Raw genomic sequence first — 177,859 nt, forward strand, 5'->3', positions numbered from 1 at the left:
ATCTTGTCGAATCAAAGGGCTGGATTTCTCGCTACGCTCGAAATGACAGCTGCTGGGGGTTCATGGCCGATTGGCCGCCACCTCGGCGGCAAGCTTGCCGCCGGAAGCGGACCTTTGCACGTGATCGCGCCGAGGCGCATCGTGGGCTGCCGGCCACTTCGACACGTCGACGTCGATCGAATCGTCCGGCCATGGGTTTCAACATTGTCAGCCCGTATGCAAACCGGACCCGCCTTGCGGCAGCGGTTCGAATGCGGGAACAATGCTCTTCCTTGACGGCCTGAATGGAGCTGTAGATGGACCGGATCGAGTGCATGCGCGCCTTCGTGGAGGCGGTGCGGGCCGAGAGCTTCGCCGCCGCTGCCCGCAAACTCGATGTCCCACGCTCCAAGGTCAGCAAACAGGTCCAATCCCTGGAGCAAGCGCTCGGCGTCCAGCTTCTGATGCGGACCACACGCAGCCTGCACCTGACCGAGGCGGGCGCGACCTATTACGAGGACGCGCAGGAAGTGCTCGCCTCCCTGGACGAGGCAGAGGAGCGCGCCAGGGGAACAACCGGCATCCGCGGAATCGTTCGCTGCAACGTCCCGGTCTCATTCGGCATGCGCGTGCTCACACCGATCGTGCCGAAGTTCCTGGACAAGTATCCGGAGATCGAGCTCCAGATCTCGCTGACCGACCACCTCATCGATACCGTGCGCGGCGGATTCGACGTGACGATCAGGATCGCCGACCTGACCGACTCGTCGCTTTCTGCACGCAAGATCATGCCCGCGCCCCGCAGCATCGTGGCATCGCCAGAATACCTGGCACGCCATGGCATTCCCCAGGTTCCCGCCGACCTGACGTCGCTTGCGTTCCTCAACTATGGCTGCCTGCAGGGCGGCATCACGATCCAGCTGACGCGTGGAAAGGAAGTGCAGCGCGTGCGCACACGTGGGCCCGTGATTGCCGACAACGGCGACTTTCTCGCCGAGATGGCACTGGCCGGCCTCGGCGCGACGCTGGTTCCCGACTTCATCGTCCGGGGCGAGCTCAATGCCGGCCGGCTGGTCCGCGTGCTCGAGGACTGGAGTCCGCCGCCAATTGCGGTCCACGCGCTGTTTGCACAAGCGCGCACCATGCCGCTGCGGCTCCGCAGGTTCGTGGATTTTCTGGTCAGCGAACTCGGCGGCGAGGCTGATCGGTCTGGGTAAGGCGACGCCTGGCACTGTCCCCGGTCGGGAAACAGTGATGTCGACTTTCTTCACTCTTTACTTCCGCCCAATCACCATAAGGTGATGGATGCGCCATTGGGCGTACGCGCAAGTCACGGGGAGGTCGGATGGACGTTCGCTTCCTTGGCTGGACTGATCTTCGGCATCGGCCTTGGCACCACAACAAGCCGACCTGCTGGCTCAACACACAGCGACCGATTCGGATCCATCGGACACGCCCAACCGCCGGGTCGCGCTGCATCGCCTTTTTTCCTTGCGTGCTGACGACCGCATGCCCGTGTGGCTGCGGCGGTTAGCTCCTGCAATGCGAACTCGCGTCCAGATGGGACGCCACATGGAGGACAACACATGCTCGACTGGAATGTCTATCGCGACGAACTGAAGGGCCGGATCGGTGAGATCGGCAAGCTCTCGCCGGATACCGTCCGGGGATACGCCACGCTGGCCGGTGCAGGCAACAAGACCCAGCACCTGGACGCCAAGACGCGTGAACTGATCGGCCTTGCCGTCGCCGTGACCACGCGCTGCGATGGCTGCATCACGGTGCATGTCGACGCGGCCATCAAGCACGGAGCCAGCCGCGAAGAGATCGCCGAAGCGCTGGGCGTGGCCATCGCGCTCAACGCAGGTGCGGCGCTCGTGTACTCGGCCCGCGTCATGGATGCGGTTGCCAGCCATCCGGGTTACTAGCGCAACGAGATCGTCTCAGAAACAGAAACAATGAGGTGATGATTGCCCGGTATTTGCGCCTGCCAAAGCTACATAGACTGTGCGCCATCGAATCCACTCTGACCCGCGCGACCCGCATCAAGCCGGTCCCGGCAACCCACCAGATGGCGTCGACGTATGGAAAACCTGCCGATGAGCTCGCCCAGTCATCCCTATCCATTTCGCGTCAAAGGAAAACACCATGAAACAGTCCAAGCTCATCAGCGCTGTCCTCCATGTGGCGGCGGCGGTGACCCTGATTTCCGCCCAACTCGTGGCCGCACCGGCTGCACATGCCCAGGAATCCCGCGCACAGGCTCCCATCGCGGGACTTTCGCGCCAGCCCACCCCTGAGGCCCGCGCAGCGCTGTACGACCCCAACGACGCGGTTCTGCTCCTGCTCGACCACCAGACCGGCCTCTTCCAGACGGTCAAGGACATCCCGCTCGCGGAACTGCGTGCGAACACCGTTGCCCTGGCCAAGATCGCGGTGCAGGCCGGCATCCCGGTGATCTACACCGCGTCGGAGCCCGGCGGCCCGAACGGCCCGATCATGGAGGAACTGCTCGAGGCCGCGCCGAACGCGATCTATGTCGCCCGCAAGGGTGAGGTCAGCGCCTGGGATAACGCCGACTTCGTGAAGGCCGTCGAGGCCACGGGTCGCAAGACCCTGGTAATGGCCGGTGTGTGGACCAGCGTCTGCGTCGCATTCCCGGCGCTGCAGGCCAAGGCAGATGGTTATGACGTGCTGGCCGTGATGGATGCTTCGGGTGACGTCAGCAAGCTGGCATCCGACGCTGCCATGCTGCGCATGGCGAATGCCGGGATCGAGCCCGTCACCACCAACACGATCCTCAGCGAGACACACCGCACCTGGAATCGTGGTGACGCCGCAGCCTGGGGTGCCCTGTACTCCGAACTCGTGCCGCACTACCGCGCCGTCTCCGAGAGCTTCCAGCGCGCCCAGGAAGCCGCCAAGTCCAAGTAAGGCCTGGCCCATGTTTCCCTGGTAAACCCCCGAGCCGGGGCCGGACATCCGGCCCCGTTTCGCCGTCCGCGCGTCGGGTCCGTGCGAGCCGGGTTCGGTCGTCTTGCGGACATCGATGATCCAGCGCCCGCGCTGGGAAGGAGTTTTTCATGCGATACCTGAGCCTGATCGGGGCGGCGCTGCTCGCGGCAGCCTGCTCGAGCACCCGCGAGGCGCCCGTTGCGGCGCAACCGGGCACCGCGACACCGTCGGCAGGCGCCGACCTCATCGTGACCAATGCCAACGTCATCACCATGGACGCCGGGCGCCCACGCGCCACCGCCTTCGCCGTGGCCGAAGGCAAGATCGTGGCAGTGGGAGACGACGCCGACATGGCTGCCCGCCGCGCCGACAATACCCGCGTGATCGATGCAGGCGGCCGCACGGTCATCCCGGGCCTCAATGACTCCCACGCGCACGTCGTGCGCGGCGGGCGCTTCTACAACCTCGAGCTGCGATGGGACGGAGTCGCCTCGCTGCAGCGTGCGTTGCAGATGGTCAGCGAACAGGCCGAACGCACCCCGGAAGGCCAATGGGTCCGCGTCATCGGCGGCTGGTCGCCCTTCCAGTTCGAAGAACGGCGCATGCCGACCGTGGCCCAGTTGAACGAGGCCGCGCCCGATACGCCCACATTCGTCCTCTATCTGTACAGCCAAGGCATGATCAACCGCGCCGCAGTGGAAGCGCTCGGCCTGACCGGGGACAGCAAGGCGCCAGACGGTGGCCGCTACGAATTCGTCGACGGTGGCGCGATCCTGCACGCCGAACCCAACCCCGCGATCCTCTACGCGATGATCGCCCAGCCGCCTCCGCTTTCGGCCGAGGACCAGGTGAACTCCACGCTGCACTTCTATCGCGAGCTCAATCGCCTGGGCATGACCAGCGCGATCGACGCCGGCGGCGGCGGGCACGCCTTCCCCGACGATTATGCCTCCAGCCTCCAGTTGGCCACGAACGGCGAAATGTCGGTGCGCGTGAGCTACTACCTGTTTGCCCAGAACGCGGGCCAGGAGGCCGCCGACTTCCAGCGCTGGGCCAGTGGCCATGCGTTGGAAAAGAACCGGCACGGCGCACTCGAACACGGCTACGAGCTTGAAGGCGCAGGCGAGTTCCTGGCGCACAGTGTGGGCGACTGGGAGAACTTTCTGGCGCCCAGGCCCGACCTGGACGCGCGCAAGGCACATGGCCAGGACTGGGAGAAGGACCTGCGAGAGGTGGCTCGGATCCTCGTCGACCACCAGTGGCCGCTGCGCCAGCACGCGACCTATGGCGAAAGCGTGTCCCGGATCCTCGACGTTTTCGAGCAGGTCAAGGGCGAGAAGGGGCGATTCGTCCCCCGCTGGGCCATCGACCACGCCGAGACCGTGACCGACCGGGACCTGCAGCGCATCAAGGCAATGGGCGGCGGCATCGCCGTCCAGAACCGCATGGCCTTCGCTGGCGAGTACTTCGCAGACCGCTACGGCAAGACGCAGGCAGCCAACGCCCCGCCGGTGCGCAAGATGTTGGAGCTCGGCATCCCGGTCGGCGCCGGCACCGACGGCACGCGCGTGAGCAGCTACAACCCGTGGCCGGCGATCTATTGGCTGGTCACCGGCAAGACCGTGGGCGGCACGCAGCTGTTTGCCGACGACAACCGACTGTCACGCGAGGAGGCGCTGCGCCTGTTTACCGCAGATGCCGCATGGTTCAGTCAGGAAGAGGACGTCAAGGGGCGGATCGCGACCGGCCAGTACGCCGACTTCGCCATCCTGAGCGACGACTACCTGACGGTGCCGGAGACTCGCATCAAGGACCTGGTGTCACTGCTGACCGTGGTGGGCGGAAGGCCCGTGCATGCGGCGGCCCCGTTCGAGGACGTTCCCGTGCCACAACTCCCGCCGGTCAGTCCCGGGTGGTCGCCGATCGCGCACTTTGGGGGCTACCAGAATCAGCGCCCTTGAACGTGTCGGCGCCCTCGCCCGGCTTCCTGGCCGGGGGCGGGCGATGCCGCACCGCCTGCCGCCAGCTGCCGTCCTCGACCGCCTCCGCTGTAGCAAACCGGGAAACGATGAAGTGACATTAGCCCGGTATCTGGCACCCCGCTCCGTCCATAGACTGGATCCAACGTATCCACTCCATGAGGAGACACACCATGATCGAGCGTCGCCCTTTTGAAAGCCTCGGCGGAGCCAACCACGGCTGGCTCGACGCCAAGCACCATTTCTCGTTCGCCGGGTATCAGGACCCCGAGCGCACCCAGTGGGGGGCGCTGCGGGTCTGGAACGACGACACCATCGCGCCCGGAACCGGTTTTCCTGCGCATCCCCACTCGGACATGGAAATCATCACCTACGTCCGCGAAGGCGCCATCACCCACGAGGACAGCCTAGGCAACAAGGGCCGCACGGAAGCCGGCGATGTGCAGGTCATGAGCGCGGGCAACGGCGTGGTGCACTCGGAGTACAACCTCGAGCCAGGCACCACCCGGATCTTCCAGATCTGGATCTTCCCTAACCAGCGCGGGGGCAAGCCATCGTGGGGCGCCAAGCCCTTCCCCAAGGGCGCGCGTTCGGGTCGCTTCGTCACCTTGGCCAGCGGCTTGCCCGGCGACGATGCCCTGCCCATCCGCACCGACGCGCGCGTCCTCGGCGCGACCCTCAACGCGGGCGAGACCACGGAATACCGCTTCGCCGGTGCGGGCCGGTACGGCTACATGGTTCCCGCCAAGGGCAAGGTGCAGATCGAAGACATCATCCTGGACGCCCGCGACGGTGCCGCCATCAGCGAGGTCGACGGCTTCCGCGTGACCGCCCTCGAAGATGCCGAGTTGGTGCTCGTGGACACCGCGGGCTGAACATTGCGCCTGCCTGCACGGCCCGGGGAGGCGCTCGTGGCGACTGGTCAGGAAAGTGGAGGACGCAGCGTCGCTGGAGGATTGCGGCCAGCTGAGGTAGCTCGGCATCACTCCACACGGCAGTCTGCAGGCGGATTCGAGGCGTTGTGCTCACGTGGCCTTTCGAAAGGGTTGGTCAGTGTGAGCACTCCGCCTCTTCTACGGGGGTCACCTAATGATTGAACTCGTCATCCAACAACGCCGCCGCGATCTCGGCGCCTTCGAGGTAGGCCGCGTACTGCCGTACGCCAAGCGCCGGATGATCGGGCCCTACATATTCTTCGATCGCATGGGCCCGAAGCTGATTGAACCCGGGCTTCCGCGCGAGGCGGACGTACGCCCGCACCCGCACATCGGTCTGTCGACCATCACTTACCTGTTCGACGGCGAGATCATGCATCGCGACAGCGTGGGGTCCGAACAGCCGGTCCTGCCTGGAGAGGTCAACTGGATGACCGCAGGCCGGGGTATCACCCACTCCGAGCGCTTCGAAGAGCTGCGCGCCACCGGCGGTCCCATGGACGGCATCCAGGCTTGGGTGGCGCTGCCCGATGAGCGCGAAGAGATGGACCCGGGCTTCTGGCATTACCCGAGCGATGCCTTACCGGTTTTCGAAGACGACGGCCTCGTGGGTCGGCTTATCGCCGGACGGCTGTCGGGCGTCGAGTCGCCCGTCAACGTCGACTCGCCGCAGTTCTATGTGCACTGGCAGCTGCGGACGGGTACCAGGACCACGCTGCCGCCGGAGTACACCGAGCGCGCGGTGTACGTCGCCAAGGGCGAGGTGGAGATCGCGGGCCATCGCGTGGAGATGGGCAGCATGGCGGTCTTGGCACCAGGCAAGGCGGCGACCGTGACGGCGCTCAGCGATGCGGTGGTCATGGCCTTGGGCGGAGAGCCTGTGGGCGAACGCTACATCGACTGGAACTTCGTTTCCTCATCAAAAGAGCGCATCGAACAGGCTCGAGCAGACTGGGCGGCCGGACGGATGAAGCTTCCGGATCTAGACAATGAAGAATTCATCCCGTTGCCACACAAGCTGGGCGCGGCTCCGGAGCCGATGTCCTGACGAGATTCTTCGGCGGCATGGCCGGCTGCGCGATGATCGGCCAGTCGGTGCTCAACGTGTCCTCGGGCGGCCGCGGGCAACTGTCGTGCCTCAACGCCGGTGTGGTGCTGCTGATGCTGGTGATCGACCTGCGCGACGCCCACTTCTGGGACACCAGCGCCGTGGCCGCCCTTGACCGCGTTGTACTCAAGCTGCGCCGGCATGGCGCAGAGGTGGAGGTGATCGGCCTCAACCAGGCGAGCGAATCGCTGGTGGAGCAGTTGGGGACGCATCGGGGCGTGGAGGCAGGCGCGACGACGGGGCATTGAGGGCCGCGGATCTCGGCGCTGGCCGTAGTCGGGGCCCGGAGGTCATGGGATGCCTGGGACCGAAGCGGGCGCGAGACTGATGGATTCAGCTGCAACTGTCGCTAGCTGCCACATCTTCACAATTCATCCACCTATTCCAACGTCAGCTGAAGGCGGGTCATGCTGCCGGTTAAAAGGCCGCTATATTCGAGACCCCAAACAAAGGAGGAATGGCATGTTCATGACCAAGCAACATCTGGCGATGGCGCGCACGCTCGGCGTGGCGATCGTCGCCGCCGTGGGTCTTGCCAGCTGCGCCACCTACGATGACGACTTTGCAAGGATCAACTCGCGCCTCGACCAAGTCGACACCAGGGTGCAGGGCGCGGCCCAGAGCGCCGAATCCGCCAATCAATCCGCGCAGCAGGCCAACCAACGGTTGGATCAAATCGAAAGCCGCGTCCAGCAGCTCGAAACGAAGCCGGGCCGCCCGCCGCGCGGTTAGTCGCTCTTGCACAATTCGCGACGAACGGCCTGAACCGGGACCCGGTGGCCTTTGCTGGCCACCGGTCTCCTCATCTTCATCCAGTCTTCTGTTTTAAGGAACGTCACATCCGTACGTGCACACACCCTGCGATCCGGGCCGTTTATGGTGCGCTCGCGCTGGGGCTGGCTTTTTCGAGCTTCGGCGTGGCCAGCGCGGAGGATGCCGCCGCGCAACCGGTCACCGCCGTCGACCAGCTTCCGCAAGGCCAAGATGTGTCCGGCACGGTGATTGAGCTCGCGGGCTGGGTTGTCGCAGCCAAGGACAGCGAAGGCTATCCGTTCGCGGTCATGGACAAGGCCGCCGCACAGATCCTGGTGTTCGGCGGCGACGGCCGGCTTCGCGGCGCGGCACCTGGGCTCTTTGGCTCAGCGACCGGCGACCATACCGCCCCCGGCATCGCCGGTCTGGCGCTTCGCGAGATTCCGGGCCGGGATCGCACGACGCCTGCTGGTCGCTTTGTGGGCGGTTACGGTCCGTCAATCGACGCTGGGCGCGTGCTGTGGGTGGACTACGATTCCGCGGTCTCCATTCACCCGACCGCGACTGGCGTCCCGGCCGAGAGACGCCCCGAACGCCTTGCATCGCCTTCGCCGGACGACAACCGCGTCACTCATGGCTGCATCAACGTCTCGCCCGAGTTCTACGAGCAGGTCATCCGTCCGACGTTCGAGCGGGGCGGGGTGTTCTACATCTTGCCGGATGAGGCGCCGATGGCGGAGACCTTCCCCGACTTCGCGCAAGGTCGCGCGACGACGCGGCGCAAGGATGGACGACGCCCACGGCCCGCCCGCCAGTGAAGGACGCGTCGGCTGTTGCCTTCAAGCAGTGCTTCTGAGATCCGGTGGACATCCATCAGTCGAACTTGATCAAGTCCTTGAAGATCAATTGACCCCAGCTTTTTCCGCGCGTCTGCACAAGCAGCCCACCTTCCAGAAGCCCGCCAAGCTGGATCGGCGAGAAACCGAGACTTTCCGCAAGCGCACCAATCTCCGCTGCGGCGCTGTCATCGTCGCTCGCCAGGAACACGACTCTCCTGCCACCCTGTACGGCCGGATCCTGTTCAAGGACGGCAGCCACCAGATGGTTGAAGCCCCTGACCAGCCTCCCACCAGTGAAGGCCTGCGCGACGACCCTGGAAGAAGACGGTCCTCCCAGTTCCTCGGCAGACACGCCGTAGGTGTTGGTCACATCGACGATGATCTTCCCCTGCCAGTTGGGGAGCGCCTTCGCGACAGCCGGGTGCGATTCGAAGCGGACCGCCAGAAAGATGACGTCCGCCTTGACGGCTTGCGCCAGTGTGGTGGGAATGATCCCGGGTCCGATCGCGGCCGCGTCGGCTGCAAAGCTTTCCGGGTCGCGCGTGGTGGCAACCGATACGTCGATGCCCTTGCGGGCAAACACCTTGGCCAGGGCCTGACCGATCTGGCCGAAGCCGATGATTGAATAGTTCATATGTGTTCTCCGTTGGGGGGATGGCTCAGAGTTGCGCCAGGCCGCCGTCCACCGCGAGCTCGCTGGCGGTCATGAAACTGCTGTCGTTCGACGCGAGGAAGGCAGCCCCCGCCGCGATCTCCGCCGGTTCGGCCATGCGCTGGAGCGGATTCATCGAGGCGAACATCTTCAACCCTTCCTCGCCTACCGCTGCCTTCGCCAGTTCGGTCGCCGTTGGCCCGGGCGACAGCACGTTGACCCGGATGCCGGTGCCCTTCAGGTCCTCCGCCCAGCTCCGCGCGAGGTTGCGTACCGCCGCCTTGCTCGCGCTGTAGACGCTGAATGCCGGGGCGCCCGTGGTGCCGGAGCTCGATCCGGTCAGGATGATCGACCCACCCTGGCCCATCAGCGGCAGCGCCTTCTGGACCGTGAAGATCGTACCCTTCACGTTGGTGTCGAAGGTTTCGTCAAGGTGCCCGGCGGTGATCTCGCCCAGCGGAAGCAGGCTTCCCGTCCCGGCATTGGCGAAGACGATGTCGAGGGTTCCGCGCTCGGCCTTCACCGCCGCGTAGAGCCGGTCAAGGTCGGCCGGCTCGGAGACCGAGCCCTTCACCGCGCGGGCATTGGGCCCGAGGTCGGCCACGGCGGCGTCGAGCGCTTCCTGGCGGCGGCCGAAGATGAAGACGAAAGCGCCTTCCTCGATGAAACGCTTTGCAGCCGCGCGGCCGATGCCGGTAGCGCCGCCGGTGATCACGGCGGTCTTTTCTTTCAGTCTGTTCATGTCATGCATCCTTCGTGGGGGTTGCACGACTATCTGCTCATGATTACCTTAGGACAAGTATGCACCTTTTGGTAAGTATCAAATGACGACGCACCCCCAAATCTGCGGTACCGGCTTTTCCTGCGGACTCGACGCCACGCTCCACATCATCTCGGGCAAGTGGAAACCGCTGGCCCTGTTCTTCCTGCGCGACGGCACCAAGCGCTACGGCGAGCTCAAGCGCTCGATCGGGGGCGTCAGCGACAAGGTGCTGATCCAGCAATTGAAGGATCTGGAGGCCGACGGCGTGCTGGTACGGACCGACTACAAGGAGGTGCCGCCGCGCGTGGACTACGCGCTGACCCCGCTCGGTCGCAGCCTGGCGGATGCGCTCGTCCCGCTGTGCACCTGGGGAGCCGAGAACATGGCGGAAATGACAAGCATCCTCGCCAAGCGCGCCGCCTTGGCCTAGCGGGATGTTGAGGAATCGCCGAGTCGGACGACCCTCTGCCGTATGCTCCCGTGACCGCAGGACGCAGAGGGGAAGGGGAACCCGGTGTCGGATGCAGAGAGCTTCATCACCCGCTGGCAGGGCGTCGCCGCCTCCGAACTGTCCACCTCGCAGAGCTTCCTGATCGATCTCTGCCGCCTGCTCGGCGTCGATGTCCCGCACCCGACGCCCGAACAGGACTACATGTTCGAGCGGCCCATCACCTTTCGCCACGGCGACGGCGGCAGCAGCGCCGGGCGCATCGACCTGTACCGCCGCGGCGCCTTCGTCCTTGAATCGAAGAAGCTGAAGCAAGGCGCGCACACCAAGGGCTTCGACGACGCCCTGCTGCGCGCGCGCAGCCAGGCGGAAGGCTACGCCCGCGCCCTGCCCGCCGACGAGGGCCGCCCGCCGTTCGTGGTGGTGGTCGATGTCGGCCACCGCATCGAGCTGTATTCGGAGTTCAGCCGCTCCGGCGCCACCTACGTCCCCTTCCCCGACCCGCGCAGCCATCGCATCGCGCTGCACGACCTGCGCCGCCCGGAGATCCGCGAGCGCCTGCGCCGCATCTGGCTGGAGCCGCTGTCGCTGGACCCCAGCCGCGAGTCGGCGCGCGTTACCCGCGACATCGCCGACCGCCTGGCGAAGCTTGCGCGCAGCCTCGAACAGGCCGGCCACGCACCCGAGGCCGTCGCCCAGTTCCTGATGCGCTGCCTGTTCACCATGTTTGCCGAGGACGTGCGCCTGCTGCCCGAGCACGCCTTCCGCGACCTGCTCACCCGCCACGGCGAACAGCCCGAAGTCGCCATGCGCATGCTGGCCCAGCTCTGGTGCGACATGGACGCCGGCGGCTTCTCGCCGGTGCTGGCCGGCGAGGTGCTGAAGTTCAACGGCAAGCTGTTCAAGCAGCCCGACACCCTGCCGCTCGACAGGGCGCAGCTCGACCTGCTGGTGGACGCCGCGCGCGCGGACTGGAAGCACGTGGAGCCGGCCATCTTCGGCACCCTGCTCGAACGCGCGCTCAGCCCGAAGGACCGCCACAAGCTCGGCGCCCACTACACCCCGCGCGCCTATGTCGAGCGCCTGGTGCTGCCGACCGTGATCGAGCCGCTGCGCAACGAATGGAGCAACGTGCAGGCGGCTGTTCTTACGCTGTCGGCCGAAGTCGGCGAAGCCGACGAGGCCGACAGCGCGACAGCGCGACAGCGCGACAGCGCGACAGCATAAGAACAGAATCAATTGCGCTGCTTAAAAATTTTCATCGGCGCTTATGCAACATCCGGGTCCTAGACCCGGCCTGCGGCAGCGGAAACTTCCTTTACGTCACGCTTGAACACCTCAAGCGCCTGGAGGGCGAAGTGCTGACCGCTCTTGATGACTTCAGCTATCGGCAAACCGATCTTGCCCTGGACGGTGAGCGCGCCGACACCGCCGGGGGCGAAACGGTGGATCCGCACAACCTGCTGGGCATCGAACTCAACCCGCGCGCCGCCGCGATCGCCGAGGTGGTGCTGTGGATCGGCTACCTGCAGTGGCACTTCCGCACCCGCGGCGGCGTGCACCCGCCGCAGCCGGTGATCCGCGACTTCCGCAACATCGAAAACCGCGACGCTGTGCTGGCGCATGACGGCATGGAATACGTCACCGACGAACGCGGCGTGCCGGTGACGCGCTGGGATGGCGAGACCATGAAGCCCTCCGCTGTGACCGGCGAGCCGGTGCCGGACGAAACGGCGCGCAGGCCGGTGGAGCGGTATCTCAACCCGCGCAAGGCGGCGTGGCCAGAGGCGGATTTCGTGGTGGGGAATCCGCCGTTTATTGGTACGAAACGAATGAGGGCCGCGCTTGGCGAAGGGTATGTAGAGTCCTTGCGTGGCGCATGGCCCGAAGTGCCGGACTCGGCGGACTTCGTCATGTACTGGTGGCATCACGCGGCAACTCTTACCGCGCGTGGCGATCTTGAGAGGTTCGGTTTCATCACGACGAACAGCCTGCGCCAGACCTTCAATCGGGAGGTGTTACGCAAGGCACTCGATGCGAAGACTCCTGTCACCCTGACTTTTGCCTTGCCGGACCATCCTTGGGTAGACAGCACTGACGGCGCCGCTGTACGAATCTCCATGACCGTAGGCGCGAACGTGGCACGCCCGGGTCGCTTGGTCGAGGTGGCCGCAGAGCATCCGGGTGGTGACGGAGAGATCACCGTCGAGTTGACCGAGCGCTCCGGCCTCATTCACTCCGATCTCCGGGTTGGCGCAAATGTCGCAGCGGCCGCAACTCTACAAGCCACCCGAAACCTGGCCGGAATGGGCGTCGCCTTGCACGGATCGGGCTTCATCCTGAGGCCGGACATCGCGAACAGGATTCGACCGAGCGGCGAGTCCGTCGTCAAGCCTTATCTAGCGGGTCGCGACCTGCTACAGGTTGCCCGCGAGCGCTACATCGTCGACTTCTTCGGGCTATTGGAGCAGGAAGCGCTCGCTGCCAACCCGGCCGCGTTCCAGCACGTCATTGACTACGTGAAGCCGGAGCGAGACCAGAACAATCGGGAGGCGTTGAAGCGGTTGTGGTGGCGGTTTGGATGGGAACGGCCGCTACTGCGGACCGCTTTGCGCGGTCTTTCCCGCTACATAGTCACCACAGAAACATCTAAGCACCGGCCATTCCAGTTTCTGGATGCCGATTTTCTTGCAGACCACTCAATCGTCTGCATCGCGTCCGACGATGCCGCGACCCTAGGCATTCTTTCGAGCCAAGTCCATGTCTCTTGGGCATTGGCCGCAGGCGCACGACTCGGCGTAGGCAACGACCCCAGATACAACAAGACCCGTTGTTTTGACCCCTTCCCCTTCCCCGACCTCCACGCCGCCGACAAATTCGGCGGCCCCATCGGCGTGGCCCTCGACAACCCGGACGGGACCCCCGGCAAGACCGAAACCTACGGCGAATACCCCTCCGACCGCATCCGCAACCTCGCCGAACAACTCGACGCCCACCGCAAGCGCCAGCAGGCCGCGCATCCCGGCCTGACCCTGACCGGCATGTACAACGTGCTGGAGAAACTGCGCAGCGGCGAGCCGCTGACCGCGAAGGAACGCACCTTCCACGAGCAGGGCCTGGTGTCCGTGCTGCGCCAGCTGCACGACGAACTCGACGCCGCCGTGTTGCACGCCTACGGCTGGGGCGACCTGCTGCCCCTGCTGCGTATCGCCCACGGCAACGATGCCCCCGTCGAAGGCCAGACCCGCGAAGACGCGAGGCGCGCCTTCGACGACGCCGTGCTCGAACGCTTGGTCGCGCTCAACGCCGAGCGTGCCGCCGAGGAAGCCCGCGGCCACATCCGCTGGCTGCGCCCGGAGTTCCAGGACCCGGCACGCGGGCGCGAACACGCGCCGGCACAGGGCCGCCTCGCCACCGGACGCGAAGACGACGATGGCGAAGGCGGCTCGGACGAGGCCGCGACCGCGCCGGCGCTGCCGGGCAAGCCCCAGCCCTGGCCAAAGGACACGCTGGACCAGGTGCGCGCTGTTGCCGAAGTGCTGTCCGCCAGCCCGGTGACGCTCACGCTGGACGAAATCGCCGCGCGCTTCACCGCGCGCGGGCCTTGGAAGAAGCGCCTGCCCAGGCTGTTGGACATGCTGGTGGCACTGGGCCGCGCGCAGGAACAGGAGGGAGCATTCAGCGCATGAAGACGGACTCTGCAACACAGGACATCCGCCAGATCGTCAGCCGCGCGATCCCACCCGCAGCGGTGAAGCCCGATGGTCCATTGACCACGCCCCGCAGCTACGGCGTCTACGAGGTACCTGCCGCCACAGCTGCGCGCAGGTTCCGGTTCGGCAACCACCCCGTGCGGATGCAGGAACTCGAAAGGGAACTCGGCTCCTGCCGGCTCATGTACCTGTTCCGGCAGCGAGAGGATGCCGCCGCCATCGCAGCAGCATTGAACGTCGGAGTGCCAATGCAATGACGCGCGCCAGCGAAGTGGAGATGTTCGATAACCGCGAGTCCGAATATCTCGCCTGGGTCGCCCGCCACCCTGCCGGTTACGTCGCCAACGCCGATCGGGCGGACAATGTGGCCCAGTACCCGATGATCCACCGCGCGTCCCATCGTGCCGTGTCCAGCGACAAGATCGGCGGCTTTACTACCGGTGCGTACATCAAGTTCTGTTCGATCGATCTGGAACTCCCGCGACGCGAGCTGCATGCTCGGTTCAAGCGGCGAGCCACGCATTGCGGGCAATGCATGTCACCGAGGAAAAATGCGAAGGACGGCGTGCCATGAGGAAGATGCCAATCCGGATCGACGCCCCCGCCGAAGTCCATACCCGCGAGGACGCCCTCAGCGCCTTCGACGCCGTGCTCGAACGCCTGGTCGCCCTCGACGCGGCGCAAGCCGACACCCGCGGCCACGTTCGCTGGCTGCGACCCGAGTTCTAGAACCGCAGCGCTCGCACACCCGAACAGCACAAGCTCGCCGCTCCGGACGATGACACCCCGACACTTGGACGTGCACACGAGCAGGACGGCAGGTTTGAGGTTGCCTGAGGCAACGGCCCGGAGCCCGGGTGCCAATGGAACCATAACGCTCCAGAGTTCGGCGATATTGCCGATAACCGACTAGCGGCACACCGTGTGCCGTGATACCAAAGGGGAGACAATGAAAAGAATCATCGTCGCGATCGCGTTTGCGATCGCCATTACTGGCTGCGCTTCGAATCCGCCACTGAACTTCTCCGTTCCCAACGTAGGAGTGGCCCAGCACAAGCTCGATGCGGACATGCGCTCCCTTACCGTATCCCTCGCCCGTCCCGACGAAGCCAAGGGGAAGATTCCTGCCGCTGCACAGCACGAGGTTCCCCAGATGTGGGAATCGGCCCTGACAGAAGCCCTCAACCGCATGGCCATCTTCAGCGACAATTCGCCCAGGAAAGTGAGCGTGTCGGTGAAGGTTCTGGAGTTGGACGTACCTGCATTCGGTGCTTCGATGACCACGAAGACTGGCGCGCGCTACGAAATTATCGACCGCGAAACCGGCGCGATCATCTATACCCAGGACATTTTCGCGGAAGGACTTGTGCCTGCTGGATACGCCTTCGCCGGAGTGATTCGAGCGCGTGAATCCATCAACCGCTCCGTGCAGAACAACATCGCCCAATTCCTCCAGGCCTTGGCAACGATCGATGTCAGCAAGCCCATGTTCCCCAGCAGCCGGACAACAGGTGCCGAATGAAATCGATCTTGGCGGCGGCCGCAATAGCTTGCACGCTCGTTGCGTGCGCTCCAAATGTGAGGCCCGATAGCTATTCGGTCGGTGCCGTGGGCCAAGTGAATCGTACAGTTGGTGGTGTGATCGTGAGCGCTCGGACCGTCTCGATCGACGGTTCAAGAGGGGGCGGCGCGATGGCAGGCGGCGCGGCTGGAGCAGTTGCCGGCTCGCAGATTGGGGGGAGCGACGCGGCTGGAGCGGTCGGCGCTATCGGCGGGCTGGTTGTCGGCGCGATTGCGGGCGCGGCCGTCGAACGCAGTGCCTCCGCGACGAGCGGTATCGAGTACGTGGTCGAGACCAGCAACGGCAACATGATGACCGTCGTACAAGGCGCCGACCCCGCGCTGCACTTGGGGCAACGGGTGTTGATTCTATATGGTTCGCCCGCCCGGATAATTGCGGATCCGCGGAACTAGGCCGTCAGCAAGCCCCTCTCAGGGGGGGCTTTTTCTTGGTTCTTCCCCCCGACAGTCCAGCGACCTGGCCATCGGGTTGCCGGGGCCAGCGAGGCCGTCGTCGAGTCACCGGACGGGAGTTGGACCGGCTCAATGCAGTTGTACCGTTGGATGCAGTGGGGTCACGAATCCGGCGAAGCGGTCATCCACTCCATGCAATGGGTCCGGGTCCTGTCGCGCCGGTTCCCGACTTCATGCATGGGCCACGGCCCCTCCTGGCTTCGGCCGGACGCCACGCCCTGTCGGCCGGGAACGCTCTCTGCTGCTCCCGCTGCGATGCTTCGATGGCTGCCTCGAAGTCACGCCGGTGACTGGGCGATGGTCGTCCCGGGCTGGGAGTTGCGGAAAGCAGCGCATGGATGCGCTGCGGCGGCGAGTCAGCCGTGGGTGAGCACGGACGCTTGCGCGGCACTGCCGCGCGTCCGTGCGAACGCCCGGCGCGCTGCGCCGGTCCGGACCGCGCAGCGGGCTGACCGAGCCGGGGAGCAACCCCCTGCCCGGGACGACCACCAGCCGAAGGCGAAGAACTACGGGCAACCGTCGGGCGTTCCCTTGCACTGGGTCCCCGCCTGCGCGGAGACGACGGCTCAGGGCCCGCCAAAACAAACGGCGCAGCTGCAATGGCAGCCGCGCCGTCGAAGTACCAAGTACCAAGTACGAAGAACGTACAGCGTGTCGCGCTTATCCGACCTTGATCGGGCCGTGCATGACCGCCCAGTGGCCGGGGAAGCTGCAGAAGAACTCATACGGGCCGGCGCCCTGGATCTTGCTGACCGCGAAGGTGACCGAGGTGGTCTGGCCGCCGCCGATCAGGTCGGAGTGGCCGATGACGCGGGCGTCGCCTGTCTTGAGGTAACCACCGTCCGCGCCAGCCGACACACCTTCGGCGGAGATGCCTGCACGGTCGGATGCCGCGGCAATCACGACGTTGTGGCCCATGGCCGCCACCGGCAGCTTGCCGACGTGCTTGAGGTTGATCGTGAACTCGCTGCACGACGAGGGCACGGTGATCGAGCCGACGTTGAACTGCATGGCGTCGTTGCCTTCGATGGTCGTGCTGCAGTTGCTGACCACGGCCTCGGCCTTGCCGTCGGCGGGCGCGGTGCCCGCGTCAGCGGCAGGTGCGGTGCTTGCGTCAGGGGCCGGGGTGGCGACCGGAGCAGGCATTTCGGCTGCGGGCGCGGCGGGCTCGGTGACCGGAGCCGGCGTCGTCGCAGGCGCATCCGGGGCCGAGGAAGGCGGTGCCGACTTGTCGCCGCAGGCGGCCAGCGCGAGCGCGCAGGCGAGGCTCAGGCCGGTGATTTTCATGTTCATGGCGGTTCTCCTTAGGTAGATGACCACGACATCATGGTCCGTGGGCGATAGCACTGAGTGAAGACGTACAGTGGACGCCCGCTATCGGGTCGAAGCCGCGCAGTGCGGCCCGCAGCCCTGAGCATCTTCAATGCGTGCGCCTTCCATGATGCGCCTCTTCGCGCCGCGCCGCTGCGCCACACAACCCAGAAAGGGCTGGCAACTGACGCAGTTGGTCACTAGGATGGCCCATCGGCACCTGCGGGGAGCAGTCCAATGAAAGCGACCAGTCTGGTTTCACCCGTGCGCTGGGTCGGCATGCTGGTGTTGTTGCTGATGGCGGTGGCAGTGGTCTATGCCGGCTACACCGCGATCTCCTACTGGCCCTCGATCGCCGTCTGAGGAAAGGACGCATGAACAAGCGGCAGTCACGGATATTCGCCATCGTCGCAACGGGCCTCGCCGCCGTTGCTTTCATTGGCCTGACCATCCACAGCCACATGCGCTTCGGTGAGCTCACCAATGCGCAGAACATCACGCCGGAAGTCACCCACGGCAAGGATGTCTGGCACAAGTACAACTGCATCAACTGCCACACCCTGTTCGGCGAAGGCGCCTATTACGCGCCCGACCTGACCAAGATCGCGCAGCATCGCGGCGAGGCCTACCTGAAGGCCTACATGCGCGATCCCTCGAAGTTCTACGACGAGCAGCGCCATCGCCGACTGATGCCCACGCAGAACCTGAGCGAAGTGGAGATCGCAAACCTGGTCAAGTTCCTCGATTGGGTGTCGAAGGTCGACAACCAGGGCTGGCCGCCGCGCCCGATCCTGGTCGTCGGCGGCGCCGTCAACGTGGCCGCGCAGGGCACGGCCCAGGGCGTCGCGCAGGCCCAGGACGTGCGGCCGGTCACCGCCGACAGCGATCCGCGCGCCATTGGCGAGCACCTGTTCCGCACCGCGGTGCCGGTGTGCACTGCATGCCATTCGCTGCAACCGGGCGTGCAGCTGGCCGGGCCGTCGATGGCCGGCATTATCGAACGGGCCGAACTCACCCTGGCCTCGCCGACCTACACCGGCAGCGCGACCGACGTGCAGGGCTACATCCGCGAATCGATCGTCGAGCCCAGCGCGCACGTGGTTCCGGGCGACATGTTCTCGGCCGCCGGCGTGTCGTTCATGCCCGACACCTATGCCGAGGCGCTGGGCGATGAACAGATCGACCAGCTCGTGGCCTACCTTGCAACGCTGAAGTAGCACTGGCGGGCGCACGACGCCGGCACCAGGAGATTTCCACATGCGCTACAAGTCCCAATCGGTCGCCTACTGGTACTTCGCCGTGGCGATGGTGCTGTTCGGGCTGCAGATCGTGTTCGGGTTGCTGTCGGCCGCGAAGTACCTGGGCCCCGATCCGCTGCTGTACATCCTGCCGTTCGACGTCACCAAGACGATCCACACCAACCTGCTGATCGTGTGGGTGCTGACCGGCTTCATGGGCGCCACCTACTGGATGGTGCCGGACGAGTCGCGCACCGAGCTGTACAGCACCAAGCTCGCGTACTGGCAGCTCGGGCTGTGGACGCTGATGGGCGTCACCGCCGTCATCGGCTACGTGTTCCGCTACGGCACGGGCAACAAGCTGCTCGAGCAGCCGCTGCCGCACAAGATCGTCATCGTCATCTGCATGCTGATGTTCCTCTACAACATCGGCATGACGATCAAGAGGTCGGGGCGGCTGACCACGACCGAGGGCGTGCTGATCGGCGGGCTTGCGCTGTCGGCGATCCTGTATATCCCCGCGCTGCTGCACTACGAGAACTACACGGTGTCGATCTTCTACCGCTGGTGGACGATCCACCTGTGGGTCGAGGGCGTATGGATGATGATCATGGCCGGCTTCCTGGCCTACCTGCTGATCCGCCTGTCGGGCATCGATCGCGAGGTGATGGAGAAGTGGCTGTACGTGATCGTGGGCCTGGTGTTCTTCGCCGGCATCCTTGGCACCGCGCACCACTATTACTGGGTGGGTGTGCCGCAGATCTGGCTGCCAATCGGCGGCTTCTTCAGCGCGCTGGAGCCGCTGGCGCTGGCCGCGATGGCGATCTACGCCTATGCGGCGATGCGTCGCGGCGGCGTGCGGCACCCGAACGTGCTGGCCCTGCACTGGACCATCGGCAGCGCGATCTTCGCCCTGTTCGGCGCCGGCCTGCTCGGGCTGGCGCACACCTGGCCCAGCGTGAACAAATGGACCCACGGCACGCTGATCACCGCGATGCACGCGCACTCGGCGTTTTACGGCGCCTACGCGATGATCATCATGGCGATGATCACCTACGCGCTGCCAAGCCTGACGAACCGCCCGCAGAACAGCTATTCGCCGCTGGGCTACTGGGCGTTCTGGCTGCAGGTGTCGGGCATGTTCGGCATGACGCTGTCGTTCGGCACCGCAGGCATCGCACAGGTCTATCTGGAGCGGATCATGGGCATGGGCTACCTCGATGCCCAGCTCAAGATCCAGGTCCACTTCCTGATGCTGATCCTGACCGCGACGGTCTTCGCCACCGGCGTTGCGATGTTCATCTTCGACTTCTTCCGGCACCGGCCGCACTTCGAGGTGGTTGCCGACCATGCGGTTGATGGCGAGCCAACGGTACGCGTGGAACGCTGACGGGTGGATGGGCACGTGAGGGCAGAGGCGGGGCCGTACTACCTGCCCACCGGCAACGAGGTCGAAATCGTCGAGCAGTGCCACGCCGGCGGGCTTGCGGTGATGCTCAAGGGGCCGACCGGCTGCGGCAAGACGCGTTTTGTCGAGCACATGGCGTGGCGACTGGGTCGTCCGCTGATCACGGTGGCCTGCCACGACGACCTCACCGCGAGCGATCTGATTGGCCGATTCCTGATCCGCCACGACGACACCGTGTGGCAGGACGGCCCGCTGACCCGCGCCGTGCGCGAGGGCGCGATCTGCTACCTCGATGAAGTGGTGGAAGCGCGCCAGGACACCATCGTGGTGCTGCATCCGCTCACCGACTACCGCCGCATGCTGCCGATCGACCGCACCGGCGAGACGCTCGAAGCGGCGCCCGGATTCCAGCTGGTGATCTCGTACAACCCCGGCTACCAGCGCATGCTCAAGGACCTCAAGCCGAGCACGCGCCAGCGTTTCGTGGCGATCGAGCTGGGCTTTCCCGAACCGCCGGCCGAAGCGGCGATTGTCGTTACCGAGAGCGGCGTGGACCGCGGCACTGCGGTCGCGCTGGTCGAGCTGGCGGTGCGCGTGCGCTCGCTGCGCGATCGCGGGCTGGCCGAGGTGCCAAGCACGCGGCTGCTGATCGCCGCCGGTCGCCTGGTCGCCAGCGGCATCGGCGTGCGCGAGGCCTGCAACGCGGCGGTGATCTCGCCGCTGAGCGACGATCCAACCCTGCTCGGCGCGATGCGCGAACTCGTCGACGCGATGTTCCCCTAGGCCGGCCGACATGGCCGAAGCCGAAGACGTCGTCGTCGATGCAGCGCGACATGCGACGGTATTCATCCGCGACACCTGGCGCCGGCATTACGCGCGCGAGCCCGACGCACCCATAGCGCTGGCATCGCTGGCGCGGCGCCTGGACCTGCTGCTGTCGGCCGCCTGCGGCACCAGCCTTCCGATGCGGGTCGCCCTGCCCCCGGCGCGGCCGACCCTGCTGCACCGGCTGTTCCACGCGCCTGCGTATCCACGCCACCGGCAGGCACTGCCGGCCACCAGCGGCGACACCATCTGGCTGCCCACGCACCTGGATACCTGCGACGCGGTGGAAGCGTCCGAGCTGTATCGCGCGATGGCCATGCAGCAGGCGCGCCGGGCCATGCGCGGCAACGCACAGGCGATCGTCCAGCAGCGTGATGCGCTGCTGCGCGACACCGCGCTGGTGCTGGAGGCGCAGGCCGCCGAGGACGACATCGCACGGTCGTTCCCCGGACTGGTGCCGGCGCTGCGACGACTGCGCCGGCTGGCGCTTGCGGCTCGGCCACCCCTGGCCGACTTCGCGCCGGCACGACAGCCGCTGGAGCGGCTGGTGCGCGACATCCTGGAGCGCGATCTGGCGTCGTCTCCCACGCCAGCGGCTCATGCGGTCGGGGATTCCCTGGCACAGGCGGAACGGCTGCTGCGGGAGTGGTCCATCAGCGCCGCCGAATCGCGTCGGCTCGGGCCGATGCCGCTGTACCGTGACTGGTGGACCGGTGAACTGCGCACGACCGGCGGCGCCACCGCCCACCTCGTCGACGGCGCGCCGTCCGCGGTCGACGACGACCGGCCGGTGCGCAGCGCGCGGATGGAGCGCCGGCCCGAAGGGCGCGATGCGGTCGAGGACGAGGACAAGCCAGGCGAGCCCGGCGTGTGGATGATCCAGCAGGACGCCCCGCACGAGGTCGCCGAGGATCCCTTCGGCCTGCAGCGACCGGTCGATCGCGACGACGAGACCAGCGCCGACGAATACGGCGACATGCTCTCGGAGCTGGCATCGACGCGCATGATCGCCGCGCCCGACCCGCCGCGCGAAGTGCTGCTGTCGGACGACCCGCCGGCCAGTCGCGCAATACTCGAGTTCAAGGGCGACGGCGAAGGCGACGCGCGCTTCCGCTATCCCGAATGGAATCATGCGGACGCGTCCTACATCGAACACGGCACCACGGTGCGCCTGATCGCGCCGGTGCACGGCGATCCCGCGTGGATCGACGCCACGCTCGCCCGCCACCGCTCACACCTGGACGGCATTCGCCGCCAGTTCGAGGCGTTGCGGCCCGAACGCGTGCGCCTGCGCCGGCAGAGCGACGGCGAGGACATCGACATCGACGCCTGCGTGGAAGGCCGCGCCGACCTGCGCGCGGGCGGCTTCCTGCGCGAAGGGTTGTACGAGGCACGGCGGCCGGGCCGGCGCAGCATCGCGGTCTGCCTGCTGGTCGATGCCAGCGGCTCCACCGACGGTTTCATCGGCGATCGCCGGCGCGTCATCGACGTCGAACGCGAGGCGCTGCTGCTGGTGTGCATGGCCCTGCAGGGCCTGGGCGAACCGTTCTGCGTGATGTCGTTTTCAGGCGAAGGCCCGCACGGCGTGATCATGCGCATGCTCAAGGACTTCGACGAGCCGTACGGGCAGGAAGTGGCGCTGCGCATCGCCGGTCTTGAACCGGAAAACTACACCCGCGCCGGCGCCGCCATCCGCCATGCGACGGCGTTGCTGATGCGCCAACCCGCCGAGCATCGCCTGCTGCTGATGCTGTCGGACGGCAAGCCCAACGACGCCGACCGCTACGACGGCCTGTTTGGCGTCGAGGACATGCGCCAGTCGGTCACCGAAGCGCGGCTGCAGGGCGTCTTCCCGTTCTGCCTGACGGTGGACCTGCAGGCCCCGGGCTACCTGCCCAAGGTATTCGGACCGGGCCACTACGCCCTGTTGTCGACGCCCGAGCGCCTGCCGCTGGTGCTGCTGGACTGGACCAAGCGCCTGCTGGCGCGATGACGGCAGTCGCGCACGCGTTCCATGCCTGGCCGATCAGGTTGCTGCGCCAACGCCCCCGGCGGCCTCCGGTCCCGGCTGCCGTTCCGCAGCTTCCGGCGGCGGTCGCTCCAGGCAGGCGGCCCCACTGATGATTGACCGGGCACGTGCAGCGGGGTAACGTTGCGCCCGCCGAAGGTATATATCTCTCTATTGCGATAGAGAGATATATTTAATTGGGAAGTCCGGTGCGGGCCTTCGGGGCCCCATTCCGGCGCTGCCCCGCAGCGGTGTGTGGAAACGACCCTCGCCACAAGCACTGGTCCTGGCGGACCGGGAAGCGGCGGGCAGTAGGTGGACGGCTTCGGCCGGCCGGGTCCACGAGCCCGAAGACCTGCCTCGGCCAGGGAGCGATCCCTGTCTGACCTGGCGCCCGAAGGGTGCGCGGGAAGCCCATGCCCGACCTGGCATGGAAGTCCGCGCATGTCCGACGGTACCGGTTCGCCCGAGGGGGCGAAGGTCGCTGGCGTGGGCGCCTGCCGTGTCGTGGGGAGCCTGCGCGGTTCCTTCGTTCTTCGTTCACTCCGAATCGAGGACAAGCACCATGACCACCGTGACAAACCTGGGATTTCCCCGCATCGGCGCCAGGCGCGAGCTCAAGCGCGCGGTCGAGGCATTCTGGCGGGGCGATACGTCCGCCGCGGAATTGCAGGACCAGGCGCAGGCGCTGCGCCTTCGCCACTGGCAGCTGCAGCATGCCGCAGGCGCGGACACCGTGCCCTGCAACGATTTTTCGCTCTACGACCACGTGCTGGACACCGCGTTCCTGTTCGACGCGATTCCCGCCCGCTACCGCGCGCTGGCCGACGCCGACCCGCTCCAGGCCTACTTCGCGATGGCGCGGGGCCTGCAGACGGAAGACTTGGACCTGCCGGCGCTGGAAATGACCAAGTGGTTCGACACCAACTACCACTACCTGGTGCCCGAACTCGAGGCCGGGCAGACCTTCCGCCTGCGTGGCGACAAGCCCATTGCAGAGTTCCTGGAAGCGAAGGCGGCCGGAGCGAAGGCGCGCCCTGTCCTGCTCGGCCCGGTGAGCTTCCTGCTGCTGTCCAAATCTGTCGATGGCGGCGACCGGCTGGAGCTGCTGCCCGACCTGGTTGTCGCATATGCCGACCTGCTCGGAAAGCTGCGCGAGGCCGGCGCCGAATGGGTGCAGATCGACGAGCCCTGCCTGGCGCTCGACCAGGACGCATCGGAGCAGGCCGCCTATCGCCACACTTATGCCACGCTGGCACGGGTGTCGCGGCCGCGGCTGCTGCTGGCGACGTGCTTCGGCGCGCTGGGCGACAACCTGGTGACGGCGTGCTCGCTGCCCGTCGAGGGCCTGCACGTCGACCTGGTCCGCGCACCGGAGCAGCTTGACGCGGTACTGGACGCCTGGCCAGCCGACCGCGTGCTGTCGCTGGGCCTCGTGGACGGGCGCAACGTCTGGCGCACGGACCTGGACCAGGCACTGGCGCTGGCGCGGCGCGCCCACGACCGGCGCGGCGGCGAACGACTGCAGGTCGCCCCGTCCTGCTCGCTGCTGCACAGCCCGCTCGACGTGACGCTGGAACGTTCGCTGCCTGCCGACCTCCACAGGTGGCTTGCATTCGCGCGGCAGAAGCTCGAGGAGCTGCGCGTGCTGGCCGATGCGCTGAACGGGCTGGTGTCGGCCGACTCGTCGCTGGCGCTGGCGCGCGAGCGGATCGAAGCCAGACGGCGATCGCCCCGGGTCCACAGGCCGGAGGTTGCCGATCGTGTCGCAGCGATGGGCGCGGCCGTGGACAGGCGCAGCTCACCCTACGTCCAGCGCAGGGTCGCACAGCGACAGCGCTTCGACCTGCCCCTGTTCCCCACCACCACAATCGGCTCGTTCCCGCAGACCAAGCAGGTGCGCGATGCACGGGCCGGGCTGCGATCGGGGCGCTTGAGCGAATCGGACTACGACGCCTTCATAGCGCTTGAAACCGAGCGCTGCGTGCGGGTGCAGGAGGAGATCGGCCTGGACGTGCTGGTGCACGGCGAGTTCGAACGCAACGACATGGTCGAATACTTCGGCGAGCAGCTCGACGGCGTTGCATTCACCGGCAGCGGCTGGGTGCAGAGCTACGGCTCGCGCTGCGTGAAGCCGCCGATCATCTTCGGCGATGTCAGCCGGCCGGCGCCGATGACGGTGCGCTGGTCGCGCCATGCGCAGTCGCTGACCGACAGGCCGATGAAGGGCATGCTGACCGGACCGGTGACGGTGCTGCAGTGGTCGTTCGTGCGCGACGACCAGCCGCGTGCGCAGACCTGCCAGCAGATCGCGCTGGCCCTACGCGACGAGGTGCTGGACCTGGAGGCTGCCGGGATCGGCATCATCCAGGTCGACGAACCTGCCCTGCGCGAAGGCCTCCCGCTGCGTCGCGCGGAGTGGCAGGAATACCTCGACTGGGCAGTGCGGTGCTTCCGCATCGCCGCATCGGGCGTGGAGGACGAGACCCAGATCCACACGCACATGTGCTACTCGGAGTTCAACGACATCATCGAGGCGGTGGCGGCGATGGACGCGGACGTGATCTCCATCGAAACATCGCGCTCGCGCATGGAGCTTCTGGACGCGTTCGTGAAGTTCCGCTACCCCAACGAGATCGGGCCTGGTGTCTACGACATCCACTCGCCGCGCGTGCCCGACCATGCCGAGATGGGCAGGTTGCTGGCCAAGGCGAAGGCAGTGCTCGCGCCCGAGCAGATCTGGGTCAACCCCGACTGTGGCCTGAAAACGCGTGGCTGGCGGGAAGCCCGCGCCGCGCTTGAAGCCATGGTGGAGGCGGCGCGGAGACTGCGCGCGGAGGTCGTAGCCGCGTGAGCGGACGGCGCGCCGCCAACGACCCGGCGGCGGCGCGCCGCTGCTTTCCCGGCCTGCGACGTGCCGGGGCACGTGCCTATACTGGCGCCCGCATGAACCGGTCGACGCCCTTCTCCAGGCACATGGCGCTGCTCGCCCTCGTAGCCATGCTGCTGGCCGTGGCCGCGCCGGCCGTCAGCCGCGTGCTGGCCGCCTCGATGCCGGATGGCGCACTGATCCTGATGGAAATGTGCACCAAGGCGGGCATGAAGTTGATCGACGTCTCGCCCTTCGTGGGCGACGTGGAGCAGCCTGCGAACCTGCCGACGGCGGACGACGATGCCTGCGGCTATTGCGCGCTCACCACGCCGGCACCGCTGGTGCTGGCGCTTTTGTTCGCGCTGCTGTTGTGGGCGGCGCAACTGCCCGCATTGCGACGCTGCACGCGGATCGCGAGGCCGCTGCGCAACCTTCGCGGCCTTGGTTCGCAAGGCCCGCCGCTCCTGTCCTGAGCCACAAGCCATCCGCCCGCGCGACCTTCGCGTCGCGTCCTTGTGCCTTGGAGCCAACATGTCGATTCCCCTCTGCCCGGCGCCGCGCGCGCCGCGCCTGTGCGCGGCCGTCCTGGTCGTGCTGTCTGTTTCCCTTCCCGCGTTCGCGGATCCGCCCCCGCCTGCCGGCGCCAAACCCCGGGCCACCACCCTCGATGCGATCGAAGTGCAGGGCACTCGCGACCCGCTGCACGCCGAGCGGGCGCTGACGCCCGGTGCGGTGACCGTCGTCGATGGCGAGACCTTCCAGCGCCGGTCTGTCGGCCACCTCGCCGACGCGCTGCGCTATGTGCCGGGCGTCTGGATCGAGAGCAGTACCGGTGGCGATGCCGTGTTCATCTCCAGCCGCGGCTCCAACCTCGACGCCACCGGCTATGACAGCAATGGCATCAAGCTGTTCCAGGACGGGCTGCCGGTCACCACGGCCGACGGCAACAACCACAACCGGTTCCTGGATCCGGTCGCGGCGCGCCATGTCGTGGTGGCCCGCGGCGCCAACGCGCTCACCCATGGCGCCAGCACGCTCGGCGGCGCGATCGATTTCATCTCGCCCACCGCGCGCAACAGCGCTCCACGGCAACTGGCCGCCACCGTTGGCAGCCACGGCGTGTGGCGCGGCCGGCTGACGGCCGGCGGCGTGTCGGGCGACCTCGATGCTGGAAGGCACCGGCCGCGACGGCTATCGCGGGCACAGCCGACAGGACCGCGCCGGCCTCTACGCCAATGCCGGCTGGCGCGCGACCCCGGCGCTGGATCTGCGCGTGTTCGCCACCTACCTGGACAGCGAGGAGGAACTCGCCGGCGGCCTGAGCCGCGCGCAGTTCGACGCCGACCGGTTCCAACCCAATCCCTCGGCCATCAGCGGCCATTACCAGCTCAACGTGCGAACCAGCCGGCTGGCTGCCAGGGGCAGCTGGAGCCCGGCCACGGACCGCAGGCTCGACTTCGGCCTGTCCAGGGAGGGCCAGCATCTCTACCACCCCATCGTCGACAAGGTCATGGTCGATTTCGATGGCCCCGGCCCCGCCCCGCCAGTGGAGGTCTTCAGCCTGCTCAAGACCACCGACCAGCGCACTCTCGCCGGCATGGTCCGCTACAGCGCACGAATCGGCGAGCACGACGTCCTTGCCGGCATCAACCTGGCCGACACCCGCGAACAGGGCGGCGACCATCGCAATGCCGGCGGCATGCGCAACGGCCAGACCGGCATCATCGACAACCGCTCCGACAGCGTGGAGCTGTTCGTGGTGGACCGCTGGGCGATCGCGCCCGACTGGACCATGGTCTATGGCGCGCAGGGCGTGCTCACCGGCCGCGACGTGCGCAGCACGGACCTGGCCACCGGCACCGTGCGCAACCCGCGCCGCGACTACACCGCCTTCAACCCGCGTGTGGGCGTGATCCACGCGCTGGGCGCCGGCAGCGAGGCCTTCGCCAGCGCCAGCCGCCTGTACGAGGCGCCCACGGTTTTCGAGCTGGAGGACGATGTGCGCGGCGACGGCGCGACCCTGGATGCGATGCACGGCGCGGTGCTGGAAGTCGGCGTGCGCGGCGAGACCGCGCTGTCCTTGGATGCGGCGCGCTGGCATTGGGACGTGTCGTTGTATTACGCGCGCATCCGCGACGAGATCCTGTCGGTGGACGATCCGGCGGCGCCGGGCACCAGCCTGTCGTCCAACGTGGACCGTACCGTGCACGCCGGCCTCGAGGCACTGCTTGGCGCGAGCTTCGCCATCGGCAATGGCACGCACCGCATCGAACCGCTGCTCAGCGCGACGTGGAACGCGTTCTCGTTCGACGGCGACCGCTTCCATGGCGACAACACCCTGCCCGCCGCCCCCGACTACGCGATCCGCGGCGAACTGGTGTACCGACATCGGGGCGGCCTGTTCGCCGGACCGACCTTCGACCTGGTCGGCTCGCGCTACGCGGACTTCGCCAACAGCTACCGCGTGGGCGGATACGCCCTGCTCGGCCTGCGCACCGGCATCGAGCGCGAGCGCTGGCAACTGTTTGCCGAGGCCAGGAACCTGCTCGACCGGAAGTACGTGGGCAGCTTCAGCGTGCGCGACCGGGCCCGCCTGGACGATGCCATCCTGCAGGCGGGCGAGCCGCGCTCGGTCTACGTCGGTATCCGGTATCTGTTTTGAACGGCGACGGCCAGCGCGACACGTTCAGCCCGCCTGCCCCACCCGCGCATGACGCCGCCCGTAGATGAAATACACCGCCGCGCCCAGCACCAGCCACACCCCGAACCGCACCCAGGTCAGCGTGGTCAGGTTGAGCATCAGGTAGAAGCAAAGCAGCGCCGAGATGATCGGCAGCACCGGCGAGAACGGGACGCGATAGGCACGCGGCAGGTCCGGGCGCGTGCGCCGCAGCACCACCACCGCCAGGCTCACCAGCACGAAGGCCGACAGCGTGCCGATGTTGATCATCTCCTCCAGGATCTCGACCTGGGTGAAGCCCGCCAGCAGCGCAACCGCCGCGCCGGTGATCAGCTGCAGGCGCACCGGGGTCTTGCGCGTTTGCGAGGTGACGCTGAGCCAGCGCGGCAGCAGGCCGTCGCGGCTCATCGCCAGCAGCACCCGCGACAGTCCCATCAGCAGCACCATGATCACCGTGGTCAGGCCGACCAGGATGCCGATCGAGATCACCTGCGCCGCCCAGCCCGCGCCGACCGCGACGAAGGCCGTGGCCAGCGAGGGGTTCTCGGCTTCGGCCAGCAGCGTGTACGGCACCATGCCGGTCAATGCCAGCGCGACGCCGACGTACAGCAGGGTCACCAGCGCCAGGCCACCGAAGATGCCCAGCGGCAGGGTGCGCTGCGGGTCCTTGACCTCTTCGGCCGAGGTCGCGACCACGTCGAAACCGATGAAGGCGAAGAACACCAGCGCCGCACCGGACAGCACGCCGGCCAGCCCGTATTTCGCCGGCTCCGCGCCGGTGGCCCAGGCCAGCAGCGACTGCGCCCACACGTCACCATCGCCGCCCTGCGTGGGCACGGCCGGCGGAACGAAAGGCTTGAGGTTGGCCGGGTCGAAGTAGGTCAGGCCCACCACGATCACGAACACCACGATCCCCACCTTGATCAGGGTGAACACGTTGTTGACCTGCGCCGAGATCTTGGTGCCGAGGATCAGCAGCCCGGTGAACACCGCGACGATAAACAGCGGACCCCAGTCCAGGCCGATCCCGGCCACGTCGACGGTGGTCGGTATGTCGACATCGAACAGCTCGAACACCATCGCCAGGTAGATGCCCCAGTACTTGGCGATCACCGCGGCGGCGGTCAGCAGTTCCAGGATCAGGTCCCAGCCGATGATCCAGGCCAGGAATTCGCCAAGCGTGGCGTAGGTGTAGGTGTAGGCGCTGCCCGCGACCGGGATGCTGGAGGCGAACTCGGCGTAGCACATCATCGCCAGCGCGCAGGCCAGCGCGGCCAGCAGGAACGACAGCGTCACCGCGGGACCGGCGAAACTGCCCGCCGCGCGCGCGCCCACCGAGAAGATGCCCGCCCCGACCGCCACCGCCACGCCCAGGATCATCAGGTCCCAGGCGGTGAGCGAGCGCTTGAGCTCACGCCCCGGCTCGGCCGCATCGGCAATGGTCTGTTCGATCGACTTGGTGCGCAGCAGGCTGGGCAGGAAGCTGGCCTTGCGGCTTGGGGAAGGCGACATCTCGGGCTCACGGAACGGCGGGGGCGTGCTGCGCCGCCCGGGTGTGCAGGCGCAGTCCTGCGCGCAGGCTACGCCCGGCGACTGCAAGGGAACAATGCCCGGTGCCGGCATCAGCGTGCTTCAAGTCCTCCCCTTCAAGGGGAGGGTTGGGAGGGGATGGTGTGATTGGCCGGACCCGCCAGCTGCGGGCGTGGCGGGCAGCACACCATCCCCACCCCGGCCCTCCCCTTGAAGGGGAGGGAGAACAGCGGCGCGTCGCGCGGATCGGGCCGGGGCCGGCTCCGGATCAACGCAGGAGCGGCGCCGGATCCACCACCGGCCAGCCTTCTCCATCCCACGTCATCGGCAACACCTTGAGCTTCGGCAAGCCGCCGTCCTCGACGTCGTAGGCGTGGAAGACGAGGTAGTCCCTGCCCTCGAAGCTGTAGGCGCTGTTGTGGCCGGGGCCGGGCCAGCGCGGGGTGCCGCGCAGGACTTCGGTGGCGCCGCCCTGGTCCATGCGCTGGCCGTCGCGATCGAGGTAGGGGCCGGTGAGCGTGCGCGAGCGGCCGACCATGATGCGGTAGTCGCTTTTCGCACCGCGGCAGCAGTGGTCCCAGGAGACGAAGAGGTAGTACCAGCCGTCGCGCTTGAACACGAACGGCGCCTCGATCGCGCCGGGCTCGGGCTCGGCGTCGTCGACCAGGATCGAGCGCGCGCGCTTGGCCAGCGTGTGCCATTGCTGCGGCTCGGCGGGGCGCAGGCGGTCCTCGCGCAGCTTGACCAGCTTCAGCCCGCCCCAGAACGAGCCGAAGGCCAGCCACGGCGTGCCGTCGTCGTCCTCGACGAGATTCGCGTCGATCGCGTTCCACATGTCGCGATGCGGCACCGAGCGCAACACGATGCCGTGGTCGACCCACCGATGCGCGGGATCGGACGCATCGAGCGTGGTGTTGGTGGCCACGCCAATGGCGGATGTGTTCTTGCCGCCGCTGGAGATCGAGTAGTACAGGTACCAGGTGCCGTCGTGGTGCGAGATGTCCGGTGCCCAGATGTGGCCGTTGAACCCGGGGACGATGTCGTAGGCCCACGCGGGAATCTCCGCGAACACCTGCGGCTCGGCCTTCCAGGTCTCGAGGTCGTTCGAGCTGTAGACGGTGATGCCCGGGCCGGTGACGAATGCGTACCAGGTCTCGCCCTGGCGGATCATCACCGGGTCGTGCGCCAGCACGTCGGCCCAGTAGCCTTCGCGCGGCGCGGCGACCGGCGGGCTTTCCATCATGTCGTCGTTGTTGGGGCGGACGTCCTGCGCGCACGCGGGCAGCGCGAGCATGCAGGCCAACGCCAGCATCGCCAGCTGCAGCAGCCGCCTCATCCTGCCGCCCCCGGGATCTCCACTTCGCGCAGCGGCCGCCCGAATACCGGCATGCCGTCGGCGTCCCATTGCAGCGGATGCAGGCACGTGTGGCGGTCCGGATTCCACAAGGGGTCGCCTTCGATCTGCGTGTAGTTGCGCGCGTGGTAGACCAGCAGGTCGGTGACGCCGTCCGGCGCGACGGTGAAGCTGTTGTGGCCGGGACCGAACACCTCGGCCTCGATGTTGCTGGTGAACACCGGTGTCTGCGCCTTGTGCCAGCTGGCGGGGTCGAGCAGGTCCGCGTCGGCATCGGCCCAGAGCAGGCCCATCGCGTAGCGTTCGTCGGTGGCGCTGGCCGAATAGGTGACGAACACACGGCCGTGGCGGATCAGCACCGACGGGCCTTCGTTGACCAGGAAACCCTGCACTTCCCAGTCGAACTCGGGCCTGGTCAGCAGCACCGGCTCGCCCTCGATGTGCAGGCCGTCGCGCAATGGCGCGAGGTAGAGATTGGAGTTGCCGGGGATGTCGGGATGCTTCTGCGCCCAGAGGTAGTACTGCACGCCGCGGTGCTTGAAGCTGGTGGCGTCCAGGCAGAAGGCGTCGATGCCGCTGTCGACGTGGCCGGCGAGTTCCCACTCGCCCTGCATCGGGTCCTGGGCCCTGCAGCGCAGCGCGTACATACGGTGCTGGAACAGCTCGTCCCTGATCTCGCGCGAGGGCGCGACTGCGAAGTAGATGAACCAGGCGCCGCCGATGCGGTGCAGCTCCGGCGCCCAGACCAGCGAACACGTCGGTCCGCTTGCGGGCGCGGCCCACAGCGCCCTCTCTTCCGCGGTGACCAGTCCCGCCAGGGTCGGCGCGCGGCGCAGCACGATGCGATCGTACTCGGGCACCGAGGCGGTGAAGTGGTAGTGGCCATCGTGCAGGCTGATATGCGGATCTGCACGATTGAGGATGAACGGGTTGCGGAGCTTCATGCGGGACTCCCTGCTGCGCCCATCACGCTGCCGGCGCGTCGGACAGGATCTGCGCGCGGATCTGGCGGTAGCGTTCGTCGGTGATGCGGTAGAAGAACATCACTCCGCCCATCAGCGCGTGGAACAGGCCGGGAATGATGGTCAGCATCAGCGCGATGCCGTTGAGCGCATGCGGCGTTTGCGGCTGGTCGGGCACATAGCCGAACCCGCCCAGCAGCATGCCGACAATCGCGCCGGCCACGCCCATGCCGGCCTTCTGGCAGAACGAGATGCCGCCCATCGCCAGTCCGGCCACGCGCCGGCCGCTCCTGGCGTGGCCGTAGTCCACCGCTTCGACGATGGCCGACCAGAACACCGGTGCGTGCAGGTCGACCACGAAGCAGATCAGGAAATAGAACACGAAGGCCAGCGCCACGTCGCCGGGCTGCACCAGGAAGTACATCGCCACGCTCAGCACGCCGACGGCCAGCTGCGACCAGCGGAACATCGCCACCTTGCACCAGCGCTTGGTGATCCAGGTGGAGGCCACCATCGCCAGGATCGCGGCGCCCACGCCGGTGGCCAGGAAGGCCGACAGCATCTTCGCGTCGCCGCCGAGGTAGTACTTGGCGTAGTAGGCCGCGACCGAGCCGCGCACCACGTAGCCGATGGTGCCGATCACGCACACCGCGCACAGCAGCAGCCACTGGTCGTTGCGCAGCAGCAGCCGCACCTGCTGCCGCAGCGGCGTGCGGTCGACGTGGTGGCGGATGCGCTCGGTGGTGGTGAAGAAGCACAGCAGCAACAGCAGCGTCGCCATCAGCCCCATCAGCCCCATCGCCCAGCGGTAGCCCTCGGCGAGGTTGCCGCGGCCCCAGGATTCGGCCAGCACCGGCACCAGGATGGTCACCATGAAGGCCGCGACCTTGGCGAAGAACAGGCGATAGCCGTTGGCCGACAGCCGCTCCTTCGGATCGGCGGTGAGCACGCCGATCAGCGAGATGTAGGGAATCGTGACCACGGTGAAGAACAGCGTGACCAGCAGGTAGGTCGCGTAGGCCCAGGCCAGCTTGGCGCCGTAGTCGGCGTCGGGCGTGGTGAACACCAGGAACACCGAGATGCCGAACGGGATCGCGAACACCAGGAAGTACGGGCGGTAGCGGCCCCAGCGCGTCTCGACGCGGTCGGTGACCAGGCCCATCAGCGGGTCGGTGACGGCATCGAACATGCGCACCACGATCAGCAGCAGGGCGACGTCGGTGGGCTTGAGCCCGTACACGTCGGTGTAGAAGAAGGTGATGATCAACATCATCGAGGAGATGACGACGTTCACCGCCATGTCGCCGGCGCCGAAGCCGACCTTCTCGAGCACCGACAGCTTCTGGTCCTGCATCGCCCCTCCGCGGATGCGTGATCCTTCCCGCAGCCACGCGGGTCGTCGGCCGGGCGCATCTGCGGCGTCCTCGGCCGTGCCCATTCTGGTCGGGGCACGGATATGCAACAAATACAAAAATAGCGATAATCGATATCGATGCCGATATAGGAGTCCTGCCGTGCCCAGCCCTCCCTGGTTTGTCCGTGCGCGCCTGAAGACGCGCCAGCTGATGCTGCTGATCGCGATCGAGGAGCAGGGCAACATCCACCGCGCGGCCGAAACGCTGAACATGTCGCAGCCGGCCGCGTCCAAGCTGCTCAAGGACCTGGAGGAGCTGATCGGCGTGCCGCTGTTCGAGCGCCTGCCGCGCGGCATGCGCGCGACCTGGTACGGCGAAAGCATGATCCGCCACGGCCGCATCGCGCTGGCCAGCCTGGCCGAGGCCGGGGCCGAGATCGAGGCGCTCAAGGCCGGCCACGCCGGCAACGTGACCATCGGCGCAATCGCCGGGCCGGCCATGACCCTGCTGCCGCCCACGCTGGCGCGGCTGCACCGCGACCACCCGGACCTGCGCGTGTCGGTGATGGTGGAAAGCAGCGACGTGCTGCTCGAGCAACTGGCGCAGAACCGCATCGACCTGATGATCGGCCGCCTGTTCCCACGCCACGACAAACGCAACCTGCAGTATGAGCCGCTGGCCGAGGAGGACGTGTGCGCGATCGCCCGGCCCGACCATCCGCTGCTGGCGGGCGGCACGCCGGGGCTGGCTGAGCTGGCCAAGGCCAGTTGGGTGGTGCCGCCGGAGGGCAGCGTGCTGCGCCACCGCTTCGAGCTGATGTTCCAGAACGCGGGCCTGCAGCCGCCGCGCCAGGTGATCGGCACGGCCGCCCTGGTGCTGGTGCCGCGCCTGCTGCAGGGCAGCGACCACCTGGCCGTGGTGCCGGTGGACGTGGCGCGCCATTACGCCGGCTACGGGATGGTGAAGCAGTTGCCGGTGGATCTGTCGTGCCGGATGGATTCGTTCGGCTTCATCACCCGCACCGACTGGCTGCTCTCGCCCGGCGCCCGCACCGCGCTGGCAACGCTGCGGGAGCTGGCCGCGCAGGTGTACGCCGGTGACGGGGCTGCAAGCGGCGGCTGAGGAACATCCCGATTGTCATTTCGAGCGCAGCGAGAAGAGCTTTACAACGGCAAGGCCGGTCAATCTGCGGCGCTGATTTCCCGGGATTCCTCGCTCCGCCAGCAATGACGGGACCAGACTGTCGCGGTGCGCGGCGCTCGCGCACCCGGCATCCATACCAGGACGCATATCGATACCCCTGCAATTGTTATTTTCCTTGCATGTGTCCGCCGGCTAGCATCGCCGAGGCAGACGACCGGCGCGGCTTCCCGCCGCGCCCGGTCATTTCCCTCACCCCAGGCAGGATCCGCGACCGCATGAGCGCTCCAGGCAAGCCAGCGCGCCGCAGCCAGCAGTGGTTCGGCCGCGACGGCAAGCAGGGTTTCTACTACCGCAGCTGGCTCAAGGGCCTGGGCCTGCCGCACGAGATGTTCGACGGCCGGCCGGTGATCGGGATCTGCAACACCTGGTCGGAGCTGACGCCCTGCAACTCCTCGTTCCGCGAGCTGGCCGAGCACGTCAAGCGCGGCGTGTACGAGGCCGGCGGCTTCCCGCTGGAGTTTCCGGTGATGTCGCTGGGCGAGACCCAGATGCGGCCGACCGCGATGCTGTTCCGCAACCTCGCGTCGATGGACGTGGAGGAATCGATCCGCGCCAACCCCATCGACGGGGTGGTGCTGCTGATGGGCTGCGACAAGACCACGCCCGCGCTGCTGATGGGCGCGGCCAGCGTCGACCTGCCGACGATCGGCGTGTCCGGCGGGCCGTCGCTGTCGGGCAACTGGCGCGGCAAGCCGGTGGGCTCGGGCACGGGCGTGATCGAGATGTCGGAGATGGTGCGCGCCGGCACCCTCAGCCAGGAAGAATTCACCGAGGCCGAGGCCTGCATGCAGCGCTCCAAGGGCAGCTGCATGACCATGGGCACAGCTTCGACGATGGCCTGCATGGTCGAGGCGATGGGCATGTCGTTGCCGGAGAACGCGGCGATTCCGGCGGTGGATTCGCGCCGTTTCCGGCTCGCGCACCTGTCCGGCCGGCGCATCGTGGAGATGGTGCGCGAGGACCTGCGCATGTCCAAGCTGCTCACCTACAACGCCTTCGCCAATGCAATCCGCGCCAACGCGGCGATCGGCGGTTCGACCAATGCGGTGATCCACCTGCTCGCGATCGCGGGGCGGCTCGGCGTGCCGCTGTCGCTGGACGACTGGGACGAGCTCGGCTCGGCGCTGCCCTGCCTGGTCAACCTGAAGCCGGCTGGCGAGTATCTGATGGAGGATTTCTACTATGCGGGCGGCCTGCCGAGCGTGCTGCGGGAGATCGCCGGATACCTCGACCTGGATGCGCTGACGGCCAACGGGCGCACGGTGGGCGAAAACATCGCCGACGTGCCCTGCTGGAACCTCGACGTGATCCGGCCGCTGGCCAAGCCCGTGCGCGCAGCGGCCGGCATCGCCGTGCTGCGCGGCAACCTGGCGCCCGATGGCGCGGTGATCAAGCCCTCGGCGGCCTCGCCGCAGCTGCTGCAGCATCGCGGCCGCGCGGTGGTGTTCGAGGACATCGACGACTTCAAGGCACGCATCGACGACGAGGCGCTGGAGATCGACGAGCACTCGGTGATGGTGCTGAAAAACTGCGGCCCGCGCGGCTACCCGGGCATGGCCGAGGTCGGCAACATGCCGCTGCCGCCGAAGCTGCTGCGCCGTGGCATCACCGACCTGGTGCGCATTTCCGATGCACGCATGAGCGGCACGGCCTATGGCACCGTCGTGCTGCATGTCTCGCCCGAAGCCGCGGCCGGTGGCCCGCTGGCGCTGGTGCAGGAGGGCGATTTCATCGAGCTCGACGTGCCCGGTCGGCGCCTGCACCTGGACGTGCCGGATGCGGAGCTGGCGCGTCGCCGCGACGCGTGGACGGCGCCCGCGCCGCCTGCCCGCGGCTGGAGCAAGCTCTACGTCGACCACGTGCAGCAGGCGCACCTGGGCGCGGACCTGGATTTCCTGGTGGGTGGAAGTGGCGACACGGTCGCGGGCGATTCGCACTGAGTGGTGAACGGCATCCGTCCCGGATTGCACTGTCGGTGTGACCTGGACTGTTCCGGCTCCCTCGCGGCTTCGGATTCCTCACCCGCTGCGCAGGTTCGGAATGACAGGTCATCACCTATTGTCATCCCGAACGCAGTGAGGGATCTCCCACCGGCGCAGCGCCCCGCCCCGCGCTGCCACAGTCGGCATCCGGCCGCCACCCGATGGAGCCACTGATGCACACCCCGCCTCCATCGCCCGACCGCCGCCGCTTCCTCGCGGCGGCCGGTTCGACCCTGCTGCTGCCCGCTGCCGCCTCCCTGCCCGCCTTCGCCTCTGGCGGCATCGCCACGGCCGCCGCCCCATTCGCACTTGCCGATGTGCACCTGGACGCGGGCCCGTTCGCGCATTCGCAGACGCTCAACCGGCGCTACCTCGCCGCGCTCGACATCGACCGCCTGCTTGCGCCCTACCGCATCGAGGCCGGCCTGCCCTCGCCCGCACCGAAGTATCCCAACTGGGAGTCGATGGGCCTGGACGGCCACACTGCCGGCCACTACCTGTCCGCCCTCGCCCAGCAGGCCGCGCAGGGCGACCATGCAATGCGCCAGCGGCTCGACGCCATGGTCGAGGCCTTGGCCGAATGCCAGCGCGCCAACGGCGACGGCTATCTCGGCGGCGTGCCCAACGGGCGCGTGCTGTGGCAGCGCATCGGCTCGGGCGAGTTCCAGGCCGAGGCCTTCTCGCTCGACGGCGCCTGGGTGCCGTTCTACAACCTGCACAAGATGTACGCCGGCCTGCGCGATGCCTGGCTGATGGCGGGCAACGCCACCGCCCGCGAACTGCTGGTGCGATTCGCCGACTGGTGCGACGCGCTGGTCGCCAATCTCGACGACACGCAGCTGCAGCGCATCCTCGACACCGAACACGGCGGCATGAACGAGGTGCTGGCCGACGTGTACGCGATCACCGGCGAGCGCCGCTACCTGGCGCTCGCCCGCCGCTTCTGCCACCGCGCCATCCTCGATCCGCTGCTGCGAGGCGAGGACCGGCTGGACGGCCTGCACGCCAATACCCAGATTCCGAAAGTGATCGGCTTCGCCCGCATCGGCGAACTCGACGGCGAGCCGGCGTGGATCGAGGCGGCGCGCTTTTTCTGGGAGACGGTGGCGCAGCGACGCAGCATCGCCTTCGGCGGCAACAGCGTGCGCGAGCACTTCAATCCGGTCGACGACTTCTCGCCGATGCTGGATTCGCGCGAAGGGCCGGAGACCTGCAACAGCTACAACATGCTGCGCCTGAGCGCGCTGCTGCACAGGCTGCAACCGCAGCCGCGCTACATCGAGTTCTTCGAGCGCGTGCTGTTCAACCACATCCTGTCGACCCAGCATCCCGGGCACGGCGGGCTGGTCTATTTCACGCCGATCCGGCCGCGCCACTACCGCGTGTACTCGCAGCCCCACCAGTGCTTCTGGTGCTGCGTCGGCACCGGCATGGAGAACCACGGTCGCCACGGCGCCTTCGTCTACACCCGCGGCGACGACGCGCTGGCGGTGAACCTCTACATCGCATCGACCCTGCACTGGCGCGAGCGCGGGCTCACGCTGCGGCAGGAAACGGCCTTCCCGGAAGATCCGCGCAGCAGCCTGCACCTGCAGCTGGACAGGCCGCAGGCGTTCGCGCTGCAGCTGCGCCATCCGCAGTGGCTGCAGGGCGAACTCGTCGTGCATCTCAACGGTCGCCGCTGGCCACTGGCGTCCACGCCCGGCAGCCAGGTCGCAATCACGCGCACCTGGCAGGACGGCGACCGCGTCGACATCGCACTGCCGATGCAGACGCGGATCGAAGGCCTGCCCGACGGATCGGACTGGGTGGCGGTGATGCACGGCCCGCTGATGCTGGCTGCGCGCACCGGCGAGGAGGCGGTCGAGGGCCTGATCGCCGACGACGGCCGCGGCAGCCATATCGCGCCCGGCCCCTACCTGCCGTTGGACGGCGCGCCAATGCTTGTGGGCGAGCGCGACACGCTGGCGGCGCATATCGTCCCGGTCGCGGGCGAGGCGCTCACCTTCACCGCGTCTGCGCTGATCCGACCCGGCGAATTCCATCCGCTGAGGCTTGAGCCGCTGTCGCGCGTGCACGATGCGCGCTACATGGCGTATTGGCGTACGGCGACGCCGGCGCAGTATCCGGGCGTGGTTGCAGCGATCGAGGCCGCCGAGCGCGAGCGCCAGGCGCTGGACGCGCGCACGCTCGACCAGGTGCGGCCGGGCGAGCAGCAGCCCGAGGTCGACCACCGGTACGAAGGGCGGGATTCGGCCACCGGCAGCCTGCTGGGCCGCGCGTGGCGCGATGCGTCCGGCTGGTTCGCCTACCGGCTCGAAGCACGACGCGAGATGGCGACGGACACGCCGCTGCTGCTGCAGCTGGTGCTGTTTGGCGGCGACTGGAACGTGGCGATGGATGTCGAAGTGGAGGGGCGGACGCTGGCGAACATCGATACGGTGAAGCCGGGTCCGGATGACCTGGAAACCCGCGAGATCGCACTGCCGGCCGAGCTCGCATCGGCGGCGCTTTCCGGCGGCATCCGCGTGCGCTTCGTTGCGCGCGACGGGCGGCGTACGCCACGCCTGTTCGGCCTCAGGCTGCTGGCAAGGGACGCATCCGGCGGTTGATCCAGCACGTTGCCGCTCCGCGGCGCAGTCGAACGCTGGCCAGTACAACGTCGCGCTTTGCTCCCTCGCCTTCGTCGCGCCTTGCTCCCTCCCCTTCGTCGCGCCTTGCTCCCTCCCCTTCAAGGGGAGGGCCGGGGTGGGGATGGTGTCCAGGCGTGGCAGGCGGGCGCATGCGGCATCCACACCATCCCCTCCCAACCCTCCCCTTGAAGGGGAGGGCTTTGGTGCGCTGCGCGATCGGGCGAACACAAGGGATCTGACTGGCTGCCCGACCGCGGGCCTCAGTCCCCCGCCACCACCAACAGCGCGCGGATCACCTCCTGCGCTCGCGCCGCCAGCGCTTCGTCATACTCGAACGACGCCTCGTCCATGTAGACGCGCTGGCTGATCTCCAGCTGCACGGCCTGGATGCCGCGCGCGGGATCGGCGTAATGGCGCGTGATGTGGCCACCGCGGAAGCGACCGTTGTGCACCCAGTCGTAGCGCGACTGCGCGGCCAGCACCGCTACCAGTCGCTGCTGCAGCGCGGGCGTGGCGCTGGCGCCATTGGCGGTGCCGAGATTGAGGTCCGGCAAGCGGCCTTCGAACAGGAACGGCAGTTCGCCCCGGATCGAATGCCCCTCCCACAGCACGACGCGGCCGTGTTCGGCATGCAGGCGCTCGAGCTCGTCGCGCAGTGCACCGTGGTAGGGACGCCAGTACGTGTCGACGCGCGCGCGCACCTCGTCCTCGGTTGGCGCCTGGCCATCGAGGTAGACCGGTTCGCCGGAAAAACGCACGGTCGGGCACAGGCCGGTGGTGTTCTGGCCGGGATACAGCGAGACATCGTCCTCGCTGCGATTGAGATCGATGACGTAGCGCGAATGCGTGGGCACGATGACCGACGCGCCGAGGTCCTTCGCGAAGGCGTAAAGCCTTGCGATGTGCCAGTCGGTGTCGGGCACGCGCCGCGCCTGCGGCGTGAGCCTGGCGGCGATGTCGTCGGGAACGAAGGTGCCGTCGTGCGGCAGGCTGACCAGCAGCGGCGCGCTGCCGCGTTGCAGGGAGACGATGTCCATGGCGGGATTGTAGGTGGCTACAGAGGCGGCACGTGAGTCGTCGCCCCTCGCAGGCGCGGTGCCTGCTCCCTCCCCGCTTGCGGGGGAGGTTGGGGTGGGGGCCGCGGTGGCGGATGTCCTTGCGCGGCTCGCGGCCGCTCCACCGCCCTGCTCCCTCCTCCGCTTGCGGGGGAGGGTTGGGGTGGGGGCGCTTTTCGTCAAGCATTCGCCGCTGCGTCACGGCCCCCATCCCGACCTTTCCCCGCAAGCGGAAGGAGCACAAGCGCGTGGGCTTCACGCAGCGTTCCTCCTTCGCTCGCGCCGAGGACTTACCGCATCAACACCACTTCTTCCGCGCTCGTCGGATGGATGGCGACGGTGTCGTGCAGGTCGGCCAGGGTGATGCCCTTCTTCAGCGCGACGGCGAAGCCCTGCAGGATCTCGTCGGCGCCCTCGCCCAGCAGGTGGATGCCGACCACGCGGCGCTCCTCGCCGACGCACACCAGTTTGAACAGGCTGTGCTGCGGGCGGTCGACCAAGGCCTGGCGCATCGGCCGGAAGATGCTGCGATACACGTGCACCGCGTCTCCGTGCCGCTCGCGCGCCTGCACCTCGGTCAGGCCGACCTCGGCCAGCGGCGGATGCGAGAACACGACGGTGGGGATGTCGTCATAGTCCAGTCGCGCGTCAGGACTACCGCCGAACACCCGGTCCATGGTGCGACGCGCGGCCGCGATGGCGACCGGCGTGAGCGTGGCGCGACCGGTGACATCGCCAACCGCGGCGATGTGGGCAACGCTGCTGCGCTGGCTGGCATCGACAACGATGTTGCCGTGCTTGTCCAGGTCCACGCCCGCGGCCTCGAACCCGAGCTTGGCGGTGTTGGCTTTGCGGCCCGTGGCGAGGAACACATGCGCGTACTGGTCTGACACTTCCCCAGCGACATTGCGCAGCCGCAACGCACCTTGCGCGCCCTCGATGGCCGCCAGTCCGTAGCTGAAGTGCAGGCCGATGCCCTGCTGGCGATAGTTTTCCTGCAGCCGCTCGGCCAGCTCCGCGTCGGAATGGCTGAGCAGGCGCTGGCTGCGCGCATAGATGTCGACGCGGCAGCCCAGCGCCTGCAGCACGCCGGCCAGCTCCACCGCGATATAGCCGCCGCCGACCAGGGCCACCTGGCCAGGCGGCTGGTGCAGGGCGAAGAAGTCGTCGGACACGCCGGCCAGGTCCGCGCCGGGCACGTCGGGTCGGCCCGGATGGGAGCCGGTTGCGACGAGGATGTGCCCGGCGCGCAGGCGGGTGCCGTTCTCGCATTCGACCGTGTGTGCATCGTGCAGCCGGCCGCGCGACGGCAGCAGCACGATGCCCGCTTCGTCCAGGCGCCGTCGATAGCTGCCGTGGATGCCGTGGATGTAGCGCTGGCGGCTGGCGATCAGCGCCGGCCAGTCGAGGTCGGGTGACGCGGGCACGTCGAAGCCGAGCTGCGAGGCCAGGGTGATGCTGCCTGCCAGCTCGGCCGCAATCCACATCGCCTTCTTCGGCACGCAGCCGACGTTGACACAGGTGCCGCCGAGTTCGCCGGGTTCGATCAGCGCCACGCGCGCGCCATGGCCTGCCGCGCGGAAGGCGCCGGCCAGTCCGCCGCTGCCTCCGCCGAGTACGACGAGGTCGAAATCCAGGACGGGCTGGGTCATGCGAAGCGCTCCGGCGAATACGGTTTGGGATCGATATGCGGCGATTGACCGGTGACCAGCTCCGCCAGCAGGCGCCCAGTCGCCGGGCTCATGCTCACACCCAGCATGCCGTGCCCGGTGGCCAGCCACAGGTGCGCATGGCCCGGTGCGCGGCCGATGATGGGCAGGTCGTCCCAGGACAGCGGACGCCAGCCGTACCACTCCTCGCGCTTCTCCGGGCCGACCGGCTGGTGCAGGTACTCGGCAGCGCCACGCTCCAGTGCATCGAGCCGGCGCCGGTTGAGCGTGGTGTCGTGGCCGGAGAATTCCATCGTGCTGCCCAGGCGGAAGCCGTCGTCCCACACGGTCACGCAGACCTTGCGTTCGAACAGCGTCATCGGCCGGCGCGGCACCAGCGACGGCCGCGAGTAGGTGATCGAATAGCCCTTGCCCGGCTGCATCGCATCGCGCAGCCAGCGCAGCTGCAGCGAGCGCGCCAGCAGCGGCGACCAGGCGCCGGTGGCCAACACCACGTCGCGCGCGAAGCGCTCGCCCAGCGAGGTGCGCACGCGCATGCCATCGCCCTGCGCTTCGGCGTGCGTGGCCTCGCAATCTGTCTCGATGATGCCGCCGGCGGCGGTGACCGCGCGTGCAAGCCCCGCCACATAGCGATCAGGGCGCAGTTGCGCATCGCCCGGATAGCGCACCGCGCCGGCCACGCCCTCGCGCAGCGCGGGCTCCTGCGCGAGATAATCCTTGCCTTCGATGACCTCCGATTCGATGCCCAGTTCGGCCAGCGCCGGCAGGTGGCGCGCGTAGGCCTCCAGCTGCACCGGATCGCGAAATACGCAGTCCGCGCCGGACTCGGCGAACTCGCAGTCGATGTCGTGCCCGGCGATCCACTCCGGGAAGACCTGGCGCGAGGCGTTGAGGATGGCTGCGCGCGGCCACGCCGAGGCATTCCAGTCGCGCAGGTTGCAGCGCCCTGCGAAGCGCAGCATCCAGCGCCACAGCGACGGATCGAAGCGCGGACGCACGTAGAACGGCGCGTCGGGCGTGAGCATCCAGCGCAGCGCCTTGGCCACCGTGCCTGGCGCGTGCAGCGGCCCGGCATGGCTGGGCGTAAGCGTGCCGCAGTTGCCGTGCGAACTGCCGCCGCCAACGCGGCCGGCATCGATCACGCGCACGCTGCGGCCACGTTCGAGCAGGCACAGCGCGCTGGCCAGCCCGGAAACCCCGGCACCGATGACGAGGATGTCGCTGCGTTGCTCCATCCGTGCAGTGTAACGGCGCGTGCCTGCCGCCCCGGTGACTCAGCCCACGCGCATGGCCGGCTTCGCGCCATACGTGAGCCAGCGCCACAGCCATTCCATCGGCCCGAAGCGGTAGCGCGCCAGCCACCAGTGGCTCGCCGCCACCTGCAGCGCGAACACCACCAGCACCAGCACGACCTGCCCGGCGCGCCCCACCTGTCCCCACAGCCCGAAGCCATAGCCGTAGAACAGCGTCGAGGCGATCAGCGACTGCAGCAGGTAGTGGGTCAGCGCCATGCGTCCGGCCGGCGCCAGCCAGCCGAGCACGCGCGAGATGCCTGGCACGCCCAGGCCCAGCACGAGCAGCGCCACGTAGCCCAGCGCCAGCGGCAGGCTGCCGAGCATCATCAGCCCCGATGCGAGCAGCATCGGCCCCATCTCGCGCATGCCCTCGAAGCTTGTGCCGACCGACATCGCGAGCGCCACGAACACCGCGCCCAGCGGGATCGTCCACAGCGCCAGCCGCGCGAACCAGCCCCGCTGCGAGGCCACATCGTGCATGCGCCCGGAGCGCACCAGCCAGGCGCCGAGCATGAATACGCCCAGCGCCAGCGGGATCACCATCAGCGCGCCCTGCACGGAGAGCGTCAGGAAGTCGCGTGCACGCTGCACCACCGCGTCGGCGTAGCTGCCGTGCGCATAGACCTGCGTGGCGACCGCCGCGGCGGATTCCATCTCTTCGGCCATGGTCCCGATCTCGTCGATCTCGCCGGCCGGCACCAGCGACATCAGCCCGCCACCAAACGTGATCATCAGGGCGAGCGTGGCGTACAGGGCGATGCCGAGCCACAGCCTGGCGCGGTTGGAAATCTCGCCGAACGCGAGCAGCAGCAGGCCGGTGATGGCGTAGGCGTGGAGGATGTCGCCCGGCCACAGCAGCACCGCATGCAGCACGCCGAAGGCCAGCAGCACCAGGCAGCGGCGCAGGTAGCGGCCGCAGAACTGCGGACCGTGCCCGCCGCGGCTGGACATCACCGCGAAGCCCATGCCGAACAGCAGCGAGAACAGCACCCAGAACTTGCCCGCCACGAACACGTGCACGGCCCAGGCCGCGGCGTGGTCAAGCCCGGTCGCGCCCGGATCGATGCCCGATCCCATCTCCTGCAGTGGCCGGCTGAACCACTCGATGTTCATCAGGAAGATGCCCAGCAGGGCGAAGCCGCGGATCACGTCCAATGCCTGGATGCGCTGCGCCGCGTCGATCGGCGCGAATGCCGGCGGCGCGCCCGCGCGGCGGTCGTCCCTGTGCGTCACGTCGTATTCCCCTGGTCCCTGCGCACAGGATGGCGGGCGCCGAGGGCGATTGCCAAGCGTGCCTGGGATGCGTGATGCGGGTGGCTCCGGCTGGGCCGCATCGTCCGGCTTTGGTCATCACCAGGCACCGGCACTTCCGCCGGCGCCACGCCACGCACCGCCATGCGGCGCGGGTGGCCCATCGCGATCAGTGCTGGTGGCCGCCGTCGCCGTGCACGTGGCCGTGCTCGATCTCGACCTGCTCGGCCTCGCGCACTTCGACGATCTCGATGTCGAAATGCAGGTCCTTGCCGGCCATGGGGTGGTTGAGGTCGACATCGACCACGGTCATGCCTACCTTCTCCACGGTCACCGCGCGCGGGCCGAAGTTGGTGGTGAGCACCACCTGCTGGCCGGGGGCCAGCTTCTGCGCGCCGAAGTGCTTCTTGGGCACGCGCTGGGTCAGGCCGTCGCGGCGCTCGCCGTAGGCCTCGGCCGCGGGCACGTCGACGCCGAAGCTGTCGCCTGCCTCGTGGCCCTCGAGCGCCTTGTCCAGCCCCGGGATGACGTTGCCGTGGCCGGCCAGGATCGACAGCGGCTCGCCGCGCTCCTTGGACGACTCCAGCGGCGCCTGGCCGGCTTCGGAGACGCTGTAGTGGAAACGGACGACGCGGTCTTTTTCGATCTTCATGGCGGCTCGCTGGGAGGCGCGGCGCGAGCCGCGGCTTGTCTGGATGGAATGGCCCGGGCACGATGCCGCGCATGACACCGCCACGCGAACGCATCCTGCCGTCGGGCGACGGAGCCGGGCATTATCCGGACTCCGGTGCTGCAACGCCAATCCTGGCGCCTATCCGCGCGCTCGCGCTGTGCGGCGCGATGGTGCTCCTGGCCGGCTGCGGCAGCGGCGACGTGCGCCCCACGCCACGCCCGACGGCCACCGTGCCCAAGCGCGAGTGGCCGGTGGTCGCGCCGCAGGATCCCGCCGCCGCCAACGCGGTGCTGATGCGGGCGATCAGCCTGGTGGGCACGCCTTACCGTTACGGCGGCAATACCCCGGATGGGGGCTTCGACTGCAGCGGCCTGGTCAACTACGTGTTCCGCGACATGCTGGACCTGCGCCTGCCGCGCACCTCGCGCGACCTGGCTGGTTTCCAGGGGCCGAGGATCGAGCCGCAGCGCCTGGCTGCCGCCGACCTGGTGTTCTTCGGGAACGGGGCGCAGGTCACACATGTCGGCATCTACGTGGGAGAGGGACGATTCGTCCACGCCCCCAGCAGCGGCGGCACGGTGCGCCTGGATCACTTGGACGGAAGCTACTGGCAGCGCCACTACAGCGGCGCGAAGCGGATCCTGCGGTGAACGGCCCGTTTCGATTTGTGAGCAGAATCACGTACTTGGACAGGTTTGTGTAACCCTGTTTTAACATCACGCAGCTTTCACTCCGGCACACTCCGCCGCTGATCCGCTCCAGTGAAGTCCGCGTGACGAGACCAACCGCCCCGTCCGGCCGAACCCGCCACCGCTCCAACCCGGCCAGACACGGCAAGTTCGTCGCCCTCTGCGGCTGCCTGCTCTCGCTGGCCGCCCTGCCCGCCTTTGCCGGCCCCGGCCTGGCCGGCGACTCCGCCGATACGCTGGCCGCCCCGTCTGCCTCGGTCACCCGCACCCTGGTGTCCAATCCGCTGCGCACGACCAGCCAGGACGTGCTGTTCGCCAGCGACGTCAACGCGCTGATCGCCGAGGCCGCCGCGATGGAGGCCGCGCAGGCTTCGCCCAAGGAGGAGGAAGGCCGCGTCCAGACCCTGCTCAAGCGCGGCCTGGCCCTGCTCGGCACGCCCTACCGCTGGGGCGGCAACTCGCCCGAGGGCGGCTTCGACTGCAGCGGCCTGGTCGGCTACGTGTTCCGCACCGCGCTTGGCGTCGAGCTGCCGCGCGTTTCTCGCGACATGGCCCGCGACGGCGAGAAGGTCGAACGCACCGCACTGGTGCCCGGCGACCTGGTGTTCTTCGGCCGCCGCGGCAAGCGCGTCGACCACGTCGGCATCTACATCGGCGAAGGCCGTTTCCTGCACGCCCCGCGCACCGGCCGCGACGTGACCGTCTCGCAGCTCGACACCGGCTACTGGAGCGGCAGGTTCCTGCAGGCCCGCCGCGTCGCGGGGCTGGGCACGGAAAGCTGAGGGCACGCACCCTCCGCCGTTGAAGAGGCCGCCGCACGGCGGCCTCTTTGTTGGTTCTTCACCCGATCAAGCGAGAAGATGGACACGATTGCTTGAAGTCCGCGCGGGCTTGGGCTGGACGCCGCGCCCCGTCGACCGGGGGTCGCTTTTCGCTCGGTCAGGGCCGCTGCGCGGTCCGGCCCGGCGCAGCGCGCCGGGCGCTCGCGTGGATGCGCGGCATGCCGCGCAAGCCATCCACGCTCTCCCTGCCCTGACTCGCGCGCAAAACATCCATGTTTTGCTTGCCGCGACCCCCGGTCGCCAGGGCACGGCTCACTGCCACTGATGCTGCGATGCTTCGGTGGGAGCTTTTTCGAAGCCACGCCAGTGACTGGGCGATAGTCGTTCCGGGCTGGGGGTTGCGGAAAGCAGCGCATGGATGCGCTGCGGCGGCGAGTCAGCCATGGATGGCTGACCGAGCCGGGGAGCAACCCCCGGCCCGGAACGACTCCGACCGCAGGCCTGAGCCAGGATCACGTCCCGGGCGTGGATTCGCCGCAGGCGGCACAATGTCGCGATGTCCGCCCCCCCCATCTCCGCCCTCACCATCGCCGGCTCCGACTCCGGCGGTGGCGCCGGCATCCAGGCCGACCTCAAGGCGTTCGCCGCTCACGGCGTGCATGGCCTGTCGGCAATCTCCGCGCTGACCGCGCAGCACACCCGCGGCGTGATCGCGGTGCATGTGCCGCCGGTGGAGTTCCTGCACGCCCAGATCGACGCCTGCTTCGACGATTTCGATATCGGCGCGGTCAAGCTCGGCATGCTGGCTACCGCCGAGGTGATCCACGCGGTGGCCGATGCGCTGCAGGCGCACGCGCCGCGCCAGCTGGTGCTCGACCCGGTGATGGTGGCGACCTCCGGCGCGCGCCTGCTGGCCGAGGATGCGCTTGAGGCCATGCGCACGCGATTGCTGCCGCGCGCCGACCTGCTGACGCCCAACATCCCCGAGGCCGAACTGCTGGCCGGCATGAAGATCGGCAACGCCGCCGATGCCGAACAGGCGCTGGAGCGGCTGCTGGCGATGGGCGCGAGGGCGGTGCTGCTCAAGGGCGCGCACCTGGACGAGGGCGCGCAGGTGATCGACCGCTACCGCGACGGCGCCACTGCCAACGTCTTCATGCACCCGCGCCTGCCCATCGAAGGCCACGGCACCGGATGCACCCTCGCCTCGGCGGCCGCGGCCCAGCTGTGCCTGGGCCTGCCGGTGGCGCAGGCGACCGCCGCCGCAGTGGCCTACGTGGGCCGGGCCCTGCGCCAGGGCTACCGGCCGGGGCGCGGCGATGTGTACGTGCTCGACCATCTCGGCGCGGTGGAACCGGGCGCGTGAGCCAGGCGGCCTGCAGCGTCGAGCGCGAGGTCGCGGCGGCGGATGGCCACGGCTGGCGCTTGATCACACGCATCCCCGCCAATCCGCAGTGCAGCCTGCTTTGGCTACCCGCGCTGGGCGTGGCTGCCCGACACTACATCCCGTTCGCCGAAGCCCTGGCCGCGCGCGGCGTGGCGGTCTTCCTGCACGAGTGGCGCGGCAACGGCAGCAGCAGCCTGCGCGCCAGTCGCGGAGTCGACTGGGGCTATCGCGAACTGCTGCTGCAGGACATCCCCGCCAGCCAGGCCGCCGTCGACCTGGGGCTGCCGGAAGGCCTGCCCCGCAGCATCGGTGGCCACAGCCTGGGCGGGCAGCTGGCCTGCTGCAGGCTGGCGCTCGCGCCGGACTCGGCGGACGCACTCTGGCTGATCGCCAGTGGCGCGCCCTACTGGCGCGCGTTCCCGATGCCGCACCGCGCCTGGCTGCCGCTCGCCTACCGCTTCCTGCCGTGGCTGGCGACGGTCAACGGCGTGCTGCCCGGCCGCCGCATCGGCTTTGGCGGCAACGAGGCCGCGGGCCTGGTCCGCGACTGGGCGCGCACCGCGACCAGCGGACGCTATGCCGCCGCAGGGCTCGCCCAGGACCTGGAGGCCGCGCTTGCCAGGATCACGCGTCCGGTCCATGCGCTGGTGCTGGAAAGCGACTGGCTGGCGCCACGCGCCTCGCTGGACTTCCTGCTCGGCAAGATGCCGCTGGCGCCGGCGCGGGTGGAGTGCCTGGACGCGCGCGACGCAGGCACCCGCCCCGACCATTACGCCTGGATGAAGCAGCCGGATGGCGTGGCCAACCGGCTCTGTGCTCAGCTGCCGTAGCCGTCCGGATTCATCGACTGCCAGCGCCACGCGTCGCGACACATCGCGTCAAGGTCCAGCGCCGCGCGCCAGCCCAGCAGCGCCTGCGCGCGCGCGGGATCGGCATAAACCTCGGCCACGTCGCCCGCGCGGCGGTCGACGATCGTGTACGGCACCGCGCGGCCGGACGCGCGCTCGAAGGCCTGCACCAGTTGCAGCACGCTCACGCCGGCGCCAGTGCCGAGGTTGACGGTGAAGCCGCTGCCAGTGCGCGCCAGCGTGTCCAGCGCGTCCGCATGCGCACGCGCCAGGTCGACCACGTGGATGTAGTCGCGCACGCCGCTGCCGTCGACCGTCGGCCAGTCGCCGCCGTACACGCTCAGCCGTTCGCGCCGGCCCACGGCCACCTGGCAGATGTAGGGCATCAGGTTGCTCGGGACACCGGACGGATCCTCGCCGATCAGCCCCGAGGGATGCGCGCCGACCGGATTGAAGTAGCGCAGGATACCCGCCTGGAAGCCCGGGTCGGCCGCGCACAGATCCTCGATGAGCTGCTCCATCACCAGCTTGGTGCGCCCGTAGGGATTGGTGACGCGCAGCGGCGCGTCCTCGTCCACCGGCACCCGCTCCGGATCGCCGTAGACCGTGGCCGACGAACTGAACACGAGCCGCCGCACCCCCGCCTGCTGCATCGCCTGCAGCAGGTTGAGCGTGCCGGTGATGTTGTTGTCGAAATAGTCCAGCGGCCGTTCGCACGATTCGCCCACCGCCTTGAGCGCGGCGAAGTGCACCACCGCGTCGAAGCCGCCCGAGGCAAGCAGCTCGACCGTGGCAGCGCGATCGCGCAGGTCGACGTGGCGGAAGTCCAGCGGTTTGCCGATGATCTGCTGCAGCCGCTCGAGCACGCGCGGCGAGCTGTTGCACAGGTTGTCGGCGATCACCAGATCGTGCCCGCGCGCGGCGAGCTCCACGCAGGTGTGGCTGCCGATATAGCCGGTACCGCCGAATACCAGGATGCGCATGCTGAGGTCCGCAGGGAGGCTGAGTCGATTATCCGACACCGCGGCGCCATGCGCGCACTGGCCGCACCGCGCCGCAATATGCGTTGTGCCATGTCGCATCCTGAGCGTGCGCCGGCCTGCCCCGGGACCGCGGCTAGAATGCGACCTCCTTCCACAGACGGCCTGACGGATGACCGCTTCCCTGCCCGAACGCAACGACATCCGCATCGCCGTCATCGGGCTCGGCTACGTGGGGTTGCCGCTGGCGGCCGCCTTCGGCCGCAGCTATCCGACGGTCGGCTTCGACATCGATGCCGCACGCGTGGAGCAGCTGCGCCGCCACCACGACCAGACCCTGGAGATGTCCGAGGAGGAACTGCGCGCCTCGACCGGCCTGGCCTGCACCGCCGATCCCGCTGCGCTGCGCGACTGCAACGTGTTCATCGTCACCGTGCCCACGCCGATCGACGAGTACAAGCGCCCGGACCTGCGGCCGCTGGAGTCCGCCAGCCGCACGGTCGGCACGGCCATCGCCCGCGGTGGCGTGGCGATCTTCGAATCGACGGTGTACCCCGGCGCCACCGAGGAAGTGTGCGTGCCGATCATCGAGCGCGAGTCCGGCCTGCGCTTCAACCACGATTTCCATGCCGGCTACAGCCCCGAGCGCATCAACCCGGGCGACAAGGAGCACCGGCTCGAGAACATCCTCAAGGTGACGTCCGGCTCCACCCCGGAAGCGGCGGACTTCGTCGACGCGCTGTACGCGAGCGTGATCACCGCCGGCACCCACAAGACCTCGAGCATCCGCGTGGCCGAGGCGGCGAAGGTGATCGAGAACACCCAGCGCGACGTCAACATCGCGCTGATCAACGAGCTGGCGCTGATCTTCGACCGGCTCGGCATCGACACCCACGAGGTGCTCGAAGCCGCCGGCACCAAGTGGAACTTCCTGCCGTTCCGGCCGGGCCTGGTCGGCGGCCACTGCATCGGCGTGGACCCGTACTACCTCACCCACAAGGCGCAGCAGATCGGCTACCACCCCGAAGTGATCCTGGCCGGGCGCCGCATCAACGACAGCATGGGCAGCCACGTCGCCCAGCGCGTGGTCAAGCTGATGCAGCAGCGCGGGCTGCGCACGAGTGGGGCGAAGGTGCTGATGCTGGGCCTGGCGTTCAAGGAAAACTGCCCGGACCTGCGCAATACCCGCGTCATCGACATCATCGACGAGCTGCGCACCTACAGCGTCGACGTCGACGTGCACGACCCCTGGGTTTCGCCTGCGCAGGCCCACCACGAGTACGGCATCGCGCCGGTGGCCGAGCCGCAGCCCGGGCACTATGACGCGGTGATTCTTGCGGTCGCACACCGCGAATTCGTCGCACTGGGCGCAGACGGCGTGCGCGCCTTCGGCAAGCCCGATGCGGTTTTGTTCGACGTCAAGCGCGCGCTGCCGCGCGATCGCGTCGACGGCTGCCTTTGAACCAAACGGAAAAGACACGAATGCGCGTACTCGTCACCGGCGCCGCCGGCTTCATCGGTTCCCACCTGACCCATCGCCTGGTCGAGCGCGGGGACGAGGTCCTCGGCTACGACAACCTCAACAACTACTACGATCCGACGCTGAAGCAGGCGCGCCTGGATCGGCTGCTGCCCAAACCCGGCTTCTCGTTCGTGCAGGGTTCGCTGGAGGATCGCGGCACGCTCGAACGCGCCTTCGCCAACTTCCGCCCGCAGCGCGTGGTCAACCTCGCCGCGCAAGCCGGCGTGCGCTACTCGCTGGAGAATCCGCACGCCTACATCGACAGCAACATCGTGGGCTTCACCAACGTGCTGGAAGCCTGCCGCCACGGCGGCGTGGAGCACCTGGTCTACGCCTCGTCCAGCTCGGTCTACGGCGCCAACCGCAAGCTGCCGTTCGCGGTCGAGGACAGCGTCGACCATCCGGTCAGCCTGTACGCGGCGACCAAGAAGGCCAACGAGCTGATGGCCCACACCTACAGCCATCTGTTCGCGCTGCCGACCACCGGCCTGCGCTTCTTCACCGTGTACGGCCCCTGGGGCCGCCCGGACATGGCGCTGTTCCTGTTCACCAAGAACATCATCGAAGGCCGGCCGATCGACGTGTTCAACCACGGCCACCACACGCGCGACTTCACCTACGTCGACGACATCGTCGAGGGCGTGATCCGCACCCTGGATCGCATCCCCGGGCCCGACCCCACCTACGATCCGCTGCTGCCCAACCCGGGCTCGTCGAGCGCGCCCTACCGCGTCTACAACATCGGCAACCACCAGCCGGTGCAGCTGCTGCGCTACATCGAGGTGCTCGAGGAATGCCTGGGGCGCAAGGCCGAGAAGAACCTGCTGCCGATGCAGCCGGGCGACGTGCCCGACACCGAGGCGGACGTCGAGGCGCTGCGCCGCGACACCGGCTACCAGCCGTCCACGACGATCGAGACGGGCGTGCGCAACTTCGTGGCGTGGTACCGGGAGTACCACGGCATCTGAATGCGCCAGGCGGGTCGCGAGGCCCGCGCTGTCCTTGCTTTGCGCCCTTCTCCGTATATCCCCGTATCGAAACACTAACGGGGTCCTACCGATGCACATCCTCCGCCTGGTCGCGGCCGCCATGCTCATTCCGGCGCTCGTCGCCTGCGCCACGGCCGGGACCTCGTCGTCCGCGCCGCCACCTGCCGCCCAGACCATCGTGGGCGATTACCTGATCGGCGTTGACGACGAAGTCCAGGTCGCGGTCTGGCGCAACCCCGAGCTTGGCATCACCGTGCCGGTCCGTCCCGACGGCAAGATCTCGGTGCCGCTGGTCGGCGACATCATCGCCGGTGGCCGCACGCCCGCGGATGTGGCCAAGGACATCCAGGACAAGCTGGGCGACTACGTCCGCGACCCGCAGGTCGCCGTGATCCTGACCCAGCTGCGCAGCCACGAGTACCTGTCGCGCGTGCGCGTCACCGGCGCCGTGCGCCAGCCGGTTTCGATCCCGTACCGCCAGGGCATGACCGTGCTCGACGCGGTGCTTGCAGCGGGCGGACTCACCGAGTTCGCGGCTCCCGATCGCGCCGACCTGTTCCGCCGCAACGAGGACGAGACCACCACGACCTACGCCGTGCGCCTGGACCGCATCCTCAACCGCGGCGAGCTGCAGACCAACTACAACGTGGCCCCCGGCGACGTGATCACCATTCCCGAGCGCACGTTCTGATGTCCTCCCAGCTTCCCGCAATGCGCCCGTCGACGCCGGGCCGCAAGGTCGATGGCCTCCAACCCGACGAACTCCTGGTCATCCTGTACAAGGAGGCGCGCAAGCGCGTGGGCATGATCGCCGCGATCTTCGCGGTGATCATGCTGCTGACCCTGGTGGTGGGCCTGTTCGTCATCCCGCGCAACTACGTGGCTTCGACAACCATCCTCGCCCAGGACAGCGACATCATCCAGCCGCTGCTGGAGGGCCGCGCCGTGCCGACCGGGGTGTCGGACCGCGCCGGCCATGCGCGCCAGATCCTGTTCGGGCGCAAGGTGCTCGAGCAGATCCTGGACATCGGCGGCTGGGCCGCGTCCGACCCGAGCGCCATCGCGCGCGACCGGATCATGGAGGACATCCGCAACAACACCACGATCAGCGCCCCGCGTCCGGACCTGGTGCAGATCGACTACCGCGACACCGACCCCGAGCGCGCCTACCGCGTGGCCGACGCCTTCGGCGCGTTGTTCATCCAGGAAACGCTCGCCGCCAAGGAACGCGAAAGCCGCGAGGCCTACGAGTTCATCGACAAGCAGGTGCGCGGCTACCACGCCAAGCTGCTGGACGCCGAAGGCAACCTCCAGGACTATCGCTCGCGCAACGCCGACGCGCAGCCGGGCAGCGCCACCGACGTCAATGCGCGGATCACCTCGCTGCGCAGCCAGGTCGAACAGGCGCGGATGACGCTCATGGAGCAGGAATCGCGCGAGTCTGCGATTGCCTCGCAGCTGTCGGGCGAATCGGCGGTCACCGCGACCAACACCCGCGAGAACCTCTACAACACCCAGCTGCTCGAGCATCGAGCCGAGCTGGACCGGCTGATGCTCACCTTCACCGACCGCCATCCCGACGTGGTGCGCGTGCGCCACCAGATGGAGGACATCCAGCGCGCGCTGGCCGCCGAGCAGCAGCGCCGCAGCCAGCCCGGCCAGGGCGCGCTCGCCTCCGAGGACGTGCAGCTCAACCCGCTCTACAACGAGCTGCGCAGCCAGCAGGCGCAGGCGCGCCGGGAAGCCGCCGCGACGCGTTCGCGGATGGGCATCGCGCAGTCCCTGCTCGGCGAGGAAATGGACCGCAGCCGCCGCATCGCCGCGTCCGAGAGCGCGCTGTCCGAGCTGACCCGCGACTACGAGGTCAACCGCGAGATCTACCAGGACCTGCTGCGTCGGCGCGAAAACGCACGCGTGTCGATGGGCCTGGACCAGGAGAACCGGGGCCTGACCCTGCGCATCCAGGATCCGGCGACCGTGCCGCTGCGCCCCAGCGGACTGCGTTTCATGCACATCGGCGCAGCCGGCTTCGTGTTCGCGGTCGCGCTGCCGCTGGGGCTGCTGTTCCTGCTGGCCCGGTTCGATCCGCGGGTGCGCTCCGCACGCCAGATTCCGCTCAGGACCGGCTTCCCCCTGTTGACCACCATTCCCGCCTATCCCACGCCGCGCGAACGACGCCGCCAGTCGCTCAAGCTCGTCATGAGCGTGGCCACAGTCGCTGCGGTGTTCGTGATCTATGGCCTGGTGTTCGCCTTCAAGCTCGCCAGCGCGTGACCCTCCATGCAATCGCACCGCCAGGAATTGCCGATGAATGACCCCGCGAACGAGGTCCGCAGCATCTCGACTGCGCCCAAATCCCGTTCGATCTCCCGCGCCACCGAATCCCAGGCGCTCAGCACGCAGGGGCTTGAGGAACGCAGGCTGATCCACCGCAACGATTCGGCACGTGTCCAGGCCGATGCCTTCCGCGACCTGCGCACGCGCCTGCTCGCGCTCGGCGGCGACACCAACTTCGTGACCCTGGTGGCGCCGGTCGTGGCCGGCTGTGGCGGCAGCTTCGTCGCGCGCAACCTCGCGGCGGCGTTCGCGTTCGACGAAACCAAGGTCGCGACCCTGGTCGACTGCGACGCCCTGCACCCTGCACAGCATTCGGCGCTCGGCGTGGATGCGCCCGAAGGCGGGCTGATGGACTACATCGAAGGCAGCGTCGGCGAACTGCAGGACGTGCACTACGGCACCGGCCTGCCGCGCCTGTACCTGCTGCCGTCGGGCAGCGTGCGCGAGATCGCCGGCGAATCGTTCTCTTCGCTGCGCATGCGCACGCTGATCGACTCGCTGCGCAGCAGCCATTCCAACCGCTACATCGTGCTCGACAGCCCGCCGGTGCTGCGCTCGCCGGACGCGCGGATCCTGTCCGACCTCGCCGACCTGGTGGTGCTGGTGGCCGGCTACGGCCGCGTCACCACCGACCAGATCGAAAAGGCCGCATCCAACTTCGCCCCCGGCAAGGTCGCCGGCGTGGTTTTCAACGACATCCATTGAACCAGCGGGGACAAGCCATGCAGTGGACCAGCATCCGGACCACGCTGATCGCGCTGGCGATCGCCGCGGCGCTGCCCGGCGTCGCGCATGCGGTGCGCGTGGACTACACGATCGATGCCGGCTACGAGCACGACGACAACGTCACGCTCAGCGAAGTCGACCCGATCGAGCAGAACATCGCGCGCCTCGGCCTGGGTTTCTCGGTCGAGCAGGCCTCGTCGGTGGTCCGCGCCAGCGTCATCGGTCGCGTTGACCACCGGCGCTATGAAGACGTCTTCGACGACATGACCGACCGCATGCTGCAGGGGCGGCTGGACTGGGAGATCCTGCCCGACCGCCTCGCGTTCGTGGTCGAGGACAGCTACGGCGTCCAGACCATCAACCGATTCAGTCCCGATGCGCCCGACAACCGGCAGCAGGTCAACGTGCTGTCGCTGGGGCCGACCTTCATGTTCCATCCGGGCAACCTGCGCGGGCTGGCCGAGCTGCGCCACATCAACAGCGACGCGGAGATCACCGAAGACTTCAACTCCGACCGCATCCTCGCCGCGCTGCGGCTGACCCGCGAGATCGACGCGACCAGCTCGCTGTCCTGGAATGCACAGGTCCAGCAGATCGATTTCGACAACGACCTGGTCGCCCGCGACCACGACCGCATCGAGATGTTCGCCACCTACGCGCGCAACTACCGCCGCTTCGACCTGCTGGTCGACGCCGGCTACGCGCACCTGGACTACGACGACGGGGAGAGCCGCGGGCGCCCGCTGGTGCGGGCGGAGATTGGCTGGAACCCCAGCACCCGCAGCCGCTTCTCGATCAACCTCGCCGACCAGTTCTCCGACGCGGCGACCAGCACCCTGGACGCGATCGACACCACCGGCGGCGTGCCGACCTCGGTCATCACCGGCAACACCACCGTCACCGCCTCCGCGTTCGAGCAGCGCAGCGTCATGGCCCAGTACGAATTCCAGGGCACGCGGACCGCGGTCTCGCTGCACGGCCAGGTGCTGGAGCTGGACTATGTGGACGCCGGCGATTCCAACGAGGAGATCCGCAGCGTCGGCGCCTCGCTGCGCTACCGGCTGCGCCCGACGCTGACCGTCGGCGCCTCGGCAAACATCGACCGCAACCAGTACGAGGCCCCGGCCGACCGCAGGGAAACCAACCGGCTCTACAGCGCGTCGCTGGACAAGCAGTGGTCGCGCCACTGGAGCTCGTCGCTGAGCTACACCCGCTACGAGCGTTCGAGCTCGCTGCTGGCCGGCGAGTTCGAGCAGAACGTGGTGTATCTCAGCCTGTCCTACCGCAACCGCTGATGACGGCACCGATGGACCAGCGCCAATCCTTCCGGCAGTGGCTCGCCGGCTCGCCACATCCGGCCGCCGCCGGCGCACGCGCCGCGCGCGGCATGCTGCGCAACTTCACCCTGCCCGCGCCGCGGCTGCTGGTGCTGCCCTACCTGTGGCTGTTCCTGGCCCTGCGCTCGACGATATTCGCCGTGCGCCGGCTGCTGGTCGCCGAGCCGCTGTTCAAGGCCTACTGCACCCGTGTCGGGCGCGGCGTGACCACCGGCATCTATGTGCCGTGGATCCAGGGCAAGGGCGAGCTGCTGGTGGGCGACGGCGTCCACGTCAGCGGCAAGCTGTCGATCAACTTCGCCGCGCGCTTCTGCAAGCGGCCGAGGCTGGAGATCGGCAACGGCACCGACATCGCGCACGACTGCAGGATCGTGGTCGGCAAGGAAGTGGTGATCGGCGCGCGCGTGGAGATCGCAAGCAACGTGACCATCCGCGATTCGGGCGGTCACCCCGCCGACCCCGCGCGCCGCGCCGCAGGCGCGCCGCCGGACGAGGCGGACGTGAAGCCGGTGGCGATCCACGACAACGTGTGGATCGGCTCGCATGTCCTGGTCATGCCCGGCAGCGTCATCGGCGAGGGCAGCATCGTGTCCGCGCATTCGGTCGTGGCCGGCACCGTCGCTCCCTACACCATCGTCGCCGGCAACCCCGCACGCAGGATCGGCACCCTGGAGCCGCCACCCGAACGCGCGCACCTGGTGCCCGTCAAACCCACAGCCACGCCAGCGCGCCCTGCCGCCGCTGCCGGAACAGGTGCGGCTACGCCGAATTCGCCCACGCCGGCCTGAGCCGCGCCGCAGGCAAACAAATGGTGCTTCTTCCATTCGAGGGGAGTCGGCCGGGTGGGCGGGATCAGGCCTGCGGCCCGGAGTCGTCCCGGGCCGGGGGTTGCTCCCCGGCTCGGTCAGCCATCCATGGCTGACTCGCCGCCGCAGCGCATCCATGCGCTGCTTTCCGCAACCCCCGCCCCGGAACGACCATCGCCGAGTCACTGACGTGGCTTCGAAGAGGTGGTAACGAAGCATCGCACTAGGAACAGCGATGAGCCGCGTCCTGGCGGCCGGGGATCGCGTCAAGCAAAACATGGATGTTTTGCGCGCAAGTCAGGACATGGATGTCCTGACCGAGCGGAAAGCGATCCCCGGCCGACAGGGCGTGGCGTCCATGCCGAAGGCCCGAAGGCGGACTTCTCCCTACCGTTCCGGCACCCTCGCAGGCGCGACGCCAGATCAGACCAGCGCTTCGACGACCTCGGGATGTCCGAGGAACCCACGCGGGCTCGCGCTGCGCCCGTAGGCGCCGGACTGGAACACCACCACCAGATCGCCGGGCCCGGCCTGCGCCAGCTCCATGCGATCGGCCAGCAGGTCCATCGGCGTGCACAGCGGCCCCACCACGCTGGCCACCTCGCGCTCACGCGCGCCGGCGTTGACCTCGACCGGATAGTTGCGCCGGATCACCTGGCCGAAGTTGCCGGACGCGGCGAGGTGATGGTGCATGCCGCCATCGACGACGAGGAACACCTGCCCTCGCGAGATCTTGCGGTCCACCACGCGGCAGACATAGATGCCCGCCTCGCCCACCAGGTAGCGACCCAGCTCGATGACGATGTGGGCGCCGGGGAAATCCCCGTCCAGGCGCGCGGACAGCGACTCCAGGTTGGCGACCACCGGATCGAGCTCCAGCGCCGCCTCGCCCGGCGTGTAGGGAATGCCGAAGCCGCCGCCCAGGTTGAGGCTGCGCACCGGCGCGGGCAGCAGGTCCTGCCAGGCCAGCGCCTGTTCGTAGCACTTGCCCTGCGCTTCCACGATCGCCGCATGGCGCAGGTTCTGCGACCCGGCGAACATGTGGAAGCCCTCGAATGCCAGCCCCGCCGCGGTGATCTCGCGCAGCAGTTCCGGCACCACCTCGGCGTCCACGCCGAACTGGCGCGCGCCGCCGCTCATCTTCATGCCCGAAGCCTTGAGCTCGAATGGCAGGTTGACCCGCACCGCGACGCGCGCGGGCGCACCGACCGATTCGCTCGCGCGCGCCAGCAGCGCGACCTCGCGGAACGATTCCAGGTTCACCACGATGCCCGCCGCCACCGCCTGCATAAGCTCCGCGTCGGACTTGCCGGGGCCGGCGAAGCTGATGTGCTCGGGCGACATGCCCGTATCCAGCGCCAGGCGCAGTTCGCCCGCGGACGCCACGTCGAGGCCGTCGACCAGGCCGGCCATGTGGCAGACCAGCGCCGGCATCGGATTGGCCTTCATCGCGTAGTGCAGGAGCACGTTGCCGGGCAGGCGCGCGCGCAGGCCGGCGGCGCGGCGCGCGATCCGGGCGCGGTCGTACAGGTAGCACGGCGTCGCGCCCATCGCAGCGACCAGCCGCGACAGCGGCTGTCCACCCACCAGCAGCTCGCCGGCGCCATCGCGCGCCCAGGGTTCCATCAGCGTCCGCGGATCAAACTGTACTTGCACCACATTCCTCCCGTTGGGCGGCCACCCGGCAGCGCCAGGTGCACCAGGGCCGGCCACTGCCGGCACCGCATTGTTCGGCGACGCCATGCCTCGCGCCGTCGCCATTGCCGCTGCATCATCCGAACGCCAGCAGCACCTTGACCATCAGGTACAGCCCGATCGTGGCCGCTGCGGCGATCACCGGCCAGCGCAGCAGGTTCTGCTTCAGGCTGAAGCCTTCCACGCCGGGAAACATTCCGCGCACGACGGTGAAGTGTGCCACCACCAGCGCCGCCAGCAGGTAGAGCAGGATCACGTAGCTGCGGCTGAGGAAGAAGGCGGCGGTGAAGAAGCCTGTCAGCGACACCAGCAGCGCCAGCGTCAGGCGCCGGGACTCCCACCAGTCCCAGGCCAGCTGCTCCTCGCCCTCGGCGAACTCCGGCTCGTGGCGCAGCAAGCGATGCATCATCCAGAAGCAGTAGCCCACGAACGCGAGCCAGATGGTGAAGCCGACCACGCCGTTCTCGGCCAGCACCAGCACGTAGGAGTTGTGCGCGGTGAGATGGTGGTAATCGGTGAAGCGGCCGGTGCCCACGCCGAACACCGGATGGCTGATCAGCAACTGCATGCCTTCGTACCAGGCGTCGACGCGTCCCGCCGCGGACTCTTCCTGCACGTCGATGTCGCTCATCCGGTTGGGCATGAGCTGCAGCCCGGCCACCGCCACCAGGCCGAGCATCCCGGCCAGCACCGGGCCACGCCGGACCAGCACGTAGACGCCGGCCATCGCGATCACCGCGACCAGCGCGCCACGCGAGTGGGTGAGATAGATGCCGTAGACCAGCAGCAGGCAGGCGCTCCACCAGAACAGCTTGCGCAGGCCCATCATCCCGCCGCGCGCGCCGAGGTAGACCGCCATCGGCACGCACATCACGAACAGCATGCCCAGGTCGTTGGGATCGCTGAAGATGCCCACGTACTGGATGCGACCGTCGTTGACCAGGCCCATGCCCGTCCAGCCCTCGCCGGTCGTTGCCTGGTCGGCGCCGTGCAGCGCCAGCACGCCGGCGCACAGCACGAACACGGCCATCGTCGCGACCACCTTGCGCTGCGTATCGACGGCGTTGGCCAACAGCACGAACGACACCACCGTGGCCAGGAAGCCACTGAACTGCTGTATCGCGCCGCCCGGCCAGCCCGAGACCAGCACCGACAGGCAGGTCGCCAGCAGGAGCATGACGATCAGCGGGTACTGCGGCGCATCGAAACGTTTCTCGCGCGAGAACATCCACGCCAGCAGCGCGCAGGCCAGCGCCAGCGGCAGGAACGGCACACCGGGAAACGGCCAGCCCGGGTATTCCTGCGGGCGGATCAGCACCAGGATCAGGTAGATGATGATGAACAGGTACAGCATGGCGTCTCAGCAGTCTTCGGTCGAAGCGGGGGTGGGCCGGCATCCGCGGTTACCCGGCGCAGTCCTTCCCGTCAGGTATCGGTACCACGTCCACGTTCCCTGTTCACGCCTGCTCATGGCAGTTTCAGCGCCCAGCGCTGCAGGAAGCCCGACATCCGTCCATGCAGGAACGGATAGCGTTCGAGGAACTCGAGGAAATGGGCGACGTCGGACGAGCGCCAGGCGTTGAAGGCAATGGTCGCGGCAAGGAACAGCACGGCGAACAGTACGCCTGCGGCCAGTTCCGACCACACCCCCGGCATCAGCAGCGCCAGCCCGGTCGCCACGATGCCGGCCAGCAGCGCGCTGCCCAGCAGTCGCGCAAACGCACCAAAAGGCAGCCGCAGCCGCAACATGCGGCTGACCGCCACCCACAGCAAGGCCGAGCCCAGCAGTCGCGAACACGCGTACGACGCCACCGCGCCGACCAGCCCGTACCGCGGCACCAGCGCGAACGCGAACGCCACCGACAAACCCAGGAACAGCGCCGAGAACCCCACCCGCATTCGCTGGTTGTCCGTGGTCGACAGCAGCGCGGTGAACGCCGCCTCGCCCAGGGTCAGCCCGCCCACCAGGATCATCACCCGCAGCGGCAGCAACACCTGCGCGTATTCGTCGCCGTAGAGCAGCATGACGCCGGGGCGCGAGACCAGCAGGCCCACGCCAATCAGCATCAGGCCCAGGAACACGCAGTGGCGCAGCGCCGTGGACATGATCCGGTTGACGTGTTCCAGCCCGCCGCGGCCGAAGGCATGCGCCATCACCGGCATCAGCACGGTGATGAGTCCCGAGGCCAGCAGGTCGACCCCGCCGCGGCTGAGTGCGGCGGCGATCGCGAAGAAGCCGACCTCGGCAGGTCCGACCGTGGCATTGAGCAGGTAGGTCTCGATCGACTTGTTGCTCAGGGTGAAGGCCAGCACCAGGATCACGGTCCAGAACAGGTGGCCGCGAACCCGCTGGCGCAGCACCGGATCCAGCGGCGCGGCGGAGGTGACCATGCCGCCGCGGCGCAGCATCCATGACGACATCAGCCCGTAGCCCATGCTGACCAGCACGAACGCGAGCAGGTAACCCAGCAGCGGCGCGTCGAAATACACCAGCAGCAGCACCGCGACGACGTTGACGCCGCTGAGCGTGACCGTTGCCTTGGCCTCGACGTCGAAGCGGCCGTAGCCCTTGGCCACCGAGGCATCGAAGATGTAGACCGCCTTGGACAGCCCCGCCACCAGCGCGATCAGCACGAACCAGGCAAGCGGGCCTTCCCAGCCGTCGGGCGCCAGATGGCGGCTGCCGAGGACGAAGACGACCGCCACCAGCGCCAGGCATGCCAGCTGCCGCCGCAGCAACCAGCCGTGGACGCTGCGCGCGGCCTCGGGCGCGTCGCGCCCCAGCAGGTCGGACATGAAGCGGATCGCGGTGGTGCTCAGGCCGTTGTTGCCCAATGCCAGCAGAATGCCGGCCACCCAGACGACGTAGGAATAGCGGCCGAAATCCTCGGGGCCAAGGCTGCGGGCAACGATGATGCTGACCAGCAGGCCGACTGCGTACGTGACGTAGGTCGACCCCATGATCATCGCCGCGGCGCGAATCGCAGCGGCACCACTGAACTGCTGGCCCATGATGTATCGACTACTCGGTGGAGGCGGTGCGGACGAATGCCCGCGGTTCATCCGCACGCCACTGGCGCACGCGATGCGGATCAAGACAGCAAACGTGTTTCGACCCCCGATTCAGGACATCCGAGGCGCATTTCGCGGTGCCTGTCCTGGGATGGCCGGCAAACGCGTTGTTACATGCAACGGCGGACCTCCGTCCGGGCCGTGCTCCGCAGCGGCGCGGCGGCGCGCCTGCACAGACGCCCAGCCACTGATGGAACCGCACCCGCCCCTCGGCATCCTGCATGTCGTCAACTCGCTCGACTACGGCGGCCTCGAGCGCGTCGTATGCGACCTGGCCCTGCAGCAGCACGCCGACGGCCACCGCGTCCGCGTCTTCAGCATCTGCGACACCGGCGGCTTCCGCGAGTCTCTGGAAAGCGCCGGCGTGTCGGTGACCGTCGGCGGCAAGCGCCGCACCCTGGACCTGCGCGTGCTGCGGGCGCTGCGCCAGGCCGCGACCGGCCACGCCATCGACATCCTGCACACCCACAACTTCGTACCCAACTACTACGCGGCCACCGCCATGCTAGGCGCGCGCCACCGGCACGCGATCGTCAACAGCTGCCACAACATGGGCACGCGCCTGTCGAACGCGCGCCTGCGCGGCCTGTACCGGTTGTCGCTGAGGCGCACGGCACGGGTCGCGATGGTCGGCGAGCAGGTCCACGGGCGCTTCACCGCCGACGGCATCGTCGATCCGGCGCGTGCGGTCACCGTGCGCAACGGCATCCCGGTCGCGCGCTTCAGTCCGGACGACGCACGCAGGCACGCGGCGCGCGCGCAGCTGGGCATCGCCGATGACGCGCCGGTGATCGGCAGCGTGGGGCGGCTGGTCGACCTGAAGAACCATCGCCTGCTGATCGCCTGCATGCCCGCGCTGCTCGCCGTGCACCCCGCCGTCCGCCTGGTGCTGGTCGGCGACGGCCCCATGCTTGCTGAGTTGCGCGCTTGCGCGCAGTCGCTGGGCGTCGCCGGCCAGGTGGTGTTCGCGGGTGCGCATGACGACGTTGCCGGGCTGCTGCCGGCGCTGGACATCTTCGCCCTGCCCTCGCGCACCGAAGGCCTGTCGATCGCCCTGCTCGAGGCCTGCGCCGCGCAGCGCGCGGTCGTGGCGACAGCGGTCGGCGGCAATCCGGAGATCATCGAGGACGGCGTCACCGGCCGCCTGTTCGCCAGCGAGGACCAGGCCCGGCTGTGCGCACTGCTGCTGGAGCTGCTCGGCGACGCGCCGCAGCGTCAGCGCCTCGGCGAAGCGGCGCGCCGCTGGGTCCAGGCCAACGCCTCGGTCGAGGCGATGGCAGGCCGCTATCGCGAGGTCTACGCCGACGCGCTGGCGCGCTGAGCGGCGGACCCCTGGCACAGCGCGCTCAGGCGCTGCGCACCGCCCGCAGCTTCACCTCGCCATAGCCCGGCCGCGGGATCAGATGGTCGCGGTACTGGCCGGGCTCGCCGGCCAGCCCCGCCTCGGCGGCCTTGGCGATGTTGTAGGCCTCGCGCGCGCTCACGTAGTGCAGCTTCCAGTGCGCGCCGTCGTTGTAGCGCGACTCGAGGTGGTCGTAGGCCTCGTGCATGGCCTTGCCGAGCAGTGCGTCCATGTCCTGGTCCTCGGCGCCATGCGTGTGGATCTTGACGAAGATCCACTCGGGGCGGCCTTCGACGTGGATCCCGGTCTCCACCCAGCCATCGATGCGGTCCGGGCTGGCGGTGGCGACCGCGCGCACGTCCGAGTTCTCGATCCGCGGCAGCAGCCCCCACTTGCGGCTCTTCCAGCGGAAGCCCAGCGGCCCCTGCACGATCATCAGGTCGCCTTCGTCGCGCCCGCCGACCTTCACCCGCGGCCCGGTGTCGTGCGACTTCGGGCGTGCCGGGTCGTCCTTGGCGTAATAGATGCGGTTGATGGTCCGCGTCTGGCAGGGATCGGGCGCCGACGGCAGGGTGAAATCGGCATAGCAGCCGGTTTCGCGCAGTACGATCAGCTCGTTGTCGACGCCACAGTGGCGGCCGCTCGGGTGGCTGTTGTCGAGCGCCCAGTTGCCGTGGATGAAGGCCCAGCGCGGCTGCCCGGTGATCGGATCGCGCGGCAGCGCATCGTGGCGCGAGGCCAGAAGTTCGGTGAAGCGCGACAGGGTTGCGCGCAGGTTTTCGGCGGTGTCGTTGTCGTGGTGCAGGTGGATCTCGATCTCGCCCAGGCCAAGCCGGCACAGCTCGACCAGCGCGTCCAGGTGCTCCTCGCGGTACTCCTCTTCGGGGTAGAAGAAGGTGTGTACCGGCGGCCGACCATCGGCATCGCGGTGCCGCTCGCACAGCGTTGGCAGGTCACGCCGCCAGCGTGCCACTCGCTCGCGCTCCTTGGCCAGGTCGGGTTTGCCCCAGGCCGGCTCGTAGTGGTCGACGAAGCAGAACATCAGGTGCCGCGTGGTGCCGGCGGGCACCGGCGCGCGCCAGTCCTGGCGCATCCACGCCAGCAGCCAGCCGGTGATGTTGCGCCGGCGCGCGACGCGCACGGCCAGGCCGGCGGCGACGATGGCAAACAGCAGCAGCACCAGCGCGGCTGCACGCAGCGGCGAGATCCACGGCAGCGCCGCGTACCAGGCGCGCTGCACATACGGCGCCGCTGCGGCAGCGCTCACGCCGGCCTGGGCCGCCATGTCGCGGAGCGTGGCTTCCGGCGGGGGTGTGCCACCGGCGCCGCCACCTGACGGCGGCACGAGCACACCGATCGCTTCGCTGGAAGGTGTTTCGTAGGCGCCTAGCGTGCTGCGCTCACCCCTGGGCCGGCCCTCGATGTCGTCACCGACCTGGGGCAGCGCGTGGCCTGCGCCGATCGCCGCGCTCCCCGCCAGCGGCCGTCCGTCCGCATCGACCCCAAGGCCGGCATCGACGCTGTGCGCATCGGTGCCCATCGCCTTGCGCCACTGTTCGAACCCGACCCGCCGCGCCAGCAACGGCAGCGGCGAATCCGGGCGCTGGTCGACGAAACCGCAGGGGCCCGCGCTGTCGTGGTAACCGTTCCAATCCAGCCCGGCGTTCCCCTCCAGCGCCGAGATGCCGCCCAGTTCCGGCGACCAGCGGATCTCCACGCAGGGCCCACCGCTCTGCACCACCAGGTTGTTGTGGACGGTCGGGTTGCGGTTCGGCGGCCGCTTCGCATCCTCGTTCCAGTCCTGGAACACGATGCCGAAGAACAGCGCCGACTGCGCTTCGCGCGCCGCGTCGATGATGGTGTTGTTCGCGACCAGCGTGTCCTTCGAGGCGTACAGCCCGATCCCGGCATAGCGCGTGTTGCGCACGAGGTTGTTGCGCACGATCCCGCGGATCGCCTCGTGGTACTCGGGATTGGCCTCCAGGTCGAAGAAATCGACGCTGGTGTCAAAGCCGACCAGGATGCCGGCATCGCCGGTGTTCTCGATGCGGTTGCGCTGGATCACCACGTCGCGCGCGCCGCCCTTGAAGTAGAGGCCGGTGGTCGCGACGTCGTGGATGTAGCTGTCCTCGACCAGCATGCCGTCGCCGTTGACGTTGTCGATGCCGTCGGCGTTCTCCGCGTCGCGGCGACCGGTGCTGTGGATCTCGACCCTGCGGATCGTGGCGCGGTTGGACTTGGGCGTGATCTTGATGCCGTCGCGCCCGGTGTCGTGGATCAGCAGGTCCTCCAGCACCACGTCCGAGGCACCGGTGTATCCCTCCGTGTCGCCCTGCGACCAGTTGGTCTGCAGCATCACGCCGTAGTAATGGCCGCCGCTGATCTCGAGGTTCGACAGCACGCTCCCGGACGCTTCGGGATCGATGTGGATCGTCACCGTATCGGGCTCAGCCGGATCGCAATGGATGTGCGCGCGTTCGCCGGGGGCGGAGCGGATCGTGAGCGGGACGCGCAGGCGCACGTCGCACTCGTCGTAGCGGTTGTTGCCCGCGGGCCCTGCCAGCACCAGCGTGTCGCCCGCGTTGGCGACGCCATCGGAAGTGTTGAGCACGCGCCCGAGCGTGCGGAACGGCCGCTGCGCCGACCCGTCACCACGGCTGTCATCACCGGCGGTCGAGACGTGCCACGTGGCCGCATGCGAAGGCCCGTGGGCCAGGGCGGCGGCGGCGATCACGAGCGCGAGCAGGAGGGTTCGGGTTGTCATCGGGATCGGTCCAGCCATGCAGTGCGAAGTGCTGGCCCCGGACGAATGCATGCCGCGGTGGCCTGGGCCGGCCGCATCCGGCGGGGCCGCACGAACCGGCCACGCGCTCCGCGCATGCCGGGAATCTTCCGGTAAGACGCGATTCCGGCCCGCGTCCGGCCAGCGTCCGTTCCCGTCGACGTTCACCGTTACAGGTTGCAGGGGAAGGAACGGGTCGCGCAATGTTGTGCCTGCGCCCCTGTGGAAACAGGAGTATGCAGATGAAGAAGCGGATTGCCGCAAGAGTGGTTTCGCGCACGGGACTGGACCGGCTGTTTGCGGCCCTGCTGCCTTCCAGGGGCGTCCTGATCCTGAACTACCATCGCGTCGGCGATGCCGCCAACTCGCCCTTTGATCGCGAGCTGTGGAGTGCGGACGCCGAGGCCTTCGACGCGCAGATCGCGATGCTGGCGCGGCACTTCGACGTCATCTCGCCCGACGATTTCGAAACCGCGGCAAGCCGTCGCGGGCGCCACGTACTCGTCACCTTCGACGATGGCTACCTGGACAACTACCAGATCGCCTATCCGATCCTGCGCCGGCACGGCGTTGCGGCCACGTTCTTCATCGCGACCGGCTTCATCGACCGGCCTTCGTTGCCGTGGTGGGACGAGATCGCCTGGCTGGTGCGCGGCAGCACGCGCGCACGGATCGACCTGCGTCCCTGGATCGACGAGCCGCTCACCCTGTCCGCGCATCGCGAGGCGCAGATCCACGCGCTGCTGGCGAAGTACAAATCACTGGAAGCATCCGATGCCGCGGCGATGCTGGCGGCGCTACGCGCGGCGACGGGCCTGTCGCCGCCCGACACCGTCGCCGAACACTGGATGAACTGGGACATGATCCGCGAGATGGCGGACAACGGCATGACCATCGGCGGGCATACGGTCAACCATCCGGTGCTGTCGCGCCTGCCGAAGGAACAGCAGCGCGAAGAGATCGAGGGTTGCGCGGCGCGGATCCTCGCCGAAACCGGCAGGCCCATGGAATACTTCGCCTATCCCGTCGGCAGCCCCTGGGCCTTCAATGACGATACCCGCGATTGCCTCGAGGCTGCCGGCGTGCGCCGCGCGTTCTCGTACTACGGCGGCGAGGCTTCACCGTCCTCGCCCCGCTTCGACACGCCGCGCGTGGCGGTCGAACCCAATGTCGGCCTGCCGGACCTGAGCGCCATGCTGCGGCTGCCGGGCATCTTCTGCAGGCTCGATCCGGAATGAGGGCTGGCCGATGCGCCACCCGGCCGTGAACGTGCCCATCGACTTCTTCGCGCTGTACCGCGAGCTGGGAGTCGAGCCCTCCTGCACGCCCGAAGCGCTCAAGCGCGCCTACCGCCGTCGCGTCGCCGAGCTGCATCCGGACCGTTGCGGCGATGGCCTTGCGGGCCAGGATGCGCTGAAGACGATCAACATCGGCTACGCCGCCGCACTCGAGTTCTTCCGCGCGCACGGCCGTCTGCCGGGTGCTGCAGCAGCGCCGCCGGCGCAGGTGCCGCCCCCGCGGGCACAGCCCGTCGAGACCTCGCTGATGCCGGTACAGGCCGAGGACTGGGACGACGCCCCGTCGCCGCGGCGCCGCCGCGTGCTGGCCATGGCGCTGGTGGCGCTGGCGCTGGTGTTCGCGCTGTCCCAGTTCCCCGACCTGCGTCCGGCCGCCGAGGCGGCCGCGGCGCCGGAGCCGGTGCTTGGCGCGCTGCCGCAGGCACCTGCACGCCCGCGCCCGGAGGCGCAGATCGCACTCGCGGCGGGCATGCCCGCCAGCGAGGTGCGGGACGCGCTGGGCGCCCCGACCGACACGACCGAAGACGGCCATCTATGGCACTACGGCCCGTCCTGGGTGCGCATGGTCTGCGGACAGGCGCGCGACTGGTACAGCTCGCCGCTCAAGCCGCTGGGCGCTTCAAGCAGGCAGCCGGGGCCGGGCGAGCGCTGGGAGGGCGAGACCCCGCGCCACTGCGGGGACCTGCCGGCGGGGATGTTCCCGCCGGGCTGAGGTGCGCAGCGGGCGGCGCTCAGGCCGCCTCGTCCTCCGGCAGCGGCCGTCCCTCGGCTTCGGCCTGCAGCACGCTGCGGCGGATCTTGCCGGTGCCGGTCTTGGGCAGGGCATCGCGGAACTCGACCGTGCGCGGGACCATGAACTCCTCCAGGTGCGCGCGGCAGTGGGCCAGGATCGTGCGCGCGTCCAGGTCGTCGCGGTCGGTCACCACGATCGCCTTGAGCGCATGCCCCATCACCGGGTCGGGCACGCCGACCAGGGCCGCCTCGCGCACGCCGGGCAACGCATACAGCACGTTCTCGACTTCCTTGGGGCTGACCTTCTCGCCGCGCGACTTGAGGATGTCGTCCTTGCGCCCGACGAAATACAGGAAGCCTTCCTCGTCCATTCGGAACAGGTCGCCGGTGTGCAGCACCCGCTCCCAGGGATAGCGGCCGGGCCTGAGCGTCTTCGCGGTGGCCTCGTCGTTGCGCCAGTAGCCCTGCATCACGTGACCGCCGCGCACGACCAGCTCGCCGACGGTGTTGGGCGGTACGCGCCGGCCCTCGTCATCGGCCACCCAGGCCTCGGTGCCGGGGATCGCGATGCCGACGCTGTCGGGCCGCGTGTCGAGCTGCTCGGGCGGCAGCCAGGTGCAGCGCTTGGACTCGGTCATGCCGTACATCGAGTACACGCGCGCATTGGGGAACAGCTCGCGCAGCTTGAGGATGTGCGCCGGCGGCAGCGCCGCCGCGGTGTTGGTGAGGTAGCGCACGCTCTTCGCCCATTCGGGATCGAAGTTGCGCAGCTGCAGGATCAGCGCGGCCATCGTCGGCACCAGCGGGAAGCCGGTGATCTTCTCCGAGGCCAGCAGCGGCAGGACCTTCTGCGGGAACGCGAACGATTTCTCGAGCACCAGGGTGGCGCCCATCTTCACGCACATCAGCAGCTGGTAGAGGCCGTAGTCGAACGACAGCGGCAGCACGCTCAGCACCACGTCGTCGCTGCGCGACTGCAGATAGGTGGTGATCGAGGACGCGGCGCACTCGATGTTCCGGTGCGTCATCATCACGCCCTTGGGATTGCCGGTCGACCCCGAGGTGTAGACCAGCATCGCCAGGTCGATGTCGATCCCCGCAGGCCTGCGCGACGCCGCGCCGGGCGAGCGCAGCGACGAGAACGCGTCGAAGGACATCGCGTTGCCGGGCATTTCCCCCGCCGCGTCGTCGACCACCACGATCCTGCGCACGCTGGGCGCCTGCGCGGCCGCTGCGAACGCGACCGGGGCCAGGCTGGCCTGCGTGAACAGCACCGCCGCCTCGCAGTTGTTGAGGATGAAGGCGAGCTTGTCGGCCTTGGTGGTCGGATTGACGGCGCTGAAGATGCCGCCGGCGCGCAGCGTGCCGAAGATGCCGATCGCGGTTTCGACCCGGTTTTCCAGGAACAGGACGCAGCGCTCGCCGTTCTCGAGGCCCGCGTGCTCGACCAGGCCGTCGGCGAAGCGGTTGGCGGCGGCATCGAGGCCGGCGTAGCTCGTCCTCTGCCCGGCATGCACGATCGCGACGTGGTCGGGACGCGCGGCGGCCGCCAGGGCCAGGTGGTGTTCGTAGCGGTTCATGCCGGGTTGCCGGCCTCCTGCAGCTTGCGCTCCACGTAGGCGGTGATGCCGTCGACGCTGCCCAGGTTCTCGGGCACCACGTCCTCGTCGTCGACCAGGAAACCGAATGCTTCCTCCAGCCACGTCACCAGCGTCAGCACGCCGATCGAATCGATGATCCCCGCCTGCAGCAGGTCGGTATCCCCGGGGTATTCGCCGCCATCGGTCGGGAAGGTGTTGGCGATGAATTCCCGGACCAGGCTTTCAGTGGCTGCCATGCGTGCTTCTTCTTCGTGTCGGAGGTGTGGCGGGACGGCCGCGGCGGGAGGCCGCGGACGGTTGTTCAGCCCCGCAGGCGCTGCATTCCGGGCGGCTCAACGCGCGCCGCGGCGGAACAGGACGACCTCGACGGTCTGCAGCAGGATCATGAAATCGAAGACCAGTCCGTGGTTCTTGACGTAGAACAGGTCGAACTTCAACTTTTCCCGCGCATCGTTGACCGAGGCGCCGTACGGGTAGCGAAGCTGGGCCCAACCGGTGAGCCCGGGCTTCACCGAGTGCCGGACATTGTAATAGCGGATTTCGTCATTGAGCTGGTCCACGAACTGCGGCCGCTCCGGGCGGGGACCGACGAAGCTCATGTCGCCGGCCAGCACGTTGAACAGCTGCGGCAGCTCGTCGAGTCGGGTCATGCGGATGAACCGTCCCACCCGCGTGGTGCGGTCGTCGTTGCTGCTGGCCCAGCGCGCCACGCCGTCCTTCTCGGCGTCGGTGCGCATGCTGCGGAACTTGGTCAGATTGAAGGTCCGCCCCGCCTCGCCCACCCGGGTCTGCCGGTACAGGATCGGCGACCCCGACTCCAGCCACACGCAGGCCGCCACCAGCAGCATCGCCGGCCAGGCCATCAGCAGCAGCAGCAGCGCGGCCGAGATGTCGAAGGCGCGCTTGCTCAGCCTGCGCGGGAACGAATGGTCGAAGCCGCCGGAAAACACCAGCGAGGACGGGTCGGCGATCTCGAGCTTGATCAGCCCGGCCTCGCGCTCGAAGAACGCCGGCAGGTCGACGATCGCGATGCCCTGCTGCGCGCACTGCAGGATCTGGTCCATCGGCACGCCGCCGCGGCGCTCGTCGGGCGCGATCACGATCTCGTGCGCATGCAGCGCGGACGCGGTGTCGAACAGGGTGGACCCGCTCGGCGCGACCAGCAGATTCTCGGCCACGACCCTGGTCTGCCCCTCGATGGGCAGGAAGCCGATCACGCTGAATGCCTTGCGGTCGCTGCGCCGGCGCAGGCGGCTGTTGATCAGGTCGGCGTTGTTGCCTGCGCCCAGGATCAGGATGCGGCGCTTGAACGCCTCCACGCCGGCCAGCGGGTAGATGACCAGGCGCAGGAAGCAGACCAGGACCAGCCCGACCACCAGCGCGATGCCCAGCACGCCGCGGCCGATGTAGGTCGCGGGGATCGCGTAGTACAGCACCAGCAGCCCGACGCCACCGAACGCGAACGCCAGCACGATGCGCAGCGCCAGGTCGACGCGGTTATGCCGCGTGTGCGGTTGGTACAGCCCGAACGCCGCCATCGCCGCGGTCACGAACAGTGCGACCAGCAGGGTCCGCCCCGGCGCGGTCTCGACGAACAGGCCACGGCTCGCTGGATCGTCGATGAAGCGCAGCCAGACCGCCAGGGTGACCGCCAGCAGGATCGCCAGCAGCTCCAGCAGCCACAGCAGCCGCACCGTCCGGTTGGCCCGGCCCGCGAATGCGCCGATCACGACCGCCACCCGCAGCTGGATCGCGACCCGGTGGTCGCATGTTCATGGCCGAATGCTTGCATGTCCCTCGCCCCCCGTCCTGCATCGATCAGGCAGGTTGCCGCCAATGGCGCAGCAACCCAGTGCCAGATTCAACGCATTCCGGGCCGGGGGCAGGACATGTCATCGCCACCGGCCGGCCACGCGGGCCGGACTGTCAATCGCGCCGCAGCGACTCCGTTGCACGCGTCTGGCGTGCGGCCCACCAGCCGCGCAGGCGCGACCACAGCTGCAGGGCCGGCGGCGCGATGCGGACACCGGTCCGCGCGGCCACGGCCACTGCCGCCGCAGCCGGCTGGCCTGCCGCGGCCTCGACCGTCGCGTCGGTTTCCGTGCTTGCCATCGGCGTGGCACGGGCGGGGCCCGCCGACAGCGCGCGACCAGCTGACGCGGCGGCAGGCTGCATCGCTGCCGAGGCGCCGCCGCGGGTCAGCGGCTGGTTGCCGCTGCGGCGGATCCGGCTGGCCGGGGGTGGCGAGGACACCACTTCATCCGCGCCCAGGTCGTAGGGCACGTTGCGCGACTGCCGGTCGATGTCGTCGGCCACCTCGGCCAGCGTGGTGCCTGCGTTGATCGCCGGGCTGCCGGCCGGGAGCCGTCCGGTGGCGTCCACCGCATAGGCCGCCTGCTTGCTGTTGGCGTCGGCGTTGAGCGCGCTGCGCCACTGCGACAGGTTGCCCTGGCCGAAGCCGCCTGGCCTGCTGTCGCGGAACACGCAGCCGTTGCCGTAGCCGTTCCAGTTGCTGCCGGGCGAGCCGCTCAGGCCCGACAGCCCGCCAAGTTCGCTGGAATAGCGGATCTCCACGCAGCGGTTGTTGTTCTGGATGACCAGGTTGTTGGCGACCTTCGGATTGACGTTGGCCGGTCGCCCGGCGGCGGGGTCGTAGTCCTGCAGGGTCACGCCGAAATAGATCGCCGAATGGCCGCCGCTGGCGGCATTGACGATGGTGTTGTTGGCCACCACCGTGTCCTTCGAGGCATACATGCCGATGCCCGAGTAGCGCGTGTTGCGCACCACGTTGTTGCGCACGATGCCGCCGATGGCCTCGTAGTACTGGGGATTCACCGACAGGTCGAAGAACTCGGGGCTGGTGTCGAAGCCGGCCAGGATGCCGGCGTCGCCGGTGTTCTCGATGCGGTTGCGCTGGATCACCACGTTGCGCGCCCCGCCCTTGAAGTACAGGCCGGTGGTGGCGGTGTCGTGGATGTAGCTGTCCTCGACCACCATGCCGTCGGCGTTGACGTTGTCGATGCCGTCGGCGTTGCCCGAATGGCGCGCGCCGGTGCTGTGGATCTCGACCCGGCGGATGACCGCGTTGTTCGACTTGGGCGTGAGCTTGATGCCGTCGGTGCCGGTGCCGTGGATCAGCAGGTCCTCGAGGATGACGTCGCTGGCGCCGGTATTGAAGGATGGGCCGCCCTGGTACCAGTTGGTCTGCAGCATCACGCCGTAGTACTGGCTGCCGGTGAGCTCCAGGTTCGAGACCCGGCTGCCGGAGGCGGCCGGATCGATCTGGATGGTGACCGAGTTGGTGACGTCCGGATTGCAGTGGATATGCGCCCGTTCGCCGGCGGGCGAACGCAGCACCAGGCGGTGCCGCAGGCGCACGTCGCACTCGTTGTAGGTGCGGTTTGCGGACGGCGCGCGCACGGTCACCGTGTCGCCGGCGCGCGAGGTCGAGATCGCCTTCTTGACGGTCCGGTAGGGGCTGGCGGCGCTGCCGTTGCCGGAGGAATCGTTGCCCGCGGTGGAGACGAACAGTTCGGCGGCAGCGGCGGGAAGGACGGGCAGCACCAGGGCCAGGGCTGCAAAAAGGACACGGCAACGCATTCGGGCGGATCTCCCAGGAACCGGAAAAGCTTCGGATTGCCCCCTGATTGCGCCGCGCAGGCAAGCCGCGTCGCCCGGCGAGGCTCACACCGAAAGCCTGAACGCGCAATGCATGGCCCGGCAGCCCGCCGGAAAGCCCGGCAAAGCGGACACCGGCCCACCCCGACCGTGACCACCATCACGTGGGTGCGCCCGCGGGGCGCGGCCCGCCGCCTTCCTACATGCGCTTGCCGACCGCCCGCAGGGCGTAGTGGGCGAAGCACCAGCCGGAGCGGAGCATGCCCAGCCGCTCGGACTCGCGATAGATCCGCCACTGCCAGCGCATCGCCCTGAGCTTGTTGGACGACAGCGAGCCGGCGCGCACCAGGTAGGAGGCCAGCACCCGGTCGGGCTGCGCGCAGACCGCTTCCCCGGCGATCCGCACCAGCTGCAGCCAGAACACGTAGTCCTCGTGTCCCCAGGCGCCGAACCGCATCTCGCCCAGCGAGCGCTCGTACATGCCGGTGAGGTTGCCGATGCTGTTGCCCAGCAGCATGTCGGCGTGGCGCACGCGCGCCGGCGGTCGCACCACCGACAGCCTGCGGCCGGATTCATCGACGCGTTCATAGGCGGTGTAGCCGACCCGCGCCCCGGCCGCCTGCATCGCGGCCAGCTGCACCTCGATCTTGTCCGGGTACCAGCGGTCGTCGCTGTCGAGGAAGGCGATGTAACGGCCCGTGGCGGCCTCGATGCCGGCGTTGCGCGCGGCGGCGACACCGGCGTTGCGCGGCTGCCGGATCGGCACCACCCGCGCATCGGTGCGCGCGATCGCCTGGACCAGGTCCCAGCTGTGGTCGGTCGAGCAATCGTCGATCACCAGCAGCTCCAGGTCGGCATGGGTCTGCGCCAGCGCCGAGCGCATCGACGCCGCGAGCGTCGCCGATGCGTTGTAGGCGGGCATCACCACGCTGATCCGGTCCATCCAGGTTTCCCGTGCATGCAAGTGTCGAAACGTGGAACGCGGAAAGCGCGCCGTCCCGGGCACGCGCGCCGCCGATGACCGGCCGCGGCACCGGTTTGCGTTGTACTTGCCGACCGTTCCGCCCCGGGTAATGCATGCTGTTTGCCGAAGACGTCAAGGCCAAGGCCAGGTGGTGCTACGGCGACGACCGCCCCGGCAACATCGTCAAGACCCTGCTCACCGACGGCACCTTCGCCATGGCCTGCTATCGCGCGATGCAGTGGTCGCAGCGGCGGCGGCTGGCGCCGCTGGCAATGCTGTTCAACAAGCTCAACGCCTTCTTCGGCCAGTGCATCATCGGCCGCGGCGCCGAGTTCGGGCGCTGCTTCGTGCTGATCCACAGCCAGGGCGTGGTCATCAACGGCAGCGTGCGCGGCGGCGCCCATGTCCATATCGAGCACCAGGTGACGATCGGCGCGGAGAAGTACACCTCGCCCGTCGTCGGCGACCATGTCTTCATCGGCGCGGGCGCCAAGGTCATCGGCGCGGTCCGGCTTGGCGACCATTGCCGCGTCGGCGCCAACGCGGTGGTCGTGCACGACGTGCCGGCCGGCGCGACCGTTGGCGGTATCCCGGCGCGGATCCTGCGCCAGCGCACGCCCGGCGAAGATGCGGCGGGCGAAGCCTGAGGCCACGCTGGCCGGATCGCGCGGCCGCGCACGTATTGCACTACGGGGACCATGCGCCGTTGCGCCAGTGACCGCCCCGATGCCCGGCGGCAGGCCGCCACCATCGCGGACATAGCCGCCGCGCGCATGCAGCGCGATACACGGGTGACGATGAAGATCCTCGCACTGACCAACCTCTACCCGAACCCGCTGCAGCCGCACCGGGCCGCCTTCAACCGGCACCGCTTCCGCTTCCTGGCCGGACTGCACGAGGTACGGCTGATCGCGCCGATCGCCTGGCGCGACGAATGGTCGCTGCGCAGGACCGGCGCCGGCGCCATCGCAGGCGATCGCCGCAGCGTGAGTGACGGCATCCCGGTCGAACACCCGCGCTACTGGTACACGCCCGGCGTGCTGCGCGGAATGTACGGCCGCTTCTTCCTCGAATCGGTGCGCCGCAGCTTCGACCGGCACGTGCGCGAGTTCGCACCCGACATGGTGTTCGCCACCTGGGCCTATCCCGATGGCTGGGCCGCGGTCCGGCTGGCGCGGCGCCACGGCCTGCCGGTAGTGCTGCAGGTGCACGGCAGCGACGTGCGCCGCGTCGACGAATACGCCGCGCGCCGCGAAGGCACGCGCTTCGCGCTGTCGCAGGCTGACGGCGTGATCGCGGTGTCGGCGGACCTCGGCCGGCGCGTGGTCGAACTCGGCGCGGACCCCGACCGGGTGGAAGTGGTCATGGACGGCGTCGACAAGACCGTGTTCGGGCCAGGCGACCGCGCTGCGGCGCGGCAGGCGCTGGCGCTCGACCCTTCCACGCGGCACCTGCTGTTCATCGGCAACCTCGTCCACGTCAAGGGCATCGACGTGCTGCTGCAGGCCTGCCGCAGGCTGGCCGATACGCGCGGCGACTGGCACCTGCACCTGATCGGCGAAGGCAGTGATCGGGCGCGGCTGGCGCAGCAGGCGCATGCGCTCGGACTGGACGACAGGATCAGCTTCCACGGCAGCCGCCCGCACCACGAGCTGCCGCGCTGGCTGCATGCGGCCGACCTGTTCGTGTTGCCCAGCCGCTCCGAGGGCGTGCCGAACGTGCTGCTGGAGGCGTCGGCCTGCGGCACGCCGTGGCTGGCGAGCGAGGTCGGCGGTATTCCCGAGATCGCCGCGCTGGGCGCCAGCACCCTGGTCCCGCCGGAACGCGCGGACGCACTGGCCGACGCGATCATGCGCTGCCTCGATGCGCCCGTGCCGCAGCCGGCGGTGGGGCCGCGCGATCGTCGCGACGCGGTTGCTGCGATCAGCGATTTCCTGGTGCACACCACGTCGCGCGTGCGCGCCGCGCAGTCGCTGTCCCGACCCGCGCCGATCTGACGTTCTCTTCGTTGGCGTCGCCGCGATCGCGCGTCGCCACACACCAGGTAACGAACGCCCATGTCCAGCAAAGCCGACCCGACGCGCCTGAAGATCCTGTTCCTGCACAAGCAGATCCTGTTTCCGCGCGACACAGGCGGCAAGATCCGCGTGCTCAACCTGCTGCAGCACCTGGCGCGCTGGCACGACGTCACCTATGTCTGCAACCTGCGCCAGGGCGAAGAAGCGCTGCTGCCACAGATGGCCGCGCTGGGCCTGCAGGTCGAGGCGGTGCCGGGCGAAGCCTCGCCGCACGGCAGCCCGCGCTTCCTTGCCGGCGCCGTCGCCAACCTCGCCTCGCCGCGCCCCTACGCGATCGACCGCAACTACGACGCGCGCCTGCGCGACAGGATCAAGGCGCTGGTGCGCAACGAGCGCTACGACCTGGTGATCTGCGACACGGTGCAGATGGCGCGCCACACCATCGGCCTGGACCTGCCGCCGACGATCCTGTTCCAGCACAACGTCGAGGCGCAGATCCTGGAGCGCCACGCGCAGGTCAGCGAAGGCGGGCTCATGCGCGCGTACATGTTCAACCAGTTCCGCAAGATGGAGGCGTTCGAAGGCCTGTGCGGCCGCCACTTCGACCACGTGATCGCGGTGAGCCGGCAGGACGCGGAGATCTTCGGCAAGCGCTACGGCTGGCAGCACGTCGACGCGATCGACACCGCGGTGGACACCGAATTCTTCGATCCCCGTCCGCAGGACGAGATCGAGGGACGGGTGATGTTCCTGGGCTCGATGGACTGGCTTCCCAACCAGGACGGCATCCGCTTCTTCTGCGACGAGGTCTGGCCCGAAGTGATCCGGCAGCGTCCATCGGCCACCTTCCAGGTGGTAGGCCGCAACCCGCCGCCGGCCGTGCGCGCGCTCGCCGAGCGCCCCGGCATCGCGGTCACCGGCTCGGTGCCAGACGTGCGGCCCTACCTGGCGCAGGCCTCGGTCGTGGTGGTGCCGCTGCTGGTCGGCGGCGGCACGCGCCTGAAGATCTACGAGGCCATGGCGATGGCCAGGGCCACGGTCAGCACGACCATCGGCGCCGAAGGTCTGCCGGTCGAGCCCGGCACGCACTTCCTGCAGGCCGATACGGCCGCGCAGTTCGCGCAGGACATCGTGAGGCTGATCGACGATGCGGCGCTGCGCAGGCGCATTGGCGATGCGGCCGATGCCTTCGTACGCGCGCACTACGGCAGCGAAACCATCGCCCGCCAGTTCGAATCGATCTGCCTGGACGTCATCGCGCGCAGCAAAGCCCGCAGCGCGGCCTGAGCACCGGTTTCTTCCCTTCCCAATAGCGAGCCCCAGAAATCATGAGCAATGTTGCGGTATTCGGCCTCGGCTACGTCGGTTGCGTCACCGGCGCCTGCCTGGCCAAGGATGGCCATTCGGTGGTCGGCGTGGACATCGACGAGGACAAGGTTGCCGAGATCAACGCCGGCCAGGCGCCGCTGCGCGAGAACGGGCTTGAAGAGCTGATCGCCGAACAGGTGGCCAACGGCCGCCTGCGCGCCACCACCGACACCGCGCGCGCGGTGGCCGAGTCGGACATCGCGATGATCGCGGTCGGCACGCCTTCGATGGACGACGGCAGCGTCACCACCCACGCGCTCGAGGCGGTGATCGCCAGCATCGGCCAGGCGCTGCGCGCTGCGCCCAAGCCGTACCACATCGTGGTCCGCTCGACCCTGCTGCCCGGCCTGCTCGAGACGCAGATGCAGGACGCGCTGGATGCCGCGCTGGGCGAAGGCTTCGTCGAAGCCGTCGTGCTGTGCAACAACCCGGAGTTCCTGCGCGAGGGTTCGGCGCTCAAGGACTACTACCAGCCGCCCTACGTGCTGGTGGGCGCGTCCAGCCAGGAGCAGGCGCAGCCGATCCTGGACCTGTACGCGGAAGTGGACGGCAAGCAGTTCGTCACCGACTCGCGCACCGCGGCCCTGGTCAAGTACGCCTGCAACGCCTTCCACGCGGTCAAGGTGACCTTCGCCAACGAGATCGGCGCCGTCGCCAAGGCGATGGGGGGCGACGGGCATGAGGTGATGAAGCTCGTGTGCGAGGACAGGAAACTCAATATCTCGCCGGCCTACATGCGGCCGGGCTTCGCCTTTGGCGGATCCTGCCTGCCCAAGGACGTGCGTGCGATCAGCCGCTTTGCCGAACACGGCGCACTGAAGCTGAACATGCTCTCCTCGGTGCTCGGATCGAACGAGAACCAGCTCAAGCGCGCGCTGAAGATGGTCCGCGACGAGGGCCGCAAGAAGATCGGCCTGGTCGGCCTGAGCTTCAAGAACGGCACCGACGACCTGCGCGAAAGCCCGATGGTGGAGCTGGTGGAAACGCTGACCGGCTGGGGCCACACGATCAGGATCTACGACCCGAACGTGACCCTGGGCCGCCTGCGCGGCCGCAACCTCAGCTACATCGACCGCCACCTGCCGCACCTGGCGCAGATGCTGGTGTCCGAGCCCGACGAGGTGCTCGAACACGCGGAATTGCTGCTGCTGTGCACTGACGTGGCCGACGGCCACGACTGGCACGCGGCCATGAGCGGCAAGGTCTACGACCTCAGGAAGGACCTGGCACGGCCCTGCTGACCGCGACACGGGGCGCCGTCCGGCCTGCGGCCTGGCGGCGCCCGTTTTGCGTTGTCATTGCGGATGGCCTCTGTGCGTTCATTGCGGAAGTCATCTGCGCATTCATTCGTGGCGACCGCCGACCTTGTCGTTTCGACGGCCCAGCCCTCTGTCATTTCGACGGCCCAGCCCTTTGTCGTTTCAACGGCCCAGCCCTTTGTCATTTCGACCGAAGGGAGAAATCCGGCATACCCGCCGGGCCGCGTCCGAATCCGCCCTGCAAAGACACCTCGGCCGGAACGATGGTCCCTGGCTTTGCGGCGAAGACCCGCTGTGCCTGTATTTGCGGCGAACACTCGCTGTTCCTGTAGGAGCGGCTTCAGCCGCGATCGCCCTCTCCGCATCCGGGCAAGCCGGGAAGAAGCACCTGGCGCCTCGCGCGCAGATTTCTCCCTTCGGTCGAAATGACAAAAGGGGAAGCGAAATGACAAAAAGGGTGAGGGCGAAATGACAAAAGGGTGAGGGCGAAATGGGAAAACGGACGGCGTGATGACACAGGGCGCCGCGCCGCTCAGTCGGGAAAGCGCGTGCCCATCCAGTCGACCAGCTTCGTGAACAACTTTTCGCGATGCGCGCGCACGTAGAACGTGTGGTCGCACTCGGGCCAGTATTCGGTCGCCATGCGCGGCGAGCGCATCACCTTGCCGAAGCATTCCCGCGCCTGCCGGCGGTGGTTGTAGTAGGAGACGACGCCGCCGGTATAGAGCAGCAGCGTGCTGACCCCGCGCTCGTCCAGCGATTCCAGGCGCCGGGTTGCCTCGGCGCGGCTGGGGAAATCACGCAGGTCATCGTTGCCCACCACCAGCGCATCCGCAGGTGCATTGCGCAAGCGCCTGTACAGGAAACGCAGCACGCGCAGCGGATTGAGCAGGCGCGGCAGGTAGTGGCGGAAGCGGTGGCCGCGGGTCGGGTAGCCCATGCCATCCATCAACAGCAGCCCGACCACCCGCGGTTCGAGCGGTGCGAAGTTGAACGCGTCGTCGGCGCCCGAGCACAGGCCGCCCAGCACGAAACGCGCCACGCCCGTCTCGCGCGCGACCAGGTCCAGCGCGGCGGCCACCTCGTCGCGCTTGCGGTTGTCGGACACGCGCGGCGAAAGCGTGCTGTCGCCCAGCCCCGACTGGTCGAAGCGCAGGACCACATACCCCTGCGCGGCCAGCCGCCGCGCCATCTGCACGTAGAGCCGGAACGGCCCCATTCGGTGCACCAGCCCGGCGTTGAGCAGCACCAGCGCGGTACCACGCGGCGTGCGCCCCAGCGGGCGCGAGATGGTGCCGACCAGTCCGTCGCCGAAGCCGTGCAGCGTTTCCGCCATGTCCGGCTCAATCGGGGATGGATCCGCTTCCCGGCCCACTGGTTCAATTGCCTCGATCACCGCTGCACTCATGCCTGCTTACCTTCGATCAACGAGGCCACCTCGCCCACGCTGCGGCGCGGGAACACCTGGGCTTCGAAACGTGCCGGATCGTCCCAAGTCGGCCGGTCGTCGGCGGTCAATGCCACGCGCTCCACCGTGACGCCCGCACCCTGCAGCGCTTCGACCAGGGCATCCGTGTCCGGCGCATCGCCCGCCCACTCCAGCACCTTCACCCGGCTGCCGGCGGGCAGCGCAAGCGTGCGGAAGTCGAGCCCGCCAATCGCATCGAGCAGGGCCGGCGACACGTCGAAGCCGTGCAGTTCGTCCGCGCGTGCCACCGCCCTGCCCTCGCGCAGGTAGCGGCCCGCGGCCGTCAGCTGCACGCGGTGCTGCCGCTTCCACTCGTCGAGCATGGCACCGCCACGCAGGACCGGATCCCAGAGCACGAGATCGACCGGCCTCGCCTGCGCGGCCGCTGTGGCCAGCACCGGCAGGCAGGCACTGCGGAATGCGAGGATGCGCACGCCCGCGCCTGCGCCATCGAGGTGGCGGATCGCCTGGTGCAGGTCGTCCTGCATGCCGCTCCATTCCACGTCCAACGCATCGCCGGCGGACTCGCCGCTGCCGTACCAGTCAAAGCGCATGGCCTGGCCACCACGCGCGGCGATGCCTTCGCACAGCATCCACAGTGCGCGCTGGCAGACCACACCCTCCTGCAGCAGCGGCGACGGCACCAGCAGCGGCTTGCGGCCGGCCTGCGAGGCGAGCGCACCGTGGCGCATGCCGAACAGGCGGCGCGCGTCCGGGCCGAAATGGAAGATCCGCCCGTCGCTCCCGTCCACCGCAGGCGTAGCCCGGCCGGCGCGATCCGCGCTTGCCGGCGCCAGCGCTGACGGCAGTGCCGACAGCGGGATGTCCGCGGCCAGCAGCGCCAGTGTCTGCGTCGCCAGCGGCATCAGCTTGATCCGGTGGCCGGTGTCGCGCGAGACGCGATTGGCCATCTTCGCGGCAAGCATCGAATGCCCGCCCAGGTCGAAGAAGTTGTCATCCGGACCGGCGATGGTTCCGAGGATGTCGGTCCATACGTCGACCAGATAGCCGACGCGGGGGTCGGCATGCCGTGCCGTCTTGTGCAGCGTCGCGGACGCGGCGGCGAGCACGGGCGGCGGCAGCGACTTGCGATCCACCTTGCCATTGGGCAGCAGCGGCAGCGCGTCCATCGACACCAGGTGCTGGGGCACCATGTAGCCCGGAAGCACATGCCGCAGACGCGCCTGCAGGGCGGCCTCGTCCAGGTGCGCGCCCGAGGACGTGGCGTAGGCGACGATCCGCTGGTCGCCCGGTGCATCCTCGCGCACGATCACGACGGCGCGTGAGACGCCAGGCTCCGACTCCAGCACCGCTTCGATCTCGCCAAGCTCGATGCGGTGGCCGCGGATCTTGACCTGGAAGTCCAGTCGCCCCTGGTGTTCCAGCACGCCATCCTTGCGCCAGCGCGCGCGGTCACCGGTGAGGTAGAGCCGCGCCGGCAGGCCGGTGCCATGGTCGTGCGGGGCGACATGGTCGGCGATGAACTTCTCCGCGGTCAGCGCCTCGCGGCCGAGGTAGCCCAGGGTCACGCCGGCACCGCCGATGCACAGTTCGCCGGATACGCCGGGCGCGCATGGCTGGCCGCGCTCGCCGAGGATCCAGACGCTGGTGTTGGCGATCGGACGGCCGATGTGGATGTCGGGCGTGCCGTCGGCGCCTGCCTGGATGCGTGCACAGGTGGACCAGACCGTGGTTTCGGTCGGGCCATACATGTTCCACAGCTCGACCCCGCGCTCGAGCAGGCGCGCGGCCAGCTCCGGCGCCAGCGCCTCGCCTCCGCACAGCGCCTTGAAGCGCGGTGGCGGCTGCCAGCCCGAATCCAGCAGCAGATGCCAGGTGGACGGCGTGGCCTGCATCACCGTCACCGGTTCGCGTGCGGCCAGCGCAGCCAGTTCGTCGCCATCACTCGCCTGCTCGCGGCTGGCCAGCACGATGCCCGCGCCGGTGGACAGCGGCAGGAACAGTTCCAGCACCGAAATGTCGAACGAGGGCGTGGTCACCGCCAGCAGCACGTCGTCGGGCTGCAGGCCGGGCGCCTCACGCATGCTGTCGAGGAAGTTGAGCACCGCGCCGTGGGGAACCACGACGCCCTTGGGCCGGCCGGTCGAGCCGGAGGTGTAGATCACGTAGGCCGGCGCATCGCGGCCAACGGCGTCATCGGCCGCCGGCGCCGGCTGCGCGGCGTCGACTTCGGCGGCGTCCGCATCGAGCAGCAGCAGGCGCTCGCGCGGCAGCCCCAGCGGCGCGGACAGTCCGCTTTCGCCGATCACCTGCGCCAGGGCGGCATCGCCGGCCATGTAGGCCAGCCGGTCCGCGGGATAGTCCGGATCCAGCGGCACGTAGGCCGCGCCGACGCGCCAGGCCGCGATCATCGCGGCGACCATGTCCGGGCCGCGCGCCAGGCAGATGCCGACGCGATCGCCCGGGCGCACGCCGCGCGCATGCAGCGCCCCGGCAATGGCGCCTGCGCGCGCATGCAGTTGCGCATACGTCAGTTGTTGCCCTTCGCTGCGCAGGGCGATGCGCTCCGGCGTGCGCGCCGCCTGCTCGGCCAGCAGCGCACAGGTCGAACGCTGCGGCGGCAGCGGCCGCACCGTCGAGTTCCATTCGCCCAGCCGGTCTCGATCGGCCGCCGACAACAGGCTGGCGTCGCCGATCGCCTGCCCAGGCTGCGCGCACAGCGACTGCAGCAGCGACCCGAACCGGTCGCAGATCGCCCGCGCACCGTCGGCGTCGATGATGTCGACGTTGTAGCCCACCGCGCCCGACAGCCCTTCGCCATGCTCCAGGAACCAGATGCCGAGGTCGTTGGCCATGCCCTTCTGGAACATCAGCAGGTGTTCGTGCTGCAGCTCGCCCCAGCGCAGGTTGCGCGCGCGCACGTCCTGGAACGAGAACACGGCCTGGTAGACCGGCGAGCGGCTCGGGTCGCGCGGCAGCTTGAGTTCGCGCACCAGCCGTTCGAACGGTACGTCCGGATACTCGAAGGCTTCGACCACCCCGGCCCTGACCTCCTGCACCAGCTGCAGGAACGGCATCGCCGGGTCCAGCCGACGGCGCAGCGGCAGCATGTTGACGAAGAAGCCCATGACCTTCTCGAGGGCTTCGGTGGGACGGTTGCGGAACGGCAGGCCGACCACCAGGTCGCGCTGTCCGCCCAGCCGGTGCAGCAGCACGTAGTAGGCCGCCAGCAGGGTCATGAACAGCGTCGCGCCGGCAGCGGCGCCGATGTTGCGCAGCGCCGTGGTGGTGGCCGCGTCGACGTGCACCCAGTCGGTGCCGCCGATGCCGCTGGCGAGTGCCGGGCGCGGCCGGTCCTCGGGCAGGTGCAGCGGCTCCAGGTCGCCAGCCAGGTGCTGCTTCCAGTGCGCGAGCTGGCGGTTCGCGCCGTCGCTATCGAGCGCGTCCGCGCGCCAGGTCGCGTAGTCCGCGTAGCTGGTTTCCAGCGCCGGCAGCGGCGACGGCCGGCCTGCCGCGAAGGCCGCGTACAGCGCCGACATCTCGCTGTAGAGCACGTCGAACGACCATCCGTCCCAGATCGCGTGGTGGGTCATGAAGTACAGCACGTGGTCGTCGTCGGCCAGGCGGTACAGGCGCGCGCGGAACAGCGGCGCGCGGTCGAGCACGAACGGCTCGGCGGTCTGCGCCTCCAGGTCCGCCATCAGCGCCTGCATGCGTGCCGGCTCGGTCAGGTGCGACAGGTCGACCGGCGGCAGCAGCGGCACCTCGACTTCGTCCAGGACCTTCTGCACCGGGCCATCATCGTCGGGCTCGACCAGGATCGTGCGCAGCGAGGGCTGGCGCCGCACCATTTCCGCGAATGCACGGGCGAATGCGTCCTCGTCCATCGGCCCATGCAGGCGATGCGCGGACGGCGTGTTCCAGGTCACCCCGCCGGGCTCCATCTGTTCGAGCACCCACAGCCGCTGCTGCATCGGCGTCAGCGGCGCGGTCGACTGGTCGGCGCACCTGGGGATGGCCAGGACCTGCGTGGACCGCGCTGCCGGCGAGTGCATGCGCATCGCATCGGACAGGCGCCTGGCGGTTGGCGCGTCGAACAGTTGCCGCAGGCGTAGCGGCGTGCCGGTGTCGCGGCCCAGCCGCGCGCACAGCTGCGCGGCAAGCAGCGAATGCCCGCCGGACTCGAAGAAGCCGTCGTCCATGCCCAGGTCCGGGCGTGCCAGCACCTGGCGCATCGCCAGCAGCACCTGCTGCTGCAGCGCGTCCTGCGGCTCCGCCGGGGCTGTCCGCTCCGCCTGCGCTGATGCGGTCTCCGCCAGCGGCGCAGGCAGACCCTTGCGGTCCACCTTGCCGTTGGGCAGCAGCGGAATCGCCGCCAGTCGCACGAAGTGCTGCGGCACCATGTAGTCGGGCAGCTGCTGCTTGAGGTGCGCGATCAACGCCCTGTCGTCCGGATCGCCTGCGCCCGTCACCACCAGGTAGGCCACCAGCCGCTGGTCGCCGGGCCGGTCCTCGCGCGCCATCGCCACGGCGCGCGACACGCCCGGATGCGCCAGCAGCCGGCTTTCGATCTCGCCCAGCTCGATCCGGTAGCCGCGCACCTTGACCTGGAAGTCCAGGCGGCCGAGATGCTCGAGGTTGCCGTCCGGGCGCCAGCGCCCGCGGTCGCCGGTGCGATACAGCAGCGGTGCCGGGATGCCGGTGCCGAAGCCGCGGGCGGCGTCGGCGAACGTGTCGGGCAGGAAGCGATCGGCGGTCAGCTCCGGACGCGCGAGGTAGCCCAGGGTCACGCCTTCGCCGCCGATGCAGATCTCGCCGGACACCCCACGCGGACAGGGCTGCGCGTTCGCGTCCAGGATCCACACCTGGGTGTTGTCGATCGGGCAGCCGATATGGATGTCCGGCGCGGCGCCCGCCCTGCCCTCGCGAACCTGCACCGCGGTCGACCACACCGTGGTCTCCGTGGGGCCGTAGAGGTTCCACAGCTCGCCACAGCGCGAGAGCAGATCCCGCGCCAGGTCCGGCGGCAACGGTTCGCCGCCGCACATGGCCTTGAAGCCGGCGCGTCCCTGCCAGCCGGCCTCGACCAGCAGCCGCCACGAGGCCGGCGTGGCCTGCATGGCGGTCGCCTGCGACTGCGCCAGCAGGTCCACCAGCGCGAAGCCGTCGACCACGGTGTCCTTGTCGGCCAGCACCACCTGCGCGCCGACACTCAGCGGCAGCATCAGCTCCAGCACGGCGATGTCGAAGGACAGCGTGGTCACTGCCAGCAGACGGTCGTCGGGACCCAGGCCGGGCTCGCGCTGCATGGAGGCGATGAAGTTCGATACCGCCCGGTGCGGCACCTGCACGCCCTTGGGCCGTCCGGTGGAACCGGAGGTGTAGATCACGTAGGCCGGCGATTCCGGATCCGCGGCGGCCTCGTCGCGGCCCAGCCGTTCGGCCGGCAGTGCTTCGAGTTCGGCGGCCAGTTCGTCCAGCGCCAGCACCGGGCGCCCGCCCAGGTCGAAACGGCCGGCATGGCGCTGCTGGGTGAGCAGCGCGGCCAGGCCGGCGTCGGCGGCCATGTAGGCCAGGCGGTCGGCGGGAAACTGCGGATCCAGCGGCACGTAACCTGCGCCGGACTTGAGGATGCCCAGCAGCGCGGCCAGCATGTCCGCGCCCCGGTCCAGCGCCAGCCCCACCAGCGCGCCCCTGCCCACGCCACGGGCGCGCAGCAGGCGGGCGATGCGGTTGGCACGTGCATCGAGCGTGCGGTAGTCGAGCTGCGTTTGCTCCGCGCGCAGCGCGATGCGTCCGGGGCCGCGGTCGCACTGCGCCTCGAACAGCTCGTGCATGCGGCACTCGCGGTCGAAGGCCACCGGCGTGGGCTGCAGTGCGGCGATCTCGTCGAACAGCGCATCGTCCAGCAGCGACAGCCCGGATACGGGCGCATCGGGCGAATCGCAGGCCGCGCGCAGCAGGTTCTCGAACGCCGCCAACCAGCGGCGCACCGTGGCCGCGTCGAACAGGTCGGTGTTGTACTGCGTTTCCAGGCGGATGCGGCCCTCGACCTGGACCGCGTTGATCGACAGCTCGAAGTTCTCGTAGCGGCGCGGGTTGGTGGTGAGGTCCAGCGCCAGGCCGGTGAAGCCGCTGCGCTCCTGGTCCAGCGCCTGGTCGATGTTGAACATCACGCTGACCAGCGGCAGCCGCGCCGGATCGCGCGGCACGCGCAGCTTCTTGAGCAGCGTGCCGAAGGTGTAGCGCTGGTGCTCGATCGCATCGAGCAGGGTCGACTGCGCGCCATCCACCAGGCCGTTGAAGGTCTGCCCGGGTGCAAGCTCGAACTTCAGCGGCAGCAGGTTGACGCAGTGGCCAACCAGATGGTCGTGCCCGTCCACCGACTGGCCCGCGGCCGGAATGCCGACCACGACCTCGTCCTGGCCGGCGATGCGCGCAACCAGCGCCGCGAACGACCCGAGCAGGGTCGCGAACAGGCTGGCGCCGCGACGCGCGCCCAGGCGCCGCACAGCCGCCACCAGCGCGGCATCGAGCACGTGGTCCTCGCGCAACGAGGCGAAGCTGCGTCGCGCCGGGCGTGGCCGGTCGGTGGGAAGCTCCAGCACCGGCGCGCCGTTGGCGAAACGCGACAGCCAGTAGCGTTCGTCGTCGCGGTACTGCGGGCCGGCCGGATGCAGCGCCTCGGCCAGCGCGTAGTCCGCGAAGCCCTGCACCGCCGCGCCCTGTGCTCCGGTCCCGCCGTAGGCGGCCCCCAATTCGCGCACGATCACCCACCACGACCAGCCGTCGCAGACGATGTGGTGCGCATGCATCAGCAGCACATGCTCACGCGGGCCCAGCTGCAGCAGCTCGGCGCGGAACAGCCGCCCCTTCTCCAGCACGAATGGCGTTTCCACGCTGGCGCGACGGCGTTGCTCCAGCTGCGCGGCGCGCGCGTCCGCGTCGAGCGCGGACAGGTCGGTCAACCGCAGCAGCACCGGCGCCGGCTCGAGCACGCAGAACGTCTCGCCATCCGGGCCGAAGCTCGCGCGCAGCGCTTCGTGCGCGCCGACCACCTGCTGCAGCGCCTGCTGCAGCCGCGCGGTATCGAGCTCGCCGCGCAGATGCAGTGACACCGATTCGTTGTACGCCAGCGAGCCATCCTCGCCCAGGTGCGCGGCCAGCCACAGCTCGCGCTGCGGCTCGGTCGTCGGCACCACCCGGGCGACCGCGCCGCCTGCGAAGGGGTCGTATGCGACCACGACGGCGTTCTCCATGTACGCCTCCCTGCTGTTGTTCACGTGCCGACCTTGAGGTACTGCCCGGGCGCCTGCGGATCCGGCACGTACCACGCCGGCCGGCCTTCGGGGTCACGCCCCAGGCGCGCGCCCGGCACCGACGGCTCGGCCGCGTCCATCACCGTGCGCGGCGTGGCCGTGCGGCGCGGCAGCAGCTCGGCCTCCTGCAGCTCCAGCACCGAGTCCTTCCAGGCCTGGGTGATCGCCTGGAAGTCGGCTTCGGTGTGGGCCGTGGTGAAGAAGCAGGGGAAGTTGTCGAGGATATGGATGCCGCGGCTGCGCATCATCGCGAAGAGCAGCTCCTGCTGCGGATGGTCCTCGTCGAAGTGCGTGCGCCACAGCGAAGCGAAGTTCTTGATCCGCAGAGGCGCGCCGGCCTGCGCCGAGAATGCGTTGAGTTCGGCGGCCATCGCCGCGGTGCGTTCGTTGAGCCGCTGCTGCAGCGCCGTGCCGTGCTGCTTCATGTGCAGCAGCGATGCCTTCGCGGCCGCCAGCGTGAGCGGATGGCGCACGAAGGTACCGGCGAAGTAGGTGACACCGACCGTCGGAACGGAATCATCGCCGTACTGCCAGTGGCCGCCATCGAGCGCATCCATGTACGCGCGGCTTCCGGCGATCACCCCGATCGGGAAACCGCCGCCCACCACCTTGCCGTAGGTGGCCAGGTCGGCGCGGATCCCGAACAGCGCCTGCGCGCCGCCTGGGTGCGAGCGGAAGCCGGTGATCACCTCGTCGAAGATCAGCGCGGCGCCGGCGTCGGCGGTGATCCGGCGCACTTCGCGCAGGAACTCGACCGGCTGGAAGTCGGGGCGCCTGCTCTGCACCGGCTCGACCAGTACCGCGGCCAGCTCGTGCGCGCGCTCGCGGATGATCTGCAGGGTTTCGGGGGTGCCGTAGTCGAGCACCAGCACCTTTTCCGCGGTGTTGCGCAGGATGCCCGGCGCGGCGGGCACGGCGCGCAGCTTCTTGGTGCCGCGCACGATCACTTCGTCGTTGATGCCGTGGTAGGAGCCTGAGAACACCACGATGGTCTCGCGTCCGGTGACGGTGCGCGCCACGCGCATCGCGCCCAGCACGGCTTCCGAACCGGTATTGCACAGCGCGGCGCGGTCGAGCCCGGTCAGTTCGCAGACCAGCTGCGAGACCTCGCCAGCCAGCGGATGCATCGGGCCGATCTCGTAGCCGGCCTCGAGCTGCGCCTTCACCGCATCGAGCACGAAATCGGGCTGCCAGCCGAACAGGCTGGTGCCGAAACCGTTGAGCGCGTCGACATATTCGTGGCCGTCGATGTCCCAGACGCGCGCACCCTTCGACCGTTCGATCACGATCTGGTAGACGATCTCCTTGGTCAGCGGACGGAAGCCGGTGACCACGCGCGGGTCGGCCATGTGCGGGCGATGCTGCTGCGTATAGGCCTTCGACTTCGGCGTGCGCGCGAGGTAGCGCTCGATGAAGGCGTCCAGGCGCGCGCGTTGCTGCGGCTCCAGTTCGGTGCCGCCGGCTGCGTCGATGCGCGCGATGGCGCCGAACGCCTTCTTGACGTCATAGCGCGTGTGCGCGAGCGCGGCTTCTTCATCGTTCGCAGGCTCGGCAGCCGTGGCCGCAGCCTCGAGCTGCATCGGCTCCGCCGCCTGCGGCGCGGGCTGCGGCGCAGCGGCTGCGACCGGCGACGCAGCGACCTGTACGACAGGCGCTGCCACCGGCGCACCCGCCAGCAGCGCCAGCTGCTGCGACATCAGCTGCATCTGCTGCGCGATGAGCGCGCGCACGGCACTGGAGTCGCCGCTGGGCCTGGCGGCCGGCGGCATGAAGACAGGCAGCGACGGCGCAGGCGCGGCAACCGCGGCGACTGCCGGGGCCGCAACAGGCATCTGCACTGCAGGCGCGGCGGCCGTAACCGGCACTGCGACCACTGGCTGCGCAACCGGCTGCGCCGGCTCTGGCGGCAGCTGTGTATCCAGCGCCGCGACCAGCCGTTCGAGGCTTGCACACTCGCCCATCAACTGGCGAAAGCTGATCTTCACCGCGAACGTCTTCTGCAGCTGCAGCGCGACCTGGGTGAGCATCAGACTGTCGAGCCCGAGCTCGATGAAGTTGGCGCCGTCATCCTCTTCCTGGATGTCGAAGCCGGCGACATCCTCGAACACCTCGCGGACCTGGCCGGCCAGGCGCGTCGCCCGGTTGGCCACGACGCAAGCTTGCCTATCCTGAACGCTCATCGATGGACTCCGGGACGCCTGGGGGAAACGCGGGCAGCCGGCACATCCCTTCTCCGCCTGCCCACGAACATGGAATACGCAAAACGCGGCGCATTCCGGCCCGTAGCGTCAGCCGCGGTCGCCGCAGAACCAACCCTTCACGCGGCCAGGCAGATCGAGCTACGGTCCGGCGGGCTCGGCCAGTGCCGCGACCGAGAGCTGTTGCGGCATCAGGCGCTGCTTCTGCAGCACCTTGAGCACGGCGTCCTGGTCGTCGCCGGCCGCCGACAGCACGGCCAGCTGCTGCGACATCAGCTGCAACTGGAGGTCGAGGATCGATGCCATGTCGACGGCAGCAGAGGCCGCGCCTGATGGCCCCAACGCGGTGGATTCGGTCGCCGCAGTCGCCACACTGTCCAGGACAACCGCTGCAGTCGTAGCCGGATGCGCGTGCGTTTCCGTCGCGACGACCTGCGGCTGCTCCACAGCGACCTCCACCCAGTAGCGCTTGCGCTCGAACGGATAGGTCGGCAGGCGCAGCCGCGCCTTGCGGTCGCGCCGGTCCAGTGCTTCCGGCCGCAGCGACAGGCCAGCGGCCCAGGCCTGCCCGAAGGCCGTCACCAGCGCGGCATGCTCGCGCTCGGGCGCATCCGCCAGCGAGGCCAGCGCCGCGATGCGCTGCTTCTGCAGCAGCGGCTGCTGGCGCGCAAGCGTGGCCAGCGTGTTGCGCGGCCCGATTTCCAGCAGCACGTGTTCGCGCCGCTCCAGCAGCCGCGAGATCGCGGCGGAGAAGCGCACCGGCTGGCGCAGGTGCTGCGCCCAGTATTCGGCGGAGGTCGCCTGGTCGTCGGACAGCCAGTCGCCGGTCGCCGTCGACACGATCGGGATCGTCGGCGCGCGTCGCACCAGCGCCTCGACTTCGCTGCGGAAGCGCGGCACCACTTCGTCCATCATCGCCGAGTGGAAGGCGTGCGAAGTCTTGAGCAGGCGACAGGCCACGCCTTCGGCTTCAAGCTGCGACTGCAACGCCGCCACTTCCCCGTGCGGGCCGGCGACCACGCAGGTGCCGGGCGCGTTTTCCGCCGCCAGCGACAGCGTGTCCGGCAACTTCGCCGCCAGCGCATCGTGCGGCATCCGCACCGAGAGCATCGCGCCGGACGGCTGCGCCTGCATCAGGCGCCCGCGCCGGGCCACCAGCCGCAGCGCGTCGGGCAGTTCGAACACGCCGGCGAGGGTGGCGGCGACGAACTCGCCCACGCTGTGCCCGGCCATGGCCACCGGCACCACGCCCTGCGCCATCCACCAGCGCGCCAGCGAATACTCGATGCTGAAGATCGCCGGCTGCATGATCGCGGTGGGCAGCAGCGCATCGCCATCGTCGCCAAACACCAGCGCGCGCAGGTCCAGTCCGAGCTCGCCGTCGAGCACGGCGGCGCAAGCGTCGAAGGCCTCGCGGAACGCCGGTTCGCGCGCATGCAATTCGCGACCCATGCCGGCGTACTGGCAGCCCTGTCCGGGGAACAGGAACACCGCCTCGCCCGCCGGCACCGGCCGCGTTTTCGCGGCAGCCGCGCCGAGCTCCGCGCTGCGCAACCGCGCCACCGCGTCGGCGCTGTCCTCCGCTGCGATGGCGACGCGGTGGGCGAATGCCTTGCGCCCCACCGCCAGCGTCCACGCCACGTCGGCCAGGTTGATCCCGGGTTCGCTTTCCAGGTGATCGGCCAGGCGCGCCACCGCTTCGGACAGCGCCACCGGCGTGCGTGCCGACAGCACCAGCAGCTGCGGGCCATCGACGCGCTGCGTTGCCGGCAACAGCGGCGGCTGCTCCATCACCACGTGCGCATTGGTGCCGCCCACGCCGAACGAACTCACGCCCGCACGGCGCGGCACGCCGTCGACCTCCGGCCACGGCAGCAGTTCCCCGCTGGCGTGGAAAGGCGTGCTGTCGAAATCGATGACCGGATTGGCACTGCGGAAATGTGCGGTCGGCGGGATGCAGCCGTGCTGCAGCGCATACGCGGTCTTGATCACACCGGTGGCGCCTGCGGCCATCAGCGTATGGCCGATGTTGCTCTTCACCGAACCGACCACGCAAAAGCCGGTGTCGGTCGTGCCCTGCCGGAACGCGCGGGTCAGCCCCTCGATCTCGATCGGATCGCCCATCGGCGTGGCCGTGCCATGCGTCTCGACGTAGCCGATGCTGCGCGCATCGACGCCGGCGTCGGCGTGCGCCATCGCGATCACCGCCGCCTGGCCTTCGCTGCTGGGCGCGGTGAAGCTGGCCTTGCCGCCGCCGTCGTTGTTGATCGCCGCGCCGCGCACCACCGCGTACACCGGATTGCCGTCGGCGATCGCATCGGACAGGCGCTTGAGCAGCACCACCGCCGCGCCATCGCTGAACACCGTGCCGGTCGCATCGGCGTCAAAGCTGCGCGTGCTGCCGTCGGCCGACAGCATCCCGCCTTCCTGGTACAGGTGGCCGCTGTTGACCGGACAGGTCACCGCGATGCCGCCGGCCAGCGCCATGCCGCAGCGGCCCGCGCGCAGGCTGTCGATCGCCTGCGCGATCGCGACCAGCGAGGTCGAGCAGGCGGTGTGCACGCTGATCGCCGGCCCGGTGAGGTTGAGCTTGTGCGCCACGCGCGTGGCGATGTAGTCCTTCTCGTTGCCCAGCATCACCTGGAAGGCGCCGAGCTTCTCGACCAGGTCAGGGCGCGACAGCACGTGGCGCTGGTAATAGCTGGCGTTGTACATGCCGGCGAACACGCCGACCGGCACCGTGGTGGCATCGGGCACGTGCCCGGCGCGTTCGATGCACTCCCAGCACAGTTCCAGGAACACGCGCTGCTGCGGGTCCATCAGTTCGGCTTCCTTGGGCGAGATGCCGAAGAAGGCTGCGTCGAAGCGGTCGACGTCATCGAACACGCCGCGCGCGGGCACGTAGCCCGGGTTGCTGCGCATCGACTCGGGGATGCCCGGATCGAGCTGCTCGGCGCTGAAGCGCGCCACGCTGTCGCGGCCTGCGCACAGGTTGTCCCACAGCGCCTCGACCGAAGCGGCGCCGGGGAAGCGGCCGGCCATCGCGATGATCGCTATCGGCTCGTCGTCGTTGCCGCGGCGCGTGGACAGGCGCGATGCGTCGAGCGTGGTCGAGGCACCCGCGGCCATCTCCGCCGCCAGCAGCGCCGGCGTGGGCGAGCGGAACAGTGCCATCGGCGGCACGTCGCCGACGCGCTCGCGGCGCGCGGACTCGAGCACGCGGAACGCGAGCAGCGAGGTGCCGCCGAGATCGAAGAAGTTGTCGTCGCGGCCGAGGTCTTCCAGGTCCAGCACGTCGGCGAAGATCCGGCACAGCGCGCTTTCGACCGGCGTGCGCGGCGCGGCGTACTGGCCGGCCCAGTCGGGCCGGCCGCGTCCCGGCGCGGGCAGCTTGCCGCGGTCGAGCTTGCCGTTGGGCGACAGCGGCAGCGCGTCCATCTGCACGTAGGCCACCGGCACCATGTAGTCGGGCAGGTGCGCGATCAGATGCTGGCGCAGCGGCTCCAGATCGACCGGCGCGGCCGCGTCCTGCGGCGCGAGATAGGCCACCAGGCGCTTGAGCCCCGGGACGTCCTCGCGCGCCAGCACGCCGGCCTGGCGCACGCCGGGGAACGCCATCACCTGCGCTTCAATCTCGCCCAGCTCGACCCGGAATCCGCGGATCTTGACCTGGAAATCCTGGCGCCCCAGGTATTCGATGCTGCCGTCGGGCAGGCGCCGGCCCAGGTCGCCGGTGCGGTACATCCGCGCCGCGCGGTCGGCGAACGGATCGGCCAGGAAGCGCTCGTCGCTCAGGTCGGGCCGCTTGAGATAGCCGCGCGCCACCACCGGCCCGGCCAGGTGGATCTCCCCGACCACGCCCGTGGGCAGCGGACGACCGTGGCCATCGAGCACGTACACGCGCGCATTGGCGATCGGCCGGCCGATGCTGGGCAGCCGTGGCCAGGTCGTCGGATCCTCGTCCAGGGTCAGCGCGGTGACGACGTGGGTCTCGGTCGGGCCGTAGTGGTTGTGCAGGCGGACGCCGGGCAGGTGCGAGAAGAAGCGCACGATCTTCGGCTCGATGCGCAGCTGCTCGCCGGCGGTGATCACCTGGCGCAGGTCGCAGCGCACGCGCTCGCCGGGCGCGAGCGCGGCCAGCTGCCCTTCCAGACCCTCGGCCAGCATCTGCAGCGCGAAGTACGGCAGGAACAGGCGCTCGATGCGGCGCTCGACGATGAACTCGAACAGCTTGCCTGCACTGAGCCGCGTGTCCTGGTCGATCAGGTGCAGCTCGCCGCCCGTGGCCAGGGTGGCGAAGGTTTCCTGGAACGCCACGTCGAAGCCGAGCGCGGCGAACTGCAGCGTGCGCAGCGGCGCATCGTTGCCGGGCTCGCGCATCTGCCACTGGATCAGGTTCACCAGCGGGCCGTGGGTCATCGCGACGCCCTTGGGCTTGCCGGTGGAGCCGGAGGTGTAAAGCACGTAGGCCAGGTTGGCTGCGCCCACATCGCCTTCGCCCGATTCCAGTGCGTGCGCGGGCAGCCCCCGCCAGGCCGCGTCGTCGCGCAGGTCGATCACCGCCAGCGATGGCGGCAGTTCGCCCAGCACCTCATGGGCGGGGTTCTCCATCCCCGACATGGTGAGCAGCACGCGCGGCTCGCTGTCGGCGAGCGTGTAGGCCAGCCGGTCGGCCGGGTAGGTCGGGTCCAGCGGCACGTAGGCGCCGCCGGCCTTGAGCACCGCAAGCAGGCCCAGCACCATCTCGACGCCGCGCTCGACGTAGATCGCCACGCGCTCGTCCGGGCCCACCCCGCAGGCACGCAGGTGTCGCGCCAGGCGGTTGGCCTGCGCATCGAGTTCGGCATAGCTCAGGCGCCGTCCGCCCTCCACCAGCGCCAGCGCATCGGGGGTGCGCGCGGCCTGGAGTTCGAACAGGCGATGCACGTTCGCCACCGGCTCGAATGCGACGCCGGTGTCGTTGCCCGCTTCCACCGCCTCGGCCAGCTGCGCCGGGGTCAGCATCGCCAGATCGGCGATGCGTGCCTGCGGCTGGTCCAGCATTGCATCGAGCAGTTGCCGCCAATACCCCAGCCAACGCTCCGCGCCTGGGCTGTCGAGCAGCGCGTTGGCGAAATGCAGTTCGACCAGAATGCCGCCATCGGCTTCGGCAGGCTGCGCGCGCATGGCCAGCAGCAGCCCGTCCGTGGCTGCGATCGGCGCGCCATCGGAAAACAGCACCTGCCAGTCCGGCGCCGGCACGCCCGACTCGCGCCACGCCTGCGCATTCTGCGCGGCTTCGCGCGAGCGCGTGGCCACCGTGCGCAGGCAGGCGGCCACGTCGATGTCGTCGGCCAGTTCGAAGCGCAGCGGCAGCGCCTGTCCGTCGAGGCCGGCGCGCGGCAGCACGATGTCGGCCTGCGACGAAAGCCGATGCAGCAGCAGCAGGAATGCAGCCAGCAGCACGTCGGATCTTTCGACCGATTGCGCCGCGGCAAGCGCGTCGATCCTGCCTGCAAGCACGGGCGACAGCCGGCCGGCGACGCTGCCGAAGCCGCTGCGCGCCCCGTCGGTCGACAATCCGATCGATTCGGGCGCGCCAGCCAACGTCGATTCCCAATACCCGCTCGCGTCGACCATCTGGCCGCCCCCAACAGAACTGCTACTCCGGAATCAGTTAACGCGTTTCATCCCGGTTCGCGGCCAGCGGCGCGTGCGCCAGGCCGCCGCGCGCAGGCGTGGCCAGCATGATCGCTGCGCCCGGCGGCACCGCCACGGCGCAGGCCCAGCCCGGGTCATGCAGGGCGCGCAGCTCCACCGATCGCCCCGGGAAGGTGTCCCCGGGCAGCGCCAGCGCGACGCCCCAGGGCGCGACGAAGCTGTCCATCTCGCGCTCCAGCCCGATGCCGGCCGCCTTGAGCAAGGCCTCCTTGCGCACCCACATGGCCAGCAACGCCTCACCCAGCGCGCCCGGCGCCAGGTACGCCAGTTCGCGCAGCTCCTCCGGGTGGGCGACGCGCTCGGCCAGCTCGGGCATGTCCGGCGCACGACTGGCGGGTTCGACATCGATGCCGATCGGGCCGGCGCCGGCAATCGCGATGGCCACCCGCTGTCCGGCGTGGCTGAGACTGGTGAACAGGCGATCATCACGCAGGCGCGGGCATCCCTTGGCGTCGCGGACCAGCGGAACATCTCCGCTTCCACAGCCGAGCACCTGCGACAGCAGCAGGCGGTGCAGCGCATAGGCCAGCACGAGCACGTCGCGATTGGGCGCCAGGCGCTGGCGCGCGACGCGCGCGGCTTCCTGGGCGTCGATCAGCGCGGCGGCCCGGGAGAGGTAAGGCTGCCAGTCCTCCAGGTCGAACATCGCGACAAGCACGCCGGCCTCGGCCTGCGCCGCCAGCGCGGGACCGTCGTCGCGCAGGCAGCGCAGGAACGCCTGCTCAAGGGCGGGATGTTGTTGCGGGTCCGGGCTGCATCGCATGCCGGGGATCGTCGCAACGACACCCCGGTTGCGCAACCGTGCGCGTGGTCGCTAACGCGTGGCCGTGTCCCGCTGCCGCGCATCGACCCACTGACGCCAGCGCTGCCACAGCACCTGCACCGGCGGCAGGATCCGCACGTGCCGGCCGGATCCCGCGGGCACTACCCCGGACACCTCGTTCGTCGGGGCACGCACATCCGACTCCACACCGTGGTCGATGTCGACCCGGACCCGTCCGCCGGCGCCGGACGCTCCGCGATCCACTGCCGCGGCAGCGGACGCCCCCGGCGGCGCCAGCGGCTGCGCGCCGTTGCGGCGCAGCCGCAGCCCGCCACCTGCACTTTCCAGCGCACCGATGTCGATGCGTGCGCCCGGCACGCGCGCGACCTCGCCGCCGATCGGCAACTTCGCGCGCAGCGGCGGGTCGAACTGCGGCAGCAGCAGCAGCGGCGACGGGAACGGGAATCCCGGGGGCGCCGGCGGCCGAGGATTGCCAGCCGAGACTAGCGGGCTGGTCGTAGCCGGACGCAGCTGCAGCTGGCCGAGGCTGGTGAAGCCGGGGTCGGTCCCGCGCAGCGTGCCGGTCCACTCGCCCGGCACCATCGTCGCTGTGCTCTGCACCCAGTTGCCGGAACCGGCAACCTTGCGCCCACTCGACCAGGGTTCGCGGCTGCTCGGCGCGCAATACGGCGTCTCGACTTCCGAGGCCGCGTGCACGCGCAGGATCGTGGGCGCCGCCCCCGATCCGGTCTGGAAGATGACGTTGTTGTGCATCTCCAGCGACTCCAGGCCCAGTTGCACCAGCACCGCCGTCGCATTGCCGGAACGGTTGAAGACGAGGGTGTTGTTGACCATGCGCAGCCGCCCCTGGCTGCGCCCGTTGAGGTCGCCACCGGCGCGGATAGCGTTGCGCCAGCTAGAGCTGTGGACGATGACGTTGCCCACCACGTCCACGTCCTCGCGCCGCAGGTCGGGCGACCAGCCTGACTGCTGCGTCTCGCAGTCCGGGCCTATCAGTTCGAGTTCCTGATAGGCGGAGTTCTCGAACCAGTTGTAATAGATCAGCGCGCGTTCGTGCCGGTTCTTGAGCAGGTTGCCGCCGTTGCCGCTGTGCACATGGTTGTAGCGCATCAGGAACACCGAGCCCGGGTACGCCACCTCATCGGACTGCATGTAGATCGGATGGCGCTGCGTGCCGGAACCCGAATCGCGGACCTCGCTGTACTCGAGCGTGAAAGACCCCGAGTTGTTGTCCGCGCCGAGGATGCCGTGCGACGGACAGTCGCGCACGATCGTGTCGCGCACGGTCACGTCGTGCGCCTCGCTGAAGATGCACGAGGACGACCCCCCAAGCACGTCGAAGCCCTCGAACACCACGTGGTTGGACTGCTGGAACTTGATCGTGTGCGACCCGCCGCTGAGCACGGGCCGCGTCGCGCCCACCGCGCGGTTCCAGCGCAACGTCACCGAATTGCCCGGCGCCCCGCTGTCGTTGCTGCCGACCACGATATTGCCGCTGTAGGTCGCGCCGCCATCCACCAGCACGACGTCGCCCGGCTCCAGGTTGACGTTGTTCACCAGCGTGGACAGCTGCGTGTACTGGCGACCGGACGGACCGACCGTATAGGTGGCCGCGAACACGAAGGACGGCAGCGCCAGCAGCACGCCGCCGGCAATGGCGGTTCGGCACAGGATGGTCATGGGAGCACTCCGGAGTGAACGATCCCCTGCCCTGCCTTACCGCTCGCGCGGCCCGGCAGCCAGGCCATTAGACGCTTTAGGAGACCACCGGCAGTGAATGCCGCGTGCAACGCCGGATCAACGCGAGCATCCCGGGCTGCCGACACAGTTTCGACGTGAGCCCGGACACAGGGGAGCGCAGGAGCTGCGTGCAGCGCAGCGCGACTGCGACTGCATGTGTCATTTCCACTGCATCTGTCATCTGGATTGCATCTGCCATCCCCACTGCAGATGTCATTTCAGTCGCGGATGTCACCCCGGATGTGATTTGAAGGCAGGGTCCCTGCAACTTGCGAAACGCTGCTTCACGCAAGCGTGAACGCGCTTTGCCCACGCAGCGGCGCGACAATTCCGCGGGCACAAAAAAACCGGCCATTGGCCGGTTGATTTGGTGCGCCCGGAAGGATTCGAACCTCCGACCCCCAAGTTCGTAGCCTGGTGCTCTATCCAGCTGAGCTACGGGCGCATTGCAGAAGCGGAATTGTGCCCAACTCACATGGGCGTCGTCAATACTGTCGACGCAATTGCAGCTGGTGGAACTGGCGGAGACTGAGGGATTCGAACCCTCGATGGAGTTTTTAGCCCCATACTCCCTTAGCAGGGGAGCCCCTTCAGCCGCTCGGGCAAGTCTCCGGAAACATCGCGCAGCGCGAAAGCTGCTACGCACCGAAGCCGCGAAGGATACCGGAGTCCCCGCCGCCGCGGCAAATCAATCGACGCCGGCCTCGGGTTCACGCGCCGCCTCGGGTTCACGAGCCGGCTCGGCTTCGTCGCCGCGACGGATGCGCTGGTAGATCTCTTCGCGGTGGACGGCAACTTCCTTGGGCGCGGTGATGCCGATACGCACCTGGTTGCCCTTTACCCCGAGGACCGTGACGGTGACCGAGTCGCCGATCATCAGGGTCTCGCCGACGCGGCGGGTCAGAATCAACATCTTGGAAATCTCCGTAGGCCGGTGGCCTGTGCCGAAACGCCCCGGCCACGGCGCGCGCGCCTGCTGCCAACACACGTTTCAAACTGAAACAAACGGGAAGAATGTCGGGGACTGGACGTCCGGTCAACCGACAGAGGTCATGGAGCAATTACTCAGGGTCAGCTTGCAGCCAGCTTGCCGGCGACCCAGTCGGCCACCTCGGCCAGCGCCGCGACCAGTTCCGGGCCGTCCGTGCCGCCGCCCTGGGCCATGTCGGGTCGACCACCGCCCTTGCCGCCGGTCCGACCGGCGACAAAGGCCACGAGTTCCCCGGCCTTGACCCTTCCGGCCGCCGCGCCGCCCACGCCGGCCACCAGCGCAGCCTTGCCGTCGCTGGTGCCGGCGAGCACGATCGCGGCGTCGCCGAGCTGTTGTCGCAGGCGGTCCATCGCATCACGCAGCGCCTTGGCGTCCAGGCCTTCCACGCGCGCTGCCAGTACCTTGATCCCGGCCACGTCGACGGCCTGGCCAGCGAGATCGGCGGTCGCGCCACTGGCGGCCTTGGCCTTGTGCGCGTCGATTTCACGCTCCAGCCGCTTCTGCCGGTCGAGCAGGCTGCGAAGCTTGTCGGCAACCTCCGCCGTGGTGCCACCGAGCAGGCCGGCGGCCTCGCGCAGGCGACGTTCCTCGCCCAACAAATAGTCCAGCGCCGCCTGTCCGGTCAGGGCCTCGACCCGGCGCACGCCAGCCGAGACACCGCCTTCGGACACCAGCTTGAACAGGCCGATCTCACCGGTGCGGCCGACATGGGTGCCGCCGCACAGCTCGACCGATTCGCCCATCTTCACCACCCGCACGCGCTCGCCGTACTTCTCGCCGAACAGGGCGATGGCACCGGCATCCATGGCGTCCTGCATGCCCATCTCGTTGATGGCGACGGCGTGGTTGGCGCGGACTTCGACGTTGACGCGGCGCTCGATCTCGGCCAGCTCCTCGCCTACCACCGGCTGGAAATGGGAAAAGTCGAAGCGCAGGCGGTCGGGCGCGACCAGCGACCCCTTCTGCGCCACGTGCGTGCCGAGCAGGCCGCGCAGCGCGCCGTGCAGCAGGTGGGTGGCGCTGTGGTTGAGCACGATGCTGCCGCGCCGATCGGCTTCGACTGCGGCGGACAGGATGTCGCCGCGGCGCAGGATGCCGGCCTGCAGCTTGCCGACGTGGCCGAAGAACTGGCCCGCCAGCTTCTGGGTGTCGTCCACGGCGAAGCGCGTGTCGAGCCCGCCGAGCGAGCCGGTGTCGCCGACCTGGCCGCCGGACTCGCCATAGAACGGCGTGGCATCCAGGATCACGATGGCCTCGTCGCCGGCTTCGACCATTTCAACCGGGCGCCCGCCCTTGAGCAGCGCAAGAACCTTGAGCCCCTCGGCCTGCAGCGCCTCGTTGCCCAGGAACCTGGTCGGCTGCAGCTGCGCGACCAGGTCAGCGGGCAGCTGCACGCCGCCGCCGAATCGCCCGGCGGCGCGCGCGGTCTCGCGCTGCTTTTCCATCGCCGCGTCGAAGCCGGCGGTGTCCACGCCCAGCCCGCGCTCGCGCGCGATGTCCTGGGTGAGGTCGAGTGGGAACCCGTAGGTGTCGTAGAGGCGGAATGCGTCGGCGCCGGGGATGGTGTCGCCCGACTTCGCCGCGACCTCGTCGAAGATCTTCATGCCCGCGTCGAGCGTCTCGGCGAAGCGCTCCTCCTCGGCCAGCAGCGCGCGCTCAACCAGCTCGCGCCTGGCCGGCAGTTCCGGGTAGGCCTCGCCCATCAGATCCACCAGAGTGCCCACCAGGCGATGGAAGAACGGCTCGCGCGTGCCGAGCATCCAGCCGTGGCGCAGCGCGCGGCGGATGATCCGGCGCAGCACGTAGCCGCGGCCTTCGTTGGAGGGCAGCACTCCGTCGACGATCAGGAAACTGCAGGCGCGGATGTGGTCGGCGATCACGCGCAGCGACTTGTTCTCCAGATCGGCCATGCCGGTGAGTCCGGACGCCTTGCGGATCAGCGCCTGGAACAGGTCGATCTCGTAGTTGCTGTGCACGTGCTGGAGCACGGCGGCCAGGCGCTCCAGGCCCATGCCGGTATCCACGCAGGGTGCGGGCAGCGGCAGCAGCGTGCCGTCGGGCTGCTTGTCGAACTGCATGAACACCAGGTTCCAGATCTCGATGTAGCGGTCGCCGTCCTCGTCGGGCGAACCCGGCGGGCCGCCGAAGTGCTCGGAGCCGTGGTCGAAGAAGATCTCGGTACAGGGACCGCAGGGACCGGTGTCGGCCATCTGCCAGAAATTGTCGGACGCAAACGGCGCGCCCTTGTTGTCGCCGATACGGACGATGCGCTCGGCGGGCACGCCGATGACGTCGTGCCACAGGCCGTAGGCCTCGTCATCGGTGTGGTAGACGGTGACCAGCAGGCGCTCGGCGGGCAGCTTCCAGACCTGGGTCAGCAGCTCCCAGGCCCAGGCGATGGCGTCCTTCTTGAAGTAGTCGCCGAACGACCAGTTGCCGAGCATCTCGAAGAAGGTGTGGTGGCGCGCGGTGTAGCCAACCGCATCGAGGTCGTTGTGCTTGCCGCCAGCGCGCAGGCAGCGCTGGACGTCGGCCGCGCGCGGATTGGCGCGCTTCTCCGCACCCAGGAACACGTCCTTGAACTGGACCATGCCCGAGTTGGTGAACAGCAGGGTCGGGTCGTTCGCGGGCACCAGCGGTGCCGAGGGGACGATCTCGTGGTCCTTGCCGCGGAAAAACTCGAGGAAGTCGCTGCGGATGCGCGCGGTCGTGTAGGGGCTGGGCGTGGTCATGGCGGACTTGAATACGGGCGGGCGACCTGATTCCTCCCGCCACACCCCAAGAAGAGGCCCACGGCCAGAGCAGGCAACCCAGCGAAGCCGCCAGATTAGCAAACCGGCCGGTACAAGTCGCCGGCAGGTGCGGTGACCCAGTGATTTCGACCGCAGCGAGCCCTGTCATTTCGACCGCAGGGAGAAATCTTCGCGCCCGGCTCCCTCCCGTCCTCGCGCACGCGACCGTCTCTTCGCGCGCCTGCCCTAGCCTTCCGACTCGTCCGGGTCGAAGCGGGTCGCTGCGCGGATGCGGTCGCCGTCGAAGCCGCGGCGCATCAGCAGTTCGGCGGCCTTGCGCCGCTGGGCGGGATCGCAGGGGCCGGCATCGCCGAATCGGCGACGCACCAGGTCGCGGGCGACCTCGGCCCAGTCGCCCTCGAAACTGGCCATCGCTGCGTCGACGGCCTCCTGATCGAGCCCATGCATGCCCAGTTCCGCGCGGACGTGCAGCGGGCCGTATCCACCGCCAGCGCGGCTGCGCACAAGCGACTGGCCAAAGCGCGCGTCGTCCTGCCAGCCGGCCTCGACCAGTTTGGCCACGGCGGACTGCGCCTCGCCCGCCTCCACGCCGCGCGCGGTCAGCTTGCGGGTGAGTTCCCGCCGCGAATGCTCGCGCCGGGTCAGCAGGCCCAGTGCCCGCTGGGTGGCGGAGAGCTGCGGGCGCTGCCGCCGCGGCCGCGGGCTGTCGCTCACAACGCCCCCGGACCCTGTCCGACCGCCGGACGGGTCGGGGTGCACTGGTCAAAATCCGCGACCAGTGACCCGTCAGCCCCCCCGGTTCCCGGAAAGGGCTGGATGAAAAGGCCGTCCCTGGCCGCGAAGATCATTCCCGACTCAGTCCGCAGCGACCGCGTCGTCATCACGCTTGGCCTCGACCACCGGCTGCAGCTTTTCGCGCAGCTCGGCTTCCAGTTTCAGGGCGACCTGGGGATTCTCCTTGAGGTAGTTGCGTGCGTTCTCCTTGCCCTGGCCGATGCGCTCGCTGCCGTAGCTGTACCAGGCGCCGGCCTTGTCGAGGAGCTTGGCCTCCACGCTCAGCTCGATCAGCTCGCCCTCGCGGCTGATGCCCTCGCCGTACAGGATCTCGGTGATGACCTGCTTGAACGGGGGCGCCATCTTGTTCTTGACCACCTTGATCCTGGTCTGGTTGCCGATGATCTCGTCGCCCTTCTTGATCGCGCCGATGCGGCGGATGTCCAGGCGCACCGAGGCATAGAACTTGAGCGCATTGCCGCCGGTGGTCACTTCCGGGCTCTGGCCCGGCATCATGATGCCGATCTTGTGGCGCAGCTGGTTGATGAAGACCACCATGCAGTTGCTGCGCTTGATGTTGCCCGTCAGCTTGCGCAGTGCCTGGCTCATCAGTCGCGCCTGCAGGCCGGGGAGCTGGTCGCCCATCTCGCCCTCGATCTCGGCGCGGGGGGTGAGCGCCGCCACCGAGTCGATCACCACCATGTCGACCGCGTTGGAGCGCACCAGCATGTCGGCGATCTCCAGCGCCTGCTCGCCGGTATCGGGCTGGCTGACCAGCAGGTCGTCGATGTTGACGCCCAGCTTCTGCGCGTAGCCCGGATCGAGCGCATGTTCGGCATCGATGAACGCGGCGGTTCCGCCAGCCTTCTGGCATTGCGCGATGGTCTGCAGGGTCAGCGTGGTCTTGCCCGAGGACTCGGGACCGTAGACCTCGACCACGCGCCCCTTGGGCAGGCCGCCGATGCCCAGCGCCATGTCCAGCATCAGCGAACCGGTGCCGATCACCTCAGCCGGCTCGACGCTGCCGTCGCCCATGCGCATCACCGAGCCCTTGCCGAACTGCTTCTCGATCTGGCTCAAGGCGGCGGAAAGGGCGCGCTTCTTGTTCTCGTCCATCTTGGTGGTCCTTGTCATGATGTTGTCGGGTTGGGTGCATCCTTGCAGGCACCCATCGCAAAGGCTGCGACGCAGGCGCCAGCGCCAATGCTGGTCATGTGCCCGCGCGCGGACTGCCGGCCAATCGCCCCGGCCGCTGTCGGAAAACCCCGCGCCTGCCTCACCGGTTCGGCCTCACCAGGCCGCAGTAGAGGCCTTCGATGGCGAAGTCCTGGTCGGGCTGCACTTCGATGGGCGCGTAGTCGGGATTGCGCGGCAGCAGGCGGATGCGGTCCTTGCCGATCTTCAGGAGCTTGACGGTGATCGCCTCATCCACGCGCGCGACCACGATCTGGCCGCTGCGCGCATCGCTGGTGCGGTGCACGCCGATCAGGTCGCCTTCGAAGATGCCCTCGTCGATCATCGAATCGCCCTTGACCTTGAGCAGGTAGTCGGGCGCGGGCGAGAACAGCGCGCGGTCCATCAGCACCATCTGCTCACTGCCGATGTCGGCGCCGATCGGCAGGCCGGCCGCCACCTGGCCCAGCACCGGCAGGTGCAGGGCGTTGTCGTTGGACGGGGGCAACTCGAGTCCGGGCTGGACCCGGGCCGGCTGCACCAGCACCCGGATGCCGCGTGCCCGGCCCGGGACGCGGCCGATGGCACCGGCGGCCTCGAGCGCTTCGAGATGATATTGCGCGGCACGCACGCCGCTGAAACCGAAGGCGCGGGCGATCTCGGCCTGCGACGGGGGGACGCCCTCGGCTTCGATGCGTTCGGCGATCAGGCCGAGGATGGCCTGCTGGGTGTCGGTGAGAGTCATGGTTAGTAGTAATACTACTAATCGATGGATGGAGCAACCGGCGTGGGCGCAGTTGTCTGATGGACGAGGCTTGGGGCTCGACGAGGTGAAGCGTCGGGTCGCGGCTGAAGCCGCTTCTACAGGGACATCGGGGTGGGGCTATCGACCGCCGCGCCAGATGGAGAACAGGACCCACATGCCGGCGATGGCGGCGCCGACGAAGCCGACGGTACCGAGGATGCGCAGGCCCGTACTGGCGCCGCTGGCGCTGTTGAGCACGATCGAGGAGCCGACGATCAACGCTGCGGTCACCACGCCCATGGTGAGCCGGCTCACCGCGCGGTCGACCTGGTCGCCGAAGGCCTTGAGCGAATCGACGTCGACGTGCACACGCAGCTTGCCACGACGGGCGGCGCGCAGCAGCCGATGCACGTCCTGCGGCATGTCGCGCGCCAGGTCGAGCAGGCCAGCCAGCGCGCGCCGGCCGCGCCTGGCCAGCACGCCGGGCGCATAGCGCTCGAGCATCGCGCGCTCGAGGAAGGGCCGCGCCGCGCTGGCCATGTCGAAGTCGGGGTCGAGCTGGCGGCCCATGCCCTCCAGGGTGAGGAAGGTCTTGATCATCAGCGCCAGGTCCGGCAGCAGGGTCAGGCCGTGCCCGCGCAGGATCGCGGTCACGTCGGCAAGCATCTGCCCCATCCGCAGGTCCTTCAGCGGCACGCCGCGGTACTGGTCGACGAAGCGGCCCACCGATTCCTGCAGCCGGCTTTCGTCGATGTCGGGGCTGTCGCCGGCCCAGTCCACCAGCACCTCGGACACGGCCTCGGCATCCTGCCCGACCAGGCCGTGCAGCAGGCGCACGATCTGGAAGCGGCGCTGCTCGGAGACGTGCCCGACCATGCCGAAGTCGATCACGCCGATCGCGCCGCCCGGCAGGTAGAAGATGTTGCCGGGGTGCGGATCGGCGTGGAAGAAGCCGTCCTGCAGCACCATCTTCAGCACCAGTCCGGCGCCAGTGCGGGCCAGTGCGCTGCGGTCGAGCCCGGCGGCATCGACCGCGGCCAGGTTGCGACCGGGAATGCCTTCCAGCCGCTCCTGCACGTTGAGCCGCTCACAGGTCCACTGCCAGTAGACCTTCGGCACCACGATGTCGGCGCGGCCCTCGAAGTTGCGCGCGATGCGCTCGGCGCTGCGGCATTCGGCGGCGAAATCAAGCTCGCGCCGCAGTGATGCGGCGAACTGGCGCAGGGTGTCGGCCGGATGGAAGCGGCGCAGTTCCGGCATCTGCTTCTCGACGATCGTGGCCAGGTGCGAGAGCAGGCGCAGGTCGGCCTCGACCACGTCGCGGATGCCCGGGCGGCGGACCTTGAGGATCACCGGCGTGCCATCGGCCAACGTCGCGCGGTGGGCCTGCGCCAGCGAGGCGGCGGCGATCGGCACGTGCTCGAGGTCGGCGAACACGCTGTCGGGGTCGGCGCCGAGATCCTCGGTGAGCTGTGGCCGCACCAGTTCGAAGTCGACCGGCGGCACCGCATTCTGCAGTTCGGACAGTTCCTCGATCCAGCGCGGCGGCAGCATGTCCACGCGGGTGGCCAGGACCTGGCCGAGCTTGACGAAGGTGGGCCCGAGGTCCTGCAGCGCGGCGCGCACGCGCTCGGGCACCTCGAGCTGCAGCAGCCCATCCTCCACCCCCCGCCAGTGCACCAGGCGCCCTGCCCGCTCGAGCGCGCCGGCAAGGCCGACACGGCGGGCGATGTCACCGAATCCGTAGCGGACCAGGACACGGGCGATGTCCTGCAGTCGCCCGAGGTCGCGGACAGTGCCAAGCGTCTCCCACATCACGCCCGTCCCCGCGCCGGCATCACGACAGCGCGCCGTCGATGCCGCGCAACGCGGCGGCAACGGTCTGCCTGCGCACCGACTCGCGGTCGCCGTCGAACTGGAACAGCTCTGCGCGCGCATAGCCGCCGCGTCGCTTCCATGCAATCCACACCGTGCCCACCGGCTTGTCGGCACTGCCGCCACCGGGGCCGGCGATACCGGTGACCGCCACCCCGACCGATGCGCCTGAATGCACCAGCGCGCCGGACACCATTTCGATCGCGGTTTCGCGGCTGACCGCGCCGTGCACTTCCAGCGTCTGCGGCGACACGCCCAGCAGCGCCTGCTTGGCCTCGTAGCTGTAGGCGGCCATGCCGCAGTCGAACCAGTCCGACGATCCGGCGATATCGGTCACCACCTTGGCGATCCAGCCGCCGGTACAGCTTTCCGCGGTCACCAGCATGTGGTGGCCCTCGCGCAGCTGCTCGCCCACGCGGGTTGCGAGTTGGCTCAGAACGTCATCGGAAAACAGCTGGCTGGACATGGACAAGGCAGGCGGACAGGGCATGTCTTTGTACCCGAAACCGACTCGGATCGCAGATCCACGGCACGGCGCGCGCCGTGCCTGCGCGATCAGGCTGCGCTGCCCGCAGCGTGGCCCGAGGCCCATGCCCACTGGAAGTTGTATCCGCCCAGCCAACCGGTCACGTCCACGACCTCACCAATGAAGTACAGCCCCGGCACGCGGCGCGACATCATCGTGGCCGAGGACAGCCCGTCCGTATCCACGCCGCCCAGCGTGACTTCGGCGGTGCGGTAGCCCTCGGTGCCGCTGGCCACCAGCGGCCAGCTGCGCAGCGTGTCGGCCGCCGCGTGCAGCTGCGCCGGCGTGAGCTGCTTCATCGGCCGGTCGGGCAGCCACACCTCGCACAGGCGCTGCGCAAATCGGCGCGGCAGTACTTCGGCCAGCACGCTGCGCAGCGCGGCGTCGGGGCGTTCGCGCTGCTGCTGCGCAAGCCAGGCGGGGGCATCGAGCGCAGGCAGCAGGTCCAGGCGCAGGTCGTCGCCCGGCTGCCAGTACGAGGAGACCTGCAGGATCGCCGGCCCGCTCAGGCCGCGGTGGGTGAGCAGCATCCGGTTGCGGAAGCTGGCGCCATTGCACTGCGCCTCGATGTCGAAGGCCACGCCGGACAGGTCGTGCAGCCGCTCCAGGTGCTTGCCGCTGAGCGTCAGCGGAACCAGGCCGGCGCGCGTGGGGAGGACCTCGTGCCCGAACTGGCGCGCGACTGCGTAGCCAAAGCCGCTCGCGCCCATGCTGGGGATCGACAGCCCACCGCTGGCAATCACCAGGGCGCCGCATTCGATCACACCGAGCGTCGTCCGCAGCCTGAAATGGCGCTCGCCGACCTGCTCGATCGCATCCACGCTGCAGAGTGCGTGCACCTGCGCGCCGACCGCGGCGGCTTCGTCCAGCAGCATGCGCACGATCAGCCTGGAGGACTCGTCGCAGAACAGCTGGCCGAGTTCCTTCTCGTGGTACGCGATGCGATGGCGCTCGACCATTTCGATGAAGTCCGCCGGCGTGTAGCGCGCCAGCGCCGACTTGCAGAAGTGCGGGTTGGCCGACAGGAAGTTCGCGGGCGTGGTGCCGGTGTTGGTGAAGTTGCAGCGGCCGCCACCCGACATGAGGATCTTCTTGCCGACCTTGTTGGCGTGGTCGAGCACCAGTACGCGGCGGCCGCGCGCGGCTGCGGTGATCGCGCACATCAGGCCGGCGGCACCGGCGCCGATGACCACGACGTCGGCTTCGGTGGCGGGACTGCCGGCGTCGGGTTGCGGACGATCCGTGTTCATCGCGCGCGGTCGGGCCGTCCGGTCGCTGCAACGCGGTACCGCATCGCTCAGCGCTTGCCGCCCAGCAGCCCGCCGCCGATCTTGAGCAGGTCGCCAAGCCCGAGCTGGCCGTCGCCGTCCTGGTCGAGCACGGCGCCAAGCAGGCCACCGCCGACGCCGCCCTGCTGGCGCACCTGCTGTTGCTCCTGGCCCAGGATCGAGCCCAGCAACTGTGCGTTCGGATCGCGCTGCGCCAGTTCGCCCTCACCGCGGTTCTGGAACAGCTGCCGCGCCAGGAAGGCGAGCACGATCGGCGCGAGGATCTTCATCAGCTGGCCGGCCTTGTCGTTGCCAAGGCCGGTGGCCTGGCCGAGCCCAGCTTCAGCGCGCGGAAGCTGGCCGCCCAGCACGTGGCCGAGGATGCCGGCACCGTTGGTCTGGCGCGACTGCGCGCCGCCCAGCACCGCACCCAGCAGCCCGCCCAGGTCGCCGGTCCCGGAGAAATCGTTCTGCAGCGCGCTGTACAGCGATTCGGCACCCTGCGGCTGGCTGGCGTTGCGGCCGAGCGCACCGAGCAGCAGCGGCAGCGCCGCGGTGACCGCGCCTGCGGTCTGTGCCTGCCCGGCGCCGAGCTGCTGCGCGATCTGCTGCAGCGGTGCGCCCTGGAGCTGTTCGAACAACTGGTCGGTCAGCGAACTGGACATGGCAGGTCTCCGGAAATGGCGCGCGGCGCGGGCGGCTACTGTATCCCCTTGAGCCGGTACAGCGCCTCCAGCGCCTGCTTCGGGGTGAGTTCGTCCGGATCGATCGAGGCCAGTGCCTCCATTGCCGCCGAGGACTGCGCGAACAGCCCGAACTGCTGCGGCTGGTCGATGCGCTCGGCCGACATCGGCGCCGACGTGGTCGCACCGTCCCCGCGCTGCTCGAGTTCGGCCAGGCGCCCGCGCGCATCGCGGATCACCGCCTTCGGCAGGCCGGCCAGCGCGGCCACCTGCAGGCCGAAGCTGCGGTTGGCCGGTCCGTCCTTGACCGCGTGCATGAACACCAGCGTTTCGTTGCCGTGGCCGTCGTGGTGCTCCACCGCGTCCAGGTGCACGTTGGCGATGCCGCTGCCGGGCGTGGCCAGCGCGGTCAGCTCGAAATAATGCGTGGCGAACAGCGTGTAGCTGCGGTTGCTGGCGGCCAGGTGCCGCGCGCAGGCCTCGGCCAGCGCGAGGCCGTCGTAGGTCGAGGTGCCGCGACCAATCTCGTCCATCAGCACCAGCGACTGCGCGGTGGCGTGGTGCAGGATGTAGCTGGTCTCGGCCATCTCGACCATGAAGGTCGACTGGCCCTTCGCCAGGTCGTCGCCCGCGCCGATGCGGGTGAGGATGCGGTCGATCGGTCCGATCTCGGCACGCGCCGCCGGCACGAAGCTGCCGATGTGCGCGAGCAGCACGATCAGCGCGTTCTGGCGCATGTAGGTGCTCTTGCCGCCCATGTTCGGACCGGTGATGACCAGCATGCGCAGCCCGCTCCCGTCAGGATCGCCGTCGAGCACCAGGTCGTTGGGCTCGAAGGGCTGGTCGCGCACCGCCTCGACCACGGGATGACGGCCACGCTCGATGCACAGGCCGGGTTCGGGCTTCAGCACCGGGCGCGACCAGTCCAGCGCCTGCGCGCGTTCGGCGAAGGCTGCCAGCACATCGAGCTCGCTCAGCGCGGCGGCGCATTGGCGCAGCGGTTCGAGCCTGGCGTTGAGCGCGTCGAGCAGTTGCTCGTACAGCAGCCGCTCGCGCGCCAGCGCGCGTTCGCGCGCCGACAGCACCTTGTCCTCGAAGGTCTTGAGTTCCTCGGTGATGTAGCGCTCGGCGTTGGTCAGCGTCTGCCGGCGACTGTAGTGCGCCGGCGCCCTGCCCGCCTGCGCCTTGCTCACCTCGATGAAGTAGCCATGCACGCGGTTGTAGCCGACCTTGAGCGTGGCGATGCCGGTCGCTGCCTTCTCGCGCGCCTCCAGGTCGACCAGGAACTGGTCGGCGTGGGTGCTGAGCCTGCGCAGCTCGTCGAGTTCGGCGTCATGGCCGTCGGCGAACACGCCGCCATCGCGCGCCAGCACCGGCGGTTGCTCGACCAGCGCCTGCGCCAGCAGCGAGGCTTCGGCGTCGTGCTCACCGAGCTGGCCGGACAGTTCGCGCAGGCGCGGCGCATCCAGCGGCGCCAGCAGATCGCGCAGCGACGGCAGCATCGCCAGTCCGTCGCGCAGCGTCGACAGGTCGCGCGGCCGCGCCGAGCGCAGCGCGATGCGCGAGAGGATCCGCTCCAGGTCGCCCAGCGCGCGGAAGCGCTCGCGCAGCGTGTCCTCGCAGCGGTGGTGGATCAGGGTTGCGACCGCGTCGTGGCGCAGGCGCACGGTGTCCTGCTCGCGCAGCGGCCGGTGCAGCCAGCGCCGCAGCATCCGCCCGCCCATCGGCGAGACGGTGCTGTCGAGCACGCCGAGCAGGGTGTGGCGGGTGTCGCCGTCGACGCGGGTGTCGAGTTCGAGGTGGCGGCGCGTGGCCGCGTTCATGGCGATCGCGCCATCGCCGCTTTCCACCGCGAGCGAGGTCAGGTGCGGCAGGCGCTGTTTCTGCGTTTCCTCCACGTAGCCCAGCAGCGCGCCTGCCGCGGCGATGGCCAGCGGCCGGTCCTCGATGCCGAAGCCGGTGAGATCGTGCAGGCCGAAGAAGCGAAGCAGCTGGCGACGTCCCGTGTCCGGGTCGAACAGCCACGGCGCGCGCCGACGCATACCGGTGCGCTCCTGCAGCGATGACGGCCAGCCTTCCTCGTCGGGCAGCAGCAGTTCGGCCGGATCGAGCCGGGCCAGCTCGGCCTCCAGCTGGTCCTGGTTGGCGACCTCGTTGACCAGGAAGCGCCCCGCCGACAGGTCCGCCCAGGCCAGGCCGTAACCGGCCTTGCCGCGCACCAGCGCCAGCAGCAGCGTGTCGCGCCGCTCGTTGAGCAGGGCCTCGTCGGTGACCGTGCCGGGGGTGACGATCCGCACCACCTTGCGTTCGACCAGGCCCTTGCTCGCGGCCGGGTCGCCGATCTGTTCACAGATCGCCACCGACTCGCCCAGCGCCACCAGCCGCGCCAGGTAGCCTTCCGACGCGTGGTGCGGCACGCCGGCCATCGGGATCGGTTGCCCGGCGGAACTGCCGCGCTGGGTCAGGGTGATGTCGAGCAGTCGCGCGGCCTTGCGCGCGTCGTCGTGGAACAGCTCGTAGAAATCTCCCATCCGGAAGAACAGCAGCACGTCGGGGTGCTCCGCCTTGGCGGCGAAGTACTGCTTCATCAGGGGCGTGTGTTCGGTGGCCTTGCCCGGCGCTGGGGAATGGGCGGGATCGGGGCGCTGCAAAGAGGACGGTCTCGGTGGATGGATGGAACGGCAAGTGTATGCCGCGGCGCCCGCGCGGACAGGACCGGGGGCGGGAGCGTTGCACCGCCGCCGCGGCGGGGAAGGGAACCACGGCCACGGCGGTGCATCGCCCCGCCGCCGGAATCAGGCGTCGGCCGACGCTGCTCCCCCCTTCGGGACGGGCTGCGGGTCCGGGTCGGGAATCTCGCCTGGCCGGTAGTTCGGCAGGCGGCCGGCGGGGAAGATCGCCAGCAGCGCGAAGCCGGCCATCAGCAGCAGCGCGATCTTCAACGCGCGCAGCCGCGACTCGGTGTTGATCCGGATCGCTTCGGCCTTCTGCGCCGGGGTGGCGTTGGTGGCCTCGACGAGCGCGGCAAGCTGCTCGTTGCTGACGAAAGTGATGCGGTCGAGCGGCATCTGCGCCTGCAGCTCCTCCGTCAGCTGCGGGGTGGCGGCGACGTTGCGCATCACCGCCGCGCTCAGCAGGCCCACCAGCAGCGCGCCGGCGACCGCAGTGCCCACGGCCGCGGCCAGGTTGTTGGTGGTGCCGCGCAGCGAGCCGACATCGCCGGCCAGTTCCTTGGGCGAGGAGGTCACCAGCACGTTGAACAGCAGGGTCACCAGCGATCCCTGGCCGATGCCGAACACGATCAGGCCGGCCATCACAGGCACTTCGCTCCAGTCGTTGCGGATCACGAAGGCCAGCCACAGCAGTGCGACCGCGCACAGCACGAATCCCCCCCGCCCGATCTGGCGCGGGGTGAAGCGCGTATAGAAGCGCACGATCAGCATCGCCGCGAAGAACACAGTGAGGTTGAACGGCAGCATCGCCACGGCCGTGGCCATCGGGCTGCGTCCCTGCACGATCTGGATGTACAGCGGCACCGAGAAGTTCAGCACCGCCTCCAGGGCCACCACCGTGAACATGGCGTAGACTGCGGCACGCTCCTGCGGCGAGTCGAGCACCTCCAGCGGCAGCAGCGGTGTCCTGCCCAGGCGCTCGCGCCGCCGGGTCCAGCTCAGGAACGCCTGTCCCAGCGCGACGCCGACAACGATCATCGCCGGCGCCGGCGATACGCCGAACAGGTTGAACGGCGCGCCGGGTCGCGCCAGCCCGATGCCCCAGGTGTTGAGGTTGTTGAAGCCGAAGCTGATCAGCACGATCGCCGAGGCCGCGAGCAGAACGCCGACGCCATCGATGCGCACGTCGGGGCGACCGCCGTCGGAGCGCAACCGGAAACTGAGCAGGAACACCAGCGCCGACACGGCCATCAGCAGGCCAAAGGCCGGCCGCCAGCCGATCGTCGTGCCGAGAATGCCGCCGATCAGGAACGCCGCGACGCCCGCGCCCGCGCGGGCCGAGCCCAGTGCGCCCAGCGCCGTGGCCTGCTGCGTGCCGCGGTAGTTTTCCGCGATCAGCGCCACCAGCGACGGCACGATCGCGGCGCCGGCGGCGCCGCACAGCGCCTGCGCGGTGATCATGGCGTTGGCGCTGGGGGAGAAGGTCATCAGCCCCTGCGCGGCGCCGAACAGCGCCACCGCCGCGCGGAACACGCGCAGCGCGCCGAAGCGCTGCACCAGCTTGGCGCCCAGCATCACGAAACCGGCCACGATCATCGAATAGGCGACGATGCCGGTGGCCACCACCGTGGGCGCCACCCCAAAGCTGTCGACCATGCCGCCCAGCGCGACCGGCAGCGAGGCGACGTTGTAGGACATGATCGCCTGGCCCAAGGCGATGGCGATCATCGGGACCCAGGATTCGCGTCGGTCCTGCATGTCAGTCGCGTTCATGCGAGTTCCTTTTTCTGGTGGTGCAACGGTTCCGCGCGACGCGCGCCGGGACTACGGCCAGCCGCTCGACGGCGTGGACATCAGCAGGTCAAGGCCGAGGCGCTGCGACAGGGACTGCGCGGCGAGCTGCCCGCGCACGCTGTTGCCGGCCTCGTCCAGCGGCGGTGAGAAGGTGCCGAGCCCGCCCTTTCCGGGCGACACGGTGACGATGCCGCCACCGATGCCGCTCTTGCCCGGCAGGCCGATTTCGTAGAGCCAGTCGCCCGAGGTTTCGTACATGCCCGCGGTCAGCATCACTGCCAGCACGTAGTGGCCCACGTCGGGCCTGACCACGTACTCGCGGGTGAGCGGGTTGAAGCCGCCGTTGGCGAGCGTGGCCCCCATCAGCGCCAGGTCGTGGGCGGTGACGTCGAGCGAGCACTGGCGGGTATAGAGTTCGACCGCCTCGGTCGGATCGCACCAGATCGCGCCGTTGCTGTGCAGGAACGAGGCGATCGCGCGATTGCGATGGTTGGTCTCGCTGGCCGAGGCGAACACCTCGTCGTTGAGATACAGCTCGCGTCCGGCGAAGCGCGACAGGCCGCCGCGCAGGAACTCCCATCGCTGCTCGATGGTTGCGCCGGGCGCCAGGCTGGTGGTGGCGATCGCGCCGGCGTTGACCATCGGATTGCTGCGCGCGCCGGGCTGCCGTTCGATCCCGGCCACCGAATTGAACGCATAGCCGGTGGCGTTGGCGCCGATGCGCTCGCGCGCGCCGGTGGCGCCGATCAGGTCGCAGACCAGCGCGAACACGAACGGCTTGGACACGCTCATGATGGTGAACGGGTGTGAGGCATCGCCGACCGAGAAGACCTGGCCGTCCACGCCTGCGACGCAGATGCCGAACAGATCGGGCGACACACGCGCCAGGGCCGGATACACCTGCGACACCTGCCCCTGGTCCAGGGAGGCGAAGCGGGCATGTGCGTCGATGACGAGCTGGCGCACCCGCGCCGCGTCGGGAAGGCGCCCCGTGGAGACATGGGACAGCTGCGGATCGACCAGCGGTTCGAGCAGATCCATGCTCCTCCCTCGCCGCGTTTGGCGGCAGCAGGCGTGCGCGTGCACGAAGGCCGCGCGAACCAGGCCGGCGTGGCGGCGCATGCAGCCTACTGCGGCCGGAGACGCTCCGCAACTGCGCGCCGCCAGGCGGTGCTTGGCGGTTGGCCGCGTCGCCGGTCCGGGCGGTATCCGGGCACTCCGGCGGCGCTGGGGAGGGGGCCGCCCATACGCAAACGCACGGGGCGCTTCCCATATTCCGTAATTATGTTAGGTTTTTGTTTGCTCCAGGTTTTCCGGAAGCCGGCCAGTCCCCCACGCGGGCCGTTATTTCCGAGGTCCACCCGCGGCGCCCGCCGCGGCCGGCCGCGCATCGTTGTCGCAGCATCCGCTTCGCGTCACCGCAGTGCCATTCCAACCTATTGGGGGAGTTCTCATGGCGTCAGGCCATCCGCAGCGCAACACACTTGCCGTCGCCCTGTTCTCGGCGATCGTTTCCATGGCCGCTCCGGCGGCTGCCCAGGATTCCGCAGCAGCACCGGCAGAGGAAACCAGGACCCTGGCCACCCTGACCGTGACTGCGCAAAAGCGCGAGGAAGCCCTGCAGGACGTGCCCATCTCGGTCACCGCGCTGGACGAGCAGTTGCTGCGCGATGCCAGCGTGCGCGACATCAAGGACCTGCAGATCCTGGTGCCTGGCCTCACCGTCACCAGCACCCAGAACGAGGCCATCACCACCGCCCGCATCCGCGGCATCGGCACGGTGGGCGACAACGTCGGCCTGGAATCGTCGGTGGGCGTGGTGATCGACGGCGTCTACCGGCCGCGCAACAGCGTCGGCTTCGGCGACCTCGGTCAGCTCGAGCGGATCGAGGTGCTCAAGGGTCCGCAGGGCACGGTGTTCGGCAAGAACACCTCGGCCGGCGTGATCAACGTGATCACCCGGCGCCCGGGCTACACCCAGAGCGCCGAGGCCGAGGTGACCGCCGGCAACTACGGCGCGCTCGGCGTGGCCGCCAGCTACAACGACAGCTTCAGCGACAGCGCCACGTTCAGCGTCTACGCGGCCAAGCGCAAGCGCGACGGCTGGATGGACGTGGAGACCGGCAACGGCCCGCGCACCGAGGACGAGGACTACGACCAGAACTTCCACACGCTGCGCGGCAAGCTGCTGTTCGAGCCGTCCGAAAGCCTCGAGATCCTGCTTTCGGCCGACTACACCAGTCGCGAGGAGAACTGCTGCACCGCCGTACAGACCACCGTGGGCGGCACCGCCCCGATCCTCAACGCGCTGGCCGGCGGCCAGGCTCTCGCGGCGCCTGGCGACGATCCCTTCGACCGGGTCGCCTACAGCAACCGCCCGACCACCCAGGACATCAAGGAAAGCGGCGTTTCGGCCGAGATCAACTGGGACATCGGCGCCCTGGGCGGCGCGACGCTGACCTCGATCACCGCTTCGCGCGAATGGGAGGCGATCAACGGCCTCGACTACGACTTCAGCACCGCCGACCTGCTCTACCGCAACGCCAACGAGGACGAGTCGTATACCGGCTTCGAGACCTTCAGCCAGGAGCTGCGCCTGACCGGTTCGACCGACCGGCTCGACTGGATGGTCGGGATGTTCTATGCCGACGAGGACCTGACGCGCAACGAGAGCTACCGCGTCGGCCCGCACTACGAGCCCTATGTGTCCACCCTTGTCTATACGCTGGTGGGACAGGGTCTGGCCGCCGCTGGCATTCCGCTGGACAACCCGCTGGGCATTCCGCCCGCGGCGTTCTTGTCGCAGGTGGGCGGCACGCCCTACGGCAGCGGATTCACAGGCCTGGGCGCGCTCGACCGCTACGAGCAGAACGCGAAGAGCCTGGCGCTGTTCACCAACAACACCTGGCACGCAACGGACGCGCTCGACCTCACGCTCGGTCTGCGCTACACCCGCGAGGACAAGGAACTGACCTCGGACTACAGCAACCCGAACGGCAGCCTGGCCTGCACCGGCGCACTCACCGATCAGAATCCGCTCAACCCGGGCCGTTACGCTCGGCTGCGGGCGGCACTGAGTTCGCGCAGCAGCACGTTTGCCAGCCTGCCGGCCGCGGTGCAGAACGCCATCATGACCGGGACGCCCGCCAGCCCGGGCGTTGGCCCGCAGATCGCTGGCTACATGTGCCTGCCCTGGGCCAACGCGCTGCACAACTCGCCGGCACGCGACACCTTCCAGGAGAGCGAGGAGAAGGAGTGGTCGGGCACGTTGAAGGCGGCCTACCGCTGGAACGAGAGCGTCATGACCTACCTGTCGGCCGCGCGCGGCTACAAGGGCGGCGGCTTCAATCTGGATCGCGTGCAGTCGGCCGACGGCGATTCCGCCAGCGGCGCGGGCATCACCCCGGTGCTGGATACCTCGTTCGACGGCGAGTTCGTGGACAGCTACGAACTCGGTGCCAAGACCACCTGGGCCGGCGGATCGCTGCTGCTCAACGCCACGCTGTTCCACCAGGAGTACGAGGACTTCCAGCTCAACAGCTTCCTGGGCACCAGCTTCGTGGTGCGCTCGATCCCGAAGGTCACCTCGAAGGGCGTGGATGCGGAAATCCTGTGGCAGCCGCAGGCGGTCCAGGGCCTGATGCTGCAGGGCGGCCTGATGTATGCCGACACCACCTTCGGCGACGACATCCCGGGGGTGGACTTCGTCGAGCGCACGCCGCTCAGCACCTCGGGTGCGCTGTACAAGCTGCCCGGCGCGACGATGCCGTTCGCGCCGGAGTGGTCGGGCTCGATGGCGGTCACCTACGAGTGGGACTTCAGCAACGCGATGGTCGGCCGCTTCAACATCGGCGCGAAGTACATGGGCGACTACAACACCGGCTCGGACCTTGACGTCGAGAAGCACCAGTCGTCCTACACGGTGGTCAACGCCCGCTTCGGCATTGGCGCCGAAGACAGCCGTTGGGTGGTCGAGCTCTGGGGCACCAACATCACCGACACCGACTATGTGCAGGTCGGCTTCGACGCTCCGTTGCAGGGGCTGTTCCCGGACCCGGGCAACCCGCTCAACACCTTCAACGCCTTCCCGGCGGCGCCGCGGATGTATGGCGTGACCCTGCGCGTCCGCTACTGAGTCCAGCTTCGCGTAAACCGGCCCGCGCATCGCAGGATGCGCGGGCTTTTTCTTGCGGCGCCGGAAGGATCTCCGTCGCCACGCAGTTCTGTAGGAGCGGCTTCAGCCGCGAAAGGGACTTCCGTGGGCGCGTGCCCGGTTCTCGATCGCGGCTGTAGCCGCTCCTACAGGGATTCGGGTAGGCCGGGCCGGACGGGCCGGACGAGAGGCGACCACCCCTCAACTCGCGTCGATGTCGCCCAGCGCGCGGATCAGCCGGCGTGCGCGTTTGTCCGGCTTGCTTTCCGGTGCTCGGTAGCCGGTACGCTCGGCGCGTGCGAGATCGCGCGCCGCCTCTCGCCGCAGGCGCGAGGCCTCGGACTCGGCGTAGAGCGCCTGTGCCACCGGCGCTGGTCCGCGCGTGTCCGACAGTCCCCACACCTCGAGCTCGAACACCTCGGCACCGCGTTCGATTCGCAGCGCATCACCCACGCGTACGCCACGCGCCGGCTTCGCGCGCTGGCCGCCGATCTCGACCTTGCCGGTCTCGACCGCCTGCTTGGCCAGTGCGCGCGTCTTGTAGAAACGCGCCGCCCATAGCCACAGGTCGAGCCGGACGGTATGCGCTGCGCCGGAGTGTTCGGTCATGGGCGGATTCTAGGTCCTGCCCCGTCCCAATGCCGTCGAGAACACTCGTCCCGCCACAGGTTCCGCCGGGCCGCATCGCGATCGGCGATTCACGCCCAGGCTGTTTGCCTGGCGTTCGGACCTTCATCACCATGACATCCGCTTGAGCTTGTCCGCGCATCCGCGCAATCCGCAGCGGGACCAACCCGACCGTGCGCAGCCCGGCCCCCTCTCTTCGCGCCTCAACAGCGCTCTGGCAAGATGCCGCAGATGAAATCCGGCGGACGCGATCTCACCCGGGGCCCCATCGCCCCCACCCTGCTCGTGTTCGCACTGCCGATCATGGGCGGCAACGTGCTGCAGTCGCTCAACGGCTCGGTCAACGCGGTCTGGGTCGGACGCTTTCTCGGCGAGCACGCGCTGACCGCGACCGCGAACGCCAACAACATCATGTTCTTCCTGATCGGCGCGGTGTTCGGCGTCGGCATGGCGGCGACGATCCTGGTCGCGCAGGCGATGGGCAGCCAGGACATGGTGCAGGCGCGCCGCGTGATCGGCACCAGCGCCAGCTTCTTCCTGGCCGTCTCGATCATGATCGCGCTGGCCGGGCTGCCGCTGTCGCGCGCGATCCTGGGCTGGATGGATACGCCCGCCGAGTCACTGCCGCTGGCCGAAGCCTACCTGCGCATCATCTTCCTGGCGGTGCCGTTCCTGTACATGTTCGCGTTTCTGACTGCGATCCTGCGCGGCGCCGGCGACACCCGCACCCCGTTCGTGTTCCTGCTGCTGGCAGTCGTGCTCGACATCATCATCAATCCGCTGCTGATCTTCGGCATCGGCCCGCTGCCGGAAATGGGGATCGCCGGCTCGGCGATGGCGACCTTCATCGCCAATGGACTCGCCCTGGCCGCGCTGCTGCTGTGGCTGCGCCACCGGCGCCATCCCCTGTGGATCAGCCGCCACGAACGCGCCTATTACCGGCCTGATCCCGCCATCCTGCGCGCACTGGTGGTCAAGGGCGTGCCGATGGGCCTGCAGATGATCCTGATCTCGCTGGCGATGATCATGATGATCAGCATGGTCAACGGCTACGGCGTCGAGATGACGGCCGCCTACGGCGCGACCCTGCAACTGTGGACCTACGTGCAGATGCCGGCGATGGCGGTGGGTGCGGCCTGCTCGTCCATGGCAGCGCAGAACGTGGGCGCGGGGCGATGGGATCGCGTCGATGCGACCGCGCGCACCGGCGTGCTGTTCAACTTCCTGCTGACCGGCGCGCTGATCGCGCCGATCCTGCTGTTCGACCGGCACACGCTGGCGCTGTTCCTGCCCGAGGCGAGCGGAGCCCTGGAGCACGCGCGGCACCTCAACCACATCGCGGTCTGGTCGTTCCTGTTCTTTGGCGTGACCTTCGTGGTGTCGGGCGTTGTGCGCTCGACCGGCGCGGTGCTGCCGCCGCTGCTGATCCTGGGGATCGCGCTGTGGGGCATCCGCATTCCTTTCGCCACGCTCCTGCAGCCCACGCTGGGTGCGGATGCGATCTGGTGGAGTTTTCCCGCCAGCGCCGTCTGCGCCATGGCGATGTCGCTGGCCTACTACCGCTGGGGCCGCTGGCGCGAGGCGAAGATGATGACGATCGAACCACGCGCGGTGGCAGTGCCGGCGGAAGTACCGGCGCAGACGCCGTCACCGGTTGCCGACCTCTGCCCGGAGCCGGCGCGGCACCCGGCGCGCGGCGAGGCCTGAAACGCGAACGGCCGCCTTGCGGCGGCCGTCTGCGGATCGGAAGCGGAGCGCCGGATTACTTGGCGGATTCCGCGGCCGCAGCCGCCGCAGCAGCAGCCGCGGCCTTGGCCTTGGCGTGGTGCGACAGGTCTTCCTTGATGCGCGCCTTCTTGCCTTCCAGGCCACGCAGGTAATACAGCTTGCCGGCGCGAACCTTGCCGCGGCGCTTCACGTCGACCGAGTCGATGGTCGAGCTGTGGGTCTGGAACACGCGCTCCACGCCGAAGCCGTGCGAGATCTTGCGCACGGTGAACGCGGAGTTGAGACCGGCGTTCTTCTTGCCGATGACCACGCCTTCATAGGCCTGGATGCGCTCGCGGGCGCCTTCCTTGACCTTGACGTTGACGATGACGGTATCGCCGGGGCCAAAGTCGGGAAGCTGGCGCTGCACCTGTTCGGTCTCGAACTGCTGCAGCAGGGTATTCAGGGAGGGCTTGGTGGTCATGGCGGGATCTCGTTGGAGCCTGTTGGATTCGTTATAGGCGTGGTGCACGCGGACGCACGCTCTTGGCTAGGCTGCCCACCTTGCTGGCGGGTCAGCCGCGTATTATAGCCGCAATCGGCGGCGGCGCGCCAAGACCCGCTCAGCCAACCGGGCCGGCCCCGGCCGCTTCTGCCAGCCAGCGGCGCTCTTCGGCGTCGAGTTCGGCCCCGTCCAGCAGGTCCGGGCGCCGCTGCTGGGTGCGCAGCAGCGACTGGCGCCGCCGCCAGCGCGCGATCTCGGCATGGTTGCCCGACAGCAGCACCTCCGGCACGGCGCCCAGCGCGTGCTCGACCGGCCGGGTGTAGTGCGGACAGTCGAGCAGGCCGTCGGCCTCGAAACTGTCCTGGGCGGCGGATTCCGCATCGTTCAGCGCGCCATCCTGCAGCCGGGCGACCGCGTCGATGACCACCGCCGCGGCCAGCTCCCCGCCCGACAGCACGTAGTCGCCGATCGACAGTTCCTCGTCGACCTCGGCCGCCACCAGGCGCTCGTCGACGCCCTCGTAGCGCCCGCACAGCAGGATCAGCCGCTCGCGGCCGGCCAGTTCACGGACCAGGGACTGGGTCAGCGGACGGCCCTGGGGACTGAGGTAGATGACCTTCGCCGGCGCCGGATCGGCCTCGCGTGCGGCCCGGATCGCCGCCCGCAGCGGATCGATCAGCATCACCATGCCTGGCCCGCCACCGAAGGGCCGATCGTCGACCCGGCGATAGTTGCCTGCCGCGTAATCACGCGGATTCCAGCCCTGGATCGACAGCAGCCCCCGCTCCTGCGCCCGCCCGACCACGCCGAAGCCGGCGCACTGGGCGACGAATTCGGGGAACAGGCTGATGAGTTCGATGCGCATGGTGGGCTCAAGGATCGAGATTGCGGCGGGGCGCCGGGTCAGGAATCACGCCTGGTTTCGGATCCGGCTGTCTGTCTGGACGATTGTCATCCCGAGCGCAGCGAGGGATCTGGTTTGCCGGCGACCTGGGACAAGATCCCTCGCTGCGCTCGGGATGACATCCTGATGGCGACCCTCGACCGGAGCGCCTTCAGAAATCCACGTCCCAGTCGACCGTGACGCAGCGCGCGTCGAAGTCGACCGAGACGATGTAATCGGGCAGCACGAAGGGAATCATCCGTTCGCGCTCGCCGCGCGCGACCAGCACGTCGTTGGCGCCGGTCGAAAACAGGTGCGAGACCACGCCGAAGTCGGCGCCGTCGGTGTTCAGCACGCGCAGGCCTTCCAGGTCGACCCAGTAGTACTCGCCGGGCGCCGGCGGCGGCAGTGCACTGCGCGGGACGAAGATCTCGGCGCCGCGCAACGCTTCGGCAGCGTCGCGATCGTCGACCCCGGGCAGCTGCATCACGATGCCCTTGGCGGTGCTGCGGCCGCGGGCGCCTTCCAGTTCGCGCTCGCTGCCCTGCACGGTGCGCAGGGTCAACGGCAGGTACCGGAGGATCGCCTCGGGCGGATCGCTGAAGGATTCGAGCTTCAGTTCGCCACGCACGCCAAACGCGCCGTGGATCCTGCCCATGAGGATGCGGCGCGTCTGGTCGGTCATGCTTTGCGTGGCCACGCGGCGCGCGGCCCGGACATCACGCGGCCGGGGCGACCTTGACGGTTTCGCGGTACAGGTTGCGGACCTTGTCGGTCAGCTGTGCGCCCTTCGAAACCCAGTGGTCGACACGCGCGGTGTCCAGCACGATGCGCTCTTCGGCGCCCTGCGCGACGGGGTTGTAGTAACCCAGGCGCTCGATGTTGCGGCCGTCGCGCGCGCTGCGCGAGTCGGTGACGATGATGTGGTAGAAGGGGCGCTTCTTGGCGCCGCCGCGGGTAAGGCGGATCTTGACCATGGTGGTTCTCGGTGTTGCCCAGTCGCCAGGATGGCGAGGTAAGCCGGCAATTGTAAGTCATTGACCCGAGCCGCGGAACCCCGCCAAGTGCAGCCGGCGGCACTGGGAACCCGCCGGGCCCGCGACCAACGTCGCACCTGCAAGGCCGCTACCCCGCGCGCGCCAGCGCTGTTCCGCTCCGGTCAACCGGCCAGTGGCTGCCAGGGCTGGGTGCGGAGCGCTGCCGCAAGCGCCTCCATGAGACGAGGATCCGGCCGCAGCGTGGTCTCATCGATCCCGGAGATGGGCCAGATGCCGGTGGCGTTGGCCGCGAACGCGGCGCGCATCCCGTCCAGCGCCCGCGCCTCGACCGGGACGGTCCGCTGCGCCACGCCGGTTTCGGCCAGCCCAGCCTGCAGCAGGCGCTCGGCGGTACCGCGCAGGGCGTCCGCCTGTGGCCAGACCACCTGGCCGCCATCCCAGAAGCCGATGTTCCAGACCGAGCCCTCGCTGATCCGGCCCTCGGCGTCGGTGAACAGCGCGTCGTCCACGCCTTCGCGCCGCGCCTGCCGCCGGTGCTGGAACAGCGGGAATGTGCCCACGTGCTTGAGGTGCGGCAGCGGCCGCTGGAAGGGGTAGGTCTTCACCCGGGCCGGCGCGGGGTCGGCCCGGCGCGGCGGGTTGAGCGAGACCAGCACGTCGACCGGCACGGCGCGGTCGGGTGCGGTGTAGTCGAAGCCGCGCGCGTACACGGTGACGCGCACGCTGGCGTCCTCCATGCCGGCCGCGTCGAGCGCGGCGAGGATGGCAACGCGGATGTGCGCGTCGTCGAGCGTCGCGTCGAAGAGCTCGCGGGTCGCGGACTCCAGCCGGCGCAGGTGCAGGTCCAGCCCCTGCACCGCGCGACCGCGCACCTGCATCGAGCTGAAGTGGCCGTAGTTGGCCAGGGCCAGCGCGCGCAGGTCGTCGGCGGTGGCGGGCCGGCCGTCGAGGAAGGCGAGGGTCATGCGTTCATTCCAGATCGTGTCGCCGGCGCGACCCCGGAAGCTGCCATCCCGAGCGCAGCGAGGGATCCTGTTTCCGCTGGCACCCGGGGCAAGATCCCTCGCTGCGCTCGGGATGACAACCGGATGCTGCGTGTGGGTCACAACCGGATGCTGCGTTCGGATGACACCCCGATGCCATCAGCGGAACGGCATCCGCCCCGCGCCGCCCATCATGCCCTGCAGGCCGCGCATCATGCCCTTCATGCCGCCGCGGGCCATCTTGCCCATCATCTTTTCCATCTGCTGGTACTGCTTCATCAGTTTGTTGACATCCGACGGGTGCGTGCCCGAACCGGCGGCGATGCGCGCGCGGCGCGAGCCGTTGAGCAGGGCCGGGTTGCGCCGCTCCTTCTTCGTCATCGAGCTGATGATGGCGATCATGCGCGGCACTTCCTTGCTCTGCTGCACCTGTTGCTTGAGGTGCTCGGGCACCTGGCCCAGGCCCGGCAGCTTTTCCATCAAGCTGCCGATGCCGCCCATGTTCTGCATCTGCTCGAGCTGGTCGCGCATGTCGTTGAGGTCGAACTTCTTGCCCTTGGCGACCTTCTCGGCCAGCTTCTGGGCCTTGTCCTTGTCGACCTGCTGCTCGACCTGCTCGACCAGCGACAGCACGTCGCCCATGTCGAGGATGCGGCTGGCGACGCGATCGGGATGGAACACGTCCAGGCCGTCGGTTTTCTCGCTGGTGCCGATGAACTTGATCGGCTTGCCGGTGATGTAGCGCACGCTCAGCGCCGCGCCGCCGCGCGCGTCGCCATCGGTCTTGGTCAGCACCACGCCGGTCAGGGGCAGCGCTTCACCGAAGGCCTTGGCGGTGTTGGCCGCGTCCTGGCCGGTCATCGAATCGACCACGAACAGCGTCTCGACCGGATTGACCGCGGCGTGCAGCGCCTTGATCTCGGCCATCATCGCCTCGTCGATGGCGAGCCGGCCGGCGGTATCGACGATCAGCACGTCGGCGAAGGACTTCCTCGCGTCGGCGATCGCGGCGCGCACGATGTCCACCGGCTGCTGGCCGACGTCGGACGGGAAGAACAGCACCCCGGTCTGCTCGGCGAGGGTCTTGAGCTGCTCGATCGCGGCCGGACGGTAGACGTCGGCGCTGACCACCATCACCTTCTTCTTGCGCTTGTCCTTGAGCAGCCTGGCCAGCTTGCCGACCGTGGTGGTCTTGCCGGCGCCCTGCAGGCCGGCCATCAGGATCACCGCCGGCGCCGGCACGTTGAGGTTGAGCTCGCTGGCCTGCGCGCCCATCACCGTGGTGAGCTCGTCGCGCACCACCTTGATCAGCGCCTGCCCCGGGGTCAGCGACTTGAGCACCTCTTGGCCAACCGCGCGGACCTTGATCCGTTCGACCAGCGCCTGCACCACCGGCAGGGCGACGTCGGCCTCGAGCAGCGCGATGCGCACCTCGCGCGTGGCCTCGCGGATGTTCTCCTCGGTCAGCCGGCCGCGGCCGCGCAGGCGGTCCATGGTGCCGGACAGGCGCTGGGTGAGCGATTCGAACATGGCGGAAACGTCGCGGAAAACAGGGCCGCCGAGTATAGCGGGCGGCCGCCGCGGCTCCGCTGGCTGCGGCCCGCCCGCTGCCCCGCAGCCCGGTTCGTGCGACACTTTCCCGATGCCAATCGTTCTCATTGCCGCCGTGTTCTACCTGCTGGGGGCCTGGCTGGTGGCGCGCCGCCTGCAGGTCGACCGCGCGGCCGGCGCCGGCTTCTGGCTGCTGACCGCGGTGAGTGCGGTGGCGCTGCATGGCCTGGTCCATGTCCTGGCCTGGCGCGCGGAATCCGGCCTGGACCTGCACTTTTTCTCGGCGCTGTCGCTGGTGGGCCTGGGCATGGCGGCGCTGACCACGCTCTATGCCGCCGCAGGACGCATGGGCGCGCTGGGGGTGGTGGTGTTTCCGGTGGCGGCGCTGTCGCTGCTCGGCTATGCGCTGGCCGCAGGCACGGTGGCGCGTGATCTGGACTGGCGCCTGGAGCTGCACGCCTGGCTCGCCCTGCTCGCCTACGCCGCGCTCGCCATCGCCGCCCTGCTGGCGATCATGCTGTGGGCGCAGGAGCGCGCATTGCGGCGGCGCGAATTCCACGCCTGGCTGCGCGTGCTGCCGCCGCTGACCGAGCTGGAAACGCTGCTGTTCCGCACGATCTGGACCGGCTTCGTGCTGCTGACGGCGACCCTGCTGACCGGTGTGCTGTTCGTGCAGGACTTCTTCGCCCAGCACCTGATCCACAAGTCGGTGCTCAGCATGCTGTCGTGGCTGGTGTTCGGCGCGCTGCTGGTTGGCCGCTGGCGTCGCGGCTGGCGCGGCGGCAGGGCGGTGCGCCTGACCCTGGTGGCGATGGGGCTGCTGGTGTTGGCCTTCTTCGGCAGCAAGTTCGTGCTGGAGCTGCTGCTGCAGCGCGTTTGACCGCAGGGGTCGCGGCGGTCGTTCAGCGCCCAGCCGGGCCGTGCGGGATCGGCGAGAATGAGGTCCCCCCGCCCCGTTGCGCGCCATGCCCTTCCTTGACGAATCCAGCCATCTCGCCTGCTCCGGCCACCACGCCTGGACGAGCGCCGCGATCCGCCGGATCGAGGCCGATTTCAACCGTTCGGCCGATACCCACCTGATCCCGCTGGCGCTGCCGGGCTTCCCGGGGATCGATGTCTATTTCAAGGACGAGTCCAGCCATCCCACCGGCAGCCTCAAGCACCGGCTCGCCCGGTCGCTGTTCCTGTACGCGCTGGCCAACGGCTGGCTGCATTCGGGCAGCATGGTGGTGGAGGCGTCGAGCGGCTCGACCGCGGTGTCGGAGGCGTATTTCGCGAGCCTGCTGGGGCTGCCGTTCGTGGCGGTGATCCCCGCGTCCACCTCGCCGGAGAAGATCGCGGCCATCGAGTTCCACGGCGGACGCTGCCACCTGGTGCGCGAAGCGCGCGACATCACCGCCGAGTCGGTACGGCTTGCGCGCGAAAGCGGCGGCCACTTCATGGACCAGTTCACCTACGCCGAACGTGCCACCGACTGGCGCGCCAACAACAACATCGCCGAGTCGATCTTCAGGCAGATGGACCAGGAGCCGCACCCGGTGCCGGCCTGGGTGGTGTGCAGCGCCGGCACCGGCGGCACCAGCGCGACGATTGGCCGCTACGCGAGCTACCGCGGCCTGCCGACGCGGGTGCTGTGTGCGGATCCGCAGCATTCGGCATTCCATGGCCATTACGCCGCGCTGGCGCAGGGCCAGCCGTCGCCGGCGGTGTCGGTGCCGTCGTCGAGGATCGAGGGCATCGGCCGGCCAACTCCAGAACCGAGCTTCATCGCCGGCTGCGTCGACGCGATGGTCAAGGTGCCCGATGGACTCAGCCTGGCGGCGATGCGCTACGTCAACCGCCGGCTTGGCCGTCGCGTCGGCGGGTCCACCGGCACCAACTTCGTCGGCGTGCTGCGCGTGGCGCAGGCGCTGCGCGCGCGCGGCGAAACAGGATCGATCGTCACCATCCTCTGCGACGGCGGCGAACGCTACGCCCACAGCTACTACAACCCGGACTGGTATGCGGCCGAGGGCATCGAGGTGGAGGCGGCTGACCAGGTCATCGCCGCGGTGGCCGACGGCGACGGCGCCCTGCCCGACCTGCAGCCGGTGTCGCGCCACGCGCGGCCGTAGCAGCAGCGACCTCAGCTCCCTTCGCCACTCCCGTCGGCAGGCAGGTTCTCGAACAGCAGCAGCCGGGGATGCTCCTTCGCAGACCCGGGCGGGGGCTCGGGGCGGGTGTCTTCATTGACCGGCATGTCCAGCATCTCCTGCAGCAGGTCCATGCGGAACGCACCGGCGACGATGTCGAGCCGGCCGTCGCCGTTCATGTCGGCCAGCCACAGCGAGGTCAGCCCGGCCGGCTCGCTGGCGATGGCGTGCGGGGTGAAGTTCCCGCGGCCATCGTTCTGGTACCAGACCAGGGTGTGGCGGCGCGGGTCGCGCCAGTAGTTGACCCAACTGCTGGCCACGATGTCGAGGTCGCCGTCGCCGTCGAGATCGCCGACCGCCGTGGTGACGGCGCCATAGAAGCGGCCGATGTCGCGGAAGGCGAACTGCATGTTTCCCAGATTCTCCATCCACTGCACGCCGTGGTAGGGCTTGGGATCTGTCTGCAGGTCGAAGGCGTCGCCGTTGGTGAACAGCAGGTCGATGTCGCCGTCCTGGTCCAGGTCCACCGGGCGCAGGGAGGTCGAGCCGAACATCGGATGCGGCGCGCGCGCCAGGTCCATCTGCTCGAAGCGGCCGCCGCCAAGGTTGTGGAAGGCGAGCACCATTTCGTGCTCCTGGGAGACCAGGCTGACCAGGTCCAGCAGGCCGTCGCCATCCAGGTCCACCGCGTCGATGCCGAGCGCGCCGGCGAGCGACGTCAGATTGTGTCGATACAGTGCGCCCTCGCGGTTCTCCATCCAGAAGATCCCGCCAATGTCGTTCATGCCGAACACGGCCACTGCGAGGTCCATGTCGCCGTCGCCGTCGAGGTCCGCGGCGCGCACGTCGGTGACCCGCCCCAGGCCTTCGACGAGGGTACGGCGGACGAACGTGCCGGACGGGTCGCCAAGCAGGACGACCACCTTGCCAACGTTCTCGCCCGACGGCGCCATCTCGCCCAGTTCGGCCACCACGATGTCCAGCAGGCCGTCGCCGTCGAGATCGACGACCTGGGCATGCGCGGGCGCGACCAGCTCCGCCAGCGCGCGCTCGCGCCATTGGCCATCTTCGTGCCACAGCCGCAGCACCTCGCGGCGGCCGGCGTCGGACACCAGCAGGTCGGTCGGCGCGCCGCTCAGTCCTGCGGTGACATGCGTGACCAGCGGAGTTTCGGCGGTCGCACCGATGGTCGAGGCGCGGAACCGCAGCGGCGAAGGCGCAGGCGCCAGGTAAGGCAAGCGCGGCAGCTCGGCCGGGCTGCTTCCGTAATAGAACGCCTTGATGTGCGGCAGCACGTCGGCGGGAATGAACTCCTGGCCCCGCATCTTCTCCGAGAGCTCGGCCATGGTCTGCACCGCGTACGGCCAGTCGCGCTTGGGCAGGATGTCCGGCGGCGGCACCAGATGGCAGGCGCCGCAGTACGTATTCACCAGGCCGATGGCTTCGTCCAGCGAAATAGGCGGCGGCGGCGCGTCCTGCGCCCGGCCCGGTGCGGCCGCCAGCAGGCCGAGCCAGGCCAGGCCCAGCAGCAGCGTGAGGACGATGCCGGCGCATGCGAGCGCCCGCGTGTTGTCGTGGCGAAGCTTCATTGCAGGTCCCACTGTAGTGACAGCCGCAGCCGGCGGCCCTGCGCCTCCAGTCCGATCACCTCCTCGCCGCGCGCATCGCCCACGTCGTCGAGCGCAAGCAGCAGCGCTGCCGGGCCCCACTGCCGGCGCAGCGCCAGGTCGAACGTGGTCGCTGACGCCAGCCAGCGATCGCCGGTGGGAATGGACGAGTCGAAGCGGCGCCCGAGGTGGTGCAGCCGCAGCGACAGTTCGTACTGCCCGTCCAGCGGCACCGTCAGGTCCGCGCCGGCCTGCAGTCGCGGCCGGTGGCGCAGGGCCACGCCGCCGACCGGATCGCGCACCCGCATCCATGCGCCGTCCAGCCCCAGCTGCCAGTCGTTGCCGAAGCGGTGTGCGCTGCGCCATTCCAGCCCGTCGGCTTCGATCCGCGCGCGGTTGACCAGCTGCGGCGGCGGCCCGCCGTCGAAATCCACCAGGTCGCGATAGCGCGCGCTGAACACGGTGATCCGGCTCGGCCAGGCCGCATCACTGGCGGTGGCGTAGTACAGCTCGCGGTGCCCGGCGCGCTCGGTCCGCAGTTCGGGGTTGCCGACCAGCGGATGGCCCAGCGCGTAGAAGCTCGGCGGCCTGGAGCTGCGCGAGAACGAAGCGCCCCAGTGTGCGCCGGACGTGCCGAGGTGCCGCTGCAGCGACAGCATTGGCTGGGTGGCGTGGTCGGCCTTGGCGCCGGCATCGCGGCGGCGCTCGTGGCGCAGGCCGCCCTGGGCGGTCCAGGCGCCGTGGCGCCAGCGCAGTTCGGCGTATGCGGCATCGGTGGTGCGCTGCATCGAGAACGCGACCGGCGACTGGAAGAACCCGTAGTCGATCCGGCCGTCGTAGATGCCGCGTTCGCGCTGGTGCAGCACGCCGGCACCGAACTCGCTGGCGGCGCCGAGCGGCCGGCGCCAGGTGGCCTGCAGTTCGTCGCGACGGTAGTCGGTATGCGCGGCCAGCGCGGGCAGACCGGCCGGGTCGCGCAAGCCGCCGGCCACGCCCGGCGAATCCTCGTCGCCCTCACGCGAGAACCTGGCCCACTGCGCCTCGATCGTGCCCGTCGATGGTCGATACCGGGCCTGCAGCGAGAACTGGCGGGCGCGCGCCTCGCGTTCGTCCAGCTCACGTACCACCGCGTAGCGCGGACCGCCGCTGTCATCGGGGAAGCCGCGGCCTTCGCTGTCGCTGTAGCCGAACGCCGCACGCAGCGTCAGTGCCGGCTGCAGTTCGCGTTCCCAGGCCGCATCGAAGGCGCGCACGCCCTGCAAGCCGCGGCCGCCGTCGCCATCCTCGCGGTCGCTCGCGGCCAGGCTCCAGTCCGTGCCGGACAGGCCGGCATGGAGCGCGCGCAGGCCGTCGCCGCCGATCGCGACGCCGGCGCTGGCGCCTTTCGCGGCGCGCCGGGTGTGCAGATGGACCAGCCCGGCGATCGCCTCGGCATGGGCGACGCTGGCGCTGCCGCGCACGATCTCGATGCGCTCGATCCGCTCCAGCGACAGGGTGTTGAGGTCGACCGCGCTGCCGCGCGATGACAGCGGGTCGTTCTGGCGTACGCCGTCGACCAGCACCACGACGTGGCTGGGATCGGCACCGCGCAGGTACAGCGCGCCGTAGCCGCCGCCGCGCGCGCTGCGATCCACCACAAGCCCGGCCTGTGCGGCCAGCACGTCGGCCAGGCTGCGGCCGCGCCACGCCTCGAGTTGTTCCGGGCCGAGCACGGTGATGTTCTGGCTGGCGTCGATCGCTGCGGTGGGCAGGATCGTGGCGGTGACCTGCAGGGTGTCCAGGTCCCTGGTCGGCGTCGCGGCCGACTCCGGCGCCTGCGCCCGCAGCGCTCCGGCCGCGCACAGGGCCAGCGCGGCGGCCCACGCCAATGGCCTCACGGCAGCGGCGCCTGCAGCGATCCGGTCGCCTTCCCGGATTCCGCGCGTCGCGTGATCATCCGGGCGTCCATCGCCGGCGAAGGGAAGCTGAAATTTGGCATGGACGAACTCTATTGCGCCGCCCGCGCCGGCCGCACTGACCCAGGTCAATTCCGTCGGCCCTCCTGCGCAAGCCCGCTTCCGGATCGGGCCCAGCCATGCCGGGCCGCTTCGGGTCGGCCCTCAGGCGTGTCCAGCCGCGCCCGGCCCCGACTGTCCGGGCTGGCACATCCCTCGGCAGCTGCAACGCAGGATCAGCGCACGCGAATCATCGCGCCTCAATACAGCAGCAGCGGCGCGGTGCCGCAGGCCAGGCCAAGCGCCGCGCCACCCAGCACTTCCGGCAGGCTATGCCGCGCCATGCGCAGCCGCGACCAGCCCAGCAACGGCAGCAATGCCAGCGTCGCCGCGCCGGCTGCGGGCCACAGGGCCAGCAGCGTCACGCCGGCAAACGCCAGGCTGGCCATGTGCAGCGACAGCTTGATCCAGCGGTTGGCCATCGCCGCCACGCACAGCATCACGACCACCGCCAGCACACCGGTGGAACTTGCCGATCCACGCCCGCCCTGCCACCACCAGTAGCCGCCCGCGACCAGCAGGGCAAGCAGGTACAGCGCCGGCCGCTCGTGCGGACGCGACGCGTCGACGGTCTGCCATCGCCCCGAACGCCGGCGATGCAGCACGAACGCCCATACGATCGCGACCGCAACCCCGATGCCGGCCGCGGTTCGCAGCAGGCCTGACGGATCCAGCCGCCACGCCGCAACCAGTGCCAGCGCGACGAACACCGCGAACGGATGCAGCAGCACCGACACGACGCGCGCCGCAGGCCAGCGTCCGCCATCGCCAGGCGCAAGGCTCACACCTGCTCCAGCGCGTCGGCCAAGCGCTCGACCGCGATCACCTCCATGCCCTTGTAGCTGCCCGCCTTCGGCGCATTCGCCTTGGCCACGATCGCGCGCTTGAAACCGTGCGTCGCCGCCTCCTTGAGCCGCTCCTCGCCGTTGGGCACCGGCCGGATCTCGCCCGACAGCCCGACCTCGCCGAACGCGATCGTCTTCTCCGGCAGCGGCGCGTCGCGCAGCGAGGACAGCACCGCCAGCAGCACAGGCAGGTCGGCCGCGGTCTCCTGCACCCGGATGCCACCGACCACGTTGACGAACACATCCTGGTCGCTGGTGACCACGCCGCCGTGCCGGTGCAGCACCGCCAGCAGCATCGCCATGCGGTTGCCCTCCAGGCCCACCGCGACCCGGCGCGGGTTCGACAGCGACGAGCCGTCCACCAGTGCCTGCACTTCGACCAGCAGCGGCCGCGTGCCTTCGCGCGTGACCATCACGCAGCTGCCGGGCTGCCGCGCGCTGCCGCCGGACAGGAAGATCGCCGAAGGATTGGGCACCTCCTTCAGCCCCTTGTCGCCCATCGCGAACACGCCCAGCTCGTTGACTGCGCCAAAGCGGTTCTTGAACGCACGCAGCACGCGGAAACGGCTGCCCGAATCGCCCTCGAAGTACAGCACCGCATCGACCATGTGCTCGAGCACGCGCGGGCCGGCGATGCCGCCTTCCTTGGTGACGTGTCCGACCAGGAACACCGCGGTGCCGGTCTCCTTGGCGTAGCGCACCAGCCGCGCCGCGCTCTCGCGCACCTGGCTCACCGAACCCGGCGCGGCGGTGAGCGACTCGGTCCACAGCGTCTGCACCGAATCGGCCACGATGATGCGCGGGCGCAGTTTGGCGGCCTGCTCGAGGATGCGTTCGATCCCGGTTTCGGCAAGCGCATTCAGGCCTTCGACCGGCAGCCCGAGACGCGAGGCGCGGCCGGCGACCTGCGCCAGCGATTCCTCGCCGGTCACGTACAGCCCGGGCAGCGACGATGCCATCGACGCCACCGCCTGCAGCAGCAGGGTCGACTTGCCGATGCCCGGGTCGCCACCGACCAGCACCACCGCGCCCGCCACCAGGCCGCCGCCGAGCACGCGATCGAACTCGCCGATGCCGGTCGACACGCGCACCTCTTCGCCCTGCTGCACGTCCTTGAGCGCTGTGACCTTCGGCGGATCGACCTTGCCGGCCCAGCCGCTGCGGCGCGAAGCCGGCGACTTCGCGGTGCCCGCAGGCTCCACCACGAACTCCGACAGCGTGTCCCAGGCGCCGCAGGCACCACATTGCCCCTGCCACTTGCTGAAGTCCGCGCCACACTCACTGCACACGTAGGCTGTCCGCGCCTTGGCCATATCTGCGTTTGCGTTGTAGATCCGGACGACAGCGTACCGGAGTCCAGTCTGCGCACCTGAGACAGACCCGACCCGTCCCGCAGAGCCCTGACGACCGATGATCGATGATTTCAGCTCGCCCGCCTGCCCGGATGCCTTCGACGCGGACGTCTGCATCATCGGCGGCGGACCGGCCGGCATCACCATCGCCGCAGAGCTCGCCAACACGCCGTGGAAGGTCTGCCTGCTCGAAGGCGGCGGCCTGCGCAGCGAGCGCGCCAGCCAGGCGTTGAACGCCGGGGAATCGATCGGGCCGCATGCGCTCGATCCCGCTTTCAGCCGCTTGCGCACCTTCGGCGGTTCGACCCGCCTGTGGGGTGGCGGCTGCATCCCGATGAGCTCGATCGAGATGGCAAGGCGCGAATGGGTACCCGAAAGCGGCTGGCCGATCGAGTGGGACGCGCTGGCGTCGTACTACGCGCGGGCCAACAAGGTCTGCCGCGTCGATCCGGGTGATTTCGGCGACGGCACCTACCTCTCCTCCGGCAACGGCGACGCGCCCTCGCCCAACCTCGACAACCGCACCAGCCGGATCAGCCCGCTCGACTTCGGCCAGGCGCACATGGAGCTGCTGCGCACGTCACCCAACCTGCAGCTGGTGCTGCATGCCAACGTGCTTCGCCTCGAGGCTCTCGACAACGCGTCGGCGGTGCGGCGGGCGCTGATCGGCACCACCGACGGCCGCCGTGGCCATGTCAACGCCCGCTATTTCGTGCTGGCCACCGGCGGCATCGAGAACGCACGGCTGCTGCTGCTGTCCGACGACGTCGCGCCCGCAGGACTGGGCAACGATCGCGACCTGGTCGGCCGCTACTTCATGGACCATCCGCGCTGCGGGCTCGGCACGTTCCGGGCTGGCGCCATGGACCAGCTGGCGAACCTCTACAGCCGCGCGCTCGACGATGCGCCCTGCCCGGCCTACCACCAGCTCAGCCTGTCGGCGTCGGCACAGCAGAGCCACCGGCTGCTCAATGCACGCGCGCGGCCATTCGCGGTCGAACAGCCTGCGTCCAAGGGACTGGCCTCGCTGCGCGCCCTGCGCGCATCGTTGCGCGGCAAGCGCGGCCCGGCCGACGAGAGCCAGAGCGTGGAGAACGAGGTGCTCGACGCGCTGGCGCAGGAGATTCCCGAACGCATCCCGGCGTACGACGGGCCGGTCGACCGTGGCCGCCTCGCGCTGCGCACGGCCCTGAATGCCGGCGACATCTTCCAGGCGGGGCGTCGCAAACTTGCCCGACGCAGCGTCGTGGACACCGATCGCGTGGAAATGGTCGGTTATTTCGAGCAGGCGCCAAACCGCGACAGCCGCATCCTGCTGTCCGACGACCGCGATGCGCTGGGCCTGCGCAAGGTGCGCATGGACTGGCGGCTGTCCGCCGCCGACCAGGCCAGCATCCGTGGCGCCGCGAACCTCATCAGCGCCGACGTGGCAACCCGCTTCGAGTGCGAATTCGAACCGGCCGACTGGCTGCGCGACGCCAGCGCCGTCCCGCACGTGCACGGCACCGCGCACCACATCGGCACCACCCGCATGGCGGATTCGCCGGAAGATGGCGTGGTCGACACGCAGTGCCGGGTGCATGGCGTCGACAACCTGTACGTCGCGGGCAGCTCGGTGTTCCCGACCGGCGGATGGGCCTTCCCCACCCTGACGATCGTGGCACTGGCGCTGCGCGTCACCGACGAGTTGCGCAACCGGCTGAACGAAGTTCCGGTAGCGGGCACGCTGTAAGGCCGCACGGCACGCCGCGGCGTGCCGCGTTCCGCCGTCCCCGTGCGATTGCAGTGCGGCCTGCGCCTGCCGCCGCAACGTGTCTTCCCCTTTGACCGGGCGCCGCCCAAGGCCTAGAATTTGCGACCCTCGCCGGAATAGCTCAGTTGGTAGAGCGGCGCATTCGTAATGCGTAGGTCGTAGGTTCGATTCCTATTTCCGGCACCAGATACGTGAAAGCCCCGCAGTGCGGGGCTTTTTCGTTGGGGCGCAGTCAGGGACGCGTTCAGTCGATCAGCTGCAGCCGCAGTTCCTTCGGCAGGGCGAACACCATGCTCTCGGGTTCACCGTGCAGTTCGCGCACGGGGCCGGCGCCCAGCTCGCGCAGGCGCGTCAGCACGCCCTGCACCAGCACGTCGGGGGCCGACGCACCGGCGGTGACGCCGATATGGCGGCGGCCGACCACCCACTCCGGGTCGATCTCGGCGGCGCCATCGATCAGGTAGGACTCCACGCCATCGCGTTCGGCCAGCTCGCGCAGGCGGTTGGAGTTGGAGCTGTTGGGCGAGCCGACCACCAGCACCAGGTCGCACTGCTGGGCCAGCGCGCGCACTGCGTCCTGCCGGTTCTGCGTGGCGTAGCAGATGTCGTCGTTCTTCGGGCCCTGGATGAGCGGGAAGCGCGCGCGCAGGGCGGAGATGATGTCGCGGGTGTCGTCCACCGACAGAGTGGTCTGCGTGGTGTAGGCGATGTTGGCCGGCTGCGACGGGTCGATCCAGGCCACATCCTCCAGGTCTTCGACTAGGTAGATGCGGCCGCTGCCGGCTTCCGCCTTCCACTGCCCCATCGTGCCCTCGACCTCCGGGTGGCCGGCGTGTCCGATCAGCACCACGTCGCGCCCGGCGCGGCACTGGCGCGCGACTTCCAAGTGCACCTTGGTCACCAGCGGACAGGTGGCGTCGAACACCTTCAGGCCGCGTCGCCCCGCCTCCTCGCGCACCGCCTGGGAGACGCCGTGGGCGCTGAAGATCACGGTGTTGCCATCGGGCACTTCATCGAGCTCCTCGACGAAGATCGCGCCGCGGCGGCGCAGGTCCTCGACCACGAAGCGGTTATGGACCACTTCGTGGCGCACGTAGATCGGCGCGCCCAGGGTCTCGATGGCGCGTTTGACGATCTCGATGGCGCGGTCGACGCCGGCACAGAAACCGCGGGGATTGGCGAGGACGATGTCCATGGCGCGCAGTGTAGCGCCCAGGCGGGCAACAGCGCCGGAACACGGTGTGTCGCAGGCGGCGACGGCGTGCCTGCGCGGGCCGGTGCGGCGGCATGGCCACGGCCAGAAGGCGCCGGCCGGCGAGGCCATCACCCGGTCGGGGCGCAAAAAGTGACTCTCCGCCGGTGACGTAAGGACCGCCCCGGTCGGTGGACACGCGCATTCGCGCCCTTGCTGCTGCGCTCAGCGACGCTTCGCGCCGTCCGTACCCTTGCCCTGGAACAGTCCGAACAGTGCGATGCCGATCGCCCCGCCCACCACCGCGCAGTCGGCGATGTTGAAGGCCGGCCAGTAATGACCTTTCCAGTGCCACTGGATGAAGTCGACCACGTGGCCGTGGACCTGGCGGTCGATGATGTTGCCCAGCGCGCCGCCGATCACCAGCGCGAACGGCAGCGCGGTGCGCCAGTCGGCGCGCGGCGTGCGCGACAACCAGAACGCGAGCAGGCCGCTGATGCCCACGCCAAGCACGGTGAAGAACCACTTCTGCCAGCCGCCGGCGCCCGCCAGGAAGCTGAAGGCCGCGCCGGTGTTGTAGGTGCGGTACCAGTTCCAGAAACCTTCGATCACCGGTATCGCGGTGTACTCGGGCAGGCTGGTCAGCACCCACCACTTGCTCAGCTGGTCGAGGACGATGACGATCGCCGACAGGATCAGCCAGGGCAACGCGTTGGGTCGTATGGACGAGGTCATTGTGTTCCCTTGGCTGGTGTTCGGCAGTGTTCCCGGATCGCCCGCGCAGGAGCGGCTTCAGCACCGATCGCTCCCCGGCTCACCGAAGACCGGGTCGCGACTGAAGCCGCTCCTACAGGAGGAAGCCTGCGGCGGGTTCCGGTCAGACCCACTTCCGATCCTCGCCCGGGCCTTCCACGTTCGACACGCAGCGACCGCACAGCTGCGGATGCGCGGCGCTCGTGCCCACGTCCGCGCGATGGTGCCAGCAGCGCACGCACTTGGGTTTGCTGGTCCGCGTCGCGACGATCCGCGATTCCTCGCCGTCGAACGGCAGCACCTTCACGTCGCCGCTGATCAGGAAGAAGCGCAGCTCGTCGACCAGGGGCGCGACCCGGATCTGGTCGGCGGTGCCAGCGTGCAGCTCGATCTCCGCCTCCAGTGCCGCGCCGATCTCGCCGCTGGCGCGCATCGGCTCCAGCACCTTGGCCACGTTCTCGCGCAGGGTGAGCAGCCGCTCGAAATCGTTCGCCGACAGCAGCGCGTCGGCCGGCAGCGGCGCCAGGCCTTCGTACCAGGTGGCCATCAGCACGTTGCGCTCGCGCGCGCCTGCGGCCGGCGCCGGCAGGTAGCCCCACATCTCCTCGACAGTGAAGCTGAGCACCGGCGCGATCCAGCGAACGAAGGCCTCGGTGACGTGGTAGATCGCGCTCTGCGCGCTGCGCCGGCCGCGCGAATCCTCGCGCATGGTGTAGAGCCGGTCCTTGGTGACGTCCAGGTACAGCGAGCCCAGGTCGACGCTGCAGAAGTTGAGCAGCAGCTGCACGATTTCGGAGAAGTCGTAGCGCGCGTAGGCGGCCTTGATCTTCTCCTGCACCTCCCAGGCGCGATGCACGATCCAGCGGTCGAACGCGAGCATCTCTTCAGGCGCGCACAGGTGCCGCGCGGGCTCGAAGCCGTTGAGGTTGCCGAGCAGGAAGCGCGAGGTGTTGCGGATGCGGCGGTAGGCATCGGCGTTGCGCTTGAGGATCTCCTGCGACAGCGACATCTCGTTGCTGTAGTCGGCGCTGGCGATCCACAGGCGCAGGATGTCCGCGCCCAGCGTCTTCATGATGTCCTGCGGCTCGATGCCGTTGCCCAGTGACTTGGACATCTTGCGGCCGTGCTGGTCCACGGTGAAGCCGTGGGTCAGGCACTGGCGATAGGGCGCGGCCTTGTCGATGGCGACGCCGGTGAGCAGCGAGGACTGGAACCAGCCGCGGTGCTGGTCGGAGCCTTCCAGGTACAGGTCGGCCGGCTTGCCGAAGCCGCGCTCGAGCAGCACGCCCTCGTGGGTGACGCCCGAGTCGAACCAGACATCGAGGATGTCGGTGATCCTGTCGTAGTCCTTCGCCTCGTCGCCAAGCAGCTCGGCGGCGTCGAGCGTGTACCAGACGTCCACGCCGTGCTGTTCGACGCGATCGGCCACCTGCCGCATCAGCTCGCTGCTGCGCGGATGCGGATCGCCCGTCTCGCGGTGCACGAACAGCGCGATCGGCACGCCCCAGGTGCGCTGGCGCGAGATGGTCCAGTCCGGCCTGCCTTCGACCATGCCGGTGATGCGCGCCTCGCCCCAGCCCGGGAACCAGCCCACGCCCTTGATCGCCTCCAGCGCGTCGGCGCGCAGGTTGGCCTGGTCCATCGAGATGAACCACTGCGGCGTGGCGCGGAACGCGATCGGCGTCTTGTGCCGCCAGCAGTGCGGATAGCTGTGCTCGAGCTTGCGCGACGCAAGCAGTGCGCCGCTCGCGCGCAGTACTTCGACGATCGTGTCGTTGGCTTTCCAGATGTGCTGGCCGGCGAGTTCGACGCCATCCGCGGCCGGCGTCGACGGCAGGTAGACGCCGCGGCCGTCGACGGGATTGAGTTCGGCCGCGCTGTAGCGGTCGATCAGCCCGTACTGCTTGCTGACCGCGTAGTCCTCCTGACCGTGTCCGGGCGCGGTGTGCACGGCGCCGGTGCCGTCCTCGGCCGAGACGTGGTCACCCAGCAGCACCGGGATGTCGCGCTGGTCGTAGAACGGATGCGCGAACACCAGGCCTTCGAGCTTCGCGCCCAGCGCCCGGCCCAGCACCTGCGCCTGCTCGACGCCATAGCGCTTGAGCGCGCTTTCAGCCAGCGCGTCGGCCAGCACCAGCCAGCGGCGCTTGCCGCCACGTGCGGGACCTTCGACCAGCGCGTATTCCAGGTCCTCGCCCATCGAGATCGCGAGCGAGGCCGGCAGCGTCCAGGGCGTGGTGGTCCAGATCACCACCGCGACCTCGACGTCCTCGGGCACCTCGACGCCAAACGCGCGCGCCACCGCCTGCGGGCTGCGCGCGGCATACGCGACATCGACCGCAGGCGAGAGCTTGTCGGCATATTCGATCTCGGCTTCGGCCAGCGCCGAGCCGCAATCGAAGCACCAGTGCACCGGCTTCACGCCGCGGGTGAGGTGGCCGTTGTCGACGATCTTCGCCAGCGCGCGGATCTCGTTGGCCTCGAAGCGGAAGTCCAGGGTGAGATAGGGGTTGTCCCAATCACCGATCACGCCCAAGCGCTTGAAGTCCTTGCGCTGGATCTCGACCTGCGCCTGCGCGTACTCGCGGCACTTCTGCCGGAACTCGACCGCGTCGAGCTTCACCCCGACCTTGCCGTACTTCTTCTCGATCGCGATTTCGATCGGCAGGCCATGGCAGTCCCAGCCCGGCACGTAGGGCGCGTCGAAGCCGGCGAGATACTTCGACTTGACGATGATGTCCTTGAGGATCTTGTTGACCGCGTGGCCCAGATGGATCGCGCCGTTCGCGTACGGCGGGCCGTCATGCAGCATGAACTGCGGGCGCCCGTTCGCGTTTTCGCGCAGCTGCGCGTACAGGCCCTCGCGCTCCCAGCGCTCGAGCGTGGCCGGCTCGCGCTTGGGCAGGTCGCCGCGCATCGGGAACTCCGTCGCGGGCAGCAGGATGGTGGACTTGTAGCGCTGGCTGTCGTTGTCTTCGGTCACGCGGTGGCCCGCCCTGGAGTGTGCTGTTGGAGGATGCGACGGGCCTCGTCGGCATCGCGATGCATCTGCGCGACCAGGGTCGGCAGGTCGGGAAACTTTTCCTCGTCGCGCAGGCGCGCGACGAACTCGACCTCGATGCGCCGCCCGTACAGGTCGCCTTCGAAATCGAACAGGTGCGCCTCGAGCAGCGGCTCGATGCCGCCTACCGTCGGCCGCGTGCCGAAGCTCGACACCGACGGCCACGCGGCGCCGGCCTCGATGCCGTGCACGCGCGTGGCGTAGATGCCGCGCAGCGCCGGCACCTTGCCGCCAAAGCGCAGGTTGGCGGTCGGATAGCCAAGCGTGCGGCCCAGCTGCCGGCCGCGCACCACCCGCCCCGACACCGCATACGGCTTGCCGAGCAGGCGCGTGGCCGCATCGAAGTCGCCGGCGACCAGCGCCTGGCGGATGCGCGTGCTCGACACGCGTTCGCCGTCCAGGTGCAGCGGCTCGATCTCGGCTGCCGCAAAGCCGTGCTGCGCGCCCGCGGCCCGCAGCACTTCGATGTCCCCGGCACGCCGATGGCCGAAGCGGAACTCCGGGCCGACCCAGACCTCGCGCGCGGCCAGCCGCCGGGCTAGCACGGTTTCGACGAACGCCTGCGGCGCCATGGCTGACAGCTTCGCGTTGAAACGCAGCAGGCCGACGCAGTCGATGCCCAGGCCATGCAGCCCTTCGACCTTGCCGCGCGCCAGGCTGAGCCGCGGCGGCGGACTGGCCGCGGCGAAGAACTCGCGCGGCAGCGGCTCGAAGCTCAGCGCCACGGCTTCCACGCCCAGCGCGCGTGCGCGGTCGACCGCGTGGCGCACCAGTGCGCGATGGCCGAGATGGAGGCCGTCGAACGCGCCGATGCAGACCACACTGCCGTTGGGGCACAGCGGCCCGCCATCGACGTCGCGAAACAGCCTGCTCATGTGAACCGCGGAGTATAGCGGGCGCCCCGCGCGCCCGGCGCGCACGCAGTCCACCGGCCGCGATCCAGGGGCGTGATGCTCAATGGCGCAGGTCGCGCGGCCGGATCCCCTGCAGCCACAGGGCCGCCACGTAGACCAGGCCACCCGCGCCCACCACCACGGCCAGTTTCCAGACCCGCTCGCTCCAGTGCCACGCCGTCCACCCATCCCAGGCCAGCAGCAGGGCAAACACCACGGCCGCCATCGCCACGCTGGCCACCGCCAGCTGGCGCCAGAACCTGCCCCAGCCCGGCTGCGCGCGGAACACCTGCGCCCGGCGCAGGTACCACCACAGCTGCAGCGCGTTGGTCCATCCGGCCACGGCAGTGGCCAGCGCCAGGCAGGCGTGCGCACCGGGCAGCAGCTTGAGCGCGGCGCGGATGTCGCCGCCGCTGGCCGCCCAGGCCTCGCGCCCCACCCCGGTCAGCCACAGCAGCGCAGCCAGGAACAGCAGGGTCGCCACGATGTTCGCCGCCACCGCCACCACGCCCGCCTTCACCGGGGTCCGGGTGTCCTGGCGCGAATAAAAGGCCGGTGCCAGCACCTTCACCAGCAGGAACGCGGGCAGCGCGGTGGACAGCGCCAGCACCGTGAGCCGCGCCATCTGCGTGTCGTGCGGGGTGAAGCGGCCGTGCTGGAACAGCGTCGCCACCAGCGCCTCGGCGCACAGCATGAGTCCCAGGCATGCCGGTATCGCGATCATCAGGCACAGCCGGAAACCCCAGTCCAGCGCCTTCGAATACCCGTCCGGGTCAGCCACCGCGTGGCGGCTGGACAGGTGCGGCAGGATCACCGCACCGATCGCCACGCCGAACATGCCCAGCGGAAACTCCAGCAGCCGGTCGCCCAGATACAGCCAGGTCACGCTGCCGCCGATCAGCATCGACGCCACGATCGTGTTGAGCAGCAGGTTGAGCTGCGCCACCGACGAGCCGAACAGGGTCGGCACCATCAGCTTCATCACCCGCCGGACGCCTTCGTGCGCCGCACCCCAGCGCGGCCTGGGCAGCAGGCCCAGCCTCGCCAGCGATGGCAGGTGGAACAGCAGCTGCAGGATGCCGGCGGCAAACACGCCCCAGGCCAGCGCCATCACCGGCTGGTCCATGCGCGGCGCCAGCGCCAGCGCTGCGCTGATCATGGCGATGTTCATCAGCACCGGCGACAGCGCAGGCACCGCGAAATGGCGATAGCTGTTGAGCACGCCGCCCGCCAGCGAAGCCATCGAGATGAACAGCAGGTAGGGGAAGGTGATGCGCAGCATCTCCGCCGCCAGCTGGCCTTGCGGGCCGTCGGCATCGAAGCCGGGCGCAAACACCCGGATCACCCAGGGCGCGGCCAGCACTGCCAGCGCCGTCAGCACCAGCAGCACCGCGAGCAGGGTGCCGGCGACGCGGTCGACCAGCGCCTTCACTGCAGCGTGGTCCTGGCGCTCCCGGTACTCCGAAAGCACCGGCACGAAGGCCATCGAGAATGAGCCCTCGGCCGAAAGCCGGCGCAGGAAGTTGGGGATGCGGAACGCGACCAGGAAGGCGTCCATGGCCGGATTGGCGCCGAACACTGCCGCGTAGACCTGGTCGCGGACCAGACCCGTGATGCGCGAGATGAAGGTCATCGCGCTGAACACGGCGGTCGAGCGCAGCAGTCCGGCGCGCCGCGGTGCCGCGGCCGCCCCGGCGCCCGGCGGCAGGACCGGATCCGGCGCACTCACGTCCTGTCCTCCCGAGTGCCGACCCTGTTGACCCAAGTGACTGAATCCCCCATAATTTCCGGCTCCGTCTTTCCGAAGCCCGGCCCAAGCCGGCTTTCGCCGTTCACTTCCATACCAGTTTCCAGGATCCTATCGTGGCCAACATCAAGTCCGCCAAGAAGCGCGCCAAGCAGACCGTCGTGCGCAACGCGCGCAACACGGCCCAGCGTTCGCAGCTGCGCACCGCCGTCAAGAAGGTCCTCAAGGCCCTCGACGCCAACGACGCCGCCGGCGCCGAAACCGCATTCGCCGTGGCCCAGCCGCTGCTCGACCGTTTCGGTTCGCGTGGCCTGATCCACAAGAACAAGGCTGCACGCCACAAGAGCCGCCTGACCGCCCGCATCAAGGCGCTCAAAGCCGCCTGATCGCAGGCCCAGGCCGCTGCAGAAGGACCCGGCTCCGGCCGGGTTTTTCGTTTCTGCGGAGGCGGTTTTCGTGTTGGCCACGGATTGACGCGGATGAACGCGAATCGGGTGCGGGGTGGCGCGTGTTCCGCGTGCGTTTGCCTGATCTGCGTTCATCCGCGCAGATCCGTGGCAGAAAAAGGTGTCCGGCGCTTTCATCGCCGCCTCAGTCGCCGAGCTCGTCCGCCGCCTCGCGCTCGCTGCGCAGATATTCGTCCAGGTAGGCCTGCACCTTCAGCATCACCTCGCGGGTGCCCTCGCGCGCCAGGCCCGAGACGACGAACCAGGGCGCCGACCAGCCGAGTTCCGACACGATGCGTGCAGCCAGCTCACGCGCATCCTCGGCCGGAATCAGGTCGGCCTTGTTGAGCAGCAGCCAGCGCGGCTTGTCCAGCAGGTCCGCGTCGAAGCGCTTGAGCTCACCCTCGATGGTGCGGATCTGGTCGACGGCGTCTGTGCCGTCCAGCGGTTCGATCTCGACCAGGTGCAGCAGCAGCCGAGTGCGCTGGATGTGGCGCAGGAACAGCGCGCCCAGCCCCGCGCCCTCGGCCGCCCCCTCGATCAGGCCTGGAATGTCGGCGATCACGAAGCTGCGCGCCGGCTCCACGCTGACCACGCCGAGGTTCGGATACAGCGTGGTGAACGGGTAATCCGCCACCTTTGGCGTGGCCGCCGACACCGCGCGGATCAGCGTGCTCTTGCCCGCGTTGGGAAATCCGAGCAGGCCGACGTCGGCCAGCAGCTTGAGTTCCAGCCGCAGCGTGCGCTCGTCGCCCGACGTACCAGTCGTGGACTGGCGGGGCGTGCGATTGGTCGAACTCTTGAAATGCATGTTGCCCAGGCCGCCGCGGCCGCCCTGCGCCACCAGCAGGCGCTCGCCGTGGCGGGTCAGGTCGCCGATCACCTCGTCGGTATCGACGCTGTGCACCACGGTGCCGGTCGGCACGGCGATCAGCACGTCCTCGCCGCCCTTGCCGTACATCTGCCGGCCCATGCCGTTCTCGCCACGCTGGGCGCGGAACTGCTTCTGGTGGCGGAAGTCGACCAGGGTATTGAGGTTCTCGTCGGCGACCAGGTACACGCTGCCGCCATCGCCGCCATCGCCACCGTCGGGCCCGCCGAGCGGGATGAACTTCTCGCGCCGGAAACCCACGCAGCCGTTGCCGCCGTTGCCGGCGGTGACGGTGATTTCAGCTTCGTCGACGAGTTTCATTGGCGTCAGGTATCAGGGATTGGGGTGGGGATTGGAGATTGGAGATTGAAAAACCGAGCGCAGCGGGCTCGGTAACTTGTCATCCAGAGTGCGGCGGGCTCAGTAAGTTGTCATACCAAGCGTAACTGGCTCAGCAATTTGTCATCCCGAGCGCAGCAGGCTCAGTAACTTGTCATCCCGAGCGCAGCGAGGGATCTGGTGTCCAGTCGCCGGCAAGCGAGATCCCTCGCTGCGCTCGGGATGACACACCGCGGGAATCGGATCCGGTCCAGCCTGTTCGCGCCTGGATTCCCTTCCCCGACCCACGGCACTGAAACGAAAAGCCCCGCGCGCGGCGGGGCCCTTCGCTCGGCATGACGCGAGGCTTACGCCTGCGCGACCACGCTCACGGTGCGGCGCTTGTTCGGACCCTTGACGCCGAACTCGACCTTGCCGTTGACCAGCGCAAACAGCGTGTGGTCGCGACCCAGGCCGACGCCCGGACCCGGATGGAACTGGGTGCCGCGCTGGCGCACGATGATGTTGCCGGCATCGATGGCCTGGCCACCGAAGATCTTGACGCCGAGGTACTTCGGGTTGGAGTCGCGGCCGTTGCGCGAGGAACCTACGCCCTTCTTGTGTGCCATGACTGCTTCTCCTTACTTCTTGTCGCCACCGGCGATGCCGGTGATCTCGATTTCGGTGTAATGCTGGCGATGTCCCTGCCGCTTCATGTGGTGCTTGCGGCGGCGGAACTTGATGACGCGGATCTTGTCGGCGCGGCCATGGCTGACGACCTTGGCGGTAACCGTTGCGCCCTTGAGCGCGTCGCCGATGGTCACGCCATCGCTGCCGCCCAGCATCAGGATGTTGTCGAAGCTGATCTCGTTGCCGGCTTCGGCCTCGAGCTTCTCGACGCGGAGCGTTTCGCCCTGCGCCACGCGGTATTGCTTACCGCCGGTGACCAGTACTGCGTACATGTGGAGCCTCTGTAGTGTTCGATTCTGTAGTTATTATTTGATCTGCCTGCCATCGAGGGCGGACAGGAGCGGAATTATAGGGGTTTCAGCGAGTTGCGCGCAAGCAGCCCTGCCGGCGCGACCACTGCCTCACCTGTATCGCCACCTGCGGGTTGCCGGAGCCGGACCAATTCCCGAAATCCTGCCGCGGCGCGCCTTCGTTCAGGTATCGGCCCGGAGAGCGGAGTCAAGCGGTATCTCACGACCCGCTCCGCCTGCCGGTGCCTATCATCCGGACGCCGGCACGCTCGTTCAGACGCCAGCGCCTGCCCCCGCCCAACGCGAGCACACACCATGAAAGCCGTCGCCCTCACCCGCTACCTGCCCATCGACGATGCTCAGTCGCTGCTCGACGTCGAACTCGACGCGCCCCTCGCCAGCGGCCGCGACCTGCTGGTCCGCGTCGAGGCCGTGTCGGTCAATCCGGTCGACACCAAGGTGCGTGCGCCAAAGCCGCAGGTCGAGGCGCAGCCGCGCGTGCTCGGCTTCGATGCCGCCGGCGTGGTCGAGGCGGTGGGCCCGGATGTCACCCTGTTTCGTCCCGGCGACGAGGTCTGGTACGCCGGTGACATTACCCGCCCGGGCAGCAATGCGCAGTACCAGCTGGTCGACGAGCGCATCGTGGCGCGCAAGCCCGCGGCCCTCGATTTCGCCCAGTCCGCGGCACTGCCCCTGACCGCGCTCACCGCCTGGGAACTGCTGTTCGAGCGCATGGGCTATGCCGTCGAAGGCGGCGGCAACGGCAGGACACTGCTCGTGATCGGCGGCGCCGGGGGCGTTGGTTCGATCGCGATCCAGCTGGGGAAGCTCGCCGGCTTCACCGTGGTCGCGACCGCCTCGCGCGAGGAAACAGTTGCATGGTGCAGCGAACTTGGCGCCGACCACGTCATCGACCATCGCCAGCCGCTGGCCCCGCAGCTGCACACGCTCGGTCTCGACGCGGTCGATGCCGCGCTCAACCTCGCCGACACCGACCACTATTGGACCGAGCTGGGCGAACTGCTCGCCCCGCAGGGGCGCGTGGGGCTGATCGTCGAGCCGGCGGGTGCGCTGCGCATCGGCGATCCCTACAAGTCGAAGTGCATCGGCATCCACTGGGAATTCATGTTTGCGCGGCCGCGCTTCAGAACCGCCGACATGGCCGAACAGGGGCGCATCCTCGCGCGCGTAGCCGCGCTGTTCGACGAAGGGCGCCTGCGCGGCACAATGCGCGACACGCTCTCGCCAATCAACGCAGCCAACCTGCGCGAGGCACATCGGCGCCTGGAATCCGGGCGCACCATCGGCAAGCTGGCGCTGTCGGGCTGGTAAGGCCGCGCGTCGAACACCCACGCTGCTGCAACACAGCAGCGCGTGGCGCGAACGCCGTGGGCGTCTTCATTCCGGCGACAATTCGTCGCCATGACCCTTCCCCCATTGCTGGCGCTCCGCCTGGCCAAGCTGTTGGCCGGGGTTTTCCTGTACGGCTTGGCGATGAGCCTGATGGTGCGCGCCGGCCTCGGCGTGGCGCCCTGGGACGTGCTGACCCTGGGCCTGGTGCACCAGACCGGACTGTCGTTCGGCCTGCTCACCATCCTGATCGGCGTGGCCGTCCTGCTGCTGTGGTGGCCGCTACGGCAGCGCCTTGGGCTGGGGACCGCCCTCAACGCGCTGCTGGTCGGGCCCAGCGCGCAGTTCGGACTCTGGCTGTTGCCGGACTTCGGCATCGGATGGCAGCAGGTGCTCGTGTTCACCAGTGGCCTGCTCCTGCTGGCGCTGGCGACCGGGCTGTATATCGGCGCGCGCTTCGGCCCCGGCCCACGCGATGGACTGATGACCGGTCTGCACGCGCGCTTCGGCTGGCCGATCTGGGCGGTGCGCACCGGCATTGAAGGCTCGGTGCTGCTCGCCGGCTGGTGGATGGGCGGCACCGTCGGCCTGGGCACGGTGGCCTTCGCGGTGCTGATCGGCCCGCTGGTCGGCCGCGCCCTGCCCTGGTGCGACACCCGGATGCCGGTGGTCGCGCAGGCCTCGCCGGCCTGACCGCAGCGCCAGGGGCTGGCGCCGACTTGCCGCGGCGCCAGGTTCGCGGCATCGTGGGCAATCCATACGCCAGCGTATTCCGAGCATGACGGCCGACTACAGCGCAGCCACGTCCTACCCGCACCTGTTCGCGCCGCTCGACCTGGGCTTCGCGACCCTGCGCAACCGCGTGCTGATGGGATCGATGCATACCGGCCTGGAGGACCGCAAACGCGACTTCCCCAGGCTCGCCGCCTATTTCGCCGAGCGCGCCGCCGGCGGCGTGGCACTGATCGTCACCGGCGGCTTCTCACCCAACTTCGAAGGCTGGCTGACACCGTTCGCCAGCCGCCTGGCCTGGCCGTGGGAAGCGCGCAAGCATCGCCAGGTCACCGACGCCGTGCACGCGCACGGCGCGAAGATCTGCCTGCAGCTGCTGCACGCCGGCCGCTACGCCTACCACCCGCTGTCGGTGGCGCCGTCGAAGGTCAAGTCGCCGATCACGCCGTTCACGCCGCGCGCGCTCACCGCACGCGGCGTCGAACGCACCATCGATGCCTACGCAACCGCCGCAAGGCTCGCGCGCGACGGTGGCTACGACGGCGTCGAGGTGATGGGTTCGGAAGGCTATCTGATCAACCAGTTCCTCAGCGCGTGCACCAATCGCCGCGGTGACGCCTGGGGCGGCGATGTCGCCGCACGCATGCGCTTTGCAACCGAGATCGTGCGCCGCGTGCGCGCAGCCTGCGGCCCCGACTTCATCATCATCTACCGCCTGTCGATGCTGGAACTGGTGCCTGATGGATCGGACTGGACCGGGATCGTGCAGCAGGCGCGCGCGATCGAGGCCGCCGGCGCGACGATCATCAACACCGGCATCGGCTGGCACGAGTCGCGCGTGCCGACCATCGCAACCTCGGTGCCGCGCGCGGCATTCGCCGGCGTCACCGCGAAGCTCAAGCCACACGTGTCGTTGCCGCTGGTCGCGACCAACCGCATCAACATGCCCGACGTGGCCGAAGGCATCCTCGCCAGCGGCGGCGCCGACATGGTGTCGATGGCGCGGCCGCTGCTCGCCGATCCGGAGTGGGTGAACAAGGCGCGCGCCGGGATGCCACAGGCGATCAACACCTGCATCGCCTGCAACCAAGCCTGCCTGGACCACGTGTTCCAGCGCAAGACTGCAAGTTGCCTGGTCAACCCGCGCGCCTGCGCGGAAACCGAGCTGAACTACCTGCCAGCAGGCACGCGCAAGCGCATCGCGGTGGTCGGCGCCGGACCGGCGGGACTGGCCTGCGCCACGGTCGCAGCGCAGCGCGGGCATGAGGTGGTGTTGTTCGATCGCGCCGAGCGCATCGGCGGACAGTTCAACCTCGCGCGGATCATTCCGGGCAAGGAGGAGTTCGGCGAGACACTGCGCTGGTTCGACCACCGCATCAGGGAAACCGGCGTCGCCCTGCGACTGTCCACCGAGGCGACGCCGGAGGCGCTGGCGGGCTTCGACGAGATCGTGCTGGCCACCGGCGTGACGCCGCGTCGTGTCGATTTCGAAGGGCACGATCACCCGAAAGTGCTGGGCTATCTCGACGTGCTGCGCGGAACCGTGGTGCCGGGACGCCGCGTTGCAATCGTGGGCGCGGGCGGCATCGGCTTCGACGTTGGCGAGTTCCTCGTGCAGGAGGCGCCGTCGCCCACCCTGGATGTCGCACAGTGGATGCACGAATGGGGCGTCGATCCGCAGTTCGAAAGCGCCGGCGGCCTGGTGCCACCGCGCGTGGCGCCGCCGCAGCGCGAGATCTGGCTGCTGCAGCGCAGCCCCGGCCGGCCCGGCGCGCGGCTGGGCAAGACCACGGGCTGGATCCATCGCAGCACGCTCAAGCACAAGGGCGTGCGCATGATCGGCGGCGTGGAGTACGTGGCCGTCGATGACGAGGGTTTCCACCTGCGCGTGGATGGACAGCCACAGCTGCTGCCGATGGACCATGTCGTGGTCTGCGCCGGGCAGGAACCCGAGCGTGGACTGGCAGCGCCGCTGCAGGCGGCGGGGCATCGCGTGCACCTGATCGGCGGCGCCGACGTGGCGGCCGAGCTCGATGCCAAGCGCGCGATCGACCAGGCCTGCCGGCTGGCAGCGGTCCTCTAGGCGCGCGCACGGCACACCCGATCGGGTGGGCACGACAGGCCCAGTGCGAAATCCGTCACATTGGCCGTTTGCCGGCTAAGACCTTGATCCGATGGGGCGAACGGCCCTGCTCCAGAGCAAAAACTCCAATCGAATCATCCACTTCTTTACCCCTGTTCAGGAACGATTCGGTTCCCGGCCGATACCGTTCGCCCACTTTTCCCGCCCTGAGTACTGGCGGGAACCGGCCCGATCCGCACTTCCGCGGCCTTCGGCGCCCGGGCTAAAGCGCCATAGAGCCGCTGCCCTCCCCAATACGCCATGTCCGACCATCGCCGCTGCTGGCGTCGTCTCTTCAGGGGACGCATGCACGCGACGACCGGGCGCAACGCAGCAAGGAGTCTTGATGAAATTGGCCTGGATCCTGTGGTTGGCCTCGTTGATGTCGCCACAAGCCGCCGATTCGCTGTGCCTGAGCACGACGCTCTACCTGGAGGCACGCAACCAACCCGTCCTCGGCCAGCAGGCCGTCGCGGAAGTCGCCCTGCGCCGCGAGGAAAGCGGACTGTGGGGTGATTCGATGTGCGAGGTCGTGACTGCGCGCAAGCAGTTCGCGCCGACGATCGTCTCGCCCGGCATGCGCATGCACAACACCGAGGCCTGGGCGCAGGCGGTGAGCGTCGCAATCGAATCCGAGCGCAACTGGGCGCTGCCCGCCGCGGAGCGTACGGAAGTCGTGCCAGGCGCCAGCCACTTCATGGCGCACGCGATCGCCGCACCCAGCTGGCGCAATGCCTACCAGGTGGCGACGATCGGCGACCACACCTTCCTCAAGGTGCAGAGGCTCAAGCCAAGAGGTTGACGGCTGCCGACGCGACAGGCGCAACAACGCCCCGCTGCTTGCGGGGCGTGGCGATGCCTGGTTTCGCCCTACTTCAGGCTGCCGTGGCGATGTCGGCGGCGGCGCGGATCCGCGCAATGCTCGATGCCGCACCCTGCATGCTGGTCTTCTTGGCCAGCGCCGCCTGCAGCTCCGGCAGCAGGCCTTCGAGCGCGGCGTCGTCCTGTGCGCGCTCGAGCTTGAGCTGGAAGAAGTAGCCGCGCACGCCCAGTTGCTCGCGCACCAGGTCGGTCATCAGCGCGTACAGGATGGCGTAGCGGTTGACGCCGCTTTCGCGCGGCGCGATCGGCTCGTTGGCTGGCTCGCCGATCGAAGGCTGCGCAGCCGCCATCTCGCCCGAGATCAACTCGAGCGACAGCAGCTGGTGCAGCGCGTCTTCCGGCGCGTTGAGGCGATTGGCCAGCTCCTGCAGTTCGGCGACGCTGCGCCGTCCATCCACCAGCAGAAGCACCGAGCGCAGGCCACCTGGCAGCTTGCGGCTACGGCTCTCGATTTCGGCCCGGCCCTGTTCGGTCTTCGCCGGCAATAGCTGAAGCTGCATGTCGCCCTCCCGTGATCGCTTACCCGGGTGGGAATTCGCACGATCCGTACCAGCTGCATCCACGCGACCGATGCGCGGCGCACCAGCCTTGCAATACGTGACGCAAGTCGCGAAACAGGCAGCAGCGGGCCGTTCCGTTTTTCCCCACGATGTGGTGCTCACGCGCGCAACAGCTGCGCCGATCACCGTGTCGGCGGTCCGCGCACACGGCTGGGCCGCAATCATCTGCCCTGCTGCGTCAACTTGTGGCGCAGCCCGGGTCCAGCGCGCCGGGATCGTCGAGCGTGCACAGGTCGCCCGGGTAGCGAACGCTGCAGCAGCTTGCCGGGCGGGTCCGCCAACGTGAGACGGATAACACGGCGCCAGTTGCTGCTACCGCGCTGTCTCGATATAGGCGTAGATGTAGTTCGAACCGCCGTCGACATTGCCCAGCATCCGCGAACTGGCGAAGATGCCTGAACGGTGCGAGATGCCGAGCCCGACCCAGGTCGAACGCCACTGATCGCGCCCGAACAGGTCGCCGATGTTCACATCGATCGTCGGATCGAGGTAGTTGATCAGCTTGGACAAGTTGCGATCGCGTTCTTCCAGGCTGATACGCTCTGCATACGGAACGCGCTGCGCGTAGGACACACCGAAGCCGAAGCCGAGGCGCGTCTGCACGCGGTTGCTCCACGGAAAGCCGTAGTAGTAGGCCTTCATGTACGCATCCATTCGCCAACTGTCGGGCTGGTGGCCGCGGTCGTCGTGGTAGACCACCCCGACGAATCCGACGAAGTCCAATGGCCACCCGTGGAACCGCTCGACGAAGGGCCGGCCCACGTGCAGTCCGATCACCGCCGTCGGCGTGTCGTTATCGAGCGAAGTGCACTGCAGGGTCATGATCCTCGCCATGTGGCAGCCCTCGCCCGCGGCCCTGCCGTAGAACAGCTTCCAATAGGTGCGTGCGCCGTCATCGTCCCACGCCACCTGGTTGCTGCCGAAATCGTAGACCGCGCCCAGGTTGACCGCGGTGGCCGGCCCGTTGGTGGTGATCGGGCTGTCCTCGACTGCCGAACTGAGCCAGGTGGCGTCGATCCCTCCCAGCAGCCGCCAGTTGGACGTGAGCCGGAAACTGGCATTCAACGACAGGGTCAGGTCGACGCCGGAACCGGCTCGATAAGCGGGGCGACCTTCAAGCGCCTCCTCCGCGCCGACGCCGAAGTAGTAGTCGTTGAGGTCGCCACTGCGCCAGGCTGCGGCCGCGCCCGGTACCAGCGCCCAGCGGCCGCGTCGAAGCGTGTAGCTGTAGTCCACGCCGAGCTCGCTTCCGTGGGAGACGCCGCCGATATCGTGCATCGCGGCCGCGGACCATGTGGAGGCTCCCCGCTGCGCCCGGTAGCGCAGGCCGAGGTCGACGCCGGTGTTGCGTACGCGCATGCCCTCCAGCGACTCCGGCTGGCGATCCTCGGGATAGCCTTCCAGGCGCCGCCCCACGAACAGCTCCAGACGATCATCCCGGGCCTCGTCGTCCCACAGTTTCACACCGGCGCGGTTGGCGCGCAGGAAGAAGCGCTCGCCTTCGTAGAGGTACAGAGGAAGCAGGTCGCGGCGGGTGCCGCCGTCGACATACGGCGAATCCTCCCAGCGGCTGACGAAGCCCAGACCCGCGCTGCCCGGTTCCTCGAGCAGGCCACCAAGGGGATCGTCGCCGCCAAACACCGGGCTCGTGCCCAGCAGCGCCGAGATCGCAAGCAGGAAGCGCATAGCACGTACGCAAGCCATCTCCGACTCCCTGGATCGCCGCTGACGACACACTACTGCCGTCGCCCTGGCCGATCAACCATCAGCAGCTTGCCAGTCTCGCCTTCCTGCGCGACTTCATTTCACCGACCGGAAGCACGCTTCGTCAGTCGCCCGCCTCGGGCCCCCGCAGCAGCGCGCGCTTCACTTCCTCCAGCGCACTGGGATCATCGAGCGTGGACAGGTCGCCCGGGTCGCGGTTCTCGGCCAGCGCCTGCAGCGAACGCCGCAGCAGCTTGCCAGAGCGGGTCTTGGGCAGCGCGTTGACCAGGTAGACGCGGGCCGGCCGGGCCACGCCGCCAAGCTGCTCGACCACGACCTTCCGCATCTGCGCAGCGGTTTCGCCCGCCTCGTCGCCGACGGCCGTGCGCTTGAGCGTGGCGAACACGATCGGCACCTGCCCTTTCACCGCATCGTGCACGCCGATCACCGCCGCCTCGGCGACATCGGGATGGCTGGACACCGACTCCTCGATCTCGCGCGTACCAAGCCGATGCCCGGCGACGTTGATCACGTCGTCGGTGCGGCCGAGGATGAAGGTATAGCCATCCGCGTCGCGGATCGCCCAGTCCAGCGAGCTGTACAGCAGCTCCCTGAAATGGCTGAAGTAGCTGTCGACGAAACGCTTGTCGTTGCGCCACACGGTGGTCATGCAGCCCGGCGGCAGCGGCGGCTGGATCACCAGCACGCCCTTCTCGCCCGCCGACGCATCCTCGCCGGTCACCTCGTTGATCACCCGCAGCCGGAAGCCGAGGTTTGGCAGGCCCGGCGAACCGAAGCGCACCGGCTTCATGTCCAGGCCCGGCATCAGCGTCAGCACTGGCCAGCCGGTTTCAGTCTGCCAGTAGTTGTCGATCACCGGCTTGCCGAGCACGCCGGAAATCCACCGTGCCGTCGGCTCGTCGAGTGGTTCGCCGGCCAGGAACAGGTGCTGCAGCGTCGACAGATCGCGATCGGTGATGAAGGCAGCATCGTGTTTCTTCAGCACGCGCAGCGCGGTGGGCGAGGAGAACATCGTGCGCACGCCGTAGCGCTCGGCGATGCGCCACCAGATGCCCGCATCCGGCGCGGTCGGCAAGCCTTCGTAGATGATCGAGGTGGCGCCTGCGATCAGCGGTCCGTAGACGTTGTAGGAATGCCCGACCACCCAGCCGATGTCGGAGGTGGAGAACATCACCTGTCCCGCGCGGATGTCGTACACCGACCACATCGACAGCGCCAACGCGACCGCGTAGCCGCCGACGTCGCGCTGCACGCCCTTCGGCTTGCCGGTGGTCCCCGAGGTGTAGAGGATGTAGCTGGGCTCGTTGGATTCGAGCCAGGCGACGGCAACCTCCGCGCCCTCGTGGTCCTTGCGCAGCGTCGCGTAGTCGACGTCGCGCCCTTCGCGCAACGGCAGCGGCCCCGCCAGGCCGCGATCGATGACCAGCACCTTCGCAGGCGGGTGCGCGGCACGCGACAGCGCCTCGTTCACCAGCGGCAGGAACGGAATCACCTTGCCGCCGCGGATGCCGGCATCGGCGGTCACCAGCACGCGCGGCTGCGCGTCGTCGATTCGCAGCGCCAGGTTGTGCGCGGCAAAGCCACCGAACACGACCGAATGGATCGCGCCGATCCGCGCGCAGGCCAGCATCGCGACCACCGCGTCGATCGTGTGCGGCATGTAGATCACCACGCGCTCGCCGCGGTCGACGCCCAGCGACTGCAGGCAGGCGGCAAACGTGTTCACCTCGCGATGAAGCTCGCGATAACTCAGCTCGCGAATGCTGTCGGTTTCGGTGGACCAGCCCACCAGCGCCAGCTGATCGCCGCGCGCATCAAGGTGGCGGTCAACTGCGTTGAAGCACAGGTTGGTTTCGCCACCGACGAACCATTTGCGAAACGGCGGATTCGAGTCGTCGAGGATCCGATCCGGCGCCCGGTGCCAGTGGATGGCACGTGCCTGATCGGCCCAGAACCCTTCCGGATCCTCCAGCGACCGTCGGTACAAGTCTTCGTAACGCATGTGGCCTGCCTCCCTCAACGGAGTGGCCGAAGGCTAGACCCGGCTCCCGCTGGATGCGTTAAGACCTTGGTCCTACACCTGCGAGCACCCATCAAATCAACGTCTTGCGAGCGGCTTCAAGCAGGTTGACGCTACCGATCAACCACGTTGACCGCGCCGGTCAATACGACATCTGCGCAACCGCCGTGCGGGACGCGGTGGCCGCCGCTATCGCCCCGCAGGATGTTGGGCGCCGTGTGGCGTGTCTGCCGACAGCATGAGCGCCAGGCTGCACAGCAGTGGCGCCAGCAGGAACATGCCGATGAAGTAGCGCCCCTGTATCTCGAACACCATGTGCACGAGCCAGAACGACACCACCCAAACGCCCGGCAGCCATGCGGCTGGACGGCTTCGGCGCAACGCGACCACGATCGTGGTGCGGGCGACGAGGGCGAGGATGCACAGGGTGACCACGGCATACAGCACGCGTTCGGCACGCAGGACCCGGAAGTAGCGCGTCTGGATCGCCTCGCGCTGCGGGGACGCTGCCCTCGCGGCACGGACATTAGGCGCGTTGGCCAGCCAGTCGATCGCATATGCCTTGGGCAACACGATATGCGGAAGCTTGCAACCGAGGACAGAAACCCAGTGCGCCGCGGGCCGCGCCGACAAGCGATCGAGGACCGCCCGTCGCAGCGGCTTGTGCAGGTCGTCCCGGGCCGCCCGTGTCGCCGCCAGCGACCAAGTGCCGCAACCTGCCCCGCTATCGGAAGCCAACAGCCCCGCGTACAGGGTGACGGCGGAGCTGGTGCGGTTAGATTCCCCGCGTTCGCCCAGTGCGCGCAACCCCTGGTCAGTCGCGAAGCCAATGACCGAACCCAACACGAGTACCCACAGCAGGCTGTCCATCGCCCCTCCGTGGCTCCGGCGATGGCGCAGCCACGGAACGGCGAGCAGCCCCAGCATCGTCCACAGCGTCAGTGCGTATTGCGGCTTGGTCGAGACGGCGGCGGCGGTCAGCGCGACGGCTGTGGCCAGGGTGACCGGACGTGGCCACGCCGCGGGCGCCATGCACGCCAGCCACAGCCCGCCCGCGAGCAGCGTCGCGGCGAGCACATCGAGCTGCACCAGCGCCAGGTACGGCGAGATCAGGATCAGGTATCCCGCGCATGCAAGCCACAGTACGGGGCCTGTACGGAGCGCCGCGTCCCGGACCAGCCACAGCAACAGTGCAGCGCTTGCCAAGTTGATGCACAGGGCGGAAAGCACTGGCGGCAATCCCAGCAACTTCGGGATAGCCAGCAGCCAGAGGCCGAGCCCCCCTCGCTCGTATTCCTGGATGCTGCCGGCCGCGTTCCAGTAGTACGCCCAGTCGCTGTGGGGTTCGGGCTGGAGCCACAGCGCCAGGCCGGCGCCTGGCAGCAGGATCGCCACCAGGCAGGCGGCGAACAGGACCGGGCTGGACAGTACCCGGCCAGCCCGGCCTTCCACGTCGCGCAGCCAGCGCACGCCGGTCAGCCCAGCAGGTGCGCCACGCCGCTGCGTTCTTCCTCGAGCTCGGCCAGGGTCTTGTCGATGGCAGTGCGGCTGAAATCGTCGACCGGCAGGTCGCGCACCATCGTGTACTCGCCGTCCTGAGTGATCACCGCGAAGCCGAAGATCACGTCCTCGGGGATGCCGTAGGAGCCGTCCGACGGGATGCCCATCGTGACCCACTTGCCGTTGCTGCCCAGCACCCAGTCGCGCACGTGGTCGATGGCGGCATTGGCGGCGGAGGCCGCCGAGGACAGGCCGCGGGCCTCGATGATCGCCGCGCCGCGCTTGCCGACCTTGGGGATGAACTCGTTGGCGTTCCAGTCCGCGTCGTTGATCCGGTCCTTCAGCGAGGCACCGCCGACGGTGGCGAAGCGGTAGTCCGGGTACATGGTCGGGCTGTGGTTGCCCCACACCACCAGCTTCTCGATCTCGCCCACGGCCACGCCGGCCTTGCCCGCGAGCTGGCTCAGCGCGCGGTTGTGGTCGAGGCGCAGCATGGCGGTGAAGTTCTTGGCCGGCAGGTCGGGCGCGGACTTCATCGCGATGTAGGCGTTGGTGTTGGCGGGGTTGCCGACCACCAGCACCTTGACGTCACGGCTGGCGACCTTGTTCAGCGCCGCGCCCTGGGCGGTGAAGATCTTGGCATTTTCAAGCAGAAGATCCTTGCGCTCCATACCCGGACCACGCGGACGGGCACCGACCAGCAGGGCGTAGTCGGCGTCCTTGAACGCGACTTCCGGATCGTCGCTGCCGACCATGCCGGCCAGCAGCGGGAACGCGCAATCCTCCAGCTCCATCATCACGCCCTTGAGCGCGGCCTGGGCCTTGTCGACGGGCAGCTCCAGCAGCTGCAGGATCACCGGCTGGTCCTTGCCCAGCATTTCGCCCGAGGCGATGCGGAACAGCAGGGCGTAACCGATCTGGCCGGCGGCGCCGGTGACTGCGACTCGAACGGGGGCTTTCATCGTGATGTCCTCTTGCGAAGTGGAATGCAGGCCGGCGCTGGGAGACGCGTCAACCGGAGTGGGGGAGCGGATCTGCGGCGACGGGCATGGGCGCGCCCCTGCTGGCACGGCCGATTCGGCCGGCGAGTTGAGGCATCGCGGACGGTCTCGAATCGCGTCAGGCGGCGAGGATCTTGTCCCACTCCGCCACGCGGTCGGCCCTGGCGGCCAGCGCCGCGTCGGCGTCGCCTTCGATCTTCACCGACTTGATCGCGTCGCCCTGCTTCACCGCGTCCACCACCTCCAGGCCTTCGGTGACCTTGCCGAACACCGTGTGCTTGCCGTCCAGCCAGTCGGTCTTGATGTGGGTGATGAAGAACTGGCTGCCGTTGGTGTTGGGGCCGGCGTTGGCCATCGACAGCACCCCGCGCTCGTGGCCCACGCCGTTGCTGGCCTCGTCCTCGAACTTGTAGCCCGGGCCACCCGTACCGGTGCCCTTGGGGCAGCCGCCCTGGATCATGAAGTCGGGGATCACGCGGTGGAAACTCAGCCCGTCGTAGAAGCCGCGCCTGGCCAGGTTGACGAAATTGGCGACGGTCAGCGGCGCCTTGTCGGCGAACAGGTCGACCTTGATTTGGCCCCGGTCGGTGTCGAAAACGGCAACAAGACTCATGTATTCAGCTCCAGTGGCCCGGACAGGGCGCTTGACCGCATATAATAGCCCGCTTCCTTCCACCCTCCCCCGCGCCCTGCCCCTCAACGGCAGCGAGTGCGGCTGACCCGACCTCCGAATCCATGCCCATCCAACGCCTGCGCAACATCGCCATCGTCGCCCACGTCGACCACGGCAAGACCACCCTCGTCGACCAGTTGCTCAAGCAGTCGGGCACCCTGAACGAACGCACCGTCCTCGCCGAACGCGTGATGGACAGCAACGATCAGGAAAAGGAACGCGGCATCACCATCCTGGCCAAGAACACGGCCATCACCTGGCGCGACAACCGCATCAACATCGTCGACACCCCCGGGCATGCCGACTTCGGGGGCGAGGTCGAGCGCGTGCTGTCGATGGTGGATTCGGTGCTGCTGCTGGTCGACGCGATGGACGGGCCGATGCCGCAGACGCGCTTCGTCACCCAGAAGGCGTTCGCGATGGGCTTCAAGCCGATCGTGGTGATCAACAAGGTCGACCGTCCCGGCGCGCGCCCCGAGTGGGTCGTCGAGCAGGTCTGGGACCTGTTTGACCGCCTCGGCGCCACGCCCGAGCAGATGGACTTCCCGATCATCTACGCCTCCGGCCTGAACGGCTACGCCGGCCTGACCGACGACGTGCGCGAGGGCGACATGACCCCGCTGTACGAGGCGATCATGGAGCACGTGCCGGCGCCGCCGGTCGACCTGGACGGTGCGTTCCAGATGCGCATCAGCCAGCTCGACTACAACAGCTTCGTTGGCGTGATCGGCATCGGCCGCGTGCAGCGCGGCATGGCAAAGAAGAACATGCAGGTGGCGGTGATCGACCGCGAAGGCAAGAAGCGCCAGGCCAAGTTGCTGCAGGTGCTCGGTTTCATGGGCCTGGAGCGCATCGAACAGGACACCGCGCAGGCTGGCGACATCGTCGCGATCTCCGGCATCTCCGACCTGACCATCTCCGATACCATCTGCGCGCTCGACACGCCCGAAGCGCTGCCGGCGCTGACCGTCGACGAGCCCACGATCTCGATGACCTTCCAGGTCAACAACTCGCCGTTCGCCGGCAGCAAGGACCTGTCGGGTGGCAAGTTCCTCACCAGCCGCCAGATCAAGGACCGGCTGGAGCGCGAGGCCGTGCACAACGTCGCCCTGCGTGTCGAACAGCTCGAGGATGCCGACAAGTTCCTGGTGTCCGGCCGCGGCGAGCTGCATCTCTCGGTGCTGATCGAGAACATGCGCCGCGAAGGTTTCGAGCTCGCCGTCTCGCGTCCCGAAGTGATCATCAAGGAGATCGACGGCCAGGCGATGGAGCCGATCGAGCAGCTCGTGGTCGACGTCGAGGAAATCCACCAGGGCGGCGTGATGGAGAAGCTGGGCATGCGCAAGGCGCAGCTCAAGAACATGGAGTCCGACGGCAAGGGTCGCGTGCGCCTGGACTACATGATCCCCGCGCGCGGCCTCATCGGCTTCCAGAACGAGTTCAAGACCCTGACCTCGGGCAGCGGCCTGCTGTTCCACGTGTTCGACCACTACGGCCCGAAGGAACAGGGCGCGATCGCCAAGCGCCAGAACGGCGTGATGATCGCCAACGCGCCCGGCACGACGCCGGCGTATTCGCTGGGACCGCTGCAGGACCGCGGCAAGCTGTTCGCCGCCGAAGGCGACAACATCTACGAGGGCCAGCTGGTCGGCATCCACTCCAAGGACAACGACCTGACGGTCAACGCGATCAAGCCCAAGCCGCTGACCAACATGCGCGCCTCGGGCAAGGACGACGCGATCCAGCTGTCGCCGGCGATCAAGTACACGCTCGAACAGGCGCTCGATTTCATCGACGATGACGAGCTGGTCGAGATCACGCCGAAGGAAATCCGCCTGCGCAAGAAGCAGCTGACCGAAAGCGACCGCAAGCGGGCCAGCCGCGCGGCGTGAGTCGCACGCTGTTCACCGCCTGGAGGCCGGACGTCGCCGACCAGGCGGCGTTGTCGGGGCCGCGCGACCGCATCGTCGCAGCCCGGCCGCAGGATGCGCCGCGGCTGTCGCTGCGGCGCCCCGACCAGTGGCACATCACCCTGTGTTTCGTGGCACGGGAACTGGACGAGGCGGTCCTGGAGGCGACGCGCGACGCGCTCGATCGCGCCGCGGCCGCGATCCCGCCACACGCCTTCACGATCGGGCGCGTCGCGTTCTGGCGACACTCGGGCGCCGTGGTCGCCTTGCCACACCGAAATGACACCCTGCAGGCCCTGTGCGACGCCCATCGCGACGCGCTGCGTCGCGGCGGCATTCGGCCGGAAGAAACAACCACCCAACCACACGTGACGCTCGCCTATCTGGAGCGTGGTTCTGCACCGCAACCCTGGCTGGACGAAGTCGACTGCGCCAGCGAAGCACTGCGCGTGGAGCGGTTCGAGCTGCTGTTCAACGCTGGTGGCCGCTACCAAGCGTTGGGCACATGGGCGCTGCGCGGGGCAGCGCTGCCGCAGCAGGCGCAGTTGCTCTGACGGCAGTGCCCCGACAGCCTCCCGACGCCGGTCCCCCGGCGGCAGCGGCCATGGCCGCTACCGTCGCCGTCGCTCGACGCGACGCGCTGGAAAGTCCAGTCAGGCCCTGACTGGAGGATTGAGCTGCGCGTGCTTGCGCACGATCAGCATCGCGGTTTCCAGCGCCTGCTCGTAGTTCAGGCGCGGATCGACGGTGGAACGGTAGGCACGCTCCAAGTCGACTTCGGTCAGGGCGCGCGCGCCACCGGTGCACTCGGTGACATCTTCGCCGGTGAGCTCCAGGTGCACGCCGCCCAGGCGCGTGCCCGCCGCGGCATGGATGTCGAACGACTGCTCGATCTCGCTGCGGATGTTGTCGAAGCGTCGGGTCTTGTAGCCGTTGCTGGTCGATTCGGTATTGCCGTGCATCGCATCGCAGATCCACAACACGCGGCGCCCCTCCCGCTTCACCGCGTCGAGCAGCGAGGGCAGCTTGGCGGCGACCTCGGTCGCACCCATGCGATGGATCAGGCCGAGCCGGCCCGGCTCGTCGTCGGGGTTGAGCACGTCGATCAGCTTCAGCAACTGGTCCGGCGTGGCGCTCGGTCCCACCTTGACCGCGATCGGGTTGCGGATGCCGCGGAAATATTCGGTGTGCGCGCCGTCGAGGGCGGCAGTGCGCATGCCCACCCACGGGAAGTGCGTGCTGAGGTTGAACCAGCCCCACTGCCGCGGCACCTGGCGCGTCTGCGATTCCTCGTAGGGCAGCAGCAGCGCCTCGTGCGAGGTGTAGAAGTCGACGCGGTTGAGGCTGTGCATCTGCCGTCCCGCCAGCGTCTCCATGAACCGCACCGCGTCGCCGATGCCGGCAACCATCTTCTCGTACTCGCCGGCCAGCGGCGCCTGGCTGACCCAGCCCAAACCCCAGTACTCGGGGTGGTGCAGGTCGGCGAAGCCGCCGTCGATCAGCGAACGCACGAAGTTCATCGTCATCGCCGAGCGCGCATGCGCCTTGACCATGCGTCGCGGGTCCGGAATGCGCGCCGCTGCAGTGAACGCCGGGCCGTTGACGATGTCGCCGCGGTAGCTCGGCAGCTCCACGCCGTCGCGCACTTCCATGCCCGCCGAACGCGGCTTGGCGTACTGGCCGGCAAAGCGGCCCACGCGCACCACCGGCAGCTTCATGCCGTGCACCAGTACCAGGCTCATCTGCAGCAGCACCTTGAGCCGGTTGGAAATGATCTCCGAGCTGCACTCGCGGAAATTCTCGGCGCAGTCGCCGCCCTGCAGCAGGAAGCGCTTGCCCTCCTGGGCCTCGGCCAGCTGCTGCTTGAGGGTGAGGATCTCGCGCGAGGTCACCAGCGGCGGCAGCTCCCGCAGCTCGTCCTGGACCTCGGCCAGCGCCTCTTCGTCGGGATAGACCGGCAGCTGCAGCGCCGGACGCGCACGCCAGCTGCCAGGATGCCATTCGGCGGGAAGGTTGACGGGCTGGAGGTTGCGATCTGGGCTGTGCATTGACATGTGCTCTATACGAACGCGCATGGTGCGCCGCTTGCTGCGGCGCGTCAATTTCAGCTGCAACGGACCCGTTGACGCCTCAGCGGCGGCGCAAACCGGCCTGCAGCGCCCACGCCGCGAGCAGTACGAACCAGATCAGGCTCCACCAGGGCATCGACAGCCCGAGGAAGGTCCAGTCGATCGTCCCGCAGTCGCCGGTGCCGGTCAGCACCTGCCGGATCAGCCCGGGCGTGTCCATGGTTTCGCGCATGAACGCGAACGGCGCGCCACACGCCGGGATTTCGGGCGGAAACATCTGCAGCCAGACGTGGCGCCCGGCAATGCCGATCCCGACCGCGGCCGCCACCAGGGCCAGCATGCTCCAGACGCCGCGCCCGCCGCTTCCGCGCGGCGCGTGCAGCCCGGCGGGCAGCATCACCAGGCCCAGCGCCGCGAAGGCGATGCGCTGGAAGATGCACAGCGGGCACGGCTCCAGCTCCCAAGCCAACTGGCTGTAGATCGCAAAGCCGATCAGCGCGAAGCAGACGGCCGCGCCGGACAGCATCTGGAAACGGAAGGACCAGTGAAGTGGATTCATGGACGCCTGCAGTCATGGAGACAGGCCGCATTATCACTGCTGCCGGCCGCGGCGCGTACATGCACCGTCCGGTCGGGAGCCGTTCGTCACGCGTCGACCAGACACGTACCTCATTCTCTGGTTATGCATACACGCACCCGCCAGCGCAGCCGGGGAAGCGACGAGGCGCAGGTCCGGATGCCGCTCTTCCGGAATTCCACAGGCCCTGAAAGCAGAAACCCCGGCGTTGCCGGGGTTTCGCATGTCGCACCTCAGGAGGCCGGTTACTCGGCGGCCACCTGCGGACGATCGATCAGCTCGACGTAGGCCATCGGCGCATTGTCGCCAGCACGGAACCCGCACTTGAGGATGCGCAGGTAACCGCCCGGACGGCTCGCGTAACGCGGGCCAAACGTGGTGAACAGGTTGCCGACGGCTTCCTTGTCGCGCAGGCGCGAGAAGGCGAGGCGGCGGTTGGCGACGCTGTCGACCTTGGCCAGGGTGACCAGCGGCTCGGCGACGCGGCGCAGTTCCTTGGCCTTGGGCAGGGTGGTCTTGATCAGCTCGTGCTTGAACAGCGACGCAGCCATGTTGGAGAACATCGCCTGGCGGTGGGCGCTGGTGCGGTTGAACTTGCGACCGGCTTTCTGGTGGCGCATGGACTTGATTCCTTGATAGGTGGAAAGTTGAAGCCTTGGACGTCTATGTCGCCATCCTGGCGTTGCAAGCGGACTGCGGATGGTCCTTGCCGGCCTCCCTGGCCGGCGGGCCGCGAACTGGTGTTCGTCGGCGGGGTACAGCACGCGGCCCGCATCGCTGCGGGCCGCGGTTGGATCAGCCCAGCATGCCGTGGGCCGAGACGCCGGCCGGCGGCCAGTTCTCGAGCTTCATGCCAAGCGAAAGGCCGCGCTGGGCGAGGACTTCCTTGATCTCGGTGAGCGACTTCTTGCCCAGGTTCGGGGTCTTGAGCAGCTCGACCTCGGTCTTCTGGATCAGGTCACCGATGTAGTAGATGCTCTCGGCCTTGAGGCAGTTGGCCGAACGCACGGTCAGCTCCAGATCATCGATCGGACGCAGCAGGATCGGGTCGACGCCTGGCGTCGCCGCCTTCTGGCCGCCGCGGTCGCGGTGGGTGAAGTCGCCGAACACCGACAGCTGGTCGGTAAGGATGTCGGCGGCGGTGCGCACCGCTTCCTCGGCGTCGATCGTGCCGTTGGTCTCGATGTCCAGGACCAGCTTGTCCAGGTCGGTGCGCTGTTCGACGCGGGCGGCCTCGACTTCATAAGCCACGCGGCGCACCGGCGAGAACGACGCGTCCAGCATCAGCCGGCCGATCGAGCGGGTTTCCTCATCCGGACGACGGCGGGCAGCCGCCGGCTGGTAGCCGAAGCCGCGCTCGATCTTCAGGCGGATGCTGAGCTCCGTGTCCTTGGTCAGGTGCGCGATCACGTGATCGAGATTCAGGATCTCGACGTTGTGGTCGGTCTTGATGTCGGCAGCGGTGACGACGCCCGGGCCGGACTTGGTCAGCGTGAGCGTCGAGCTCTCGCCGGTGCCCATGCGGATCGCGACGTCCTTGAGGTTGAGCAGGACTTCGAGCACGTCTTCCTGCAGGCCCTCGATCGTGCTGTACTCGTGCAGCACGCCGTCGATCTCGACTTCGGTGATTGCGAAGCCGGGGATCGACGACAGCAGCACGCGGCGCAGCGCGTTGCCGAGGGTGTGGCCATAGCCGCGCTCGAGCGGTTCGATCACGACCTTCGCGCGGTTGCCCGCGAGGCGTTCGATCTGGGGACCACGGGGGCGCAGGACCTGGTTGGCGGTAACTGTCATATTCGTAGCGTCTCCTGCAGGGACACCGCATCCGTCGACGCGATGGCTCTGGACGTTTGGAGCCCCTTGCGTACTGCCGAGGGGTGGCCCGTGCGCGGGGCACGGGCCGGGGGGAGTTGTTGCTGGTGCTGCGGGATGACCCGCCGCCAGTCCTTACTTCGAGTACAGCTCGACGATCAGCGCTTCGTTGATGTCCGCCGGCAGGTCGCCGCGGTCGGGGACCGCCTTGAACACGCCGCTGAACTTCTTCTGGTCGACTTCGATCCACGACGGCGCCAGGTCCATGCTGGACGAGACGTTCAGCGCTTCCTGGACGCGCATCTGCTTCTGCGCCTTTTCGGACAGGGCAATCGCGTCACCGGCCTTGACCTGGTAGGACGGCAGGTTGACGGGCTTGCCGTTGACCGTGACGCCACGATGCGAAACCAGCTGTCGGGCGGCCGGACGGGTGACCGCGAAGCCCATGCGGTAGACGACGTTGTCGAGACGCGTCTCCAGGAGCTGCAGCAGGTTCTCGCCGGTGTTGCCCTTCTTGGTCGAGGCCTTCTTGTAGTAGTTGCGGAACTGGCGCTCCAGCATGCCGTAGATCCGCTTGACCTTCTGCTTCTCGCGAAGCTGGAGGGCGTAGTCGGAAACCTTGCTGCGACGCGCGCCGGTGCCGGCACCGTGCTGGCCGGGCTTCTGCTCCAGCTTGCACTTGGAGTCGAGCGCCCGGGTCGGGGACTTGAGCGAAAGGTCGGCGCCTTCACGGCGCGCGAGCTTGCAGGTGGGACCGATATAACGAGCCATTTCTTATCGCTCCCTTAGACGCGACGCTTCTTCGGCGGACGGCACCCGTTGTGCGGGATTGGCGTCACGTCGATGATGTTGGTGATCTTGTAGCCCACGTTGTTCAACGAACGCACGGCCGACTCACGTCCCGGACCCGGGCCCTTGATGCGGACTTCCAGCGACTTCACGCCGTAGTCCAGCGCATCCTTGCCCGCCTTCTCGGCGGCAACCTGGGCTGCGAACGGGGTCGACTTGCGCGAGCCGCGGAAACCCGCGCCGCCCGAAGTCGCCCACGACAGCGCATTGCCCTGGCGGTCGGTGATCGTGATGATGGTGTTGTTGAACGAAGCGTGGACGTGCGCGATGCCGTCGGTGACGACGCGCTTGATCTTCTTCTTCTGCTTGGCAGCTGGCTTGGCCATGGTTTTTGTTCCTTATTTCCTGATGGCCTTGCGCGGACCCTTGCGGGTGCGTGCATTGGTCCGGGTGCGCTGGCCACGCAGGGGCAGGCCACGACGGTGGCGCAGGCCGCGATAGCAGGCCAGGTCCATCAGTCGCTTGATCGCCATGCCGATCTCTCGGCGCAGGTCACCCTCGACCACGAACTTCCCGACCTCGGCGCGCAGGCGCTCGACTTCGGGCTCGGACAGGTCACGGATCTTGGTGCTCGAGGTCACGCCGGCGGTATCGCAGACGAGCTTCGAACGGGTACGGCCAATGCCGTAGATGCTTTGCAGCCCGACCCAGACGTGCTTCTGGGCAGGCAGGTTGACACCTGCAATACGCGCCATGCGCGAATCTCCAACTGGTTGGTCGCCTGGAAACGGAGTCCCCGACGAAGTGAACACGAAATTCTAACAGGGTCCCGGGTTTCTTGGAAGCCGATGGCACCAGAGGTGCCACCGACCCGGCATGGGGAGTGTGCCCATGCTCCGGCGATGGATCCGGGATGGCTGAACGGGGTCTCCCCCGCCCGGCCCGCGCACTACTCTGGTGCGCGAAGGTCCCGGACCCACCCGTGTGCGGGACTGCCACACGGGTCGCCCATCGTGCCGGGGGAGGCTGTGCTCCGCGCCGGCGTGAATTCTTGTGGCCGTCCTGGCCAGTTGCCGCCGACCGGCGCCAAGGCGCCTTCCAGCGACAGCACCGGACCATCCATGGCCCGGCGCGGGTTCCGACGCGCTAGCGCGACCGGGCGCCACCTCGGAGGTTGGACTTCTTGAGCAGGCTCTCGTACTGGTGCGACATCAGATGAGCCTGGATCTGGGCGATGAAGTCCATCACCACGACCACCACGATCAGCAGCGACGTGCCACCGAAGTAGAAGGACACGTTCAGCTCGGCCCGCATGAACTCCGGCAGCAGGCACACCGCCACCAGGTACGCAGCGCCCGCGGCGGTCAGCCGCGTCAGCACGCCGTCGATGTACTCGGCAGTGGCCTTGCCCGGACGGATGCCCGGCACCAGCGCGCCCGACTTCTTCAGGTTGTCAGCGGTTTCCTGCGAGTTGAACACCAGCGCCGTGTAGAAAAAGGCGAAGCCGGCGATCAGGCCCGCATACAGCAGGATATACAGCGGCTCACCCGGGGAGAGCGCCTGCGCGACGCGCTGCAGCCACTGGGCGGACCCGGCCTGGCCGAACCACGTTGTCGCCGTGGCCGGGAACATGATGATCGACGAGGCGAAGATCGCCGGGATCACGCCCGCCATGTTGAGCTTGAGCGGCAGGAACGAACTCTGGTTCATGTACGCGTTGCGGCCACCCTGGCGGCGCGCGTAGTTGACCGTGATCCGGCGCTGGCCGCGCTCGACGAACACCACGAAGTAGGTGAACACCGCCACGATCAGCGCGATCATGATCACCGCGATCGGGCTGATGTCGCCGTTGCGGGCGGCCTCGATCGTGCCGATCACCGCCGACGGCAGGCCCGCGACGATGCCGGCGAAGATGATCAGCGACACGCCGTTGCCGATGCCGCGCTCGGTCACCTGCTCGCCCAGCCACACCAGGAACATGGTGCCGGCGGTGAGCGCCACGATCGCGGTCATCACGAAGCCCGGGCCCGGTGCGTACACCACGGGGATGCCGCTGCCTGCACCCTGGCTCTGCAGCGCGATCGCGATGCCGGCCGACTGGAAGATCGCCAGCGGGATCGCGCCGATGCGCGACCACTGGGTGATCCTGCGGCGACCGGACTCGCCTTCCTTCTGGATCGCCTTCAGGCTCGGCAGGATCTGCACCATGAGCTGCATGACGATCGAGGCCGAGATGTACGGGATCACGTTCAGCGCGAAGAGGCTGAAACGCTCCAGGGCGCCACCGGAGAACATGTTGAACATGTCCACGATGGTGCCTTCCTGGCGCTCCATCAGCTGCAGCATCGCCTCGGGGTTCACACCCGGCACGGGGATGAAGCAGCCGATGCGGTAGACGATCAGAGCACCGACCACGAACAGCAGGCGCTGGCGCAGTTCGGTGAACTTGCCCGCGCCGGCCAGACCCGACATCGCTCCCGCACTTCGCGCCATGCCGTCCCTACTCCTGGATCTGGCCGCCGGCGGCCTCGATTGCCGCGCGTGCACCTGCCGTCACCAGCAAGCCCTTGAGCACGAGCTTCTTCGAAACCTCGCCCTTCTTGACGATCTTGACCTTCTTGGCGATGCGCGACACCAGCTTGGCGGCGCGCAGGGCGGCCAGGTCGATATCGCCCTCGAGCTTGTCGAGCTGGTACAGGAACACTTCGGCGCTGTCGGTCTTGAGCTTCGAGCGGAACCCCACCTTCGGCAGGCGCATGTGCAGGGGCATCTGGCCGCCTTCGAAGCCGGCCTTGATCTTGCCCTTGCCGGAACGCGCGAACGAACCCTTGTGGCCACGGCCGGCGGTCTTGCCCTTGCCGGAACCGATGCCGCGACCGACGCGGGTGCGCTCCTTGCGGGCGCCGTCTGCGGGCTTGAGCGTATTGAGCTTCATGTGCTTATTCCTCGACCCGGACCAGGTAGTGGACCTTGTTGATCAGGCCACGGACCTGGGGGCTGTCCTTCAGTTCGCGGACGTCGTTGAGCTTGTTCAGGCCAAGCGCGCGCACCGACAGGCGATGCTTCGCCTGCGAGCCGCGCAGGCCCTTGACCAGGCGCACCTTGACGGTGCCGCCGGTGGATTCGTTCTTAGCCATTGAGGATCTCCTCGACCTTCTTGCCGCGCTTGGCCGCGATGCGGGTCGGCGACTGCATTTCCGACAGCCCCTTGACGGTGGCGCGGACGAGGTTGATCGGGTTGCGCGAACCGGTGGCCTTGGCCAGCACGTCCTTCACGCCAACCGCCTCGAGGACGGCGCGCATCGCGCCGCCAGCGATCACGCCGGTACCTTCCGAGGCGGGCATCATGAATACGCGTGCCGCGCCGTGGCCGGACTTGACCGTGTGGAACAGCGTGCCGCCGTTGAGATCGACGCTGATCATGTTCTTGCGCGCGGACTCCATCGACTTCTGGATCGCGACCGGCACTTCGCGCGCCTTGCCGTAGCCGAAGCCGACCTTGCCGTTGCTGTCGCCCACCACCGTCAGCGCGGTGAAGGTGAACTGGCGACCGCCCTTGACCGTCTTGCTGACGCGGTTGATCGCGACCAGCTTCTCGATCATGCCGTCGTCCATCTCTTCCCGGTCGCGATTGCGGTCGCGCCCGCGGGATTCACGTTGTGGTTCTGCCATTGCCATGTCTCGGGTTCGAAAGGGAATTTGCGGCGTGGCCGCTTATGGTTGTGATGTGGATCGGCGGACCGCTTCCGTCGGACATAAGCCGCGGAGCGTCCGGTGCAGCCCGCACCGGCAGGGTGAGTCAAGGCACGCTCAGCGCGGCAATGCCGCGCTGCCTTGGCGAACGCCCGGCCATGGATGGCCGAGCCGGACTGTCATGAAGCGACAGTGTTCCGCCATGGATGGCCTCCACGACCGGATTTTCAAGCAACAGGGGCAAGCCCCCGTCGATCCATCAGAACTGCAGGCCACCCTCGCGGGCGGCGTCGGCCAGCGCCTTGATGCGGCCGTGGTAGCGATAGCCCGAGCGGTCGAACGCGACCTTCTCGATGCCGGCCTCGCGCGCCTTCTCGGCGATCGCGCGGCCAACCTTGGCAGCGGCATCGGTGTTCTTGCCGCTCTTCAGGCCGTCGCGCAGAGCGGACTGGGTGGTGCTGGCCGCAGCCAGGACCTTCGAGCCGTCGGCGCTGAATACCTGGGCGTAGACGTGCTGACCGGTGCGCAGCACCGACAGGCGCGGCACGCCGAGTTCGCGAATGTGCGCGCGCGTGGACTTGGCGCGGCGCAGGCGGGCGATTTTCTTTTCCATGGGTATGCTCTGTGGCGGGAAGCGGATCGGCTGGCGGAAACTCCGGCGTGCTCGCCGGCGTCCCGCATTACGCCTTCTTGGCTTCCTTGCGGATGACGACTTCGTCGGAGTACTTCACGCCCTTGCCCTTGTAGGGCTCCGGCGGACGGAACCCGCGGATCTTGGCTGCGACTTCACCGACCAGCTGCTTGTCCATGCCGACAACCAGGACTTCGGTCTGGGTCGGCGTGGTGATGGTGATGCCATCCGGCGCGCTGAACACGACCGGGTGCGAGAAGCCGAGCGACAGGTTCAGGTTGTTGCCCTGGGCGGAGGCGCGGTAGCCGACGCCGACCAGCTCGAGCTTGCGCTCGAAGCCTTGCGACACACCGTGGACCATGTTGGCGACGATGGAGCGAAGGGTGCCGGCGAGGGCCACCTGGCCCGGATCCTCGGCCGAGAACAGCGCGTTGCCGTCCTCGATCGTGATCTGAATGTGGGCCGGCTTGGCGATCGACAGCGTGCCCTTGGGGCCCTTGACGCTGACCGATTCGGGCTGTGCATTCAGCTCGACACCCTGGGGCAGGGCGACCGGCTTCTTGGCGATGCGGGACATGCGCGTTACTCCCTTAGGCCACGAAGCACAGAACCTCGCCGCCGACGCCCTGCAGGCGCGCCTTCGAGTCGGTCATGATGCCCTTGGAGGTGGAGATGATGGCGATGCCGAGGCCACCCAGGACCTTGGGCAGCGCGTCCTTGCCGCGGTACTGACGCAGACCGGAGCGCGAGTAGCGCTTCATCTGGTCGATCACCGGACGGCCTTCGAAATACTTGAGGACGATCTCGAGTTCGGCCTTGGCGCCGTTCTCGGTCACGCGCAGGTCGCCGATGTAGCCTTCGTCCTTGAGGACGTTGGCGATGGCGACCTTGACCTTGGAGGACGGCATCTTCACCGTCGGCTTGCCAACCGCGGCCGCATTCCTGATGCGGACCAGCATGTCGGCGATGGGATCAGTCATGCTCATGGAAGTTCCTTATGAGTACACCGATATCCGCTTTCGCGAAAATCTGTTCTGGATTGTTCCCGGCACGGCCGGGGGCCCGTCGGGCCACCCGCTGACGCGGGCAAGCCGGCGATTATATACGACTTGCGACGCCCCGTGGGGCATCGCGGTCGCATCCACCGGAGCAGGCCTGGCCCCGGTGGCGCCCTGCCCCGCCAGCGGCGGAGCATGTGGTGTTGCTTACCAGCTCGCCTTGCGCAGGCCCGGCACGTCGCCGCGCATGGTCGCCTGGCGCAGCATGTTGCGGCCGAGGCCGAACTTCGCGTACACGCCACGGGGACGGCCGCTCAGCGCGCAGCGCGTGGTCTGGCGCGCAGGCGAGGAATCGCGCGGCAGCTTCTGCAGCTTCGTCGCCGCCTCGAACTTCTCCTCGTAACCCGCCGTCTGGCTGGAGATGATCTTCTTGAGCTCGGCGCGCTTGACGGCGTGCTTCTTCACAAGCTTGGCGCGCTTGGTCTCGCGGTTGACCATGGAGGTCTTCGCCATGTGTGTTTCCTCAGTTGCGGAACGGGAAGCGGAAGGCTTCGAGCAGCGCCTTGGCTTCCGCGTTCGTCTTGGCGGTGGTGGTGATGGCGATGTCCATGCCGCGCACTGCGTCGACCTGGTCGAAGTCGATCTCCGGGAAGATGATCTGCTCCTTCACGCCCATGTTGTAGTTGCCGCGCCCGTCGAACGACCGGGCGGACACGCCGCGGAAGTCGCGCACACGCGGCAGCGCGATGTTCACCAGGCGGTCCAGGAACTCGTACATGCGGGCACGGCGCAGGGTCACCTTGCAGCCGATCGGCCAGCCGTCACGGATCTTGAAGGAAGCCACCGAGACACGCGACTTGGTCACCAGCGCCTTCTGGCCGCTGATCTTGGCCATGTCGGCGGTCGCGTTCTCGAGGATCTTCTTGTTCGCGGCGGCTTCGCCCACGCCCATGTTGATCGTGATCTTGTTCACGCGCGGAACCTGCATGATGTTGTCGTAGCCGAACTGCTCCATGAGCTTCGGCACTACTTCATCCTTGTAGAACTTTTCCAGACGGGTCGTCATTATCTTCTTTCCTGGGGATCAGGCGGGTCTTTTCAGACCGCCTCGCCACTCGAGCGGAACACGCGCAGCCGCCGTCCATCCTCGAGCACCTTGGTACCGACGCGCTCGCCCTTGCCGGTGGCAGGGTTGAACAGCATCACGTTCGACGCGTCGATCGGCGCTTCGCGCTCGATCACGCCACCGGGCTGGCCGGCCTGCGGATTGGGCTTGGTGTGACGCTTGACGATGTTGATGTTCGACACGACGACCTTGTCGCCGAGCACGCGTACCACGTCGCCGGTCTTGCCCTTGTCGCGACCCGCAATGACGACCACCTGGTCGCCCTTCTTGATTCGATTAGCCATTGTCCTGTCCTCCGCTCACAGCACTTCGGGAGCGAGCGAGACGATCTTCATGAACTTCTCGGTACGCAGCTCGCGGGTCACAGGCCCGAAGATGCGCGTGCCGATCGGCTCCTGCTTGTTGTTGAGCAACACCGCCGCATTGCCGTCGAAGCGGATCAGCGAGCCATCTGCACGGCGCACGCCCTTGCGGGTGCGCACCACGACGGCATCGTAAACCTCGCCCTTCTTGACCTTGCCGCGCGGGATCGCGTCCTTGATCGATACCTTGATGATGTCGCCAATCGCGGCGTAACGGCGCTTGGAGCCGCCGAGCACCTTGATGCACATCACTTCCTTGGCACCGGAGTTGTCGGCCACGTCGAGGTGGCTCTGCATCTGGATCATGGAAAGTGTCCTTTCGTTACTCGGCCGCGCGGGTGACGATCTCGACCACGCGCCAGTTCTTGGTCTTCGAAATCGGGGCCACTTCCACCAGGCGGACGATGTCGCCTTCCTTCGCGGAGTTCTCGGCATCGTGGGCGTGCAGCTTGGTCGAACGGCGGATGTACTTGCCGTACAGCGGGTGCTTGACGTTGCGCTCGACGAGGACAGTGACCGTCTTGTCCATCTTGTTGCTGACCACCCGGCCCTGGACCGTATTTTGCTTCTTTTCGCTGTTGTTCATGGTCGTATGCCTTACTTCTTCGCCGACAGCAGCGTGTGGACACGCGCGATCTCGCGGCGCACGCGGCGCGACTCGTGGGTCTTGGTCAGCTGGCCGGTCGCCTTCTGCATGCGCAGGGCGAAACGCTCTTTCTGCAGCTCCAACAGGTGGCCCTGCAGTTCGTCCGCGGACTTGCCGCGCAGTTCCTTGGTCGTCGCCATCAGCGCACCGTCCGGGTAACGAAAGTGGTGGTCACCGAGAGCTTGGCGGCGGCAAGGCGGAACGCCTCGCGCGCAGTCGCCTCGTCCACGCCCTCGATCTCGTAGATCATGCGGCCGGGCTGGATCTGTGCGACCCAGAACTCGACCGCACCCTTGCCCGAGCCCATGCGGACTTCGATCGGCTTCTTGGTGATCGGCTTGTCGGGGAACACGCGGATCCACATCTTGCCGCCGCGCTTGACGTGGCGGCTGATCGAGCGGCGGCCGGCCTCGATCTGGCGTGCGGTCAGCTGGCCGGTGGCCGTGGACTTCAGGCCGTACTCGCCGAAGCTGACGGCATTGCCGCTCCAGGCCAGGCCGTCGTTGCGGCCCTTGTGCATCTTGCGGTATTTGGTTCGCTTGGGTTGCAACATGACTTAGTCCCTCGCCTCGCGGTCGCGACGCGGGCCACGCGGACGCTCGCGGTCACCGCGGTCGCCACGTTCGCCACGCGGCGAATCGTCCTGCTTCTCCTGGCCAACCTGGGCGAAGTCGAAGATCTCGCCCTTGTAGATCCAGGTCTTGATGCCGATGATCCCGTAGGTCGTCTTGGCCTCGGCAAAGCCGTAGTCGACGTCAGCGCGCAGGGTGTGCAGCGGCACGCGACCTTCGCGGTACCACTCCGAACGCGCGATCTCGGCGCCGTTCAGGCGGCCGGCGACGTTGACCTTGATGCCCAGCGAGCCAAGGCGCATCGCATTGCCGACCGCGCGCTTCATCGCGCGACGGAACATGATGCGACGCTCGAGCTGCTGCGCGATCGACTCGGCGACCAGCTGCGCGTCGAGCTCGGGCTTGCGCACCTCGGTCACGTTGATGTGGGCGGGAACGCCCATCATCGCGGTGACGTCCTTGCGCAGCTTCTCGATGTCCTCGCCACGCTTGCCGATCACCACGCCCGGGCGGGCGGTGTGGATCGTCACGCGCGCGGTCTTGGCCGGACGCTCGATCAGGATCTTGCTGATGCCGGCGGCGGCAAGGCGCTTACGAAGCATCTCGCGCACCTTGAGGTCGGCGGTCAGGTATCCGGCATATTCCTTCTTGCCGGCGTACCACTTCGAGTTCCAGTCCTTGGAGATACCAAGGCGGATGCCGGTGGGATGAACTTTATGACCCATATTACTTGCCCTCTCCCACGACGACGGTGATGTGGCTGGTGCGCTTGAGGATGCGCGTGCCGCGGCCCTTGGCGCGCGCCATGAAGCGCTTCAGCAGCGGACCTTCGTCGACGGTGATCGTGGCGATCTTCAGCTCGTCGATATCGGCGCCTGCGTTGTTCTCCGCGTTGGCGATCGCCGACTCGACCAGTTTCTTGATCAGCACAGCCGCCTTCTTGTCGGAGAACTTGAGCAGGCTGACCGCGCGCTCGGCCGGCAGGCCGCGGACCTGGTCTGCGACCAGGCGCGCCTTCTGCGGCGAGATGCGGGCCGTGCGCAGCACGGCGGTCCGCTTGTTGACCTCGGTACGCACGCGCTTGGCTTCTTCGTGCTTGGCTCGTTTTGCCTTGTCCATCGTGCGCTCCTTACCTGCCCGACTTCTTGTCGCCGCCGTGACCCTTGAAGGTCCGCGTCAACGCGAATTCGCCGAGCTTGTGGCCAACCATGTTTTCATTGACCAACACCGGGATGTGGTTCCTGCCGTTGTGGACGGCGATCGTGAAGCCCACCATTTCCGGCAGGATCATCGAACGGCGCGACCAGGTCTTGATCGGCTTCTTGGTGTTGCCCGCGACTTCCACCTTCCTGACGAGATGGTGGTCGACGAACGGGCCCTTCTTGAGTGAACGTGCCATGGCCGATTAACTCCTGCGATCGCGCACGATGAATTGCTGGGTGCGCTTGTTCTTGCGCGTCTTGTAGCCCTTGGTCGGCACGCCCCACGGGGTGACCGGGTGCGGATTGCCCTGGCCGGCCTTGGCCTCACCACCGCCGTGCGGATGGTCGACCGGGTTCATCGCCGCGCCGCGGACAGTCGGCTTGATGCCGCGCCAGCGGCTGGCACCGGCCTTGCCCAGCTTCTCGAGGTTGTGCTCGACGTTGCCGACTTCACCGATGGTGGCGCGGCATTCCGACGGCACGCGACGCATCTCGCCCGAACGCAGGCGGAGCGTGGCGTAGACACCTTCGCGGGCGACCAGCTGGACGCCGGCGCCGGCGGCACGAGCGATCTGCGCGCCCTTGCCCGGCTTCATCTCGATGCAATGCACCGTCGAACCGACCGGGATGTTGCGCAGCGGCAGCGTGTTGCCCGCCTTGATCGGCGCATCGTTGCCCGCGATCACCTGGTCGCCGGCCTTCAGGCCCTTGGGGGCGATGATGTAGCGGCGCTCACCGTCGACGTAGCACAGCAGCGCGATATGCGCGGTGCGGTTGGGGTCGTACTCGATCCGCTCCACGCGCGCCGGGATGCCTTCCTTGTCGCGCTTGAAGTCGATGATGCGGTAATGCTGCTTGTGGCCACCGCCCATGTGACGGGTGGTGATGCGGCCGTGGTGGTTACGGCCACCGGTCTTGCTCTGCGGTTCGACGAGCGCCGCGTGCGGAGCTCCCTTGTGCAGATCGGGCGTCACCACGCGGACCGCGCTGCGGCGACCGGGGGACGTGGGCTTGAACTTCATCAATGGCATGGGAGCTTCCTCAGGCCGTCGCGTTGATGACGTCGATCGACTGGCCTTCGGCCAGCGTCACGTACGCCTTGCGCCAGTTGCCACGGCTGCCCTGGCGCGAACGGAAGGCCTTGCTCTTGCCCTTCACGTTCAGCACGTTGACAGCCTGGACCTTGACGTCGAAAAGCTTCTCGACCGCGGCCTTGATGTCGGCCTTGGTCGCACCCTTCGCCACTTCGAACGCGTACTGGTTGGACACTTCCTGCAGGCGGGCGGTCTTTTCGGACACGCGCGGTGCACGGATCACTTCATAGAGCTTGGCGTTGTTCATGCCAGCCACTCCTCGATCTTCTTCAGCGCGTCGGTGGTGACCAGCACGCTGTCGGCGCCGACCAGCGCGACCGGATCCAGACCCTGCACGTCACGCACTTCGACGTACGGCAGGTTGCGCGCGGACAGGTACAGGTTTTCCGAGGCGTCCTCGGTGACGATCAGCGGGCGGCGACCCAGCTCGAAATCCTTGAGCTTTTCCACCAGGCCCGAGGTCTTCGGCGCGTCGATGTCGAACGCCTCGACGATCGTGATCCGACCCTGGCGATTGAGCTCGGACAGGATCACCGAGATCGCGGCCCGGTACATCTTGCGATTGACCTTCTGCGCGAAGTTGCGCGGCTTGGCCGCGAACGTCACGCCGCCGCCGACGAAGATCGGAGCCGTCAGCGCGCCATGACGCGCACCGCCGCCCTTCTGCTTCTTCGACTTCTTGGTCGTGCCGCGGACCTCGGATCGGGTCTTCTGTGCCTTGGTGCCAGCGCGACCGGCATTGCGATACGCCACGACCACCTGGTGGACCAGGTCTTCGCTGAATTCGCGACCGAATACCGCGTCGGATACCGACAGCGTGTTGTTGCTACCGTTGATGGCGAGTTCCATCGTCATCTCTCCTTATGCCTTGCTCGAGGGACGCACGATGACGTCACCACCCGGCGCACCGGGGACGGCGCCCTTGATTGCGATCAGGCCGCGCTCGGCGTCGACCTTGACCACCTGCAGGCGCTGCGTGGTCTGGGTCTCGGCGCCCATGTGGCCGGACATCTTCTTGCCCGGAAACACGCGACCCGGGGTCTGGCGCTGGCCGATCGAGCCTGGCGAGCGATGCGACAGCGAGTTGCCGTGCGTCGCGTCGCCCATGCTGAAGTTCCAGCGCTTGATCGTGCCCTGGAAGCCCTTGCCCTTGGTCACACCCTGGACGTCGACGATCTGGCCGACCTCGAAGATGTCGGCCTTGATTTCGCCGCCAACCTGGAAGTCGGCGATCTTGTCGTCGGCAACGCGCAGCTCCCACAGGCCGCGACCGGCTTCCACCTTGGCCTTGGCCAGGTGGCCAGACTCGGGCTTGGTCAGCAGCGAGGCGCGCTTGACGCCGGCGGTGACCTGCACGGCGCTGTAGCCGTCGGTCTCGACCGTCTTCACCTGGGTGATGCGGTTCGGGGTGGCTTCGATCAGGGTCACCGGCACGGAGTTGCCGTCTTCGGTGAACACTCGGCTCATGCCGGCCTTGCGGCCGACAATGCCCAACGAATGAATCTTCGCGGTCATGATTCGGGGCCTCAGGTCAGCTTGATCTGGACGTCGACGCCAGCCGCGAGCTCGAGCTTCATCAGCGCGTCCACGGTCTTGTCGTTGGGGTCGACGATATCGAGCACGCGCTTGTGCGTGCGGGTTTCGTACTGGTCACGCGCATCCTTGTCGACGTGCGGCGACGTCAGGATGGTGTAACGCTCGATCTTGGTGGGCAGCGGGATCGGGCCGCGCACTTGCGCGCCGGTCCGCCTGGCCGTTTCGACGATCTCGCTGGCCGAACGGTCGATCAGCCTGTGATCGAACGCCTTGAGCCGGATCCGGATTTTCTGGTCCGCCATGACGGAATTCCTTCATTTAAAGAGCGACAGGCCCGGCGGCTGGTGGCCGGACCCCGTATCGGGGCTTCGATTACTGCAAAAAACAGGGCAGACCGGCTTCCCGATCCGCCCAGACCTGGATCACAAACGTGACAAAACGCCCCGCCTATGTGTCCCGGAAACCTCCGGGACGGACGAAGCACATGCCGCGCGACAAGATCCGTGTCTGGCGAAGACGAGGCGCATCCTGCACCTCATTTCGCAGTTCCGTTGCCGCCCTGACAGGCTCGGCCCCGGTGAGTCGAACATTATGAAACCTTCACCCGCTGGATGCAAGGGGTTATTTGCATCTTTTTGCACGGATCCGGACCAGCCAAGGCGATTGTGCCGCCCTGCCCTGCTTCAGCCGTCTTTGAGGAGAGAGAAGCGGAAGTCCATTGCGCGGGGGTTGTCCCTTGCGCGGCGGGGGATGGGGATCCCTCGCAGCGCTCGGGATGATGTTCCGGCAGCCGTGCGCGCAAGGCGCGCACGGGCCGTCACATCACTTGACGATCTTTGCCACCACGCCGGCGCCGACGGTGCGGCCGCCTTCGCGGATCGCGAAAC

At 68.6% G+C, this 177,859-nt stretch carries 150 protein-coding genes, 3 tRNA genes, 3 pseudogenes and 1 riboswitch; of the genes and pseudogenes, 60 read left to right on the forward strand and 96 right to left on the reverse strand.

Annotated features, from left to right (window positions below):
- Positions 1 to 296: 296 nt before the first annotated feature.
- The 9 genes and pseudogenes from ACW5DW_RS13875 to ACW5DW_RS13915 all read left to right on the forward strand — a co-directional run bounded on the left by ACW5DW_RS13875 (position 297) and on the right by ACW5DW_RS13915 (position 8,527).
- Positions 297 to 1,196: a LysR substrate-binding domain-containing protein gene (locus tag ACW5DW_RS13875; RefSeq protein ID WP_457019658.1), complete on the forward strand. Its 900-nt coding sequence runs from the start codon at positions 297 to 299 to the stop codon at positions 1,194 to 1,196.
- A gap of 369 nt (positions 1,197 to 1,565) precedes the next feature.
- Positions 1,566 to 1,907, forward strand: a complete 342-nt coding sequence (locus ACW5DW_RS13880; RefSeq protein ID WP_457019660.1) for a carboxymuconolactone decarboxylase family protein — start codon at positions 1,566 to 1,568, stop codon at positions 1,905 to 1,907.
- A gap of 220 nt (positions 1,908 to 2,127) precedes the next feature.
- Positions 2,128 to 2,913 (forward strand): isochorismatase family protein, encoded by a 786-nt coding sequence (locus tag ACW5DW_RS13885; RefSeq protein ID WP_457019661.1) that lies wholly within the window; start codon positions 2,128 to 2,130, stop codon positions 2,911 to 2,913.
- A 149-nt stretch (positions 2,914 to 3,062) separates the two neighbouring features.
- On the forward strand, positions 3,063 to 4,895 hold the full coding sequence (locus ACW5DW_RS13890; protein ID WP_457019662.1) for an amidohydrolase: 1,833 nt from the start codon (positions 3,063 to 3,065) through the stop codon (positions 4,893 to 4,895).
- Between the two features lie 191 nt (positions 4,896 to 5,086).
- Positions 5,087 to 5,788, forward strand: coding sequence for a pirin family protein (locus ACW5DW_RS13895; RefSeq protein ID WP_457019664.1), 702 nt, complete (start codon positions 5,087 to 5,089; stop codon positions 5,786 to 5,788).
- A 214-nt stretch (positions 5,789 to 6,002) separates the two neighbouring features.
- Complete coding sequence (locus ACW5DW_RS13900; protein ID WP_457019666.1) at positions 6,003 to 6,896, forward strand: pirin family protein; 894 nt, start codon at positions 6,003 to 6,005, stop codon at positions 6,894 to 6,896.
- Between the two features lie 116 nt (positions 6,897 to 7,012).
- Positions 7,013 to 7,204, forward strand: a pseudogene (locus ACW5DW_RS13905) (STAS domain-containing protein); the annotation flags it as partial.
- Positions 7,205 to 7,418: 214 nt separating this feature from the next.
- Entirely contained in the window at positions 7,419 to 7,688 is a 270-nt protein-coding gene (locus ACW5DW_RS13910) for a hypothetical protein (protein ID WP_457019667.1), read from the forward strand.
- Between the two features lie 158 nt (positions 7,689 to 7,846).
- Entirely contained in the window at positions 7,847 to 8,527 is a 681-nt protein-coding gene (locus ACW5DW_RS13915; RefSeq protein ID WP_457019892.1) for a hypothetical protein, read from the forward strand.
- 55 nt (positions 8,528 to 8,582) lie between these two features.
- Here the strand turns inward: ACW5DW_RS13915 and ACW5DW_RS13920 are convergent, their stop codons facing one another.
- Together ACW5DW_RS13920 and ACW5DW_RS13925 are read right to left on the reverse strand one after the other, a co-directional pair.
- Positions 8,583 to 9,182, reverse strand: coding sequence for an NADPH-dependent F420 reductase (locus tag ACW5DW_RS13920; protein WP_457019669.1), 600 nt, complete (start codon positions 9,180 to 9,182; stop codon positions 8,583 to 8,585).
- Between the two features lie 25 nt (positions 9,183 to 9,207).
- Entirely contained in the window at positions 9,208 to 9,942 is a 735-nt protein-coding gene (locus ACW5DW_RS13925; protein ID WP_457019671.1) for an SDR family NAD(P)-dependent oxidoreductase, read from the reverse strand.
- An 82-nt stretch (positions 9,943 to 10,024) separates the two neighbouring features.
- On the opposite strand from ACW5DW_RS13925, the gene ACW5DW_RS13930 reads away from it, so the two are divergent.
- The 8 genes from ACW5DW_RS13930 (at position 10,025) to ACW5DW_RS13965 (ending at position 16,098) form a co-directional block, all read left to right on the forward strand.
- On the forward strand, positions 10,025 to 10,393 hold the full coding sequence (locus ACW5DW_RS13930; RefSeq protein ID WP_457019673.1) for a winged helix-turn-helix transcriptional regulator: 369 nt from the start codon (positions 10,025 to 10,027) through the stop codon (positions 10,391 to 10,393).
- Between the two features lie 84 nt (positions 10,394 to 10,477).
- Positions 10,478 to 11,638 carry a type IIL restriction-modification enzyme MmeI gene (locus tag ACW5DW_RS13935; protein ID WP_457019675.1) on the forward strand — a complete coding sequence of 387 codons (1,161 nt, stop codon included), beginning with the start codon at positions 10,478 to 10,480 and terminating at the stop codon, positions 11,636 to 11,638.
- A complete protein-coding gene (locus ACW5DW_RS13940; RefSeq protein ID WP_457019677.1) occupies positions 11,533 to 14,100 on the forward strand; it encodes a class I SAM-dependent DNA methyltransferase in 2,568 nt (855 codons plus the stop codon). Before ACW5DW_RS13935 ends, ACW5DW_RS13940 begins: the two co-directional genes overlap by 106 nt.
- Positions 14,097 to 14,381 carry a hypothetical protein gene (locus tag ACW5DW_RS13945; RefSeq protein WP_457019678.1) on the forward strand — a complete coding sequence of 95 codons (285 nt, stop codon included), beginning with the start codon at positions 14,097 to 14,099 and terminating at the stop codon, positions 14,379 to 14,381. Before ACW5DW_RS13940 ends, ACW5DW_RS13945 begins: the two co-directional genes overlap by 4 nt.
- Positions 14,378 to 14,698: a hypothetical protein gene (locus tag ACW5DW_RS13950; protein WP_457019680.1), complete on the forward strand. Its 321-nt coding sequence runs from the start codon at positions 14,378 to 14,380 to the stop codon at positions 14,696 to 14,698. Before ACW5DW_RS13945 ends, ACW5DW_RS13950 begins: the two co-directional genes overlap by 4 nt.
- Positions 14,695 to 14,853, forward strand: coding sequence for a hypothetical protein (locus tag ACW5DW_RS13955; RefSeq protein WP_457019681.1), 159 nt, complete (start codon positions 14,695 to 14,697; stop codon positions 14,851 to 14,853). Before ACW5DW_RS13950 ends, ACW5DW_RS13955 begins: the two co-directional genes overlap by 4 nt.
- Before the next feature lie 220 nt (positions 14,854 to 15,073).
- Entirely contained in the window at positions 15,074 to 15,646 is a 573-nt protein-coding gene (locus ACW5DW_RS13960; RefSeq protein WP_457019682.1) for a UDP-N-acetylglucosamine acyltransferase, read from the forward strand.
- A gap of 170 nt (positions 15,647 to 15,816) precedes the next feature.
- Positions 15,817 to 16,098, forward strand: a complete 282-nt coding sequence (locus ACW5DW_RS13965; protein ID WP_457019684.1) for a hypothetical protein — start codon at positions 15,817 to 15,819, stop codon at positions 16,096 to 16,098.
- A 720-nt stretch (positions 16,099 to 16,818) separates the two neighbouring features.
- Here the strand turns inward: ACW5DW_RS13965 and azu are convergent.
- Positions 16,819 to 17,451: an azurin gene (azu, locus tag ACW5DW_RS13970; RefSeq protein WP_457019686.1), complete on the reverse strand. Its 633-nt coding sequence runs from the start codon at positions 17,449 to 17,451 to the stop codon at positions 16,819 to 16,821.
- Positions 17,452 to 17,706: 255 nt separating this feature from the next.
- On the opposite strand from azu, the gene ACW5DW_RS13975 reads away from it, so the two are divergent.
- The 9 genes and pseudogenes from ACW5DW_RS13975 to ACW5DW_RS14015 all read left to right on the forward strand — a co-directional run bounded on the left by ACW5DW_RS13975 (position 17,707) and on the right by ACW5DW_RS14015 (position 28,482).
- A complete protein-coding gene (locus ACW5DW_RS13975; protein ID WP_457019687.1) occupies positions 17,707 to 17,832 on the forward strand; it encodes a hypothetical protein in 126 nt (41 codons plus the stop codon).
- 11 nt (positions 17,833 to 17,843) lie between these two features.
- Positions 17,844 to 18,686 (forward strand): c-type cytochrome, encoded by an 843-nt coding sequence (locus tag ACW5DW_RS13980; RefSeq protein ID WP_457019688.1) that lies wholly within the window; start codon positions 17,844 to 17,846, stop codon positions 18,684 to 18,686.
- A gap of 40 nt (positions 18,687 to 18,726) precedes the next feature.
- The gene (locus tag ACW5DW_RS13985; protein WP_457019689.1) at positions 18,727 to 20,097 is read left to right on the forward strand and encodes a cbb3-type cytochrome c oxidase subunit I; all 1,371 of its coding nucleotides are present in this window, start codon (positions 18,727 to 18,729) and stop codon (positions 20,095 to 20,097) included.
- Positions 20,098 to 20,112: 15 nt separating this feature from the next.
- Complete coding sequence (locus ACW5DW_RS13990) at positions 20,113 to 20,898, forward strand: AAA family ATPase (protein WP_457019691.1); 786 nt, start codon at positions 20,113 to 20,115, stop codon at positions 20,896 to 20,898.
- Positions 20,899 to 20,908: 10 nt separating this feature from the next.
- Complete coding sequence (locus ACW5DW_RS13995; RefSeq protein WP_457019692.1) at positions 20,909 to 22,933, forward strand: nitric oxide reductase activation protein NorD; 2,025 nt, start codon at positions 20,909 to 20,911, stop codon at positions 22,931 to 22,933.
- A gap of 155 nt (positions 22,934 to 23,088) precedes the next feature.
- Positions 23,089 to 23,325, forward strand: a riboswitch (cobalamin riboswitch).
- Between the two features lie 188 nt (positions 23,326 to 23,513).
- The gene (gene metE / locus ACW5DW_RS14000) at positions 23,514 to 25,802 is read left to right on the forward strand and encodes a 5-methyltetrahydropteroyltriglutamate--homocysteine S-methyltransferase (protein ID WP_457019694.1); all 2,289 of its coding nucleotides are present in this window, start codon (positions 23,514 to 23,516) and stop codon (positions 25,800 to 25,802) included.
- A gap of 122 nt (positions 25,803 to 25,924) precedes the next feature.
- The gene (locus ACW5DW_RS14005; protein WP_457019696.1) at positions 25,925 to 26,293 is read left to right on the forward strand and encodes a DUF2946 family protein; all 369 of its coding nucleotides are present in this window, start codon (positions 25,925 to 25,927) and stop codon (positions 26,291 to 26,293) included.
- Between the two features lie 58 nt (positions 26,294 to 26,351).
- A pseudogene (locus ACW5DW_RS14010) lies at positions 26,352 to 26,807 on the forward strand (TonB-dependent receptor plug domain-containing protein); the annotation flags it as partial.
- 178 nt (positions 26,808 to 26,985) lie between these two features.
- Positions 26,986 to 28,482: a TonB-dependent receptor domain-containing protein gene (locus ACW5DW_RS14015; protein ID WP_457019697.1), complete on the forward strand. Its 1,497-nt coding sequence runs from the start codon at positions 26,986 to 26,988 to the stop codon at positions 28,480 to 28,482.
- 24 nt (positions 28,483 to 28,506) lie between these two features.
- Here the strand turns inward: ACW5DW_RS14015 and ACW5DW_RS14020 are convergent, their stop codons facing one another.
- From ACW5DW_RS14020 to ACW5DW_RS14035, 4 genes are all read right to left on the reverse strand, one after another.
- A complete protein-coding gene (locus ACW5DW_RS14020) occupies positions 28,507 to 30,012 on the reverse strand; it encodes an amino acid permease (protein ID WP_457019699.1) in 1,506 nt (501 codons plus the stop codon).
- Positions 30,013 to 30,298: 286 nt separating this feature from the next.
- Positions 30,299 to 31,366 carry a family 43 glycosylhydrolase gene (locus ACW5DW_RS14025; protein WP_457019700.1) on the reverse strand — a complete coding sequence of 356 codons (1,068 nt, stop codon included), beginning with the start codon at positions 31,364 to 31,366 and terminating at the stop codon, positions 30,299 to 30,301.
- Positions 31,363 to 32,328 (reverse strand): glycoside hydrolase family 43 protein, encoded by a 966-nt coding sequence (locus ACW5DW_RS14030; protein ID WP_457019702.1) that lies wholly within the window; start codon positions 32,326 to 32,328, stop codon positions 31,363 to 31,365. The genes ACW5DW_RS14025 and ACW5DW_RS14030 overlap by 4 nt, the downstream gene beginning before the upstream one ends.
- 22 nt (positions 32,329 to 32,350) lie before the next feature.
- The gene (locus ACW5DW_RS14035) at positions 32,351 to 33,700 is read right to left on the reverse strand and encodes an MFS transporter (protein WP_457019704.1); all 1,350 of its coding nucleotides are present in this window, start codon (positions 33,698 to 33,700) and stop codon (positions 32,351 to 32,353) included.
- A gap of 160 nt (positions 33,701 to 33,860) precedes the next feature.
- On the opposite strand from ACW5DW_RS14035, the gene ACW5DW_RS14040 reads away from it, so the two are divergent.
- The 3 genes from ACW5DW_RS14040 (at position 33,861) to ACW5DW_RS14050 (ending at position 39,498) form a co-directional block, all read left to right on the forward strand.
- Entirely contained in the window at positions 33,861 to 34,823 is a 963-nt protein-coding gene (locus ACW5DW_RS14040; protein WP_457019705.1) for a LysR substrate-binding domain-containing protein, read from the forward strand.
- A gap of 296 nt (positions 34,824 to 35,119) precedes the next feature.
- Positions 35,120 to 36,844: an IlvD/Edd family dehydratase gene (locus tag ACW5DW_RS14045; protein ID WP_457019707.1), complete on the forward strand. Its 1,725-nt coding sequence runs from the start codon at positions 35,120 to 35,122 to the stop codon at positions 36,842 to 36,844.
- Positions 36,845 to 37,059: 215 nt separating this feature from the next.
- A complete protein-coding gene (locus ACW5DW_RS14050; RefSeq protein WP_457019709.1) occupies positions 37,060 to 39,498 on the forward strand; it encodes a beta-L-arabinofuranosidase domain-containing protein in 2,439 nt (812 codons plus the stop codon).
- Positions 39,499 to 39,779: 281 nt separating this feature from the next.
- On the opposite strand, the gene hutG is transcribed toward ACW5DW_RS14050, so the two are convergent.
- From hutG to ACW5DW_RS14075, 5 genes are all read right to left on the reverse strand, one after another.
- The gene (gene hutG / locus ACW5DW_RS14055; RefSeq protein ID WP_457019710.1) at positions 39,780 to 40,556 is read right to left on the reverse strand and encodes an N-formylglutamate deformylase; all 777 of its coding nucleotides are present in this window, start codon (positions 40,554 to 40,556) and stop codon (positions 39,780 to 39,782) included.
- Between the two features lie 308 nt (positions 40,557 to 40,864).
- Positions 40,865 to 42,226: a glutathione-disulfide reductase gene (gorA, locus tag ACW5DW_RS14060; protein WP_457019712.1), complete on the reverse strand. Its 1,362-nt coding sequence runs from the start codon at positions 42,224 to 42,226 to the stop codon at positions 40,865 to 40,867.
- Positions 42,223 to 43,479: an NAD(P)/FAD-dependent oxidoreductase gene (locus ACW5DW_RS14065; RefSeq protein WP_457019713.1), complete on the reverse strand. Its 1,257-nt coding sequence runs from the start codon at positions 43,477 to 43,479 to the stop codon at positions 42,223 to 42,225. The genes gorA and ACW5DW_RS14065 overlap by 4 nt, the downstream gene beginning before the upstream one ends.
- A 39-nt stretch (positions 43,480 to 43,518) precedes the next feature.
- On the reverse strand, positions 43,519 to 44,772 hold the full coding sequence (locus ACW5DW_RS14070) for a DUF418 domain-containing protein (RefSeq protein ID WP_457019715.1): 1,254 nt from the start codon (positions 44,770 to 44,772) through the stop codon (positions 43,519 to 43,521).
- Between the two features lie 187 nt (positions 44,773 to 44,959).
- Positions 44,960 to 45,442, reverse strand: a complete 483-nt coding sequence (locus ACW5DW_RS14075) for an FKBP-type peptidyl-prolyl cis-trans isomerase (RefSeq protein ID WP_457019716.1) — start codon at positions 45,440 to 45,442, stop codon at positions 44,960 to 44,962.
- Between the two features lie 71 nt (positions 45,443 to 45,513).
- Between ACW5DW_RS14075 and ACW5DW_RS14080 the strand changes: the two genes are divergently transcribed.
- The 4 genes from ACW5DW_RS14080 (at position 45,514) to ACW5DW_RS14095 (ending at position 49,151) form a co-directional block, all read left to right on the forward strand.
- Positions 45,514 to 46,113 carry a C40 family peptidase gene (locus tag ACW5DW_RS14080; RefSeq protein WP_457019718.1) on the forward strand — a complete coding sequence of 200 codons (600 nt, stop codon included), beginning with the start codon at positions 45,514 to 45,516 and terminating at the stop codon, positions 46,111 to 46,113.
- A gap of 122 nt (positions 46,114 to 46,235) precedes the next feature.
- On the forward strand, positions 46,236 to 46,934 hold the full coding sequence (locus ACW5DW_RS14085) for a C40 family peptidase (RefSeq protein ID WP_457019719.1): 699 nt from the start codon (positions 46,236 to 46,238) through the stop codon (positions 46,932 to 46,934).
- A 556-nt stretch (positions 46,935 to 47,490) separates the two neighbouring features.
- Positions 47,491 to 48,300 carry a bifunctional hydroxymethylpyrimidine kinase/phosphomethylpyrimidine kinase gene (thiD, locus tag ACW5DW_RS14090; protein ID WP_457019721.1) on the forward strand — a complete coding sequence of 270 codons (810 nt, stop codon included), beginning with the start codon at positions 47,491 to 47,493 and terminating at the stop codon, positions 48,298 to 48,300.
- Complete coding sequence (locus ACW5DW_RS14095) at positions 48,297 to 49,151, forward strand: alpha/beta hydrolase family protein (protein WP_457019723.1); 855 nt, start codon at positions 48,297 to 48,299, stop codon at positions 49,149 to 49,151. The genes thiD and ACW5DW_RS14095 overlap by 4 nt, the downstream gene beginning before the upstream one ends.
- Here the strand turns inward: ACW5DW_RS14095 and galE are convergent.
- Positions 49,139 to 50,152, reverse strand: a complete 1,014-nt coding sequence (gene galE, locus ACW5DW_RS14100) for a UDP-glucose 4-epimerase GalE (protein ID WP_457019724.1) — start codon at positions 50,150 to 50,152, stop codon at positions 49,139 to 49,141. The two genes, ACW5DW_RS14095 and galE, sit on opposite strands and share 13 nt — an antisense overlap.
- Positions 50,153 to 50,321: 169 nt before the next feature.
- Here galE and tviB point away from each other — a divergent pair, with 169 nt between their 5' ends.
- From tviB to ACW5DW_RS14135, 7 genes are all read left to right on the forward strand, one after another.
- On the forward strand, positions 50,322 to 51,611 hold the full coding sequence (gene tviB / locus ACW5DW_RS14105; RefSeq protein ID WP_457019726.1) for a Vi polysaccharide biosynthesis UDP-N-acetylglucosamine C-6 dehydrogenase TviB: 1,290 nt from the start codon (positions 50,322 to 50,324) through the stop codon (positions 51,609 to 51,611).
- A 20-nt stretch (positions 51,612 to 51,631) separates the two neighbouring features.
- Complete coding sequence (locus tag ACW5DW_RS14110; protein ID WP_457019728.1) at positions 51,632 to 52,639, forward strand: NAD-dependent epimerase; 1,008 nt, start codon at positions 51,632 to 51,634, stop codon at positions 52,637 to 52,639.
- Between the two features lie 91 nt (positions 52,640 to 52,730).
- The gene (locus ACW5DW_RS14115) at positions 52,731 to 53,351 is read left to right on the forward strand and encodes an XrtA/PEP-CTERM system exopolysaccharide export protein (protein ID WP_457019730.1); all 621 of its coding nucleotides are present in this window, start codon (positions 52,731 to 52,733) and stop codon (positions 53,349 to 53,351) included.
- On the forward strand, positions 53,351 to 54,934 hold the full coding sequence (locus ACW5DW_RS14120; RefSeq protein ID WP_457019732.1) for an XrtA system polysaccharide chain length determinant: 1,584 nt from the start codon (positions 53,351 to 53,353) through the stop codon (positions 54,932 to 54,934). The genes ACW5DW_RS14115 and ACW5DW_RS14120 overlap by 1 nt, the downstream gene beginning before the upstream one ends.
- Before the next feature lie 33 nt (positions 54,935 to 54,967).
- On the forward strand, positions 54,968 to 55,702 hold the full coding sequence (locus ACW5DW_RS14125; RefSeq protein ID WP_457019733.1) for a polysaccharide biosynthesis protein: 735 nt from the start codon (positions 54,968 to 54,970) through the stop codon (positions 55,700 to 55,702).
- Positions 55,703 to 55,719: 17 nt separating this feature from the next.
- A complete protein-coding gene (locus ACW5DW_RS14130) occupies positions 55,720 to 57,018 on the forward strand; it encodes a hypothetical protein (RefSeq protein WP_457019734.1) in 1,299 nt (432 codons plus the stop codon).
- Positions 57,018 to 57,848, forward strand: coding sequence for an acyltransferase (locus tag ACW5DW_RS14135; RefSeq protein WP_457019736.1), 831 nt, complete (start codon positions 57,018 to 57,020; stop codon positions 57,846 to 57,848). The genes ACW5DW_RS14130 and ACW5DW_RS14135 overlap by 1 nt, the downstream gene beginning before the upstream one ends.
- Positions 57,849 to 58,289: 441 nt before the next feature.
- On the opposite strand, the gene ACW5DW_RS14140 is transcribed toward ACW5DW_RS14135, so the two are convergent.
- The 3 genes from ACW5DW_RS14140 to ACW5DW_RS14150 all read right to left on the reverse strand — a co-directional run bounded on the left by ACW5DW_RS14140 (position 58,290) and on the right by ACW5DW_RS14150 (position 62,573).
- A complete protein-coding gene (locus ACW5DW_RS14140; RefSeq protein ID WP_457019738.1) occupies positions 58,290 to 59,492 on the reverse strand; it encodes a pyridoxal-dependent decarboxylase, exosortase A system-associated in 1,203 nt (400 codons plus the stop codon).
- A gap of 145 nt (positions 59,493 to 59,637) precedes the next feature.
- The gene (locus ACW5DW_RS14145) at positions 59,638 to 60,915 is read right to left on the reverse strand and encodes an O-antigen ligase family protein (RefSeq protein ID WP_457019739.1); all 1,278 of its coding nucleotides are present in this window, start codon (positions 60,913 to 60,915) and stop codon (positions 59,638 to 59,640) included.
- A 113-nt stretch (positions 60,916 to 61,028) separates the two neighbouring features.
- The gene (locus tag ACW5DW_RS14150; protein WP_457019741.1) at positions 61,029 to 62,573 is read right to left on the reverse strand and encodes an oligosaccharide flippase family protein; all 1,545 of its coding nucleotides are present in this window, start codon (positions 62,571 to 62,573) and stop codon (positions 61,029 to 61,031) included.
- Between the two features lie 250 nt (positions 62,574 to 62,823).
- Between ACW5DW_RS14150 and ACW5DW_RS14155 the strand changes: the two genes are divergently transcribed.
- Positions 62,824 to 63,954 carry a glycosyltransferase gene (locus ACW5DW_RS14155; protein ID WP_457019742.1) on the forward strand — a complete coding sequence of 377 codons (1,131 nt, stop codon included), beginning with the start codon at positions 62,824 to 62,826 and terminating at the stop codon, positions 63,952 to 63,954.
- A 25-nt stretch (positions 63,955 to 63,979) separates the two neighbouring features.
- On the opposite strand, the gene ACW5DW_RS14160 is transcribed toward ACW5DW_RS14155, so the two are convergent.
- Entirely contained in the window at positions 63,980 to 66,739 is a 2,760-nt protein-coding gene (locus ACW5DW_RS14160) for a right-handed parallel beta-helix repeat-containing protein (RefSeq protein ID WP_457019744.1), read from the reverse strand.
- Between the two features lie 260 nt (positions 66,740 to 66,999).
- On the opposite strand from ACW5DW_RS14160, the gene ACW5DW_RS14165 reads away from it, so the two are divergent.
- Together ACW5DW_RS14165 and ACW5DW_RS14170 are read left to right on the forward strand one after the other, a co-directional pair.
- Positions 67,000 to 67,995 (forward strand): polysaccharide deacetylase family protein, encoded by a 996-nt coding sequence (locus ACW5DW_RS14165; protein WP_457019745.1) that lies wholly within the window; start codon positions 67,000 to 67,002, stop codon positions 67,993 to 67,995.
- 10 nt (positions 67,996 to 68,005) lie between these two features.
- Complete coding sequence (locus ACW5DW_RS14170) at positions 68,006 to 68,767, forward strand: J domain-containing protein (RefSeq protein ID WP_457019746.1); 762 nt, start codon at positions 68,006 to 68,008, stop codon at positions 68,765 to 68,767.
- A 19-nt stretch (positions 68,768 to 68,786) separates the two neighbouring features.
- On the opposite strand, the gene ACW5DW_RS14175 is transcribed toward ACW5DW_RS14170, so the two are convergent.
- The 5 genes from ACW5DW_RS14175 to ACW5DW_RS14195 form a co-directional block, all read right to left on the reverse strand.
- Positions 68,787 to 70,367, reverse strand: a complete 1,581-nt coding sequence (locus tag ACW5DW_RS14175) for a class I adenylate-forming enzyme family protein (RefSeq protein ID WP_457019748.1) — start codon at positions 70,365 to 70,367, stop codon at positions 68,787 to 68,789.
- A complete protein-coding gene (locus tag ACW5DW_RS14180; protein ID WP_457019749.1) occupies positions 70,364 to 70,624 on the reverse strand; it encodes an acyl carrier protein in 261 nt (86 codons plus the stop codon). Before ACW5DW_RS14180 ends, ACW5DW_RS14175 begins: the two co-directional genes overlap by 4 nt.
- Before the next feature lie 96 nt (positions 70,625 to 70,720).
- Positions 70,721 to 72,118, reverse strand: coding sequence for a TIGR03013 family XrtA/PEP-CTERM system glycosyltransferase (locus ACW5DW_RS14185; protein WP_457019751.1), 1,398 nt, complete (start codon positions 72,116 to 72,118; stop codon positions 70,721 to 70,723).
- 196 nt (positions 72,119 to 72,314) lie between these two features.
- Positions 72,315 to 73,988 (reverse strand): right-handed parallel beta-helix repeat-containing protein, encoded by a 1,674-nt coding sequence (locus ACW5DW_RS14190; protein ID WP_457019753.1) that lies wholly within the window; start codon positions 73,986 to 73,988, stop codon positions 72,315 to 72,317.
- A gap of 217 nt (positions 73,989 to 74,205) precedes the next feature.
- Positions 74,206 to 74,949, reverse strand: a complete 744-nt coding sequence (locus ACW5DW_RS14195) for a glycosyltransferase family 2 protein (protein WP_457019755.1) — start codon at positions 74,947 to 74,949, stop codon at positions 74,206 to 74,208.
- Positions 74,950 to 75,083: 134 nt separating this feature from the next.
- Here ACW5DW_RS14195 and ACW5DW_RS14200 point away from each other — a divergent pair, with 134 nt between their 5' ends.
- From ACW5DW_RS14200 to ACW5DW_RS14215, 4 genes are all read left to right on the forward strand, one after another.
- Positions 75,084 to 75,617 (forward strand): serine O-acetyltransferase, encoded by a 534-nt coding sequence (locus ACW5DW_RS14200; RefSeq protein WP_457019757.1) that lies wholly within the window; start codon positions 75,084 to 75,086, stop codon positions 75,615 to 75,617.
- Positions 75,618 to 75,767: 150 nt separating this feature from the next.
- A complete protein-coding gene (locus tag ACW5DW_RS14205; protein WP_457019759.1) occupies positions 75,768 to 76,967 on the forward strand; it encodes a glycosyltransferase family 4 protein in 1,200 nt (399 codons plus the stop codon).
- 60 nt (positions 76,968 to 77,027) lie between these two features.
- Positions 77,028 to 78,275, forward strand: a complete 1,248-nt coding sequence (locus tag ACW5DW_RS14210) for a glycosyltransferase (RefSeq protein ID WP_457019760.1) — start codon at positions 77,028 to 77,030, stop codon at positions 78,273 to 78,275.
- A gap of 41 nt (positions 78,276 to 78,316) precedes the next feature.
- Positions 78,317 to 79,597 (forward strand): nucleotide sugar dehydrogenase, encoded by a 1,281-nt coding sequence (locus ACW5DW_RS14215; protein ID WP_457019762.1) that lies wholly within the window; start codon positions 78,317 to 78,319, stop codon positions 79,595 to 79,597.
- Positions 79,598 to 80,147: 550 nt separating this feature from the next.
- Here ACW5DW_RS14215 and ACW5DW_RS14220 read toward each other — a convergent pair.
- From ACW5DW_RS14220 to glsA, 20 genes are all read right to left on the reverse strand, one after another.
- Positions 80,148 to 80,951, reverse strand: coding sequence for an alpha/beta hydrolase (locus ACW5DW_RS14220; RefSeq protein WP_457019764.1), 804 nt, complete (start codon positions 80,949 to 80,951; stop codon positions 80,148 to 80,150).
- A gap of 68 nt (positions 80,952 to 81,019) precedes the next feature.
- Complete coding sequence (locus tag ACW5DW_RS14225) at positions 81,020 to 88,327, reverse strand: amino acid adenylation domain-containing protein (protein ID WP_457019765.1); 7,308 nt, start codon at positions 88,325 to 88,327, stop codon at positions 81,020 to 81,022.
- Complete coding sequence (locus tag ACW5DW_RS14230) at positions 88,324 to 90,543, reverse strand: aminotransferase class III-fold pyridoxal phosphate-dependent enzyme (protein WP_457019767.1); 2,220 nt, start codon at positions 90,541 to 90,543, stop codon at positions 88,324 to 88,326. Before ACW5DW_RS14230 ends, ACW5DW_RS14225 begins: the two co-directional genes overlap by 4 nt.
- 159 nt (positions 90,544 to 90,702) lie before the next feature.
- Complete coding sequence (locus ACW5DW_RS14235; protein WP_457019769.1) at positions 90,703 to 96,180, reverse strand: hybrid non-ribosomal peptide synthetase/type I polyketide synthase; 5,478 nt, start codon at positions 96,178 to 96,180, stop codon at positions 90,703 to 90,705.
- Between the two features lie 37 nt (positions 96,181 to 96,217).
- Positions 96,218 to 97,024 (reverse strand): 4'-phosphopantetheinyl transferase family protein, encoded by an 807-nt coding sequence (locus tag ACW5DW_RS14240; RefSeq protein ID WP_457019770.1) that lies wholly within the window; start codon positions 97,022 to 97,024, stop codon positions 96,218 to 96,220.
- A gap of 51 nt (positions 97,025 to 97,075) precedes the next feature.
- Positions 97,076 to 98,725 (reverse strand): NosD domain-containing protein, encoded by a 1,650-nt coding sequence (locus ACW5DW_RS14245; protein WP_457019772.1) that lies wholly within the window; start codon positions 98,723 to 98,725, stop codon positions 97,076 to 97,078.
- A 428-nt stretch (positions 98,726 to 99,153) separates the two neighbouring features.
- Positions 99,154 to 99,230: transfer RNA gene (locus ACW5DW_RS14250), tRNA-Arg, on the reverse strand.
- 74 nt (positions 99,231 to 99,304) lie between these two features.
- Positions 99,305 to 99,397: transfer RNA gene (locus ACW5DW_RS14255), tRNA-Ser, on the reverse strand.
- 76 nt (positions 99,398 to 99,473) lie between these two features.
- Positions 99,474 to 99,698 carry a carbon storage regulator CsrA gene (gene csrA, locus ACW5DW_RS14260; protein ID WP_457019774.1) on the reverse strand — a complete coding sequence of 75 codons (225 nt, stop codon included), beginning with the start codon at positions 99,696 to 99,698 and terminating at the stop codon, positions 99,474 to 99,476.
- 158 nt (positions 99,699 to 99,856) lie between these two features.
- Positions 99,857 to 102,508 carry an alanine--tRNA ligase gene (gene alaS / locus ACW5DW_RS14265; RefSeq protein ID WP_457019775.1) on the reverse strand — a complete coding sequence of 884 codons (2,652 nt, stop codon included), beginning with the start codon at positions 102,506 to 102,508 and terminating at the stop codon, positions 99,857 to 99,859.
- Positions 102,509 to 102,754: 246 nt separating this feature from the next.
- Positions 102,755 to 103,243, reverse strand: coding sequence for a recombination regulator RecX (gene recX / locus ACW5DW_RS14270; protein ID WP_457019776.1), 489 nt, complete (start codon positions 103,241 to 103,243; stop codon positions 102,755 to 102,757).
- 141 nt (positions 103,244 to 103,384) lie between these two features.
- Positions 103,385 to 104,419, reverse strand: coding sequence for a recombinase RecA (recA, locus tag ACW5DW_RS14275; protein WP_457019894.1), 1,035 nt, complete (start codon positions 104,417 to 104,419; stop codon positions 103,385 to 103,387).
- 160 nt (positions 104,420 to 104,579) lie between these two features.
- Positions 104,580 to 105,221 carry a transcriptional repressor LexA gene (gene lexA, locus ACW5DW_RS14280; RefSeq protein WP_457019778.1) on the reverse strand — a complete coding sequence of 214 codons (642 nt, stop codon included), beginning with the start codon at positions 105,219 to 105,221 and terminating at the stop codon, positions 104,580 to 104,582.
- Positions 105,222 to 105,359: 138 nt separating this feature from the next.
- Positions 105,360 to 107,036: an ABC1 kinase family protein gene (locus ACW5DW_RS14285; RefSeq protein WP_457019779.1), complete on the reverse strand. Its 1,677-nt coding sequence runs from the start codon at positions 107,034 to 107,036 to the stop codon at positions 105,360 to 105,362.
- Between the two features lie 22 nt (positions 107,037 to 107,058).
- Complete coding sequence (locus ACW5DW_RS14290; protein WP_457019780.1) at positions 107,059 to 107,562, reverse strand: CinA family protein; 504 nt, start codon at positions 107,560 to 107,562, stop codon at positions 107,059 to 107,061.
- A gap of 89 nt (positions 107,563 to 107,651) precedes the next feature.
- A complete protein-coding gene (locus tag ACW5DW_RS14295) occupies positions 107,652 to 108,872 on the reverse strand; it encodes an NAD(P)/FAD-dependent oxidoreductase (RefSeq protein ID WP_457019781.1) in 1,221 nt (406 codons plus the stop codon).
- A 47-nt stretch (positions 108,873 to 108,919) separates the two neighbouring features.
- Positions 108,920 to 109,555 carry a DUF937 domain-containing protein gene (locus ACW5DW_RS14300; protein ID WP_457019783.1) on the reverse strand — a complete coding sequence of 212 codons (636 nt, stop codon included), beginning with the start codon at positions 109,553 to 109,555 and terminating at the stop codon, positions 108,920 to 108,922.
- A 35-nt stretch (positions 109,556 to 109,590) separates the two neighbouring features.
- Positions 109,591 to 112,161 (reverse strand): DNA mismatch repair protein MutS, encoded by a 2,571-nt coding sequence (mutS, locus tag ACW5DW_RS14305; protein WP_457019785.1) that lies wholly within the window; start codon positions 112,159 to 112,161, stop codon positions 109,591 to 109,593.
- 207 nt (positions 112,162 to 112,368) lie between these two features.
- Entirely contained in the window at positions 112,369 to 114,018 is a 1,650-nt protein-coding gene (locus ACW5DW_RS14310; RefSeq protein ID WP_457019786.1) for an MFS transporter, read from the reverse strand.
- Between the two features lie 51 nt (positions 114,019 to 114,069).
- Positions 114,070 to 115,080 (reverse strand): glutaminase A, encoded by a 1,011-nt coding sequence (gene glsA / locus ACW5DW_RS14315; RefSeq protein WP_457019788.1) that lies wholly within the window; start codon positions 115,078 to 115,080, stop codon positions 114,070 to 114,072.
- 412 nt (positions 115,081 to 115,492) lie between these two features.
- Here glsA and ACW5DW_RS14320 point away from each other — a divergent pair, with 412 nt between their 5' ends.
- Entirely contained in the window at positions 115,493 to 118,174 is a 2,682-nt protein-coding gene (locus tag ACW5DW_RS14320) for a TonB-dependent receptor (protein WP_457019790.1), read from the forward strand.
- 219 nt (positions 118,175 to 118,393) lie between these two features.
- On the opposite strand, the gene ACW5DW_RS14325 is transcribed toward ACW5DW_RS14320, so the two are convergent.
- Entirely contained in the window at positions 118,394 to 118,801 is a 408-nt protein-coding gene (locus ACW5DW_RS14325) for an RNA-binding S4 domain-containing protein (RefSeq protein WP_457019792.1), read from the reverse strand.
- A 249-nt stretch (positions 118,802 to 119,050) separates the two neighbouring features.
- On the opposite strand from ACW5DW_RS14325, the gene ACW5DW_RS14330 reads away from it, so the two are divergent.
- Positions 119,051 to 120,526: an MATE family efflux transporter gene (locus ACW5DW_RS14330; protein WP_457019794.1), complete on the forward strand. Its 1,476-nt coding sequence runs from the start codon at positions 119,051 to 119,053 to the stop codon at positions 120,524 to 120,526.
- A gap of 55 nt (positions 120,527 to 120,581) precedes the next feature.
- Here the strand turns inward: ACW5DW_RS14330 and rplS are convergent, their stop codons facing one another.
- From rplS to ffh, 6 genes are all read right to left on the reverse strand, one after another.
- Positions 120,582 to 121,010 carry a 50S ribosomal protein L19 gene (gene rplS, locus ACW5DW_RS14335; protein ID WP_457019795.1) on the reverse strand — a complete coding sequence of 143 codons (429 nt, stop codon included), beginning with the start codon at positions 121,008 to 121,010 and terminating at the stop codon, positions 120,582 to 120,584.
- 139 nt (positions 121,011 to 121,149) lie between these two features.
- Positions 121,150 to 121,896 (reverse strand): tRNA (guanosine(37)-N1)-methyltransferase TrmD, encoded by a 747-nt coding sequence (gene trmD / locus ACW5DW_RS14340; RefSeq protein WP_457019797.1) that lies wholly within the window; start codon positions 121,894 to 121,896, stop codon positions 121,150 to 121,152.
- A 190-nt stretch (positions 121,897 to 122,086) separates the two neighbouring features.
- The gene (gene rimM, locus ACW5DW_RS14345) at positions 122,087 to 122,599 is read right to left on the reverse strand and encodes a ribosome maturation factor RimM (RefSeq protein WP_457019799.1); all 513 of its coding nucleotides are present in this window, start codon (positions 122,597 to 122,599) and stop codon (positions 122,087 to 122,089) included.
- Positions 122,600 to 122,633: 34 nt separating this feature from the next.
- Positions 122,634 to 122,891 carry a 30S ribosomal protein S16 gene (gene rpsP / locus ACW5DW_RS14350; RefSeq protein WP_457019801.1) on the reverse strand — a complete coding sequence of 86 codons (258 nt, stop codon included), beginning with the start codon at positions 122,889 to 122,891 and terminating at the stop codon, positions 122,634 to 122,636.
- A 182-nt stretch (positions 122,892 to 123,073) separates the two neighbouring features.
- Positions 123,074 to 123,877 (reverse strand): aminotransferase class IV family protein, encoded by an 804-nt coding sequence (locus ACW5DW_RS14355; protein WP_457019802.1) that lies wholly within the window; start codon positions 123,875 to 123,877, stop codon positions 123,074 to 123,076.
- A gap of 177 nt (positions 123,878 to 124,054) precedes the next feature.
- On the reverse strand, positions 124,055 to 125,425 hold the full coding sequence (gene ffh / locus ACW5DW_RS14360; protein ID WP_457019804.1) for a signal recognition particle protein: 1,371 nt from the start codon (positions 125,423 to 125,425) through the stop codon (positions 124,055 to 124,057).
- A gap of 112 nt (positions 125,426 to 125,537) precedes the next feature.
- Here ffh and ACW5DW_RS14365 point away from each other — a divergent pair, with 112 nt between their 5' ends.
- A complete protein-coding gene (locus ACW5DW_RS14365) occupies positions 125,538 to 126,326 on the forward strand; it encodes a cytochrome C assembly family protein (protein WP_457019805.1) in 789 nt (262 codons plus the stop codon).
- Positions 126,327 to 126,411: 85 nt separating this feature from the next.
- On the forward strand, positions 126,412 to 127,560 hold the full coding sequence (locus ACW5DW_RS14370) for a PLP-dependent cysteine synthase family protein (RefSeq protein WP_457019806.1): 1,149 nt from the start codon (positions 126,412 to 126,414) through the stop codon (positions 127,558 to 127,560).
- 11 nt (positions 127,561 to 127,571) lie between these two features.
- On the opposite strand, the gene ACW5DW_RS14375 is transcribed toward ACW5DW_RS14370, so the two are convergent.
- The 4 genes and pseudogenes from ACW5DW_RS14375 to radA all read right to left on the reverse strand — a co-directional run bounded on the left by ACW5DW_RS14375 (position 127,572) and on the right by radA (position 133,337).
- Positions 127,572 to 129,167: an FG-GAP repeat domain-containing protein gene (locus ACW5DW_RS14375; RefSeq protein ID WP_457019808.1), complete on the reverse strand. Its 1,596-nt coding sequence runs from the start codon at positions 129,165 to 129,167 to the stop codon at positions 127,572 to 127,574.
- 1,445 nt (positions 129,168 to 130,612) lie between these two features.
- Positions 130,613 to 131,062: pseudogene (locus ACW5DW_RS14380) on the reverse strand (TonB-dependent receptor plug domain-containing protein); the annotation flags it as partial.
- Between the two features lie 317 nt (positions 131,063 to 131,379).
- On the reverse strand, positions 131,380 to 131,964 hold the full coding sequence (locus ACW5DW_RS14385; RefSeq protein WP_457019810.1) for a hypothetical protein: 585 nt from the start codon (positions 131,962 to 131,964) through the stop codon (positions 131,380 to 131,382).
- Entirely contained in the window at positions 131,961 to 133,337 is a 1,377-nt protein-coding gene (gene radA / locus ACW5DW_RS14390) for a DNA repair protein RadA (RefSeq protein ID WP_457019811.1), read from the reverse strand. Before radA ends, ACW5DW_RS14385 begins: the two co-directional genes overlap by 4 nt.
- A 97-nt stretch (positions 133,338 to 133,434) precedes the next feature.
- Between radA and ACW5DW_RS14395 the strand changes: the two genes are divergently transcribed.
- Together ACW5DW_RS14395 and ACW5DW_RS14400 are read left to right on the forward strand one after the other, a co-directional pair.
- Positions 133,435 to 135,108 (forward strand): FAD-dependent oxidoreductase, encoded by a 1,674-nt coding sequence (locus tag ACW5DW_RS14395; protein WP_457019812.1) that lies wholly within the window; start codon positions 133,435 to 133,437, stop codon positions 135,106 to 135,108.
- 131 nt (positions 135,109 to 135,239) lie between these two features.
- Positions 135,240 to 135,315, forward strand: a tRNA-Thr gene (locus ACW5DW_RS14400).
- Between the two features lie 58 nt (positions 135,316 to 135,373).
- On the opposite strand, the gene ispH is transcribed toward ACW5DW_RS14400, so the two are convergent.
- From ispH to murJ, 5 genes are all read right to left on the reverse strand, one after another.
- Entirely contained in the window at positions 135,374 to 136,324 is a 951-nt protein-coding gene (gene ispH, locus ACW5DW_RS14405) for a 4-hydroxy-3-methylbut-2-enyl diphosphate reductase (protein WP_457019813.1), read from the reverse strand.
- A 222-nt stretch (positions 136,325 to 136,546) separates the two neighbouring features.
- On the reverse strand, positions 136,547 to 137,056 hold the full coding sequence (gene lspA, locus ACW5DW_RS14410; RefSeq protein WP_457019815.1) for a signal peptidase II: 510 nt from the start codon (positions 137,054 to 137,056) through the stop codon (positions 136,547 to 136,549).
- Positions 137,057 to 137,198: 142 nt separating this feature from the next.
- Entirely contained in the window at positions 137,199 to 139,991 is a 2,793-nt protein-coding gene (gene ileS, locus ACW5DW_RS14415; RefSeq protein WP_457019896.1) for an isoleucine--tRNA ligase, read from the reverse strand.
- Between the two features lie 62 nt (positions 139,992 to 140,053).
- A complete protein-coding gene (locus ACW5DW_RS14420) occupies positions 140,054 to 141,010 on the reverse strand; it encodes a bifunctional riboflavin kinase/FAD synthetase (protein ID WP_457019817.1) in 957 nt (318 codons plus the stop codon).
- A gap of 79 nt (positions 141,011 to 141,089) precedes the next feature.
- Positions 141,090 to 142,691, reverse strand: coding sequence for a murein biosynthesis integral membrane protein MurJ (gene murJ / locus ACW5DW_RS14425; protein ID WP_457019898.1), 1,602 nt, complete (start codon positions 142,689 to 142,691; stop codon positions 141,090 to 141,092).
- 200 nt (positions 142,692 to 142,891) lie between these two features.
- Here murJ and rpsT point away from each other — a divergent pair, with 200 nt between their 5' ends.
- Entirely contained in the window at positions 142,892 to 143,161 is a 270-nt protein-coding gene (gene rpsT / locus ACW5DW_RS14430) for a 30S ribosomal protein S20 (protein WP_457019819.1), read from the forward strand.
- 205 nt (positions 143,162 to 143,366) lie between these two features.
- On the opposite strand, the gene cgtA is transcribed toward rpsT, so the two are convergent.
- The 3 genes from cgtA to rplU all read right to left on the reverse strand — a co-directional run bounded on the left by cgtA (position 143,367) and on the right by rplU (position 145,372).
- Positions 143,367 to 144,413, reverse strand: a complete 1,047-nt coding sequence (gene cgtA / locus ACW5DW_RS14435; protein ID WP_457019821.1) for an Obg family GTPase CgtA — start codon at positions 144,411 to 144,413, stop codon at positions 143,367 to 143,369.
- A 365-nt stretch (positions 144,414 to 144,778) separates the two neighbouring features.
- Entirely contained in the window at positions 144,779 to 145,039 is a 261-nt protein-coding gene (rpmA, locus tag ACW5DW_RS14440) for a 50S ribosomal protein L27 (RefSeq protein WP_457019823.1), read from the reverse strand.
- A gap of 12 nt (positions 145,040 to 145,051) precedes the next feature.
- A complete protein-coding gene (gene rplU, locus ACW5DW_RS14445; protein ID WP_457019825.1) occupies positions 145,052 to 145,372 on the reverse strand; it encodes a 50S ribosomal protein L21 in 321 nt (106 codons plus the stop codon).
- A 333-nt stretch (positions 145,373 to 145,705) separates the two neighbouring features.
- On the opposite strand from rplU, the gene ACW5DW_RS14450 reads away from it, so the two are divergent.
- From ACW5DW_RS14450 to ACW5DW_RS14465, 4 genes are all read left to right on the forward strand, one after another.
- Complete coding sequence (locus ACW5DW_RS14450; protein ID WP_457019827.1) at positions 145,706 to 146,722, forward strand: zinc-binding alcohol dehydrogenase family protein; 1,017 nt, start codon at positions 145,706 to 145,708, stop codon at positions 146,720 to 146,722.
- A gap of 90 nt (positions 146,723 to 146,812) precedes the next feature.
- The gene (gene yczE / locus ACW5DW_RS14455; RefSeq protein ID WP_457019829.1) at positions 146,813 to 147,433 is read left to right on the forward strand and encodes a membrane protein YczE; all 621 of its coding nucleotides are present in this window, start codon (positions 146,813 to 146,815) and stop codon (positions 147,431 to 147,433) included.
- Positions 147,434 to 147,518: 85 nt separating this feature from the next.
- Positions 147,519 to 149,555 (forward strand): FAD-dependent oxidoreductase, encoded by a 2,037-nt coding sequence (locus tag ACW5DW_RS14460; RefSeq protein WP_457019830.1) that lies wholly within the window; start codon positions 147,519 to 147,521, stop codon positions 149,553 to 149,555.
- Positions 149,556 to 149,940: 385 nt separating this feature from the next.
- Positions 149,941 to 150,396, forward strand: coding sequence for a cell wall hydrolase (locus ACW5DW_RS14465; protein ID WP_457019832.1), 456 nt, complete (start codon positions 149,941 to 149,943; stop codon positions 150,394 to 150,396).
- 73 nt (positions 150,397 to 150,469) lie between these two features.
- Here ACW5DW_RS14465 and ACW5DW_RS14470 read toward each other — a convergent pair whose 3' ends face one another.
- From ACW5DW_RS14470 to ACW5DW_RS14495, 6 genes are all read right to left on the reverse strand, one after another.
- Positions 150,470 to 150,976: a hypothetical protein gene (locus ACW5DW_RS14470; RefSeq protein ID WP_457019834.1), complete on the reverse strand. Its 507-nt coding sequence runs from the start codon at positions 150,974 to 150,976 to the stop codon at positions 150,470 to 150,472.
- Between the two features lie 372 nt (positions 150,977 to 151,348).
- A complete protein-coding gene (locus tag ACW5DW_RS14475; RefSeq protein ID WP_457019836.1) occupies positions 151,349 to 152,740 on the reverse strand; it encodes a MipA/OmpV family protein in 1,392 nt (463 codons plus the stop codon).
- A 124-nt stretch (positions 152,741 to 152,864) separates the two neighbouring features.
- Complete coding sequence (prpE, locus tag ACW5DW_RS14480; protein ID WP_457019837.1) at positions 152,865 to 154,763, reverse strand: propionate--CoA ligase; 1,899 nt, start codon at positions 154,761 to 154,763, stop codon at positions 152,865 to 152,867.
- A 207-nt stretch (positions 154,764 to 154,970) separates the two neighbouring features.
- Positions 154,971 to 156,251, reverse strand: coding sequence for a hypothetical protein (locus tag ACW5DW_RS14485; RefSeq protein ID WP_457019838.1), 1,281 nt, complete (start codon positions 156,249 to 156,251; stop codon positions 154,971 to 154,973).
- A gap of 5 nt (positions 156,252 to 156,256) precedes the next feature.
- The gene (locus ACW5DW_RS14490) at positions 156,257 to 157,243 is read right to left on the reverse strand and encodes a malate dehydrogenase (RefSeq protein ID WP_457019839.1); all 987 of its coding nucleotides are present in this window, start codon (positions 157,241 to 157,243) and stop codon (positions 156,257 to 156,259) included.
- A gap of 157 nt (positions 157,244 to 157,400) precedes the next feature.
- Positions 157,401 to 157,895, reverse strand: coding sequence for a peptidylprolyl isomerase (locus tag ACW5DW_RS14495; RefSeq protein WP_457019840.1), 495 nt, complete (start codon positions 157,893 to 157,895; stop codon positions 157,401 to 157,403).
- A gap of 122 nt (positions 157,896 to 158,017) precedes the next feature.
- Here ACW5DW_RS14495 and typA point away from each other — a divergent pair, with 122 nt between their 5' ends.
- Both typA and ACW5DW_RS14505 read left to right on the forward strand, forming a co-directional pair.
- Complete coding sequence (gene typA, locus ACW5DW_RS14500; protein ID WP_457019841.1) at positions 158,018 to 159,847, forward strand: translational GTPase TypA; 1,830 nt, start codon at positions 158,018 to 158,020, stop codon at positions 159,845 to 159,847.
- Positions 159,844 to 160,419, forward strand: coding sequence for a 2'-5' RNA ligase family protein (locus tag ACW5DW_RS14505; protein WP_457019842.1), 576 nt, complete (start codon positions 159,844 to 159,846; stop codon positions 160,417 to 160,419). The genes typA and ACW5DW_RS14505 overlap by 4 nt, the downstream gene beginning before the upstream one ends.
- Positions 160,420 to 160,518: 99 nt before the next feature.
- On the opposite strand, the gene ACW5DW_RS14510 is transcribed toward ACW5DW_RS14505, so the two are convergent.
- From ACW5DW_RS14510 to rpsJ, 29 genes are all read right to left on the reverse strand, one after another.
- Positions 160,519 to 161,913, reverse strand: a complete 1,395-nt coding sequence (locus tag ACW5DW_RS14510; protein ID WP_457019843.1) for a class II 3-deoxy-7-phosphoheptulonate synthase — start codon at positions 161,911 to 161,913, stop codon at positions 160,519 to 160,521.
- Positions 161,914 to 161,995: 82 nt separating this feature from the next.
- A complete protein-coding gene (locus ACW5DW_RS14515) occupies positions 161,996 to 162,493 on the reverse strand; it encodes a disulfide bond formation protein B (protein WP_457019845.1) in 498 nt (165 codons plus the stop codon).
- Positions 162,494 to 162,756: 263 nt separating this feature from the next.
- Positions 162,757 to 163,131 (reverse strand): 50S ribosomal protein L17, encoded by a 375-nt coding sequence (rplQ, locus tag ACW5DW_RS14520; protein WP_457019846.1) that lies wholly within the window; start codon positions 163,129 to 163,131, stop codon positions 162,757 to 162,759.
- A 175-nt stretch (positions 163,132 to 163,306) separates the two neighbouring features.
- Positions 163,307 to 164,305, reverse strand: a complete 999-nt coding sequence (locus ACW5DW_RS14525; protein ID WP_457019848.1) for a DNA-directed RNA polymerase subunit alpha — start codon at positions 164,303 to 164,305, stop codon at positions 163,307 to 163,309.
- Positions 164,306 to 164,458: 153 nt separating this feature from the next.
- On the reverse strand, positions 164,459 to 165,094 hold the full coding sequence (gene rpsD, locus ACW5DW_RS14530) for a 30S ribosomal protein S4 (protein ID WP_457019849.1): 636 nt from the start codon (positions 165,092 to 165,094) through the stop codon (positions 164,459 to 164,461).
- 14 nt (positions 165,095 to 165,108) lie between these two features.
- The gene (gene rpsK / locus ACW5DW_RS14535) at positions 165,109 to 165,498 is read right to left on the reverse strand and encodes a 30S ribosomal protein S11 (protein ID WP_280943425.1); all 390 of its coding nucleotides are present in this window, start codon (positions 165,496 to 165,498) and stop codon (positions 165,109 to 165,111) included.
- 12 nt (positions 165,499 to 165,510) lie between these two features.
- Positions 165,511 to 165,867: a 30S ribosomal protein S13 gene (gene rpsM / locus ACW5DW_RS14540; protein WP_457019851.1), complete on the reverse strand. Its 357-nt coding sequence runs from the start codon at positions 165,865 to 165,867 to the stop codon at positions 165,511 to 165,513.
- 391 nt (positions 165,868 to 166,258) lie between these two features.
- The gene (gene secY / locus ACW5DW_RS14545; protein ID WP_457019899.1) at positions 166,259 to 167,584 is read right to left on the reverse strand and encodes a preprotein translocase subunit SecY; all 1,326 of its coding nucleotides are present in this window, start codon (positions 167,582 to 167,584) and stop codon (positions 166,259 to 166,261) included.
- Positions 167,585 to 167,612: 28 nt separating this feature from the next.
- Positions 167,613 to 168,047: a 50S ribosomal protein L15 gene (gene rplO, locus ACW5DW_RS14550; protein WP_457019853.1), complete on the reverse strand. Its 435-nt coding sequence runs from the start codon at positions 168,045 to 168,047 to the stop codon at positions 167,613 to 167,615.
- A gap of 4 nt (positions 168,048 to 168,051) precedes the next feature.
- Entirely contained in the window at positions 168,052 to 168,249 is a 198-nt protein-coding gene (gene rpmD / locus ACW5DW_RS14555) for a 50S ribosomal protein L30 (protein WP_457019855.1), read from the reverse strand.
- The gene (gene rpsE, locus ACW5DW_RS14560) at positions 168,242 to 168,784 is read right to left on the reverse strand and encodes a 30S ribosomal protein S5 (protein WP_457019856.1); all 543 of its coding nucleotides are present in this window, start codon (positions 168,782 to 168,784) and stop codon (positions 168,242 to 168,244) included. The genes rpmD and rpsE overlap by 8 nt, the downstream gene beginning before the upstream one ends.
- Before the next feature lie 280 nt (positions 168,785 to 169,064).
- Positions 169,065 to 169,418 (reverse strand): 50S ribosomal protein L18, encoded by a 354-nt coding sequence (gene rplR, locus ACW5DW_RS14565; RefSeq protein ID WP_457019858.1) that lies wholly within the window; start codon positions 169,416 to 169,418, stop codon positions 169,065 to 169,067.
- Positions 169,419 to 169,485: 67 nt separating this feature from the next.
- Positions 169,486 to 170,013: a 50S ribosomal protein L6 gene (gene rplF, locus ACW5DW_RS14570; protein WP_457019860.1), complete on the reverse strand. Its 528-nt coding sequence runs from the start codon at positions 170,011 to 170,013 to the stop codon at positions 169,486 to 169,488.
- Positions 170,014 to 170,026: 13 nt separating this feature from the next.
- Positions 170,027 to 170,422 (reverse strand): 30S ribosomal protein S8, encoded by a 396-nt coding sequence (gene rpsH / locus ACW5DW_RS14575; protein ID WP_457019861.1) that lies wholly within the window; start codon positions 170,420 to 170,422, stop codon positions 170,027 to 170,029.
- Between the two features lie 219 nt (positions 170,423 to 170,641).
- Positions 170,642 to 170,947, reverse strand: a complete 306-nt coding sequence (gene rpsN / locus ACW5DW_RS14580; RefSeq protein WP_457019863.1) for a 30S ribosomal protein S14 — start codon at positions 170,945 to 170,947, stop codon at positions 170,642 to 170,644.
- A 10-nt stretch (positions 170,948 to 170,957) separates the two neighbouring features.
- On the reverse strand, positions 170,958 to 171,500 hold the full coding sequence (rplE, locus tag ACW5DW_RS14585; protein ID WP_457019864.1) for a 50S ribosomal protein L5: 543 nt from the start codon (positions 171,498 to 171,500) through the stop codon (positions 170,958 to 170,960).
- Between the two features lie 32 nt (positions 171,501 to 171,532).
- Positions 171,533 to 171,844 (reverse strand): 50S ribosomal protein L24, encoded by a 312-nt coding sequence (gene rplX, locus ACW5DW_RS14590; protein WP_457019865.1) that lies wholly within the window; start codon positions 171,842 to 171,844, stop codon positions 171,533 to 171,535.
- Between the two features lie 15 nt (positions 171,845 to 171,859).
- Positions 171,860 to 172,228: a 50S ribosomal protein L14 gene (gene rplN, locus ACW5DW_RS14595; RefSeq protein WP_457019867.1), complete on the reverse strand. Its 369-nt coding sequence runs from the start codon at positions 172,226 to 172,228 to the stop codon at positions 171,860 to 171,862.
- Between the two features lie 16 nt (positions 172,229 to 172,244).
- Positions 172,245 to 172,508: a 30S ribosomal protein S17 gene (gene rpsQ, locus ACW5DW_RS14600; protein WP_457019869.1), complete on the reverse strand. Its 264-nt coding sequence runs from the start codon at positions 172,506 to 172,508 to the stop codon at positions 172,245 to 172,247.
- Between the two features lie 11 nt (positions 172,509 to 172,519).
- Positions 172,520 to 172,708 carry a 50S ribosomal protein L29 gene (rpmC, locus tag ACW5DW_RS14605; protein WP_457019870.1) on the reverse strand — a complete coding sequence of 63 codons (189 nt, stop codon included), beginning with the start codon at positions 172,706 to 172,708 and terminating at the stop codon, positions 172,520 to 172,522.
- Positions 172,708 to 173,121 carry a 50S ribosomal protein L16 gene (gene rplP, locus ACW5DW_RS14610; RefSeq protein ID WP_457019872.1) on the reverse strand — a complete coding sequence of 138 codons (414 nt, stop codon included), beginning with the start codon at positions 173,119 to 173,121 and terminating at the stop codon, positions 172,708 to 172,710. The genes rpmC and rplP overlap by 1 nt, the downstream gene beginning before the upstream one ends.
- 3 nt (positions 173,122 to 173,124) lie before the next feature.
- On the reverse strand, positions 173,125 to 173,865 hold the full coding sequence (gene rpsC / locus ACW5DW_RS14615; RefSeq protein ID WP_457019874.1) for a 30S ribosomal protein S3: 741 nt from the start codon (positions 173,863 to 173,865) through the stop codon (positions 173,125 to 173,127).
- Position 173,866: 1 nt separating this feature from the next.
- Positions 173,867 to 174,259 (reverse strand): 50S ribosomal protein L22, encoded by a 393-nt coding sequence (gene rplV, locus ACW5DW_RS14620; RefSeq protein ID WP_457019876.1) that lies wholly within the window; start codon positions 174,257 to 174,259, stop codon positions 173,867 to 173,869.
- A gap of 10 nt (positions 174,260 to 174,269) precedes the next feature.
- On the reverse strand, positions 174,270 to 174,539 hold the full coding sequence (gene rpsS / locus ACW5DW_RS14625; RefSeq protein WP_457019878.1) for a 30S ribosomal protein S19: 270 nt from the start codon (positions 174,537 to 174,539) through the stop codon (positions 174,270 to 174,272).
- A gap of 6 nt (positions 174,540 to 174,545) precedes the next feature.
- Positions 174,546 to 175,373 carry a 50S ribosomal protein L2 gene (rplB, locus tag ACW5DW_RS14630; protein ID WP_457019880.1) on the reverse strand — a complete coding sequence of 276 codons (828 nt, stop codon included), beginning with the start codon at positions 175,371 to 175,373 and terminating at the stop codon, positions 174,546 to 174,548.
- Between the two features lie 10 nt (positions 175,374 to 175,383).
- Complete coding sequence (gene rplW / locus ACW5DW_RS14635; RefSeq protein WP_457019882.1) at positions 175,384 to 175,683, reverse strand: 50S ribosomal protein L23; 300 nt, start codon at positions 175,681 to 175,683, stop codon at positions 175,384 to 175,386.
- Entirely contained in the window at positions 175,680 to 176,285 is a 606-nt protein-coding gene (gene rplD, locus ACW5DW_RS14640; protein WP_457019883.1) for a 50S ribosomal protein L4, read from the reverse strand. Before rplD ends, rplW begins: the two co-directional genes overlap by 4 nt.
- A 12-nt stretch (positions 176,286 to 176,297) precedes the next feature.
- Positions 176,298 to 176,951: a 50S ribosomal protein L3 gene (gene rplC / locus ACW5DW_RS14645; protein ID WP_457019884.1), complete on the reverse strand. Its 654-nt coding sequence runs from the start codon at positions 176,949 to 176,951 to the stop codon at positions 176,298 to 176,300.
- An 11-nt stretch (positions 176,952 to 176,962) separates the two neighbouring features.
- Complete coding sequence (rpsJ, locus tag ACW5DW_RS14650) at positions 176,963 to 177,274, reverse strand: 30S ribosomal protein S10 (protein WP_422893905.1); 312 nt, start codon at positions 177,272 to 177,274, stop codon at positions 176,963 to 176,965.
- Positions 177,275 to 177,859 lie beyond the last annotated feature (585 nt).

The organism is Luteimonas sp. A482 (assembly GCF_054072655.1).

Bases quoted from the DNA above. Each gene is read 5' to 3' on its own strand.
- ACW5DW_RS13930 (WP_457019673.1), top strand. From the start codon at position 10,025: ATGACGACGCACCCCCAAATCTGCGGTACCGGCTTTTCCTGCGGACTC.
- glsA (WP_457019788.1), bottom strand. From the start codon at position 115,080: ATGGATCTGCTCGAACCGCTGGTCGATCCGCAGCTGTCCCATGTCTCC.
- ACW5DW_RS14145 (WP_457019739.1), bottom strand. From the start codon at position 60,915: ATGCTGTACCTGTTCATCATCATCTACCTGATCCTGGTGCTGATCCGC.
- ACW5DW_RS13995 (WP_457019692.1), top strand. From the start codon at position 20,909: ATGGCCGAAGCCGAAGACGTCGTCGTCGATGCAGCGCGACATGCGACG.
- lexA (WP_457019778.1), bottom strand. From the start codon at position 105,221: ATGACTCTCACCGACACCCAGCAGGCCATCCTCGGCCTGATCGCCGAA.
- rpmC (WP_457019870.1), bottom strand. From the start codon at position 172,708: ATGGCGACGACCAAGGAACTGCGCGGCAAGTCCGCGGACGAACTGCAG.
- ACW5DW_RS14325 (WP_457019792.1), bottom strand. From the start codon at position 118,801: ATGACCGAACACTCCGGCGCAGCGCATACCGTCCGGCTCGACCTGTGG.
- ACW5DW_RS14475 (WP_457019836.1), bottom strand. From the start codon at position 152,740: ATGGCTTGCGTACGTGCTATGCGCTTCCTGCTTGCGATCTCGGCGCTG.
- ACW5DW_RS14310 (WP_457019786.1), bottom strand. From the start codon at position 114,018: ATGAACGCGACTGACATGCAGGACCGACGCGAATCCTGGGTCCCGATG.
- ACW5DW_RS14045 (WP_457019707.1), top strand. From the start codon at position 35,120: ATGAGCGCTCCAGGCAAGCCAGCGCGCCGCAGCCAGCAGTGGTTCGGC.
- csrA (WP_457019774.1), bottom strand. From the start codon at position 99,698: ATGTTGATTCTGACCCGCCGCGTCGGCGAGACCCTGATGATCGGCGAC.
- ACW5DW_RS13985 (WP_457019689.1), top strand. From the start codon at position 18,727: ATGCGCTACAAGTCCCAATCGGTCGCCTACTGGTACTTCGCCGTGGCG.
- ACW5DW_RS14205 (WP_457019759.1), top strand. From the start codon at position 75,768: ATGAAGATCCTCGCACTGACCAACCTCTACCCGAACCCGCTGCAGCCG.
- trmD (WP_457019797.1), bottom strand. From the start codon at position 121,896: ATGCGCATCGAACTCATCAGCCTGTTCCCCGAATTCGTCGCCCAGTGC.
- ACW5DW_RS14300 (WP_457019783.1), bottom strand. From the start codon at position 109,555: ATGTCCAGTTCGCTGACCGACCAGTTGTTCGAACAGCTCCAGGGCGCA.
- ACW5DW_RS13965 (WP_457019684.1), top strand. From the start codon at position 15,817: ATGGCAGGCGGCGCGGCTGGAGCAGTTGCCGGCTCGCAGATTGGGGGG.
- ACW5DW_RS14190 (WP_457019753.1), bottom strand. From the start codon at position 73,988: ATGCGTTGCCGTGTCCTTTTTGCAGCCCTGGCCCTGGTGCTGCCCGTC.
- ACW5DW_RS14375 (WP_457019808.1), bottom strand. From the start codon at position 129,167: ATGAAGCTTCGCCACGACAACACGCGGGCGCTCGCATGCGCCGGCATC.
- ACW5DW_RS14050 (WP_457019709.1), top strand. From the start codon at position 37,060: ATGCACACCCCGCCTCCATCGCCCGACCGCCGCCGCTTCCTCGCGGCG.
- ACW5DW_RS14020 (WP_457019699.1), bottom strand. From the start codon at position 30,012: ATGTCGCCTTCCCCAAGCCGCAAGGCCAGCTTCCTGCCCAGCCTGCTG.
- ACW5DW_RS14005 (WP_457019696.1), top strand. From the start codon at position 25,925: ATGGCGCTGCTCGCCCTCGTAGCCATGCTGCTGGCCGTGGCCGCGCCG.
- ACW5DW_RS13895 (WP_457019664.1), top strand. From the start codon at position 5,087: ATGATCGAGCGTCGCCCTTTTGAAAGCCTCGGCGGAGCCAACCACGGC.
- rplO (WP_457019853.1), bottom strand. From the start codon at position 168,047: ATGAAGCTCAATACGCTCAAGCCCGCAGACGGCGCCCGCAAGGAGCGC.
- rplS (WP_457019795.1), bottom strand. From the start codon at position 121,010: ATGACCACCAAGCCCTCCCTGAATACCCTGCTGCAGCAGTTCGAGACC.
- ACW5DW_RS14210 (WP_457019760.1), top strand. From the start codon at position 77,028: ATGTCCAGCAAAGCCGACCCGACGCGCCTGAAGATCCTGTTCCTGCAC.
- ACW5DW_RS13920 (WP_457019669.1), bottom strand. From the start codon at position 9,182: ATGAACTATTCAATCATCGGCTTCGGCCAGATCGGTCAGGCCCTGGCC.
- rpsJ (WP_422893905.1), bottom strand. From the start codon at position 177,274: ATGGCGGACCAGAAAATCCGGATCCGGCTCAAGGCGTTCGATCACAGG.
- hutG (WP_457019710.1), bottom strand. From the start codon at position 40,556: ATGGACATCGTCTCCCTGCAACGCGGCAGCGCGCCGCTGCTGGTCAGC.
- ACW5DW_RS14175 (WP_457019748.1), bottom strand. From the start codon at position 70,367: ATGAACCGCTACGAACACCACCTGGCCCTGGCGGCCGCCGCGCGTCCC.
- rpmD (WP_457019855.1), bottom strand. From the start codon at position 168,249: ATGGCTAAGAACGAATCCACCGGCGGCACCGTCAAGGTGCGCCTGGTC.
- rpsK (WP_280943425.1), bottom strand. From the start codon at position 165,498: ATGGCCAAGCCAGCTGCCAAGCAGAAGAAGAAGATCAAGCGCGTCGTC.
- ACW5DW_RS14525 (WP_457019848.1), bottom strand. From the start codon at position 164,305: ATGACAGTTACCGCCAACCAGGTCCTGCGCCCCCGTGGTCCCCAGATC.
- rpmA (WP_457019823.1), bottom strand. From the start codon at position 145,039: ATGGCACACAAGAAGGGCGTAGGTTCCTCGCGCAACGGCCGCGACTCC.
- ACW5DW_RS13875 (WP_457019658.1), top strand. From the start codon at position 297: ATGGACCGGATCGAGTGCATGCGCGCCTTCGTGGAGGCGGTGCGGGCC.
- ACW5DW_RS13910 (WP_457019667.1), top strand. From the start codon at position 7,419: ATGTTCATGACCAAGCAACATCTGGCGATGGCGCGCACGCTCGGCGTG.
- ACW5DW_RS14235 (WP_457019769.1), bottom strand. From the start codon at position 96,180: ATGGTCGACGCGAGCGGGTATTGGGAATCGACGTTGGCTGGCGCGCCC.
- secY (WP_457019899.1), bottom strand. From the start codon at position 167,584: ATGTCGGGTCTGGCCGGCGCGGGCAAGTTCACCGAACTGCGCCAGCGC.
- ACW5DW_RS14080 (WP_457019718.1), top strand. From the start codon at position 45,514: ATGACACCGCCACGCGAACGCATCCTGCCGTCGGGCGACGGAGCCGGG.
- ACW5DW_RS14370 (WP_457019806.1), top strand. From the start codon at position 126,412: ATGCCCTTCCTTGACGAATCCAGCCATCTCGCCTGCTCCGGCCACCAC.
- yczE (WP_457019829.1), top strand. From the start codon at position 146,813: ATGACCCTTCCCCCATTGCTGGCGCTCCGCCTGGCCAAGCTGTTGGCC.
- rplE (WP_457019864.1), bottom strand. From the start codon at position 171,500: ATGACGACCCGTCTGGAAAAGTTCTACAAGGATGAAGTAGTGCCGAAG.
- ACW5DW_RS14465 (WP_457019832.1), top strand. From the start codon at position 149,941: ATGAAATTGGCCTGGATCCTGTGGTTGGCCTCGTTGATGTCGCCACAA.
- ACW5DW_RS14160 (WP_457019744.1), bottom strand. From the start codon at position 66,739: ATGACAACCCGAACCCTCCTGCTCGCGCTCGTGATCGCCGCCGCCGCC.
- rplW (WP_457019882.1), bottom strand. From the start codon at position 175,683: ATGAACAACGCCAAGCTCTATGAAGTGATCCGTGCACCGCGCGTGTCC.
- ACW5DW_RS14220 (WP_457019764.1), bottom strand. From the start codon at position 80,951: ATGGCGGAAACGCTGCACGGCTTCGGCGACGGACTGGTCGGCACCATC.
- rimM (WP_457019799.1), bottom strand. From the start codon at position 122,599: ATGACCGACCAGACGCGCCGCATCCTCATGGGCAGGATCCACGGCGCG.
- rpsE (WP_457019856.1), bottom strand. From the start codon at position 168,784: ATGGCAGAACCACAACGTGAATCCCGCGGGCGCGACCGCAATCGCGAC.
- ACW5DW_RS14025 (WP_457019700.1), bottom strand. From the start codon at position 31,366: ATGAGGCGGCTGCTGCAGCTGGCGATGCTGGCGTTGGCCTGCATGCTC.
- ACW5DW_RS13950 (WP_457019680.1), top strand. From the start codon at position 14,378: ATGACGCGCGCCAGCGAAGTGGAGATGTTCGATAACCGCGAGTCCGAA.
- ffh (WP_457019804.1), bottom strand. From the start codon at position 125,425: ATGTTCGAATCGCTCACCCAGCGCCTGTCCGGCACCATGGACCGCCTG.
- recA (WP_457019894.1), bottom strand. From the start codon at position 104,419: ATGGACGAGAACAAGAAGCGCGCCCTTTCCGCCGCCTTGAGCCAGATC.
- ACW5DW_RS14330 (WP_457019794.1), top strand. From the start codon at position 119,051: ATGAAATCCGGCGGACGCGATCTCACCCGGGGCCCCATCGCCCCCACC.
- ACW5DW_RS14140 (WP_457019738.1), bottom strand. From the start codon at position 59,492: ATGGAACCCTGGGCGCGCGATGGCGCCGGCGAGCTGCTGGTGGGTGGA.
- ACW5DW_RS14200 (WP_457019757.1), top strand. From the start codon at position 75,084: ATGCTGTTTGCCGAAGACGTCAAGGCCAAGGCCAGGTGGTGCTACGGC.
- galE (WP_457019724.1), bottom strand. From the start codon at position 50,152: ATGCGCATCCTGGTATTCGGCGGTACCGGCTATATCGGCAGCCACACC.
- ACW5DW_RS14215 (WP_457019762.1), top strand. From the start codon at position 78,317: ATGAGCAATGTTGCGGTATTCGGCCTCGGCTACGTCGGTTGCGTCACC.
- metE (WP_457019694.1), top strand. From the start codon at position 23,514: ATGACCACCGTGACAAACCTGGGATTTCCCCGCATCGGCGCCAGGCGC.
- ACW5DW_RS14130 (WP_457019734.1), top strand. From the start codon at position 55,720: ATGCAGTGGACCAGCATCCGGACCACGCTGATCGCGCTGGCGATCGCC.
- ACW5DW_RS13980 (WP_457019688.1), top strand. From the start codon at position 17,844: ATGAACAAGCGGCAGTCACGGATATTCGCCATCGTCGCAACGGGCCTC.
- alaS (WP_457019775.1), bottom strand. From the start codon at position 102,508: ATGACCACGCCCAGCCCCTACACGACCGCGCGCATCCGCAGCGACTTC.
- rpsM (WP_457019851.1), bottom strand. From the start codon at position 165,867: ATGGCGCGTATTGCAGGTGTCAACCTGCCTGCCCAGAAGCACGTCTGG.
- ACW5DW_RS14245 (WP_457019772.1), bottom strand. From the start codon at position 98,725: ATGACCATCCTGTGCCGAACCGCCATTGCCGGCGGCGTGCTGCTGGCG.
- ACW5DW_RS14155 (WP_457019742.1), top strand. From the start codon at position 62,824: ATGGAACCGCACCCGCCCCTCGGCATCCTGCATGTCGTCAACTCGCTC.
- ACW5DW_RS14510 (WP_457019843.1), bottom strand. From the start codon at position 161,913: ATGCACAGCCCAGATCGCAACCTCCAGCCCGTCAACCTTCCCGCCGAA.
- ACW5DW_RS14320 (WP_457019790.1), top strand. From the start codon at position 115,493: ATGGCGTCAGGCCATCCGCAGCGCAACACACTTGCCGTCGCCCTGTTC.
- ACW5DW_RS13885 (WP_457019661.1), top strand. From the start codon at position 2,128: ATGAAACAGTCCAAGCTCATCAGCGCTGTCCTCCATGTGGCGGCGGCG.
- ACW5DW_RS13955 (WP_457019681.1), top strand. From the start codon at position 14,695: ATGAGGAAGATGCCAATCCGGATCGACGCCCCCGCCGAAGTCCATACC.
- ACW5DW_RS14135 (WP_457019736.1), top strand. From the start codon at position 57,018: ATGACGGCACCGATGGACCAGCGCCAATCCTTCCGGCAGTGGCTCGCC.
- gorA (WP_457019712.1), bottom strand. From the start codon at position 42,226: ATGACCCAGCCCGTCCTGGATTTCGACCTCGTCGTACTCGGCGGAGGC.
- ACW5DW_RS14285 (WP_457019779.1), bottom strand. From the start codon at position 107,036: ATGTGGGAGACGCTTGGCACTGTCCGCGACCTCGGGCGACTGCAGGAC.
- rplQ (WP_457019846.1), bottom strand. From the start codon at position 163,131: ATGCGCCACCAGAAAGCCGGTCGCAAGTTCAACCGCACCAGCGCCCAC.
- ACW5DW_RS13880 (WP_457019660.1), top strand. From the start codon at position 1,566: ATGCTCGACTGGAATGTCTATCGCGACGAACTGAAGGGCCGGATCGGT.
- tviB (WP_457019726.1), top strand. From the start codon at position 50,322: ATGACCGCTTCCCTGCCCGAACGCAACGACATCCGCATCGCCGTCATC.
- ileS (WP_457019896.1), bottom strand. From the start codon at position 139,991: ATGCGCGGCGACCTGCCCAAGCGCGAGCCGGCCACGCTCGAGCGCTGG.
- lspA (WP_457019815.1), bottom strand. From the start codon at position 137,056: ATGACCTCGTCCATACGACCCAACGCGTTGCCCTGGCTGATCCTGTCG.
- ACW5DW_RS14150 (WP_457019741.1), bottom strand. From the start codon at position 62,573: ATGGGCCAGCAGTTCAGTGGTGCCGCTGCGATTCGCGCCGCGGCGATG.
- ACW5DW_RS14495 (WP_457019840.1), bottom strand. From the start codon at position 157,895: ATGAGTCTTGTTGCCGTTTTCGACACCGACCGGGGCCAAATCAAGGTC.
- ACW5DW_RS14120 (WP_457019732.1), top strand. From the start codon at position 53,351: ATGTCCTCCCAGCTTCCCGCAATGCGCCCGTCGACGCCGGGCCGCAAG.
- ACW5DW_RS14515 (WP_457019845.1), bottom strand. From the start codon at position 162,493: ATGAATCCACTTCACTGGTCCTTCCGTTTCCAGATGCTGTCCGGCGCG.
- ACW5DW_RS14230 (WP_457019767.1), bottom strand. From the start codon at position 90,543: ATGAGCGTTCAGGATAGGCAAGCTTGCGTCGTGGCCAACCGGGCGACG.
- typA (WP_457019841.1), top strand. From the start codon at position 158,018: ATGCCCATCCAACGCCTGCGCAACATCGCCATCGTCGCCCACGTCGAC.
- ACW5DW_RS14460 (WP_457019830.1), top strand. From the start codon at position 147,519: ATGACGGCCGACTACAGCGCAGCCACGTCCTACCCGCACCTGTTCGCG.
- ACW5DW_RS14365 (WP_457019805.1), top strand. From the start codon at position 125,538: ATGCCAATCGTTCTCATTGCCGCCGTGTTCTACCTGCTGGGGGCCTGG.
- rplN (WP_457019867.1), bottom strand. From the start codon at position 172,228: ATGATCCAGATGCAGAGCCACCTCGACGTGGCCGACAACTCCGGTGCC.
- ACW5DW_RS14420 (WP_457019817.1), bottom strand. From the start codon at position 141,010: ATGAGCAGGCTGTTTCGCGACGTCGATGGCGGGCCGCTGTGCCCCAAC.
- rpsN (WP_457019863.1), bottom strand. From the start codon at position 170,947: ATGGCGAAGACCTCCATGGTCAACCGCGAGACCAAGCGCGCCAAGCTT.
- ACW5DW_RS14170 (WP_457019746.1), top strand. From the start codon at position 68,006: ATGCGCCACCCGGCCGTGAACGTGCCCATCGACTTCTTCGCGCTGTAC.
- ACW5DW_RS13890 (WP_457019662.1), top strand. From the start codon at position 3,063: ATGCGATACCTGAGCCTGATCGGGGCGGCGCTGCTCGCGGCAGCCTGC.
- ACW5DW_RS14015 (WP_457019697.1), top strand. From the start codon at position 26,986: ATGCTGGAAGGCACCGGCCGCGACGGCTATCGCGGGCACAGCCGACAG.
- ACW5DW_RS14355 (WP_457019802.1), bottom strand. From the start codon at position 123,877: ATGACCCTCGCCTTCCTCGACGGCCGGCCCGCCACCGCCGACGACCTG.
- ACW5DW_RS14125 (WP_457019733.1), top strand. From the start codon at position 54,968: ATGAATGACCCCGCGAACGAGGTCCGCAGCATCTCGACTGCGCCCAAA.
- rplP (WP_457019872.1), bottom strand. From the start codon at position 173,121: ATGTTGCAACCCAAGCGAACCAAATACCGCAAGATGCACAAGGGCCGC.
- ACW5DW_RS14165 (WP_457019745.1), top strand. From the start codon at position 67,000: ATGAAGAAGCGGATTGCCGCAAGAGTGGTTTCGCGCACGGGACTGGAC.
- ACW5DW_RS13940 (WP_457019677.1), top strand. From the start codon at position 11,533: ATGGAGCAACGTGCAGGCGGCTGTTCTTACGCTGTCGGCCGAAGTCGG.
- ACW5DW_RS14065 (WP_457019713.1), bottom strand. From the start codon at position 43,479: ATGGAGCAACGCAGCGACATCCTCGTCATCGGTGCCGGGGTTTCCGGG.
- ACW5DW_RS13945 (WP_457019678.1), top strand. From the start codon at position 14,097: ATGAAGACGGACTCTGCAACACAGGACATCCGCCAGATCGTCAGCCGC.
- ACW5DW_RS14295 (WP_457019781.1), bottom strand. From the start codon at position 108,872: ATGAACACGGATCGTCCGCAACCCGACGCCGGCAGTCCCGCCACCGAA.
- ACW5DW_RS14035 (WP_457019704.1), bottom strand. From the start codon at position 33,700: ATGCAGGACCAGAAGCTGTCGGTGCTCGAGAAGGTCGGCTTCGGCGCC.
- rplD (WP_457019883.1), bottom strand. From the start codon at position 176,285: ATGGAACTCGCCATCAACGGTAGCAACAACACGCTGTCGGTATCCGAC.
- ACW5DW_RS14030 (WP_457019702.1), bottom strand. From the start codon at position 32,328: ATGAAGCTCCGCAACCCGTTCATCCTCAATCGTGCAGATCCGCATATC.
- rpsC (WP_457019874.1), bottom strand. From the start codon at position 173,865: ATGGGTCATAAAGTTCATCCCACCGGCATCCGCCTTGGTATCTCCAAG.
- ispH (WP_457019813.1), bottom strand. From the start codon at position 136,324: ATGGACATCGTCCTCGCCAATCCCCGCGGTTTCTGTGCCGGCGTCGAC.
- ACW5DW_RS14075 (WP_457019716.1), bottom strand. From the start codon at position 45,442: ATGAAGATCGAAAAAGACCGCGTCGTCCGTTTCCACTACAGCGTCTCC.
- rplV (WP_457019876.1), bottom strand. From the start codon at position 174,259: ATGGACAAGGCAAAACGAGCCAAGCACGAAGAAGCCAAGCGCGTGCGT.
- ACW5DW_RS14290 (WP_457019780.1), bottom strand. From the start codon at position 107,562: ATGTCCAGCCAGCTGTTTTCCGATGACGTTCTGAGCCAACTCGCAACC.
- rpsP (WP_457019801.1), bottom strand. From the start codon at position 122,891: ATGGTCAAGATCCGCCTTACCCGCGGCGGCGCCAAGAAGCGCCCCTTC.
- rpsH (WP_457019861.1), bottom strand. From the start codon at position 170,422: ATGAGCATGACTGATCCCATCGCCGACATGCTGGTCCGCATCAGGAAT.
- rplR (WP_457019858.1), bottom strand. From the start codon at position 169,418: ATGGAAAAGAAAATCGCCCGCCTGCGCCGCGCCAAGTCCACGCGCGCG.
- rplC (WP_457019884.1), bottom strand. From the start codon at position 176,951: ATGACCGCGAAGATTCATTCGTTGGGCATTGTCGGCCGCAAGGCCGGC.
- cgtA (WP_457019821.1), bottom strand. From the start codon at position 144,413: ATGAAACTCGTCGACGAAGCTGAAATCACCGTCACCGCCGGCAACGGC.
- rpsD (WP_457019849.1), bottom strand. From the start codon at position 165,094: ATGGCTCGTTATATCGGTCCCACCTGCAAGCTCGCGCGCCGTGAAGGC.
- rpsQ (WP_457019869.1), bottom strand. From the start codon at position 172,508: ATGAACAACAGCGAAAAGAAGCAAAATACGGTCCAGGGCCGGGTGGTC.
- mutS (WP_457019785.1), bottom strand. From the start codon at position 112,161: ATGAAGCAGTACTTCGCCGCCAAGGCGGAGCACCCCGACGTGCTGCTG.
- rplU (WP_457019825.1), bottom strand. From the start codon at position 145,372: ATGTACGCAGTACTGGTCACCGGCGGTAAGCAATACCGCGTGGCGCAG.
- ACW5DW_RS14115 (WP_457019730.1), top strand. From the start codon at position 52,731: ATGCACATCCTCCGCCTGGTCGCGGCCGCCATGCTCATTCCGGCGCTC.
- ACW5DW_RS14180 (WP_457019749.1), bottom strand. From the start codon at position 70,624: ATGGCAGCCACTGAAAGCCTGGTCCGGGAATTCATCGCCAACACCTTC.
- ACW5DW_RS14470 (WP_457019834.1), bottom strand. From the start codon at position 150,976: ATGCAGCTTCAGCTATTGCCGGCGAAGACCGAACAGGGCCGGGCCGAA.
- rplF (WP_457019860.1), bottom strand. From the start codon at position 170,013: ATGTCCCGCATCGCCAAGAAGCCGGTCGCCCTGCCCCAGGGTGTCGAG.
- radA (WP_457019811.1), bottom strand. From the start codon at position 133,337: ATGGCCAAGGCGCGGACAGCCTACGTGTGCAGTGAGTGTGGCGCGGAC.
- ACW5DW_RS14110 (WP_457019728.1), top strand. From the start codon at position 51,632: ATGCGCGTACTCGTCACCGGCGCCGCCGGCTTCATCGGTTCCCACCTG.
- ACW5DW_RS14395 (WP_457019812.1), top strand. From the start codon at position 133,435: ATGATCGATGATTTCAGCTCGCCCGCCTGCCCGGATGCCTTCGACGCG.
- thiD (WP_457019721.1), top strand. From the start codon at position 47,491: ATGTCCGCCCCCCCCATCTCCGCCCTCACCATCGCCGGCTCCGACTCC.
- prpE (WP_457019837.1), bottom strand. From the start codon at position 154,763: ATGCGTTACGAAGACTTGTACCGACGGTCGCTGGAGGATCCGGAAGGG.
- ACW5DW_RS13960 (WP_457019682.1), top strand. From the start codon at position 15,074: ATGAAAAGAATCATCGTCGCGATCGCGTTTGCGATCGCCATTACTGGC.
- ACW5DW_RS13975 (WP_457019687.1), top strand. From the start codon at position 17,707: ATGAAAGCGACCAGTCTGGTTTCACCCGTGCGCTGGGTCGGCATGCTG.
- ACW5DW_RS13900 (WP_457019666.1), top strand. From the start codon at position 6,003: ATGATTGAACTCGTCATCCAACAACGCCGCCGCGATCTCGGCGCCTTC.
- rplB (WP_457019880.1), bottom strand. From the start codon at position 175,373: ATGCCATTGATGAAGTTCAAGCCCACGTCCCCCGGTCGCCGCAGCGCG.
- rpsS (WP_457019878.1), bottom strand. From the start codon at position 174,539: ATGGCACGTTCACTCAAGAAGGGCCCGTTCGTCGACCACCATCTCGTC.
- ACW5DW_RS14240 (WP_457019770.1), bottom strand. From the start codon at position 97,024: ATGCGATGCAGCCCGGACCCGCAACAACATCCCGCCCTTGAGCAGGCG.
- ACW5DW_RS14195 (WP_457019755.1), bottom strand. From the start codon at position 74,949: ATGGACCGGATCAGCGTGGTGATGCCCGCCTACAACGCATCGGCGACG.
- ACW5DW_RS14490 (WP_457019839.1), bottom strand. From the start codon at position 157,243: ATGAAAGCCCCCGTTCGAGTCGCAGTCACCGGCGCCGCCGGCCAGATC.
- azu (WP_457019686.1), bottom strand. From the start codon at position 17,451: ATGAACATGAAAATCACCGGCCTGAGCCTCGCCTGCGCGCTCGCGCTG.
- rplX (WP_457019865.1), bottom strand. From the start codon at position 171,844: ATGGCTAATCGAATCAAGAAGGGCGACCAGGTGGTCGTCATTGCGGGT.
- ACW5DW_RS13925 (WP_457019671.1), bottom strand. From the start codon at position 9,942: ATGAACAGACTGAAAGAAAAGACCGCCGTGATCACCGGCGGCGCTACC.
- ACW5DW_RS14450 (WP_457019827.1), top strand. From the start codon at position 145,706: ATGAAAGCCGTCGCCCTCACCCGCTACCTGCCCATCGACGATGCTCAG.